Below are 227,490 nucleotides of genomic sequence, written 5' to 3' on the forward strand. Positions count from 1 at the left end.
TTTCGGCATCACCATCTTCGGCAAGGAAAAGGACGAAGGCGAACAGGTGCCCGATCCGGTGCGCTACCACGTCGATCTCAAAGCCGATACCGCCGATCCCGACCTGAAGGAAGCGCTGGAAAACAGCTCCCGCCTCGTGAGCGACCAGAAGCAGCCGGTTTCCGGCGATCTCGGCATCGTCGTCAAGGCCCGCGACGACCGCGAACGGCTGATCGCCACCCTCTATGAAAAGGCCCGTTACGGCGGCGTGGTGACGATCACCGTCGACGGCAAGAATATCGACGACCTGCCGCCCAATCCGACCTTCGACCGGGCGGGCCCGGTCCCCGTCACCGTCACCGTCGACATTGCGCCCGGCCCGGTTTTCAAGGTCAGAGAAGTCCAGTTCGGCGGCGATGCCGCAAACCACAATCCCGCCGATTATAATCTTGCCCCGGGTGCTGAGGCCGGCTCGCTTGCCATCATCAAGGCCGGCGACAAGATCGTCGAGCAGTTGAAGAGCGAGGGCCGGCCCTTTGCCAAGCTGACCGAACGCAAGGTCGTCGCCGATCACAGAAGCGACACCGTCGATATCGTCCTTGCCGCCGAGGGCGGTCCGGTCGCTCCGATCGGCGATATCGGTGTTTCCGGCGAAAAGACCGTCAAGCCGGCTTTCATTCAGCGTTATTCCCGGCTGAACAAGGGCGAGGCCTATTCCCCGGAAGCGCTGAAGAAAGCCGGCGAGCGGCTTCGTGCTCTCGGCGTCTTTTCGAGCGTCACCATTCACGAAGGCGATGCGCTGGCGGCTGACGGCACCTTGCCGATGACGATCGAGGTGTCCGAAGGCAAGCAGCGCTATTTCGGTGTCGGCGCGCAATATTCCACCACCGACGGTTTCGGCGTGCAGGGCTATTGGGGCCACCGCAACCTGTTCGGCGAAGCCGAAACGCTGCGGATCGAGGGCTCGGTTTCGCGGCTTGGCGAAACCACCGATATCGGCAGCCTCGACTATTCCGCCGGTATCCTCTTCACCAAGCCCGGCGCCTTCTTCCCGGCCGCCACCCTGAAGGCCGGCATCGTCGCCAAGACCGAAAATCCGGATGCCTATAATGCGACGCTCGTTACCGCCTCGCTCGGCCTTTCCTACGAGCTGACCGACCGGGACACGGTCTCGGCAAGCGGCGAGCTCAGCTGGGAACGCGACGACGACGCCTTCGGTACGAATGACTATCTGACCTTCACCCTGCCGCTTCAATATGACCGCGACGCCCGCGACGACAAGTTCAACCCGACGGAAGGCTACCGCGCGACATTCTCGGCCAAGCCCGGCTACGAAATCTTCAACGCCACGCCCTATGCGGCGTTCGAGGGCTCGATTTCAGGCTATCTGCCGTTTGGCCAGGAAGACGGCTTGGTGCTGGCCGGCAAGGTTGCCGCCGGTGTCCTGGTCGGCGGCGGCGGCATCGAGAACATTCCCGCCACGCAGCGCTTCTTTGCCGGCGGCGGCGGCTCGGTGCGCGGATACAGCTATCAGGAAATCTCGCCCTATAACGACAATGGCGATCCCACAGGCGGCCGCTCCTACGTGACCGGTTCGCTGGAGGCCCGCATCAAGATCACCGATACGATCGGCGTCGTGCCCTTCATCGATGTCGGCACCGTCTCCGACAGCACCTTTCCGGGTTTTTCCGATATCCGCGCCGGCGCCGGCGCGGGAATACGATATGCGACGCCTTTCGGCCCGCTGCGGCTTGATTTTGCCATGCCGCTGAACAAGTACGAAGGTGGCACAGATTACGGAATCTATGCGGGCATCGGTCAATCCTTCTAGATTTGCCGTTAACTGCGTTTTTCGATCTGTGGCCGTCATGAAAACGGGATAGTGTCCGCGCCGATGCAAATGCTGGCAAAAATCGTCACCTGGGTCATACGGCTCACCGGCTATATCGCCGGCGCCGCTTTGATTCTTACGGTCGTAGCCCTTGCGATCTTCGGCTTCACCGCCTTCGGTGCCCGCATCGTCACCGAAAAGATAGCCTCGACGCTTTCCAACCGCGACATGACGATCACGGTGCGTGAACCGGAAGGTCTTCTGACCGGCGGGCTGCGCGCCGCCGACATCACCGTCTCCGATACCAGGGGCGTCTTTGCGGAAGTTCACGGCATCGCGATCGACTGGAACCCGCTGGCGCTGCTGACCGGAACCTTCCACGCCAAACGCTTCGAGATCGAGGCGATCAACGTACTGCGCAAGCCGGTGCGCACCCTGCCCTCGCGGCCAGGAACAGAAAATTCCGGCGGCTTCAGCCTTCCGATCAAGCTCGATATCGATCGCATCGCGCTGCCCGATATCAAGCTTGCCGAACCCTTTGCCGGGCGCGCCTTCGCGCTCGCCGCCGAGGGCAGCCTTTCGGCGAACGGCGATGGCGGCGAGGCCGTCGTCAATGTCAGCCGTCACGCGGTTCCGGATGCGCGGCTGGCCGCCGACATCGCCTTTGCGCCGGCCGAAAACCGGCTGCGGCTGAAGGCGCAGCTTTCCGAGCCGAAGGGCGGGCTGGTCGCCGGCTTTCTCGGCCTGCCGGACAGTCCCGCCGTCAACATCGATCTCGACGGCCAGGGGCCGATATCCGATTGGAAGGGCAAATTGCAGGCCGCCCTCGACGGCCAGCAGCGCGCCGCAATCGAAGCCCGGCATCAGATCAGTGCAGACGGACTGCATCACCTCGACCTCAAGGGCGGCGGCGATCTCAGCTCACTGCTTCCATCGGCATTCCGGCCGCTTTTCGCCGGCCAGACCAATATCGATCTCGCCACCACCTTCGACAATCGCGGCAAGATCGATATCCAGACCGGCAATATCGCCACCGGCAGCGTCGTCATCGCCGCATCGGGCACCCTTGATCCAGCCGGCAACAACAGCCTGAACGCCAATCTGCTCGGCACGTCCGGCCCTGTCGATTTCCGCTGGCCGCTCGCCGCAGGCGAAGCGCGCTTCCTGATTTCAGGCCTCAACCTGGCTCTGACAGGCGATGCGCAGGCCGCCCGACTGAGCGTCAGCGGCTCGCTCGACAGCGCAACCCTTCCACAGGCCGATATCGGCAACGTCAAGCTGACGGCAAAGAGCGACGCCTTCAATCTCGCCGCCCGTTCCGGCAGCGTTCAGCTGCGGCTGGCAGCCGGCGACGCGAGTTTTGCCGACCCGAACCTCAACCGCGCGGTCCAGGGCCCCGTGACGATCGCTGCGCCGCTGCAGATCTCGCCCGCCGGCATCGGCTTCAACGGCACCACGGTCGAAAGCACCAATATCAATGGCAGCCTCAACGGCTCCTATAGGCCGGCCGATCAAACGCTGACCGGCAATGTCAAGCTCACCATCGCCCCGGCAGCGTTGCCGGCTACGCTGGCGGGCAGGTTCGACGGGCTGATCTCGCTCGAAAGCCAGGTGGCCGGTACCATCCCGTCGAAATTCGCGCTCTCCAACCTCGTCCTGAAATCCGGCGCGCTGGAAGCCGCCGGCAACGTCGCGCTGGAGGGCTCGATGTTGAATGCCGACCTCTCCGGTCGGCTGCCTGACATCAGCAAACTCGTCACCGGCGCAAAAGGTTCGGTAGGCTATGCGGTGAGAGGCGGCGGCGAACTCCCGGCGATCTCGGTGTCGGCCAATCTCAAGGCCGCCAGCCTTGAGATGGCCGACCGCGTGCTTGCCAACCTCAATATCGACTTGTCGGGTGTTGCCGACCCCAAGGCGCCACAGGGCAAGATCGCCGCCACCGGTACGATCGACGGCCAGCCGATCGGCATCAACGGCGACATCCGCTCCCAGGACGGCAAGACCAGCATTCCGGCGCTGACCGCCGATATTGGCGGCAACCGGTTGACCGGCAATCTGGAATTTTCACCCGCTCTGGAACCGACAGGCGCACTGACCTTCAACTTTCCCAATATCGGCCTGCTCGCCGCACTCGGCGGACAGAAAGCCGAAGGCGATCTCAAGGGGTCGCTCGGCATCGAGAGCAACAGTGGCAGAATTGCATTGAAGCTGCTGGCATCAGGCGACTCGATCCGCCGCGATACGCTTGCGATCGTCAAGCCGGCCATCGACGTCACGATCAGCGATCTCAACAGCTTTGCGGCAAACGGCACTGTTAAGGCCGAGGAACTGAATGCCGGCGCCAACAGGCTCGCCGGCCTTTCGCTCGGTTTCACCAAACAGCAGAACCAGACCGATTTCGATCTTAACGCCGCCTATGACGGCAATCCGGTGCTGGCGGCCGGCAATATCCGGGCGCCAGGCGGCACGATCGCGGTAAATCTTGACCGCTTCTCCGCCAGCCCCCGCAACATCCCGGTCGAGCTTGCCGCACCGACTGAGGTCACGATTAGCGGCGGCACCGCCAGCCTGAACGGGCTGACGCTGAAAACAGGCACCGGCTCGGTGAGCGTCACCGGTTCCGCCGGCGAGACGCTGAAGCTGAATGCCGACATCCACGAACTGCCGGCAGCCCTTGCCAATGGTTTCGTGCCGAACCTTTCAGCCGGCGGCACGATCTCCGGAACGATCGCCGTGACCGGCACGCCGGCGGCACCCGTCGCCGACTTCAAGCTAGACTGGAAGGATGCGACAACAGGCCAGACCAAGGGCGCCGGGCTGGCGCCGCTCGGCATCACCGCCGGCGGTAAATTCGCCGGCAACAAGCTCGATTTCGACACGACGATCGGCAATGATGACGGCCTGTCGCTGAAGGCCGCCGGCAATGTCGCACTCGCTGATCCGAAGAACCCGGTCCTGGATGTCGACGCCGATATCCTCAATCTGCCCGCCCGCATCGCCAATGGTTTCGTTGCCGATCTCGCTGCGGAAGGCACGGTCTCCGGAACGATCTCGGCGACCGGCCCCCTTTCCGCTCCGGTCGCCAATTTCGATCTCGATTGGAAAAACGCCGCGACCAGCCAGACGAAACGTGCCAGCCTCGACGCCCTCGAAGTAAAGGCATCCGGAAAATTCGAAGGCAGCAAACTCGATTTCGACACGGCGATCGCAGGGGCCGACAAGCTCTCGCTGAAGGCAAACGGCAATGTCGCCGTCACCGGCACGACGATCGGCAACGTCAAGGTCGATGCAACGCTGGCGAATATCCCGGCAAGCATCGCCAACAGCTTCGTGACCGATCTCGCCGCCGAAGGCGCGATCTCCGGAACGATCTCGGCCGCAGGCTCGCTCGCCGCTCCGACCGCCAATTTCGACCTCGATTGGAAAAACGCTGCGACCAGCCAGACGAAACGGGCCGGCCTTGCCGCTCTCGGTCTGAGAGCATCGGGAAAATTTGCCGACAACAAGCTTGATTTCAACGCAGCAGCCAGCGGCGATCAAGGCCTCTCGCTGAAGAGCACGGGCAATGTCGCCCTCGCCGGCGCGACGGTCGAAAACATCAAGGTCGATGCCGAGATCGCCAAGATTCCGGCCGCTCTCGCCAACGCCTTCGTTCCCGGTCTCGGCGCCGGCGGCACGATATCGGGCACCCTGTCCACCGCCGGGACACTCGCGGCCCCGAAAGCCGACTTCAAGCTCGATTGGACGGATGCCGCGACCAGCCAGACCAGAAGCGCGCATCTCTCAGGCCTCGCGCTGACTGCATCCGGCCGCTTTGCCGACAACCGGCTCGACTTCGACAGCAATCTCAGCGGCAAGAACGGCCTGTCGCTGAAGGCCGCCGGCAACGTTGCGATATCCGGCACCGCGGTTAAAACCCTCGACGTCAAGGCGAATCTCGCCAACTTGCCCGCCGGCCTCGCCAACGGCTTCGTCCCCGGTCTTGCCGCAGAGGGCACCGTCTCGGGAACGGCATCCGCGTCCGGCGCGTTTCCGAAGCCCGCCGTCGATTTCAAGCTCGACTGGAAGAATGCCGCAACCGCCCAGACCAGGAGCAGCGGCCTTTCTGGCCTGAATGCTGCAGCATCCGGCAAATTCGTCGATGACAGGGTCGATTTCGATGCCAACCTCGCCGGCAAGGACGGCGTGTTGGCCAGGGCGACCGGCGGCGTCACCATCGCCGGGACCGCCATCCGGGATCTTTCGGTCAATGCCGATATTCCGGCTCTGCCGGCCAATATCGCCAATGCTTTCGTTCCCGGTCTCGGCGCCGAGGGCATGCTTTCGGCAAGCGCCGTCACATCGGGAACGCCAGCCGATCCGATCGTCGATTTCAAGCTCAACTGGAAGGATGCCGCGACCAGGCACACCAAGGCTGCCGGTCTTTCCCGGCTTGCACTGGCGGCGACGGGAAAATATGCCGGCGACAGACTCGATTTCGATGCCGACCTCAGCGGCAGCGGCGGCATTGCGCTGAAGGCCGCCGGCAATCTTGCTATCGCCGGCACGTCGATCCGCTCGGTCGACGTCACTGCAAATGCCACCAACGTTCCGGCGAGCCTCGCCAACGGTTTCGTGCCCGGTCTTGGCGCCGAGGGCACGGTCTCGGCGACCGCAAAGGCAACCGGTGCGCTATCGGCGCCTTCCGTCGACTTCAAGGTCGACTGGAAGAGCGCGGCGACGAGCCAGACGAAAGACGCCGGCCTTTCGCCATTCACCATCGGCGCCTCAGGCAAGCTTGCCGGCGACAGACTGACCGTCGACACCAGCCTTGCCGGCGACGCCGGCATGTCGCTGAAGGGCGGCGGCAGCGTTGTAATCACGGGCAATCGCGCCATCGACATGCGCTTCAGCGGCAATCTTCCCTTCGCCGTGCTCGGCGCTCCGCTGGCGCAGCAGGGCCTCGTCGCCGACGGCGTCGCCACCGTCAATCTGCAGATCGGCGGGACGGCCGCCGCACCCGTCATCAACGGCACCGTTGCGACCAACGGCGCCAAGCTCGTCGACGTCCGGCGCAATCTTGCCGTCAACAATCTGACGGCGGCAGTGACCTTCAACGGCAACCAGGCCGTGATATCGCGCCTCAGCGGCAATCTCGGCGGCGGCGGCACGATCTCGGCGAGCGGCACCATCGGCATCCAGCCGGCCGGCGGCTTCCCCGCCGATATTTCGATCAAGCTCGACAAGGCGGTCTATGTCGACGGGACCCTTGTCGTCTCCACCGTCAGCGGAGCGCTGGGCCTGCGCGGGCCGATCATGGGCGCAACGCTCAACGGCAAGCTTCGGCTGGACAAGACCTCGATCACCGTTCCGGAAAAATTGCCGACCTCGCTCAGTGAAATCGACATCCGGCATAAGAATGCGCCGCAGGCGGTGCTTGCGCAGCTTAGAGAAGACGGCGAGCGGAAACCCGGCGAGAAATCCTCGACAATCGCACTCGATCTCGAAATCGACGCGCCCTCGCAGATCTTCGTGCGCGGCCGCGGCATCGATGCCGAACTCGGCGGCAGTGTGACGATCCGCGGAACGGCGGCTGCGCCTGTCGTGACCGGCGGTTTCACCATGCGCCGCGGGCGCCTGACCATTCTCAACCGTCGTATGGATTTCACCGACAAGAGCCGGATCACCTTTGCCGGAGACCTGACGCCGGCGCTCGATATGGAAGCAACCTCAACCTCCGGCTCGACGACGCTGACCGTCGATGTCGCGGGTCTCGCCACCGACCCGGCCATCACCTTCTCCTCCTCGCCGCAACTGCCGCAGGATGAGGTGCTGGCGCAGCTGATCTTCGGCCAGTCGATGTCGAAGCTCTCGCCGGTGCAGATCGCCCAGCTCGCCGATGCCGTCAGCCAGCTGGCGGGCAACCGCTCCACCTCGCTTTTCGAAGGCCTGCGCAACCAGCTCGGCGTCGACGATCTCGACATCAGCACCGATTCCAAGGGTCAGACGAGCGTCAGCGTCGGCCGCTATCTCAACGACCGCACCTATTTCGAACTGCAGCAGGGCGGCGCGGCCGGCGCCAAGGCGATCATCAACCTCGACGTCGGCCGCGGCGTCAAGCTGCGCGGCGCGGCGGGTGGTAACGGTGAGGGTGAAGCGGGCGTCGTCTACGAACGGGAATATTAAGCCGGCTAAATCAGGAGAAGCACGCAGCGTTTCAAGATGACGGCCGGTACGGACCGCGTGACAACGCGCTAGAACCCGGTCTTGCTCGTCTTCAAGAGAATATTCGTCTCGGTCGAATTGATGCCGTTGATCAGCCGGATGCGGCGCAGCGTTTCGTCGAAGGAGGCGAGATCGCGATCCTCGAGTTCGGCGACGAAATCCCATTTGCCGTTGGTGCTGTGCAGCGCGCGCACCTGCGGCAGGCCGCGCAGCTGATCGGCCACCCGGTCGGCGAGCTTGCCGAGCACTTCGATCATGACGATGGCGCGTACGCCGGCGGACCGCGTCTCATGGCCGGTGCGGATGGTAAAGCCGACGATGGTGCCGCTGGCGACCAGCCGGTCGATCCGGGCGGCGACCGTAGCCCGCGATGCGCCCGTCATCGCCGCAAGCGACGACACGGAAATCCGGGCATTGTGGCGAAGCGCACTCAGAAGTTCGGTATCGAGATCATCCACGCCGATCACTTTGTCAAAAGTGGTTTATCAATTTGCGCAATCATAGTCCATTTCTGACATTTTTCCATCTTTTTGCCGTCAGCGCTTTATCCCACTATCGGCCAAAACAGGCCTCAAAACGGAGCCCTCGAAATGAATGCTCAATCGCGATCTGTCACCCTTATCGGCGCGCCGCTGGAAGAAGGCTCCGGCCGAAGAGGCGCTGCCATGGGACCGGCGGCGCTGAGGATCGCCGGCGTCGATCAGACGTTGATCGAGCTTGGCCATGACGTCGCCGATCTCGGCGATCTCAGGATCGTGCCGGCAATGGACCTGCCGAACCATCCGAAGGCCCACAATCTGAGGATTGTCGGCGCCTTCACCCGTGCGCTCGAAAGCAGCGTCCATGACGTTGCCGCCTCCGGCCGTTTTCCGCTGATTCTCGGCGGTGACCACAGCCTGTCCATGGGCAGCGTCTCCGGCATGGCGCGATATGCCGCCAGCAAAGGCCGCCCGCTCTTCGTGCTCTGGCTCGATGCCCATGCGGATTTCAATTCTCCGGCGACCTCCCCTTCGGGCAATATTCACGGCATGCCCGTCGCCTTTTTCTGCGGCGAGGCGGAGTTCGCCGAGATCCTGCCGAAGGACCGCCCCTTCGTCGATCCGAAGAATGTCTTCCAGGTCGGCATTCGTTCGGTCGATGCGCGCGAGCGCGAGGAAATCCACGAACACGGCGTCAATGTCTTCGATATGCGCGCCATCGACGAGCAAGGCATCGGCGCCATCATGCGTGAGATCCTCGACGTCGTGACCAAGGCGAACGGGCTGCTGCATGTCAGCCTCGACCTCGATTTCCTCGATCCCGAGATTGCCCCCGGCGTCGGCACGACGGTGCCTGGCGGCGCGACCTTCCGCGAGGCGCATCTGGTCATGGAAATGCTTTCCGACAGCGCCCTCGTCTCGTCGCTCGATCTGGTCGAACTCAATCCGTTTCTCGACGATCGCGGCAAAAGCGCCCGCATCCTGGTGGAATTGACGGCAAGCCTCTTCGGCCGCCGCATCTTCGATCGACCAACCCGCGCCGCATAAGACGGGTTTCGGCATGATACTCTGGAGGGAAAACAGCCATGAACACATCGGAAAAACTGATTGCCACGGAACAGCGGCTCGGCGCCCACAATTACAAGCCGCTCGATGTGGTGCTGACGCGCGGTGAAGGTGTTTATGTCTGGGATACCGACGGCAATCGTTATCTCGATTGCCTCTCGGCCTATTCCGCCGTCAACCAGGGCCATTGCCACCCGAAAATCCTCGCCGCCATGGTCGAGCAGGCCGGCAGATTGACACTCACCTCCCGCGCCTTCCGCAACGACCAGCTCGCTCATCTCTACGAAGAGCTTGCGGCGCTGACCGGCTCGCACAAGATCCTGCCGATGAATTCCGGCGCCGAAGCCGTGGAGACCGCCATCAAGGCGGTGCGCAAATGGGGATACGAGGTCAAGGGCGTGCCGGAAGGACAGGCGGAGATCATCGTCTGCGCCGATAATTTCCACGGCCGCACGCTGAGCATCATCAGTTTCTCCACCGATCCCGACGCCCGCACCGGCTTCGGTCCCTATACGCCCGGCTTCCGCACCATCCCCTTCGGCGATGCCGAAGCATTCGAGGCCGCCATCAACGGCAATACGGTCGCCGCCCTGATCGAGCCGATCCAGGGCGAAGCCGGCGTCATCATCCCACCGGCCGGTTATTTCACCCGCATCCGCGAGCTCTGCACCGATAACAACGTCACCCTCATCCTCGACGAGATCCAGACCGGCCTCGGCCGCACCGGCAAGCTGCTCGCCGAGGAACACGAAGGTATCGAGGCCGACGTGACGCTGATCGGCAAGGCCCTGTCCGGCGGCTTCTATCCGGTGTCGGCCGTACTGTCGAATTCCGAGGTTCTCGGCGTGTTGAAGCCGGGCCAGCACGGCTCGACCTTCGGCGGCAATCCGCTCGCCTGCGCGGTGGCGCGCACCGCCCTCAAGGTGCTGACGGAAGAAGGCATGATCGAAAACGCCGCTGATATGGGCGACTATTTCCTCGAAGGCCTCGGGTCGATCCGCTCGAACATCGTCAGGGAGGTGCGCGGCCGCGGGCTGATGATGGCGATCGAGCTGGAGCCTGAAGCCGGCGGCGCCCGGCAATATTGTCATGCGCTGAAAGAGCGCGGCCTGCTCGCCAAGGATACCCACGACCATACGATTCGCCTCGCCCCGCCATTGGTCATCACCAGAGAACAGGTGCATTGGGCGGTCTCAGAGATCGAAAAGACCATAGGCTGACGTAAATCGGGGCTGAAAACCTTCGCAAAGCAGCTCCCGATTTAGATTTGGGCAACACTCTTTCGCTAATGTCGTCGTAACCGTAACGATGCTTCGCCGAGCGCAAAGCATCGCGTGGTGTGAAGGCAAGGCTTGTCAGCGCCAATGGTGGCGCAGCCGCTTCTGCTTTGGCTTACGACAGTTGGGAAGAATTCTAATGGCCACGATCAATTCCACTAGCTTCAGCGGCGATACGCTCGAAATCATTGCCTTCCGCCTGCATGATCAGGAATTTTGCGTCAAGACCACAACCATCCGCGAAATCCGCGGCTGGGCGCCCTCGACGCCGATCCCGCATTCGCCGGCCGACGTCATCGGCGTCATGAACCTGCGCGGCTCGGTGATCCCGATCATCGACCTCGCCTATAAGCTCGGCATGAAGAGCACCGTCGCCAACGAGCGCAGCGCCATTGTCGTCGCCGAAGTTCACAACATGGTCATCGGCATGCTCGTCGACCGCGTCTCGGATATTCTCACCATCTCCTCCAGCCAGGTCCAGCCGGTGCCTGAGGTGACGGCCTCCTTCGACCGCGCATTCTGCGAAGGCATCATTGCTTCGGAAAACGGCATGATCTGCTTCCTGAACCTTGCCAAGATGTTCAAGGAAAACGAGACGGATGAACTGGCGGCCTGATTTGGCCACTATCATTCGCCTATCAAAACCGCCCGGCCGGGCGGTTTTTTTATTGTTCGTCGAAAACAATCTTCGGATGCGGCAATTAAATTTGACAACCGATAATTAGCAACAGCTTTTATACCGGAAATTAACCACGTCCTGCCATCATCGGATACTGAAGGATGACACGTTTTCCGCCGATCTCTCGGGAATGACAGCCTGATACCGCTTGTCTTCTCACGACCGGCATTCCTCGTCCGACCCGCTTCGTCTTCCCGGCCGAAGCAGCAGAAACGATACATTCAGAGGGACAGGAATGTTTGGTCTATCTTCCGATTCGAAATATATCCTTGAAGCCATTTCGAAATCGCAGGCGATCATCGAATTCGATCTCAACGGAAATATCCTCTCCGCGAACGAGAATTTCTGCAACACGCTGGGTTACCGGCTGGACGAGATCGTCGGCAAGCATCACAGCATGTTCTGCGAACCGGCCTATACCGCAACCGCAGAATACCGCGAATTCTGGGCGCGGCTCGGACGCGGACAATATGATGCCGGCGCTTACAAGCGTCTTGGCAAGGGCAACCGGGAGATATGGATCCGGGCTTCCTATAATCCTGTTTCAAAAGGCGGAAAGCCATTCAAGGTCGTGAAGTTCGCGACCGACGTCACCGCCACGAAGAGGAAGGCAATCGAGGATTCCGGCAAGCTTGAGGCCATTTCGCGCTCGCAGGCGGTCATCGAATTCACCCCGAAGGGCGAAATCCTGACGGCGAATGAGAATTTCTGTCAGGCCATGGGATATTCGCTCGCCGAGATTGCCGGCAAGCATCACAGCATCTTTTGCGATCCTGCCCATGTCAACACCGAAGATTACCGCAACTTCTGGCGGCGTCTTGCCGACGGCGAATTCATCGCCAACGAATTCGTTCGTTTCGGCAAGGGCGGCCGCGAAATCTGGATCCAGGCGGCCTACAACCCGATCGTCGATGCCGACGGCAAAGTCTACAAGGTCGTGAAATTCGCAACCGACGTCACCCAGCGCATGAGCGCGATTTCCCAGCTCGGCGGTGCGCTGCGCCATCTCTCCGAAGGCGATCTGACAAGGACGGTGGACACGCCCTTCGTTCCCTCGATGGAGCAGTTGCGCCACGATTTCAACACGACGATCAGTGGTCTGGCCAAAACAATGAAGACGATCGGCGAGAATGCCGGCGCGATCGCCGCCGGCTCGCGCGAGATCGGCGCATCGGCCGATTCCTTCTCCACGCGGACGGAGCAGCAGGCTGCATCGATCGAAGAAACGGCGGCCGCGCTGGAGGAGATCACCACCACCGTCAATGATTCCAGCCGCCGGGCCGATGAGGCGGGCCGCCTCGTCGGCATGACAAGGCAGGGCGCCGAACAGTCCGGCGTCGTGGTGCGCAACGCCGTCGTCGCCATGGATCAGATCGAGCAATCCTCGCGCGAGATCACCAACATTATCGGCGTCATCGACGAAATCGCTTTCCAGACCAACCTTCTGGCGCTGAATGCCGGCGTCGAGGCGGCCCGTGCCGGCGAAGCCGGCAAGGGCTTCGCCGTGGTTGCCCAGGAAGTGAGAGAACTCGCCCAGCGCTCCGCCAAGGCAGCCAAAGAGATCAAGGCACTCATCAATACGTCGAGCGATCTCGTCAAGAACGGCGTCGGCCTCGTCGGCCAGACCGGTAAGGCGCTCGAGGAGATCGTCGCCCAGGTGGGCGATATCGACGGCAATATCTCCGCCATTGTCGAAGCCTCCAGGGAACAGGCAACCGGCCTCAAGGAAATCAATCAGGCGGTCAACACGCTGGATCAGGCAACCCAGCAGAATGCCGCCATGGTCGAGGAAAGCACCGCTGCCAGCCATAGCCTTGCCAGGGAAGCCGAGACGCTGCGTGAGCTGCTGGCAAGGTTCCGTCTACCGGGCCAGGCTCAGACCGCTGGCCGGCCCGAGACCAGACAGATAGCCTCACCGGCGTTGCATCTCGTCTCCCGTGTCGCAAAGGCGCACGGCGCGGCGGCGGCAGCCGCGCAGAGTTGGGAAGAGTTCTGATCCATCACCCCTCCCCATTTGCAGTGCCGCCGCGAGGCCGCACTTCTTGATTACCCGGGCTTTATTAAGACAAACGCGCCGCATGAGATCCATGCGGCGCGTTTTGATATCTCAGCCAAACAGCGCCAAGGTCGCCTTCAACGCTACCCAGACGCGCCAGAGCGGGGAATGCCGACGACTGCCCAGGCAAGCATCGCCTTGGCGTAGCCCTCCCGCGCACCGATCGTGATTACCGGACTTGGTTGGCCTCCGCCGCCGGTTTGCGGATCATGGGAGCGGCCTGGAGCACGAGCGCATCCAGGCCGTTTTCCTCCGTCTCCAGAATTTCGAACAATTGCCGCCGCATGCGCGGCTCCCAGAATTTGTTGATGTGATTGGCGACCCCCTCCACGGCCTCGCTTGCCGGCTGGCTCTTGAAGAAGGTGGCGATCTGGTTTGCCATATAGACGAGCTTGGACTTGGTATCATGCGACATCGGCGATGTTTCCGGGCGAGATGCGGTGCGGGTGGGTGAAAATCTCGAAATCCTCGCCGCGCACCAGCGCGACGAGCGTCATGCCGGCCTCTTCGGCCGTGCGGATGGCCAGAGCCGTCGGTGCGGATATTGCAATCAGCACGGGGCTGCCGAGGATCGCCGCCTTCTGCACCATCTCGACCGAAAGCCGGCTGGTAACGACGACGGCGCCGTCCCCGCCTCTTTCGCCAGCGCCGATGACGGCGCCGCAGAGCTTATCCAGCGCATTGTGACGACCGACATCTTCGCGCACGGCAGTGAGGCCCCGGCCGGGACGATAGAAGGCGGCGCCATGCACTGCCCGTGTTTCGCGATGCAGCGGCTGCGCCTCGTTCAGAAGGGAAACGGCGCTGACGATATCGGCATGCGACAACGAGAGCGACGATGCCGAGACGTCCGGCACCGGCCGCACCGCCTGTTCGATCGATTCGATGCCGCAGAGCCCGCAACCAACCGGCCCCGCCATGCTGCGGCGTCGTGCCCGCAGCCGATCGGCGACGTCATCGACGAGGCTCACCTGCACATCGATCCCCTGCTCGCCCGCGACGATTTCGATGCCGGATATTTCGGCTCGGCTGGTGACGATACCTTCGGTCAGACTGAAGCCGACGGCAAAATCCTCAAGATCGGCGGGTGTGGCCATCATCACCGCATGCGAGCTGCCGCCATAGGAAAAGGCGATCGGCACTTCCTCCGGCACGATGCGCGAACCGCTGTGCATGAGACCGTTGCGACGAGCGGTTTCGGGGGCGCGGGCGGTGGTCGGGAAAGTCATGCTGCACGCTCCCCCTTCTCCCCAGCGGGGGTCCGAAGGACGGGTCGAGACCCGCGGCTCGACCCCGGGCGATACTCGTCAGGGCAGATGAGGGGGTGAGCGACGATAGGAGCGAACGAACGAGCCGAAGTGAGTTCGCATTTGCCGAACCGCCCCCTCATCCGCCCTTCGGGCACCTTCTCCCCGAGGGGAGAGGGGGAGGCCTCGCCGACACCAGCCCACTCCCGCATTGTCACTCCGCCGCTTCGAGCTTGCCGGCAATGCGGCGCGATTGCCGTGCCTGCTCGTCATATTCCATCTGCCAGTCGCTCGGCCCGTTGGAGGGCGAGACCTGCACCGCCGTCACCTTATATTCCGGGCAGTTCGTCGCCCAGTCGGAGAAATCGGTGGTGATGACGTTCGCCTGCGTATTGGGATGATGGAAGGTGGTATAGACGACGCCGGGCGCAACACGATCGGTGATCAGTGCCCGCAGCGTCGTATCGCCGGAGCGGCTGACGAGTTTCACCCAGTCGCCGTCGCGAATGCCGCGCTGTTCGGCATCATGCGCGTGAATTTCCAGCCGGTCTTCCCCGTGCCAGACGACATTCTCGGTCCGCCGCGTCTGCGCTCCGACATTATACTGGCTGAGGATGCGGCCAGTCGTCAGCAGCAGCGGGAAGCGCGGCCCGGTGCGTTCGTCGGTCGCCACATATTCGGTGCGGATGAACTTGCCCTTGCCGCGCACGAAGCCATCGATATGCATGATCGGCGAGCCGAGCGGGTTCTTTTCGTTGCAGGGCCACTGCACCGAGCCCATCTTGTCCAGATAGTCGTAGGTTACAAGCGCGAAACTCGGCGTGGTCGCGGCGATCTCGTCCATGATCTCCGACGGATGGGCGTAGTTCCAGTCGAGCCCCATCGCCTGGGCAAGCTTCTGCGTCACTTCCCAATCGCCATAGCCGTTCCGCGGCGTCATGACCTTGCGCACGCGGTTGATGCGGCGCTCGGCATTGGTGAAGGTGCCGTCCTTCTCGAGGAAGGTCGAGCCCGGCAGGAAGACATGGGCATAATTGGCGGTCTCGTTGAGGAACAGATCCTGCACGACGACGCATTCCATCGCCGCAAGGCCGGCGGCGACATGTTTCGTATCGGGATCGGACTGGAGAATATCCTCGCCCTGGACGTAGAGGCCCTTGAAGGAGCCGTCGACCGCCGCATCCAGCATGTTCGGAATGCGCAGGCCGGGCTCGTTGTTGAGCTTCACGCCCCAGAGCTTTTCGAAGATATCGCGCGTCGCATCGTCGGAAATATGCCGGTAGCCCGGCAGTTCGTGCGGGAAGGAGCCCATGTCGCACGAGCCCTGCACGTTGTTCTGGCCGCGCAGCGGGTTCACGCCGACGCCCGGACGGCCGATATTGCCGGTCGCCATCGCCAGGTTGGCGATGGCGATGACGGTGGTCGAGCCCTGGCTATGTTCGGTGACGCCGAGACCGTAATAGATCGCGCCGTTGCCGCCCTTGGCATAGAGCCGTGCCGCACCACGCAGATCCGCCGCCGGCACGCCGGTGAAGATCTCGGTCTGCTCCGGGCTGTGCGCCGGTTCGGCGATGAAGGCGGCCCAGTCCTCGAACTCCGACCAGTCGCAGCGTTCGCGGATGAAGCGCTCGTCATAGAGCCCTTCGGTGACGATCACATGCGCCAGCGCCGTCATGACAGCGACATTGGTGCCGGGCTTCAGCGGCAGGTGATAGGAGGCCTCGACATGCGGCGACCGGACGATATCGGTGCGGCGCGGATCGATGACGATGAGCTTGGCGCCCTGGCGCAGCCGCTTCTTCAGCCGCGAGGCGAATACCGGATGCCCGTCGGTCGGGTTGGCGCCGATGATGACGACGACATCGGACTGCTCGACGCTGTCGAAATTCTGCGTGCCGGCCGACGTGCCGAATGTCTGGCCGAGGCCGTAGCCGGTCGGCGAATGGCAGACGCGGGCGCAGGTATCGACATTGTTGTTACCGAAGCCGGCCCGGACCAGCTTCTGCACGAGGTAGGTTTCCTCATTGGTGCAGCGCGACGAGGTGATGCCACCGACCGCGTCGCGGCCATATTGATACTGGATGCGGCGAAACTCCGACGCCACATGCGCGAAGGCCTCGTCCCAGCTGACCTCCCGCCAGGGATCGCTGATCTTTTCGCGGATCATCGGGTTGAGGATACGGTCCTTATGGGTGGAATAACCGTAAGCGAAGCGGCCCTTGACGCAGGAATGGCCGCGATTGGCCTGGCCGTCCTTCCACGGCACCATGCGCACCAATTCCTCGCCGCGCATTTCCGCCTTGAAGGAACAGCCGACGCCGCAATAGGCGCAGGTGGTGATGGCCGAATGTTCGGGCTGGCCGATCTCGATCACCGACTTTTCCGTCAGCGTCGCCGTCGGGCAGGCCTGGACGCAGGCGCCGCAGGAGACACATTCGGAATCGATGAAGGCTTCATGTGCACCCGAGGAAACCTTGGAGCCGAAACCGCGCCCCTCGATCGTCAGCGCGAAAGTGCCCTGCACCTCCTCGCAGGCGCGCACGCAGCGCGAACAGACGATGCATTTGGAAGGATCGAAGGTGAAATAGGGATTGGACTCGTCCTTCGGCGTCCATTTCAGATTGATCTCGCCATTGTTGCGCGCCCTGACATGGTTGTCGCCGTCATAGCCATAGCGCACGTCGCGCAGGCCGACGGCGCCCGCCATGTCCTGCAATTCGCAATCACCATTGGCAGCACAGGTCAGACAGTCGAGCGGGTGGTCGGAAATATAAAGCTCCATCACGCCACGGCGGATATCTTTCAGCCGTCCCGTCTGCGTGTGCACCACCATGTTGGCCGCCACCGGCGTCGTGCAGGAGGCCGGCGTACCGGCCCGGCCCTCGATCTCGACGAGACAGAGCCGGCAGGAACCGAAGGCATCGATCATGTCGGTGGCGCAGAGCTTCGGCACCTCGATGCCAGCCTCCATCGAAGCGCGCATGATCGAGGTGCCCTCCGGCACGCTGATCTGCTGCCCATCGATGGTGAGCGTCACCATCACCTCCGATGTCGAAGCGGGAGTGCCGTAGTCGATTTCATGGATGAGAGACATGGTCGGCCTCCTGTACGGAAATGGAATTGAGCAGGTCACGGCATGGGGCTTGGAAGATCATCACTCAGCCGCCTCCGCGATCGGCGCCGGCGAAAAATCTTCCGGGAAATGCGTCATGGCGCTCATGACAGGATAAGGCGTGAAACCGCCGAGCGCGCAGAGCGAGCCGAATTTCATCGTGTTGCAGAGATCGGCGAGCAGCGCCCGGTTCTTCTCCGGCTCGATGCCATGGGCGATCTTGTCGGCCGTCTCGACGCCGCGCGTCGAGCCGATGCGGCAGGGCGTGCACTTGCCGCAGCTTTCGACGGCGCAGAATTCCATGGCGAAACGCGCCTGCTTCAGCATATCGGCGGTGTCGTCGAAGACGACGAGGCCGGCATGGCCGATCAGCCCGTCTTTGGCGGCGAAAGCTTCGTAATCGAACGGCGTGTCGAACAGTGCCCGCGGGAAATAGGCGCCGAGCGGTCCGCCGACCTGCACCGCCTTGACCGGTCGTCCCGTCGCCGTGCCGCCGCCGATCCTGTCGATGATATCGCCGAGCGACAGGCCGAAGGCGGTTTCGTAAAGACCGCCATATCTGACATTGCCGGCGATCTGCAGCGGAATGGTGCCGCGCGAGCGGCCCATGCCGAAATCGCGATAGAAGGCAGCACCCTTCTCCATGATCACAGGCACGGAAGCGAGCGAGATCACGTTGTTGATGACGGTCGGACGGTCGAACAGCCCCTTATGCGCCGGCAGCGGCGGCTTGGCGCGCACGACGCCGCGCTTGCCTTCGAGGCTGTTCAGCAGGGCCGTCTCCTCGCCGCAGACATAGGCGCCGGCGCCGGTGCGCACCTCGATATCGAAGGCGCGGCCCGAGCCGAGCACCGACGGGCCGAGAATCCCTGCCTGCCGGGCGGTACCGACAGCCTCGCTCATCACAGCGATCGCATGCGGATATTCCGAACGCGTATAGACGAAACCCTTGGTGGCGCCGGTCGCAAGTCCCGCGATCGCCATACCCTCGATCAGCACGAAGGGATCGCCCTCCATGATCATCCGGTCGGCAAAGGTGCCGCTGTCGCCCTCATCGGCATTGCAGACGATATATTTGCGGTCGCCGACCGCATCGAGAACGGTCTTCCATTTGATGCCTGTGGGGAAACCCGCACCGCCACGGCCGCGAAGGCCGGAATCGGTGACTTCCTTGACGACTTCGGCTGATGTCATCGCAACGGCGCGGCGAAGGCCGGCAAGGCCGCCATGCGTCTCGTAATCGGCAAGCGAAAGCGGATCGATGACGCCGCAGCGGGCGAAAGTCAGGCGGGTCTGTTCCTTCAGGAACGGGAGGTCTTCAACCTCCCCGAGACAGAGCGGGTGGTCGCCGCCATTGACGATCCCCGCATCGAACAATGCAGGCACATCCCTCGGCTTCACCGGTCCGTAGCCGATACGCCTGCCGGCGACCTCGACCTCGACGAGCGGCTCCAGCCAGAACATTCCGCGCGAGCCGTTGCGCACGATCTCGGCATCGAGGCCGCGGGCGGCGATCTCCTGGGCAATCGCCTTTGCCACCTTTTCGGCCCCGAGCGCCAGCGCAGCGGCATCGCGCGGAACATAAACCTTGACGCTCATCGGCGTGCCTCCGCAACGAGTTCGGCCGCCGTCTGATCGTCGATCCGGCCATAGACCTCGCCGTCGAGCATCGCCGACGGGGCGCAGGCGCACAGACCGAGACAGTAAACCGGCTCCAGCGTCACACTGCCGTCGAGCGTCGTCTGGTGAAAATCGATGCCGAGCAGCGTCTTGACACGCTCGGCCACCGCATCGCCGCCCATCGACTGGCAGGCCTCGGCACGACAGAGCTTCAGCACATGCCGGCCGGCCGGATGGTCGCGATAATCATGATAGAAGGTCACTACGCCATGCACCTCGGCGCGGGACAGGTTCAGTTCCTCCGCGATCACAGGCACGGCTTCCTGCGGGATATAGCCGAATTCGTCCTGAACCTCGTGCAGAATGGGAAGCAGCGGCCCTTCAAGGAAGCGAAGATCGGCGATAATGGCACGAGTGCGCGCGGCAATATCGCCTTCGGCGATATGAATGGTCATAAGGCAGCCCTCCCGACGGCTTGCTCGTTGCGGAATGGCGGCCTCCCCAGCCCAAGTGCTATTCCTCGGGCAGCATCGCAAGGAAGCCGCTGGCGATCAATAACGCTGTCTTGTCAGTTGATAGATTTTTTCTATCAAAGTTCCTCGTCCTGCACGAGCACTCGGGCTTCGTGCAGCAAGGCCGACACGAGCGGCGTGAAGGGCTCGCGATAAGGCGCGACAAGGCCGACAAGATGATGAGCCTCCGGCTCGACGATCGGAATCATGCGGATTTCCACCGGAAAACCAAAAGATATGGCAACATTGCGCGGCATGATGCTGGCCCAACGCCCGGTCCTGACATGCGAGAACAGCACGATCATCGAATTGGATTCGAGCGTCGGATGCACGCTCGCGCCTGCCTCCGTCAGATGCCGATTGATGATTCGGCGATTCTGCATGTCGGCGGTCAATAGACAAAGCCGAAGATCGCCGACCTCCTTCCAGGTCACATTGTCGCGATCGGACAGCGGGCTGCCTGCGGCCGTGATCAGATGATAACGCTCGGCATAGAGCGGAACGCTCGTGACACGGCCGAGCGGCTCGTTTTCGAGATAGGTGATGCCGGCATCGATTTCGAGGTTTTCGAGCATGCTCAGCACCTGCAGCGAATTGCGCGAGACGATTGAGAAGGTCACGCCGGGATGCCGTTCCTGAAAGGGCGTGGTGATGCGCGAAAGCATGGCGAGCGCCGTCGGGATAGCGGCGAGGCGGATATGGCCGGAAAGGCCGCGGCGGGCGGCGCGCATCTCCTCGCGCATGGTGCGGGCGTCGCCGACGATGCGCCGGGCCCATTCGAGCACGCGCTGCCCCTCCGGCGTCAGCCCCTGGAACCGCGAACCGCGCTGCACCAGCATGACGCCCAATTGATCCTCGAGCTGGCGGATGGCGGCCGAAAGCGTCGGCTGCGAAATCCCGCACTCCTCGGCGGCACGGCCGAAATGCTTTTCATTGGCAAGGGCGATAAAGAATTCCAGCTTGTCGATCATCCCCTTATCTTCGACGCAGCAGCCGTGCTCCGCAAGGGCGGTTCTCAAGACCACCGCACAGTTTTGCCCGACGGGCTTTAAAGATTTTCTGCAATCGGAAAAAGATCGAACAGCGATTCGAGGAAGGCAAGCACGCTGACATTGCCGATGCTGTAATAGACCAGCCTGCCCTGGCGGCGCGTATTGACCAGGCCTTCGAGCCGCAAACGCGCAAGCTGCTGCGAGACCATCGCCTGCTGTATGCCGAGAATATTTTCGATCTCACCGACCGTCCGCTCCTCTTTCGCCAGGATGCAGAGGATCAGAAGTCGGGTGTGATGCGCCAAAGCTTTCAACAGATCGCTCGCCTCATGGGCTTTTCCAGCGAGTTTGTGCAATTCCTGGCCGGTCATTCCCGGCTCCGGTTTAGGCAACGGCATTCGATATCTCGGAAGGGCGGCGGTGAAATAGTTCAGCACAATAGCATATTCATAGAAGCGAATTCGCCGATAATGATGAAATACCAAAAAAGGTCTCAGTAAATCAGCAGATAAGCTGTCCGCCATTGATCTCGACCACCTGGCCGGTAATGTATCCCGACAGCGAGGGAGCCGCCAGGAACAGATAGGCGGGAGCGCAATCCTCCGCCGTGCCGAGCCGCTGTAGCGGGATGGATTTTCTGGTCTGCTCCAGCTTTTCGCGGGAGGAATAGCGCTCGTGGAAATCCGTCTCGATCGTTCCCGGAGAGACGCAGTTGACGCGGATTGCATCCGGGGCAAGCTCCCGGGCGAGCGCCTTGGAATAGGTCGCAACGAAGGCTTTCGAGGCCGAATAGATCGAGGAGCCGGGGCTGCCGCCGGTCAGCGCCGAAATCGAGACGGTGTTGACGATGGCAGCGCCCTCGGCGGCCTTCAATGCCGGCAGCAAGGCGCGCGTCAGCGCCACCACCGATGTCTGGTTGAGCCGTATGACCGCCTCATATTCGGCGTCGGTCAGCGTGGCGGCGGGAAACCGGCCAAGCATGGTGCCGGCATTGTTGACGAGCACATGCACCCTGTCGAAGAAAGCAAGAACATCTTCTGCAAATTGCGCCGCTCCGCCGACGGCGGAAAAATCGGCATGCAGCAGCAGCGCCCGTCTTTCGGTTTCAGCCGTCAGCAGGAAATCCGGCAGGTCGCGTCCGGGCTTCCGCCCGGTATGGACGATCACCTTGGCGCCGCAGTCGAGAAACTGCCGGGCGACTTCGAGGCCGATGCCGCGGCCGGCGCCGGTTACGACGACATTGCGATTTTCGAACAGTCTGGGATGAAACACGAAGCCGTCCTCCTGGAGCATGACGCCGAAAAATGTGAGCGGTTTTCGGACGACATCATGCTCCAACTCTAGAATTTAGAACAGGATTCAGATTTAGGCCGACCCGGCCCAAAAATCATCCAGGTCTTTGGTTTTGATCGCAAAACTGCTGCGCACTTTTGCGCGACATGCCGAGCGGACAATGCCGCCGGTTGCGCCATTCGCCCTTAACATATGAGCGCGCCGGCCGAAAGAAAGGCGCGTATCGATCTTTCCGCGGGCGTTTGGTTCCGGCAAGGCCAGGCTTAGCTTTCGGCCTCCAGAAGCCGAGCCCCCGGCCCTTCTTTGCCGAGCCGGTCGCCGGGATTGCGCAGCGGACAGCTATCGACCGACAGGCAACCGCAGCCGATGCAGCCGGTCAGGCGGTCGCGCAGCAGGCTGAGCTGGCTGATTCGCGCGTCGAGATCGTCCTTCCAGCGGGCCGACAGCGTCTGCCAGTCGGTGGCCGTCGGCGTGCGTCCCTGCGGCAGCGATTCGAACGCGGCCTGGATTTCCGCAAGCGGAATGCCGACACGCTGCGCCACCTTGATGATCCCGAGCCGGCGAAGCACGTCGCGCCCGTAGCGGCGCTGGTTGCCACGGCTGCGAATGCTGGAGATCAGTCCCTTGGTTTCGTAAAAATGCAGCGCCGAGACGGCAAGGCCGCTGCGCTCAGCCACCTCGCCGACCGTCAGGAGCTTGCCGAGCGGCACTGTAGGAATTGTCTCCATCGCCTCTTGACCTCAAGATTAGTTGAGGTTTTATAACGCTTGCTCCAGCGGTCGTAAAGCCCAATCGCGAGAGGAGCAACGCATGAAAACATCCATCAGGCTGGCGGTGATCTACGGAAGTACGAGAAAGGGCCGCATCTGCGAGAGGGTGGTCAAATGGCTGACAGGGGAAAGCGCCCGCTTCCCGCAATTCGATATCGACATCATCGACCCGCTCGAATTTGCGCTGCCGTCCAGCCGTGAAACGGCGCATCCTGAAATCGACAGGCTCGCCGGGCGGCTCGGCATGGCCGACGCCTTCATCATCGTCACGCCGGAATATAATCACAGCTTCACCGCGTCGTTGAAATCGACCATCGATCTGTTTTTCGAGCCATGGCAGGGCAAGCCGGTCGCCTTCGTTTGTTACGGCGGCATATCGGGCGGCCTGCGCGCGGTCGAGCAGCTGCGCCTCGTCTTTGCCGAACTGCACGCCGTCACCATCCGCGATTCGGTCAGCTTTTCCGCGCCATGGAACCGCTTCGACGCGGCCGGACGGCTTCATGACCCGAGCGACGCCCTGCACGCGCTCGACCGGATGATGGCGCAGCTGGAATGGTGGACCCGGGCGCTGATTGCCGCGCGGAGCGATCGTCCCTATGCCGACATCGCTGCCTGAGGCAGAGGGCTGCGGTTCCGTTCCCGGCAGGTACGGAACCTCTGGGGACACCCGGACAGGACCTCCGTCCGGGTGTTTTCCCATCATGCCAGCCTCATCCCGGCCACGCGGACGGGTCGGCAATTTTGCGGTTGCGGGAAGAAAACCCCGGTGATAATTTCCGCGCCGATTAACAGGGGAGCTCCGTATCGCCGGGGCTGAGATGTGAGGCGCAAGCGTCCGGACCCTTCAAAGCTGATCTGGGTAATGCCAGCGGAGCGAGGTTCGGATGTTCTCAGGCGCACAAATATCACTCTATCCGATGTCCGGCAGTTTCGTCGGCATCATTCTCGATGCCATCAAGGCGCCCGATCCCTATCGCAACCGGCTGCGCATCGAGAGCGACGCTGAAATCGAACGCTGATGACATCGTCGCAACCATCGGATTCGCGCCTTGCCGCACTCCTCGCCGCTCTCATCCGGGGCATGCCCGCCTTTCTCGCCGGCTGCGCCTTTCTGGCGGCATGGGAAATCTATGTCGATCTCTCCGGCATCAAACCGTCGATCCTGCCGGCGCCTTCGCGCATCGTCATCCAGGGCTGGTTGAACCGCGAGGCGCTGATAGCGAACACCTGGCCGACGCTTGGGGCGACACTTGGCGGTTTCGCGCTGTCGCTTGCCTTCGCCTTCGCCGCGTCGATCCTCATGGATTTCATGCCCTTCATGCGCCGGGCGTTGCTGCCGGTCTTCATCGCCAGTCAGACCCTGCCGCTGGTGGCAATCGCCCCTCTTGTCGTCCTCTGGTTCGGTTTCGGTCTCGTGCCGAAGATCCTGCTGGTGGCGCTCGTCACCTTCTTTCCGCTGCTCGTCGCCCTGCTGCAGGGTTATGAATCGACCGACCGCGACATCGCCGAATTGCTGAACTCGATGAAGGCAAGCCGCTGGCGGATTTTCCGCCTGGCTCGGCTTCCCTCTGCGCTGCCCTATTTCTTCGCCGGCCTGAGGATCTCGATCACCTATGCCGTCGTCGGCGCGATCTTTGCCGAATATGCCGGTGCCGCCCGCGGCCTCGGCATTTATATTCTCAACGCCAAGAACAATTTCCGTCCCGACCTCGTGCTCGCCGCCGTCCTCGTCAGCGCCGTTCTGACACTCTGCCTTTTCGGGCTGACGCTGTTGATCGAGCGCCTCGTCATGCCCTGGCAGCCATCCGGGGAGCGGCGCCGATGAGCGATGCAATGGTTGAACTGCGCAAGATTTCGAAGTCCTTCGACGGCATGCAGGTTCTGGGCGATATTTCGCTCACCGTCGCGAACGGTGAGTTCGTTTCGATCGTCGGCCCATCCGGCTCCGGAAAATCGACGATATTGCGATTGCTGACGCAGGCGCTGCGTGCCGATTCCGGCGCCTTGCTTTTCAACGGCGCGCCGCTGGAACAGGCGCCGCATTCCTTCGCCTTCATGCCGCAGCGCGATGCGCTGATGCCCTGGCGCCGGATCATCGACAATGCGGCACTCGGCCTCGAGGTGCGGGGCATGAGCCGCCGGGCCGCCCGCGCCGCCGTGGCGTCGCTGTTCGAAAGTTTCGGTCTTGCCGGCTTCGAACGCCATTATCCCTCCGAACTATCGGGCGGCATGCGCCAGCGCGCCGCCCTGCTGCGCACCGTCGTGCAGAGCCAGGACATGCTGTTGCTCGACGAGCCTTTCGGCGCGCTCGACGCGCTGACCCGCATGCAGATTCAGGAATGGCTGCAGGGCATGTGGACCGAACACCGCTGGACGGCGCTGCTGATCACCCACGACGTCCGGGAAGCCGTATTCCTCTCCGACCGCATCTACGTGCTTTCGGCCCGTCCGGCGCGTATCATACGCGAATTCCACGTTCCTCTGCCCCGCCCGAGAAGCATTGCCGATCTCGGCTCGGCGGCGGCCCAGGCGATCGAAACCGAAATCCTGCAAACCCTGCTGCATCCGCTGGAACAGGATGATTTCAGGCCGGTCGGCCTAAAATCCGAATCCTGTTCTCATTTAAAGAGTTAGAGCATGATGCCGAAAACCGCTCACATTTTTCGGCATCATGCTCTCAAGACCTGAGGAGGTCACCATGCTGCTTCTCACCCGTCGCCAGACGATCTTCGCCGCCATCGCGGCAAGCCTCGCCGGCCGCTCCGCCTTCGCCCAATCGGCGCCCGCAAAGGTCCGCATCGCGCTCGACTGGACGCCCAACACCAACCATATCGGCATCTATGTCGCCAAGGCGAAGGGCTTCTATGAAGCCGCCGGCCTCGATGTCGACATCCTTCCCTTTGCCGATGCCAGCGCCGGAACGCTGGTGTCCAACGGCGTCGCCGATTTCGGCATCAGCAGCGAGATCGAGGCCATCACGCAGCGCGCCGGCGGCGGCGACGTGAAGATGGTCTACGGCGTCGTCCAGACAGAAACCGCACGGCTGATCTTCAAGGGCGGGCGCGACGACATCAAGAGCCCTAAAGATCTCGACGGCAAGACCTATGGCGGCTTTGGCGGCACCTGGGAAAGCGCGCTGGTCTCGGCGATGATCCGCAATGATGGCGGCAAGGGCGAGGTCAACACCGTCACCCTCGGCACCTCCGCCTACGAGGCGCTGGACAATGGCTCGATCGATTTCACCCTCGAAATCTACACCTGGGAAGGCATCGCCGCCGAGCTGGAAAAGCGCAAGATCGGCCGCTTCCACTATTCCGATTACGGCATTCCCGACGAGCAGACGACGGTCATCGTCTCCAGCGACGCCTATCTCTCGGCAAGCCGCGAACATGCCCGCGCCTTCATCCAGGCGACGCGCCAGGGTTATGCCTATTCCGTCGACCATCCCGACGAAGCCTGCGAGCTGCTGATATCGGGAAGCAACGGCGCGCTGATGAACACGGAACTGGTCAAGGCTTCCCAGAAGGCGTTGATCGAGGGGCACTTCCTGAGGTCCGAGACCGGGGTGATCGGCACGCTCGACCCGGCAAAGGCCGAAGGCATCGGCGGCTTCCTGGTCGAGAACGGCATTCTGGTCGATGCGAATGGCGCAGCCCTCAAGGAAAAGCCGGATTTTTCCAGCTATTACACCAACGAACTCCTCGCCTGACCTCGAGCCCCGGCCTTGCCCGTCGCCGCTTTCCGCGGCAAAGTCCACCGAGCACTGCATGATTTCTTAAATCGGAAGCGATATAAGAAAAATGGTGCAGCACTTCAAAGTGTTACAGCGCCGCGCGGCTGAAAGACGCGGCGCCGTAAGGCGGGGAACAGGATGCGACAACAGGAAAGACTGGCCGGAGCGGACTTTCTGCGCGCGACGGCCTGTCTGCTGGTGTTTGTCCATCATCTGGCGATCCGGCTGGATATGCGCAGAATCCCCGACGAATTCGGGCCGACCGCAAATATCCTCCGCTTCGGCAATTTCGGCGTCGCCATCTTCTTCGTGCTCAGCGGCTTCCTTCTTGCCCATCCCTTCTGGCGGGCGCTCGACGATGGCAGCAACATGCCGAGCCTTCGCCATTACACGATCCGCAGGGCGGCGCGCATCGCCCCGGGCTTCTGGTTCGCCGCAACCGTCGGCTTCGTTCTCAGCCTGACGCTGCTTGCCCTGCCGCTGACGCCAGAGCTTGCGCTGCGCTACCTCTCCGGGCTGCTGTTCATGAGCCAGTGGCATTGGCGCACGCTCTTTCCTGTCGAGACAGACGGGCCGCTCTGGTCGATTCCCTTCGAGGTCACCAGCTATGTGCTGCTGCCGGCCTGCTTCTTCCTGCTGTTTCGTTTGTCGGCCTTGAGACGGCGTCCACTCCGCGCCCGCTTCGCCTGGCTTTTCCTCATCACCGGCGTGCTCCTCGCCCATGTGCTGATCCTCACCGTCTTTGCGCTCGACGACATCGGGCGCGGCTGGCAATACGGCCTCCAGGGCGGGGCGAAGGAGTGGATGCCGCGATATAATCCGATCGGCTTCTTCGCCGTCTTCGCACTCGGCGCGCTGGCTGCCGGCGTCGAGGTCATGCTCCCCAGAAGACCTTCCCCCTGGTTCGATACCGCAGCGCTGGTGGCCCTTGCTATTGCCGGCTACCGCCTTGGCATATCGCCGGGCAGCACCCCCGAAGCTTATGGCTGGCTCGAAATCCCCTATGGCTTCCCGGTCTTTCCGCTGGCAATCGCAACGGCGCTCGTCTCGCTCTGCCATTCGCAATATCTGGGCAGGCTGCTCGACAACGCTCCCGTCCGCTACATTGCAAAGATCTCCTTCGGCATCTATATCTGGCAGGAGATCATCCTGATATCGATCCAGAGGCTCGACCAGGGTTCGTTCGGCGTTTCCTCGGAAAATGTCGTCACCGGCTGGCTCCAGTCCTGTGGACTGGCGGCAGCACTCGTCCTTCTGGTTGCAAGCCTCAGCTATAGCCTGCTGGAAAAGCCGGCGATGGACATCGGCAACCGCCTGACATCGCGCCAGCCCAATCGGGCTACTCCTTTCAAAGTATAAATTCCCCTTCACCTCAACTAGAGGCATTAAGGTTAACAGGAATTACTCCCATTTTTGGCTTCTTTAGGGTTACGGATTTCTTATTTAAACCGATGACAAACGATACGTGAGGATGTATCTGTCTCCCTGCTGTTCAGTATCGCATCTAAACTTGTGGGCCTTGCGTAATGAATGCTTATACTTCGAAGACGAATTCACGCTTCGATCCGTCTCAGCGTCAGGACAAAATCAGGTCCCTGGTTATCGCGAATTCCAACATTCGCCAGCCGGACAGCTTTTCTCTCGTTGAAAGAAAGATGGCTGTGCGGCTCGGCGTGAAGCGTTTGATCGACATTGTCGCCTCGCTCAGCGCCCTCATCGTGCTGGCGCCGTTTTTTCTGGCGATCGCGCTCTTCATCAAGTTCGACGACGGCGGGCCGGTATTTTTCCGCCAGATCCGCTGGGGACTGAACGGCCACAAGATCACCGTCTTCAAGTTCCGAACGATGCGCACCGAAGCTTGCGATCCGAGCGGCGTGCAACAGACGGTCAGGGGCGACAGCCGGGTGACAGGCATCGGCGCGGTGCTCCGCAAGACCAATATCGATGAACTGCCGCAGCTTCTGAACGTCCTCAAGGGCGACATGTCGCTGGTTGGCCCGCGGTGCCACGCGATCAATATGCGGGCTGCCGGCCGGCTCTACGAAGAACTCGTGCCTGACTATCATCACCGCCACATCATGCGTCCCGGCATTACCGGCCTTGCGCAGACGCGCGGATGGCGCGGCCCGACGGCACGACCGCTGCAAGCCCGGGCCCGCATCGCCTGCGATATTTATTATGTCAGGAATTTCAGCCTGCTGCTCGACTTGAAGATTCTGTTGAAGACGCTGGTCATCGAACTACGCGGCGGCACCGGCTTCTGAGACGGATTCACTGCCTCGGCAAAGCCGCACGTGGTCGCCGCCTTTTCACTTATAAAGCCACCCGACGGGCCTGTCTTTCGTCAGCCGACAGGTCGACGGAGACAAAAAAGGCGGCTGTTGCAGCCGCCTTTCCTCATCGCAGTCGTTTTGCGATCAGTCCTGTTGAACGATGCCGCTCAGATGCGTCAGTTCCATGATGAAGTGCTCGAGCTTCGACTTATGCTCGTGCAGCTCGGCATGTTCGAGCTCCATGCGGGCGGCTTCGATGCGGCGGGTCAGTTCGTCCTTATGGAGCTCCTCGACCGGAACCGCGGATTCTGCAAGCAGGGTGCAGCCGGTCGGCAGGATATCGGCAAAACCGCCGAACACGACATAGTCCTGCTTCTTGCCGGAAGCCGAGCGCACGCTCACGACACCGGGCTTGATCGTCGTCATCGTCGGCGCGTGGTGCGCCATGACGGTCATTTCGCCTTCGGTCGCAGGAATGACGACCTCGGTCACCATCTCCGACAGCAGCAGACGCTCCGGCGAAACGAGCTCAAAGTTGAAATTGTCAGCCATCAGTGACTTACCTTCTCGGCTATGGCTTTCGCATCTTGCAATTTAGTCCCGCAGAACGGGCAGTGCATTATTGCCTGGTCGAGGTAACCGAGGCCTTCCTCGCTCTGGACCAGACCCACCACCATCATCATCACGCCGTTATCGGCGCGATAGATGATCGGCGCTGCCGGTTCCGGAAGATCCGCCACGACCCCTTTCAGGGAGTCGCAGCAGAATATCTCGTCCAAGGCATCGGTCATCAAGCAGCTGCAGAGAGCTTCTTGGCCTTTTCGATGGCTTCGTCGATCGAGCCGACCATGTAGAAGGCAGCTTCCGGCAGGTTGTCGTACTCGCCGTTGACGAGGCCCTTGAAGCCTTTGATCGTGTCTTCGAGAGCAACCAGCTTGCCCGGCGAGCCGGTGAAGACTTCGGCAACGAAGAACGGCTGCGACAGGAAGCGCTCGATCTTGCGGGCGCGGGCAACCGACAGCTTGTCCTCTTCGGACAATTCGTCCATGCCCAGGATGGCGATGATGTCCTGCAGGGCCTTGTAGCGCTGCAGCGTCGACTGAACCTTACGGGCGATTTCGTAGTGCTCTTCGCCGACAACGAGCGGGTCGAGCATGCGCGAGGTCGAGTCGAGCGGGTCGACAGCCGGATAGATGCCCTTTTCAGCGATCGAACGCGACAGAACCGTCGTTGCGTCCAAGTGGGCGAACGAGGTTGCCGGCGCCGGGTCGGTCAAGTCGTCGGCCGGAACGTAAATGGCCTGGACCGAGGTGATCGAGCCCGTCGTCGTCGTGGTGATGCGTTCCTGCATCTGGCCCATGTCGGTTGCGAGCGTCGGCTGATAACCCACGGCCGAAGGAATACGGCCGAGCAAAGCCGACACTTCCGAACCAGCCTGCGTGAAGCGGAAGATGTTGTCGACGAAGAACAGAACGTCCTGACCCTGGTCGCGGAAATGTTCTGCGACCGTCAGACCCGTCAGAGCGACGCGAGCGCGCGCACCCGGCGGTTCGTTCATCTGGCCGTAAACGAGCGCAGCCTTGGAGCCTTCGCCGCCGCCGTGCTTGTTGACGCCCGATTCGATCATTTCATGGTAAAGGTCGTTGCCTTCGCGGGTGCGTTCACCGACGCCCGCGAAAACCGAGTAACCACCGTGCGCCTTGGCGACGTTGTTGATCAGTTCCATGATGAGAACGGTCTTGCCGACGCCGGCGCCGCCGAACAGGCCGATCTTGCCGCCCTTTGCGTAAGGCGCGAGAAGGTCGACGACCTTGATGCCGGTGACGAGGATCTGGGCTTCCGTGGACTGCTCGACGTAAGCCGGAGCGTCCTGATGGATGGCGCGCCTGTGAGCGGTGTTCAGCGGGCCTGCTTCGTCGACCGGCTCGCCGATGACATTCATGATGCGGCCGAGCGTTTCATCGCCGACCGGAACCGAGATCGGAGCACCGGTATCGATGACCTGCTGGCCACGAACGAGACCTTCGCTCGAGTCCATCGCGATGGTGCGGACTTCGTTTTCGCCCAGATGCTGAGCGACTTCGAGAACCAGGCGGATGCCGTTGTTGTCGGTTTCGAGCGCGTTCAAAATCGCCGGCAGTTCGCCTTCGAAAGCAACGTCGACGACGGCGCCGATAACCTGGGTGACTTTGCCGACAGAGCGGGTAGCTGCCTCAGCCATTTTCTTACCCTCTTTCCCTAACTCAGAGCGCTTCCGCGCCCGAAATGATTTCAATCAGTTCCTTGGTGATCTGAGCCTGACGCTGACGGTTGTAGCTCAGCGTCAGCTTGTTGATCATCTCACCGGCATTGCGCGTCGCATTGTCCATCGCGCTCATCTTGGCGCCCATCTCGCCCGCGACGTTCTCAAGGAGAGCGCGGAAGATCTGGACGGAGATATTGCGCGGGATCAGGTCGTCGAGGATCGACGCCGGATCCGGCTCGTATTCGTAGACGGCGCCCGCATGTTCTGCATCCTCGGCGACGACTTCCGGAGCCTTGGCCGGGATGAGCTGCTGTGCAGTCGGAACCTGGCTGATCACCGACTTGAACTCGGAGTAGAACAGCGTGCAGATGTCGAACTCGCCGGCCTCGTACATCTCGATGATGCGCTTGCCGATCTGGTCGGCATTCTCGAAACCGATCTTCTTGACTTCGCGCAGTTCCTTGCGCTCGATGATCAGCGACGCATATTCACGGCGCAGGATGTCGTAACCCTTCTTGCCGACCGTGAAGATCTTCACCGTCTTGCCTTCGGCAAGCAGCTTGCGGACATGGTCACGCGCAAAGCGCGCAATCTGCGAGTTGAAGCCGCCGCACAGACCGCGTTCGGCCGTGCAGACCACCAGCAGGTGAACCTGGTCCTTGCCGGTGCCTGTCATCAGTGCCGGCGCGCCATCCGCCTCGGTGACGGCCTTGGCGATATTAGCCAGAACCGCACCCATGCGCTGCGAATAGGGCCGGGCGGCTTCGGCCGCCTCCTGCGCACGCCGAAGCTTCGCCGCGGCGACCATTTTCATCGCCTTGGTGATCTTCTGCGTCGCCTTGACGGAGGCGATCCGGTTTTTCAGATCCTTAAGTGAAGGCATCCGTTATCCGTCCTAACTTAGGGCCCGATTACGAGAAAGACTTTGCGAAGCTATCGAGAGCAGCATTGAGCTTGCCCTTGGTATCATCGCTGATTGCCTTTTCCGTGCGGATTGCGTCGAGGATGGCGGAGCCTTCCGAACGCAGGTACGAAAGCAAGCCCTGCTCGAACTTGCCGACCGATGCGACCGGCAGCTTGTCGAGATAGCCGTTGACGCCGGCGAAGATCACGGCGACCTGCTCTTCCGTCTTCAGCGGCGAGAACTGCGGCTGCTTCAGGAGTTCGGTCAGGCGCGCACCGCGGTTCAGCAGGCGCTGCGTTGCAGCGTCGAGGTCCGAACCGAACTGGGCGAAGGCGGCCATTTCGCGATACTGGGCGAGTTCGCCCTTGATCGAGCCGGCAACCTGCTTCATCGCCTTGATCTGCGCCGAAGAACCGACGCGGGAAACCGACAGACCGACGTTAACGGCCGGACGGATGCCCTGGTAGAACAGGTCGGTTTCGAGGAAGATCTGGCCGTCGGTGATCGAGATCACGTTGGTCGGAATGAAGGCCGAAACGTCGTTGCCCTGCGTTTCGATGACGGGCAGAGCGGTCAGCGAACCGGCGCCCTTGTCGTCATTCATCTTTGCGGCGCGCTCGAGGAGACGCGAATGCAGGTAGAAAACGTCGCCCGGATAGGCTTCGCGGCCCGGCGGGCGGCGCAGCAGCAGCGACATCTGGCGGTAAGCGACAGCCTGCTTGGACAGGTCGTCATAGCCGATCAGGGCGTGCTGGGCGTTGTCGCGGAAGTATTCGCCCATTGCGCAACCTGCGAACGGAGCGAGGAACTGCATCGGAGCCGGGTCGGAAGCCGTCGCAGCAACGATGATCGAGTACTTCAGGGCGCCGCGCTCTTCGAGGACCTTGACGAACTGGGCAACGGTGGAGCGCTTCTGGCCGACGGCGACGTAGACGCAGTAGAGCTTATCGTTGTCAGGGCCGTTGTCGTGGATCGGCTTCTGGTTCAGGAAGGTGTCGAGCAGGATCGCGGTCTTGCCGGTCTGGCGGTCGCCGATGACGAGCTCGCGCTGGCCGCGGCCGACCGGGATGAGCGCGTCGATGGCCTTGAGGCCGGTCGACATCGGCTCATGAACCGACTTGCGCGGAATGATGCCTGGGGCCTTGACGTCGACACGCGCACGGCGGGTCGCGTTGATCGGGCCCTTGCCGTCGATCGGGTTGCCGAGCGCGTCGACGACGCGGCCGAGCAGCTCCGGACCGATCGGAACGTCAACGATGGCGCCCGTGCGCTTGACGGTATCGCCTTCCTTGATGTCGCGGTCGGAGCCGAAAATAACAACACCGACGTTATCAGATTCAAGGTTCAGGGCCATGCCGCGGATGCCGCCGGGGAACTCGACCATTTCACCGGCTTGGACATTGTCCAGACCGTAAACGCGAGCGATACCGTCACCGACGGAGAGAACCTGGCCGACTTCCGAGACTTCCGCCTCTTTGCCGAAATTTTTGATCTGGTCTTTGAGAATTGCCGAAATTTCCGCGGCGCGGATATCCATCAGCCGACCTCTTTCAATGCAAGCTTAAGGGTAGAGAGTTTGGTACGAAGAGACGTATCAATCTGACGGGACCCGACCTTGACGATCAGACCACCAAGAATTGACGGATCAACCGTGACGGCAATCGCCACGTCTTTGCCGGTGACGCCCTTCAGCGCCGCCTTCAATTCATTTTCCTGCTCTGCGGAGAGAGCATGGGCCGAGGTGACCTCGGCGGAAATTTCGCCACGATGGTTGGCGGCGATCAGCCGGAAGGCCTTGATCATGCCCGGCAGGGCGAACAGGCGGCGGTTGCGCGCCACGACCTTCAGGAAGTTGGCGAAGAAGCCCGAGATGCCGGCCTTTTCGCTGATGGCGACGATCGCCTTCAGCTGGTCCTCGGCGGAGAAAACCGGGCTCAGGATAAAGCGCTTCAGATCATCGCTCTCATCCAGCATCGCCTGGAAACGGTCAAGATCTGCAGTTACGGTACCGACGGCGTTCTCTTCGAGCGCCAGCTCGAAAAGCGACGAGGCATAGCGCTCTGCAACACCAGAAGTAAGCTGGGACGTGTCTGCCACTGGCACAAATTTCCCTGATTTCAACCCAAAATCCGGCTCTCGGCGGGCGCCGAACCTATGATCTTGAATTCGTTTTGATTTCCCCCAGAAATCACAAGAGAAGCCTCTTGCTTCTTCCGAAATTCGGGGTCCGTCTAACATAGGATGTTCGGACTCGCAACACGCGTAATGCCCGAATACGCCTTTCACATGAATTTCTGTTCGCAAAATTGCGCAATGGCCTGAAAGCCGGCCAGGGAGACCGTCTGCCGGCAGCGGGATTCACGTTTGGATGAAGCCGAAAACATAGAGCAGCGGCAGGGCGGCCAAAGCAATTTGCACAACCAAAAGTAAATAGTTGACGAGATTACTCCCCTTATCGGACAGGATCGAGATGATCCGGGCAAAGGCGGCCATCACAAAAGAAGCGCCAAGCGCCATGTAGATCGTCGTCTGGGCAAGCATGATCGCCGCGAGGCCGAAGCCGAGATAGAAACCGCCCATCGAGCGCGCTTCGCCGAAACCTTCCGGCCGTCCCTCCCGCGCCTGCAGGCCGAGAAGACGCAGGGCGTGGCCCGGCGCAAACATCATGATGAAACCGGCGAGCGCCGTGAACGCGGCGGAACAAAAGGCAAGCTGCTCGCCAAGCTCGGTCGGAAAGTAAAATTCCATGCGTCAGCCCCAAATCGCCCGGATGATTCGGTGTTTATGGCATGCGCCGGAAAAGGAGGAAATGGCGGGGTTATGTTTTAGAGAAAACTCTGCGGATCGATGTCGAGCTGTACCTGTACCGATCCGCGCTCCCTGGGCGATTGCGACAGCATCGCCCGCAGGAAGCCCTGCATGTCGGAGTTCCGCCGGCCGTGCACCAGCAGGCGGAAGCGATGGCGACCGCGCACCAGTGCAAGCGGGGCTTCGGCCGGGCCGAGCACCGAAATGCCCGACACCTGCGGCGCCGCATTGCGCATGCCGCGCGCATGATTTTCCGCGTCATGGCGGGTTTCGGCCGAAACGATGATCGAGGCGAGCCTGCCGAACGGCGGCAGTATGGCGCGTTCGCGTTCGGTGATCTCGCGCTCGTAGAAGGCATCGGAATCGCCCGATACAATCGCCTGCATGACGGGATGCTGCGGCTGGTAGGTCTGCAGCAGCCCGTGGCTCTTGAGGCCGGTGCGCCCGGCCCGGCCGGTCACCTGCGACAGGAGCTGAAAGGTGCGCTCGGCGGCGCGCGGGTCGCCATTGGCAAGGCCGAGGTCGGCATCGACGATGCCGACCAGCGTCATAAGCGGAAAATTATGTCCTTTGGCGACCAGCTGGGTGCCGATGACGATATCCGCCTCGCCCTTGGCGATTGCATCGAGCTCCAGCCGCAGCCGCTTCACTCCGCCCATGATATCGGAGGAGAGAACGATCGTCCGTGCCTCCGGGAAATGCCGCTCCACCTCCTCGGCAATGCGCTCGACGCCCGGCCCGCAGGCGACGAGGTGATCGAGCGTGCCGCATTCCGGGCATGCTTCCGGCGTGCGCTCGGCATAACCGCATTGATGGCATTGCAGCTGCTTGCGGAAGCGATGTTCGACCAGCCAGCTCGAACATTGCGGGCATTGGAACCGGTGGCCGCAGACCCGGCAGAGCGTCAGCGGCGCATAACCGCGCCGGTTGAGAAAAAGCAGCGCCTGCTGGCGCTTTTCCACCGTCTTGCCGATCGCCCGGATCAGCACCGGTGACAGGAAGCCGCCGCGCTCAGGCGCGTGCCGGCGCATATCGATGAGATGCAGGTCCGGCAGCGCCGCGTCGCCGAAACGGGTCGGCAGGTGGACGGTGCTGTAGCGCCCGCTCTGTCCATTGACCTGGCTTTCGACCGAGGGTGTCGCCGATACCAGAATGACGGGAAAATCGCCGATGCGGCCGCGCACCACGGCCATATCGCGCGCATTATAGAAGACGCGATCCTCCTGCTTGTAGGCAGGATCGTGCTCCTCGTCGACGATGATCAGACCAAGATCCTCAAAGGGCAGGAAGAGCGCCGAGCGGGCGCCGGCCACGACGCGCACCTCGCCGGTCACCGCCTGGCGCCAGACCTTTTCGCGCATGCGCGGCGCCAGATCGGAATGCCATTCGGCCGGCTTTGCCCCGAAGCGATCCTGGAAGCGCTCCATGAAACTGGCCGTCAGCGCGATCTCCGGCAGCAGAATCAGCACCTGCCTGCCGCGTTTCAGCGTCTCGGCAATCGCCTCGAAATAAACCTCGGTCTTGCCGGAGCCGGTCACCCCGTCGATCAGCGACACCGAAAACTCGCCCTTGCGGATGTCGGACACGATCTCTTCGGCCGCCGCCCTCTGCGGCCCTTCGAGCCGTGCGGCGGCGAAATCCGGATCGGGCATCGCCACCACCGGCGGCGGCGGCAGGAATATCGTTTCGAAAATGCCGAGCGTAATCAGCCCGTCGACGACGCTGGTCGAAACCCCTGCCGCATGCGCCAGGCCGCTGCGCGTCCAGGAAAGCCCGTCGGAGGCCGTATCGAGCACCCGGGCGCGCGCCGGCGTCATCCGCTCCGGTTCGCCGCCGACGAATTTCAACCCCTCCACCATCGGCTCCGGCTCGAAGGCATTCGGCGCCCTCAGCGCCATGCGCGCGACGAGGCCGGGCGGCGAGAGCGTATAGGTCGCGACCCAATCGATGAAATCGCGCATCTCCCGGGAGAGCGGCGGGCAGTCGAAGACATGGCTGATCGGCCGCAGTTTCTTCGGATCGACACCGTCCTCGCCGCCGTCCCAGACGACGCCGATCACCTGCCGCGGCCCGAGCGGCACCTGCACGACCGAGCCGGGCTCGACCGCCATGCCATCCGGCACCGAATAGGAATAGGGTTTGGGCGCCGGCATCGGCACCAGCACGGGAACCGTTCGGTTCGCGGGCGGTGCTTCGAAAAGCGCGCCAAAGAGATCGGACGAATCTGTGCTCATCGGGCGAGACCATGCCCGCAAATCGATGCAATTGGAACCGCAAAGACGGGGCGGCGTCTCTTGCATCCCTGATCGCCTGCAGCCCGAACGAAAAGGTTGCCGGGCAAGCGATTGGCTGCATAGATTGCCGGACGATCTTGTTCGAAATGCCGAAGCGCTGTTCTTCGGCCGCTGAATTGGAGAGCACCAATGGCCAGACTGACCGAAGATGCCAAGGGCGTCTATGTGATCGCCGTAACCCCGTTCACCGATGACGGCGCACTCGATCTCGGCAGCATCGACAGCATGGTCGATTTCTACGAGGGCGCCGGCGTCACCGGGCTGACGGTGCTTGGCCAACTGGGCGAGGCCCCGAAGCTGACCGCCGAGGAATCGCGGACCGTGGTCGAGCGTGTGCTGAAGCGCCTCGACGGACGGCTGCCTGTCGTGGTCGGCGTCTCGGCGCCGGGACTTGCCCCGATGCGCGAACTTTCCGAAGCCGCCATGGCAGCGGGTGCTGCCGGCGTCATGGTTGCGCCACCCTGGACCGTCAAGACCGACGACCAGGCCTTCGCCTTCTACCAGTCGGTCGGCGAAACCCTGGGTGAAACGCCCTTCGTGCTGCAGGATTATCCGCTCACCACCAATGTGACAATCGCGCCCAAGGTAATCGAGCGCATCGTCAACGAGGTGCCGAACTGCGTCATGCTCAAGCACGAGGATTGGCCGGGCCTTGCGAAGATATCGGCGCTTCGCGCCGCCAGCGACAAGGGCGGCATGCGGCGCATCTCCATCCTTTGCGGCAATGGCGGGCTTTTCCTCCCCGAAGAGATGGGCCGCGGCGCAGATGGCGCCATGACCGGATTCTGTTATCCCGAGATGATGGTCGGCGTCGTCGAGGCCTATGCGGCCGGACATCCCGATCGCGCCCATGCGATCTTCGACGCCTATCTGCCGCTCGCCCGCTATGAACAGCAGCAGGGCGTCGGCCTTGCCTGCCGCAAATATGTGCTTGCCAAGCGCGGCGTGATCAAATCCGCCATCCTGCGCAAACCGGGCGCCAGGCTCTCGGCACTCGATATTGCCGATATCGAGCGGTTGCTGGCACGCCAGGCCATCCGCCTCCGGGAGATCGGAGCGTAAATCTCGACGCCGCCTGCAGATTGCCATCCATCACCGGCGCGAATCCCTGACCGCTGGATCGTCGCGCTCACCCGGGCCATGCAAATCGAGACGATGTGTGTGGCCATCCCGCCCGGTGGCCTGAAATCCGAGCGACTCCCAGAATTTCGCCGCACCGGTATTTCCCGCATGAACGGTGACGATGCTGGAGCACGATCGCGCATGGTCGAGCAGCGCCAGTGCCAACATCCGGCCGATGCCGCGCCCGCGCATTGCGGGACGAATGTAGAAACGTCGCATCCGCAACGCGCCCGGCATGGCGGCTTCAATGGTCATGCCTCCAACGCCGGCAAACGCCCGATCGACATAGGCGCCCAGCAACCTTTCGCCGTCACGCTCGAACCTGACGGCACCAGCCGACCAGTCATCGATCAGCCGGGCGATATGGAAATATCCTTCCCGCCGGGCCTCGCCTTCGAGGTCTGCGATCTCATCCGGCAATCGATCGCGGATCATGCGGATATCGGTCGTCATGGCAGTGCCGATCGATTTAAATGGCAGGAACCGGAAGCTCGCGAGGGATCGCCGCAGCCGGCGGGCCGACCGGCGCAAAGGTCGCGTCGCCATCGGCTGCCATATCATGCACCGTATGTTTCTCCAGCGCCTTCGTCACCTCGTTAAGGTCGCCATCCAGATGTTCGGCAGGAATGAGATTGCCGATCACGAAATCGAAGCGGTCGCCGCGTTTGTTCAACAGTTCGTGAAACACCGTCATGTCGCGAAGTTCCGTCGACCATTTCGCCAGCCAGTAGAACAGGCCGGAATTGCGCGCCGTCATGTGGACGGGAAGGATCGGCAGATTATATTTGCGCGCCAGCCCGACGGCCGAAGTCTTCCATGGGCGTTCGTTCAGCCGGCCATTCGCCCAGTAAGCGATGCGGCCGGAGGGAAAGAGCACCGTCGCCTTGCCTTCCCGCACCGCGTGGTTGGTCAATTGCAGCGTCTCGCGCGCCTTCAGCTTGCTCTTATGCTCCTCCCGCCATTCGACGGGGATGATCACCTCAGCAAAGCGTGGATTGACGCGGATCGCATCGCGATTGGCGAAGAACATCATATCCGGCCGGCGTGCCTTCAGGAGATCGAACACGGCAACGCCGTCGGCAATGCCCGTGGGATGATTGCTGACGAGGATAAAGCCGCCGCTACTCGGAATGCGTTCGCCATTGGTGATGCCGATATCGAGTTTCAGCACGCCGCTCAGATATTCGAACGACTGGAAACCCGGCATTTTGGCAACCGCATTGGCGAATTCGATCGCCTTGTTGTAGCGCAGCAGCGTGTAGAGGAACGGTCGCATGACCGGCCAGAGCGGATGTTTCACGATCCTCTGGCCGCGTTCGGCAATCAGCGTGTCGACGATATGACCGGGCTTTCCCTGTGAAACGAGAGCGATCGCTTCCGCGAGCTGTCCGAAAGCCGTCATGGAATCGCGCCGTGCCATGAAAGATCCTGTCTATGGGGTATAAAGCTATCGCAGGAGAATATGATCCGGGGATGACAAAGGTTTGGCCGGCATTAGCAATTCCATAACCGTTCCTGCTTCAAATTGGCGGACTTGAAGGCAAATTCAAGGCCAGCGACGTGAACGAACTCTTGATCATCGCCGATCCCAGCCTGATGGCGGAACGGGCCGCATGGCTCGAAAATCTCGCCCGCGAACGTCGTCTTTCCGAGCATACGCTCGATGCCTATGAGCGCGACACCCGCCAGTTCCTGACCTTCCTGACCGGTCACCTCGCCGGCCCGACGACGCTTGGCGATATCAGGGAATTGCGCCCCGCCGATTTCCGCGCCTTCCTGGCGGCCCGGCGCAAGCAGGGCTCCGGCGCCCGCTCGCTTGGTCGCAATCTCGCCGGGCTGCGCTCGCTGCTGCGCCATCTGGAAAAGAAAGGCCTGGTCAATGCCGCCGGCGCCGGCGCGATCCGCTCGCCGAAACAGCCGAAATCGCTGCCCAAGCCACTGTCGGACACCCAGGCGATCACCGTCGTCAGCAACGAAGCCCAACTGCACGACGAACCCTGGATCGCCGCGCGCGACGCGGCCGTCATGACGCTGCTCTATGGCTGCGGCCTGCGTATCTCCGAGGCGCTGGATCTCGTTCCCGCCGATCTGCAAAAGGGTGCCACGACACTGCGCATCACCGGCAAGGGCAACAAGACGCGGCTGGTACCGCTGCTCTCCGTGGTTTTCGACGCGGTCGAGAAATATCGGACACTCTGCCCACACGATCTGGAGGCAGCAGAGCCGCTGTTTCGCGGTGCGCGCGGCGGCAAGCTGCAGCCGGCAATCATCCAGCGCGCCATGCAGAAACTGCGCAGCGCCTTCGGCCTGCCGGAGACCGCAACGCCCCATGCGCTTCGCCACTCCTTCGCCACCCACCTGCTTGCCGGCGGCGGCGATCTGCGCACCATCCAGGAACTGCTTGGACATGCCAGCCTTTCGACAACGCAGGTCTATACCGGGGTGGATGCCTCGCGGCTCCTGGAAGTGTATGATCGCGCCCATCCGCGCGCCTAAGCTTTCGTTAACGCATTCTCTTAAGGGAATATGCGCAAGCCGGGCGTAGAGCATGACACGCATAAGGCATGTGATCGGAAACACCATCATGACGATATCAATCGGCCGCCGGACGTCTTACCTTGCAGTGTCGGCCAATCTGCTTCTCTGGTTGATCGCAGCCTTTCATATACTGCTGCTCGCGGCCTTGTTTGTCGCCTTCCTCGTCGCAAGACCGGCAGCGGCCGAAGACGCGGCCTGCACCGGTCGCAACCTGATGGTCGAGCTGCAGCAGAACGATCCGGCCCGCTATGCCGAGGCGGTGAAGGAAGCCGAGGCAACGCCGAACGGCAAAGGCATTTTCTGGAAAATCGAAAAGCCCGGACTTGCACCCTCGTGGCTGCTCGGCAGCATGCATGTCACCGACCCGCGTGTGCTGGCCCTGCCGCCGCGCGCCCAGGCCGCCCACGACGCGGCGAATACGATCATCATCGAATCCGACGAGATTCTCGATGAGCGCAAAGCGACCGCCGCCCTGCTCGCTCGGCCGGAACTGACGATGTTCACCGACGGCACGACGATCGACAAGCTGCTTTCTCCCGAGGACTATAAGCGCCTCGAAGCAGGCCTCAAGCAGCGTGGCATCCCGCTCAGCGCCGTCTCCCGCATGCGGCCGTGGATGATCTCCAGCGCCGTTGCCCTGCCGGCCTGCGAGATCGCCCGCAAGGCCAAAGGCGTGCAGTTCCTCGACCAGAAGATCGCCACCGACGCCGTTGCTCAGGGCAAACAGGTCAAGGGGCTGGAAACGCTGGCCGAACAGATCCAGGCCATGGCCGACCTGCCGATCGAATTCCATCTGAAATCGCTGATCGAGACGCTGGAACTCGGCGACAGGATGAGCGATGTGGTGGAGACGATGACCGACCTCTATCTCTCCGGCGACATCGGCATGACCATGCCGATGCTGAAGACCGTGACGCCCGAGGACAAGGACGAAAGCAACGACTACGCCGCCTTCGAACAGCGCGTCATCCTCGACCGCAACAAGGTGATGGCCGAGCGCGCCGCTCCCATTCTCGAGAGCGGCAATGTCTTCATGGCGGTCGGCGCCCTGCACCTGCCCGGCAAGGCCGGCGTCATCGAACTGCTGCGCCAGCAGGGCTTTACGGTGACGGCGGTGAACTGAACCCGCCGGCGCTCAGCCGAGTGTCATGCGGCGCAGCACATTGGTTTTCCAATAGAACTGATGGACGAGCGCGCCGGCGACATGCGCCGCGATCAGCGCCCAGAGGATGATTTTCAGAATATCCGCGTGGAACGACCCGGCGGGATTGATGCCGAAATAATAGGCCGCGATGCCCGAAAGCGGCATGGCGAAGATCAGGATGTAGAGGCCGGCATGAGCAAGCTTCGCCGCAAGGCGAAAGATCGCTGGTTCCTCCGCGACCTCGGCCGGCGCCCCCTTGGTAAAACGCAGCCCGAGCCTGACGGCTGCGAGCAGCAGGATGGCAATGCCGACATAGGCATGGATATTCGCCGACGCAATCTGCTCCGGCGTCGGCACCTCGCCTCTGCGCATCAGCCGATGCCAGATGTTCATGCCGTCGGGAAACAGCAGATTGAAGAAGATCAGCAGCGCCACCGCCCAGTGAAGAAGGCGCTGGCTTAGGCTGTAACCCTTGGCGGACGGCTGCTGCATTTCTTCACCTTCATCAAATACCGGACTCTGCGATACGCCACAAATAAAGCAGCCGCCTGCCTTGCAGCAAGCGGCTCCAGGCTTTGTTACGAAGATGTAAGCTTACATATGGATCGGCTTGAAGAAGGTCGCGAGCGCTGCCTCCTTCACCGCTTCCGACATCGTCGGATGCGCGTGGCAGCTGCGGCCGAGATCTTCCGACGAGCCGCCGAATTCCATCAGCACGGCGATCTCGTGAATCATCTCGCCGGCGCCGAAGCCGACGATATGGCCGCCGAGCACCCGGTCGGTTTCCTTGTCGGCAAGGATTTTGACGAAGCCGTCGGTTGCCAGCATCGCGCGGGCACGGCCGTTTGCGGTGAAGGGGAACTTGCCGACCTTATAGGCAATGCCTGCCGCCTTCAGCTCCTCCTCGGTCTTGCCGACCGAGGCGATTTCCGGCTGGGTGTAGACGACGCCCGGAATGACGTCGTAATTGACGTGGCCGTGCTGGCCGGCGAGGATTTCGGCGAGCGCCACACCCTCGTCCTCGGCCTTGTGCGCCAGCATCGGACCCTTGACCACATCGCCGATCGCATAGATGCCGGCGACATTGGTCTTGAAGTGACCGTCGATCTCGACGCGGCCGCGATTGTCGAGCACAACACCGGCCTCTTCCAGGCCGAGACCCGATGTATAAGGCTTGCGGCCGGTGGCAATCAGCACGACTTCGGCCTCGAGCGTCACCGCCTCACCGCCCTTGACCGGCTCGAACGTGACCTTGGCGCCCTTGTCGCCCTTTTCGACGCCGGTGACCTTGGCGCTAAGATTGAAATCGATGCCCTGCTTGGCGAGCATGCGCTGGAACTGCTTGGAGACTTCGCCATCCATGCCGCCGAGGATGGTGTCGAGATATTCGACAACGGTGACCTTGGCGCCGAGGCGCGACCAGACCGAGCCGAGTTCGAGGCCGATGACGCCGCCGCCGACGACGATCAGCGTTTCCGGCACCTTTTCCAGCGCGATGCCGCCGGTGGACGAGATGATGGTCTTTTCATCGATCTCGACCTGTACGCCGGGAATGCCGGCAACCTCGGAACCCGTGGCGATAACGATGTTCTTGCCCTCGATCTCCTGCACCGCGCCGTCGGCGGCGGTGACGGAAACCTTGCCGGCCGAAACGATCTTGCCGGCGCCCTGGAAGGTATCGATCTTGTTCTTCTTGAAGAGGAAGGCGACACCGTCGACATTCGCCTTCACCGTCGCGTCCTTGTGGGCCATCATATTACCGAGGTTGAGCGTCGGCGCCGGAATGTCGATCCCGAGCGCGCTCATGCCGTGACCGGCCTGATGGAACATTTCGGAGGCATGCAGCAGCGCCTTGGACGGGATGCAGCCGACATTCAGGCAGGTGCCGCCATAGGTCGCCCGCTTTTCGACGACGGCGACCTTGAGGCCGAGCTGGGCTGCCTTGACGGCGCAGACATAGCCGCCAGGGCCGGTTCCGATAATGATGACATCATAAGACATTTGTTTTTCCCTTTGGATTTTAGTCGGCAGCGCGAGGCGGCGCGAGGCGGAAGCCGAAGCCGAGGAGTGCGGCTCCGGTGATGCGGTTGAACCATTTGCCGTTGGCGATGAAGCGGTCACGGATCGCCTTGTCCGTGAAGGAATAGGGGATGACGATCGAGAAGACGGCCATCAGGCCGAGGAATTCGAGAATAGACTGCATGCTGTTTTTCGCCCTGTCGCTCTAGCGGCCGCCGCTCACATTGAGGATGGCGCCGGTTACATAGGAAGCCGAAGGAGAAAGAAGATAGAGGATCGCATCCGCCACCTCCTCGGGCGAACCCGCGCGCTGCATCGGGACAGACGGCGCCATTTCGCGCGCCCGGTCCGGCAGCCCGCCCGAAGCATGGAGGTCGGTTTCGATGATGCCAGGTCTTATCGCATTCACGCGGATGCCCTCGGCGGCAACCTCGCGTGCCAGCCCAATGGTGAACGTGTCGATCGCCGCCTTCGAGGCGGCATAATCCACATATTGCGTCGCCGAACCCAGGATCGCCGCCATCGACGAGACGTTGACGATCGCCCCGCCCTGCCCGCCGTGCCGGCTCGACATGCGGCGTATAGCCTGCGCGGCGCAGAGCATGGAACCGGTCACGTTGATGCGCAGCATGCGCTCGATCCGCTCGGCCGACATCTCGTCGACCCGCTGCGGATAGTCGACGATGCCGGCATTGTTGACGAGACCGTCGAGCCGGCCGAAATGCTGGTCGACGGCCGCAAACATCGAGGCGATATCCGCAGTCTTGCCGACATCGCCTTCAATCGCCACGGCCTCGCCGCCACTTTCGACGATCGCCGCAACGACGGCATCGGCGGCCTTGCGATTGGAAGCGTAATTCACCGCGACACGCCAGCCCTGGCGGGCGGCGAGGCGGCAGACCGCAGCGCCGATGCCCCGGCTTCCGCCGGTCACGAGAACAACAGGGGCATCGCTCATGTCGCACACTCCTTGAAAACAAGCACGTCCCAGGGCGCCACGGAAGCCTTGCCCTCGCCCCAGGCGCTGGATTGGCGAATGGCAGGACCAAGGCCCGGAAGCACGAGCTTTTCGGCCGCCGCAGCACCTTCCGGCTGCAGATTGTCGAGCTCGCCTTCGGCATTCATGCCATAGACGGCGCCCTGCCAGACCGTGCAGGCATCGAGATCGGCGCCGGTGGCGTCACCTTCGGGGCAGTTGAACATCAGGATGCCGATGGCACGCACCGGATCTTCCGACGGCATGACATAACCTTCCATCACGACTGACGTCCTGAGCGCGCTGACCTTGAATTGATTGCTGGCGGCGGCGGATGGAGAATTCAGCGGCGTAAATCGCAATTCATACGCCGCGTCGCGATCGACATAGACCGCCTGTTCCTGCTTGCAGTCGGCGCCGAAGGCGGTCACCGGAACGCCGAAGAATGCAGCGGCCGCGATTGCAGCCACGCCCTTCCGCCCCGCCGTGATGCCGGTCCCAGCGCTCATTGCAGCTTCGGCTCCCTTTTCCCGTCGGCATTCTCGATCACGCTGAAATCCGTCAGCAGCACCAGCGCGCGGCCGTCTTTGTCGAGGCCCCAGAAAACCGGATAGAAACCGTCGCCCCAGCCGCTCCAGAACACCGCGACATTGCCCTTCTTGCCGGCGACCGGCCGGTGCAGCGCATAGGTGCCCTTATTGGCATCGAGATCGGCGGCCAGCACGTCGTCGTAATAATTGATGTCGGCGTCAGGCTTCTGAGCCTGCACCTGCGCTTCACGCTCGTCGATCAGAGCGAGTGTCTCCGCATCCATGTAGCAGCCGACCCCCGCATCGACCGGATAGCCGAAAATCTCGTCATCCTTCAGCGTCGCCGGATCCTGTCCCGGCAGGACCGCAAGCTCCCAATGATCCGGCTTGCCGTCGGCAAACCGCATGCCGGCGGCGGCGATGCGGCCGAAGGCTTTGTAGAGCGTTACCGGATAGTCGCCCGGCGCAACCGTTCTTGCCAGCGCCGGACGATCGGGCTGAGCGAGCGGATCGGCCGCGACGATGCGCCCCGAGGTCAGCTCGACATTGCCCATATGGATCACGCCGATCGACCGGCCGGAGAGTTCGGCATCGCTGAGCGTCACCAGCTCGAAATTGCTGCTTGCCTTGCCGATATCGAAGCCGGCGGCCGCCGCGGAGACCGGGACATGCGCGGCGGCAGCGCAGAGAAGAAGGCGCGCCGCTCGCATGATCCGGTTCCGCATCGAAAGCGCTCCCCTTAAAGCAATTCCAGCAAAATTGTGCAGCGGTTTTTGCGTCCGGAATTGCGTGAAAACAAATACTCTAGAGATCGAGAACCAGACGTTCCGGATCTTCCAGGCTTTCCTTGACGCGCACGAGGAAGGTGACCGCTTCCTTGCCGTCGACGATGCGGTGATCGTAGGACAGCGCCAGATACATCATCGGACGGATGACCACCTGGCCGCCGATCGCCACCGGCCGCTCCTGGATCTTGTGCATGCCGAGAATGCCGGACTGCGGCGCGTTCAGGATCGGCGACGACATCAGCGAACCGTAGACGCCGCCATTGGTGATGGTGAAGGTGCCGCCCTGCATGTCGGCCATGGAAAGTGAGCCGTCACGGGCTGCCTTGGCAAGACGGCCGAGTTCCTTCTCGATTTCGGCGATCGACATCTGGTCGGCGTCACGGATGACAGGAACGACGAGGCCCTTGTCGGTGCCGACGGCCATGCCGACATGGCAGTAGTTCTTGTAGATGACGTCGGTGCCGTCGATCTCGGCGTTGACGGCGGGCAGTTCCTTCAGCGCATGCGTCACCGCCTTGGTGAAGAAGCCCATGAAGCCGAGCTTGACGCCGTGCTTCTTCTCGAAAATGTCCTTGTACTTGTTGCGCAGATCCATGACCGCCTTCATGTCCACCTCATTGTAGGTGGTCAGCATGGCGGCGGTGTTCTGCGCGTCCTTGAGGCGCTTGGCGATCGTCTGGCGCAGGCGCGTCATCTTCACGCGCTCTTCGCGCGAGGCATCCTCGACCGTCGACGGGCCGCGCGCCGCGACCGGAGCGGCGGGCGCTGCTGCCGGAGCGGAAATACCCTTGGCGACGGCGGCGATGACATCGCCCTTCAGCACCTGGCCGCGCTTGCCGCTGCCGTCGATCTGATCGGCGGAAAGATTGTTTTCGGCAAGCATCTTCGAAGCCGCCGGTGCCGGCGGCATGGTGGAGACGGAGGCGCTCGACGACGATGCAGCAGCGGCAACGGGCGCCGGCTGGGGAGCAGTGGCCGGGGCTGGCTGGGCAGGCGTTGCGGCCGGTGCAGCCGCAGCCGGTGCTGCGGCGGCGCCGGCACCTGCGGAGATCTGGCCGAGCAGCGCGCCGAGGCCGACGGTCTCGCCGGCGGCAGCGACGATTTCCGAGAGCGTACCGGAGGCGGGTGCGGGAACTTCGATGGTCACCTTGTCGGTTTCAAGCTCGAGAATCGGCTCATCGGCCTTGATGGCGTCGCCGACCTTCTTGAACCAGGTGCCGACGGTTGCCTCGCTGACGGATTCACCGAGAGTTGGAACGCGGATTTCTGTGGCCATTGTTCAAATCCTGATTTCGTGTGTTTTCGTTTATGCGTTTCAGACGGCGGGCGGCCGCAAAATGATCGAGGGCATCGGCAGAATATCGAAACGGAAACCGAAGCCGGAAGCGATGATCGGATCGCCGTCGGCAAGGGCTTGCGCCGCCGCCTGATCCTCGACTTCGACGACTGCCATGCCGAAGGCGCCTTCACCCTCAAAGACGGGACCGACGACGATCGCCGATCCCGCAAGAGCATGGCGGTGCCAGTATTCGACATGGCGTTTCATCGCCGCCATTTCCTCGCCCGTTCCGTCATGCGGGAAAGTCGGGCGCGGCGGCTGCAGTCTCAGAAAGAAATAAGCCATTGCGCCCTCCTTGTTTTAGCCGCCCAATGCATCCTCGAGGAATGCGGCGAGCTGCGACAGATGCTTGGACATCAGGCCCGTCGCCGGTGAGGCGGCGGCCGGACGGCCGGTATAACGGACGCGCTGGTACTTTGCATCGATATGGGCGAGCACCCATTCGAGGAAGGGGTCGATGAACGACCATGCGCCCATGTTCTTCGGCTCTTCCTGGCACCAGACCATCTCGGCATTGCGGAAGCGCGACAGCTCGTTGATCAGCGCCTTTGCCGGGAACGGATAGAGCTGTTCGACACGCAGAAGATAGATGTCGTCGATGCCGCGCTTTTCGCGTTCCTCGAGAAGATCGTAATAGACCTTGCCGGAGCACATGACGACACGACGGATCTTGTTGTCCTTCTGCAGCTTGATCGGGCCGTCCTTGATCACTTCGGCATCATCCCAGAGCAGGCGATGGAAGGCGGATTCGCCGGCCATTTCGGCAAGCGTCGAGACCGCCCGCTTGTGGCGCAGCAGTGATTTCGGCGTCATCAGGATCAGCGGCTTGCGGAAGTCGCGCTTCAGCTGCCGGCGCAGGATATGGAAGTAGTTCGCCGGCGTCGTGACATTGGCGACCTGCATGTTGTCTTCTGCGCAAAGCTGCAGGAAACGCTCGAGGCGGGCCGAGGAATGTTCCGGACCCTGACCTTCATAACCGTGCGGCAACAGGCAGACGAGGCCCGACATGCGCAGCCATTTGCGTTCGCCCGACGAGATGAACTGGTCGAAAACCACCTGCGCGCCGTTGGCGAAATCGCCGAACTGGGCTTCCCAGAGCGTCAGCGCATTCGGGCGGGCCAGCGAGTAGCCATATTCGAAACCGAGCACGGCCTCTTCCGAAAGCATCGAATTGATGACTTCGTAGCGACCCTGGGTCGGCGAGAGATTGGCGAGCGGGATGTAGCGTTCCTCGGTTTCCTGATCGTAGAGAACCGAATGGCGCTGCGAGAAGGTGCCGCGTTCGCAATCCTGGCCTGACAGACGGATCTTGCTGCCCTCGACACAAAGCGCGCCGAAGGAGAGCGCCTCAGCCATCGCCCAGTCGATGCCCTCGCCGGTGGCGATCATGTTGGCGCGGTTTTCCATGAAACGCTGGATCGTGCGATGCGCATTGAAGCCCGCCGGGATCTCCGACAGCTTGCGGCCGATTTCCTTCAGCGTCTTCATCGGCACGGCCGTTTTGCCGCGGCGCTGCTCGTCGGCATTGTCGGCCGCGCGCAGGCCCGACCACTCGCCATCAAGCCAGTCGGCCTTATTCGGCTTATAGTGCTGGCCGGCCTCGAACTCCTGTTCGAGATGGGCGCGCCAGTCGGCCTTCAGTTTCTCGACTTCACCTTCGGTGAGCAGGCCTTCGGCGACGAGGCGCGCCGCATAGATCTGCAGCACGGTCTTGTGGCCGCGGATGACCTTGTACATCTTCGGCTGCGTGAAGGACGGTTCATCGCCTTCATTGTGGCCGTAGCGGCGATAGCAGAACATGTCGAGCACCACAGGCTTGTGGAACTTCATGCGGAATTCGGTGGCGATCTTGGCGCCATAAACGACCGCTTCCGGATCGTCGCCGTTGACGTGGAAGATCGGCGCCTCGATCATCTTGGCGACGTCGGACGGATAGGGCGACGAACGCGAGAAGGCCGGGTTCGTGGTGAAGCCGATCTGGTTGTTGATGATGACGTGCATGGTGCCGGCGACGCGATGGCCGCGCAGGCCGGAAAGGCCGAGGATTTCGGCAATGACGCCCTGGCCGGCGAAGGCGGCGTCGCCATGAATCAGCAGCGGCAGAACCTTGGCGCGTTCGGACAGCGGAATGATGTCGCCGTCCCAGACGGCCGCATTCATGTCCTGCTTGGCGCGGGCCTTGCCCATGACGACCGGGTCGACGATTTCAAGATGCGAGGGGTTTGCCGTCAGCGAGACATGCACCTTGTTGCCGTCGAATTCGCGGTCGGAGGAGGCGCCGAGATGGTACTTGACGTCGCCCGAACCTTCGACTTCGTCGGGTGCGTAGGAGCCGCCCTTGAACTCGTGGAAGATCGCCCGGTGCGGCTTGCCCATGACCTGGGACAGCACGTTCAGGCGGCCGCGATGGGCCATGCCGAAGACGGCTTCCTTGAGGCCGAGATGACCGCCGCGCTTCAAGATCTGCTCCAAAGCCGGGATCAGCGATTCGCCGCCGTCGAGGCCGAAGCGCTTGGTGCCCTTGAACTTGACGTCGAGGAACTGTTCGTAGCCTTCGGCTTCGATGAGCTTGGCAAGGATCGCCTTCTTGCCTTCGGCCGTGAAAGCCACGCCCTTGTCCGGTCCCTCGATACGCTCCTGGATCCAGGCCTTCTCTTCCGGATTGGAGATATGCATGAATTCGACGCCGAGCGTCGAGCAATAGGTGCGCTCGAGAATATCGATCATCTCGCGGATGGTCGCGTATTCCAGGCCGAGCACGTTATCGATGAAGATCCTGCGGTCGTAATCGGCTGATGTGAAGCCGTAATTCTCGGGCGACAGCTCGCGATAGTCGTCGACCGATGCGGCGATGCCGAGCGGGTCGAGCTTGGCATGCAGGTGGCCACGCATGCGGTAGGCGCGGATCATCATGATGGCGCGCACGGAATCGCGTGTCGCCTGCAGAACGTCGGTGCTGTCGGCGGGCTTGCCCTCAGCGGCAGCCTTCGCTTTCACCTTGGTCTCGATGACCTTTTCGACGATGCCCCAGTCGCCGTCGAGCGCCGACACCAGATCGCCGCCGGCCTGAAGCGGCCAGTTCTTCTTGCGCCAGGAAGCCCCCTTGGCCGCTCTCTTCACATCGCTGGGATCGTCCTCCAGCGCCTTGAAGAAGGTGCGCCACTGATCGTCGACCGACGCCGGATCCTCTTCGTATCGCGCATAGAGCTGCTCGATATAGGCCGCGTTGGCGCCATCCAGAAACGAGGTGATCTGAAACTGCTCGTTGGCTTCTTGCCGTGCCATGGTGTTCTGCGGACGCTTCCGTCCGCCTCCCGACTTTGATGAATTTGCCGGCGATAGCCGGCTGCCGCATTCCGATTGCCGCCTGTCCGCGGCGCATCTGCATGTCTCGTGCCGTCAAGGCCGGGCGGAAGGCTGAGATGCCACTCCTCCGCCCGGGTATAAGTTGGATTAGCCCTTGAGGACTTCAACCAGCGTCTTGCCGAGGCGGGCCGGAGACGGCGACACCTTGATGCCTGCCGCTTCCATCGCCGCGATCTTCGATTCCGCATCGCCCTTGCCGCCGGATACCACGGCGCCGGCATGGCCCATGGTGCGGCCCTTCGGCGCCGTACGACCGGCGATGAAGCCAGCCATCGGCTTCTTGCGGCCCTTTTTGGCCTCGTCGATGAGGAACTGGGCCGCGTCTTCTTCAGCCGAGCCGCCGATTTCGCCGATCATGATGATCGAGGTCGTGGCTTCGTCGGCCAGGAACATTTCCAGCACATCGATGAACTCGGTGCCCTTGACCGGGTCGCCGCCGATGCCGACGGCCGTCGTCTGGCCGAGACCTTCGTTGGAGGTCTGGAACACGGCTTCATAGGTCAGCGTGCCCGAGCGGGACACGATGCCGACCGAACCCTTGCGGAAGATCGAGCCCGGCATGATGCCGATCTTGCATTCTTCCGGGGTCATGATGCCCGGGCAGTTGGGCCCAAGCAGTCGCGACTTGGAACGGTCGAGGCGAGCCTTGACGCGCACCATGTCCATGACCGGGATGCCTTCTGTGATGCAGGTGATGAACGGGATCTCGGCGTCGATCGCTTCGATGATCGCATCGGCAGCACCGGCCGGCGGAACATAGATGACCGATGCGTTGGCGCCGGTCTTTTCCTTGCCTTCGGCAACGGTTGCGAAGATCGGCAGGCTTTCGCCCTTGGCGCCGGTCCAGTTTTCGCCGCCCTTCTTCGGGTGGATGCCGCCGACCATCTGCGTGCCGTAATAGGCCAGCGCCTGTTCGGTGTGGAACGTGCCGGTCTTGCCGGTCAGACCCTGAACGAGGATCTTGGTGTCTTTATTGACGAGAATAGACATTCTTTCAGATCCTTCAAAATTAGCCGTTGATCGCCGCGACGATCTTCTTGGCCGCATCGTCCAAGTCGTCAGCCGCCGTGATGGCGAGACCCGACTCGTTCAGGATCTTCTTGCCGAGCTCGACATTGGTGCCCTCAAGGCGCACGACGAGCGGAACCTTGAGGCCGACTTCCTTGACCGCGGCAATCACGCCCTCGGCAATGACATCGCACTTCATGATGCCGCCGAAGATGTTGACGAGAATGCCTTCGACCTTGGGGTCCGCGGTGATGATCTTGAAAGCCGCAGCAACCTTCTCCTTGCCGGCGCCGCCGCCGACGTCGCAGAAGTTAGCCGGCTCTTTACCGTAAAGCTTGATGATATCCATCGTCGCCATGGCAAGGCCGGCGCCATTGACCATGCAGCCGATATTGCCGTCGAGCGCGACATAGGCGAGGTCCCACTTCGAGGCCTCGATTTCCTTGGCGTCTTCTTCGGTCTCGTCGCGCAGCAGCTTGACGTCGTCGTGACGGAAGAGCGCATTGCCGTCGAAGGACATCTTCGCGTCGAGAACGCGCAGGTGACCATCCTTCATGACGATCAGCGGATTGACCTCGAGCAGCGCCATGTCCTTCTCGTTGAAGGCCTTGTAGAGGGCCGGGAAGAGCGACTTGGCATCTTCGGCGGCAGCGCCGTCGAGCTGCAGAGCCTTGGAGATCGCCGCAACGTCGGCAGCCGTCACGCCGGCTTCCGGATCGATGGCGATCGTCTGGATCTTCTCGGGCGTGTCGTGGGCGACAGCTTCGATATCCATGCCGCCTTCGGTGGAAACCACGAAAGCCACACGACCGACCGAGCGGTCGACCAGCAGCGAGCAATAGAGCTCGCGGGCAATGTCGGCGCCGTCTTCGATGTAAAGGCGATTGACCTGCTTGCCGGCTTCGCCGGTCTGGGCCGTCACCAGCGTATGACCAAGCATTTCCTTGGCATGGGCGATCACTTCGTCGATCGACTTGGCGAGACGCACGCCGCCCTTGGCTTCGGGGCCTAGTTCCTTGAACTTGCCCTTGCCGCGGCCGCCGGCATGGATCTGGCTCTTGACCACGTAAAGCGGGCCGGGAAGCGACTTGGCGGCAGCCTCGGCTTCCTCCACCTTGAGAATAGCCACACCCTCGGCAACCGGCGCGCCATAGCCCTTCAGCAGAGCCTTGGCCTGATATTCATGAATGTTCATGGGTCTATCCCTGTTTTATGACTTCAGCGCGTCGACTACTTCAGCGAAGGCGCGATGTTGATGCAGGCTTCGCAGAGACCGGCGACGGCGCCGACGGACTTGTCGAAGGCTTCCTTCTCGGTCTTGTTGAGATCGATCTCGATGATGCGCTCGACGCCGCCGGCGCCGATGACGGTGGGAACGCCGACATACATGTCCTTGACGCCGTACTGGCCGCTGAGGTGAGCCGCGCAGGGCAGAACGCGCTTCTTGTCCTTGAGGTAGGATTCGGCCATCTCGATCGCCGAGGCGGCCGGGGCGTAATAGGCCGAGCCGGTCTTCAGCAGGCCGACGATTTCGGCGCCGCCGTCACGGGTGCGCTGAATGATCTCTTCGAGACGTTCCTTGGTAACCCAGCCCATGGTGACGAGGTCGGTGAGCGGAATGCCGCCGACGGTGGAGTAACGGGCGAGCGGCACCATCGTGTCGCCATGGCCGCCGAGCACGAAGGCCGTCACGTCCTGGACCGAAACGTTGAATTCCTTGGCGAGGAAAAGCCGGAAGCGCGAGGAGTCGAGAACGCCGGCCATGCCGACGACCTTGTTGGCCGGGAGGCCGGAGAACTTCTGCAACGCCCAGACCATGGCGTCGAGCGGGTTGGTGATGCAGATCACGAAGGCGTTCGGGGCATATTTCTTGATGCCGGCGCCGACCTGTTCCATGACCTTGAGGTTGATGCCGAGAAGATCGTCGCGGCTCATGCCCGGCTTGCGGGCAACGCCTGCCGTGACGATGCAGACGTCGGCGCCTTCGATCGCGGAATAGTCGCTGGCGCCCGTCAGGTTGACGTCGAAGCCTTCGACCGGCGAGGACTGAGAGATGTCGAGACCCTTGCCCTGGGGAATGCCGTCCGCAATATCGAAGAGGACGATGTCGCCCAGTTCCTTCAGGCCGGCGAGGTGCGCCAGCGTGCCACCAATCATGCCAGAACCAATGAGTGCGATCTTGTTACGCGCCATTTCGCTGTTTCCTTTGCGATCAAATTCGTCGGGCAGCACGCAGCAAGGCACCACCCAATGCCGCAATCGCATAGACCCAAAGCCAAAAAATGGCAATCCATTAATTTTGATGTAGCGTTTTCAATCGTTTAGATACAAAAATTCTTACGTAAACGTAAAACAGCCTGTCACCGGATTGTTACTCGGCGGCGCGCTTCTCATGGTGCAGCGCAAGATATTCGGCGCTGCGCATCTCGAACAGGCGTGAAGCCGTGCGGTCGAATTCGAAGCCTTCGGTGCCGCGGCGATGCACGAGCAGTTCCTCCGGCATCGCCGCCGCAGAAATGTAAAGACGCACCGCATGATCGTAGAAGGTGTCGACCAGAATGATGAACCGCTTGATCTGGTTGCGCTTTTCCGGCCCCAGCAAGGGAACGTGATCGAGGAAGACCATATCGAAGCGCTCGGCGATGGCGAGGAAATCGGCAGCCCCGAGCGGTCTGTCGCAAAGATCGGCGAAGGAAAACCGCGCCATGCGATCGACGGCGAGAGGCACGTGGATGTGGCGCCCCTTCATCGGAATATCGAGCGGCTGCGCCTTTCGCCCGTGCAGTGCCTGCGTCCAGGACGCATCCATCGCCATATCGTTATGGTCGTTGATCGGCACCAGATAGACCGGCTGGCTGCTCAACTTTTCCATCCGGTAATCGGTCGGCGAATCCAGGGTGACGACGTCGACATGCTGTTTTAGAAGAGCGACGAAGGGCAGGAACAGGCCGCGATTGAGACCATCCGTGTAGAGATTGTCGGGCTCGACATTGGAGGTCGCGACCAGCACACATCCGCGCGCGAAAAGCTCGGAAAACAGCCGCGACAGGATCATCGCATCGGCGATGTCGGTGACCGTGAATTCGTCGAAGCAGAGCAGTTCCGCTTCCTCGTAGAGGGCTGCGGCAACCGGCGGCATCGGATCGGCCTGCTTCGTCTCGCCGTTCTTGAGCTTCTGGCGGTGCGCCGCGATGCGATTGTGCACATCCGCCATGAATTCGTGGAAATGCGCCCGGCGCTTCTTCCTGCACGGCGCCATCGAGAAGAACATGTCCATCAGCATGGTCTTGCCGCGGCCGACGCTGCCATGGATGTAAAGCCCCCTGGTGCCGTCGCTGGATTTTTTCTTGGCCGCAAACAGCCAGCCCAGCGCGCTCGATTTTGCCGCCGGCCGCCGCTGTTTCAGCCCGGCAAGCACCCGGTCGAGGCTCTTTGCCACGTCCATCTGGGCGGAATCGACCTGAAGCGTGCCCGATGCGGTCAGCGCTTTAAGCTGTTCGCAGACGCTGAGCGCGTAATCCGGCATGGGTTGCATGAGGGCATATCCGCCTGTCAGTCATCGGCGGAGGCCCGCCGGATCGTTTACCGCGCCGGTTTCTTCTACCGTGCCGGCTGGTTTACCGGCTGAGGCTGATCTGCTGGCCGGTGCTGGTCTGGCCCTCGAAGCGGTTGTCGGCCGTCTTGTAGACGCTGCCGAGCTGATTGCCCGAGCGGTCCTTGAGCAGCACCTGCTTGCCGGCAACCTCCCAGGAGCCCATCGCCGTCAGCTCGCCGACGCAGCCGCGCGTTCCGCCGCGCGAACCGCTGCCGAGATTGGTCAGCGTCAGGAACATGTCGCAGCTGCCGTTGACACGCCAGCTTCCAACCATCGATTCCTTGGTGACGTCAAGCGCATTCGCGGCCATTGCGCCGGGCTGAACTCCCGGCATCGATGCCGTCGTCGCCGTCGGTGCCGCCGGAAACTGCGAATTGTTGACCGGCGGAAGCTGCCCGCCCTGCACCGAGGGAACCGGCTGTGCCGTCAGTGGCGCCGGTCCGGCATTCGGGCTGGAGCTGTAATCATATGCCGTACGCTGACAACCGGCTAGCGCGAGAGCCACCACCAGACCTGTCATCGCATATCGCAACTGCATCATCATACTCCTGAGTTCGGCTAGCGCCGCAGAGAAACCCGCGTGAGACAAGTCCGATTATCGTAACTCGCTTTGGTTAATCAAGTCGGACGGCATAAATTGCCCGTGACAACAACTAACCGAAAAACGATACAGTTCAACTGTCCCGCTGCAAAACTTCCTGCACATAGAATTTGTCAGCAAGGTGTTGCGCGCGCTGATCTCTGTCCGGATCCCGGTCGAACTCCCGCAATATCCCGGAATAACGCTCGAACGCACTCTCCAGAAAGGATCGCACCAGCAACGGCGGCTGACCTTCCCCCATTTCGCGTGTCTGTTTCTTCACATGCACGAGATCGAGTATCGCCGTTCGAAGGTCGGGAGCGATCGGGATCGCCTCCAGGCATTCCAGCATATTCATCGGTGGCAGCACGCGAAACGAACGCTGCCGCATCCATTCGAGCGCGATCGCCGGGCGCACGGTATAAAGGAGCTTCTTCAGCTTGATCGGCCCCTCGCCCTGGTTCTGAAAATGCTGCCGCATGAGCCCGACATAATGGCCAGCGACCTTCTCCGGCACCATGATGAGATCGAGCAGCGCGCCGAGACGTGAGCGAAAACCGGCTTCCTCTTCATAAGCGATCGGCGACTTCAGCCATTCGACCACCACCGCGTTTCCCTTGAGGGCAAGCAGCAGCGCCTTTCGCAGATCCCAGCCACCGGTATCGATATCGCCAATGATCGGAAATTCGATGACATCGCGCGCCGAAGCAAGTGCCAGATGATGCTCGACAGGGCGGATATAGACGAAACGGCAATCATAATCGCTGTCGGGAGATGGAAAACCCCAGGCGCGGCTGCCGCTTTCGATCGCGAAACCGATGCGGATACCCTGCTCGCGCACCGAGGCGAGCCGTGACCTGATCTCCTTGACGGCTTCGGGATCGAAGCCGTCTATTCCGCCATCGGCATGCATGCCATCAGACCCGGCGTTCGACCATCATCTTCTTGATTTCGGCGATCGCCTTGGCCGGATTGAGGCCCTTCGGGCAGGTCTGCGCGCAGTTCATGATCGTGTGGCAGCGATAGAGGCGGAACGGATCTTCGAGATTGTCGAGGCGTTCGCCGGTTGCCTCGTCCCTGGAATCGATCAGCCAGCGATAGGCCTGCAGCAGCACGGCCGGACCGAGATAGCGGTCGCCGTTCCACCAGTAGCTCGGACAGGAAGTCGAGCAGCAGGCGCAGAGGATGCATTCATAAAGGCCGTCGAGCTTCTGCCGGTCCTCATGGCTCTGCTTCCACTCCTTGGCAGGCGCCGGCGACACCGTCTTCAGCCAGGGTTCGATCGAACGATGCTGGGCATAGAAATTGGTGAGGTCGGGCACCAGATCCTTGACGACAGGCAGATGCGGCAACGGATAGATCTTCACCGCGCCCTTGATATCGTCGAGGCCCTTGGTGCAGGCCAGCGTATTGGTGCCGTCGATGTTCATCGCGCAGGAGCCGCAGATACCCTCGCGACAGGAGCGGCGCAGCGTCAGCGTCGGGTCGATCTTGTTCTTGATGTAGAGCAGGCCGTCGAGCACCATCGGGCCGCAATCGTCGACATCGATGTAGAAAGTGTCGATCGACGGGTTCTGCCCGTCGTCCGGGCTCCAGCGGTAGACGCGGAACTCACGGGTGTTCTTGGCACCCGCCGGCTTCGGCCAGACCTTGCCTTCGCGCATCTGAGAATTCTTGGGGAGAGCGAGTTCAACCATATCCGGTTCCTCTTGAAATCAGTACACGCGAGCTTTCGGCTCGATCTTATGCGGATCGATGCCTTCGGCGATGAGCTCGGTGTGAACCGGCCGATAATCGAGCTTCACATTGCCCGCCTCGTTCACCCAGGCGAGCGTGTGCTTGCGCCAGTTGAGGTCGTCGCGGCCGGCGAATGCACCTTCGGTATAATCCTCGCGGGCATGCGAACCGCGGCTCTCCTTGCGGGCCTCGGCGCCGTAGATCGTCGTGATGGCGTTGGCCATCAGGTTCTGCAGTTCGAGTGTTTCCACCAGGTCGGAGTTCCAGACCATCGAACGGTCGGTGACCTTGATATCCTGCATCTCGCCCCAGATCGCCGAAATGCGCCGGCAGCCGGATTCCAGCGAGTCCTGCGTGCGGAACACGGCAGCGTCTTCCTGCATGGCGCGCTGCATCTTCTCGCGCAGCACAGCCGTCGGCGTGCCGCCGCTGGCGTGACGCAGACCGTCAAAGCGGTCCATGATCTTGTCGCAGGCAGCGACGTTGAGATGCGGGATCGGCGCTGCGCGGTCGATGACTTCGCCGGCGCGGATCGCAGCGGCGCGGCCGAAGACCACGAGGTCGATCAGCGAGTTGGAGCCGAGGCGGTTGGCGCCGTGCACCGAGGCGCAGCCGGCCTCACCGACAGCCATCAGGCCCGGAATGATCCGCTCCGGATTGGCGCTGTCGGCGTTCAGCACTTCGCCCCAGTAGTTCGTGGGAATGCCGCCCATATTGTAGTGAACGGTCGGCAGAACCGGGATCGGCTCGCGCGTGACGTCGACGCCGGCAAAGATCTTGGCACTCTCGGAAATCCCCGGCAGGCGTTCATGCAGCACAGCCGGATCGAGATGGTCGAGATGCAGGAAGATATGATCCTTGTTCTTGCCGACGCCGCGGCCTTCGCGGATCTCCAGCGTCATGCAGCGCGAAACGACGTCGCGCGAGGCAAGGTCCTTGGCCGAGGGCGCATAACGCTCCATGAAGCGTTCGCCCTCGGAATTGACGAGGTAGCCGCCTTCGCCGCGTGCGCCCTCGGTGATCAGACAGCCCGAACCATAGATGCCGGTCGGGTGGAACTGGACGAATTCCATGTCCTGCAGCGGCAGGCCGGCGCGCGCCACCATGCCGCCACCGTCGCCGGTGCAGGTATGGGCAGACGTTGCCGAGAAATAGGCGCGGCCGTAGCCGCCGGTTGCCAACACCACCATCTTGGCAGCGAAGCGATGGATCGTGCCGTCATCGAGGCACCAGGCGACGACGCCGGTGCAGCGGCTGCCGTCTTCCGACATGATCAGGTCGAGCGCGAAATACTCGATGAAGAATTCGGCATTGTGGCGCAGCGACTGGCCGTAGAGCGTATGCAGGATGGCGTGGCCGGTGCGGTCGGCAACGGCGCAGGTGCGCTGCACCGGCGGGCCTTCGCCGTAATTCTGCATGTGGCCGCCGAACGGGCGCTGATAGATCTTGCCTTCCTCGTTGCGCGAGAACGGCACGCCGTAATGCTCGAGCTCATAGACCGCCTTCGGCGCTTCCATGGTGAGATACTGCATGGCGTCGACGTCGCCGAGCCAGTCGGAACCCTTGACGGTGTCGTAGAGGTGCCACTGCCAGCTGTCGGGCGTCATGTTGCGCAGCGAGGCGGCAATGCCGCCCTGGGCGGCGACCGTGTGCGAGCGGGTCGGGAATACCTTGGTGATGCAGGCCGTGCGGAACCCCTGCTCGGCCATCCCCAGCGTGGCGCGCAACCCCGCGCCGCCGGCGCCGACGACGATCACGTCGTAGGAGTGATCGATATATTTGTAGGCCTTGCCGTTCTGGGCGGGTGAAGTCGGTGCCATATCGAGCTTATCCTACAAATGCGATTTTCAGAATGGCGAAAAGACAGAGGCCGGCGATCAGGATCGCGAAGAAGGTGTTCAGCATTAAGAGAGCGATCTTGCCGAACTCCCCATGCACGTAATCCTCGATGATGACCTGCATGCCGAGCTTCATGTGGATGACGCCTGAGATCACCATCAGCCCCATGACGACCGCGACGAACGGGTTCGACAGCGCGCGGACCACATCCGCATAGGGCGCGCCGGCATAGGCGATCATGAAGAAGAGGAAGAACAGGATGAGCGGAACATTGGCGACGGCCGTCAGACGCTGGCGCCAGAAATGGTCCGTGCCGTCCTTGGCGGAGCCGAGCCCGCGAACCTTGCCGAGGGGAGTGCGCATATCCATGAGAGGACCTTCAGAAGCGAATGAGGAAGCCGATCACCCAGACCAGCACGGTCAGACAGAGCGACCCGATGATGTTGGCGATGGCGAGCTTGGTCGAGAATTCCTTCCCGAAGCCGTAGCCGAGATCCCACATGAAGTGGCGGAAGCCGCCGAGCATGTGATGCAGCAGCGCCCAGGTATAGCCGAGCAGCACGAACTTGCCGAGGAGGCTGCCGAGCACCCAGTTGGCCCAGTCATAGGAGCCCTGGCCGCTCGCTGCCGCGATCAGCCACCAGGCGACCAGCAGCGTGCCGACGTAAAGCGCCCCACCGGTAATGCGGTGGACGATGGACATGACCATGGTGGGAATAGGTTTGTAGATTTGCAAATGCGGCGACAGGGGCCGATTATTTGTCACGTTCGCCATCAGAACCTCGCGGCGGCTTCTCTGCGCTCCCGGATTTCGGAGCATGCTCAGTCAACCACACGAATGACAAAATTCTCTGTGTGCGTTGCATCAATTGCGACGTTTAATCACCGAAAACGCCGACGACAAGCACAATCGCTGTCTGCATTTAATTTAATCGATTCGGGTTACCGGGAAGTTTGCCGGCATGAGCAACTCCAGGAAAATGCGAAGCGGCTTTCCCGGGCAAGACGCGACGCGATTTTGCCGGCAATCGGGCAAAAACCAAGGATTGGAGGGATCTGCGCGTCGACGGGAAACTGAGCCCTTCTCACAAAACTGGCCTTTTGCGCTCAATATTTATCGCGTTCTTCCCCTGCACATGGACAAGCCACGGCTTTTGGCGCAATCTGGCGTTAACGATTTGTTAACGATTGGAATTTCGGAGGCCGGCGCCATGTTTCGCAGTCTGTCCGTCGTCACCCTGCTTGCCCTGTCCGCGATCGTCGCACTTCCGGCAACGGCCGGCGAGCGCCGCCACGGCGAGCGCTTTTTCGGCCATCGCCACACTTTCCACAACGGATTGTTTCTTGGCGAACGTGCGGGCTGGCGCAATCGCGGCCTCCGTTTCGATCATGCTTTCGGCCCCCGATACGTCAGGGACCGGATGCCGTTCCTGAAGCGGTTTTCATCCCCGGCGACAAATCGTATCGCCCGCGGCCCTCTGGTCATCATCGCACCCCAAGCGCCGGGTGGCGACAGCGGCGGCACCTATTCCGGCTCTTCCTATGCCTATCAGGTCGACGGCGGAACTTATGTCGGCGGCAACGGCTATGGATATGGTCCCGCGGCGCGGCCCGAGCCGCAGGCCCCGAAGGCGAAGGTCATCGACGTCGCCGTCCAGGACGACCCTTGCGCCTACGAGGCCAATGTCTGCGTCATCCGGCCTTGATATTCAGGAACCGGCGCCGAAGCGCCACACTGTCGTCTTCTTGATTTCGCTATCCTCCAGCGCCCGCGTTACCGGCACTTCATAGACCGCGCAGTATTCCAGCCGATCTCTAGGCAGGTAGCTGCGGCCAGGGTCGCCGACCAGCACCAATTTGCCGTCGGCCGCCAGCGTCGCGAGCCATGGAACGAGCGCAGCGGCGAAAGCGCTGTCGTAGAAGACGTCGCCGGCAAGCACGATATCCGCATCGACGGCCCGGCCGATCAGGTCGGCGCCGGTAAACCCGAGCGAAACGTGATTGACCTGCGCATTCAGCCGGACTGCGGCCTCCGCCCAGGGATCGATATCACAGGCCGTGACCTCAAGGGCGCCGGCCATGACGGCCGCAATGCCGACGAGGCCGGAGCCGCTGGCGAAATCCAGCACGCGCTTGCCGCGCACCATCTCCACATTATCGAGGATGTAGCGCGCCAGCCCCTGCCCTCCCGCCCAGGCAAAAGCCCAGAAGGGCGGCGGCAGGCCGATCGCTTCCAGCTCCTCCTCCGTCTTCAGCCAGAGTTCATGCGCTTCGCTTGCCAGATGCAGCGAAATCTCCGGCACATGCGGCGGCGCCATCACGCTGGTATTGGCGCGTATGAAGGCTTCGGGATCGGTTTTCAACGCGGCGGATTGTCCAGCCCGCCCATGCGGCAGACTTCGAGATATTCTTCCTCGGTCACCGGCTGTACCGAAAGCCGCATCGAGGTGACGAGCGCCATCTTGGCCAGCTTCTCGCTCGCTTTGACATCCTTCAGCGTGACCGGCTTGGGCATATCCATGACCGCGCGGATATCGACGCAATCCCATTTCGGATCGTCCTTGGCGGTGGAATCGGGATGCGACAGCGCGCAGACTTCGACAATGCCGACGATCTCCAACCCGTCATTGGAGTGATAGAAGAACCCCTTGTCGCCGATCTGCATCGCCCGCATGTTGTTGCGCGCCAGATAATTGCGCACGCCGGTCCATTCCGTGCCCTTGTCGCCGGCAGCCTTCTGCTGCTCCCAGGACCAGGCAGCGGGTTCGGATTTATAGAGCCAGTGCGCCATGCTTATGCTTCCGGTTTGTTGAAGACCCAGTTGTAGGCCTTGACGTCGACGCTTTCGAACAGCCCCGCCTTGGCGTAAGGATCGGCATCGGCGAGCGCACGCGCCGCCTCCTTCGTCTCCGCTTCGACGATGATCAGGCTGCCGCAGGCTTTGCCCTCGTCATCGAGAAACGGGCCGGCGATCTTCAGCGTGCCCTTGGCGTTCAGCCCGTTCAGATAGTCGAGATGCGTCGGACGCGTCTCCATGCGCACGTTCAGATGGCCTGGCTTGTCCTTGCAGAGAAGGGCGAAAAGCATGTCTGTCTCCTATTCGGTGGTGATCGGGCGCGTCATCAGTTGCTCGATCGCTTCTGCTATATCGAGCCTGCCGTCGATGATGGCGGAAACGGCATGGGTGATCGGCATGCTGATCGCAAGCTCTGCGGCAAGCCGCGCGGCGACGGAGGCGGCGAGCGCGCCTTCGACCAGCGCGCCCTGCAGCGGATCGACCTTTTCGCCGCGCCCGAGCGCGATGCCGAAGCGCAGGTTTCGCGATTGATGGCTGGTCGCCGTCAGCACCAGGTCGCCGAGGCCGGAAAGCCCGCGCACCGTATCGGCCTGGCCGCCCTTGGCGACGACGAAACGCGACATTTCCGCAAGCCCGCGGGCAATCAGCGCCGCCCGCGCGGAATCGCCGATGCCGCGGCCTTCGACAATGCCGCAGGCAATCGCCAGCACATTCTTCAGCGCACCGCCGAGCTGCACGCCGATCCGGTCATTGGAGGCGTAGAGCCGAAAAGTCCGGCCGGATATCGCCTGGGCGAGCCGCTCCGCTGTCTCCATGTCTTCAGCCGCGATCGCCATCGCCGTCGGCAGGCCCTTGGCGATATCGGCGGCGAAACCCGGGCCGGACAGCACGGCGACGGAATGGTTCGGCAGTTCCCGTTCCAGCATGTCGGTCAGAAGATTGCCGGTCGCCCGCTCGATGCCCTTGGCGCAGGTGACGACGACGGCATCCTTGGCAAGATAAGGACCATATTGCCGCGCCGCATCGGCCTGCGCCTGCGACGGCATCGCAAAGAGCACGATGGAGGCGTCGGCAATCGCATCCGCTTCGGCGGAAAATTTGAGCGTATCGGGCAGGAGAATGCCGGGCAGCACCGCATCATGCAGGCGTTCGGCATTCAGATCGGCAATCAGCGACGGATCGCGCCCGACAAGCGTCACCGCGCTGCGGCCGGCAAGGGCGATGACGGCGGCAAGCGCCGTGCCGAAAGCCCCAGATCCGACGACGGCGATGTTTTCGCTCATGCCTTGGCCCCTCGTTTTCCGAATCCGATCAGCGTTTCCGCATTGGAATCGAGCGGCCAGCGCGAACGCGGCTGGACGTCGAGTGGATCAGGCGCAGCACCTGTCGCCATCCGCTCCAGCCCCGCCCAGGCGATCATCACCGCATTGTCGGTGCAGAGGCTGAGTGGCGGCGCGATGAAGCGGAAGCCGTTCTTGTCGCAAAGCGCCTGCAATGTGGCGCGCAATTCGAGATTGGCGGCCACACCGCCGGCAACGACCAGCGCCGGCTTCTCGCCGGTCGATGGGCCGGTCGCCTCTGGAAATTCCGTCTTGAACCGCTGCAATCCACGGCCGATGCGGTCCTTCAGCGTGCGCGAAATCGCCTTCTGGAACGAGGCGCAGATATCCGCCACGTCCTGATCGCTGAGCGGCGCGATATCCTGTGCCGCCTGCCGCACCGCGGTCTTCAGGCCGGAGAAGGAGAAGTCGAGTCTTGCCTCGCCGACCAGCGGCCGTGGAAACGCGAAACGATCGGGATTGCCGTCCCGCGCCATCCGTTCCACCGCCGGGCCGCCCGGATAGGGCAGGCCGAGCAGCTTTGCCGTCTTGTCGAAGGCCTCGCCGAGCGCATCGTCGATCGTCGTGCCCCAGCGCTCGTATTCTCCAACGCCGCGCACCAGGATAAGCTGGGTATGGCCGCCGGAGACGAGCAGCATCAGATAGGGAAAGGAAAGCCCGTCCGTCAGCCGCGCCGTCAGCGCATGGCCTTCGAGATGATTGACTGCATAAAGCGGTTTGCCGGCGGCTCTGGCGATCGCCTTGCCGGTCATCAATCCCACCAGCAGCCCGCCGATCAGCCCCGGCCCCGACGTGGCGGCAATGGCATCGACCTCGGCGAGCGACACATTGGCGCGCGTCAGCGCCTCTTCGATCAGTTCGTCCAGCGCCTCGACATGGGCGCGGGCAGCAATCTCCGGCACCACGCCGCCATAGGCGCTATGCTCGTCGAGCTGGGAAAGCACCACATCCGACAGCACCCTGGAATGCCCGTCGGCATCGCGCTCGACGACCGCCGCGGCGGTCTCATCGCAGCTCGTTTCGATGCCAAGGATGCGCAGAAAGGGAACCATGAGGCCTGTTCGTTGATTGCGATGGGATGGAAACCCGTTTACGAGAACTCCGGTAACAACGGAATAGAGCGGATGCAAACAAAACCTTTCCGGATCGGCACGCGCGGCAGCCCGCTGGCGCTCGCCCAGGCGCACGAGGCCCGCGACAGGCTGATGGCAGCCCATCATCTGCCCGAGGAAATGTTCGAGATCGTCGTGCTGACGACCAAGGGCGACCGCATCACCGACCGGTCGCTCTCCGAGATCGGCGGCAAGGGCCTCTTCACCGAGGAACTCGAACAGAAGCTCGCAGCCGGCGAACTGGATTTCGCCGTGCACTCCGCCAAGGACATGCCGACCAATCTGCCGGACGGCCTTCATCTTTCCGCCTATCTGCCGCGCGAGGATATCCGCGACGCCGTCGTCGGCCGCACCGCGCCCAAGCTGATCGACCTGCCGCATGGCGCCACAGTCGGCTCCTCCTCGCTCCGCCGCCAGGCGCTGATCCGCCGCATGCGGCCGGATATCAACGTCATCACCTTCCGCGGCCTTGTGGAAACGCGCCTGCGCAAGCTCGAAGAGGGTCAGGTCGATGCGACTCTATTGGCGCTTGCCGGCCTGAAACGGCTTGGGAAGGTTGAGGTTATCACAGATATTCTCGATCCCGACAGTTTCCCGCCGGCGCCGGCGCAGGGGGCGATCTGTATCGAAAGCCGCATCGGCGACATCAGGATCGACGATCTGCTGGCGCCGGTCAACGATGCCGCGACCTTCGACACCGTCTCCTGCGAGCGCGCCTTTCTCGCCGCGCTCGACGGCTCCTGCCGCACGCCGATCGGCGGCTATGCCGTCTGCGAAGGCGATCTGATCCGCTTCTCCGGCCTCATCATCACCCCCGACGGCCGCAGCCAGCATGCGGTGACGACCGACGGCCATCGCCGCGATGCGGCAGCCCTCGGCACCCGCGCCGGCCAGGACGTGCGCGCCAGGGCCGGCAGCGCCTTCTTCGACGACTGGCACTGACGCGGCCATGCGCGTGCTCGTCACCCGCCCCGCGCATTCGGCTGAAAAAACCGCACAACGTTTGCGCGATATGGGCCACGAACCGCTGCTGCTGCCGCTGCGCCGACCGGTGCATGACAGCGCCGCCGCCGCACGTGCGCTTGCAGCCAGCCGCGGCCCGATCGCCGTAACCAGCGCCGAAGCCGTGGGGGTCATCTCCACTCTTGGTGAGCAACTTCGTCCGCATCTTGCCCGCCCGCTTTTCGCCGTCGGGGAGACGACTGCGGAAGCAGCACGCAGCCTCGGCTTCCGCTCGGTCGCTTCGTCCCGAGGCAATGGCCGCGATCTCGCCGAGCTCGTCGGCGCGCAGATAGAGGACTTGCTCTACCTTGCCGGCACGCCGCGTGCGGAAACCTTCGAAGCAGGATTGCGTGAGCTCGGCGTCCGCTTTTCGGTCGCTGAATGTTATCGCATGCAGCCGGTTGCCCCCGGCCCGGCCGAGATCGAAGCGATTTTTGCGGGCGGTCTGCCGGAGGCGGTTCTCTTCTATTCCCGACAGACGGCCGAGGATTTTTTCAACGTGACGGAACTCCGCTCGGCCCTGTCGGAGGAAAGCGGAATCCGCCTTCTCTGCCTCAGCGAGGCGGTGGCGCAAGCCGTCCCGGCGGCTTTGAAAAAAAATGCGGCGATTGCGCCGATGCCGGATGAGATAAGTCTTTTGTCGCTGCTTTGAATGCTCCAACCGCCCAAATTTGATCTAACCTCTTCCCTTAATTGGCATCACTGTCTAGTTTCGTTGCAATGCAGGATAAAGAGGACCTCATGGTATCGGGAAACCCGCCACGCCATTCCAAGAGCGCCGACAAGCCGGTCACGATCGACCTCGAAGCACAGGATTTCGCCTCTGCAGCCGATACCGAAAAGCCGGTGGAGAATGATGTCGGCGATGCCGACCGCACCAAAGCCGGCATGCCGCCCGAAACCGAAGCCGCACCGCTGAGCGAACATGAACGGGCCGAGTTCGAACCGGCCGAACACCAGGACCAGTCTGAAATGGATGCGCAGGCGGAGGAGCCGGCAGCCCCGGAACCGTCCTTCACGCCCCCTCCCGAACAGCCGGCGCCGCGCGGGCCCGGCACTTCCGGCCTCATCGCCGCCGGCATCTTCGGCGGCCTCGTGGCGCTGCTTGGTGCAGGCGCCATTCAATATGCCGGTTATCTCCCGGGTTCCTCCGCGCCGCAGACGACCTCGCCTGAGACCGCCGATCTTTCCGGCGAGATCGACGGCCTGAAACAGACCGTCGCCAATCTCGCCGCCAACCCGCCGGGCACAAAGGACGACGCGCTTGAAAAGCGTATCGCGGCGCTGGAAACCGCTGCCGGGGCACCGTCAGCCGGCACGCCCGCCGATTCGGCAAATGTCGAGGCGCTCAACCAGAAGATTGCCGAGCTCAGCGGTCAGCTCGACCAGTTGCGCGCCACGCTCGCCCAATCCTCCGAACAGCAGACGACCAGCGGCGCGGATATCACCAAGCGGCTGGAAGAGGCCGAAAAAAAGCTGAACGAGCCGCGCCAGGATGTCGCCGTCGCCAAGGCGATTGCGGCCGCCGCCCTCAAGGCGGCGATCGATCGCGGCGGCCCGTTCCTGGCCGAGCTTGATACTTTCGCCGGTGTTGCGCCCGACGATCCCGCAGTTGCCGACCTGCGCAGCTTTGCCGAGACCGGCATTCCCTCGCGCGCCGAACTCGTGCGGCAGGCTCCCGACGTTGCAACCGCGATCGTCGAAGCCGTCAACCAGCCGGATCCGAACCAGAGCTGGTCGGACCGGCTGATGTCGAGCGCCAAGTCGCTGGTCACGGTCCGTCCCATCGGCAATATCGAGGGCGAAAGTGTCGAAGCAATCGCCGCCCGCATGGAGGACAAGGTGAAGAACGGCGATCTGCCAGGCGCCTCTGCCGAATGGAACGCTCTGCCGGCCGTGGGCAAGCAGGCATCCGCCGCTTTCAAGCAGTCGCTCGAAGCACGCATCCGCGTCGAGGAACTCGTCGGCGGGGCGCTGTCAAAAGCGGTTTCCGGCACCGGCAAGGAAGGATAAGACCATGCTGATCCGTCTTGTCGCCTTCGCCCTCTTCGTGCTGGCTCTCGCCTATGGCTTCTCCTGGCTTGCCGATCGTCCCGGTGACCTGTCGCTGATCTGGGAGGGCCAGATCTATCAGACCAAACTGATCGTCGCCGCCAGCGCGATCATCGCTCTGATTGCCGCCGTCATGCTCGTCTGGTGGTTCATCCGCCTGGTCTGGACCTCGCCGCATTCGGTGACCCGTTATTTCCGCGCCCGCAAGCGCGATCGCGGTTATCAGGCGCTGTCGACCGGCCTGATCGCCGCCGGCGCCGGCAATGCGCTGCTCGCTCGCAAGATGGCCGCCCGCTCGCGCGGCCTCATCCGCGCCGATCAGGAGCCGCTGATCAACCTGCTCGAGGCCCAGGCCGCCCTGATCGAAGGCCGTCATGACGAGGCCCGCGCCAAATTCGAGGCCATGGCCAACGATCCCGAGACCCGCGAGCTCGGCTTGCGCGGCCTCTATCTGGAGGCCCGCCGGCTCGGCGCCAACGAGGCCGCCCGCCAATATGCCGAAAAGGCCGCCGACAATGCGCCCTATCTGCCCTGGGCCGCACAGGCGACACTCGAATATCGCAGCCAGGCCGGCCGCTGGGACGATGCGATCCGCCTGCTCGAGCAGCAGAAGGCCGCCCGGGTCGTCGAGAAAGCCGAAGCCAACCGCCTGCACGCCGTCCTTCTGACGGCGCGCGCCGGCGAGAGGCTGGAAGGCAACCCGGCCGGCGCCCGCGACGATGCCCTGCAGGCGCTGAAACTCGCCGCCGATTTCATTCCGGCAGCCCTCATTGCCGCAAAGGCGCTGTTCCGCGAAGGCGGCCTGCGCAAAGCCGCCTCGATCCTCGAGCAGGCCTGGAAGTCGGCACCGCATCCCGAGATCGGCCAGGCCTATGTCAGGGCGCGCAGCGGCGATTCCACCCTCGACCGGCTGAAGCGGGCCGAGCGGCTGGAGGGGCTGCGTCCGAATAATGTCGAATCCCTTCTCGTCGTCGCCCAGGCAGCGCTAGACGCGCAGGAATTTGCCAAGGCCCGCGCCAAGGCGGAAGCGGCGGCGCGCATGCAGCCGCGTGAAGCCGCCTTCCTGCTGCTGGCAGACATCGAGGAAGCCGAAACCGGAGACCAGGGTCGCGTGCGCCATTGGCTGGCCCAGGCGCTGAAAGCCCCGCGCGATCCGGCCTGGGTGGCGGATGGTTTCGCCTCCGACAAATGGCTGCCGGTGTCGCCGGTGACCGGCCGCCTCGACGCCTTCGAGTGGAAGGCCCCCTTCGGCCAGATCGAGGGTCCGCTCGAAGACGGTGCGACGCCCGCCGCAATCGAAACCGCCCTGAAGACCCTGCCGCCGCTGCGCGACGTCAGGCCGGAAAGCCCGGTCAACGATCATCGCATCATCGAGCTGGAGCGCGCTGCGACGATTGCCGAGGCGGTGCGCCCGGCACCGGCGCCGGCAAAACAGAAGCCTGCCGAACCGGCCGCCGGCGATAAGGCGCCCGCACAGAACGACGCAAAGCCTTTCTTTGGCGGGCTGCCGGATGATCCCGGCGTTCGCGATCCCAGGGCGGAATCGGAACCCAGGACACGGCTCCGCCTTTTCTGAAATGGAACGAAAACCGCATGTTCGAACGCTTTCAGGCATTCTTCCAGAAGCTCACCGCCGACCACCCGAAAAAGGGTTTTGCCCCTGACGATCCGCGCATTGCGGTGGCGGCACTCTGCATGCAGGTGATGGAGGCCGACGGTCAGATCAAAGCCAGCGAGAAGAAGCGACTGCGCAAGCTGTTGAAGGAACAGTATGCGCTCGACGGCAAGCAGCTTGACGCCCTGATCGCCGCCGGCCTCGAGGCCGAAAGCTCCGCCGTCGACTATTATCGCTTCACCGCCGACCTGAAACGCCATCTGAACACCGAGCAGCGGCTGGAGCTGATCGGCATTCTCTGGGACATCGTCTATGCCGATGGCGAACGCAGCGAAATGGAAGACCATGTGATCTGGCGTATCGCCGACCTGCTCGGCGTCTCCTCACGCGAGCGCATCCAGAAGCGGCAGGAGGCCGCCGCCAGGGTGACAGATGTCCAGGTTGCGCAAGATGACAGCGACTGAGCAAAACGCCAACCGCGACCGGCGCCCGATCCTCATCGTCCTGCATCAGGAACGGTCGAGTCCCGGCCGTGTCGGCCAGTTGCTCGTCGAAAAGGGCTACCGCCTCGATATCCGCCGCCCGGTTCTCGGCGAGCCGCTGCCGGCGACGCTGAAAGATCATGCCGGCGCCGTCGTCTTCGGCGGGCCGATGAGCGCCAATGATCCCGAGGACTTCGTCAAGAAGGAGATCGACTGGATCGACATTCCCTTGCGGGAAAAACGCCCCTATCTCGGCATCTGCCTCGGCGCGCAGATGCTGGTGCGTCAACTCGGCGGCAAGGTGCAGTCGAATGCCGACGGCTCGACGGAGATCGGCTGGTATCCGCTGCACCCGACCGAGAAGGGCCGGCTGCTGATGCACTGGCCGAGGATGGTCTATCATTTCCACCGCGAGGGCTTCGAGCTGCCGCACGGCGCCGATCTTCTGGCCGAAGGCGATGCCTATCCCAACCAGGCCTTCCGCTACGACGGCAACGCCTGGGGCCTGCAATTCCATGCCGAACTCACCCGGGTGATGATGCACCGCTGGGTCGTGCATGGCGCGCATCGCTTCATTCTGCCGAACGCCCAGCAGGGCCGCGAACATCTCGAAGGCCGCATGCTGTTCGACGCGCCGCTGAAAGCCTGGCTGAGCGAATTCCTCGATATCGTCTTCGAAGGCAAGACGGCGAAAGCCGCACCCCCGATCACGCTTCCCGCATAAGGCGTCGTTCGGCAGGAGCCTCTATGTGCTGGGCGCGTCGAGCGTATCGATCTGCCGCAATTTCGGGAAACTCGAAGCCCAGATCGCCGCCACGGCAAGCGTTCCGATCCCGCCGATAACAACCGCCGGCACCGCACCGAAGATCGATGCCATCGTGCCCGCCCTGAATTCCCCAAGTTCGTTCGAAGCGCCGACGAAGACCATGTTGACTGCATTGACGCGGCCGCGCAGGTGATCCGGCGTCCAGAGCGCGATCAGGCTCTCCCGCACATAGACCGACACCATGTCGGCTGCCCCCATAAGCGCCAGCGCCGCGATCGAGACCTCAGTGTTGGTCGAAATGCCGAAGACGATCGTTCCCAGACCGAACAAGGCGACGCCGATGAACATATAGAGACCGGCGCGGTGTTTCAGCGGATAGGCGGCAAGGAAAATTGCCATGACGATAGCGCCGAGCCCTGGCGCCGCGCGCAGCAGCCCGAGGCCCCAGGGACCGAGCGTCAGAATATCGCGGGCGAAGATCGGCATCAGTGCGGTGGCGCCGCCGAGCAGCACGGCGAAGAGATCGAGGGAGATCGCCCCGAGCACCACCCTTTCGGCGCGGATGAAGCTGAAGCCGCCGAGGATCATCGCCCAACTCTTGGCCTCGCCCGTCGTCTTCTGCTCCGGCTTCGGGATCATGTAGAGAAGAGCCGCGCCGAGGATGGAGAAAATCACCGCCACCGTATAGGCCGTCGCGGCGCTGACGCCGTAGAGCAGACCGCCGATCACCGGCCCGGTGATCGCCGCGAGCTGCCAGGACGACGAGTTCCAGGCGATCGCATTGGAAAGCGCATGCTCCGGCACGAGGTTGGGCGCGAGAGACTGCACCGCCGGCGACATGAAGGCGCGTTCGATGCCGAAGATCAGAAGCACGGCGAAAACCGGCAGGGGCGTGAAGCTGCCCATGACAGTCATGACAAGCAGCGCCAGCGTGCAAAGCGCGCTCACCAGCGAGCAGAGAGCGGCAATCGCCCGGCGATTGTGCCGGTCGGCCACCGAACCGGTGACGAGGATGAGCAGCAGCGACGGCAGGAACTGCACCAGCCCGATCAGGCCGAGATAGATCGCCTTGCCCGTCTGATCATACATCTGCCAGCCGACGGCGACGCTGACGATCTGCTGCGAGAAGGACAGCAGGAAGCGCGCGAAGAAGAACCGTGTGTAGGACGAATGCCGGAACGCGGCAAAACGGTCTCCGGTGGGCGAAAACGACATCGGGTGTTTTCCGAGGAGACGGGCGCCGGAATAGCTGCAAGGCCGCCCGTTAAACATGATTCACCGCGCGTTCCCACACGGCACTTGCTCGTTTAGTCGCCAATGTCTACATGTCTGTCAACAACGAATTGGAGAAGACGATGTTTGCGCTGTTTCAAACCATTGATTTGGCTTTGAATATTTACACCTGGATCCTGATTGCCAGTGCCATTTTTTCCTGGCTCTATGCCTTTAACGTCATCAACTCCAGCAATCAGTTCGTCAATTCGGTCGGCACATTCCTCTATAACGTCACTGAGCCGGTGCTGAAGCCGATCCGCAGCCGGTTGCCGAACCTTGGCGGCATCGACATTTCGCCGATCATCCTGCTGCTGATTATCTTCTTCCTGCGCACCTTGCTTTGGACCACGCTGTACCCGCTGGTCGCTTGAGCCGTCCCTGGAAGCAATTCGACGATCATCTGCGCCTCGCCGTCCGGCTGACGCCGAATGGCGGGCGTGACGCGATCGATGGCATCGAGGCCGACGGCGAGGGCGAGACTTTCCTGAGGGCGCGCGTCACATCCGTCCCGGAAAAGGGCAAGGCCAACAAGGCCCTCATCCTTCTCGTCGCCCAATCGCTGCGCATCCCCAAATCCAGCATCAGCCTCGTCTCGGGCGAGACCGCGCGCAAAAAAATCCTCCGGATCGACGGCGATCCGGAGGATTTGGCAAAAAAGCTCGAAACGCTTTTAGGCTGAATAAGCTGAATAATCAGCCCTTCGTCGTCTTGGCGCGCTCGACGGCTTCGAGGATGAGCTGGCCGGCTTCCTTGGAATCGCCCCAGCCGTAGATCTTCACCCACTTGCCGGGCTCCAGATCCTTGTAGTGCTCGAAAAAGTGCTCGATCTGCTTCAGCGTGATTTCCGGAAGATCGGTATAGTCCTTCACCTTCTCATAGCGCAGCGTCAGCTTCGGCGACGGCACGGCGATGATCTTCTCGTCCTTGCCGGAATTGTCTTCCATCTTCAGGACGCCGATCGGGCGCACATTGATGACACAGCCCGGAACCAGCGGACGGGTGCTGGCGATCAGCACGTCGATCGGGTCGCCGTCCTCAGACAGCGTGTGCGGCACGAAACCATAATTGCCCGGATAGGTCATCGGCGTGTAGAGGAAACGATCGACGACCAGCGTGCCGGCTTCCTTGTCCATTTCATACTTGATGGGATGGCCGCCGACAGGAACCTCGACGATAACGTTGACGTCCTCAGGTGGATTATTACCGATGGAAATGGCGTCGATGCGCATAGGAACTCCCGCGAGGTTGAATTGCTCGCAGCCAGATAATCAGTTTCATGCGGCAACGCAACATTTGACATCACCAATGCGTGATGGCACCGGCGCAAAGAGGTCAAAACTTTGGAATAGGCGGTCGGCCAAGGCCGACCAAACCGGTCAGTTCCAGATGAAGCCGATCTTCTTCAACTGCTTGTGGTCGAAATTTTCCATGCCTTCGCAGAAATCGACACCGCCGTGATTGCGGTAGAAGCGGCTGGCGGTCTCGTTATCCTCGAGGCACCAGACGACCAGCCCCTTGCAGCCGAGCGACTTCAACAGCCGGCGCGCCTCGCCGAACAGCATCCTGCCGAGGCCGATGCCCTGATATTCGGGGCGGAGATAAAGCTCGTAAATCTCGCCTTCCTGCGGCAGAGCGCGGGCGCGATTGAGGCCGAGCGTGGCGTAGCCGGCAACCGTTCCGGCAACATCGAGAACCAGGAGCGTTGCCGGTCCGCGCGTCGCCTTGCGCCACCAGGTTTCCCCGCGCCGCTCGATCATCTGTGTCAGCGCCCGATGCGGAATGATGCCCGCATAGGTGTGCTGCCAGGCGAGCCTGTGGGTTTCCGATATGGCCCGGGCATCGTGCGGTTCGGCCCGCCGGACATCGATCGACAACGTCTTCATAACGTTTACTCTGGTCCTGCCAAAGGCAATTAACCATATGCGGCCAGCGCATCGTGATCGATTGCCCACAGACTTGATATGTGGACGACAGATAAATTTTAACGCTTTTTTAACGATTGTCACAAGTCGGAATCAGCGCAGCGCACAACAAAAAACCCCGGCAGCAAGGCCGGGGTTTCAAATGCTGTTTCCAAGGGCTCAAAGAGCCGCTTTGGACTTTTCGAAACGCTTGCGATCGTTTGCGTCGAGATACATCTTGCGCAGACGAATGTTCTTCGGCGTCACTTCCATCAGTTCGTCATCCTGGATCCAGGAGAGCGCGCGATCGAGCGTCATGCGGATCGGCGGCGTCAGCTTCACCGCTTCGTCCTTACCGGCAGCGCGGATGTTGGTGAGCTGCTTGCCCTTCAGCACGTTGACTTCAAGGTCATTGTCGCGCGAATGGATGCCGATGATCATGCCGGCATAGACCTTTTCGCCCGGCTCGATGATCATCGGGCCGCGATCTTCCAGGTTGAACATCGCATAGGCGACGGCTTCGCCGGAAGCGTTGGCGAGCAGCACGCCGTTGACGCGGCCACCGATCACACCCTTGTAGGGCTGGTAGTCGTGGAACAGGCGGTTCATGATCGCCGTGCCGCGCGTATCGGTCAGCAGTTCCGACTGATAGCCGATCAGGCCACGGGTCGGTGCGTAGAAACGCAGGCGAAGACGGTTGCCGCCCGACGGACGCAGCTCGACCATTTCGGCCTTGCGCTCGGACATCTTCTGCACGACGACACCCGAATGTTCTTCATCGACGTCGACGACGACTTCTTCGATCGGCTCGAGAAGCTGGCCGCTTTCATCCTTGTGCATCACGACGCGCGGACGCGACACGGCAAGCTCGAAGCCTTCGCGACGCATGGTTTCGATGAGAACAGCAAGCTGAAGTTCGCCGCGACCGGACACGTAGAACGAGTCCTTGCCTTCGGCTTCTTCGATCTTCAGCGCGACGTTGCCCTCGGCTTCCTTGAAGAGACGGTCGCGGATGACGCGGCTCGTTACCTTGTCGCCTTCGGTGCCGGCCAGCGGGCTGTCGTTGACGATGAAGGACATGGTGACCGTCGGCGGGTCGATCGGCTGCGCCTTCATGGCTTCCGAGACCGCCGGATCGCAGAAGGTGTCGGCGACGGTGCCCTTGGAGAGGCCGGCGATCGCGACGATGTCGCCTGCATGCGCTTCTTCGATCGCCGTGCGCTCGATGCCGCGGAAGGCGAGGATCTTGGAGATGCGGCCGGTTTCGATCAGCTTGCCATCCTGGCCGAGAACCTTGACGGCCTGGTTCGGCTTGATCGAGCCCGATGCGATGCGACCGGTGATGATGCGGCCGAGGAAGGGGTTGGCTTCGAGGATCGTGCCGATCATGCGGAACGGGCCTTCTTCGACCGTCGGCTCCGGGACATGCTTGAGCACCAGGTCGAGAAGCGGTGCAAGGCCCTCGTCCTTCGGGCCTTCCGGATTGACGTTCATCCAGCCGTCGCGACCGGAACCATAGAGGATCGGGAAATCCAGCTGCTCGTCGGTCGCGTCGAGATTGGCGAAAAGATCGAAGACTTCGTTGATGACTTCTTCGTGGCGGCCATCCGGACGGTCGATCTTGTTGATCGCGACGATCGGGCGAAGGCCGACCTTCAGCGCCTTGGAGACGACGAACTTGGTCTGCGGCATCGGGCCTTCGGAGGAGTCGACGAGAACGATGGCGCCATCCACCATCGAGAGAATGCGCTCGACCTCACCGCCGAAGTCGGCGTGGCCGGGGGTGTCGACGATGTTGATGCGGACACCCTTCCACTCGACCGAGGTTGCCTTGGCGAGAATGGTGATGCCGCGTTCTTTTTCGAGATCGTTCGAGTCCATCACGCGTTCGGCGACACGCTGATTTTCGCGGAACGAGCCGGACTGTTTCAGAAGCTCGTCCACCAGGGTCGTCTTGCCATGGTCAACGTGCGCGATGATCGCGATATTGCGAAGTGCCATATGTCAAATCTCTGAGGCTGGGGCGCACGCTCGTGAGGACGCGCCTATTAGTTTGGGGCGTCCATACAGTTTTTTTTGCGTTTGCGAAAGGGGGGAACGCGCGAAAGCTGCGGCATGGCTGCTGCCATGCCGCATCGAAGCGTGTCATCAAATTGTCTTAGGCGTCGCTGCCTGTCAATTCCTCGAAGGTTGAAAGTCCCTTTTTCAGAAGCATCGCATTCGGGCTCGGCAGCTTGCCGCGGAAGGCCTTGTACGCATCCTCCGGATCGACCGAGCCGCCGACAGAATAGATGTTTTCCTTGAGCTTGCGCGCCATCGCGCCGTTGAAGGCGTCTCCCGTCTCCTCGAAGGCAGCGAAAGCGTCGGCGTCGAGCACCTCCGACCACATGTAAGAGTAATAGCCGGCCGAATAACCGCCGGAAAAGATGTGCTGGAAGTGCGGCGTCGCATGGCGCATGACGATCGATTTCGGCATGCCGATCTCGGCCAGCACCTCCGCCTGCACCGCCATCGGGTCGGCGACCGCCTCCCGCGTGTGAAAGGCCATATCGACAAGCGCCGACGAGGTGAACTCGACGGTGTTGAAGCCGGCATTGAAGGTGCGGGCGGCCAGTACCTTGTCGAGCAGCGCCTGCGGCATCGGCTCGCCGGTTTCGACATGCACGGCATAACGCTTCAGAATATCGGGCACCGTCAGCCAGTGCTCATAGAGCTGCGACGGCAGCTCTACGAAGTCGCGCGAAACGCCGGTGCCGGAGACGGATGGGTAGGTGACGTTGGAAAGCATGCTGTGCAACGCGTGGCCGAATTCGTGGAACAGCGTGCGCGCATCGTCGAGCGACAGCAGCGCCGGCCTGCCTTCCGCCGGCTTGGCGAAGTTGCAGACATTATAGATGATCGGCAGCTCGCCGTGGCGGCCGTTCTTCAGTTCCAGCCTGTGCTGCGATTGCAGCGAGCTCATCCAGGCGCCTGATCGCTTCGAGCCGCGAGCGAAATAATCGCCGAGGAAGAGAGCAACCAGCCTGTCTTCGCGATCCCTGATTTCAAACACCCGGACATCCGGGTGATAGGCGGCCACATCCTTCTTCTCGACGGCGCGGATACCGAACAGCCGGCCGGCCACATCGAAGCAGGCCTCGATGATCTTCTCGAGCTGCAGATAGGGCTTGAGCTCGGCCTCGGAGAAGTCGAACTTCCGCGCCCGGATCTTTTCGGCATAGTGGCGCCAGTCCCATGGCATCACCTCGTGATTGCGCCCCTCCTCGGTAATCAGCGCCGATATATCGGCCTCTTCCTCGCCGGCGCGCTTCACTGCTCGCGCCCAGACGGCTTTCAGCAGATCGTTCACCGCACCCGCCGTCTTCGCCATGGTGTTGTCGAGCTTCAGCTCGGCGAAATTGCCGTAACCGAGCAGTGTCGCCACCTGATGACGCAGGGCCAGGGTCTGCCTGATGACGGCTCGATTGTCCGTCGCGCCGTCATTTTCGCCGCGCGCCACCCATGCCTTGAAAGCCTGCTCGCGCAGATCGCGGCGCTCCGAGAAGGTCAGGAACGGCTCGATGATCGAGCGTGACAGCGTCACCGCATATTTACCCTCTTCGCCGCGTTCGCGCGCTGCCGCCGCCATTGCGTCGCAAAGGAATTCCGGCAGTCCGTCGAGCTCGGCTCCATCGGAAAGCACCAGCGCCCAGGCCGTCTCGTCGGCCAGCACGTTCTGCCCGAATTGCGTCCCGAGGCCGGCAAGCTTTTCATTGATCGCCGCGAGCTTCTCCTGCTCGGCCTTCTCGAGCTTGGCGCCCGACTTGACGAAGCCTTTCCAGTGGCGCTCCAGCACGCGCGCCTGTTCGAGCGTCAGGCCAAGGCTCTCACGTTTTTCCCAGAGCGTGTCGATGCGGGCGAAAAGTGCCGCATTCATCCCGATCTTCGAATAGTGGCGCGACATTTTCGGCGAGATCTCCCGCTCCAGCGCCTGGATCACGTCATTGGTATGGGCGCCCGCCTTGTTCCAGAAAAGTGCGGAAACGCGCGACAGCGCATCGCCGGCGATCTCCAGCGCCACGACCGTATTGTCGAATGTCGGGGCATCGCCGTTGGCGGCGATTTCGTCGATCTCCGCTTCATGGGCGGCAAGCGCCGCATCGAAGGCAGCGGCAAAATCGCCGTCGTCGACAGCATCGAAACGCGGCAGGCCGTGAAGACCGTCCCAGTTGACCAGCGCCGGATTGACATTGCGGGGAGAAGACATCGGAGAATTCCTTTTTGGCATGCAGGTGGATCGTCATATAGGAGAGCCGCCCTGGAATTGGTATGTTGCAGGCAAGCGCCTTTCGCCTCGCCTGCCAAATCTGGTGGACAAAAATTGACGCGCTAGAATTAACCATTTGTTAACGATTGACGCGAATCACGCGCAGGCGCTAGTTTCTGGATATTCTTCCTGTAAGGGGACATGCGTCATGGAAATTTTTTCTGTGCGGTCTTCTCAGAGTTTGCTATTTAAAAACAATCCTAATAACGCAAAAACTTCGAAGACCTCTGATATTGAAATCGAGACCAAGGCTCCAGCCCCGGCCTCATTCCAGATCGAAGACAATCTCGACGAAGGGCCGGATTTCACAGCGGTCAGCCCCGGAGAGCTGCGCAATTACGCACGCCAGAGCTTCGACAGCGGCCTGATCGATCAGAATACCTACGCAGCGATCTCAGAACCCCTGCCGATGCATGCGATCGATCCGCTCGGCAACGTCATCGATCTCTCCAGCGTCACCGACGGCACCAGCTTCAACTTCCTCGATTATTACAAGAGCCAGCTCCAGGTCGCCATGTCGATCGGCGATCCCGACGAGGTTCGGACGCTGAATTCGATCGTCAATTTTCTAGACGGCTGATCAGGCCTTGCGCCAGCCGAGCAGGCCGGGTGTGGCATGCCACAAGGCCTGGGCGGCAAAACCCATGAAGAGCACGCCGGAGCAACGCACGATCAGCCGCTCATGGGCGCGATAGAAGCGCCGCACCGCGCCCGCGCCGATGACGCCGATCAGGATGATGTCGGCCGTGACGAACCCGACGAAGGACACGCCGAGCAGCAGCGGGAGCGCCTCGAAATCGAGCGCCCCGGCCGAGCCTGCAACCAGTGCGGTGAAGGTGGCGAGCGCCACCGGATAACCCTTCGGATTGGTGACGCCGAAGATCAGCCCGCGGCGAAACGGCCTCTCGACCATCACGAGAGCCTGCCCTTCGGCTTTCGGCTTGGCGTTGACGGCGTTCCAGCCGATCCAGGCGAGATAGAAACCGCAGGCAAGGCCGAGCAGATCGAAGACGAAGGTTCCGATCGTCTTGGCCCCGACGATCGCGATCAGCGCCAGCGACGACCAGATGAGATCTCCGACCAGATGCCCCATCATGAAGAAGGCGCCGGCCTTGCGGCCCTGCCCGGCGCCGATGCCGAGCAGTTGCAGGAAGGCGGGTCCGGGAATGAGCACGTAGAAGAGTGCCGCCAGAAAGGCGCCGAAGACCAGGGACTGGGTCATGGAAATACTCCGGAGGATGATTTGGCAGACTAAGCGATCGCCGCCGTCCGTCAAGGGTGGCGAAACAGCCGTGACGCCCGGTGTAGTCCAACCATCTGGTGAGATCGGCCAGCCGATCCGTTCAAATTCTTCTGTCGAACACAGCAAGGGGCGCCTTCAGCCGATAGAGCGTCGTCGGCCGCCGGGCTCGCTCGGTCTGTCGTTTTTCGCCTTCGACCACCTCGAGCAGATCCAGATCGTTGATCTTGCGGCGAAAGGCGCTTTGATCAAGCCGTTCGCCCATCACCGTTTCATAGATTGCCTGCAGTTCCGACATGGTGAAAATCTCCGGAAGAAGTCTCGCCGGAATGGTCGAATAGGCGCCCTTGCCGCGCAACCGCTCCAGCGCCGCGGTGACGATCTCATTATGGTCGAAAGGCAGCTTGCCGGCCGCCTCGGCGGGCCGCAATTCCAGAGGGCTTGTGCCGCCCGTAAGCGCTGCCTGCGGCACCAATGCAAAATAGGCAATCGATACCGACCAGTCGCGGGGGTCGCGGCGCGCCGAAGCGAAGGTCGCCAGTTGTTCGAAGAAAATGTCCGCGAGCCCTGCCTTGGCCTTGAGGATACGCCGCACTGCCGCCTCTGCATCGACGTCCTCGTCGATGTGCAGATAACCGCCGATCAGTGCCGGCACGCCGGCAAACGGTTCGGCGGACCGCGGCAGCAGCGCCACGCACAACCGCCCTTCGTGTAGCGTCAGCAAGACGATGTCGACGGTCACGATTGGTCGCGCGAATTGAGCCTCTGCCATCAGCATCTCCCGGCCAATTGTTCGACTGGCGTTCTCCTCGCTCTCATAGCCGCCAACCGTGAAAATGACAATTTGCAAATAGCTACTTGCAAATTGCATTTTGCAAGTTTATATTATTGACATCAACGCGGTGGTGGGCAGACACCCGAGCCGATCGCCACGGCAACAGCAAAGGAGTGATGCCATGGGTATGGGACGTTTCAGCACGGCCGACTGGGCAGCCTACAACGCACGTCATGTGGATGGCCGCAGCCGGTCGGAAATATTCGGCGCCACCGGCATCGACCCGCGGTTCGATCCGTCGCGCTTTTCCACTCGCGAGAGCCGCGACAGCGCTTACAATCCACAATCGACCCCGATTATTCTGGCCTCGGATGTGACCGGTTCGATGGGCATGATCGCCCACGAACTGATGCGCGGCGGGCTCATCACCCTGACATCGGAGATCTACGACCGCCGTCCGGTATCCGATCCGCATATCATGGTGGCGGCGGTGGGAGATGCCTATACCGATTCCGCACCGTTGCAGGCCACCCAGTTCGAGGCCGACATCTCGCTTGCCAGCCAGATCCGCGCCTTGTGGCTGGAAGGCAATGGTGGCGGCAATGGCGGCGAGAGCTACAGCGCCGCCCATCTTTTGGCGGCCCTCAAAACCTCGACCGATGCCTTCGAAAGACGCGGCCGCAAGGGTTATCTCTTCACCATTGGCGATGAGCCGGTTCATAACGGCCTGACCGCCCCTCAGATTGCCCGCATCTTCGGCATCCAACCGCCGCACGGTCTGAGCGCCCGGGAATGCCTGGCGATGGCTGAGAGATCCTACGAGGTCTTCCACATCGTCATCCGCGAGGGCTATGCGGCCAACGGGCTCGAGCGGGTGCTCGCGAGTTGGCAGCCGCTGCTGCCCGGCCGCACCTTCGTGCTCGATGATCACAGGCGCATTGCCGAGCTGGTGGTTTCTATCATCGAGATCACCGAGGGTCGCGACGCCGGCGACGTGGCCGCCAGTTGGCCCGGTGCGGCAGCCGCGGTCGTCGCCAAAGCCATCGGCGAACGCCCGAAGCGGCACCTGCTGCCGTTCTTCTAATCGGGGAAGTGCCAGGCACTTTCCCCGGGGGTTTAAGCAAAGGGTTGGAGCGGTTCTGAACCGCTCTGGGCCCATACCTTCCAGAACCAAAGCCCCGGCGTGCTCCGGGCGACATTTTGAGGAGCAGAGCATGAGCACCCAGGCACAGGCCGTGATCGGCGCGCTTTATGGCGACGAAGGTAAGGGACTGATGGTCGATCGCCTCGCCGCAGCCACGCCGGGGGCCGTGGTGGTTCGCAGCAATGGCGGGGCTCAGGCCGGTCATACCGTGCTTGGCGACGCCGGCGCCCGCCATGTCTTTCACCATGTCGGCGCGGGCAGCTTTGCCGGAGCTGTCACCCATTTCAGCCGTTTCTTCGTCGCCCATCCGATGCTGCTGCTCGACGAATTGGCCGCCCTCGGCCAACTGGGTATAAAGCCCGAGATCAGCAGCGACCCGCGTGCCCCGGTCACCACACCCTTCGACGTCATCATCAACCAGGCCTTGGAACTGGCGCGCGGCACTGCCCGTCACGGCAGTTGCGGCCTCGGCTTCGGCGAAACCATCGAGCGCAATCTGCGCCCGGAATTCTCCCTCTCGACAAAGGACCTGTTTCGTCCCGATCTGCATGCCCGGCTTGTTTCCATCCGCGATGCCTGGGTGCCTGTCCGGCTGGCCGCGCTCGGGATCACCGCCTTGCCCACAGAATTGGCCGTCGCACTGACTGACGAAATCACCATTGCCCGCTTCGAGGCCGATTGCGCCGCCTATCTCGACCGCGTCGCGCTCTGGCCCGACCGACGGCTGTGCGAACGCGGCCCTGTCATCTTCGAAGCGGCACAGGGCCTGGAGCTTGATCAGGACCGCGGCGTGTTTCCCCACGTCACCCGTTCGAATACCGGGCTCGCGAACATGCTGGCGATCTCAGCCGAGGCCGGCATCACAGAGCTGGACGCGACATATGCGACACGCTGCTATACCACCCGGCATGGCGCAGGGCCGCTCAAGGGGGAGGTTCCCGCACTGCCCGGCATCAATGTCGTCGACCCCACCAACGCTCCGAACGAGTGGCAAGGTACTCTGCGGCTCGCCTCGCTCGATCTCGACACGTTGCGCCGGGCCATTGCCCGCGATCTGACCTTGGACCGCGGCGGCATCACCGTCAGGGCCGGGCTGGCCGTGACCTGTCTCGATCAGGCCGAAGATGCATTTGTCATCACGGATCGCGGCGAGGCAATCCGGCTTGATCCTGTCGAAGCGGCGTCTGAGATCGCCGATCTCGCCGGCCTGCCGCTCTGGGCCGAAAGCTGGGGACCGCGCCGCGGCGATATCAGGCTGTGTATGGATGCGGCCGCCGCATGAATCGCAGCAATCAAAGAGCCCGCGCGGCGATGCCGGCGGGCTCCCGTTCAATTCGAAAGCGAAGCGTGATTACTTCGCGAGGTTGCGCTTGCCGAGCGTGCGCAGGCGCAGCGCGTTGAGCTTGATGAAGCCGGCTGCGTCCTTCTGGTCGTAAGCGCCCTGATCGTCCTCGAAGGTGACGAGCTTGTCGGAATAGAGCGACTTTTCGCTTTCACGGCCGATGACCATGACATTGCCCTTATAGAGCTTCAGCGTCACTTCGCCTTCGACATGCTCCTGGCTCTTGTCGATCAGCGCCTGCAGCATCTCGCGCTCCGGCGAGAACCAGAAGCCGTAATAGATCAGCTCGGCGTAACGCGGCATGATCTCGTCCTTGAGATGGGCAGCGCCGCGATCGAGGGTGATCGATTCGATGGCGCGGTGCGCCGAGAGCAGGATCGTGCCGCCGGGCGTTTCGTAGACGCCGCGCGACTTCATGCCGACGAAGCGGTTCTCGACGAGGTCGAGACGGCCGATGCCGTTGTCGCGGCCATAATTGTTGAGCGTTGCGAGCAGCGTCGCCGGCGACATCTCGACACCGTTGATCGAGACGGCATCGCCCTTACGGAAGCCGACCTTGATCACTTCAGCCTTGTCGGGCGCGGCCTCCGGCGAGATCGTGCGCATATGCACATACTCAGGAGCTTCCTGAGCGGGATCCTCGAGAACCTTGCCCTCGGAAGAGGAATGCAGCAGGTTGGCGTCGACGGAGAACGGCGCCTCGCCCTTCTTGTCCTTGGCGACCGGGATCTGATGCTGTTCGGCGAAGGCGAGCAGGTCGGTGCGGCTCTTGAACGCCCAGTCGCGCCACGGCGCGATGATCTTGATGTCGGGGTTCAGCGCATAGGCGGACAGCTCGAAACGAACCTGGTCGTTGCCCTTGCCGGTGGCGCCATGGGCGATCGCATCCGCGCCCGTCTTGCGGGCGATATCGATCAGATGCTTGGAAATCAGCGGACGGGCGATCGAAGTGCCGAGCAGATAAACGCCCTCATAGACGGCGTTGGCGCGGAACATCGGGAAGACGAAATCGCGCACGAATTCCTCGCGCACGTCCTCGATATAGATTTCCTTGATGCCGAGCATCTCGGCCTTCTTGCGCGCCGGCTCCAGCTCTTCGCCCTGGCCGAGATCGGCGGTGAAAGTGACGACTTCGGCGCCGAGCTCCGTCTGCAGCCACTTCAGGATGATCGAGGTGTCGAGACCGCCGGAATAGGCGAGAACGACTTTCTTCACGTCTTTGTATGATGCCATGATGATGAGGTCCGTTGCATAAAAGGCCGGCGAAAACCCGGTGTCGCGGCACTTTTAGCGAGATTGGCGCGTGACGCAAGGGCAAGTGCGAGGCCACCGGCGCCGATAGGGTTTGACAGTGCGAAAGCGGAGCCCATATTCGCCAACGTCCTAGCAATGATCGAGGAGAGGCTCCCCGTGACCAATATTCAAGACATTTTCAAGAAATCCAATGTTGCCGTCATCACCGGCGGTGCTTCCGGCATCGGCTTTGCTGCCGCAAAACACTTTGCCAAGGCCGGCGTGAGCGTCGTCATCGCCGATCTCGGCGGTGATCGGCTGGCGAATGCCGCAGACGAACTCAAGGCCATTGCCGGCGAGGAAGAGGTGATGGCGGTCGAGACCGACGTCGCGAGTAGGGACTCTCTGGAGGCGCTCGAACGTGCGGTGCTCCAGCGTTTCGGCCGCGTGCATGTGCTGATGAACAATGCCGGCATCGGCCCGGAAACCTCGATCTTCAGCCCGCAGGCGAACTGGGACCATATCTTCGCCGTCAACCTGATGGGCGTCATCAACGGCACGCGCACCTTCGGGCCGAAGATGCTGTCGCACGGCGAGCCCGGCCTGATTATCAACACCGGCTCCAAGCAGGGCATCACCACGCCGCCCGGCAATCCGGCCTACAACATCTCCAAATCGGGCGTGAAGGTCTTTACCGAAGCGCTGGAGCACGAGCTTCGCAACATCGAAGGCGGGAAGATCTCCGCCCATCTTCTCATCCCCGGCTTCGTCTTCACCGGCCTCACCCAGGGCGACCGCACGGAAAAACCGGCCGCCGCCTGGACGCCGGAACAGACGGTCGACTTCATGATCGAAAGCCTCGAGCGCGGCGACTTCTATATCCTCTGCCCCGACAACGACGTGGCCCGTCCGGTCGACGAGCGCCGCATGGCCTGGGCGGCCGGCGATATCATCGAGAACCGCCCGCCGCTGTCGCGCTGGCACAAGGACTATGCCGACAAGTTCAAGGCCTTCCTCGACCAGAAGTGATCGGCACTATGAGAAGGTTTGATTGGTAATTTTCTGAAAGCCGGGTAAAAAATCGCCCGATCTTTCCGGCTTTCAGAGCGTGCCATGGATTTCCTGCCGAGCCTCTCAACCCTATTGGCATTTGCCGCCGCGACGCTGCTGCTCGCGGCGACGCCCGGTCCCGACATGACGCTGTCGATCAGCCGTTCGCTGACCCAGGGCAAGAAAGCGGCTCTTTTCGTCGTCATCGGCACCAGCCTCGGCATCATCGTCCACACCATGCTGGTCGCCTTCGGCATTTCGGCGCTGATCACCGCCTCGCCGACGGCCTTCCTGATCCTGAAGACCGGTGGCGCTGCCTATCTGTTCTGGCTCGCCGTGCAGGCGATCCGCTTCGGCTCGAAGCTCACCGTCGCCAAGGTCGAGGAGCAGAAGGGGACAGCGCTTTCGAACATCTCGTCCGGCTTCTGGGTCAATCTTCTGAACCCGAAGGTCATCATCTTCTTCATGACCTTCCTGCCGCAATTCGTCAGCGCCGGCGATCCCGCCGTCACGCAGAAGCTGCTTTTCCTTGGGCTTTGTTTCATTCTGTTCGCCATGCCGGTCAATGCCGCCGTGGTCCTTGCCGCCGACCGGCTGGCCTCCTGGCTGCAGAACAACAGGAAGGTGCTGCGCGGCATGGACTATACCTTCGCCGGCGTCTTCTCGATCTTCGCCGCCAAGATCCTGCTCACCCAGGCGAGATGATCAGGCGGGCAGACCGGTAAAACCGGCCGCGGGTTAGCCGATCAGCAAAGCATCGTCATCGAGCGTCTGGCCGCGCATCTTGCGGAACATGGCGATCAGGTCCTCGACCTGCAGGTTCTTCCTGTTGTCACCTGCCACGTCGAGAACGATCTCGCCGCCATGCAGCATGATCGTGCGGTGGCCGTAATCCAGCGCCTGGCGCATGGAATGCGTCACCATCATCGTCGTCAGCTTGCGCTCGGCCACGATCTTCTGCGTCAGGTTCATCACGAACTCCGCCATCCCGGGATCGAGCGCTGCCGTATGTTCGTCGAGCAGCAGCACTTCGGAGCCTGCCAGCGTTGCCATGACAAGCGACACGGCCTGGCGCTGCCCGCCCGAGAGCAGATCCATGCGGTCCTTCAGCCGGTTTTCCAGCCCGAGGTTCAGTTCGGCAATCCGCTCCTTGAAATAGTCCCGGCGTTTACCGCCAAGCGCTGGCGCAAGCCCGCGCTTCTCGCCGCGCCGGGCGGCCAAAGCAAGGTTTTCCTCGATCGACAGCGCGCCGCAGCTTCCCGTCAGCGGATCCTGGAAGACGCGCGCCACCAGGCCGGCACGCGCCGCCGTGGACTTGCGCGTCACTTCAGTCTTGCCGATCAGCACCTGTCCCTCGCTCGGAATGACATCGCCCGCGAGCACGCCGAGCAGCGTCGATTTGCCGGCGCCGTTGGAGCCGATGACGGTGACGAAGGAGCCTTGCTCGATGGTCAGGTTGACGCCGTTCAGCGCCTGTTTCTGCAGCGGCGTGCCGCGCCCGAAAACGACCTTGATGTCTTTGACGCTGATCACGATGCGGCACCTCCGCGAAGACGGGGAAGGACGAGCGCCACGGTCACCAGCACCGCCGTTACGAAGTTGAGGTCGGAGGCCTGCAGGCCGATGACGTCGCTCGACAGCGCCAACTGGATGGCGATGCGATAGAGGATCGAGCCGAGCACGCAGCCGATCAGCGCGACCAGCAAACCTCGGCGCCCGAGCAGCGTCTCGCCGATGATGACGGCGGCAAGCCCGACGACGATCGTGCCGACACCCGAGGTGACGTCGGCAAAGCCGTTCGTCTGGGCAAACAAGGCGCCGCCGAGCGCCACCAGCGCATTCGAGATCGCCATGCCGAGATAGATCTGCCGGCTGGTATCGACACCCTGGGCGCGGGCCATCCGTGCATTGGCGCCGGTCGCCCGCATCGCCAGTCCCGCATCGCTTTCCAGGAAACGCCAGACCAGGATGAGCGCGACGATCACAAGCACGCCGATGAAGAGCGGCCGCACGTAGAAATCGCGAAGGCCGTGGCCGAAGAACGGGCTGATCATCGTATCGGCATTGATAAGGGCGACATTGGGTTTACCCATCACCCTGAGATTGACGGAAAACAGCGCGATCATCGTCAGGATCGAGGCGAGCAGGTTGAGGATCTTGAAGCGCACGTTGAGCAGCGCCGTCACCATGCCGGCCGCCGCACCCGCCGCCATCGCGATCAAAGCCGCAAGCCAGGCATTGACGCCGGCAATGATCAGCACTGCGGTCACCGCCGCGCCGAGCGGAAAGGAGCCGTCGACCGTCAGGTCGGGAAAATCAAGCACGCGGAAGGCGAGATAGACGCCGAGAGCGACGAAGGAATAGACCAGGCCGAGCTCGACGGCGCCCCAGAATGCGATTTGGCTCAAGGCTTTCAGCCCCTTTTTGTTTCCGTTCCGCCCGTCGCGAAACCGCAGCTTTTTAATACGAAGAACCGCCCCCGTGCAAACGGGAGCGGCTGTATTCGACTAAACATTGAAATGGCGGCCGATTATTCGATGACCTTGTTGGCGCGCGACAGCACGCTTTCCGGCAGGGTGACGCCCATCTTGGCAGCCGCGGCCTTGTTGACCACCAGATCGCTGCCGGCGGCAGTCTTGACCGCGATGTCGCCGGGGTTCTCGCCCTTCAGCACGCGCACAACGATTTCGCCGGTCTGCTTGCCGACATCGTAATAGTTGAAGCCGAGGGCGGCGATCGAACCGCGCGAAACCGAATCCGTATCGGCGGTGAAGAGCGGCAGCTTGCTCTCCTCAGCAACCGCGACGGCGCCCTCGAGCGCCGAGATGATCGTGTTGTCAGTCGGGACGTAGATCACATCGGCGCGGCCGACGAGGGCGCGGGCGGCACCCTGAACCTCGGCCGATTTGGTGGCAGCCGATTCAACCACCGTCAGGCCGGCCTTCTCGGCTTCGACCTTCAAGACGGCCAGCAGCGAAACCGAGTTCGCCTCGCCTGAATTGTAGAGATACCCGATGGTTTTAACGTTTGGCACGATTTCCTTGATCAGCGCCAGGTGCTCGGCGACCGGCGACATGTCGGAAAGGCCGGTGACATTGCCGCCGGGCTTGTCCATGTTCTTGACGAGCTGGGCGCCGAGCGGATCGGACACGGCGGTGAAAACGACCGGAATGTCGCGCGTCGCGGAGACGACGGCCTGGGCGGACGGCGTGGAGATCGGCACGATCACATCAGGCTCTTCGCCGGCGAACTGGCGGGCGATCTGGGCTGCCGTCGCCGGATTGCCCTGCGCCGATTCGAACAGGAATTTCAGGTTCTCGCCTTCCTTGTAGCCGGCAGCCGTCAGCACGTCGAGAACGCCCTTACGCGCCGCATCCAGCGCCGGATGTTCGACGATCGCCGTTACGGCAACGGTCACGTTATCGGCCTTTGCAGGCAGCGAAAGCGCCAAAGTGGCGGCAAGAGCGAGCAGAATAGGGCGCATTTATTTCCTCCTGATTGATTTTGGCGGCACTATTAGGAAAAGCGCATGCTTAAATCAATGCAGGAGAATTGTAGCGAGGATCAAACTTGCTGATCAGTCGTCGGCGCCGTGATTGGCGATCATCATCGCTTCGAAGGCCAGGCGCTCGGTCTTGCGCATGCGTTCGGATTCCGATTTCAACTGACCGCAGGCGGCCAGAATATCACGACCGCGCGGCGTGCGGATCGGCGAGGCGTAGCCGGCCGAATTGATGAAATCGGCGAACTTCTCGATCTGCTCCCAGTCGGAACACTGGTAATTGGTGCCGGGCCAGGGATTGAACGGAATGAGGTTGATCTTCGCCGGCACGCCCTTCAGGAGCTTGATCAGCCCCTTGGCGTCCTCCAGGCTGTCATTGACATCCTTCAGCATCACATATTCGAAGGTGATGCGCCGCGCGTTTGAAAGGCCGGGATAGGCCTTGCACGCTTCGATCAGCTCCTTCAGCGGATACTTCTTGTTGATCGGCACCAGAATGTCGCGAAGGTCGTCGCGCACCGCATGCAGCGAGATCGCCAGCATGACGCCGATCTCCTCGCCGGTGCGGAAGATCTCCGGCACGACGCCCGAGGTGGACAGCGTCACGCGGCGCCTGGAAAGCGACAGGCCGTCACCATCCGTAGCGATCAGCAATGCCTGCTTGACGGCGTCGAAATTATAGAGCGGCTCGCCCATGCCCATCATCACGATATTGCTGACCTTGCGGCCCTCGGCCGGCATGATCGTGCCCTGCGGCGCTTCACGATCCGGGAAGTCGCCGAGCCGGTCGCGGGCAAGCAACAGCTGCGACAGAATTTCCTCCGCCGTCAGGTTGCGCACCAGCCGCTGCGTACCCGTATGACAGAAGGAACATGTCAGCGTGCAGCCGACCTGGCTTGAGATGCAGAGCGTGCCACGCCCCTCTTCCGGAATGTAGACGGCCTCGATCTCCACCGGGCGACCGGCGCCGCGCGGCGGAAAACGCAGCAGCCATTTGCGCGTGCCGTCATTTGAGACCTGCTCCTCGACGATCTCCGGACGTGCGATGGTGAAATGCTGCTTCAGCATTTCACGCATATCCTTGGCGACATTCGTCATATGGTCGAAATCGGAGACGCCGCGCACATAGATCCAGTTCCAGAGCTGCGCGACGCGCATCTTGATCTGCTTCTCGGCCACGCCCTTTTCACGCAGCGCCGCCGCCATCTCCTCGCGCGACAGCCCGATCAGGGAAGGCTTCTCTGCGCCGGAAGCGGCGCCTGGCGCCTGCGGCTTGGTGACATCTATCGCATCCATGACGGACATAGGCATTCATCCCGAATTCGAACACGTAACCGCCTCGCAAGCCTCGCGGACTTCAGGAGCAAACCGGAAGACGTGAGGCGCATGGCGGCACATGGGCAGAAATTGAATGCGGAACGGCGACGGATACCGCGCTCTGTCCGCTGTTGGCGCGGGCTTTAGCATCATTTTGCCCGCGCGTCACTAGAGATAGAAACGGCAAGGGCCGGCGCAAGGCCGGCCCCGTCGAAACTCTGCGGTTGGGGGACCGCTTACTTGCAGCTTTCGATCTGCTTCAGCGCAGCCGAGATGCCCGAGAGCGAATAGCTGTAGGAGGTGCCGGTACCCTTGCGGGAAACGGCATTGACCGTCATCGAATGACCGGTCTTCATGGCGGCGACCAGGGCGGGCTCCTGCGCCGCGTTCTCGACCCAGCCGGCCTTGTCCTTGGTGAACATCACGAAGGTCTTGTTGTCGATGACGACGTTGATCTTCGAATTTTCCTTCACCGTGTAGCCCATCATCGCCTGCGGCTCATAGGAGATGTTCTGGCCCGGACGCTGCGAGACGATGAAGAAGTTGTCGCCGTGGTCGACGCTTGCCGGCTGCTTTGCCGTCGGAACCGACAGCACGTAGCAGACGGTGCTGGCGCCCGACTTGTAGGAGTAGGCGCCCCATGCCTGGAACTGCTGGATGCGGTTCGGCGCGGCCTGCTGCGCTGCCGCAACTCCGGCCGTGACAAGGGTGAGTGCGAGAGCGGATACGATACTTTTTACAAACATGGATTCCTGCCGGTTCTTGCGATTCAAGGCCCGAAGCGATCATAGCGGGCGCCGCATAATCACGATCTGCTTTATTTTGACTTAATTCAGGTTACCAAATGGTCAACAATAGCTGCGATTTGTATCTGCCTGTGTCATTTCAGCTCGGGTATCAATTTTCGCCCCTTTGACGGTATCGGCCGCGACATGGTGCCCCGATGGCACTGGCCGTCCGTTCGGCTGAATTTAAGACACAAAGATTCAGGCAAGAGTTTGACCTTTCCCAAATCCGTTGTACCTCAGTAAGACTTGGAAATCCGATACGAAATTATTGCCGCAGGGGGCGCGTGAGGGGACATGGATGCCGAGCAAAGACAGCGTTTCGCTGCCCTCGCGAAGGCCGTCGCCAGGGATCGCGACCAGCAGGCCTTTTCCATCCTGTTCGACTATTTCGCACCGCGGCTGAAAGCCTGGCTGATGCGCCAGAAGATGACATCAGCCGAGGCCGAGGAACTGGTCCAGGAGATCATGATCGTGCTCTGGCACAAGGCGGATCTCTACGATGCCACGCGATCTTCCCTTTCGACCTGGCTTTTCCGCATCGCCCGCAACCGCCGCATCGACCAGCAGCGCCGTGCCAATACCCGCATCTTCGACGAGACCGATCCGGCCCTGCAGCCGCCGGCCGAGATCGGCGCTGAAGACATCATCGCCAATGACGATCGCGACGCCCGGATACGCGCCGCCGTCGGCCAATTGCCGGAAGAGCAGCGCGACATGCTGCGCGCCGCCTTCTTTCTCGGGCAATCGCATTCTCAAATCGCCGAAACGACCGGCCTGCCGCTCGGCACGGTCAAATCGCGCATCCGGCTTGCCTTCGGCAAACTCCGCAAGGTGCTGGAACGCGAAATCGCCTGACGTAAGTCGCCCAAACTGTGCAGCGGTTTTGGGAGGACGACGTGCTTCAGATTGTCTTCATCGCCTCTTCCGGCCGGTCGGCGAGAACGCGGTCAGCCGCTTCGTAGTGGCCGGGCCGGATATGGCCGCGCACCATGGCGAAGGCGGCCGAGAGCACGGCGACGTCGTCGGAAAAGCCGATAACGGCAAAAACATCGGGAATCATGTCGATCGGCATGACGAAATAGGCCAGCGCTGCCAGCAGCACGCCGCGCACCTTGGTCGGCGTCTGCGGATCGAGCGCGCAATAAAAACCGGCGACGACGTCGCGGGAAAAGGGAACCTGCCGAACCGCCCGCCGGAAGGTCGGCCAGAATTTCTGCCTTACGGTCTTTTCCCGCCGGCTTTGGGTGTCCTCGTCGCCCGGCAACAGGATTTCTCCGAATTTGACCTCATCCATCCCTGCATCCCTTTTGTCCAGGCGAACATATGGTGATGACGGCCCGCCTTTCAAATGGCCCCGCTTTCAAACCATCCTTCGCGCCGCAGCCTTCTCCATTGCCTTGGCGAGCTTGAAATCCAGCTCCGTCAGCCCGCCGGCATCATGCGTGTTCAGCGTCACCTCTACTTTGGAGTAAACGTTGAACCATTCCGGATGGTGGTTGAGCTTTTCGGCCGTAATCGCTGCTTCCGTCATGAAACCGAAAGCCTCGATGAAATTGGAAAATTTGAAGGTTTTCGATATTGAGGAGGCAGCGTCGTTGAGCGTCCAGCCTGCAAGCTTGGTCAGTTCAGCATCGACTGCCGCACGTTCCAGTTTTTCCATTTTCATGCGATCGTCCTTTCATCTGTCAACAGGTCTACCGATGAAACGCATCAGCATCCTCTTCGTTTGCATGGGCAATATATGCCGTTCTCCGCCAGAACAGGATGTCGTCCGAAAACCGCTCACACTTTTCGGCATCATGCTCTGGCGGAAGGAATTTTCGGCCATCTTGTCGCCGAGGCTGGCCTGATCGGCCATTTTAGGATCGATTCCGCCGGTACCGGCGGCTGGCACGAGGGCGATCAGCCCGACCGGCGCTCGGTCGCCACCGCGAAAAGCCACCGCATCGACATATTGGGGCAACGCGCCCGGCGCATCCAACCAAGGGATTTCACGGATTTCGACCTGATCCTCGCCATGGACCACGACAATGTGGCAGCACTTGAAAAGATCGCACCGCCGGAAGCCGACATCGGCGACGCCGCGCTTGGAACCGGAGAAGATATCCCCGATCCCGATTATGGCGGCCCGGACGGTTTCGAGCTGGTCTATACCAGGCTCTTGACCGGCTGCAGCAGCTTGCTCGAAACGCTGGGCGTCGAGCGTGCCTCGTGCAGCGGAAACACTTCCTCGGTGAGGTAAGGGCCGCCACCGACCGATTCGCGCGACGAAAGCAGCACAAAGCGCGGCGCGGTGAACGTCGCCGTATGGAAATTGCCGCGCCCGGCCAGATATTGCACGACATCGTCGAGCCGCGAGGATTTGAGCCGTGCCAGCGTTACATGCGGCATGAATTTGCGTGGATCCGGCGGCAGGCCGATGCGCTGGCAGATGCGCTCGATCTCGCCCTGCAGGGCGTACATTTCAGGCGATTGCGAGACGCCGGCCCAGACCGAATGCGGTTTCTTCGAGCCGAAGGAACCGATGCCTTCGAGCCGGAACTGGAATTCCGGCCGGTCGATCCGGTCGAGGCGTTCCACGATTTCATCGGCCGTGCGGCCGTCGACATCACCGATGAAGCGCAGGGTGATGTGGTAATTCTCCACATCGATCCATCGTGCTCCGGGGAGGCCGCCGCGCAGCAATGAAAGGCTCATCGCCGCATTGCGCGGAATTTCGAGGGCGGTAAACAGTCTCGGCATAACGAGCACTCCCCGAATCTTTTGCAGGTGCTTACACGGAATCATGCAATCAAAGACCGCGCAAGTCCCTATTTCTTCACAGTAGAAATCGTCCCGACGAAATTTGTGACATCGGCTTCCATCTTCCCGACCATGACGTCGATGCCTTTCGCATTCGGATGCATGCCGTCGTCGAGTTTCAGCCCGGCATCGAGCGCCACTCCGTCGAGGAAGAAGGCATACAGCGGAATCCCGTATTTTTGCGAAAGCTTCTGGTAGATCGGATTGAAGCGTGCGGCGTAATCCGCTCCCATATTGGGCGGCGCCATCATCCCGACGAGCAGCACGGCAATGCCACGCTCCTTTAGCCGAGCAATCATCTGGTCGAGGTTCTTCTCGCTCTCTTCGGGAGGAATGCCGCGCAACGCATCGTTGGCGCCGAGCTCCAGAATGACGCCGTCGGTGCCGTCGGGCACCGACCAGTCGATCCGGGCGAGGCCGCCTGTTGTCGTGTCGCCGGAAACCCCTGCATTGGCGACGGTGACGTCGAGCCCCGTCGCCTTCAGCGCCGCCTGCAGCTTTTCCGGAAAACCGTCGCCGGGCGGCAGCTGATAGCCCGCCATCAAACTGTCCCCAAAACCGACGAGATTGATCGTCCGGGCATTCGCTCCACCGGCAAAGATCAGCGAGATGGCGATGACGGTGAATTGAAGCGCGGCAACTTTAAATCTCATTCTGGCTTCCCTAGATTGGCGAAGTGCTGTTATGCGGCTGTTTCGTTACGGACTTATATAGGGCGATTTCTGTTGGCAAAAACCATCATCGAGTTGAAGGGCGCCGATCTGACCCTTGGCAGTGCGGCCGCCTCCGTCCACGTGCTGAAGGGCATCGATCTCGATATATCAGCGGGAGAATCCGTCGGCATCGTCGGTCCCTCCGGTTCGGGCAAATCCACCCTGCTGATGGTGCTTGCCGGCCTGGAAAAGCTCGACAGCGGCGAGATCAACATCAACGACACGCCGCTCCACGCGCTGAGCGAGGACCAGGTGGCCGATTTCCGCGGCCGCAACATCGGTATCGTCTTTCAGTCCTTCCACCTGATCGCCAACATGACGGCGCTGGAAAACGTCGCCGTGCCGCTGGAGCTCGCCAATGTTCCCAACGCCTTCGAGATTGCCCATCGCGAGCTGAAATCGGTCGGCCTCGGCGAACGGCTGAACCACTATCCCGGCCAGCTTTCCGGCGGCGAACAGCAGCGCGTGGCGATCGCAAGGGCGCTCGCCCCCTCGCCCGCCCTGCTGATCGCCGATGAGCCCACCGGCAATCTCGACACCGAGACCGGCCGACAGATCGCCGACCTCTTGTTTTCCAAGCAGCTCGAACGCGGCATGACCCTGCTTCTCGTCACCCATGACGCCTCGCTTGCCAATCGCTGCTCGCGCCAGATCCGCGTCCGTTCCGGCCGCATCGAAGGCGACAGCGCCGCCCGCCGCAGCGAGGCGGCGATCGCATGAGGATCATCACACCGCGCGTCTCGCTCGCTTTTCGCCTGGCGCTGCGTGAGCTGCGCGGCGGCATCCGCGGCTTCTACATCTTCCTCGCCTGCATCGCGCTTGGCACCGGCGCCATCGCCGCCGTCAATTCCGTCTCGCAATCGATTACCGATACGATCGCCTCGCAGGGACAGGAACTGCTGGCGGGCGACGTCCGCTTCGAACTCAACAATCGTGAAGCCACGCCAGAAGAAATGGCTTTCCTCGAAGGCCTCGGCACCGTCTCGGTCTCGACCGGCCTGCGCTCGATGGCCCGCAAGCCCGACGGTTCCGATCAGGCGCTGGTCGAAGTCAAGGCGGTCGACGATGCTTACCCGCTCTACGGCAGCTTCGTGGCCGAGCCGGACTATCCGCTCGCAGCCCTGCTTTCGGGCCAAGGCGGCACCTATGGTGCGGTCGCAGCGCCGCTGCTTCTCGATCGGCTGGGGCTTGCGGTCGGCGACGAATTGCTGCTCGGCAATGTCAAGCTCAGCATTACCGGCAGCGTTAAAACCGAGCCGGATGCACTGTCGGAAGGTTTCGGCTTTGCGCCGCGTCTGCTCGTCAGCCGTCGGGCGCTCGAAGCCTCCGGGCTGATCCAGACGGGAAGCCTGGTCGAACATGCCTATAAGATCCGGCTGGAAAACAAGGACGCGATGTCGGGCATCCAGGCCCGCGCATCAAAGGAATTCCCGTCCGCCGGCTGGGCGGTCCGCACCAGCGACCGCGCGGCACCCTCGCTCACCGAAAACATCACCCGTTTCTCGCAGTTCCTGACCCTGGTCGGCCTGACCGCGCTGATCGTCGGCGGCGTCGGCGTCGCCAATGCCGTGCGCGCCTTCCTCGATGCCAAACGCACCACCATCGCCACCTTCAAATGTCTCGGTGCCCCGGCGCAGGTCGTCGTTCTGATCTATCTCTTCCAGATCGCCATCATTGCCCTTGGCGGCATTCTGATCGGTCTCGTCATCGGCGCCCTGTCGCCGATCTTCGCCGCACAGTTCCTGGCGCAATTCCTGCCGGTCTCCACAACCCCGACCCTCTATCCCGGCGCCCTGCTGCTCGCGACGCTCTTCGGCATCCTGACGACGCTCGCCTTCGCCATCCTGCCGCTCGGCCATGCCCGCGAAGTGCCGGCAACCGCACTCTTCCGCGAGCAGGGCTTCGAAGCCCGCCGCCTGCCCTCCTGGCCCTATATCCTGCTGGCCACGCTGTTCATGGCCGCTCTCGCCGGCCTCGCCATCCTCACTGCCTATGACCGCTTCATCGCCGTCGTCTTCGTCGGTGCGATCGTCTTCGCCTTCGTCGCCCTTCGCCTCGTCGCCGCGGCGATCGCCTGGCTTGCGCGCCGCAGCCCGCGCGTCAACTCGCCGGCATTGCGGCTTGCGATCGGCAATATCCACCGCCCCGGCGCACTGACGCCGTCGGTCGTGCTCTCGCTCGGCCTCGGCCTGGCATTGCTGGTGACGCTGACCCTGATCGACGGCAACCTGCGCCAGCAGCTGACCGGCCGTATGAACGAGGGGGCGCCGAACTTCTTCTTCGTCGATATCCAGAGCGCCGAGGTCGACGCCTTCCGCGATCTCGTCCAGGCACAGGCGCCGAAGGGCAAACTCGTCGAAGTGCCGATGCTGCGCGGCCGCATCGTCGCCTTCAACGGCGAGGACGTCACCAAGATGAACGTGCCGGCCGCCGGCCGCTGGGTGCTGAACGGCGATCGCGGCATCACCTATGCCGACACCCTGCCTGAGAATGCCGCTCTCACCGAAGGCAGCTGGTGGGACAAGGGTTACAGCGGCGAGCCGCTCGTCTCCTTCTCCTCGGAGGAGGCGCATGAACTCGGTCTCAAGATCGGCGACAAGGTCACCGTCAACGTACTCGGCCGCAACATCACCGCGAAAATCGCCAATCTGCGCCGCGTCCAGTGGGAATCGCTGTCGATCAATTTCGTCATGGTCTTTTCGCCGAACACCTTCCGCGGCGCCCCGCATGCGTGGCTGGCGACGCTGACCGATCCCTCCTCGACAGCGGCCGAAGATGCCGCGATCCTGAAGTCCGTCACCAACGCCTATCCGACGATCACCAGTGTCCGCGTCAAGGATGCGATCGACATCGTCAACCAACTGGTGGCGCAGCTGGCGACCGCAATCCGCGCCGCAGCCTCGGTCGCCCTCATCGCCTCGGTCCTTGTCCTTGCCGGCGCACTCGCCGCCGGCAATCGGGCGCGCACCCATGACGCGGTGGTGCTGAAGACGCTCGGCGCCACGCGCGCCATGCTGATTCGCGCCTTCAGCTACGAATATCTGATCCTGGGGCTGGCGACCGCGATCTTCGCGCTGATCGCCGGCGGCATCGCCGCCTGGTTCATCGTCGCCCGCATCATGCGCCTGCCCTCGACCTTCCTGCCCGATGTGGCGGGGCTGACACTCGTCACCGCCCTGGTCCTGACGGTCGGCATCGGCCTGATCGGCACCTGGCGCATCCTCGGGCAGAAGGCGGCACCCGTCCTGCGCGAGCTTTGACCGGATAGGGCGCCTCAAACCCTTCACCTTACGGCGATTTAACCGGCCGGGCCGTTGCAACCCTCTTGTTTGCGAAGGGTGAAAGCCTCATATTGTCGGCAGGCATGCTGGAGCTCCGCAGCGGCGCCCGGGTCGAAAACCCCGACACCGTATCTCCATCGGAGCTTGTAAGAGGAAACTATGGCTGATCTTCGTAACTATCAAAGCCGCGCTCAGACCGGCGAGATGATTGATCAAGGCCTGCGCGCATATATGCTCAAGGTCTACAACCTGATGGCGCTGGGTCTGGCGATCACCGGTGTGGCCGCATATCTGTCATTCCAATTCGCTTTCGCCAACGGCGAGCTGACCGCTTTCGGTCAGGCGATCTATCTGAGCCCGCTGAAGTGGGTGGTCATTCTGGCGCCGCTGGCTCTGGTGTTCTACCTGAGCTTCCGGATCAATAGCATGACGGTAAGCGCCGCCCAGACGACGTTCGCGATCTATGCCGCGCTTGTCGGCCTGTCGCTTTCGTCGATCTTCCTGATCTACACGGGCCAGAGCGTCGTTCAGACCTTCTTCGTCACCGCCGCCTCCTTCGGCGCGCTGTCGCTGTACGGCTACACGACCAAGCGTGACCTGTCGGCCATCGGCTCGTTCCTGATCATGGGTCTCTTCGGCCTGATCATCGCTTCGCTGGTCAACATCTTCCTGGCTTCGTCGGCCATGCAGTTCGCGATCTCGGTGCTCGGCGTTCTGATCTTCGCAGGCCTCACCGCCTACGACACGCAGCGGATCAAGGAATTGTACCTGGAAGCTGATGACGTCGCTGTAGCCGGCCGCAAGGCGATCATGGGTGCGCTGACGCTCTATCTCGACTTCATCAACCTCTTCATGTTCCTGCTGCAGTTCATGGGCAACCGTAAATAAGCAGGACAGACTAAGGGAAAAGGCGGCTTCGGCCGCCTTTTTTGTTGCGCCGGTTTCGGAGGAGTGGTTTTAGAAAAGCCTCCTCATTCCGATGGACCAGCCGCCGACATGTCCTTCCTCCTGCGTGACGCCTCGCAAGCCGACATTCCCGCCATCACCGATATCTACCGGGAATCCGTCCTGAACGGCACGTCAAGCTATGAGATCATGCCGCCATCTGAGGCCGAGATGGCGCAGCGTTTTGCGGCGATCGTCGGCCAGCACTATCCCTATATATCAGCCGTCGATGCGGACGGGACCCTGCTCGGTTATGCCTACGCCTCGGCCTTTCGCACACGCCCTGCCTATCGCTGGATGGTCGAGGATTCGATCTACCTGGCGCCTGAAGCGCGCGGGCGCGGCATCGGCAAGGCGCTGATGAGCGAGCTGATCGACAGCTGCACCGGTCTCGGTTTCCGTCAGATGGTGGCCGTCATTGGCGGCGCCAGTCCCGCCTCGATCGCGCTTCATCTCAAGGCGGGCTTCGTAGAAGTCGGCCTGATGAGGGGCGCCGGCTACAAGCACGGCCGCTGGCTGGATACGATGCCCATGCAGCGCACTCTTGGCGAGGGCATGACGACCGATCCGGATCCCTCCGCCTATCCCGGCACGCTGTTTGCAGGCTGATGCATATCATCAGGAAGTGTGCAGCGGTTCCGGGATAACGACATGCAGAAAAAACGGCTTACTTGTCGACCAGTTTCAGCGCCTTGTCGAACACCTTCAGAACCTGATTCAGCTCATGACCACGCTTCAAGATCGTGCCGTTGATATTGATCACGCAATAGGCGCCCTGCTTGGCGGCGAGCTTCGGATTCTTCTCGATGCGGAAAAGCGGCATTTCGCCGGAGCGCTTGAAGACGGAGAAGACCGCCTTGTCCTTCAGGTGATCGATGGCGTAGTCGCGCCATTCGCCGTCGCCGACCATGCGGCCGTAGATCCAGAGGATAGCGTCCAGTTCACGCCGGTGAAACGTCACCGGAAGCGGGTCCTTGCTTTGCTTGTATTCCCTGAGATCGACGACGACTGAGGAACTATGGTCGACGGAACGGCTTTCGCCGTGTCGTAAATCCGGCTGATCTGTCATCAGTCTCCCGAGGCCTCCGCTTGTGACAGGAGAGTGACAGTGTGCCCGAGCCGCCGCAAATTGCAAGAGTCCCGCCCGTCACATTCGGCCGCAAAGGACGCTGCGGCACTTTGAATCTGCGCATCGTGCAATGCACAGAGGAGCGCTGACGCTTTCTCGGCAACGCCGCATTTCAGTCAAAACAGCGCCTCATTTGCAGGGGAATTATGAATCCCGGTTTGGCGCCAGCGCGCCAAAGGGCCCGGCGGAGCGTATCGACCTTAACCCCAGCCCCGAATACGCTCAGCCGGGCCGCCCGGTACTTCATCCGCAAGCGGATGAAATCTCAGATATTTTTTCCAGCCATCACCACGGTCGCACCAAGGATCGCAGCCGGATCGCCATCTGCCGTCGCCGATTGCAGCAGAATCGCGCAGCCCTCGAGCTGCGGCCGCTGCAACACACTCGCCGGCAGCGTCAGATTGGTCGCCTTGCCGTCCCACATGCCGACGGTTTCGACATTGGTGACGCTGTGCAGATAGGAGATCTTCTTGCCGCTGTTTTCGCCCTTTTCAACGTCGATCGTCTTTTCCTTGTCGAAATAGACCATCACGACATTGGCTTTGCCCTGCCCCGCGCCGATCTTGATCTCCAGCTCATCGCCGCGCATCGACGCGCTGATCGGAACGGTCAGTCCGTTGCCTTCGCCGTTGTAGGTGTCGATCTTGCTGTTGATGCCGGTGAGATCGGCGCCGGCCAGATGGCCGCGCCCGTTGACGATCGCCTGCGGCGTGTAGACGTTGCTGCGGCCCATCGTTCTGGCATAGCCGTATTGCCGTTCGGTGTTTTCCTTGGAGCTCAGCGTATCGGCCCAACCGAGATAGTTCCAGTAATCGACATGATAGGCGAGCGCGATCACATCGCCCTGGCTCACCAGCTTGCGGAACGCCGCATCAGCAGGAGGACAGGAGGAGCAGCCCTGCGCCGTGAAGAGTTCGACGACGCCTTTCGGCGTGCCGTCTTCGGCCTGCAACGAGCCTGCGAAAACAACACCGGCGATCAGCGGAATCAAAAAACGGGGGGACATTCACCTGCACCTCTTTTTCAGCGCCGCCAGCGTGTTCGAACCGGAAGCCCTGACATATAAACGTACGAATAATCCTTCCGGGTCCAAACGAAAAGTCACGAACGGGTGAGACGCCGCACCACCGGAACCCGCGGAAAACAAATCCTCGTGAGCCCGCCCGAATACTGTCGCCGCAAAAGAAAAGCCGCCGGAAATTGCTCTCCGGCGGCCACTATCATGGGAAGCTCTTAAAAATCAGGCAGCGAGATCGCGCAGAACCGTCTGCAGGATGCCGCCATTGTTGAGGTAGACCACCTCGTCGAGCGTATCGACGCGCGACAGCAGCGGAACTTCCTTCACGGTGCCGTCGCCATAGGTGATCTTGGCGATCTTCTTCTCGCGCGGCTTGATCTTGTCGAGGCCTTCGATGGTGACGAGTTCATCGCCCTTGAGGCCGAGGCTCTGCCAGGTCGTACCCTCTTCGAAGACGAAGGGAATGATGCCCATGCCGACCAGGTTCGAGCGATGAATACGCTCGAAGGACTGGGCGACCACGGCCTTGACGCCGAGCAGGTTGGTGCCCTTGGCAGCCCAGTCACGCGACGAGCCGTTGCCATATTCGACACCGGCGAAGATGACGAGCGGCACGCCTTCGGCCTTGTACTGCATGGCGGCGTCGTAGATCGAGGTTTCTTCCTTCGACGGGTAGTGGATGGTGTAGCCACCTTCCTTGCCGTTCGGGCCGAGCATGTGGTTGCGGATGCGGATATTGGCGAAAGTGCCGCGCATCATCACTTCATGGTTGCCGCGACGCGTGCCGTACTGGTTGAAGTCGGCAACGGCGACCTCGTGACCGAGCAGATAGGCGCCAGCAGGCGATGCAGCCTTGATCGAACCGGCCGGCGAGATGTGGTCGGTTGTGATCTTGTCGCCGAACAGGCCGAGGACGCGGGCGCCCTTGATGTCGGAGACGCCGGTACCCTTCTTGCCCATGCCGACGAAGTAGGGCGGGTTCTGGACATAGGTCGAATTGTCGTCCCAGGCATAGGTCTGGCCCGGCGGGACCTGAACGGCCTGCCAGTTGACGTCACCCTTGAAGACGTCGGCATATTTGCTTTCGTACAGTTCGCGGGTGACGTATTTCTGGATGAACTCCTGCACCTCGTGCGAGGTCGGCCAGATATCCTTGAGGTAGACCGGGTTGCCGTTCTGGTCTTCACCGATCGGCTCCTTGGTCAGGTCCTTCTGCACCGTGCCGGCGAGCGCATAGGCGACGACGAGCGGCGGCGAAGCGAGATAATTCGCCTGAACATCCGGAGAAATACGGCCTTCGAAGTTACGGTTGCCCGAGAGCACGCCGGATACGATCAGGCCCTTGTCGTTGATCGTCTTCGAGATCGGCGCCGGCAGCGGGCCGGAATTGCCGATGCAGGTGGTGCAGCCGAAGCCGACAAGGTTGAAACCGAGCTTATCGAGATCGGCCTGCAGGCCCGACTTGGCGAGATATTCGCCGACGACCTGCGATCCCGGCGCCAGCGAGGTCTTGACCCACGGCTTGGTCTTCAGGCCCTTGGCAACGGCGTTGCGGGCGAGAAGCCCGGCAGCGATCAGAACCGACGGGTTGGAGGTGTTGGTGCAGGAGGTGATGGCGGCAATCGCGACATCGCCATGGCCGAGATCGAAATCCGTGCCTTCGACGGCATAGCGGTTGTTGAGCTGGCCGGGCTTCTTGTAATCGGCATCCATCGAGCCGGCGAAACCGGAAGCGATGTTTTCGAGCGCGATGCGGCCCTCCGGACGCTTCGGGCCGGCCATCGACGGCACGACGTCGCCGAGGTCGAGTTCCAGCGTGTCGGTAAAGACGAGATCGGAACCGTCGCCTTCGCGCCACATGCCCTGGGCCTTCGAATAGGCTTCGACCAGCGCGATCCGGTCATGCGTGCGGCCGGACATGGTGAGATAGTTGATGGTCTCGCCGTCGACGGGGAAGAAGCCGCAGGTGGCGCCGTATTCCGGACCCATGTTGCCGATCGTTGCACGGTCGGCGAGCGGCATGTTGTCCATGCCGGGGCCGAAGAATTCGACGAACTTGGAAACGACGCCCTTCTTGCGCAGCATCTGCACGACGGTCAGAACGAGGTCGGTCGCGGTGACGCCTTCCTTGAGCTTGCCGGTCAGCTTGAAGCCGATGACCTCGGGCAGAAGCATCGAAACCGGCTGACCGAGCATGGCCGCTTCCGCTTCGATACCGCCCACGCCCCAGCCAAGAACGCCGAGACCGTTGATCATTGTCGTGTGGCTGTCGGTGCCGACGCAAGTATCCGGATAAGCGATCGTCTCTCCGTCCTCTTCCTTGGTCCAGACGGTCTGGCCGAGATATTCGAGGTTGACCTGGTGACAGATGCCGGTGCCGGGAGGCACGACGCGGAAGTTCTTGAAGGCCTGCTGGCCCCACTTCAGGAAGCGGTAGCGTTCGCCGTTGCGCTGGTATTCCAGCTCGACGTTCTTGGCGAAAGCCTGCGGCGTGCCGAATTCGTCGACGATGACGGAGTGGTCGATGACGAGATCGACCGGAACGAGCGGGTTGATCTTCTCGGGATCGCCGCCGAGCGACACCATCGCGTCGCGCATCGCGGCAAGATCGACGACGGCGGGAACGCCGGTGAAGTCCTGCATCAGCACGCGCGCCGGGCGATAGGCGATCTCGTTTTCGACCGCACCCTTATTGTTCAGCCATTCGGCAACGGCCAGGATGTGCTCCTTGGTGACCGACTGTCCGTCTTCGAAGCGCAGCAGGTTTTCCAGCAGCACCTTCATCGAATAGGGAAGCTTCGAGACGCCGGCCAGACCGTTTGCCTCAGCCTTGGGCAGGCTGTAATAGACATAGTCTTTCCCGTTCACGGAAAGCGTGGAACGACAATTGAAACTGTCAAGAGATTTAGACACGAGAGACCCCGTTTCTGATAGCCAACACAGTCGTGCGAACGCCTATGCACTTAATGCACATCAGGATGCGGGTACGGCCATTTCCGCTGTCCGCACGTGGAACGAATGCTCCAAGTTCGGCGCAAGGATGAAATTCACGCCGACCGCTGGCGTGGTTGCGGGTCTTATAGATAATTTCCTAAAAACTTGCCATACCCGAGCACGGTCAAAATCGGAGATTTTTTGACCCTCCCGCGAGCCGAAACGAAGAAAGAGCCGACGCATGCATCTCACCGCCGAAAATCTGGCTGCAAGGCGCGGTGAGGATTTAATTTTCGCTAATATTTCCTTTCACTTGGCAGCCGGCGAGGCGCTTGTGCTGACGGGGCGAAATGGATCGGGAAAGTCGACTTTGCTGCGCGTCGTCGCCGGCCTCCTGAGGCCGGAAAAAGGCACCGTCATCTTCCATGACGAAGAGAACCCGGAGGGGCGGCATCCCGGCGAGGTCAGCCACTACCTCGGCCATCGAAATGCGATGAAGAATGAACTTACGGTTGCAGAGAATCTTGATTTCTGGCGCAGCTTTCTCGGCGAAACGGAAGGACCTGCCGCCCTCTCCCTCGAGGAGGCAGCCGAAGCCGTCGGCCTTTCGGGAATAACCCACCTTCCCTTCGGTTATCTCTCCGCCGGCCAGCAGCGCCGATTCGCCTTCGCCAAGCTGCTCGTCGCCCACCGCCCGGTGTGGATTCTCGACGAGCCGACTGCGGCACTGGATGCAAGCGCCGACCGGTTGTTTTCAGGATTGATCGAAGCGCACCTGGCAAAGGGCGGCATTGTGCTGGCAGCGACGCATCAACCGCTCAGATTGAAGAATGTGCAGGAATTGAAAATGACGGGCTTTGCCGGCGTGGATCATGGGGTATGGGGATGACGTTTCTCGGTGTGGCGACCCCCCTCTGCCCTGCCGGGCATCTCCCCCACAAGGGGGGAGATCGGCTGGAAGCGCTATCTTGCCTTAATCAACGCTCGCAAATGAGCGAAGCCGCTTGGCGCACGATCAAGATTTCGCGAAGCCTGTGCATCTTGCCGATCTCCCCCCTTGTGGGGGAGATGCCCGGCAGGGCAGAGGGGGGTGCCCCGTCCACCGCACATGCCGAGAACCATCCCGCATGACCGCCCTCTTTCTTCGCGACCTGAAACTTTCCATCCGTGCCGGCGGCGGCGCGTTGATCGGGGTGCTGTTCTTCCTGACCGTTGTCGCCGTCATCCCCTTCGGCGTCGGTCCTGACCTCAAGCTGTTGTCGCGCATCGGCCCCGCCATCGTCTGGATCGGTGCGCTGCTGGCCGCCCTTCTCGGCCTCGACCGTCTGTTCCAGGCCGAACGCGACGACGGATCGCTCGACCTGATGCTGATGCAGGAAACGCCGCTCGTCCTCACCGTGCTGGTCAAATGCCTGGCCCACTGGACGGCCACCAGCCTGCCGCTGGTCATCGCCTCGCCGCTGCTCGGCCTGTTCATGAATATGGACGAGGCGGCGATCGGCGCAACCGCACTGACGCTGCTTGTCGGATCGCCTGCCATCACCTTCATCGGCGCCGTCGGCGCAGCCGTCGCCGTCGCCCTGCCCCGCGGCGGCCTGCTGGTCTCGATCCTGGTGCTGCCGCTGACCATTCCGGTGCTGATCTTCGGCGTCAGCGCCACCTATGCCGCGGCCGAGGATCCGGCCCCCTTCCTGCCGCCTTTTCTCATCCTGACCGCGCTGACACTCTTTTTTACCGTCATCGGCCCGGCCGCCGCTGCGCTGGCGCTGCGAAACACGGCGGATTGATGGGCCATTCGATTGCGGGAAAAGCCGGATCAAGGTAAGGAAGCGGTCATGAGCCAAACGAGCCTTGCCATCAGCAAATTCAGCGATCTCGCCAACCCGACGCGGTTTCTGGCGCTGGCAGCGCGCATCATTCCCTGGATGGCCGGCATCACCGCCCTCTGTTTCGCGGCCGGCCTCTATCTGAGCTTCGCCACCGAAGGCGATTATCAGCAGGGCGAGACCGTGCGCATCATGTATATCCACGTGCCTGCGGCCTGGCTTTCGATGATGTGCTACACGATCATGAGTCTTTCGGCGATCGGCACGCTGGTCTGGCGCCATCCGCTGGCCGATGTCTCCGCCAAGGCGGCAGCCCCGCTCGGCGCCGCCTTCACGCTGCTGGCACTCGTCACCGGCTCGCTCTGGGGCAAACCGATGTGGGGCACCTGGTGGGTCTGGGATGCCAGGCTGACCTCCGTCTTCATTCTCTTCCTGATGTATCTCGGGCTGATTGCGCTCAGCCGCGCCATCGACGATCCGTCGAAGGCCGCACGCGTTTCCGCGGTGCTCATCCTCGTCGGTTTCGTCAACATCCCGATCATCAAATTCTCTGTGGAATGGTGGAATACGCTGCATCAGTCGGCAAGCGTGCTGCGCCTCGACGGCCCAGCGATCGATCCGGAATTCCTGCGCCCGCTCTTCGTCATGGCGCTCGCCTTCACCCTGCTCTTCTTCACGCTGCATATCATGGCGGTGAGGAACGAGATCTGGCGCCGCCGCATCGCCGCCCAGCGCCGCCTCGCCGCCCGCATGGCCAGCCGTGAGGAACAGACTTGACGCACGCCTTCTACGTCTATGCCTCTTATGGTTTTGCAGCCCTCGTGACGGTCGCCGTCACGCTCTGGACCTGGGCCGACGGCCGGGCGCGCCGCCGGGAACTTGCGAGCCTTGAGGCCTCGGGCATCCGCCGCCGCTCGGCGCGCACGAAGGGGGACGAATGAGCGAGGCACCGGAAACCACGACCGCCAAGCCGCGCGGGCGCGGCAGCTACGTGCTGGCGCTTCTGCCGCTGATCGTCTTCGGGGGCATTGCGGCAACCGCCGCAAAGATGCTCTACGACCAGGATTTTCACGGCAAGGACATCACCGAAATCCCTTCCGCCCTGATCGGCACCAAGGCGCCTGCGCTGAACCTTCCGCCGCTCGACGGCGCCAACCTGCCGGCGCTGACCGATGCCGCGATCAAGGGCAAGCTGACCCTGGTCAACGTCTTCGCCTCCTGGTGCGTCCCCTGCCGGGACGAACATCCTGTTTTGAAAGAGCTGGCAAAAGACGGACGGCTGAACATCGTCGCCATCAATTACAAGGACAAGAACGACAACGCCCTGCGTTTCCTCGGCGAACTCGGCAACCCCTACAAGGCGATCGGCATCGATCCGAACGGCAAGGCGGCGATCGACTGGGGCGTCTACGGCATTCCGGAAAGCTACCTCGTCGGCCCCGACGGCACCATCCTCTACAAGCGCGTCGGCCCCTTCGACGATGTCAGCCTGAAGGAAGGCCTGCTTCCGGCGATGGAAAAGGCGCTGGGCAAGCCGGCTTCGTAAACCGGGAAAGACCCCTCCCCAACCCCTCCCCACAAGGGGGAGGGACTAACTTGGCGCACCGTATTGCGCCAAGCAGCAACCTTTCTGCGGATGAAACGGTGAAGTGGAGCGCGGCGGGAGCGGCATATAAGCCCCTCCCCCTTGTGGCAGGGGAATCGCATATAGGCGGTAAGCAGTTGTTTTATTGAGGCAGATCGATTCAAAGGCTCTCTGTTGATTTGGAGGGTCGGATGGATCGATTTGCCGCCTGTTTTAAAGCTTTGCCCGACCCTCGGGGGCGCAATACGCGCCATCCGCTGATGTCGATCCTGTTCATTGCCATTGCCGCGATCGTCTGCGGCGCCGAAAGCTGTGCCGACATGGCCGACTTCGGCATCTCCAAGAAGAGGTGGCTCAAGACGATCGTGCCGCTGCCCTACGGCATTCCCAGCCATGACACGTTCTCCACCGTATTCCGCTGCCTCAATCCGGATGCCTTCGAAGCCGCCTTCCGCCGCTTTACCGAAGCCTTTGCAAAAGGCATCGAAGGCGTGGTGGCGGTCGACGGCAAAGCGGTGCGCGGCGCCTATAAGCGCGGTGCCAAGGCGACGCCGCTGCACCTCGTCAACGTCTGGGCCGCCGGTTGCGGCCTGGTCATCGGCCAACAGACCGCACCGCGCCGCAACGAGGTGCAAGGCGTGCTCAAGGCGCTTGCGCTTCTGTCGCTCGAAGGCGCCATCGTCACGGCCGATGCTCTGCATTGCCGCGCCGACACGGCCCGCGCCATCCTGGCCACCGGCGGCGACTATGCCCTGGCGCTGAAAGGCAACCAACCCGGCCTGCTGGCCCAGGCGATTGCCCGCCTTGACGATATCGAGCCGCTCGACAGCATCCAGACCGCCGCCGAGAACGACCATGATCGCATCGACAGCCGCCGCGCCAGCATCGTCGCCGTCGATGATATTGACTTTCCCGGCCTGCAAGCCATCGGCTCCGTCGAGGCCACCAGCCGCCATGCCGATGGCCGCCTGACCAGCCATGTCCGCTACTTCCTGCTCTCCACGGTCATGTCGGCCGCCGCCCTCATCGAGGTGACCCGAACCCATTGGGAGATCGAAAACAAACTGCATTGGGTGCTCGACGTCCAGTTCCGCGAGGATGCCGCCAGAAACAGAAAGGATCACGGGCCGGCAAACATCGCACTGCTGCGCAAGATCGCCCTCAACCTCATCCGATCCCACCCAGATAAGGCATCCATCCGACGCAAAATCAAAAAGGCGGGATGGGACGATCAGTTCCTTATCTCCCTTATCGCTCATATGCGATAGCCCTGCCCCTTGTGGGGAGGGGTTGGGGAGGGGTCTTTTTGACCCTAAAGCCCGCCCTGCCAGACCTTGATCGCCTCCACCGGCCAGATCAGCATCACCACGTTGAGCGTCAGGTTGTCGCGGATCACATAGCCGGTGAAAAACTCGAAGAAGATGGCGATCGCCACCGTCAGCGCCACCGGCGCCCGCGATGCGAAGAAGAAGCCGACGCACATGAAGACGGTATCCATCGCCGAATTCAGGATGCTGTCGCCGTAATAGTCGAGCGCGATCGTCGCCGTGCGGTAGCGGTCGATGATGAGAGGCGAATTTTCCAGCAGCTCCCAGCCGGATTCGATGAACAGCGCCAGCAGCAACTTTGCCGCCAGCGGCTTGCGACGCAGGACGAGATGGCCGAGCCCGTAGAACAGGAAGCCGTGGATGATATGCGACGGCGTGTACCAGTCCGACAGATGCTGCGAATTGCCGCTGGTATTGACCCCGCCTTCCCACAGCTTGACATAACCGCAGGCGCAGATCGGCACGCGGCCCATCAGATATTCGGCGACGATCTGGGTGACCATCACCGCAAGACAGGCGACAAACCAGTAGGTCTGGTGTCTCACACGATATTCGGTCTCTGCAGTACTCACTTCTCGCCGTCCGTTTCCAGGTTGACGCTGTGTTTGAGCACCAGCGGCATCTGCGCCAGCGTGAAGATGATGGTGATCGGCATCGTGCCCCAGACCTTGAAGGCGACCCAGGTATCGTCCGAAAAATTGCGCCAGACGACTTCGTTCAGCACCGCGAGGAAGAGGAAGAAGATGCCCCAGCGGATGGTGAGCTTGCGCCAGCCCTCGGCATCGAGCTGGAAGGCGGCGTTGAAGACATAGCCGAGCAGCGATCGGCCGAAGGCGAGCCCGCCGAGCAGCGTCACCCCGAAGAGCGCATTGACGATGGTCGGCTTCATCTTGATGAAGGTCTCGTTCTGCAGCCAGATCGACAGCGAGCCGAAGATGAGAACGACGATGCCGGAGACGAAGGGCATGATCGGCAGATGGCCGAGCACGATCTTCGAAACAACAAGCGAAACAACGGTCGCTGCCATGAACAGCCCGGTCGCGACGAACAGCGGCCCGCCCAGCTCGGAAAGAGCCGGAAACTTTTCCACCAGCCACTGGCCGCGCAGATTGGCAAAGAAAAAGATCAGCAGCGGCCCGAGTTCCAGCGCCAGCTTCAGCAGCGGGTGATGCCGGTCGGCCGCGGATGGAGTGATGTCGCTTTCGGTGCTCATGCCTTCTTCAAACCTGTTCTTCCTGGAAACCTGCGTGCCGGCCGTGCCTTGCGGGCTTTCGGCGGCATATCTGTGGCATCATTGCCCAAGCCCGGCAATGGCATGCGCAAAATCCTCGGCCTCGAACGGCTCCAGATCGTCGACACCCTCGCCGACGCCGATGAAATAGACCGGCAGCTTGTGCTTGGCGGAAATGGCGACGAGGATGCCGCCGCGGGCCGTGCCGTCGAGCTTTGTCATGATCAGCCCGTTGACGCCGGCAACGTTGCGGAAAATCTCGACCTGGCTCAGCGCATTCTGTCCCGTCGTGGCGTCGAGCGTCTGCAACACGGTATGCGGCGCATCGGGATCGAGCTTGCCGAGCACGCGGACGATCTTTTCGAGTTCGGCCATCAGCTCGGCCTTGTTCTGCAGGCGGCCGGCGGTATCGACGATCAGCACGTCGCATTTCCGGGCCTTCGCCTGTTCGAAGGCGTCATAGGCAAGGCCGGCGGCGTCGGCGCCGAGCTTGGTGCCGATGAATTCGGAATTGGTCCGCTCGGCCCAGATTTTCAGCTGCTCGATCGCCGCCGCGCGGAAGGTATCGCCGGCGGCCAGCATCACCTTCAGGCCGGCACCGGAAAGCTTGGCAGCCAGCTTGCCGATCGTCGTCGTCTTGCCGGTGCCGTTGACGCCGACGACGAGGATGACATGCGGCTTGTGCGAGAGGTCGAGCTGCAGCGGCTTGGCGACCGGCTTCAGCACCTTGGCGATTTCGGAGGCCATGATCCGGCTGACATCCTCGCCGGTCACATCCTTGCCGTAGCGCTCGGAAGCCAGCGTATCGGTGACACGCAGCGCCGTCTCGACGCCGAGATCGGCCTGGATCAGCAGGTCTTCGAGATCCTGCAGCGTCTCGTCGTCGAGCTTGCGCTTGGTGAAGAGTGCGGCGATCTGGCCGGTCAGCTGCGAGGAGGTGCGCGCGAGGCCATTGCGCAGGCGCTGGAACCAGCTGAGCTTCGGCTGCGGGGCAACGGGTTCGGGTTCGGCGACCTTTGGGCCGGTGGCGAAGCCTTTGGGAAGAACCGGCTCAACAGCCGGCGCCGATTCTATCGACTCCGGTGACGGCAGGGGTGTTTCGACCGAAAGCTCGCGATCCGCGGCCTCCCCCCCTACCCTGCCGGGCATCCCCCCCACAGGTGGGGGAAAACTCGTGGCGATGTCTTCTGCCACGTTGACCGATTCATCCGCAGCAGCCGGCTCACTCTCCACATCTGCGGGCGCACTCTCTAAATCTATTGATTGGCGAGCGGCATCCAACTGCTCAGTCCCCCCACCTGTGGGGGGGACGCCCGGCAGGGTAGGGGGGGTATCTTGCTCGGCTTCCGCCTCGGCCTCCAACAGCGACAACGGCACGACACCCATGTCGCCCAGATGATCGGCCGGCGGCAGCACTTCCGTTTCCGCCTCGACAGGTTCCGGCTCTACCCACGCTTCATCGACATCCGCCGCCGGCCCACCGGCCGTCTCCATTTCCTCGGGTAGAACGGGATCGTCCGCGATCGGCAGATCTTCGTCGCGCGAGCGCGGCTCCAGCTCCTTTTCCACGGCCTCGGGCACAGGCTCTTCAGCCGGCTTGCCGAAGGTGAAGACCTTTTTGATGAAACTGAGCGCCATGGGGATTCCGTGAAAGTCAGGCCGCTGCCGCGGCCGTCAATTGCATGTCGAGATGCTTGCCATTGTGGCCGGTGATCGTGACCGGCACAAGTTCGCCGGGACGAAGGCCGGGGGCTGCAGCCAGCGTGAAGTTTTCCGTATGCGCCAGGCCGTTGTTTTCGACAAGCAGCCATTGCCGGGTTCCGATCATGCCATCGAGATGGGATTGATGCAGCCTGTATCCAGTGGCGCGCAGCCTTGCGGCGCGATCCTTGACCAGCGACCGGTCGAGCTGCGGCATGCGGGCGGCCGGCGTGCCGGGACGCGGGCTGTAGGGAAAGACATGCAGATGCGCGATATCGGCCTCTTCGGCGAGCCGCACGGCATTGTCGAACATCTCTTCGGTTTCCGTGGGAAAGCCGGCGATCATGTCGGCGCCGAAGCTCATCTCGGGGCGAAGGTGGCGCGCCTCCTCAATGAAACGCAGCGCATCGGCGCGGGAGTGCCGGCGTTTCATCCGCTTCAGGATCATGTCGTCGCCATGCTGCAGCGACAGATGCAGATGCGGCATGAAACGCGGCTCGTCGGCGATGAGATCCATCAGATGGGCATCGGCCTCGATGCTGTCGATCGAGGAAAGCCTGAGGCGGCGTATTTCGGGGATTTGCTTCAACAGCGTCTTCGCCAGCAGCCCGAGGGTCGGGGTACCCGGCAGGTCGGCGCCATAGCTGGTGGCGTCGACGCCGGTCAGCACGATCTCGCAATAGCCGCTGTCGGCGAGCTTGCGGGCCTGGTCGACGACCGCCCCCATCGGCACGGAGCGGGAATTGCCGCGGCCATAGGGGATGATACAGAAGGTGCAGCGGTGGTCGCAGCCGTTCTGCACCTGGATGAAGGCGCGCACGTGCCCGTCGATATGCCTGACCATCTGCGGCGCCGTCGCCTTGACGCTCATGATATCGTTGACGCGGAGCTTCTCTTCGGCCGAAACGCCGAAATCCGGCAGGCTGCGATAGGAGGTGCTCGAAAGCTTCTCCTCGTTGCCGAGCACTGCATCGACTTCAGCCATCTCGGCAAAGGTTTGTTTTTCCGTCTGTGCCGCACAGCCGGTGACGATGATGCGGGCATGCGGATTGTCGCGCCGCGCCCGGCGGATCGCCTGGCGGGCCTGGCGCACGGCCTCGCCGGTCACCGCACAGGTGTTGACCAGGATGGCATTGTTCAGCCCGGCCTTTTCAGCCTGCGCCTTCATCACTTCGGATTCATATGTGTTGAGGCGGCAGCCGAAGGTAATGACCTCGACGCCGCTCACTGCGCCCCCGCCTCTTGGGTACCATCGCGCGACCAGAGACCTGTCGACGGATCGAGCCTGCCCGACCATTCCCATTCGGCCGGGCCGGTCATGATGACGTGGTCGTCGCGCTCGCGCCATTCGATGGAAAGCGCGGCCGGCGGCGTGGCGCTCGCCACATTGATCGTCACCTTGCGGCCGGTGCGGCCGGTGCGCGCAGCGCTGACGGCGGCCGAACAGGCAGCCGAGCCGCAGGCAAGCGTCAGTCCCGCGCCACGCTCCCAGGTGCGCGTCGTCATCGATGTCGGCGAGGTCACCTGCGCCAGCGTGATATTGGCGCGCTCGGGAAACATCGGATGGTTTTCGAGCAGCGGCCCGAATCGGGCGAGATCATAGGACATGACGTCCCGATCCACCCAGAAGATCGCATGCGGATTGCCCATCGACATCGCCGACGGCGAATGCAGCACCGGGTTGTCGATCGGCCCGATCTGCAGTTCGATGCGGCTGGTGTCGTGGAATTCTTCCGCCAGCGGGATCCTGTCCCAATCGAAGACCGGCCGGCCCATATCGACGGAGATCGTCCCGTCTTCATGCTCGACCGCATTGAGGATGCCGGCGACCGTCTGGAAGGTAAAAGCCTTCCGGCCGGTCTCGGCGGCAAGCGCCTGCACCACGCAACGCGTGCCGTTGCCGCAGGCCTGCGCCTTCGAGCCGTCGGAATTCAGGATATCGATGAAGGCATCGGTGCCGTCGGCCTTCGGATCATGGATCGCCATGATCTGGTCGAACTCGGTCTGCGGATCGGCATTGAGCGCGACCGCTGCCGCGGGCGTCACCTTGTCGGGCCGGCCGCGCATGTCGACAACCAGGATCTTGTTGCCAAGCCCGTTCATCCTCGCGAATTCGACCGTTGCGCTCATGATATCGTTCCGTCCGTCTTTCCGCTGTATATGGCGGAAACGCGAAGGAATTACCAGTGGGTGAGTGCCGGGTAAACATTGCCGCCGGCCGCTCTTTCGAGCCAGTCCGGCTTTTACCGCTTGGCGCCGTCGGGATCGAAAGACGCCGCATGCGCTTCGACGATCGCGGCGGTGATGACCTTTCTCAGCTCGTAGACCAGCGAGCGGGACCGCTTGCGGTCCAGATCCTGCGCCGCCTTGGCAAGGCTAAGGCCTTCGTTCAGGACAATATGGTGAGCCCGTGCCAGCGCCCAGCTCTCAATATCAGGATTTATCATTCGATATCTCCGCCGGATCATCCGGCATCAAGGATATTTACGAATCATTTTACAGGATACACTTAAGTAGAAAGTAGAATCACAAGTGGAATATTTTGCAACTGGCCTCTATAGCGAATTCAGGCCTCCAGCCGGAATTTTGGCTGGCGATCTTTGCGCCGAACAGGCGCCCGGACCGCGCGCCCTCTAGTCATTCCACGCATCCGCCTTGACTTTCGCGCGGCTTTCCTGTTTATCGCGCCCAATCCGCGACGAGCCGCATGACTCCGAGCCGCCGACCGGGACTTCGATATCCCGGAGGTCAACACCCGACAGCGCGATGCGCCCTCGGGTGCTTTTTGGCTTTGCGTCTTGTTTTCGTCAAGGAAAAGCACGACGTTTCCGGGCATATCGAACCCGCCAGAAACGTATCAAGGAAGAGCCGATGTTTGAAAACCTCCAGGACCGTCTTGGATCCATTCTGAATGGACTGACAGGCCGTGGCGCGCTTTCGGAAGCCGACGTTTCCGCAGCGCTGCGCGAGGTTCGCCGTGCGCTGCTGGAGGCCGACGTCGCCCTCGACGTCGTGCGTTCCTTCACCGACCGCGTGCGGGAAAAGGCCGTCGGCGCCGAGATCCTGAAGTCGATCAAGCCCGGCCAGATGGTCGTCAAGATCGTCCATGACGAACTGATCGAGATGCTGGGCGGCGAAGGTGTGGGCATCGACCTGCATGCGGCCGCCCCTCTCGTCGTCATGATGGTCGGCCTGCAGGGTTCGGGTAAGACGACGACGACGGCCAAGATCGCCCATCGCCTGTCGACGCGCGACAAGAAGAAAGTGCTGATGGCGTCGCTCGATACGCGCCGCCCGGCAGCCCAGGAGCAGCTTCGCCAGCTCGGCGCCCAGGCCAGCATCGACACGCTGCCTGTTATATCAGGTCAGTCGCCGACCGATATCGCCGCCCGCGCCGTGCAGGCGGCGAGACTTGGCGGCCATGACGTCGTCATCCTCGATACCGCCGGCCGCACCCATATCGACGAGCCCTTGATGGTCGAAATGGCCGACATCAAGAAAAAGTCGAACCCGCATGAAATCCTGCTGGTCGCCGACAGCCTCACCGGCCAGGATGCCGTCAACCTCGCCCGCAACTTCGACGAACGCGTCGGCATCACCGGTCTCGTGCTGACCCGCATGGACGGCGACGGCCGTGGCGGCGCTGCCCTTTCGATGCGCGCCGTCACCGGCAAGCCGATCAAGCTGATCGGCGTCGGCGAGAAGATGAGCGAGCTCGAGGAATTCCATCCTCGCCGCATCGCCGACCGTATTCTCGGCATGGGCGATATCGTCTCGCTCGTCGAGCGTGCGGCTGAGAACATCGACGCCGAGAAGGCGGCCGCCATGGCCGCCAAGATGGCCAAGGGCAAGTTCGACCTGAACGACCTCGCCGATCAGCTGCGCCAGATGCAGAAGATGGGCGGCATGGGCGGCATCATGGGCATGATGCCGGGCATGGCTGGGATGAAGGACAAGATGGCCGCTGCCGGCCTCGACGACAAGCTTTTCGGCCGCCAGATCGCCATCATCCAGTCGATGACCAAGGCTGAACGCGCCAATCCCGACCTGCTCAAGCACTCACGCAAGAAACGCATCGCCGCCGGCTCCGGCACCGATGCCGCTGCCATCAATAAACTTCTGAAGATGCACCGCCAGATGGCTGACATGATGAAGATGATGGGCGGCAAGGGCAAAGGCGGCATGATGAAGCAGATGATGAGCGGCCTTGCCGGCAAGATGGGGCTTGGCGGTGGTATGGGCGGCATGCCCGATCTCTCGAATATCGATCCCCGCCAGCTCGAGGCCCTGCAGAAGCAGGCGGAAGCTGCGGGGCTTGGAAAGCCGGGTGGGGGGATGCCCGGTCTCGGCGGTCTGCCGGGTAGTTTGCCGGGTCTCGGCGGCGCCAAGCTGCCGGGCCTTGGCGGTGGTTTCCCGGGATTGCCCGGATTGCCGAAGAAGAAGTGAAAGGATCGCTTGCCCCATGATTGATCCAAACGTCAAAGCCCAGCTCGCGAGCTATCGTCAGTCGATCGACAATATCGATGCTGCTCTCGTGCACATGCTGGCCGAACGCTTCCGCTGCACCAAAGAGGTCGGCGTGCTGAAGGCCAAATACAATCTGCCGCCGGCCGACCCGGCGCGCGAGGAATACCAGATCGAACGCCTTCGCCAGCTGGCGAAAGCCGCCAATCTGGATCCGGATTTCGCCGAGAAGTTCCTGAACTTCGTCATCAAGGAAGTCATCCGGCATCATGAGCAGATCGCTGCGGATCACGCTGAACAGAGCGCCGCAGCCCGATAACCCTACCGCCTCACGAAGCGGTCAAGAAAAGCCTAAGGAGTAAAGAACATGGCACTGAAAATTCGTCTCGCCCGCGGTGGCTCTAAGAAGCGCCCGTACTACCACGTCGTTCTCGCCGATGCGCGCAGCCCGCGTGACGGCCGCTTCCTCGAAAACCTCGGCTCCTGGAACCCGATGCTCGCCAAGGACGACGAGAAGCGCGTTCAGCTGAACGCCGAGCGCATCAAGCACTGGATCGAAAACGGCGCCCAGCCGACCGACCGCGTTCTGCGTTTCCTCGATGAGGCCGGCGTTGCCAAGCGCGAAGCCAAGAACAACCCTGAGAAGGCAAAGCCCGGCAAGCGCGCCCAGGAACGCGCCGCAGAAAAGGCTCAGAAGATCGCTGACGCCGCCGCTGCTGCTGCCGACGCCGCGGAATAATCGGGATAGTCCCTATCGAACGGGCGGCATGGCGACATGCCGCCCGTTTTCGTTTCCAATCCTGCGCACTTCGTTTATGAGAAACCTGTCTTTCGGCTTCACATGAAGGAACCCATGACAAAGCTTGAAAACCCCGTTCTGATGGCGACGATCGGCGGCGCGCAAGGCCTCCGGGGCGAGGTGCGCGCCAAGGCCTATACGGCCGATCCGAGCGCGCTTGGCGACTACGGCCACCTGCACAGCATGGACGGCCGCAGCTTCGAAGTGCTCGAAATCCGCGAGACGAAGAATATGGTCGTCGTCCGTTTCCGGGGTATCAACGACCGCAATGCCGCCGAGGCGCTGAACGGCCTGGAACTCTATATCGAGCGCGACAACCTGCCCGACGAGGAGCTGGAGGACGACGAGTTCTACTATGCCGATCTCGAGGGGCTCGAGGCACGCGACGACCAGGGCGTGAGCTACGGCACGGTCACCGGCGTCTTCGATTTCGGCGCCGGCGATCTCCTGGAGCTCAAAGGTCCGGGCAAGCGCCCGGTACTGATCCCATTCTCCGAAGCCTCGGTGCTGGAGATCGACCTCGAAGCCGGCACGCTGCTGATCGATCCGCTGGCGGCAGGGCTGGTCGACGATCCCGAAGAGCTTTCGAAATTCACCGCGGACAAGCCGAAAAAGAAGAAGTGATGGCCTTCCGGGCGAGCGTGCTGACACTCTATCCGGAAATGTTTCCGGGACATCTGGGCTTCTCGCTCGCCGGCAAGGCGATGGAACGAGGGCAATGGTCGCTTGACGCCGTGCAGATCCGCGATTTCGCCACCGACAAGCACCGCACCGTGGACGACACCCCGGCCGGCGGCGGCGCCGGCATGGTGCTGAAACCCGACGTTCTCGCCCGGGCGATCGACAGCACCGCTGAGAACGACACCCGCCCGCGCCTGCTGATGAGCCCGCGCGGCCGGCCGCTGACACAGGAGCGCGTGCGCGCGCTTGCTTCAGGCGACGGCGTCATCATCGTCTGCGGCCGCTTCGAGGGCGTCGACCAGCGGGTGATCGAGGCGCGCGGACTGGAGGAGGTCTCGATCGGCGACTACGTTCTGTCAGGCGGCGAGCCGGCGGCGCTGATCCTGCTCGACGCCATCATCCGCATCCTGCCCGGTGTCATGGGCAATGATCTTTCCGGCCTGCACGAGAGCTTCGAAGGCGGGCTGCTGGAACATCCCCATTACACCAGGCCGCAGGCGTGGGAAGGCCGGGAAATCCCGTCGATCCTGACCTCGGGCAATCACGGTGCCATCGAAAAATGGCGACACGAGGAGGCGGTGCGGCTGACACGGGAGCGGCGGCCGGACCTCTTCGAAAGGGCGAGAACCGAGAAAAGCGGCTGATTTTGCCCTCCCCTTCACAAAAATGTCGTGCGAGGGATGACAAGCCCCGGCCTTTCGTGTATTGGCGCACGCGGAAATGGGGTTAGCCCCGTCTGCCAGCAAACAAAGAATGGCGAACCCGCTCCCGCCCGGAAGGGCAAAGTCCCGAGGCCAGTTCCGAAGGATCAGTGTCGAGCGCTCTGGCTGTTTCAGAAGAACCAAAGGTTAAGACGATGAACATCATTCAGCAGCTTGAGGCCGAACAGGCCGCCAAGATCGAAGCCAAGCGCACCCTTCCTGAATTTTCCCCGGGCGACACCGTCCGCGTCAACGTGAAGGTCACGGAAGGCAACCGTACCCGCGTTCAGGCCTATGAAGGCGTCTGCATCGCCCGCTCCGGCGGCGGCCTGCAGGAAAACTTCACGGTCCGCAAGATCTCCTACGGCGAAGGCGTCGAGCGCGTATTCCCGGTCTACTCGCCGATGATCGAAAGCGTCGACGTTGTTCGCCGCGGTAAAGTCCGTCGCGCCAAGCTCTATTACCTCCGCGACCGTCGCGGTAAGTCTGCCCGTATCGTTGAAGACACCGGCGTGCGCGCCCGCAAGCTCAACGACGCCGAGCGCGCCGCCGTTGCCGAGGAAAAGGCACGCATCGAAGCTGAAAAGGTTGCAGCCGCCCAGGCGCTCGCCGCTGAGAAGGCCGCAGCAGAAGCTGCCGAGGCCAAGGCCGCTGCTGAAGCAGCAGCCGCTGCCGCCGCAGCGGAACCGGCAGCAGAATAAGATCTGCGCAAAATTCTATTCCTGGAAAGGCGGCCTTCGGGTCGCCTTTTCTATTTTTTGCTTCGCCAAGCAGCCCGCGGCCTTGCCTCAGGCCTATCTTCCGTGACAGTTTTCGCCGTTCAATTGAGGGAACCGTTCAATGTTGTTTCGCCGCACCGTTCTTGCTGGCTTTGCCGCCCTTGCTCTTTTGCCGCTTGCCGCATCGGCCGCCGAACTGCCGGATCTCGGCGGCAAGAGCGTCGTCGTCGTCACCGAGAATGCCTATCCGCCGCTGCAGTTCATCGATCCGAAATCCGGCAAGGCGATCGGCTGGGAATACGATGCGATGAACGAGATCGCCAAGCGGTTGAATTTCAAGGTCGAATATCAGAACACCAGCTGGGACGCGATGATCCAGGCGGTTTCCGACGGCCAGTACAACATCGGCATGACCGGCATCACCATCAAGGAAGACCGCAAGCAGAAGGTGGATTTCTCCGACCCCTATATGCGCTCGCAGCAGTTCATGCTGGTGCGCGGCGACGAGAAGCGTTTCACCGATGGAAAGTCCTTCGCCGAATTCAAGGATGGCCTGGTCGGCGCCCAGCCCGGCACCACGCCCTTCTACACCGCCGTCTATGAAGTGCTCGACGGCAACGAGCAGAACCCGCGCATCAAGCTCTTCGAAACCTTCGGCGCCACCGTCCAGGCGCTGAAGGCCGGCGACGTCGACGTGGTGCTGACCGACGGCACCGCCGGCAAGGGTTACGTCGATGCCTCGAACGGCGCCTTGAAGCTGATCGGCGAACCGCTCGGCACCGAGGATTTCGGCTTCATCTTCCCGAAGGGTTCCGATCTCGTCGTCCCCGTCAACGCCGCCATTTCGGCACTCAAGGCCGACGGTACGCTGGATGCGCTGAACAAGAAGTGGTTCCTCGACTACAAGATGGGCGAATGACACCCGGCAACTGCTGATGACCGTACGACCGTCTCCCGACAGGCACGTCAAGGACGACTATCCCTGGTGGCTGGTCGCGCTCGTCGCGATCGGCATCGTTCTTGCCGCCGTCATCGTCACAAACGATATCTACGCCCAGGTTTTCCGCACCGTGATCAACGGCGTCGGCATCACCGTCTTCGTCACGCTGGTCGCCTTCATACTCGCCACGGTGCTCGGCCTCGGCATCTGCCTGCTCGGCATGGCCGACAGCCAGGTCGCGCGGCAGATCGCGCGATTCTACATCGAGACCATCCGCGGCATCCCGATCCTCGTGCTGTTGTTCTACGTCGCCTTCGTCGGCGCCCCGGCTCTGGTCGCCGCCTATAATTTCCTGATTTCACCGCTCGTGACGTCAGGCATGGCCGAATCCATCCTGGTGCGCGATCTCTCGCTGATGTGGCGGGCAATCATCGCGCTGACGATCGGTTATTCCTCCTTCATCGCCGAAATCTTCCGGGCCGGTTTCCAGTCGGTCGATCTGGGCCAGATCGAAGCGGCCAAGGCACTCGGCCTTTCCCGCTACCGGCGCTTCCGCTCCGTCGTCTTCCCGCAGGCGATCCGGGTGATCTTCCCGCCGCTCTCCAACGATTTCGTCTCCATGGTCAAGGACAGCTCGCTCGTCTCGGTGCTCGGCGTCGCCGACATCACCCAGATGGGCAAGGTCTATGCCGCCGGCTCCTTCCGCTTCTTCGAGACCTATTCGATCGTCACCTATATCTACCTGATCCTGACGATCGGCCTGTCGCTGGCGCTGCGGCGCACGGAGAAATGGCTGAAATCACGGTGAATGATCAACAGCCGCTCCATCGCGGCCGGCCCTCTGATGATTCAAATTGAAGCCGCCGCGAAAAATCGGTATATGCAGGCAATGGAATCCAAGTTCAGATGCACAGGCGCGCATATTTTCGTGCTGCAGGACCATTATCGCCTGCCGGCGCGGTTCTTTGCCTGCGTGTCCGGCGCGCTCAACAGCCGACTTCGTTGATCGAATGACGGCCGGCGGAGCTTGATCCGCTTTTTACTCGATTTCCCAAAAGCATCCAAAAAACGGACTTAACGCCATGAGCGCACCGCGTACCCTCTACGACAAGATCTGGGACGATCACCTGGTCGACGAACAGGCAGACGGCACCTGTCTTCTCTACATCGACCGCCATCTGGTCCACGAAGTCACCTCGCCGCAGGCGTTCGAAGGCCTGCGCATGACCGGCCGCAAGGTTCGCGCCCCGGAAAAGACGCTCGCCGTCGTCGACCATAACGTTCCGACCTCGCCCGATCGCCATCTCGGCATCAAGAACGAGGAAAGCCGGATCCAGGTGGAAGCGCTGGCGACCAACGCCGCCGAATTCGGCGTCGAATATTATTCGGCAAGCGACAAGCGCCAGGGCATCGTCCACATCGTCGGTCCGGAACAGGGCTTCACCCTGCCCGGCATGACCATCGTCTGCGGCGACAGCCACACCTCGACGCACGGCGCCTTCGGCGCGCTGGCGCATGGCATCGGCACCTCCGAGGTCGAGCATGTTCTGGCGACCCAGACGCTGATCCAGAAGAAGGCAAAGAACATGCTGGTGCGGGTCGACGGCCTGCTGCCGCCGCACGTCACCGCCAAGGACATCATCCTCGCCATCATCGGCGAAATCGGCACCGCCGGCGGCACCGGCCACGTCATCGAATTTGCCGGCGAAGCGATCCGCTCGCTGTCGATGGAAGGCCGCATGACCATCTGCAACATGACGATCGAAGGCGGCGCCCGCGCCGGCCTGATTGCGCCCGATGAAAAGACCTTCGAATACATCAAGGGCAAGCCGCGCGCGCCGAAGGGCGAGGCGCTGGAACAGGCGATCGCCTATTGGAAAACGCTGCAGACCGACGAAGGCGCTCATTACGACCGCGTCGTCGTGCTCGATGCCGCCAGCCTGCCGCCGATCGTCTCCTGGGGCTCCTCGCCCGAGGACGTCATCTCCGTCCAGGGCATCGTGCCGAACCCCGACGATATCCAGGACGAGACCAAGCGCACCTCCAAGTGGCGCGCGCTCGACTATATGGGCCTGAAGCCGGGCACCAAGATGACCGACATCACGCTCGATCGCGTCTTCATCGGTTCCTGCACCAACGGCCGCATCGAGGATCTGCGTGAAGTCGCCAAGGTCGTCGAAGGCAAGACGGTGGCCGCCACCGTCGACGCGATGATCGTTCCGGGCTCCGGCCTCGTCAAGGAACAGGCGGAAGCCGAAGGCCTCGACAAGATCTTCAAGGCCGCCGGCTTCGACTGGCGCGAGCCGGGCTGCTCCATGTGTCTTGCAATGAACGACGACCGCCTGAAGCCGGGCGAGCGTTGCGCCTCGACCTCGAACCGCAATTTCGAAGGCCGTCAGGGCTTCAAGGGCCGCACGCATCTCGTCTCGCCGGCCATGGCGGCCGCGGCCGCAATTGCCGGTCACTTCGTCGATATCCGCGAGTGGAACTGATCTGTCATCCGACAATAAGAGAATGAAAGCCGCCCGATGCGTCCAGCGCATCGGGCGGTTTCGTATTTCATGGCGCCACTGCTTCGGTTGACGACAGTTATGAGAGAGCGGGCAAGCCCGTTTGTGCGGGGCCGCGCCTTTCCAATTTCATCCTTTCGGGCAATCGACATCGGAAAGAGCGTGTGGCCTCCTTGGCATAGGCGCGATACGCGACTGATACCGTTCAGGCTCCGGCGAACACCGCGCCATCGGGGGAATGGCCATGAGGCGGAAAAGGGTACGGAGTTTACTGCAAGCCAGCTTGATCGTATTTGCATCGCAGGCATCGATCGACGCCGCCGAGGCCGCGCCGATCCGTCCGGCGATAGGACCGGTCACGGCCTCTTCCGATCTGCTGCACCAGATCGCCCAAAGCAAGATACCCTATCTCAACGGATACCGGGGCTATAGCAGCGCCCGGTCCGGCTATATCAAGAGCGCGAACGGCTATTGGTATCCGGCGCGCGCCTTTGACGATTATTATACCGGCTCGATCGGACGGTCGCAGCGCCTGAACGACGGCTGCGACCACGGCTTTGCGCCGACCAACGGATCCTCGAACTGCAATTATTGACGGGAAGGCGGTAGCCCGTCTTCAGACAACGCTGCCCCGGATGACCTCTTCTCCGGGACAGCCGCTGATGGGCCTGCTTGGGTATATCGTGCAAAGATGTGCGACGGCCCCGGTGAGCGCAACGGCGGTCAGAAGGTTGCCGTCATCGGGTCCGGTCCCATGCGGGCACCGGCGCTGTCGAGCCTGGCGATCGCCGCCATGTCGTCGGCATCGAGCTTGAAATCGAACACCTGGAAATTCTCCTCGATACGCGAGGGCGTCACCGACTTCGGAATGACGACGAGGCCGGTATCGATGTGCCAGCGAATAATAACCTGAGCCGGCGATTTGCCATGCTTCCTGGCGATCTCGCCGATCACGGCATTCGAGATGAACTTGCCCTGGCCGAGCGGGCTCCAGGTTTCGGTGGCAATGTTCAGTTTCTTGTGCGCCTCCTGCGCCGGCTTCTGCTGGAAGTCGGGGTGCAGCTCGATCTGGTTGATGACGGGAACGACGCCTGTCTCGTCGATGATGCGCTCCAGATGCTCCGGAGTGAAATTCGACACGCCGATCGAACGGGCCCGGCCCTCTTCGCGGATGCGCACGAAGGCCTTCCAGGTCTCGGTGTAGAGGCCGCGATGCGGCGACGGCCAGTGAACGAGATAGAGGTCGACATAGTCGAAGCCGAGCTTCTTCAGGCTACCGTCGAAGGCGCTGAGCGCATTGTCGTAGCCCTGGTCGGTGTTCCTCAGCTTGGTGGTGACGAAAATATCCTTGCGGTCGAGGCCGGACGAACGGATGCCTTCGCCGACGCCCTCTTCGTTGTCGTAACCGGACGCCGTATCGATATGGCGATAGCCGGCGGCAATTGCGGTGCGCACCGTCGGGGCGGCAATATCCTGCGGCGTCTGCCAGACGCCGAGCCCGACCTGGGGAATGGAATGTCCGTCATGGAAAGTGATGATGGGTTGAGCGGTCACACTATATCTCCGGGAGTTTGAAGAATTGGACGAGGTTTGGATTGCGTCAGCACAGATGCAAACGTCCCGGAACGCATTTCAGCCGCAGCGTTCGGTCACCGGAAACATATAGGCAGCCGCATCCGGAAGACAATCAGAGGACTCGGACAATCGTGCCCTTCCGAAGGTGCGGCAGAAGCCGGCGCATGTCGCGGAGGCTGACCGCCACGCAGCCGGCCGTCGGCTCGTAGCCCGGTCGAATGAGATGGAAGAAGATCGCCGAGCCGCGATTGCGCGCCCGCGAGGAGATGTTCCAATCCATGACTAGGCAGACATCGTAGAGCCCGTCGCCGCGCTGGAGTTCCTCATGGCTTGCCCCGAACGGCGCCCTGACGAGGCGGTTATAGCTGGCATTGTCCGGCTGATCGCACCAGAGCATGCCGGCGCGAATGCGGCGCAGCGCAAGCGGAGTGACGAGCCGGCCGTTCCGTTCGCCACGCCGGAAGCCGGATATCAGCCTCATCGAGGCGATCGGCGTGGCGCCGTCGCCCTCGCGTTTGATAACGGTGCGGCCGGAGCGGCCGATCGCCGCGGGCACGGTGATCGCGCCGAGGCGGACGATGGCCCGGCTCCTCTTCCCCGGCGCCGGCCGAACCACGATCGTCGACGGCTTCATCCCCGGCCCCCGCCTTGTTTTTTCCATTTTTCTCGCATGTCTTGGATTGTCTGGGACTCCAATTGAAATCATATGAAAACCTGCGCGGCAACAGTCCGCCGCCCGATCCTTGCCAAACCAGGAATTTGGCGTAGGACTAGGGAACTTAACATGAGGACGCAACGGCATGACCGCACGCACCATTCTTCTGGTGGATGACGACGACGACCTTCGTCAGACGCTGACGGAGCAATTGTCGCTGTATGAGGAATTTTCGGTTCTGCAGGAAGCCAACGCCGGCAAGGGTGTTGCGACCGCCCGCTCGACACCGGTCGATCTCTTGATCATGGATGTCGGCCTGCCTGATATGGACGGCCGCGAGGCGGTGAAGCTGCTGCGCAAGGGCGGCTTCAAGGCGCCGATCATCATGCTGACCGGCCACGATACCGATTCGGATACGATCCTCGGCCTCGAAGCCGGCGCCAACGACTATGTCACCAAGCCTTTCCGCTTCGCAGTGCTGCTCGCGCGCATTCGCGTGCAGCTGCGCCAGCATGAACAGAGCGAGGATGCGACCTTTACCGTCGGCCCCTACCTGTTCAAGCCGAGCCAGAAGCTGCTGACTACAGACAACGGCCAGAAGATCCGGCTGACGGAAAAGGAGGCTGCGATCATCCGCTATCTCTACCGTGCCGAACAGAAAGTGGTCACCCGTGACGTGCTGCTCGAAGAGGTCTGGGGCTATAACTCGGGCGTGACGACGCATACGCTGGAAACCCACGTCTACCGCCTGCGCCAGAAGATCGAGCGCGATCCCTCCAATGCCGAAATCCTGGTGACGGAAAACGGCGGCTACAAGATAATTCCCTAGAGCATTTCCATTTTCTCCGAATCACGGAAATGCTCTATCTCTTAGTTTTCACGCAATTCCCGGCAAAAGCGTTTCACGCATTGCCTGGCAATTGCTCTAAGGCGAAAAGCCCGCATGGCGCTGACTGACGACATCCGCATGCTCGCGCAACTTCCCTTGTTCAAGGACATGAACGAGGATCAGCTGCGCCTGATCGCCTTCGGCGCCGACCGGCGCCTGATCGCGGCCGGCCAGATGCTGTTTCGCCAGGGTTCGCCCGCCGAGAGCGCCTACGTCATCCTCAGCGGCAGCCTGGAGCTGAGCGCAACAGGCAGCGACGGCATTCAGAGGACAGAAGGGGTCGCCGGTCCCGGAACGCTGATCTCCGAGCTGGCGCTGGTCACGCTGGTGGAGCGCAAATTCACCGCGATCGCCCGCGAGGACACCAGCATCATCCGCATCACCCGCGCCCTTTTCCATCGGCTGATCGAAGAATATCCGGACGCAGCCCGGCTGATCGAGAACCGTATTCGCGACAATATCGCCGAACTTGCGGCAAAGGCCGCAAGCCAGTTCTATCGCTTCAGCTGAGCCCAGTGGCCCGCAGCCATACAGCCAAATCGTCAGCCGTGCGCCAAGCTGTCGATTGCTGCGGCAAGCTTGACCAGGTCTGCGGCGTAGAATCCTGCAGCGTTGAGGCAGTTCGTCTCAAGCAGCTTCAATCCCTCTTCGGTACGGCAGACATCGATGACATAGGCCGGCGAGTAGCCGGGATTGATGTCCACCATCCGCTGCCCGAACTGCAGCACATCGGCATCGATCTCGTGGCGATGAATGACACGTGATCCGTCTTTGTAGAGCGAGTAGGTGACGATACGATCGTTGACAGCCCAGAGACGCCATTCGCGCAGGATGCGGACAGGCTTGGTGAACATCAGCAGTGTGTCGTGGCGAAGCGATCCTGTCGGGATTTCATCTTCGTCGAGCGCGAGGACCCGCTCCGCCATGCGGATGATCTCATCCGTCGATTTGACATTGCCAGGCTCCTCCTTGCTGTCGTCAACAGGACGCAGGAACCATTCCCTTCCATCGTCGGCCAGACGGGCAGGGACATCTCGCAGAACGAGGAACAGCGCGTCGGCTCCATTGAGGAGATAGGGATGCCACGCCTGTTCCTGGACGAAAGGGCGCAGCTTGAACACACCCGGCCGGTAGCCGTTCGCCTCGGCGTTCCTCCACAGCGAATAGGAGCCGAACATGACCACGGAGCCTGGATCGGCGACGACCGGCTTGGGAATGAGTTCGCCGACGAACGGAACGACCTTGTGCCATGTGTACGAGATGCCGAGCCGGTCGAGCGCCTCGGCCAGCTTATGAGTGTTTTCGAACTCCTGGAGAAGCCACTGCATCACAAATCGAAATGCGCCGTCACCGGCACATGGTCAGAGGGTCGATCCCAGCCGCGCGCTTCCTTGAGGATTTCGATGCGTTTGAGATGCGGCCCGAGATCCGATGACGACCAGATGTGGTCGAGACGGCGGCCGCGATCGGCAGCCTCCCAGTCCTTGGCGCGGTAGCTCCACCAAGTATAGAGCTTTTCGCTTTCCGGCACATGCTGGCGCATCAGATCGTGCCAGCCGCCGCGCTTCATCACCTCGAGCAGCCCGTCGGTCTCGACGGGCGTATGGCTGACGATCTTCAGGAGCTGCTTGTGCGACCAGACATCATGCTCCAGCGGCGCGATGTTCAGGTCGCCGACAAGGATCGCCGAGGTATTCGCCTCACCATTGGCTTTCAGCTGCTTCATCTCCTCGATGAAATCGAGCTTGTGGCCGAATTTCGGATTGATCGTCCGATCGGGTTCATCGCCGCCGGCCGGAACGTAGAAATTATGCAGCCGGATGCGACGATTGCCACGCTCGACGATCGCCGAGATATGGCGGGCATCGCCGACGCCGCAATAATCCTGCCGGTGATCCTCCGTCAGCGGAATGCGCGAGGCGATCGCGACACCGTGATAACCCTTCTGGCCATGGATGATGATGTGATCATAGCCCATCGCCCGCAAGGGTGCGGCCGGAAAGAGCTCGTTCGGCACCTTGGTCTCCTGCAGGCAGAGAATATCCGGCCTGTGCTTGAGCACCAGCTGCTCGACGATCGGCATGCGCAGCCGCACCGAGTTGATGTTCCAGGTGGTGATCGAAAAGCTCATGCCCCATGCCCTCTCACGCTTTCATGAAAGGGCTTTAGAACAAAGGCGGACCGGAGGGAACTGCCCGCATACGGCGATCAACCGAAAACCGCCTCAATCACGAGACTGCGGTGTGCCCGGAATGGTCTCATAGGGCACGCGGAACACGCGATCGTCGAACTGCACGCCGGTCTTGACGTTGAAGATCATCACCGACGTGTCCTTGCCCTGATTGTCGGTGATCGTCCACTGACGCAGGTCGTAGGTCTTCGGATCGAACATCATGGTGATGGTCGAGTTGCCGAACACCGTATTGTTGCCAAGCGCGATCGTCGTCAGATCCGACTCTTCCTTGACGCCCTTCACCATGCCCGCCGACAGGTCGATATGCTGCGCAAGCAGCAGGCTGAGCGGCGTCTTGGAGAGCGGATAGAGATCCCAGGTTTTCAGCTTGGTATTGCCGATGGCGACGTTCTTGCCGTCTGCGATCACCCGCATCGGCGACGGGTCGTCGTAGTTGAAGCGCAGTTTGCCGGGGCGCTGGATGAAGAACTTGCCACCGGTCTGCTCGCCGCGCGGGCCGAACTGCACGAATTCGCCCTGCATCGTCGTGACGCCGGAGAAATGATCGGCAATCGCCTGCGCGGTGCCGGAGGCCGGAGCTGCCGCCTGTGCGTGGGCGCCGAGGGGAATGGCGCTCGCCGTCGCAGCGATAGCAAAGGCACCGAGGAGATCGCGCCGCGTTACCGTCAGGCCGGAGAGGAAGGTGTCGGAATTACTCATCTAAATCTCCTTTATGCGATCTGCATGCTGCCGAAAGGCGGCGTCTTCAAGGCGTTGCCACCGGCCCGCGAGAGGTAACGGCTTGGCTGCCGTCAGGTTTCCGCAAAAACGGCCCTCATCGGAAATATATGCCGATTATTTCAGCGGTCGAGGATGTCGCCTTCGGTGGGAACGAGAATTTCGCGTTTGCCCGCGTGGTTGGCCGGCCCGATAATGCCTTCCTTCTCCATCCGCTCGATGAGCGAGGCGGCCCGGTTGTAACCGATGCCGAGCCGGCGCTGGACGTAGGAGGTCGAGGCCTTGCCGTCACGCAGCACAATGGCGACCGCCTGATCGTAGGGATCTTCCGATTCCGAAAGGTTTGACGTGCCGGCCGGGCCACCGCCGCCGTAGTCACCATCCTCGTCGTCATCGGCGGTGATCGCATCGAGATATTGCGGCGAGCCCTGGCTTTTCAGGTAGGAGACGATCTCTTCCACCTCGACATCCGAAACGAACGGACCGTGCACGCGCTGGATGCGCCCGCCGCCCGCCATGTAGAGCATGTCGCCCATGCCGAGCAGCTGTTCGGCGCCCTGTTCGCCAAGGATCGTCCGGCTGTCGATCTTCGAGGTCACCTGGAAGGAGATGCGGGTCGGGAAGTTCGCCTTGATCGTGCCGGTGATGACGTCGACCGAGGGGCGCTGCGTCGCCATGATCACGTGGATGCCGGCGGCGCGCGCCATCTGGGCGAGGCGCTGGACGGCGCCTTCGATATCCTTGCCGGCGACCATCATCAGGTCGGCCATCTCGTCGATGATGACGACGATATAGGGCATCGGCCTGAGATCGAATTCCTCGGTCTCGTACATGGCCTCGCCGGTATGGCGGTCGAAGCCGGTCTGCACCGTGCGCGAGATCGCCTCGCCCTTCGACAAGGCCTGCTCGACGCGGCTGTTGAAGCCGTCGATGTTGCGCACACCGATCTTCGACATCTTCTTGTAGCGCTCTTCCATCTCGCGCACGGTCCATTTCAGCGCGACGACGGCCTTCTTCGGATCGGTGACGACGGGCGAGAGCAGATGCGGGATGCCGTCATAAACGGAGAGTTCGAGCATCTTCGGGTCGATCATGATCAGCCGGCACTGTTCCGGCGTCATGCGGTAGAGCAGCGACAGGATCATCGTATTGATGGCGACCGATTTGCCGGAGCCGGTGGTGCCGGCGACGAGCAGATGCGGCATCTTGGCAAGGTCGGCGATGACGGCTTCGCCGCCGATCGTCTTACCGAGCGCCATGGCGAGCTTGGCCTTGCTGCCTTCGAAATCCCGAGACGCGATGAGTTCACGCAGATAGACGGTCTCGCGCGTCTGATTCGGCAATTCGATGCCGATCGCATTGCGGCCGGGCACGACGGCGACGCGGGCGGCAATGGCGCTCATCGAGCGGGCGATATCGTCGGCAAGGCCGATGACGCGCGACGACTTGATGCCAGGCGCCGGCTCGAGCTCGTAAAGCGTGACGACGGGGCCCGGACGGACATGGATGATTTCGCCCTTGACGCCGAAATCCTCGAGCACGCCTTCGAGCATGCGGGCGTTCTGCTCCAGCGCATCGGCTGAAAGCGTGGAGTCGCGCACGACATTCTTCGGCTCGGCAAGCAGATGCATCGAAGGAAGCTGGAAACCCTCGGGACGGATGAACGAACCCTGCGCTTCCCGCTCGATGCGGGCGCTGGGCTTCGGACGCGCCACCACGGGGACGACGCGCGGTTCCGGCTTGCCGACGGGTTTTGCCGGTGCGCGGATCATCCAGTCGTCGTCATCATCGTCGGGCAGGATATCGGCCGGGCGCGGCGGCATGTCGCTATCGAAAGGCCGATCGTCGTCGTCATCATCGTCATCGATGGAAAGCGACGGCGCAGAAACGATACGGCGCGGCGAAGCCGGCCGCGCCTCCATCGACGGCTCCATGCGCTCGCCGCGGACGGTCGGCGTCTTGGCGCGGACCGGTTCGTTCAGCGTGCCGAACTCGTCATCGTTGAAATCATAGGGCGATTCGAAATCACCCTGGCGGCGCTTGCGCGGCCCCATGCCGAAGAGCCGGCGCAGCCGGCCCTGGCTCATATACCAGGCATGCGTCATGGCACCGCTGAAAGCGACCCAGCGCGACTCGTCCTCCTCGTCCTCGTCTCCGACGACGCGGGCCTTGCTTGTCGTCCCGACGTAATCCTCCTCGATCTCTTCCTCGGCTTCGCTGCGGCCGACGAGGCCCGATGCAAAGAGCATCATCCAGGCGGTGGGTGCTGCAAAGATGCAGCCGACGACCATGGCGAAGGTGCCGGTGGGATAGGCACCGACGAAGAGTGCGGGAAAACGCAGAATCATGTCGCCGACGACGCCGCCGATGCCGTTCGGGATCGGCCAGGTGAGCGGCGGCGGAAAGCAGCCGATGACGGCGGAGGACAGCACCGTGCCGGCAAGCCAGGCGCCGGCACGGGCAGGGATACGGCTGAAGCGGCGGCCCGAGATCAGCGTCAGCGCCCAGGCGACGATCGGCAGCATCGACACGACGCTGGCAAGGCCAAGGAACTGCATGACGATATCGGCAAAGGCAGCGCCGCTGTAACCGAGGATATTCGTCGGCAGGTTGGCGGTGGCATAGGAATAGCTCGGATCCGCGACGTTCCATGTCGCCAGCGCCGCCACGCAGAGTGCCAGCAGCAGAAAGATCGCAAAGCCGATGAGCGCCTGGATCTGCCGCAGCATGAATGCCGAGAAGGAGAACCGATCCGGACGGCCATCCATCGCCGGCGACGTGCTTCTTGCCATGTGTCTAACCCGTCCAATGCCTGAGGGCATGCGAATCACTGAAGCTTCGCCATGCCAAAATGCGTCCGCTCTACCTAATCAGAGCCGGGTTAAAGCGATGTTAACCATGCATGTCTGAACCCGCATTCCCGACACGGAAAGTAAAAAGGCCCGAACCTTTGGAAGGTCCGGGCCAAATGCGGTCTATGGTTAGAGCTTTTCCGGGTCTAACCCGGACAAGCTCGAGATAGGCCGCGACGGGCCGTGTGGGGCGCCCTCGGGGCGCCCGAAGCCAATGTTACGAGTGGTAGGCAGCTTCGCCGTGGGTCGAAAGGTCGAGACCTTCGCGCTCGGCTTCTACGCTGACGCGCAGGCCGATGACGACGTCGACGATCTTGTAGAGGATCGCCGAACCGATGCCCGACCACAGGAGCGTCGTCAGCACGCCCTTGGCCTGAGCCAGCACCTGGGTTGCCGTACCGGCGTAGGAAGCAGCGAAATCGGCCGTCGAGTAATCGACGATGCCTGCACCGCCGAGTGCCGGATTGACGAGGATACCGGTGCCGAGGGCACCGAGGATGCCGCCGATGCAATGCACGCCGAACACGTCGAGGCTGTCGTCGTAGTTGAACTTGTTCTTCACGACATCGACGAAGAAGTAGCAGACCGGCGAGACGATGAGGCCGAGAACGATCGAGCCCATCGGGCCGGCAAAGCCTGCTGCCGGGGTGATGGCGACGAGACCGGCAACCGCACCGGAAGCGCCACCGAGCATGGAAGCCTTGCCGCGGGCGAGGCTTTCAACGATGCACCAGGATACGGCGGCAGCGGCCGTCGCAACGAAGGTGTTGATAAAGGCAAGCGAGGCGTAGGCATTGGCTTCGAGGTTGGAGCCGGCATTGAAGCCGAACCAGCCGACCCACAGCAGCGATGCGCCGACCATGGTCAGCGTCATCGAATGCGGAGCCATGATTTCCTTCTTATAGCCCGTGCGCTTGCCGAGCATGATGGCGCCGACGAGGCCGGCAATACCGGCGTTGATGTGAACGACCGTGCCGCCGGCGAAGTCGATTGCGCCGTAGGAGAAGATCAGGCCGGCCGGTGCGGTGTAGGAGCTCGGACCACCCCAGAACCAGACCATGTGCGCCATCGGGAAGTAGATGAAGGTGACCCAGAGGACGACGAAGAGCATGACGGCCGAGAACTTCACGCGTTCGGCGAATGCGCCGACGATCAGGCCGGGCGTGATGCAGGCGAAGGTCATCTGGAAGACGATGAAGGTGTATTCCGGAATGGCAACGCCCTTCGAGAAGGTTTCGGCGAGCGACGAGGTGTTGACGCCGGCCAGGAACGCCTTGGAGAAGCCGCCGACGAAGCTGTTCAGCGAGCCGCCGTCGGTGAAGGCGAGCGAATAGCCGTAGGTCACCCAGAGCAGCGCCACGACCGCGGTGATCATGAAGACCTGCATCAGCACCGAGAGCATGTTCTTGGCGCGCACGAGACCGCCGTAGAAAAGAGCAAGACCGGGGATGGTCATCAGCAGCACGAGCGCCGAGGAGATGAGCATCCAGGTATTGTCACCCTTGTCCATGGTGAAGGCAGGAGCAGCGGCAGCGGCAGCAGCCGGCGCGGTCTCCTGCGCGAAGGCGACAGCCGGCGCCAGAAGCGCGGCCGTTGCTGCGCCAATCAGCGCAAAGCGGGAAGAAAACTTCGAAATTGACATTGGAAAAGCTCCTTGATCTGCCGCTTACAGCGCTTCTGAATCGGTTTCGCCCGTACGGATGCGCACGGCATGGTCGATCGAGTAGACGAAAATCTTGCCGTCGCCGATCTGACCGGTCTTGGCCGATGCCGCGATGGCTTCGACCGCCCTGTCGACGAGTTCCGATGCAACGGCGATTTCGATCTTGAGCTTCGGCAGGAAGCTGACCGCATATTCGGTGCCGCGATAGATTTCGGTATGACCCTTCTGGCGGCCGTAGCCCTTCACTTCGGTCACGGTCAGCCCCTGAATGCCGATCGCCGTAAGAGCTTCGCGGACCTCATCGAGCTTGAACGGCTTGATAATAGCCATCACAATTTTCATCTGGTTTCCCATCCTTCGTTATCCTCGGCACGGAGCCGACTCTCCTTGCCGCTGACGTTCCTGAACAGCGACCGGCGATATACATTCAAAGGGCGTGCCAGATTCGTGACGAGATATAACTTATTGAAAAGTAACACTTATATGAAAGCGCACCAATAAACAGGCAAATGACCGGCCAATAAGCGCATAAATAATGCGCAAATTTTCAAATATGCACATTATTTATTCATTTGCCTTTTTACGAATCAAACCCTCCTGCGCAACCGAGGCGATCAGTTCGCCCGATCGGGTAAAGAGGCACCCCCGGGTCAACCCTCTGGCACCCGAAGCAGACGGGCTGTCCTGCGTATAGAGCAGCCAGTCGTCGAGCTTGCAGGGCCGGTGGAACCACATGGAATGATCGAGGCTCGCCACCTGCAGGCTCTGGTCGAAAATCGACGTGCCGTGTGCATAGAGCGAAGTATCGAGCAGCGTCATGTCAGAAAGATAGGCAAGGACGGCCGCCTGATAGAGCCGGTCGTCGGGAACCGGGCCGGTGGCGCGCACCCAGACGTCCTGTTTGGGATCGAGCTTCCTGTCGGAAAAATAATGCGTCAGCGAGACGGGACGAATCTCGATCGGCCGCTCGCGCTGCCAGTATTTTCGGATCGCCTCCGGCGCATGCGTCAGATACTGCTCCGTGATCTGCTGTTCGCCGAGCAGCGCTTCCGGCATCTGGACTTCGGGCATTGCGATCTGGTGGTCGAAGCCCGGCTCCTCGACCTGGAAGGAGGCCGACAGCGTGAAGATCGCCCTGCCGTGCTGTATGGCGACGACACGGCGCGTCGTGAAGCTCGACCCGTCCCGGATCCGCTCCGCCTGATAGATGATCGGCACCGAGGGATCGCCGGGCCGCATGAAATAGGCATGCAGCGAATGGACGAAACGCTCGCCCTCGATGGTGCGCTGCGCCGCCATCAGCGCCTGGCCGATCACCTGGCCGCCGAAGACCCGCTGCCAGCCGGCCTGCGGGCTGCGCCCACGGAAGATATCCACCTCGATCGGCTCCAGGTCGAGCGTCGAAAGCAGCGTCTCCATTGCCGAAGGCCCTGATGTCTCGCGCGTCATTTTGTATGCCTCCCGGCGGTAGGAAGTGAAGTTGCGATGATCTATATAGATCACATCTGAGACTGAAAGTACGGGAGCGGCGCGATGCTTGATATGCTGGTTGTGGGCGGGGGTTATGTCGGCCTTTCCGCCGCTGTCGCGGTCAAACAGGCAGCACCGCATCTGAACGTCGCCGTCGTCGAGGCGGCTCCCGAGCATGTCTGGAAAAACGATACGCGCGCTTCGGCCGTTATCGCAGCCGCGGCGAAGATGCTCGAGGTCTTCGGCATCTGGGACGAGATCGAGCCGGAAGCCCAGCCGATCACCAAGATGATTGTCACCGACTCCAGGACCTCCGATCCGGTACGGCCGGTGTTTCTGACCTTCGACGGCGAAGTGGCCGAAGGCCGGCCCTTCGCCCACATGATCCCGAACGTGGCGATGGTGGCGGCGCTGCGCGCCCTCTGCGCGCGGCTCGGCATCGACATCCGCCACGGGCTCGGCGCCACCGAACTGAAGACCCACGACAGCCATGTCACAGTCACGCTGTCGGACGGCAGCCCGTTGGAGAGCCGGCTGCTGGTTGCCTGCGACGGCGTGCGCTCGAAGCTGCGCGATCTTGCCGGCATCAAGACCGTCACCTGGGATTACGGCCAGTCCGGCATCGTTGCCACGGTCGAACATGAGCGCCCGCATGAGGGCTGCGCCGAGGAGCATTTCCTGCCGGCCGGCCCCTTCGCCATCCTGCCGCTCAAGAACAATCGTTCATCGCTGGTCTGGACGGAACGGACGCATGACGCCGACCGGCTGGTTGCCGCCGACGATCTGGTTTTCGAGGAGGAATTGGAACGCCGCTTCGGCCATAAGCTCGGGGCGTTGAAGGTCGTCGGCGACAAGCGCGCCTTCCCGCTCGGCCTGACGCTCGCCCGCGCCTTCGTCGCGCCGCGTTTTGCATTGGCCGGCGACGCCGCCCACGGCATTCACCCGATTTCCGGCCAGGGCCTCAATCTCGGCTTCAAGGATGTGGCAGCGCTCGCCGAAACCATTGTCGAGGCCGATCGCCTCGGCCTCGATATCGGCTCGATCAACATTCTCGAGCGTTACCAGACCTGGCGGCGCTTCGACACCTTTCGCATGGGCATGACGACCGATGTGCTGAACCGGCTGTTCTCCAATGACGCAACGCCGATTCGCATCGCCCGCGACGTTGGCCTCGGCATCGTCGACCGGCTGCCGCGCCTCAAATCATTCTTCATCGGCCAGGCGGCCGGAACGACGGCGAAGGACAATCCGCGGCTGCTCGCCGGCCAGACGATTTAAAGGCAATTAAAAAAAGCGTTATTCATCGAGGCGGCGGGCTTCGGACACCAGCATGATCGGAATGCCGTCGCGGATCGGATAGGCGAGCTGCGCTTTTTCCGAAACGAGTTCATTGTGCTCGCGATCATAGGAAAGCCGCCCCTTGGAGAGCGGACAGACCAGGAGTTCGAGCAGTTTCGGATCGACGCGGCTGAGTTTTTCGTCCATGGCCGAAAACCTACTGCAGAACCGTGTCGGAGTCACCGAAGACCCGCGCCAGCACGATCTCGGTAATGGCGATCAGTGTTTCGGCCCGAGTCTTCAGGTCGGGCGCCTCCAGCAGCGCCTGCTTTTCGGCCGGTCCGAACGGCGACATCATCGCCAGCGAATTGACCAGCGTCAGATTGCTCGCCCGCTCGACGCTCTCCCAGTCGGCTTCCAGCTTATTGGCGTCGAGATAGGCCTTGAAGGCGGTCAGAAGGGCGGCGCGATCGACCGCCTCCTCCTCGTTCGCGGCCGAGAGATCGGCGATAAAAGGGGCGATACGGAAGGTGCGGAAGGGATCGCTGGTGGCTTTCTCCTCCAGCAGCCGAAAGCGGCAGACGCCGGTCAGCGAGACGATATAGCGCCCGTCACCGGTCTCGGCGAAGGAGGTGATGCGGCCAAGGCAGCCGACAGCGGCAAGGTGGGGATCGCCGCCCTTGTCCTCGTGTTCGCCGAGCGCCGGCTGCACCATGCCGATCAGCCGGTTTCCGGTCAGCGCCGCATCCAGCATCGCCAGATACCGCGGCTCGAAAATATTGAGCGGAAGCTGCCCGGCCGGCAGAAGCAGGGCACCGGTCAGCGGAAAGACGGCGATCGTATCAGGCAAATCGCCCGGCTTCAGGTATCTGGCATTACCGACTTGCATGAAACCGTCCCGCATTCTTGTAAACGGGCATGCCCGTTCTGACGAGAATGTGGTGCCCCCGCCCAAAAACGCAAGGGCATATCTGCTAAACTTAGGAGAACAGCATCGCCGAAAGCTTGCGCCGGGCCGAAACCGTCGCCGGATCCTTGAAGCCCCAGACCTCGAAGAACTGCAGCAGCTGGCGGCGGGCGCCGTCATCGTCGAAGGTCCGGTCCTTGCGCATGATCAGCAGCAGGTGCTCGGCCGCTTCGTCACGCCGGCCTTCGACATTGAGGATCTTGGCAAGCTTCAGCCGTGCCTCGTGGTCGTCGGGGTTTGCGGCAAGGTCGCGTTCGAGCGCAACGGGATCGCCGAGCTTGCGGGCTTCCTCGATCTGTTCGAGCTTCTTCAGCACCGCCTGGATGCCGGCGTCTTTCGCCAGCGCCTCCGGCAGATCGGCCAGCGTTTCGCGCGCCCGCGCATGCTGGTTGGCGGCGATCATGCATTCCGCCATCCCGGCAATCGCCTTGGCATTTTCGGGATCGGCCTGCATCACGGCGGCGTAGAGCTGCGCGGCCTCATTGATATTGCCGGCGGCCAGAAATTCTGCCGCTTCGCCAAGCACGGCCTCGATTTCGGCCGCCTCGTCGGCGCCGGCCGGGCCGGCGATACGATCGATGAACTGATTGATCTGGCTTTCCGGCACCGCGCCCATGAAGCCGTCGGCGGGGCGGCCGTTGACGAAGGCGATGACGGCGGGAATGGACTGGATGCCGTCGAGGGATGGTCGTCGATGTTCATCTTGACCAGCTTGACGCGACCCTTGGCTTCGTTGACCACTTTTTCCAATACCGGCGTCAGCTGCTTGCACGGGCCGCACCAGGGCGCCCAGAAATCGACCAGCACCGGCTGCCTGCGCGATTCCTCGATCACGTCCTTGCCGAAATTCGCGGTCGTCGTGTCGGTGATGTAGCTGCCGGCCGCAGGCGCCGATTCCGGCTGGGCGCCGAAGCTTGCCGTCGCCGACATCTGATTTCCGAAGGAACCGTTATAGGGATTGTTGCTGCCGCTCATAGGTATCTCCCGCGCGCCGATCCTGCCGGCATCATTGTAGCGCTAAAATCGTATGTCAGGACGTCACTTTCAAGACAAGCGGCTTGTGTCCGGTCGCTTCCATGAAACGGATGAGATCGCCGCCTGCAATCGAGGTCGTCGCATCGTTGGAGAGCGGATGGCAGTTGACGATCTCTTCGCGCATCAGATCGGCATCGAGCACGAAGGTGACGTTCCCTGCCGTATCGTTGATCGCGCCGAAGGCGGTGACCGCGCCGGGAACGACCCCGAGATAGTCCATCAGCTTCTCCGCCCTGCCGAAAGAGACCCGGCCGGACCCGCCGATCAAATTGTGCACCTGCTTGAGGTCGACCTCTGCATTTTCCTCCACGGTCAGCAGAAAATACCTGTCCTTCTTATCCTTGATAAAGAGATTCTTGGTATGGCCGCCGGGAATCTCGTCGCGCAGCGCAACCGATTCGGCCACGGTGAAGACAGGCGCATGATCGACCGTCTTATGGGCGATGCCGAGCCCGTCGAGGAAGGCGAACAGTTCTTCTCTTGTCTTGGGGGTGTTTTCGGGCATCGGGCAATCCATTGGTGGTGAGGAAAAGTCGAGATGCCCTGATTAAGACCGCCCACATCATTTGGCAATCTTCGCCACCGACGCTCAACCCCCGCATTTGCGGCCTTTCCGCCTGCCTCATGCGACCTTGCGAATTTTTCTTCGCCTCTTCGTCATTTCCCTGTTGCATTTGAAAATCCGTTAGGCCATATAGCGCCCGTCGCCACAAGGCGGCGCCCACGGTCCAACGACTACCCCGGACCGATGCGGATTGAGCGGGTGTAGCTCAGGGGTAGAGCACAACCTTGCCAAGGTTGGGGTCGAGGGTTCGAATCCCTTCGCCCGCTCCAGTTTCTCCATCAATATCAAGTGACGAAACGTTACCGGATATGGGTAACAACCCGGTGCCGAACGGGTTATTGATCGATGCAGCGCCAGCCTTCGTCCAGACGACGTTTCCTCGGCCGTCGCGGACCCATGTGACGCCCTCAACCGCTCCTTGTCGCGCCATCAGTCGCCGCTTTCCTAACAATTTTGCCGCGTCCGATTGATTCTGCTCAATGCAAAGCGTGGTGGTATCCGACTAGGCTCTCTGCGTTTGTGGAAAAGCGCGGACGTCGAGAGTGACGGCATCTGAGGAGATGCAGCCGGAGTTGGATCAACATGCTCGTCAAAGATGTAATGACGACGACGGTCGTCACACTGTCGCCTGACAACAGCGTTCGGCATGCAGCCAAGCTCATGGCCGACCAGCAGGTAAGCGGCGTCCCGGTCGTCGACGATGACGGGCGCTTGCTGGGCGTCATCAGCGAGGGTGATCTGATCCGTCGAACGGAACTGTCGAGCGGCGCGTTCGTTCTGAAGGCGGATATGGAGCTTGGACCCGATGAGAGAGCGAACGCTTTTGTAAAACGATGTGCGTGGAGAGTGGGCGACGTCATGACCCCCGATCCTCTGACGATCGACGAAGATGCTGCCCTTTCCCATGTCGCCGAACTCATGCAGGAGCGTGGCATCAAGCGCATTCCAGTGCTGCGGGACGGCAAACTCGTCGGCATCGTCAGCCGCGCCGACCTTCTGCAGGTAATTTACTCGGCCAAACCGGACGACACCGCCGCCGGTGACGAAGCCATTCGACGCAGTATTCTTGTTCGGCTCGGTGAAAATACCGGTCTCGAACGATTGGATGTGTCCGTCACGGTCACCGAGGGGATCGTGCATTTCTGGGGCAACGTCGAGACGGCCGCCTGCCGCAGGGCCGCGCGGATTTTAGCGGAAGGCGTCCACGGTGTCCGCGGCGTGGTGGAGCATTTCCCGGAATCCCCTCCTCCGTAGCGCCGACATGAGACTGCGCCGGCCTTCATGAACCGAGCCGGCAACATTCGGCAATGTCATTTTGATTGGAGACTCCGATGGCTTCACCAGAAACGGCAGTGATGAAGAAAACCGCCCCGGCGGTGTCGCGTGGAAAAGCTCCGCTTTCTTCCGAGGAGCTCCGCCTCATGGATGCCTACTGGCGGGCGTCGAACTATCTCTCGGTCGGGCAGATCTATCTGCTCGACAATCCCCTGCTCAAGAAACCTCTGGCGCGCGCGCATATCAAGCCGCGGCTGCTCGGCCATTGGGGCACTTCGCCTGGCCTGAACATGCTCTATGTGCACCTCAATCGGGTGATCAAGCGCGACGACCTCAACATGATCTATGTGATCGGCCCCGGCCACGGCGGGCCGTCGCTCGTTGCCCATGCCTATCTGGAGGGAACATACAGCGAATTCTACCCAAATATCGGTCAGGACGAGGAGGGCATGAAGCGGCTGTTCAAGCAGTTCAGCTTTCCTGGCGGCATTCCGAGCCACGTTGCTCCCGAAACACCGGGGAGCATCCATGAAGGTGGCGAACTCGGTTATGCCCTCAGCCACGCCTATGGCGCCGCCTTCGACAATCCCGATCTGATCGTGGCCTGTGTCGTCGGTGACGGGGAAGCCGAAACCGGGCCTCTCGCCACGGGATGGCATGGAAACAAGTTTCTCAATCCTGCCCGTGACGGATGCGTTCTGCCGATCCTGCATCTCAATGGCTACAAGATCGCCAATCCCTGTTTCCTCGCCCGCATTCCCAAGGAAGAATTGGCGAAGTTCTTCGAAGGCATGGGATATGCGCCCCTCTTCGTCGAAGGCCATGAGCCCGATCAGGTGCAGCAGCAGCTTGCCGCCGCTATGGACACCGCCGTCGCAACGATCAAGACGATCTGGGCGGAAGCGCGGGGCAAGGGGAAGATCCGTCGTCCGGCCTGGCCGATGATTGTCTTCCGCACGCCGAAAGGCTGGACCTGCCCGTCCGAAATCGACGGCAAGAAATGCGAAGACTATTGGCGCTCGCACCAGGTTCCGATGGGCGACATGGACAAGCCGGAACATATCAAGGTGCTTCAACACTGGATGAAGAGCTATAGACCCGAAGAGCTTTTCGACGGCGACGGCAGGTTGCGGGCTGAACTGGCCTCGCTGGCGCCGACCGGGCGTCGCCGGATGAGCGACAATCCGCACGCAAACGGTGGTCTGTTGCTGCGCGATCTGAAGATGCCGGCTTTCCGCGATTATGCCGTCTCGGTGCCCAAGCCTGGATCGGTGACCGCAGAATCCGCTCGTCTCATGGGCAAGTTCCTGCGCGATGTGATGAAACTGAACCTTCAGAGCGAGAACTTTCGGCTGTTCAGCCCGGACGAAAACAATTCCAATCGCTGGCAGGACGTGCTGGAGGTAACGGATCGCTGCTATATGGCCGAGATCTATCCCGAGGACGATCACCTGTCGCCCGGCGGCCGCATCATGGAAGTCTTAAGCGAGCATCAATGCCAGGGCTGGCTGGAAGGCTATCTGCTGACGGGGCGCCACGGCTTCTTCTCCTGCTACGAGGCGTTCATTCACATCATCGATTCGATGTTCAATCAGCATGCCAAATGGCTGAAGGTGTGCAACCACATTCCCTGGCGACGGCCGATCGCCTCGCTCAATTACTTCCTGAGTTCGCATGTCTGGAGGCAGGATCACAATGGCTTTTCTCATCAGGATCCAGGCTTCATCGACCATGTGATCAACAAGAAGGCCGAGGTTATCCGGGTCTATCTTCCGCCGGATGCCAATACGCTCCTGTCCGTTACCGACCATTGCCTGCGCAGCCGCAACTATGTGAACGTGGTGGTGGCAGGCAAGCAGCCGGCACCGCAATGGCTCACGATGGACGAGGCCATCAAGCACTGCACCGAAGGCCTCGGCATTTGGGAATGGGCCAGCAATGACCGGGGCTCGGAACCGGATGTGGTCATGGCCTGCTGCGGCGATGTGCCGACGCTCGAGACGCTTGCCGCCGTCCAGATGATCCGCAAGCACCTTCCCCAATTGAAGGTTCGGGTCATCAATGTCGTCAATCTGATGAAGCTGCAGCCCTCGAGCGAACATCCCCATGGGCTTTCGGATGCCGATTTCGATGCACTTTTCACGAAGGACAAGCCGATCATCTTCGCATTCCATGGATATCCCTGGCTGATCCACCGGCTGACCTATCGGCGGACCAACCACAAGAACCTGCATGTCCGGGGCTACAAGGAAGAGGGAACGACCACGACTCCGTTCGACATGGTCGTTCTGAACCAGCTCGATCGCTTCCATCTTGTTGAAGACGTCATCGATCGACTGCCGCAACTTGGCGCGCGCGCGGCCTACTTCAAGCAGGCAATCCGCGGGAAGCTGATTGAGCACCGGCAATATATCGAGGCGCACGGTGATGACATGCCTGAGATCAGCGGCTGGACATGGGGCGTTCGGAGCACGGAGAAAGTGAAGGCGGCGACCTCCACGGAGGGGGATAATGCCTAGACGACGGCCCCCTGCGCATTCCGATAGAGGGGGCGCCCGATGACCCCGTCGACCGGCAATCTCGGGGACGTCGCCTACCACCATGCGTCGGGCGCACCGGAAAAAAGTGCACCGCGAGCAAACGATCATGCCGGCAGGCGCCCGGCCAGGGCCGCTTCCGGATGCTCGACGAAACCATCTGATTTCCTCGGTTAGCGCGTCATGTCGGAGTTACTGTCAACTGATCCCGAATTGAACCGGATGCCGACGAACGAGGATCTCGGTCGCCTTCAGTTCACGACATTGCTCTATTATCTGCAGTGCACCAACCCGGACAACGGATTGGTCCGCGACAAGACGCAGGCAGGCGCACCGGCAAGCATTGCTGCCATCGGCATGGCGCTTGCCACCATTCCGGTCATCGTCGAGCGCGGGATCGTCATTCGTGAGTTTGCCGCGAAGATCGCCCGGCGCCGGCTGGAATTCCTGATATCCTGCCATCAGGGACCTGAACCGGACGCTTCCGGATACAAGGGTTTCTTCTACCATTTCCTCGACATTGAAACAGGAAAGCGGGTCTGGCAGTGCGAGTTGTCAACGATCGACTCAGCCTTCCTCTTCGCCGGCGCTTTGACGGTTGCGGCCTATTTCGATGCAGATACCGAGGACGAGGCGAAGGTTCGTGCGCTCGCCAAATCGCTCTACGAGCGCGTGGACTGGAACTGGGCGCGCGACAACGGCGCGACGCTCACTCATGGCTGGCGACCGGAGAACGGCTTCATTCCCTATCGCTGGCGCGGTTATGACGAAGGTCTGCTTCTTTATATTCTCGGGCTTGGTTCACCGAGCCACCCGCTGCCCCCGGAAAGCTTTACGGCCTATACGGAAAGCTACGAATGGCGGAATGTCTTCGGCCGCGAACTGCTCTATTCCGGTCCGCTCTTTACCCATCAGCTTTCGCATATGTGGATCGATTTTCGCGAAATTCGCGATGCCTTCATGCGTGAGCATGACAGCGATTATTTCAAGAACAGCCGACACGCGACTTTCGTCCAGCAGGAATATGCCATCCGCAATCCGTTGAACTTCAAAGGTTACGGCGAATATTGCTGGGGCTTCACGGCAAGTGATGGACCCGGTTGGACGAAGCGGAACATAGATGGCATCGACAGGGAATTCTTCGATTACATTGCGCGTGGCGCCCCCTACGGACCGGATGACGGGACCGTATCTCCCTGGGCAGTGGTCGCTTCGCTGCCGTTCGCTCCGGAAATCGTCATCCCGACCGTCAGAAACTTTGCCCGAATGCGGCTTGGCATGACGCGCCTCTACGGCTTCAGGCCATCGTTCAACCAGACATATGCGATGGAAGACAAGGACGAGGGATGGTGGGTCAGCCCCTACCATTTCGGCATCGACCAAGGGCCGGTCGTCCTGATGATCGAAAACTACCGAACCGGCCTGCTGTGGAACATCATGCGTCGGTGCGAGCCGGTCGTGGTGGGCTTGAGACGAGCGGGGTTTTCAGGCGGCTGGTTGTGATGACGCCGGTTGGGCGGCTATCGCGCCATGGTTTGGCTTCGGCGCGGGTGGCATTTGAGGAAATCGTCGAAGAGCCTGGGCTTCACCTTCATTCACGACGATCGATCCAACTCCAGGAACCGTCAGCGCCATACTCGAGAACTGCATCATAGGCTGAGCGTGGCGCGCCCGGTTCGGCGAAGTTGAGGCAAGCAATCCTTCGTTCCGCGAGCAGGTTGAGGATTTCGGCAAGAAGCTCATGACCGAAGATGGCATCGGCTTTTTCCAGAACAATGTATGACGGAGCGGCTGCCAGCGCGCTCGCAAGCGCAAGGAGCTGTTGTTCGCGTGGCGACAGCAAGGCCGACCAGTCCTGCTCGCTGTCCAGGTCGCTGGGCGTTAGATCGCGTGCGAGCCCGACGCTCTTCAGCAAAGCGAGGAGTTGGGCATCCGTTGTCTCGGCCGATGGTTTGGGTGGCGCCAGGATCTGGCGCAGGGTTCCTGGACCCGAATACGTTCGCTGACCGAGAAAGCGCACCAATTGACGAGGCGGGGTGACGACGCGTCCACTCCCCGGCGTACCCAGTCCAACAGTCGCCCGGAATAACGCGATGCCGGCGGCATCATCCTTTCCGGTTACGATGACGCGTGTGCCTGGCGGGACACGCACCGACAGATCTTTCAGCAATAGCTCGCCGGTCGGCGACGTCAGCGTCAAGCCTTCGTAGGCGAAAACTCCCTCGACCTCGCTGCGTTCAATGTGGGTGTCTGCCGCGCTGCGCGCGTCCTCGATCGCCTCCAACAGGGAACTGATGCGCGCCACGACGGTCGCGAAGTTCGAGATCGAATTGAACTGTGCGACAATGAAGGAAAACGCACCGACAAGCATCGCAAATGCTGCCGCAGACTGGGTGATCACTCCAAATTCCATGTCGCCGCGCATGAAAGCAGGGGCGATGAGGACCACCGGTATGATCTGTATCATCCAGTTGTAGCCGGTGGCAAAGAAGCCGACATTGCGATTGACGGAAATTATGCGCCTGAAGTTCGCGGCGAGATCGGGATGCGGCGGCTTTTCAGAGGTGCGAGATCGGCTGGAAGATAGAACCCGATGCGGGCAGCCGATACCGGCCGCCTCAAGGTGCTGGCGTTGGCGATGAAGGTGCGCATGCGCCGCTTGCAGCCGGCGCGTGCTTGGTGTCAGATGACCATCGAAACTTCTGTCGACGGCTTACGCTCGGAAAGGCAGAACCGCCAGCACCACCCCGAACATCCTGATTGCCCCAACATAATCTGAGGTTCCCATGCGCATCGCCGTCGGTGGCATTCATATCGAATGCAGCACATACAACCCCGTTCTGAACGAGGAGAAGGATTTTCGCGTGTTGCGCGGGCAGGCGCTGCTGGAAGCCCCCTACTTCGCCTTCCTCAAGGATTACGATGCCGAGTTTCTGCCGACGATTCATGCCCGGGCCATTGCCGGCGGGCCGGTTTCGCGCGCCACCTACGAGGCGTTCAAGGCAGAGTTCCTGGAACGGCTGAAGCCGCTGCTGCCGCTCGACGGTCTCTATCTCGCCATGCACGGCGCCATGTATGTCGAGGGCATGGAAGATGCCGAAGGCGACTGGATCGGTGCGGCCCGGACGCTGGTCGGCGAGGATTGCACGGTTTCGGCGAGCTATGACCTGCATGGCAACGTCACCCAGCGCATCATCGATGCGCTCGACATTTACTCCACTTATCGCACCGCGCCGCATATCGATGTCGAAGAGACGATGCGCCGCTCGGTCTCCATGCTGGTCAAGAGCTTGAAAACAGGCGTGAGGCCGGTCGTCCTCTGGGCGCCGATCCCCGTCGTCCTGCCCGGCGAGCGCACCAGCACCGTCGATGAGCCGGCTAAGAGCCTCTATGCCATGCTGCCGGGGATCGATGTGATCGACGGCGTCTGGGATGCCTCGCTGATGGTCGGCTACGTCTGGGCCGACGAACCGCGCGCTACCGCCGCCGCCATCATGACCGGCACCGACCGGGCCGTGCTGGAGCGTGAGGCCAAACGCCTCGCGAGCGCCTATTGGGATGCCCGCGAAGATTTTGTCTTCGGCTGCGAAACCGGCTCGCTCGAGGAATGTGTGGCGAAAGCCATTGCAAGCCCGACCGCCCCCGTCGTGCTTGCCGAATCCGGCGACAACCCCACAGGCGGCGGCGTCGGGGACCGGGCTGAGGTGCTGGCCGAGCTGATCGCCAGGGATGCTGCCGGGGTCGTCTTCGCCGGTATCACCGACAGGGCGGCGACCGAGACCTGTTATGCCGCCGGTATCGGTGCGGAGCTGGAGCTCAGCGTCGGCGCTTCCCTCGACACCAAAGGCAGCAAGCCGGTCAATGCCCGCTTCCTCGTCAAGTTCCTGCACGAAACCGCAGATCCGGCCGATCGGCAGGCGGTGGTTTCGACCGGTGGCATCGATCTCGTGCTCTCCGCCAAACGCCGGCCCTATCACAACATCGTCGATTTCACCCGGCTCGGGCTTGATCCGCACGGCGCCAGGATCATCGTCGTCAAATCGGGCTACCTCTCGCCGGAACTGGCGCCGATCGCCAATCCGAACCTGATGGCGCTGTCGACAGGTGTCGTCGACCAGTTCGTCGAGCGCCTGCCGCGGCTGCGCAAACAGCATCCGACTTATCCGTTCGACAAGGATTTTGCCTTCGAGCCGCAGGTCTTCCTCTCCGCCCGCTCGGCGCGGACTTGAGGTTCGGCCGGTCTCAACGACGCATGACTTCGCGAAAAGGACATTTGCAATGACCGCATTCACGACCCGCCCTGAGATTCTCGGCACGTTCGGTGTCGTCACTTCGACGCACTGGATCGCCTCGGCGGTCGGCATGAGCATTCTCGAAAAGGGCGGCAACGCCTTCGATGCCGCGGTGGCGACGGGCTTCGTGCTGCAGATCGTCGAGCCGCATCTCTGCGGCCCGGGCGGCGACCTGCCGGCGGTGATCTATTCGAAGCAGAAGGACAAGGTCGAGGTTATCTGTGCGCAAGGCCCGGCCCCCGCGGGAGCGACGATCGAGCACTACACTGGGGAAGGCCTGACGCTGATCCCTGGCGACGGCCTGCTGGCCACGGTCATTCCCGGCGCCTTCGACGGCTGGATGCTGATGCTGCGCGATTACGGCACGATGCGCGTGCGCGAGGTGCTGGAGCCGGCGATCTATTACGCCGAGCACGGCCATCCCTTGCTGCCCGGCGTCTCCGCCACGATCAAGGGGCTCGCCGCCTTCTTCGAGAAGGAATGGCCGACATCTTACGAAACCTGGCTGCCGCATGGCAGCGTGCCTGAGGCGCAGGCGAATTTCCGCAACCCGGTGCTTGCCGAAACCTGGAGGCGCGTGATTGCCGAAGCCGAAGCAAAAAGCGGCCGCGAAGCGCAGGTGGAGGCAGCGCGCGACGCCTTCTATTGCGGCTTCATTGCCGAGAGGATCGACGCCTATCTGAAATCAGCCGAAGTGATGGATGCGAGCGGCAGCCGCCACAAGGGCGTGCTGACCGCAAACGACATGGCGAACTGGTCGTCGACGATCGAGGAACCGCTGACCTGTGATCATCACGGCTGGACGATCGCCAAGACAGGCCCCTGGGGCCAGGGTCCGGTCTTTCTGCAGACGCTTTCGATCCTCAAAGGGTTCGATCTCGCCGCGATGGACCCTGCCGGCGCAGACTTCGTCCATACCGTTGCCGAGGCGATGAAACTCGCCTTCGCCGACCGCGAGGTCTATTACGGCGATCCCGACTTTTCCGAGATCCCCGTCGCGCATCTGCTGTCGGAGAGCTACGCCGCCGAGCGCCGCACGCTCATCGGCGCCGACGCCTCCTTCGATCTTCGCCCCGGTATCGTTCCGGGCTTCGAAGCCCAGTATGATCTGACGATGAAGATGCTCGGCGCCGATTCCAGAACCGGCGCCGTCTACGAGCCGACTATGGCGCATCTGGAAAAACGCGGCGACACCGTGCATATCGACGTGATCGACCGCGACGGCAATATGGTCTCAGTCACGCCCTCCGGCGGCTGGCTGCAATCGTCGCCGACCGTGCCCGGCCTCGGCTTCTGCCTCAATTCCCGCGCCCAGATGTTCTGGCTGAAACCAGGCCTGCCGACCTCTCTTGAGCCGGGAAAGCGGCCGCGCACGACGCTGACGCCTTCGCTCGGCCTTTACGAGGGCCGCCCGACCCTTGCCTTCGGCACGCCGGGTGGCGATCAGCAGGAACAATGGCAGCTCTCCTTCTTCCTGCGGCATGCACACCACAAGCTGAACCTGCAGGCGGCGATCGATCAGCCGCTGTTCCACACCTCGCATTTCCCGAGTTCCTTCTATCCCCGCACCCGCGAACCCGGCAGCCTGATGGCGGAGGCAAATTTCGGCGCCGAAGTGCTCGAAGCGCTCGCCCGCAAGGGCCACAAGCTGACGATCGCGGATCCCTGGACGATCGGCCGGCTGACGGCGGCGCGGCGTGATACCGGCGGCCTGATGCGCGCCGCAGCGACCCCACGCCTGATGCAGGCCTATGCGGTCGGGCGGTAAAAGCCAAGGCTTCGTCGGTCGCTCTCAGATAAAACGAGAAAGCAAGTATTGCGGAAAAAACCCCGCTGAGGTGGCGCGTATCGGGGGATTTTTGCTGCACCGCTTATATGACTTCTGCTAGATATTATTTCACCAATAATTATTAACGACCAGTTCCGCCCATTTGTGTTCTCTTATCCCTACGAATCAAAAAGGTTTGATTTGCCCGGGGACGGCCACCATGTTGAAGCATGGGGCGATGCAACAGTTGGGTAGGTGCCTATGCTGCAACGGATTGAAGACATTGATGCAGCACTCGTCGACAGGCTGCAGCATTCGGCATTCAAATACTTCCTGAAATATTCCAACCCCGAAAATGGCCTGGTGGCCGATACCTCGATCGGCGGCGTGCCGGCGAGCATCGCAGCCGTCGGCTTTGGCCTTTCCTCCTATCCCGTCGGTGTCGAGCGTTGCTGGATCAGCCGTGAGGAAGCAGCCGAACGCACGGTCAACACGCTGCGTTTCTTTGCCGAGGCGCGCCAGGGCGAGGAACGCCACGCGACCGGCCACCGCGGCTTCTTCTACCATTTCCTGCACATGGATACCGGCCATCGCGCCTGGAACAGCGAGCTTTCGACCATCGACACGGCGCTGCTGGTCGCCGGCATCCTGACGGCGGCGCAGTATTTCAACCGGGAAGACGACGAGACGGAAACGGAAATCCGTGAACTTGCGACCTTCATCTACGAGCGCGTCGACTGGCGTTGGGCGCTGAACAAGGGCGACACCATTGCCATGGGCTGGAAGCCCTCGTCCGGCTTCCTGCGCTGGCGCTATCACGGCTTCGACGAGGCGATCATCCTCTATGCGCTGGCGCTTGGTTCGCCGACGCACCCCATCCCGCAGTCATGTTATGACGCCTTTACGTCAAGCTATTCCTGGATGCTGCACGGCGAACAGTCCTATCTCTATGCCGGGCCGCTGTTCATCCATCTCTTCTCGCATGCCTGGATCGATTTCCGCGGCATTCGGGACAAGCCGATGGCGGAGCGCAACTGGGATTATTTCCGCAACACGCAGGTGATGATCAACGTCCAGCGGGATTATGCCGAGCGCAATCCCGGCCAGTTCGTCGGCTATAACAGGAATATCTGGGGCTTCTCCGCCTGCGACGGCCCGCCGCCGACACGGCGCATGCGCGGCGGCCGCCAGCCGAAGGTTCTGGGTTATGCCGCGCGCGGCGCCCCGCTTGGGCCCGATGACGGCACGATCGCCCCCTGGGCGGCCCTTGCCTGCCTGCCTTATGACCGGCAGGCAGCCCTCGACGGCACCAAGGCGCTGTTGACCACCTATCCGAATCTGCTGCTGGAAGGCGGCTTCCCCGGCGGCTTCAACCCGACGGTCAAGACCAAGCGGCCGGAAGGCTGGGTCGACGACCGCACTGTCGGCATCGACCAGGGTCTCGTCGTCATGACGATCGAGAACGAGCGCTCCGACTTTATCTGGAAGCTGATGCGGCAATCGCCGGTCATCCGCCTCGGGCTCGAGCGCGCCGGCTTTACCGGCGGCTGGCTCGAAGGCATCGAGCCGGAAGACGTGGTGCGCAAGTTCGCCTGAACTCGCTGCATGTCATCGGGCCTCAACTCTCGAAGACATGCGCCTTGCCGGCAATATCCAGGCGAACGAGATCGCCCCGCGCCGGCAGAGCGACGCTCGAAGTCTTGATCAGGATCGGCGGCAGGGCGACACCGTCGAGCGAAACGGCAACGGTGCAGACCGCGCCACCGAATTCCACCTCGACGACCCGTCCGCCATAGCTGCGGTCGCTATCATCGGCAACGACGCGAATCTGCTCGGGCCGCAGCATGATCTCCGCCTTGCCCTGACGACGGCCCTCGACCGCGACATGGCCAAGCGCGCAGTCTGCCAGGCCATTGCGGATGATGGCGGGAAGCAGCACGGCATCGCCGAGAAACAGCGCCGTCTCGCGATCCCTGGGATTCAGATACAAGGATTGCGGTGAGCCGGCCTGGATCAGCCGCCCTTCCCGGAGCACCGCGACCTGATCGGCAAAGGTCAGCGCCTCTTCCTGATCGTGGGTGACGAGGATGGTGGTGATGCCGGCCGCCTGCAGCACGCGCGCAACCGCCTTGCGCATATTCTCGCGCAGACCGGTATCGAGGGCCGAAAAAGGTTCGTCGAGCAGCATCAGCCGCGGCTTGCGGCCGAGCGCACGCGCCAGCGCCACACGCTGCTGCTGGCCGCCGGAAAGCTGATGCGGGCGCCGCACCAGCATGCCGCGATCGAGCTCGACCATATCGAGCAGGTCGAGGATCCGCTTGTCGCGATCGGCAGCCCCTCGCTCGAAACCGAAGCCGATATTCTCGGCAACGCTCAAGTGCGGAAACAGCGCGCCGTCCTGCGAGACGATGCCGATGCCGCGTTTATGCGCCGGAACGGTCGCCGGACCGTCGGCAAGCACCTCGCCATCCAGCGTCACCCGGCCGACATCGGGTTGCTCGAAGCCGGCAATGATGCGCAGCAGCGTCGTCTTACCCGAACCGGAGGGGCCGACGACGGCGGTGCGGCTGCCCGCCTGGACGTCGAGCGAAATATCCTTCAGCGCCTGCACCGGGCCGTAACGCTTGCTGATGTTTTCGATCGTAAGCAGCGTCATTGGCCGACGGTCCGTTTCGATTGCGTATAGAGTGTCAGGGTGAGCGGCAGCGACAGAACAACCATCATCAAGGCATAGGGTGCAGCCGAGACGTAGTCGATTTCGCTGGTCAGCGACCAGAATTTCGTCGCCAGCGTATCGACGCCGTTGGGCGACAGCATCAGCGTCGCCGTCAGTTCATTGGTGATGCCAAGCGCGACCAGCGCGACGCTGGCGGCCGCTCCTGGGGCTGCGAGCCGCATGGTGATCTGGCGGACGGCCTGGCCCGGGGTGCGGCCAAGGCCCATCGCGGCGCGCTCCAGCTCCACCGGGGCCTGGGCGATGCTGGCGCGCAGCCCGACCATGGCGCGCGGCAGGAAAAGCATCACATAGGCGACGATGAGCGTTGCGAAGGTCTGATAGAGCGGTAGCACCAGACGCACGGTGATCGTCACCAGCGCCAGCGCCACGACGACACCCGGCAGCGAGCCGACATAATAATGGCAGGCTTCGAGCACGCGCTGGACGCGGCCGGGCGCCCGCACGGAAAGCCAGGCCATCGGCGCCGCGGCAATGGTTGCCAGCACACCGCCGGCGATGGCAAGCACGATCGTCTGCAGGAAGGCGCTGCCGACCTCGATGCGCCAGATATCGCTGCCGCCGAGATAGAGCCAGCGGCCAAGCGTCACCAGCGGCACGCCGAGCGTCAGCACCGCCAGGAGGACGGGCAACAGGACGGCCGGCACCACGAACCAGCCGAGCCGCCGGCGGTCCGCCGGACGCGGCGAGCCGGAGCCGACGCGGGCATAACGTTCGTTGCCGCGCACCAGCACCTCGAAGCCGAGCAGAAAAAGACAACAGGCGACGAGCACCCCGCCGAGCATGTTGGAAGCCGGGCTGTTGTAAGAGGACTGGAACTGGTCGACGATGGCTGTCGCAAACGTGTCGAACCGGATCATCACGAACAGGCCGTATTCCGAAAGCAGATGCAGCGCGATCAGCAGCGAGCCGCCGCAGATGGCCAGTCTGAGCTGCGGCAGCACGGCGCGAAAAAACACCCGCCAGGGATTGAGGCCGAGCGAGGCCGCCGCATCCTCGATTGCCGGATCGAGGCGGCGCAGTGCGGCGGCGACCGGCAGGTAGAGGAAGGGATAATAGGCGATCACCGAGACGAAGACGCCGCTCTCCAGGCCGCGCATGCCGGGAAGGAGGCTGACCCAGGCATAGCTGTGCACGAAGGCCGGCACGGCGAGCGGCGCGATGGCGAGCCAGGCCCAAAGCCGCGCACAAGGAATATCGGTCCGCTCGGTCAGCCAGGCGAGCGTTACGGCAAGCGCGATCGACAGCGGGATGGTGATCGTCTCAAGCAGAACCGTATTGACGAGGAGTTCGCCGACCCGCGGCCGGAAGACCAGGGCCTTCACCGTTTCCCAGCCGACATCGTAGGTGACCCAGCCGATGAAGCCGAGCGGCATCAGGCTGAAGATCGCAACGACGGTTGCAAGCAGGATCACGGAAGCGTGCGGCATGCGTCCGCGCGGCAAAATCATTCGCACGGTCCTCGGCGCCACCGGCGCTTCATGACCGGATGCGAGCAATCTGTTGTCCTGCAGCAAGGCCGATGCCTTCACACGCTGAAAAAGGAAGGCAACCGCCTTTGAAAGACGGTTGCCGGATATCGTCATGCCCTAAGGTTTTCTTGAGCCAAAAGCAACAGTTTTGGCCGAAGCAGGCCTGCGGCAGAAAGGTTAGATCAGGCCGGCCGCCGTCATCAGCTCCACGACCTTCTTGCTATCCAGCGTCGAAGCTTCAACTTTCGGCGCGTTGAGATCGGCAAGCGGCGTCAGCTTGTCATTGGAAGGCGCATCCTTGCCGACGGCATATTCATAGGAATCGCCATCCTTGAGAACCTTCTGGCCTGATTTGCTGGTGAGGAACTTCAGGAAAGCCTGGGCGTCCTTCATGTGCTGCGTCGACTTCAGGATGCCGCCGCCCGAAACGCTGACGAAAGCGCCCGGATCCTGGTTCTTGAAGTAATGCATGCCGACATTCTTGCTGTTCTCGCCGGTCTTGGCCTGATCGCCGAACCAGTAATAGTGATAGATCACAGCTCCTTCGACTTCGCCCGCATTGACGGCCTTCATGGCGACGCTGTTGCCCTTATAGGGCGTGGCATTGTCCTTGAGGCCCTTCAGCCACGCCTTGGTGGCGTCCTCGCCCTTCAACTGCAGCAGCGCCGCGACGATGGCCTGGAAGTCGGCGCCGGCGGGAGACGCACCCCAGCGGCCCTTCCAGGCCGGGTCTGCGAGGTCGAGCAGCGACTTCGGCAGCTTGTCTTCGCTGAGCTTCGTCTTGTCATAGGCAAAAACCGTGGTGCGGGCGGCAATGCCGGTCCACATGCCGTCGGCCGGGCGATACTGCTCGGGAACCTGGTCCAGCGTGTCCTTTTCGACCGGGGCGAAAAGACCCGCGCCATCGACCAGCGTCATGGCAGGGGAATTCTCGGTCAGGAATACGTCAGCCGGCGAGGCGTCGCCTTCCTGGATGATCTGGTTGGCGAACTGCATGTCGCTGCCCTGGCGCATGGTGACCTTGATGCCGGTCTCCTTGGTGAAGGCATCGATCCATTCCCGGCCCAGGCTTTCGTGCTGGGCATTATAAACGACGAGACCTTCATCCTGCGCATGGGCGCTGCCTGCAAGCGCAGTGGCGGAAAGAAGCGAAGCGGCAAGCGCGAGGGAAAAGCGGTTAAAAGCAGTTTTCATGATGGCCTCCGTAACGATGTCACCCGAGTTCTCCAGGGGCGATCAGAGGCGTATATTTTTCCTGACTGGGAATTTCAAGTTTGGCTTGACCGAAAAAGCCATCACAATATTTTGACTAAATATTTCATGTTACAGGGGAATAGATCCTGATTCAGTGAAAAAGGCGGCACTCCTAGGGAGTACCGCCTTCCTTTGGCAAGCTTGCAAGCCAGATTATTCGACGTCGAACTTGACGCCCTGGGCAAGCGGCAGCGTCCTGCCGTAATTGATCGTGTTGGTGGAGCGGCGCATATAGGCCTTCCAGGCATCCGAGCCGGATTCGCGGCCGCCACCGGTTTCCTTCTCGCCGCCAAAGGCGCCGCCGATTTCGGCACCCGACGGCCCGAGGTTGACGTTGGCGATACCGCAATCCGATCCGCGCGCAGAGACGAAGGTTTCGGCCTCGCGCATGTCGTTGGTGAAGATCGACGACGACAGTCCCTGCGGCACCGCATTGTGCAGAGCGAGCACCTCATCGAAATCGCTGTATTTCATCACATAGAGGATCGGCGCGAAGGTCTCGTGCTCGACCGGGCCGGTCTGTGCGGGCATTTCGACGAGCGCCGGGCGCACATAGAAGGCGTCGGTCAAACCATTGCCGACACGCTCGCCGCCGGTCACCTTGCCGCCGGCCGATTTCGCTTCGCCGAGCGCGACCTGCATCTTCTCGAACGCCTGGCCGTCGATCAGCGGTCCCACAAGCGTGCCGGTTTCGAGCGGATTGCCGATGGTGACGGAGCCGTAAGCCTTCTGCAGGCGCGGCACCAGCTGGTCGTAGACGCTGTCATGCACGAAGAGACGGCGCAGCGTCGTGCAGCGCTGGCCGGCCGTGCCCATCGCCGAGAAGGCGACGCCGCGCAGCGTCAGATCGAGATCGGCACTCGGGCAGACGATCGCCGCATTGTTGCCGCCGAGTTCGAGAATGCCGCGGGCAAAACGCTGCGACAGGCGCGGACCGACGGCGCGGCCCATGGCCGTCGAACCGGTGGCGGAAACAAGCGGGATCTTCGGATGATCGACCAGTACCTCGCCGACCTCACGGCCGCCGATGATCAGCGTCGACAGATTGGCCGGCGCCGTGCCGCCCTCGGCGACGAAGCGCTTCAGCGCCTTCTCGAACAGCGCCTGGACGGCCAGCGCCGTCAGCGGCGTCTTTTCAGAGGGCTTCCAGACGGTGGAATTGCCGCAGACCATCGCAAGAGCCGCATTCCACGACCAGACGGCAACCGGGAAATTGAAAGCGGAGATGATGCCGACCACGCCGAGCGGATGCCAGCTTTCCATCATCCGGTGCTCGGAGCGCTCGGTGGCGATCGTCAGGCCGTAGAGCTGGCGGGAAAGACCGACGGCAAAATCGCAGATATCGATCATCTCCTGCACTTCGCCGAGGCCTTCCGAGGTGATCTTGCCGACCTCGATCGAGACGAGACGGCCGAGTGCCGTCTTCGCGGCGCGCAGTTCTTCGCCGAGCAGGCGGACCAGCTCGCCGCGCTTCGGCGCCGGAACGGCCCGCCATTCGAGGAAGGCCTTGTGCGCCGCTTCGATCGCGGCTTTCGTCTCGGCAACGCTGTGTTCCCGGAGTTTGCCGATTTCCTTGCCCGTCACCGGCGAGGTGACGGAAAGCGTGCCGCCGTGATAGCGGCCGGCATCGACGCCGAGGTCGGCAAGCAGCTTGGCGGTTTCGGTGGCGAGATCGAGGACGGCGATGGTCATTGTCGTGGTTCCAATCTTATTATTCTCAGAAGCGAGTATCGCTTCTCGGAAACGTCTATCGCTTCTCAGAAGCGGGCATCGGCGAAATGGGCGACCTGAGCGCCGGCTTCGTACCATATTTCTTTCAGCGCACGGAAGCTCGGCTCGGTCGGCGAAGTCAGCGGCAGCGGCAGATCGGCTTCAGCTAGCCGGCCGAGGATATGCTCCGCCAGCGTCCGGCCGAAGACCGTGCCGGGCGCAATGCCGCGGCCATTGTAACCCGAAAAGCCGATGACACCGGGGGCGAATTTGTGAAAGCGCGGCAGCGCATTGTCGGTCATGCCGATCTGGCCATACCATTCGCACTCGAATTCGACATCGCCGATAACAGGGAAGAGCCGCTTCAAGGCGCGCTTGGCCCAGCCCTTGTGCACGGCAAGCCCGGTATTGCGCAGCGCCCCGACACTGCCGAAAACGAGACGGCCGGCCTGGTCCATGCGGAAAGAGGATAGAATGTCCTTGGTATCCCACGCTCCTTCCCGCCCTGGCAGGATCGACTGGCGCAGATTGTGGCCGAGCGGCACGGTGGCGAAATTGAAATAGGGCAGATAGACCTGCTCGTTGCGCACCTGCTCGAAGGGGCCGGTGCTATAGGCATCGGTCGCGACGATGATCCAGTCCGCGCTGACTTCGCCGCTTGCCGTCTTCACGGTCCAGCGGCTGCCGTTGCGCTCCGTCGCGATGACCGGGCTCGACGTATGAACGGCCACTCCCGCCTTGACGGCGGCATGGGCAAGCCCGCGCGCATAGGCCAACGGCTGCAGCGTTCCGGCGCGCATATCGAGCAGCGAACCTGTATAGGCATCGCTGCCGATGCGTTTGGCCGTCTCCGCCGCATCGAGCAGCTTGACGGGCGCGCCCCGCGCTGACCATTGCGCCGCGCGATCCTCGATCTCCTTCAGCCCGTCGGCGCCGACAGCGCAATGCAGCGTGCCGTTGCGTTCGAGTTCGCAGGCGATGCCATGCTTGTCGATCAGTTCCATGACCAGCTTCGGCGCATTGCCGAGCAGTTCGAGCAGACGTTCGCCATGCACCGGGCCGAGCACGCCAGGCAGATCGTCGGGCATCACCCACATGCCGGCATTGATCAGGCCGACATTACGTCCCGCGCCGCCGAAGCCGATCTCCTTCGCCTCCAGCAGCACCACCTTCGAGCCGGCTTCGGCAAGATGCAGGGCGGAGGAGAGACCGGTATAGCCGCCGCCGACGATGACGACATCGGCCGACACCGCGCCTTTGAGCGGCGAGGTGGCCGGCGGTTCGCCGGCAGTCTTTTCCCAGAGGCCGTGGGAGCGCGGATCATTCAGCATGGTTTGGTCCGATCGGATCGAAATTGCGCTACTTTAACCCATAAAACCAAGTGTTGAAGCCGGCTTTTCACGCAACTGTCTTCAGTTGCAGCTCCGCGAGACCGAGCGCTTCCATTGCTGCAGTGAGCGAGGCCGCCTGACGTTCGGCATAAAGCGCCAGCTCGTCCTGAACGGTGGCGCCGAGCGCCACCTCGAAGGCGTCGCGGTTCGAGCGCGTCGCATAATTCTGCTGCTGATCGGTGCCGAGGTTCGACTGGAAGATGCCGGCCGCGCTGACGGGCAGGAAGTCTTCATAGACGATCGGTGCGAAGGTAAGGTAGCCCTTGGTGATCAGCGCCTCCGGATCCGCAGCCGGCGCCCCGCCGACGGCAGCGGCAATGCCCGCAGGCGTCGCTGAATAGTGGAAGAAAGCCAGGCCTTGCCTGCGCAACTCGTCCCAGCTATCCGGCAGCGCCTTGAAGCGGTCGGCGAGCTCCTGGTCATAGGCGCCGGCCTTGGCACCGCCGGCGCCGACCTGCACTTCGCCGCGAACCGAGGCGAGCAGCCGGTCATAGAGCGCCCGCCCCTTGGCCGTCAGCGCCACGCCGCGCTGTTCGATCTCGCCGAACCGGGCGGTATGCGTCCCTTGAACCGCATCCTCGTCACCGGAAAAGATAATCGTTTCCTCCAGCGCCTTGAAGCTCGTCTGCCGCAGCAGGATATCGCAATGACGGCGCGGCGGCCCCTCGATGACGGCTTTCGGCGTGATGCCGCGCTCCGGCATACGGGCCTGGACCGCGTCGATATCGAGCGTGCGCGGTGTCAGATGGTTGATATGCGGCCCCTTGAAACTGACGACGTCGGCGATCAACCGGTGTGCGTCGTGCAGGCGCTTATAGGTTTCGGCGCTGACCGTCGCCTCGCTGTGCCAGCGGAAGGTTTCAAGTGCCTCGGCGACGAATTCCGTTGCCTCCGCCTCCGTCAGACCGCCGTTCTGTTCGTGGTGCTCGATCAGCGCAATGGCACGCGGTGTATAGATGCGCCGCTTTGCCAGAATGGTTTCGGCTTCAGCGCGCAGCCCCTCGTCCTCGATCAGTTCCAATCGCAGCAGCGAGGTGAAGACGCGGAACGGGTTGATGTTGAGCGCGGCTTCGTCGATCGGCCGGAAGCTGGTGGAATGAACCGGTACGCCGGCGACCGAGAGATCGTAATAGCCGACCGCCTGCATGCCCATGACCGCAAACAGACGGCGGATGGTGAAAAGCTCGTCTGCCGTACCGAGCCGGATGGCGCCGTGGCGCTCGACATCGATACGATCGAGCTCGCCGGCGCGGGCGAGCCGCTCGCGCAGGTCGGTATTGCTTGCGAGGCAGCCGGCATTCACATCCGCCACCAATTCGATCAGCGTGCCGTATTGCGGCACCTCCGCCCGGTACATCTGCGACATCGCCTCGGTGAACAGCGAGCGGATACGGTCTGGGGAAACGAAGGCTTGCGGCATCTGAGAAACTCCGGCTCATTCCGTTTTTGCAGGATGAGCCTCTTTACTTCAGCTACAAAGGCGGAAATATCGACATTTTGGAAATAGCTCATTCTGAAATGGAATGAACATGTTCGCTTCAAGACGTTTTCTGCCGTCGATTTCGCATCTCGCCGCCTTCGAAGCGGTTGCCCGCACCGGCAGCGTGACGGCGGCCGCGCGAGAGCTCGATCTGACCCAGAGCGCCGTCAGCCGCCAGGTGAGCGCGCTGGAGGAGCAGCTCGGCGTCGAACTCTTCCTGCGCGAACGCCAGACCATGCGGCTGACGCTCGCCGGCGACAGTTATGCCCGCGAAATCCGTGAGGCCCTGCGGCGCATATCGAGCGCTTCCTTGAACCTGCGCGCCAATCCGCATGGCGGCACGCTCAATCTCGCCATCCTGCCGACTTTCGGCACGCGCTGGCTGGCGCCGCGCCTCGGACGCTTCCTTGCCGTCAATCCCGGTGTGACGATCAATCTGGTGACCCGGCTCTCACCGTTCGATTTTCGCCTCGATTCGATCGACGCCGCCATTCATTTCGGCCATCCGCACTGGCCAGGCGCCGAACTCGCCTTTCTGATGTCGGAGCGCACGGTGCCGGCCTGCAGCCCGGATTTTCTGAAGCGATACGCGATTTCCGCGCCGCAGGATCTGCTTACCGCTCCGCTTCTGCACCTGACGACGCGTCCGGATGCCTGGGAGCAATGGTTTGCCGGCAACGGCGTTTCCTTCGAAACCGTGCACGGCATGCTGTTCGACCAGTTCGCCACCGCCGCACAGGCGGCGATCGCCGGCCTCGGCATCGCCCTGCTGCCGACATTCCTGATGCAGGAGGAACTCAGACGCGGCGATCTCGTCGCCGCCGTCGACCGTGAAATGGAGAGCCGCGAGCGCTACTATCTCGCTTTTCCGCCCGAGCGCGCCGACTATGCGCCGCTTGCCGCCTTCCGCGACTGGATCGTCGCCGAAGCGGCGGCCGATCCGGCCGCTTGACGAACGGCTTGCATCGGCATGGCGCTTTCGACCATTATATCAGCCAAACAACATCTGCAGGAAATCCCCATGAAGCCGATCTTCGTCCAGCTCCAATGCGCTCCCGGCAAGACCTATGAGGTCGCCGACGCCATTTACCAGACCGAACTGGTCTCGGAGCTCTATTCCACCAGCGGCGACTACGACCTGCTGCTGAAGGTCTATATCGAGGAAGGCCAGGATATCGGCAAATTCATCAACGACAACATCGCCAATATTCCCGGCATCGTCCGCTCGCTGACGACGCTGACCTTCAAGGCCTTCTGAATTCCTCTCAGACACGGTTAACCCTCTTCGCGAAGAATCGCCCTGCATGATGTCGCCTAGACCGCGGCTTAACGCCCGGGATATCTGGTCGTTGCTATAAGAGTTCCGCGTCAGCCTGGAGCGACGCGCAGCGATAGGTGGAACATGGCGATCGTCGAGGCAGACAGGGTGCGCTGGAAGTCGCAGCCGGAAACGGCGCCGCTGATCGTTCATGTCGTGCGCCAGTTCCTGCCCAACCGCGGCGGCCTGGAAGACGTCGTCGCCAATCTCGGCCGCCAGACGGTGCGGCATGGTTATCGCGTTCGCGTCGTCACGCTCGATTCGCTGTTCACCGCGCCCGATAATAAACTGCCGCCTCGCGAGGATATCGATGGTATCGAGGTGGTGCGCATTCCCTGGTCCGGCAGCAGCCGTTATCCGCTGGCGCCCGAGGTTTTTCGCCATCTCGGCGATGCCGATCTCGTGCATGTCCATGCCATCGACTTCTTCTTCGACGCGCTCGCCTGGGGCCGGCTGCTGCATCGCAAGCCGATGATCGTCACCACCCATGGCGGCTTTTTCCACACCAGGAAATACGCCGCGATCAAGAAGATCTGGTTCCGCACCCTGACCCGCGCTTCGGCGCTGGCCTATCGGCGCGTCGTCTGCTGCAGCGCCTCCGACCTCAAGCAGTTTTCCGAGATCGTGCCCGACAGCCTGTTGATCGAAAACGGCGCCGATATCGGCAAATTCGCCGACACCGCTTCGCGCCCGGCAAGGCGCCGCATCGTCACCATCGGCCGGTTCTCGGTGAACAAGCGGCTGGACCACCTGCTCGATGCGATGGCCAGGCTGGCGACCCGTGATGCGGAATGGCATCTCGACATCGTCGGGGCCGAATCCGATCTGAACCGGGCCGATGTCGAAGCCGCAATCGAAGGCCGCAACCTTTCCGGCCGCGTCACCCTGCACGTTTCACCCGACAACGGCGCCATCCGGCGCGTCATCGCCGACGCCTCGCTCTTCGCCTCCGCCTCGGAATATGAAGGTTTCGGCCTGGTGGCGCTGGAGGCGATGAGCGCCGGCCTGCTGCCGGTGCTGAATGCCAACGACGCCTTTACAACGCTTGCCGGCCGGCATCCGGTCATCACGCTGGCCGATTTTACCAATCCCGAGACCGCAGCGACAGTGATCGAAGGGGCTTATGAAGCTCTCGCGCGGCAACCGGAGGCCGTTCGCGCCGGCCTTCTCGACGCTGCGCGCGGGTATTCCTGGGACATCGTCGCCGGGCGCTACATCGATCTCTATCGGTCGCTTGATATCGTCACCGGCGACCGCACCTGATCCTGCCCGCCTGAAATCCCTCACGCTCTCGCCAGGCGGACAATCTCGTCGAGCACGAATTTGCGCGATTGCGGCGGCGTCAGATTGTGGTCGGCATCCGGCAACATCAGCAGCCGCACGTTCGGATAACGGGAAAGCTTGGCACCACGCGGCCCGAAATGGAAATAAACGTGGTCGAGCCCGACATCGCCCTCGCTGTAGATCAGCGTCAGCGGCACCTTGCGCTTGCCGAACGACGCGAAGGAATGCCGGACTTCGCGGGCGATATGGCGCCGGTCGGGAAGCAGCTCGAGCAGCGGCGCGATCCATGGCGACAGACGCCGGCCGCCGGCGATGACGATATTCTGCAGTGCCGACACCACATCCACCTGACCGCTGATGAGCCGCTTCAGCGTATCCACCCGCGCCAGCCGCTGACCGTAATCATCGAGGCTGCGGGGAACCGAGACGACATGCTCCTTGCGCACCGGTATCTCCGGGTCCCAGTAATAGACGAAGGGATTGATCGAGACGACGGCCTTCAACCGCTCGTCGGCGACGCCGGCGCGGAAAGCGACATAGCCGCCGCTGCATCGGCCGGCCACCATGATCGGACCCGCGACGATGCTTTCGAGCAGATCGAGCGAGGCAACCGCATCCACGGTCTGCGTGCTGGAATAAAGCACCTGCTCCGGCGCATCCGGCCGCGGCGGGCTGTCTCCGACATTGGCGGAATCGAAGCGCAGCGAAACGACGCCCTGGCGGGCGAGCTCGCGCGCCATATCGACCGTCGTGCGTCCCCAGCCGGCATGCCGGTCATAGGCGGTCGACAGGAAGAGCACGGCATTGCCCTTGATCTCGCCGAGCGGCCGGCTGACGACGCCGACCAGATGGTCGTGGCTGCCGAAACGCACCGGCGTTTCCGCAAAACCCTCGCCGGCAAGCGGCGGGTTGTCGATCAGATCGGGCGAGTGGGCGGCGGATGTCTCCGTCGTCACTGCCTGCAGCCACCCCCTCAGCCGTTCGACGACAGCAGTCGGCGTCTTGGCAAACAGCGGATTGGTGGCAAGCTCGTCATACCCTTCGAAAACCGTTTGCTCGACATCGGCGCCGAGCGCCTTCAGCGCATCGGCAAAGCCGGTATCATCGGCCTTGGCCGGGCGTTCGAGGATCAGATAGCGCGATGCGGCCAGCCCTTGCGGCGAGGCGATGTTGAGCTTGCCGAGCTCGGCGGCGATCTCTTCAGGCATAACGAGCCCGGCGATCTGCACCTTCGCGGTCTGGACATGCTCCTTGCCGAGGCCGAGATCGGCATCGATGATCTTGGACCACATGTTGAGTTCGCGCAGATAGGCCCGGCCGCCCAGCACCGGCGCCAGCATGACGAGACTGTCGACGCCTTCGATCGAAGCGCCGATGCGATGGGCAAGCGTTGCGCCGAGGCCCTGCCCGATGAGGATGATCCGGTCGCAGCCGGAGAGCGACTTCAGCTTGGCGGCGGCGGCGCGGATCGAATTTTCCCAGGTTTCCAATCTTGCCGGCAGCACGCCGAAATCGAGCGCATCGCCAGTGCCGCGATAGTCGAAGCGCAGGCTCGCCACGCCGATATCCGAGAAATGCTCGGCGGCGACGCGGAAGAATTTGCGGCTGCACATTTCCTCGAAACCCCAGGGGCTGACGAAGAGCACGGCGGCTGAACGCTTCTTGACCTCAGGATTTTCAGGCATGAACAGCCCGATCGTGCCATCGAAGACAACGGGCAGGGCAGCGCTGCGTCCGGCGCCTTCGGCCGGTTCGAGCGAAAATTCGCCCGGCGCCACCTTGGCGCGGTCGGGATCGCCCGGAAGCCGCGGCGCGATGAAATTGATCGCCTGTCCCACCGGCCGCCGCAGCACCGGCGGCATCTTGGCGAGAATGGAGCGCATGACCTCGACATCCTCGGCCGGCACGGCCCGCAACACACGCAGGGCCGCGAAATAGCAGAATGTACCGGCAAGGATCGCAGCGACGAGGCCGATCGGACCCTGGACGAATTCCAGCACGGCGATCGCGCCACAAGCACACAGCACGGAGGCGAGCGTCACCTTCGTCAGGCTTGTGTAGAGGCCTGAGAGCTGGGATCCGAATCCTGTCTGCCTGATCATCATTACCGACATCGCAACGAAGACGAGGATGCGCACGAGTGCGGCACCCTCGGCGGCAAGCCTGGGTACGATCAGTAAACAACCCGCTACCATCAGCAGGCCACCGATCACACTGATCTTGAGGCGGGAGCGGGCCCTGTCCATCGACAGGAGATAGAGGCTGAGGATCTGCATGAAGGTATAGGCGGGCGCAACCAGCGCAAGCAGCGCCACCACCGTGCCGCTGCGGCGGAACGCCTCGCCGAACACCACAAGCACCAACTCGCTGGAGATCGCGGCAAGCCCGAGGCTCATCGGCAGGACGATATAGGCCATGCTGCGGGTGACGGCGGCAAAAACCTCGACCGGCAAGGTCGAATCGTCGCTGCTGTGGCGCCGCTCGGAATAATAGGGCAACAGGCTACCGGTCATCTGGATCGGCAGTTGCAGCGCGATATTGGCGATCGACAGGCCGACGGCATAATAGCCGACCATTTCCACCGACCAGAACTGCTGCAGGAAAAGCAGCTCGAGCCGGTTGAGGAAGATGGAATCGATGATGAACTGGATCGACAGGATGAGGGAGGAGGAGGCGAGATATTTCAGCGAGACCCCGCACCAGTCGCGCCGCGCAAGCAGGATCGGCAGCGTGGCGAAGAACAGCACGAGCTGGCCGAACGCATAACCGACGAGAACGCCCTCGACGCCATAGAAAACGGCGCCGGCGGCAACGCCGGCTAGCTGCACGATCGAGACGGCGACCGTCAGCTTGAAGAAGGCGCCGAGCTTCTTTTCGCCGATCAGGTAGAATTTGACGAAGGAGCCGATCGCCTGGATGAAGAACAGCACGCCGGTGACGAGGGCGACGGATGGCGCAGTGTCCGCCCAGTGCATCTCCTCGGAGGTCAGGAAGAACAGCGCATAGAGCGCCAGCAGCACGACGGTCGAAAACATCATGAAGCTGACGAGGATGGCGGCAAAACCCCGCCGGCGACGCGCGTCGTAACCTTCCGCCGAAAGCTGCGGCAGGGTCTTCAGAAGCGTGATACTGGAGCCGAGTTCTGCAATCGAGGCGCCTGTCACCACCAGCCACAGCGAGAAGGCGACGATGCCGTTGGCCTCAGGCCCGAGCAACCGCGCGGTTATGATCGACGAGACGAAGCCCGTCAGCAGCAGCAGCATGCCCGCCGCCGCGTTCATCACCGAGTTTGCGATAATACCCTTCGACATCTGTCCATCCGTCAGCATCGGTCTAAAGCGCGTCGCGATCTTTCAGATTCCCGCCTCGCGCTTTAAGTTTTGTTTTTACGCATGCCGTTATCGCAAACCGCTGCACAGTTTTGCGCGATATGCTCTAAAGCCGCATAGCCGTCATCTCTAATGCCAAAATGTTAAAATAAAGCGGAGTGACGACCTCATCTTAGCTTGATTGCATCGCCGCCAGCGTCTGAAGCGCCTTCTCATAGCTGTGTTCCGCGAGGTAGTGCAGCAGAAACGCCCGCGCCCTGTCGGCCTTCTCCCGCGCCAGTTCAGGCGCGCGAAATATGTCGCTGAGATGCGCGGCTGCCGCTTCAGGAGAGGGATCCGCCCAGCCCGCGCCGTCGAGCCCGGCAAATTCCGGATGGGTATCGACGACGGGAATGAGGGGAGAGGCGACCATCCATGAATTATCGGGGTCGCAGAAATCCGCCGTGCCCGACCAGGCGGTGGAAATGACCGGCGTGCGCTGCATGATCGCCTCGGCAACCGTCAGCCCGAAACCCTCGGAACGATGCAGCGAAAGATAGGCTTGGGAAGAGCGGATGAGGCCGTTGATATCGGCGTTCGACAACCTGTCGGTAACGATCCTGATCCGGCTGTCGCCGGCGACCGAAGCAACCAGTTCACGCAGGCCTTCATCCTTGTTCACATCGCCGCTGGCCTTCATCAACAGGAAGGCGTTTGGCGCTTCGGCGGCAAATATCCTGAAGGCCTCGATGACGGCCCGCGGATTTTTGCGGTTGATCGAGGAGCCGGCGCTGAAGATAAAGCTGACGAGAAAAGCGTCCTTCTCGATACCGAACCTCTCCCGCATGCCTTCCGTCGCCGGTGCCTCGGTCACCGGATGCGGGACGACGATGACCGGCGCCTTGGTGAGCGGCGCGATTGCCCGCCGGGTGAATTCCGACGGCACGAAGACGGCATTCATGTAGTGCATCGCATTGCGCCACTCGGCCGGTACGACTTCGAGCTCCCAGGCGAAATAGCCGATATTGAAGGCGCGGGTGAAATTGGCGACCCCCTTCTTGAGGATGGCGCGCGGCAGCATCGGTGGATTGAGGTGCCAGATCCGGCTTCCCGGCGGCTGGCCGGAGGGGCGCGGCGGCGCCCATCCGGGAAAGGAATTCGCGTCGGGATGCGTGCTGACATCGGAGAGCGAAATCGCCCGTCCCGCCTCCGAAAGCGCTCCGGCGCAGAGCCGCGCCGATTCGCCGACACCGACCGCCATCGAGAGATAGCCGACGATTTCCACCGGCTTGCGCGGATTGAAAGCGACACGCGACCGCGGGATCAGTCGCTGCAGGACGTGGGCGCGTAGAAAGCGATATGTCTTTCTCAAGTCACGATCTTTCCGGTGGATTTGCGTCGTTCCTCGCGAGCCTCAGCCCGCGAGGCCGACGCGATGTGAACTGCCGAGACTTCTGATTTCGCCCGCAGGCGGGATATCGGCCTCCGCGCCGGGGAGCGCGTGAAGCTTCACGCGCCGCAATGCGCCGGGAGCGAGATGGAACCAGTCGTCATCGGCCCGATAGCCTTCAACGTCGATATGCAGCGATTGCGCCAGCCGGTCGGTCCTGAGATCGACGAACCAGTCGTCGCCGTCTCTGCCGAGCGATGCTTCGATGCCCGCATCATGCAGCGCCTTTGCCCGTCCGCAGGGAAAGTGAAAGCTTTCCGCGAGAACCGCACCATCCGCCAGCGAGCGCAGACGCGCAACACTTGCATCATGCGACGGCGGCCCGAAACGGAAGGCATAGGTCGTGTCGAAAAAGGCGCCGAACAGTGCGGTGCAGGCAAGACGCTCCGTGTCCCTTGCCGCCAGCTTGAAGGCTCTGCTGCCGCTAACGACCTGCTGTCTTCCGTCGCGCAGGCAGACGACTTCGAGTTCCACGTCGAGTGCGGCATCCGTCTCGTTGATGACGTGCACATCGAGACCATTGGTTCCCTCGTCGGTGAAAACCATCTGAACGGGGCGGAATGCGCGGCGCATCGCGTACCAGACCGGCTTCGGCTCTCCGGTGGAATCGATCACACCCCAACCGGGGCCGGGCAGCAGATCCTGCAGTGTCCAGACAAGCGCGCCGTTGCAAATGGAGCCCTTGCGTCGCCATTCGGCAAAGGTTTCCTCGATCACCTCGCAGGTGACGGCGCGGGAGAAATCGAGATAGTGTTCCGGATCCTCGCGGCGCAGCTGGGCCGGATCGAGACCGTAAAGAAGCTGCAGATAGAAATCGCGAACGTCCTCGAAATCCCACGATGCGTTGCGGTCACGCGGCACGCGGGCCTTCCAGAGTGGGCTATGGACGGCGGGCACGTCGAGATGGCGCTGCAGCGTCCGTTGCTGCGGCACATGCGCAAAGGCGAGGCTTTCGGAGGCAAAACGCACATCGGCGCGGCGCGCATCGGCAATCGGCCGCATATAGGCGCCGACGCCGTAATAATGGGCGATACCGGCATTCGGCGAAAACGGCATCGCCCCGCCATAGGGCGAGTTCGGGACATAGGGCACGTCGGGACGCATGCGCGCGGCAATGGCCGGGATGATCTCATCGGTGATCGGGCCGCTCCAGAATTCCATCGGCAAGCCGAGCATCGCCGCCTGCTGATGGATTTCGCTGCCGCCGCAGAGCACCGCAAGCGACGGCGAGCCCTGGACGCCGTGCAGGAATTCTTCGACCTCCGCATGCACGTGGCCGAGAAACGCCTTGTCGTTGCGGGGATAATCGAAATTGGCGAACATGAAATCCTGCCAGACCAGCAGGCCGAGCTCGTCGCAGAGCGCGAAGAAATCGGGGGTCTCATAGGCCATGGTGCCGCCGATGCGGATCATGTTCATGCCGGCATGCGCCGCAAGCCGCAGGAAAGGCTCATAATCCGCCCGCCCGCCCGGCAAACGCGCAATATCGGCCGTCGTCCACACCGCGCCGCGGCAGAAGATGCGTTCACCATTGACGGTGAGTGCGAAGTCGTCGCCATCGGCGCCGCGCTCGACATCGATCCGCCGGAAGCCGGTACTACCGAGCGGATATTCCACGCCATCGGCAACCAGCGCCAGCTCGTAGAGCCGTGGAACGCCGTGCGTATGCGGCCACCAGGGCTCGATGTCGGAAAGCTTGAGAATAGCCGAATAATGGTTGTCGGCGACCTTTTCGAAGGGCTGTTCCATTCCGCCGCAGCGCAGCAGCATTGTCGGGTCCCCGGCATTGCTGTGCAGCGATACGCTGAGACGGCCGACGCCATTCTCATCCAGCACGGCGCGGATGCAGACATTGTCGATAGAGACGGGATTGCGGCGCACCAGCGAGATCGGCCGCCACGGGCCGACGGCGTGGATATCGGGGCACCAGCCCGGCATATGACCGAGCAGCGTCGTACGGAAATTCTTCAGGCCCGCCGGCGTGATCATCTGCGGCCGCCAGCGCGCACGCGGACCCGGCTCGGACAGGCGGGGACCGAGCGCCCGGAAACACAGCGCCAGCTCATCACCACCCGTAAGCGTCACCGGGATTTCATGCGCCGTGAACATGCTTTCGGAAAACAGGATTTCCTGGCCGTTGAGGAAGACATGGCAAAGCGTCGCAAGCCCTGCAAAACGCAGGATCGCCTCGCCGGGTTCGGCATCGAAGAGCCGGCAGAGATACCAGGCATCCCTGGTGTTCAGCGGCTCGGGATTTTCCCGGTCGAAGAGCCCTGCCTTTTCGAGGGCTGACGCAACGGTGCCGGGAACGGGCGCTGGAATGAACTGCGCGGAGAGATGAATATCGTGCGGCACGGCACAGGCACCCGGCTCCGTCAGGATCAGGTTCCAGCCTTCGCAAAGCTGGCTTTCCTCCGCTCCGATGCTTGCCAAACGCCCCCGCATGGTCAGATCTCCGGCCTCAGATTCGCCCCGCAAGCGACGCCATCATGGCATCCCATGCATCGGCGGCCGGATCAAGAGCTGCCTGCAGCGGCTCGAACTTCCTGCGGGCGACGGCGCGGGCAAGCTGGAACTGCACCGATTTCGCCGCATCCGAAATGCGCCGGGCATGATCGGCGGCAGCCGCGAATTCATCGGCGGAAAGCCAGGCCAGATGATCGGCCGCCAGCTCGAAATTGGCGCCGACCTGGCGAAGCGTGTTGAAGGCATATTTGTGGAAGAAGCCGAACGGCCGATCCGCCACGGCTTCGACCTGTTGCGGGAAGACCGCCGCGAAGGCGCGGATCGGATTTTCCCCGGGACGCCTGTTGAAATGGACCCCGGCAAGCCGCCGCGCCGTCGCCCGCAGATGCGTTTCATCAGCCGGCTTTTCGGGGAACCGCGCAAATTCCGCATAGGGAAGGAACGGCGGGTCGTTTTCTGTCAGATGCAGCTGGAACAGCCCGTCGAAATCCTCGCCGTCGAGACGGAAATAGCCGGCATTGTGAAAATATTCGACGCGCTTGGCCGCAACATCGAGCCGGTTGATCGCAACCGTCGTCTTGCCGTGCTCCTGCCGGTAGGCGGTGCCGCGCGCATCCGGCATGTAGAAGGAATCCATCTCGATCAGGCAGAGACGGCCCCGCGCGAGCTGCACTTCGACATGCCGTTCGACACGATCATAAATCGCAAGTTCGGTGGCGCGAATGCCGTAAAGGGCTTCGAGATCTTCGAGCGGCACCTTGAAGAAGGTGAACTGATCGCCTTCGAAATCCTGCGCGAGGGTGAAACCCAGCATCGCCTCGGGCGCAGCGCCTGAGGTCGCCAGCACTTCGATCCAGAGATCGACGTAGCAATTGGTTTCCGGCCAGGCGCGCTCGCAGGAATGCAGCGCGTGCTGACGATACGTTTCCGGGTCGATTCCCGAAAATACCGATGTCATCGACCGGCTCAGCCCCACAGCGTTTTCCGCACGCTGGCTGGCCACCGCTTCACGTCGAGCCCGTGATGGTGGAAGAGGGCAAGCGCAATGCGCTCCAGCCCGAAACCGACGCAGGCGGTGTGCGCCACGCTGCCGTCTTCGAGGTTCAGACCCCACTTCAGGCCGAACGAATCCTGATGGTAGTTGAAGCTCATGCAGGCGGTCGGATTGGCAGCCGAGGTGATCGGGATCAGCAGCTCGAACTTCAGGTTCTGGTCGCGCTGATTGTTGACCATCATCTTGCCGGCACGGCCGAAGAACGGGTCGTTGGCAACGTCGATGGTCACATCGAGGCCGAGCTGCTTCATCATTTCGACACCGCGATCCATCCATGTCTGACGGAAATCGGTGACGTGCTGCTCCGTGCCCATGCAGACATATTCACGCATGCGGAACAGCTGCTGGCGGGCGGGATCCTTCGAAGGCTCGTGGCGGAAGCAATAGGACTGCAGATCGAAGAGGCCGCCCGTCTTCGGCAGGTTGCCGCGCTTGGCGACCGTCGGATAGAGCGGGTAGCAGGCGGCCGGCGTCAGCACGATATCGGTCGCCTTCTGGTCCTTGGTCCAGTCGTCGCCGACTTCCATACACTGCAGCAGGCTCATATGGTCGAGCTCGCTGCCGCAGAAGCTGTGCACCGTGCCGGCGAGCTGCGGGAAGCTCTTCATGTAACCGCTCTTTTCGAAGAGCGCGACGTTCATGCCGGGCGGGAAACGCATCGCCTCGGCGCCGTCGGCGCCGCCGAACGTGTCGATCAGCCGTTCGAAAGCGGTAATGACATCTTCGAACTGGCCGCTGCGACCATAGAGACCGTCAACGCCGGTATCGATCAGCAGGCCGGACTCGAAGAGCCGGTCGAGAAACGAGGTCTGCATATCCATGGCTTTACCCCAGTAGGCTAGTGTCCTGCTTGTGGACGAGAAGCATGCTCGACGTATTGCCGAGGATACGGTCGTTCGAGATCATGAGCTGTGCGGAATGTGCGTCGCGCAGATGGCGTCCGAGGCTGAAGGGCGTGCCGTTCTTGTAGCCCATGATGCCGCAGATCAGCATGGCATGGTTGACGATCTCCAGGATCGTCTCGGAAGAGGCGATCTTGACGTTGTTCATCGCCACGGCAAAGCCCATCGAGGACAGCCTGTCATGATCTGATTTGGCATCCTCATAGGCCTTGAGGCCGGCAACCACGTTGGATTTCACCATCTGCAGCAGGTTCGAAACCTCGGCAAGGCGCAGCGCACCCGGCGGCTGGGTATCGGGTGCCTTGCGGGCGGCGGCGCGCACGAAAGCCTGGGCGCGCGCGACAGCGTCGACCGCTATGCCGTACCAGACGCCGCTCCAGAGCAGGTGCGAAGAGGCAAGCATGGATTGCGCCGCAATCTCGGCGAAGGGCTTCGGCAGGATCTGACGCGCTGGCGCCTGTCCCTTGAAGAGGAAACCGTCGGAGCAGGTGCCGCGCATGCCGAGCGTGTTCCAGGCATGCGTTTTTTCGAGCGTGTACTGGTCCTTGAGGAAAGCCGTCAGCACCTGATCGGACGAAGCCGCCTGCGGATGGCTGCGCGAGGTGATGAGAATGGCGTCGGCATGCGAACCGTAGGAAATGACGGTCGCATCCTTTTCGAGGCGGCAGATGTCGCCATCGACCTCGACCGCGCAAATGCTGTTGCGCAGGTTTCCGCCGATGCCGCCCTCGGTGGTGGCCGAAGCGATCAGCAGCTGGTCGGCGGCAATGCGGCGCATGAAGTCGCAATGCCATTCGCTGTCGGCGCCGTGTTCGACGAGGCTCGACAGCTTGATATGGTGCATGGCAAAGACCATGGCGCTGGCCGCGCAGGCCTGGCCGAGCATCGAGCACAATTCGGCGATCTCGGTGGTCGAGGCGGATTCGCCGCCGAGCTGGCGCGGCACCTGGATGCCGAGCAGCCTTTCGGCCTTCATCACATCCACGGCTTCGCGGGGAAAGCGGCCTTCGACGTCGACGGCATCGGCATGTTTGGCCGCCACTTCGGCGACTCGGGCGACCCTTGCGACAAGACCGTCCTGCATGATCTTGACGGGGAAGTTCATCAGGCGACCTTCCGGCTGTCCTGGATGATATCGACCGTCTTGGCGATGGCCGAGATGCTCGCGAAGGATTTGCGGTTCAGGAGATTGTCCGGGAATTCGATGTCGAACGCCTCTTCGATGCCCAGCATCAGCTGCACCGAGGCAAAGGAGGTCAGCCCCGCCGCATAAAGATCGGCGTCGTCGGCGACCTGGTCGATTGCGACAGGAAGCTTGCCGAATTTGGCTACGAGGTCGCGGATTGTCTTATTCATCCCATCACTCCAAGATTCTCATGATCCCGAACCGGCGTTCATCGCCTTGTCATGAGCGTTCTTTTAGTGCGGAAAACAGAACATTCCGCTAATTTGTTGGGTTAAAGATGATTGTTCCTCATAGTTAGGATTTTAGCGATCTTTCTGCCCAGGATGAAAATCCACATTATATATCAATTCTTTAATGCAGATTTTCCGTCGGCGCTCGACACGACTTCCAACGTCACGAGTACAGAAATGACACGGGCATAACGCGCTTGCCTCAATTGGCGGGCGGATAGCAGTGCTCGTCGCCGCGATAGTCCGAGACGGAATAACATCCCTCACCCCTCGCCCGAACGGCGCTGGCGCTGACGACCGCCTTGCCGTAACCGCCGGGAATATCGAGAATATAAGTGGGCTGGCAGAGCCCGGAGATCCGCCCGCGCAGCGCGGCGACGATGCTCTGTCCCTCTTCGAGCGTCAATCTGAAATGCGCTGTGCCGGGCGCCAGATCGGGATGATGCAGGTAATAGGGTTTGACACGGATTTCGACGAAGGCCTTCATCAGCTCCGCAAGCACGTCGGGATCGTCGTTGACGCCCTTCAGCAGCACCGACTGGCTGACCATGACGATGCCGGCATCGACGAGGCGGGCGCAGGCCGCGCGCGCTTCCGCCGTCAGTTCCCCGACATGGTTGGCGTGCAGCGCCACGTAGACCGTCTTGCCGCTCGCCTTCAGCGCCGCGATCGATGCGTCGTCGATCTTGCCGGGATCGACGACGGGAACACGCGTATGGAACCGCACGATCTTCACATGCGCGATTTCCGCAAGCGCCTCCATGATCTCGCGAAGCCGACGCGGGGAAAGGACCAGCGGATCGCCGCCGGTGAGGATGACCTCCCAGATTTCCTGGTGGCCTCTGATATAATCGAAGGCGGCCTGCATCGCAGCCGCGTCGAGCGTGCCCAGACCCTGCGGCCCGACCATTTCGCGGCGAAAGCAGAAACGGCAATAGACCGGGCAGATATGCACGGCCTTGAGCAGCACCCTGTCGGGATAGCGATGGACGATGCCTTCGACCGGGCTATGGGCATGATCGCCGATCGGATCGGCGCGTTCTTCGGGCGCAACCGTCAGCTCGGCGGCATCAGGCACGAATTGCCGTGCGATCGGATCATCGGGATCGGCCCGATCGATCAGCCTGGTGACGGCAGGCGTCAGAGCGATCGCGTAACGCGCGGCGACCTCTTCGAGCGCCGCGCGATCGGCCGGCGCGGCAAGCCCTGCCGTCACCAGATCGTCGACGCTCTTGATCGGCTTGACGGCATTCATCTGCCATACTCCGCAACCGGCGCCCAGAGCACCTGGTCGATACGCGATGCGCCCGTCGCCAGCATCACCAGCCGGTCGAAGCCGAGCGCGATACCGCTGGCCTCCGGCATCAGCGACAGTGCAGCGAGGAAGTCCTCGTCGAGCGGATAGGTCTCGCCGTAGACACGCGCCTTCTCGGCCATCTCGATCTCGAAACGCCGCCGCTGTTCGCCGGCGTTGGTGAGCTCGCCGAAGCCGTTCGCAAGCTCGACGCCGCAGGCATAGAGCTCGAAACGCTCGGCAACCCTGGGATCGCGCGCCGAAGGACGCGCAAGCGCTGCCTCCGAGACCGGGTATTCGTCGAGGATGGTGATACGACCAAAGCCGAGATGCGGTTCGATCTTTTCCACCAGCACCCGGCTGAAGAGATCGGCCCAGCCATCATCCGCGGCGACACGCATGCCGACGCGCCTGAGTTCGGCCGCCAGATGATCGCGGTCTGTCGAACCGTCGGCGGCGACGGAGGCGAGAAGGTCGATGCCGGCATGACGCTCGAAGGCTTCGGCGACACTGATCCGCTCCGGTCCGGCGAAGGGATCGCTCTCGCCGCCGCGATAGACGAGCCTCGGCGTCTTCACCATTTCTGCCGCCAGCGCCAGGATCCGCACGCAATCCATCATCAGGCTCTCGTAGCTTTCGCCGGCGCGATACCATTCGAGCATAGTGAATTCGGGATGGTGCAACGGCCCGCGCTCGCGGTTGCGATAGACATGGGCAAAACACGAGATGCGTTCTTCGCCGGCCGCAAGCAGCTTCTTGCAGGCAAATTCCGGCGACGTGTGCAGATAGAACGGCGCTCTCTGGCCGTCCGTCGTCAGCGCCTCGGTGGCAAACGCATGCAGATGCGCCTCGTTGCCCGGGGAGATCTGCAGCGCCGCCGTGTCGACCTCGATGAAATCCTCGCGCGCGAAAAACCCGCGCAACGCGGCCTGGATCGCGTTACGCCCGACCAGGAACGGACGACGATCGGCATGCACGGACGGGGTCCACCAGGGGGACGCTTTGGCCGAAGAGTTCATTCCAAGCTTTCTTCGCCGGAGAAGCCGGTATGGGGGTGGCTATTTCCCGGATTTTAGGTTAGTTGCGCCCCCAAAGAAAAACATTTGCGTCTTCGGGGCGTCTCGACAGTCATCTACGACGCCGAAAGCCGAGTTACAAGGAAGTCTTATGGTCAAGGTCATCGCCTCTTCGGTCCGCAAGGGCAACGTTCTCGATGTCGACGGCAAGCTCTATGTCGTTCTCACCGCCCAGAACTTTCATCCGGGCAAGGGCACGCCGGTCACCCAGGTCGACATGCGCCGCATCGTCGACGGCGTAAAGGTCTCCGAGCGCTGGCGCACCACCGAACAGGTCGAGCGCGCCTTCGTCGAAGACGTCAACTTCCAGTACCTCTATGAAGACGGCGAAGGCTTCCACTTCATGAACCCGGCGAACTACGATCAGGTGGTCGTCAGCCAGGAAACCATGGGCGACCAGAAGGCCTACCTCCAGGAAGGCATGACCTGCATCCTGTCGATCCATGAAGGCATTCCGCTGGCGCTCGAACTGCCGCGTCACGTCACGCTCGAAATCGTCGAGACGGAACCGGTCGTCAAGGGCCAGACGGCATCCTCTTCCTACAAGCCGGCCATGCTCTCCAACGGCATCCGCACATCGGTCCCGCCGCATATCGACGCCGGCACCCGCGTCGTCATTGCGACCGAAGACAATTCCTACGTCGAACGCGCCAAGGACTGATCGGCGGCGTCGCCCCGCGAAGGGGCGGCTTCGACTCCCTGCCACGGGCACGATGCGGAACCGAGTTATGGCGGTTCCGAGGCATATTTTTTCATTCGCTTTCGACTGCCGTCGACACATCGTCGTTCGCGGTCGTCTCGAACCGTCTGTCCCAGACATCCGTCATCTGATATTGTCGACCCGTCCAACGGCGCTTGGGGGAGACCGATGGCGAATGCTGCCGCACTGCTGGGAACCTGGCGAATGTTGTCATGGACGCGAAAGGTCGTGGCATCAGGCGAAGTGACCGACGCCATGGGAGCCGATCCCATCGGATATCTCTCCTACCACGCCGATGGGCGCATGATGGCGCTGGTGGTGAACCGTCATCGACCGCCGCTGCAGGGGCCGCGCCCCACCGATGACGAGAAGATCGCCCTTTTCGATTCCATGCTGGCCTATTCCGCCTCCTATACGCTGGAAGATGACAAGGTCATCCACCATGTCGATGCGAGCTGGAATCCGGCTTGGGGAGCAACCGACCTGATCCGTCCTTATTTCCTCGACGGCGACACGTTGGTGATCAGCGACGCGCCGGGAATAGACCCGGCGACAGGCGAGGAAGTGATCTACCGGATAGAATTCCGGAAGGTCTAACGACCCTGACACCAGTCGTCGTCAGAGGTGCGGATTGCGCGGCCGGTATTTCTTGACGAGCTTCTGGTTGATCTCGGCGGCACCCGGCATGTTGGCGCTGAGATAGACCGGCGCATCGCCGGATTTCGACAGCTCCGAGGCGACTTCGGCGAAGATCGCATTGATGACCGTCACCCCGACCGCCGTCGAGACCGGCCCGACCCGAAGCCCGGTGCCTTCAAGCTCGACAACGGCGTCGCCCGGCGGCAGTCCATTGTCGAGCACGATATCGGCGACCTCGGAAAGCCGCCGGCGGCCATTGGCGATCGCCGAGGAATAGGCGATCGAGGTGATGGCGATCACTTTCGCGCCGATTTCATGCGCAAAGTCGGCGGCCTCGATCGGCGCGGCGTTCACGCCGGAATTCGACGCAATGATAATGACATCGCCCGGCTGCATGCCGTAACGCTCCAGCATCGGGCGCACCAGGCCCTGGGTGCGCTCATAGACCGAGCTGATGACCGCTCCTTCGTGCAGCATCGCCGATCCGACGAGCACCGGCACGGTGAAGGCCAGCCCGCCGGCGCGATAATGCACCTCTTCCGCCAGCATGTGCGAATGGCCGGTGCCGAAGACATAGACGCGCTTGTCGCCGCGGGCAGCATCGAGAATGACATCAGCTGCCTGCGCCATCGGCTCGGCAAGCGCCTGCTTCAGCGTCTCCAGCCGACCGATCAGATTGGAAAAATAGGCATCGGTGATATCAGTCATGCCACGTCTCCTAAAGCAATTCCAGGAAAAGTGCGAAGCGGTTTTCCGTCCGGAATTGCGTAAAACCAAAAGGTAAGAGCGATTCTGCGCTTCGTTGAAAGCTGAACCGCTCTTGGTGTCAGGCCGCTTCGCCGGCAAGCCAGGTGGCGGTAACCGTGAGTGCATCGGTGAGATGGACGAGATCGGCGCGCGCCCCCGGCGAGAGATGGCCGCGATCGGCAAGCCGGAGGAAACGTGCGGGATAGAGGGTCGCCATGCGCAAGGCCTCGGCGAGCGTCAGGTCGAGATAGGTGACGCCGTAACGGATCGTCGAGATCATGTCGACGTCGGAGCCGGCGAGCGTGCCGTCGGACAGTACCAGCTTCGAGCAGAAGCCGCCCCTTTCGCGCCGGACGGTGCGCCCGTTCAGCGTGAACGAATCTTTTTCAGATCCGACGAGCGACATCGCATCGGTGACGAAGAACAGTTTGCCTTCGCCCCGCTTGGCGCGCAGCGCCGTGCGCAAGGCCTTCGGATCGACGTGATGACCGTCGGCAATGATACCGCACCAGGTGGAGGGATGGTCGATCGCGGCGCCGACCAGACCGGGGGCGCGGTGCCCCAACTGGCTCATCGCGTTGAAGAGGTGCGTGACGCCGCGCGCCCCGGCATCGAAACGTTCCTCCGCCGCCTCGCTCGAACAATCGGAATGGCCGATGCTGACCGTGACACCGTTTTCCGCCAGCTCGCGCACCTGGGCAACCGTCACCTGCTCGGCGGCGATGGTGACGAGCAGCGTACCGATCGCCTCGCGCGCCCGGATGAAGGCCTTGACGTCGCGGTCCTCGACCGGCCGCATCAATTCGGCCAGGTGCGCGCCTTTGCGCGCGGGCGCCAGATGCGGCCCTTCGAGATGCAGGCCAGCGACACCGCGGTTCGCCTTGACTGCTTCCGTGGCGGCCTCGATCGCGGCGATGGAAGCTTCCGATGTGTCGGTGATCAGCGTCGGCAGTAGCGCGGTCGTTCCATAGGGCCGGTGGCCCTGTGCGATGATCTCCATCGAGGCGGCGGATGGCTCGTCGTTCAGCATCCGTCCGCCGCCGCCGTTGACCTGTGCATCGATGAAGCCCGCGGACAGGACGCCGCCGGCAAGCGTCTCCGTCTCGCCGTCCGGCAGATCGTTTGTCGCGACAATCGCTTCGACGCGGCCGTCGGCAACGATGAGCGCCTTGTCGTCATGAAAGCGCTCACCGTCGAAGATGCGGGCGCCGATGAAGATCTTGCGGGCCATCAGACCGTCTCCGTCACCTTGAGCAGGTTTGCCGGCCTGTCCGGATCGAAGCCCTTGCGGCGCGTCACCGACTCGATCAGCCGGTAATAGACGAGCAGCGACACCAGCGGATCGACGAGGCCGTTGCCGGTCGTCGGCACGCGCAGATTGATGCCGGAGAGAGGTTGCGTGGAGAAACCGACGGTGGTGGCACCGAGTTTCTGCAGACGCTCCAGCGCCTGGCCGTTGTTGGCGAAGGCCGCGTCGTCAGGCGCAAAGGCGACGATCGGAAAGCCCGGCTGTACCAGGCGCATCGGACCGTGCATCAGTTCCGCCAGCGAGAAAGCTTCGGCATGCAGGCCGGAGGTTTCCTTGGCCTTCAGCGCCGCTTCGAGCGCGATCGCAAAGGCCGGGCCGCGGCCGCCCGTATAGAGCGAGGTCGCATGGAACAGCACCTCTTCGGCTGCCGCCGTATCGATTCCGGCAGTTGCCGAAAGCGCCTCCGGCAGTTTTTCCAGCGCTGCCTGCAGGCCGGACGCGCCGCCGATCGCGGCCGTCACCCCGGAAAGGGCTGCGACCGAGGCGATGAAGGACTTTGTCGCCGCCACGCTCTTTTCCGCGCCGGCGTTGAGGCCGAGAACGACATCGGCCTGTTTGGCGAGCGGGCTGTCGATGACGTTGACGACGGCGATCGTCGTTGCTCCGCCCTTCTTGGCCGCCTCCTGCAGCGCCACGATATCGGGGCTCGCGCCCGATTGCGAGACGGTGAAATGCACGCCGCCCTTCAGATGGAGGGCGGCACCGTAGACGGACGCGATCGAGGGACCGACCGAGGCGACCGGAACGCCGCAGGTGATCTCGAACAAATATTTGAAGAAGGTGGCGGCATGGTCCGAAGAACCGCGCGCCGCCGTCGTCACCACGCTCGGGCGGGTGGACGAAAACAGCCGGGCGATCTCGGCAAAAACCGGCTTTTCCTTTTCGAGAAGCGTGGCCACCACCTCGGGCGATTGGCCGGCTTCCTGCAGCATCAGCGACTGGTTCTCACTCATAGGTCATCTCCAATTCTCAATTCGGCAACGAAATCATAGGCATCGCCGCGATAATGCGAGCGGGTGTATTCGACGACGCGCTGGTCTTCCAGGCGCGAGACGCGTTCGATAAGCAGTGCCGGCGCGCCCGATTTGACGTTCAGGATCGCCGCCGAAGACGGATCGAGCGTGACCGCGGTCAGCCGCTGCAGCGCGCGCACGGGCCGGTGGCCATTGGCGGCCAGCGCATCGTAGAGCGATCCCTCGCCGCCGCCGGCATCGCCACCCAGGAACTTGATCGGCACCACGGCGCGTTCGATTGCCAGCGGCAGGCCGTCCGCAAGGCGCAGACGATCGAGCCGCAGCACCGGCTCGTCGCCGCCGAGACCGAGCAGGAAAGATTCCTCCGGTGACGGCGTATTGATCGCCCGCGACAGGATCCGTGCAGCCGGCAGGCGCCCGCGCGAGCGCATGTCGGCGGAGAAGGAGGAAAGCCGCCAGAGCGACTGCTCCATGCGCTCCACCCTGCTCGATACGAAAGTACCGCTTCCATGGCGCGATTCCAGTGCGCCGGAGGCCATCAGATCGCGATAAGCGGTGCGCACCGTGACGCGGCCGAGCTTCAAGGCCTCGGCAAGATCGCGCTCCCCCGGCAGCGCCGTGCCGGGCTTCAGCAATCCTTCCTGAATGAGGCCGGTCAGCGCCTGCGCCAGCCGCTTGTAGAGCGGGCCGGTCAACGCCTCGTCACGCAGGCCGCGGCTGCTCAGCTCCGCTATCAGACTGGTTCTATCCATCGGCACACAATAGAACCTATCTAGAACCAATCAGCAAGGCAGAATCGCACGCCGGCAAGAAAAAACCTCCCCGGGGACCGGAGAGGTTGATAGCGATCTAAGGTGACAGCCGTGCGTCTGAAAAAGCTCAGCTCTTGGTGAAGATATAATCCGTCTCCTGGCGCAGCACTTCGCCGGGGCGCAGCACCGCATTCGGGAAACCTTGGTGATTGATGGCATCCGGCCAGACCTGCGTCTCCAGGCAAAAGCCGGCGAAGGCGCCGTATTTGCGCCCACCGAGGCCGGGCGCCCCGGTATTGAGTTTGAAGCCGGCATAGAACTGCACGCCCGGCTCGGTGCTGCGCACCTCCAGCGACACACCGGAATAGAGGCTGCGGGCGAGCGCGACGCTGCGCTTGGCGGTGCGCTTGGGCGACAGGCAGAAATTATGGTCGTACAAAGCCTGCTCGCTGCCGGCGAAACGCTTCATCGGCGCCATCTCGCGGAAATCGAACTCCGTGCCGGCGACGGAACGGATCTCGCCGGTCGGCACCTGCCTCTCGTCGGTCGGCAGATAGTGGTCGGCAGCGATCATGATGTCGTGGCCCAGCGCATCGTCGCGGCCATCGAGATTAAAATAGGCGTGCTGGCAGACATTGGCGAGCGTCGGCTGGTCGCTGGTCGATTCGTAAGTGATCGACAATTCGCCATTGCCATGCACCCGGAACGTCGCCTGGATGGTGCAATTGCCGGGATAACCGGCGCGGCCGTCGGGATCGACGATCTTCAGCACGACCCGGTCGACGTCATGCTCGACGATCGTCCAGCTGCGTTTGGCGATATTGTCGCTGCCGCCATGCAGATGCGTGACGCCGTTTTCGTTCGGCTCGAGCTGATAATCCTTGCCGTCGAGCGTGAATTTGCCACCGCCGACACGGTTGGCGCAGCGGCCGGGTGTCGCGCCGAAATAGGCCGAATAGAGAGGGTAGCTGTCGAAATCCTCAAAGCCGAGCTGTAGCGGCGCCTCATGTCCCTCAAGGCGCAGATCCTGGATGACCGCACCCCAGGTGATGATCTTGGCCGTCAGCCCGCCGCCCTTGATGACGACGCGATAGACGGTTTCGCCTTCCTTCGTCTGCCCGAAAACTTCCCGCTCCAACTTATCCGACATGATCGACCGTCCATTCTTTGCGCATCTGATTAGAGACGCGCGACGCTATAGGGTTCCGGACCGGAACCTGCCCGCATTTGCTCCAAACCGCAACCGGTCGGAGCAGAAAGAACACGGGGCTCAGAGATCCGTGCCGATCTCCTCCACGTCAAAGGGCGTCGTCTGGTAGATTTCGTTGATCCAGTTGCCGAACAAAAGATGCGCATGGCTGCGCCAGCGGTTCTGCGGCGCAAGCGCCGGATCGTTATGCGGGAAGTAGTTGTGCGGCATCTTGATCGGCACGCCGGCATTGACGTCACGAAAATATTCATCGGACAGCGAGGTGGAATCATATTCGACATGGTTGAACATGTAGAGCCGCCGGCCTCGCTTCTCGTGCACCAGGCAGACGCCCATTTCGCTGGATTCCATCAGGATCTCCAGGCTGCCGGATTTTTCGATATCGGTGCGGCGCACCTCGGTCCAGCGCGACACCGGCACCTCGAAATTATCCGAAAAGCCGTTGAGATAGATGGAGGACGGCTTCAGGTTCCGGTGGCGGTAGACGCCGAAGGCCTTCTCTTTCAGCTCGTATTTCGGAACGCCGTGGAAATGATAGATCGCCGCCATCGCGCCCCAGCAGACGTTCATCGTCGAATGGACATTCGTTTCCGTCCAGTCGAGAATCTGCTGCATCTCCGCCCAATAGGTGACGTCCTCATAGGGCAGGAGTTCGATCGGCGCCCCGGTGATGATGAAGCCGTCGAACTTGCGGTGCCGCACCTCCTCCCAGGTCTGATAGAAGGAAAGCAGGTGATCTTCTGACGTGTTCTTCGCCTTGTGGCCGCCGATACGGATCAGCGACAGCTCGACCTGCAGCGGCGAGGCGCCGACGAGACGGGCCATCTGCAATTCGGTCTTGATCTTGTTCGGCATGAGATTGAGCAGCCCGATCTGCAGCGGTCTGATATCCTGCCGGATCGCCAACGTCTCGGTCATCACCCGCACGCCCTCTTGAACGAGGGTTTCGAAGGCGGGCAGCGTATCGGGGATCTTGATGGGCATTGCGGTCACTCGATCAAAAACAAAAAACCGGCGGCGACAAAAATCGCTACCGGTCCGCACGCGGCCCTTTAGCGACTTTTTTAACGTGGCTGCAAGCCGGCCGGCCAAATCACCACGGAGCCCTTTAATTAGCCCCAGTCAGACCGCGAATCAATGGCGAATGCATGCGGGCGCGATCCAGGCAAGCATCATCACAGTTTAATGACTGATAGAATCTGTTGATAGACCGGTAACGCCACCATGTTAATAATGGGGTATGGGCGATTTGGAAAAGCGTAATGGCAGATAAAATCGAGGGGAGGCCAGGAATCCGGAGGCAGGATAGGGTAGGGTATGATCTCAGCCTGACATCTCGCCTCGGGGTGATGTTCTCAGCGTTCTGGAATTCGCAAGTGCGCGGCAAGGTGCTGTTTCTGGCGACCGTGCTGATCCTTGTTATCCTGGCGACGTCGTACGGCCAGGTCATCCTCAATGAGTGGAATGCGCCCTTCTACGATTCGCTGGAGCGCCGCGACCTCGGCGAATTCTTCCACCAGCTCGAAATCTTTGCGATGATCGCCGGTTCGCTCCTGCTGCTCAACGTGCTGCAGGCCTGGCTGAACCAGATGACCGCGCTTTATATGCGCGAGGGCCTGTCGCGCGACCTCGTCGACCAGTGGCTGAAGCGCAAGCGGGCGCTGCGGCTTGCCTCCAGCGGCCTGATCGGCGTCAATCCCGACCAGCGCCTGCACGAGGATTCCCGCAATCTCGCCGAAAGCACGACCGGCCTCGTTCTCGGCCTGCTGCAGTCGACCATTCTTCTGGTGAGCTTCATCGGCGTGCTCTGGGAGCTTTCGAGCGGCTTCATCTTCCGCATCAGCGGCCACAGCTTCTCCATTCCCGGTTACATGGTCTGGGCGGCGATTTTCTACGCCGCCTCCGCCTCGGTGCTGAGCCAGGTCGTCGGCCGCAAGCTGGTCAAGCTCAATGCCGACCGTTTCTCGAAAGAGGCCGAGCTTCGCTTCACGCTGATGCATGCCAATGAAAACATGCCGGCAATCACCGTTGCCCGCGGCGAGGAGAATGAGCGCCGGCGGATCAACACCGACATCAGCTCGGTGTTGAGGGTCGTCAAGCGACTCGCCATGGCCAATACCAACCTCACCTGGGTTTCGGCCGGCTATGGCTGGCTGGTGATCGTCATCCCGATCATCGTCGCCGCGCCCGCCTATTTCTCCGGCGGCCTCACCCTCGGCCAGCTGATGATGTCGGTCGGCGCCTTCAACCAGGTCAACACCGCCTTGCGCTGGTACGTCGCCAATTTCGGCCCGATCGCCGAATGGCGCGCCACGCTGATGCGCGTCACCGATTTCCGCCAGGCGCTGCTCGACATGGACGAGGACTACGACCTGAAGGGCAGCATCGCCTATGAAAACACCGCGCCCGACACGCTGACGCTGAAGGATGTCGTGATCAATGCCAAGATCGGCGAAGAGATCGACGAATGCGGCGGCTTCCGCCTGCGCGAAACCGATGTGGTGATCAAATCAGGCGAAAAAATCATGATCAACGGCGATCACAGCGTCAACCGCAAGCTGCTGTTCCAGGCGATGGCCGGGCTCTGGCCGTGCGGCAGCGGCACGATGGGCCTGCCGCCGATCGACGACATGCTGTTCGTCCCGCAGATCGCCTATGTTCCCGGCGGCACCCTGCGCGAGGCGCTGGCCTTCCCGGAGAGCCCCGATAGCTACGACAAAGCCGCCATCGAGACGGCCCTCGACAAGGCCGGCCTGCATTCACTGATCGCACGCCTCGATACCCGCGCCCGCTGGGACAAGCTGCTCGACAGCGACGAACAGAAGGCGATCGGCTTCGCCCGCCTGCTTCTGGTGCGCCCGCGCTGGATCGTTTTCGACGAAGTGCTGGAAGGCATGGAGCCGGAATGGCAGGAAACGATGGCCAAGCTGCTGACCTCCCTGCCCGGAACCGGCATGATCTATATCGGCCGCTCCGAGGCCTATCTCGAGGCGCTGCAGCCGCGTGTCCTGCATCTACAGGCACTACCGTCAAAATCCGAAGAACCGCCTGTCGCCCAGACCGGCGCCAGCGCCAGTGTCGGCGCTGCTGCCGTTCCCGCACCGGCGCTTTAAAGCATGTCGCGCAAAAGTGTGCAGCGGTTTTGCCAGGCAAAGCGCGAAGCGGTTTTGCCGCAACGACATGCGTAAAACAAAGACCTAAAGCGCGAGGAGCGAATCTGAAAGATTGCGACGCGCTTTAGACCTCGCCTTTATTCAGCTTTGGCAAGCATGATGCCGTCTTTGCCAAAGCGTAAGCGGGCGAGATGACGAACATGGCGACGATGAATATTTCCCTGCCCGATCCAATGACGGACTGGGTTGATTCTCAGACAGAAACCGGGCGCAAGGACGATATTCTCCAGGTCGCGCGCGAACGGCCGGCTGGGCGACCAGTCACATCGGCGGCGTGATACCGTTGAGGCCGACGGCGACCTGGCTGGCCGAAATGCTGCCGTCTGCCGCCTTCTCGCCCGTGACGATGACGCCGGCCCCGGCCTTCAGATCGTCCTTGGTCGCGGGTGCCAGGGTCACGATCGGCGTACCGTCGGCGATTGTGATGGTCTTTTCCTTGCCCTGATAGGTCAGCGTGATCGTGTGGCCGTCGACGGATTTGACGGCATTGCTGACGGTCGCATTGGTCATCTGGCTGTTCGGCTGGGCATCCCAGGGACGGTTGCCCTCACCGGTCCCCTTCATCGACGCCGGGAAGATCAGCACCTCGATCGCACCATCCGGACCGCTGCCTTTCGGGAGCGAGGCGACACCGACGAAATCGCCGGGCTTGATATCTTCGACCGAGGCTTTTTTGATCCCGCCGACCTTCCAGCCGGCTTTCAGCGTGATCGTCGCATCGCTGCCTTCGCGGGTCTTTACGACGAGCTGATCGCCGCTGAGGCTTTCGATGGCGCCGCGAACACGGACGCGTTCGCCATCCTGCGCCTGCGCGACCTGTGAGAAGACAAGCGCAACAAAGCCGCCGGCGGCAAGTGCTGTGAAAAGAAGAGGGTGAGGCCTGCGAGACATATGACTTTCCTTGTCGCCACTGTGATCGGCAATATCTCCGGCTGCCGGACGGCACCTTATGCCGACTGGGGATACACTAGCGAATCAACGAAAGGTGAGCGTCGAGCCCGGGAAACTCAGCCTTCCAGCTCCTCCCGCAGCATTTCGAGCTCCAGCCACTCCTCCTCCATCTTTATCAGACCGGCGCGCAGCTTCTCCATCTCGCTCGCTAGCCGATTGAAGGCGGCGGCATCGCGCGTGAAAAGATTGGGGTCGGCCATCGCCTGTTCGCGCTTGGCGATCTCGGCTTCGGCTTTCGCCATTTCCTTCGGCAAATTGTCCAATGCGAATTTCTGCTTGAACGACAGCTTGCTCTTCGAGCTTCCCCCGGCAGGTGCTGTCTCCTGGCTCTTCGGCTTCTCAGCCGCTTTCTCGGCCCGCTTGCGCTCCTCGAGCGCACCCTTGCGCTGCGCCAGCATATCGGAGTAGCCGCCGGCATATTCGATCCAGCGTCCGTCCGGTGCATCAGGCACGGCGGGTGCGATCGTCGAGGTCACGGTGCGGTCGAGGAAATCGCGGTCGTGGCTGACGAGAATGACGGTGCCGGGAAAACCGGCGACAATCTCCTGCAGCAGGTCGAGCGTTTCGATGTCAAGATCGTTTGTGGGTTCGTCGAGGATCAGCAGGTTCGCCGGGCGCGAGAGAATACGCGCCAGCATCAGCCGGGCGCGCTCGCCGCCGGAGAGGCTTCTGATCGGCGTGCGCGCCTGTTCCGGCTGGAACAGGAATTCCTTCATGTAGCCGGTCACATGGCGCTGCTCGCCGTTGACGAGCAGGTTTTCGCCGCGCCCGTCCGTCAAATAGTTGGCGAGCGTATCCTCGGGATCGAGATCCTCGCGCTTCTGGTCGAGGGTTGCAATCTCCAGATTGGTGCCGAGCTTTATCGTGCCGCTGTCGGGCGAAAGCTGCCCGGTCAACATCTTCAAGAGCGTCGTCTTGCCGGCGCCGTTCGGCCCGACCAGACCGATGCAATCGCCGCGATGCACGCGGATCGAAAACGGCGTGACGATGGCCCTCTCGCTGAAGCTCTTGGTGATCTTGTCGGCCTCGATCACCAGCTTGCCGGATTCCTGCGCGTCTGAAGCCGTCGCCTGCACCGTGCCCTGCGGCCCCTTGTGGCCGCGATATTGCGAGCGCATCGTCTGCAGCTCGCCGAGGCGGCGCATGTTGCGCTTGCGCCGCGCCGTGACGCCGTAACGCAGCCAGTGCTCCTCACGCTCGATCGCCTTGCCGAGCTTATGCTGCTCCAGCTCCTCGGCCTCCAGCACCTGGTCGCGCCAGGCCTCGAAATGCGAAAATCCTCTGTCGAGCCGGCGCGAGGTGCCGCGGTCGAGCCAAACGGTTGCCGTCGAGACCTTTTCGAGGAAACGCCGGTCGTGCGAGATCAGCACCAAAGCGCTGCGGGTCTTCTGCAGCTCGCCTTCCAGCCATTCGATGGTGGGAAGGTCGAGGTGGTTGGTCGGCTCGTCGAGCAGGAGAATATCGGGCTCGGGCGCCAGCACGCGGGCAAGGGCGGCGCGGCGCGATTCGCCGCCGGAAAGGGTTCTCGGATCTTCCTCGCCGGTCAGCCCGAGATGGGAGAGCAGATAGGTGACGCGATAGGGGTCGTCGCCCGGCCCGAGGCCGGCCTCGGCATAGGCCTGAACGGTGTTGAAGCCGGCAAAATCCGGCGCCTGTTCGAGATAACGCACCGTCGAGGACGGATGGCGGAAGACCTCGCCGGACTGCGCCTCGACCAGGCCGGCGGCGATCTTCAGCAACGTCGATTTTCCCGAGCCGTTGCGGCCGACGAGACAGATTTTGTCACCGGGCTCGATCTGCAGGCTGGCGCCCGCCAAAAGCGGTGCGCCGCCGAAGCTCAGGAAGATATCGTCGAGTTTCAGAATGGGAGGGGCCAAAAATCAGACTCCGGAAAGATCATAGGGCCTGGCGAGCACGATCGCCCGACCGCTTTTGAGCGAAAAGCGAACCTTGCCTTCCGCGACATTGGAAATGGTGCGCGACGAACCGAAAGGCAGATGGAAATCGGCCAGCGGATAACGCGCATTGTCGATAGAAAGCCCGGTCAGCTCGCTGAAGCCGAGCACGGAAACCAGGCTGCCCTTGGGAAGATCCAATTCGATCGTCCCGGCAAGCAGCGGCACGGCCTCTTCCTTGCCCGAGCTCAGCCGCACGTCAAAACCCTCTTCCGCCAGGCTGACGGCCGACAGCAGATGCTGAAGCGCGTGATCGGAGCGTTCGCCGCCAAGTGCTCCCACCAGGATCAGCCGCCGCGCACCCCGCGCGATCGCTTCCGAGACGGCGATTTCGCCGTCCGTCGCCGCCTTTGCCGCCGGATAAGGCTGTTTCGGCACGTGGGGAAAAGCGCCATCGAGATCATCAGGCGTCGAATCGAAGTCGCCGACCCAGAGTTCCGGCACGACACCGAGTGCTGCCGCATGCCGCATGCCACCATCGGCCGCGATGAAACGGCTGCCGCCGATGGCATGGCGCAGGCGCTCCGTCAGGCTGAGTTCGCCGCCGAGCAGAATGGTGAAGGTCGATTGGCTCATGGGCATTGCCCTTAGCGCAAACGGGGGGTCGAGGGGAAGGGCCGGCAAACGATGACCTCAGCCCGGCGTATCCTTATCGCGCGACAGGAAGACCGCCTCATAACCGCCGATGAAGCGCTCGAACAGCAAAGCGAAGCGGTTGACATCGTCCTCCGGCCAGTCGGACACGATCTCGGAGATGATCGCGAGTTTCTGCGCGACGATCTCGGCAAGCAGACCCTGGCCGACCTCGGTCATGACGACGACAATCCGCCGCGCATCGGCCTGCGAAGCCTCGCGTCGCAGCACGTTGCGCCCGACCATGTCGGCCACCACCCGGCTTGCCCGTGACGGATCGATGCGCAGCATCTCGGCGATCATGCCGACCGTGACCTCGCCGGCCGGCTGCGCCCGGCGGACGGCATCGAGCACATCGAGATGCGAAAGTTCGAGACCCGGCGCGGCGCTCTGGATCGCCAGCCGGCCGATCAGCCGTCGCCCGGTCATCAACCGCATGCGGCCCATGCTGCGGCCGATGCGAGGTATGTTTTCCTCATCCGGCTCTGGCGGTTCTGCGGGAATTGTCTTGGTCAGCACTTCGCTCATCACGGAACCATAACAGAGCCGTTTCGAAATTTGAATATGCCAATGTCATTAATGTGCCATTGACAGATATATGCTGTTAGCACATAAAAGAGCAGCAAACCCGGAATGATGCTCCCATGGACATGCAACTCGCGCCTGCGCCGCTCGTGACGGATCCCCGTCGCCGGCTTATCCTCTTCCTCTTTCTGATGACGGCCATGTTCATGGCGACCCTGGACAATCAGATCGTTTCCACGGCGCTGCCGACGATCGTCGGCGAATTCGGCCATCTCGAGCGCTTCGGCTGGATCGGCTCGGCCTATCTCCTGTCACTGAGCGCCGTCATGCCGCTCTATGGCAAACTCGGCGATCTGTTCGGCCGCAAATACGTGATGATGACGGCGATCATGATCTTCACCGTCGGCTCGGCGGTCTGCGGCCTCGCGGTGTCGATGAACACGCTGATCGCCGCCCGCGTGCTGCAGGGTCTTGGCGGCGGCGGCATCATGGTGTCGATCTTCGCCGTCAACGCCGATCTGTTCGAGCCGCGGGAGCGGGCGCGCTACCAGAGCTATTCCAGCCTGGTATTGATGGCATCAGGTGCCATCGGCCCGGTGCTCGGCGGCACGATGAGTGATCTTTTCGGCTGGCGCTCGATCTTCCTCGTCAACGTTCCGATCGGCTTCATCGTGCTCACCGGTCTCGCCTTCATGCTGCCTTATCGCAAGCCGCATCGTCGCCCCAGGATCGATTATGCCGGTGCGCTCCTGCTCGCGCTGACGACGACCAGTATCGTGCTTGCCACGGATAGCAGCGAATTGTTCGGCGCGCTGATTTCGCCGCAGAGTATCGGCATCGTCGCTTTCGGCGTCGTCTGCGCCGTCGCCTGGGTATTTGTCGAGCGCCGCGCGCCGGAGCCGATCGTTCCCCTGGAGCTCTTTCGCAATTCCACCTTCAGCCTGCTGCTGGTGATGTCGATCATGGGCGGCGCCATCGCCATCGGCATGGTCAACTATCTCGCTCTCTTCCTGCAGACCACCACCGGCCTTTCGCCCTCTGCCGCTGGCCTTCTCTTCATCCTTCTCACAGGCGGCCTCGTCTGCGGGTCGCTTTCCGCCGGCCGCATCATCTCGAAGACGGGCCGTTACAAACCCTTCGCCATCGCCAGCCTGACATGCAGCGCCATCGCCTTCGCACTGATGTCGCAGATCCATGCGGGAACGCCGATCGCTTTCATCGGGGCGATCATGATGCTGCATGGCATCGGCATCGGTCTTGCCCAGCAGGTTCCCGTGATCGGCGTGCAGAATTCAGCGCCCGCCCGCGATGTCGGCGCCGCCACCGGCTCGGTGACGCTGTCGCGCATGGGAGGCGCATCGATCGCCATATCAATCTACGGCGCCATCATCGCTTCTGGGCTCGGCAAGGTCGGCGTCTCCATTCCCGGTGTCGCCGATATCGAGCAGCTGACGCCGAAGATGATGGCTTCGCTTCCCGAAGCAAGCCGCCGGGCCGTCGCCGATATCTACGCCGCCGCCTTTTCGCCGCTGTTCATGACCGCCTGCGCCATTGCGCTGATCGGCCTTGTGGCTGCCATCATGCTGAAGCCGGTGCAACTGCCCCGCGCCGGCGAGGCGAAGCTGCCCCAGGCGACGACGGCGAAAGCCGCGGAATAGCCGGATCGTACACGCGGAACACTCATCATAAGGCGTTCTGTCCGCGTTACGCTTATCAAGGATTGCAATTTTCTCGCATGGCTGTCGCTGTCCGGCCGGTTCGTTCAATCGATCCGTTCTTTTTCTGCGCCGCCGACGAATCTCCGTGTCGTGACGGAACTTTCGCCATAATTTCGTCCGAGCGAAGGGAGGTCTCGCTGCCCGAGACTTGCCAAAATGCAACGGCGCCACATTTAAACAGAGTTTCGCTATGCAACCGATGCGGAAATCAGCTACAGCAAGGACTTGTATCGGCCGATTGTGCAGTGCGAGATCAGGGGTGCGCACCTGTTGAATCCCCCTTGCCACGGCCGGTCCGAACCTGCGGTAAACCGGCAAAATAGCGACATGATGCGGAGAAACAGACTGGATAGCTTGACGACGTGGAAATCGCCCGCGCTTTCCAGTGATGCCATCTCTGCGCCGCAGCGCTTCTTGCGCCGCCTGATGCTGCTGTCGGCCGTCGCAATGGCGCTGAATGGCTGCCAGACGCTGATCGAGCAATCCTACCAGCCGAGCGTGTCGCCGTCTTCCAATCCGCAGATCGTCGACGAGGTGCAGAAAAACGACCCGCGCGCCGCGATGGGTGCCCGTGAGCATCCGCGCATCGTGGCAAGCTACGGCGGCGAATACAAGGACGCCAAGACCGAACGCCTCGTCGCCCGCATCGCCGGCGCGCTGACGGCAGTGTCGGAAAATCCGAGCCAGTCCTACCGCATCACCATCCTGAATTCGCCTGCCATCAACGCCTTTGCGCTGCCGGGCGGTTATCTCTACGTTACCCGTGGCCTGCTGGCGCTCGCCAACGACGCCTCCGAGGTCGCAGCCGTGCTGTCGCACGAGATGGGCCATGTGACGGCCAATCACGGCATCGAGCGGCAGAAACGCGAAGAGGCGGAGGTCATCGCCAGCCGCGTCGTCGCCGAGGTGCTTTCCAGCGATATCGCCGGCAAGCAGGCGCTGGCCCGCGGCAAGCTGCGGCTCGCTGCCTTCTCCCGGCAGCAGGAATTGCAGGCCGACGTCATCGGCGTACGCATGCTCGGCGAAGCCGGCTACGATCCGTATGCCGCCGCCCGTTTCCTCGATTCCATGGCGGCTTACAGCCGTTTCATGTCCGTCGATCCCGAAGCCGACCAGAGCCTCGACTTCCTGTCGAGCCACCCGAATTCGGCGCAGCGCATCGAGCTTGCCCGCACCCACGCCCGCGCCTTCGGCCAGGAAGGTTCGGTCGGCGACAAGGGCCGCGATTATTATCTCGACGGCATAGACGGCCTGCTCTACGGCGACAGCCCTGAGGAAGGCTATGTGCGCGGTCAGACCTTCCTGCACGGCGGCCTCGGCATCCGCTTCGACGTGCCGCCGGATTTCCATATCGACAACAAGGTCGAAGCGGTGATGGCGACCGGCCCGAACGACATCGCCGTGCGCTTCGACGGCGTCGCCGACAATCAGAACCAGAGCCTTACCAACTATATTTCCAGCGGCTGGGTGACCGGTCTCGACCCGTCGACCATTCAGCCGATCACCATCAACGGCATGGAAGCCGCTACCGCGCGCGCCAGCGCCGACCGCTGGGATTTCGACGTCACCGTGATCCGCAACAATTCGCAGATCTTCCGTTTCCTGACCGCCGTGCCGAAGGGCAGCGACGCGCTCGAGCCGACGGCCGAAGTCCTGCGCGCAAGTTTCCGGCGCATGACGCCGGCCGAAGCTGCCTCGCTGAAGCCCTTGCGCATCCGCGTCGTCACCGTCCGGCCGGGTGAAAATATCTCGACGCTCGCCGCCCGCATGATGGGCACCGACCGCAAGCTCGATCTCTTCAAACTCATCAACGCCCTGCCCACCGGCGCAGCCGTTTCACCTGGCGATCGCGTCAAGATCATCGCCGAGTAAAAAAAACCCGGCTTGCGCCGGGCCAGTCTGTGCTGCTGCTGAAGGGGATACGGCATCGTCGGGATGATGTGCGCCGCGATTTTCTGCGACATGCGATAGATTCAGGCGGGCTATAAGTCAGGCGTAGGCCGCCATATGCGGATCGGCGCTGACGAGCGCGCTGCGGAGCTTCTCCATCGCCCGGCTTTCGATCTGCCGCACACGCTCCTTGGAGATGCCGAGATCGGCCCCGAGTTCTTCGAGCGTGGCGCCGTCTTCCGCCAGACGCCGGGCGCTGATGATCTTCATCTCGCGTTCGTTGAGATGTTTCAGCGCCGAAGCGAGCCAGATGCGGCGGCGTTCGCCGTCGATCATGTTGGAGACTTGCTCGTCCGGCAGCGGATCGTCGCTGACGAGGAAGTCCATCTTCTCCGCGCTCTCGGCATCGCCGGAGACCGAAGGCGCCTGCAGCGAGGCGTCGTTGCCGGAAAGCCTGGCATCCATGGTCTGTACATCGGCGAGGCTGACGCCGAGCGCCGCGGCGATTTCCTGGTGAATGGATTGCAGCGTCAGCTGCGTGTCGCCCTTGGCGAGCTTGGCGCGCAGACGGCGCAGATTGAAGAACAGCGCCTTCTGCGCCGAGCTCGTGCCGCCGCGGACGATCGACCAGTTGCGCAGGATGTAATCCTGGATCGAAGCCCTGATCCACCAGCTGGCATAAGTGGAAAAGCGTACATCGCGGTCCGGCTCGAAGCGGGCGGCGGCCTCCAGCAGGCCGACATATCCCTCCTGCACGAGGTCGCTCATCGGCAGGCCGAAATTGCGGAACTTGCCGGCCATGGAGATGACGAGGCGCATATGCGCCATGGCGATCTGGTTGCGCGCGCCGCGATCATCGTGATCCTTCCAGCGGATGGCGAGATCGTGTTCTTCCTGGCGGGCGAGATAAGGGGCGGCCATCGCGATTTTGATCATGCGCCGGTCTGCAGACATGTTCTTCATTTCGATCTCCTGAAACAGGCCTCTCGCCCTAAATGAACAATAAAACTCACATGCCGGAACATTGCTGTCCGGCTTGAAAGGCTTCTGAATGCATGAAGACCTCGCCCCTGGACTTTTCAGGGGGAGGCCCTATTTCTCATCATGAGCCGGAAAGACGGCTGGGCTGGACCTGTTTCTTCACCTTGCCGGATGGGCAATATTGGAAAGGCATGATCCGCTCCTCATCGAACATTGACGGAATAGCAGTTCGCCCGTCGAGGCTATTGCCCGGCGAGCAGTCCGCAATTACGTGTGTTAAACGCGGCAGTCGGGAAAAAGTTCCAATAAAAAAACCCGACGCGAAGGCCGGGTTTTTTCGATAGGAAAAACAGGATCGCCTTATGCGGCTTCGTCCTGCGAATCGTCTTCTTCGATCGCCTTGCCGCGCTTCGGACCCTTGTTGAGATTGGTCTCGACGAGACGGACGGCTTCGGTTTCCGACATCTTGTTGACGGCGGCGATTTCGCGCGCCATGCGGTCGAGCGCAGCCTCATACAGCTGACGCTCGGAATAGGACTGCTCGGGCTGGTTTTCGGCACGATAGAGATCGCGCACGACTTCAGCGATGGAAATCAGATCGCCGGAATTGATCTTGGCATCATATTCCTGGGCGCGACGGGACCACATGGTGCGCTTGACGCGCGCCTTGCCCTGCACGACCTTCAATGCACGCTCGACGAAATCCGTTTCCGAAAGCTTGCGCATACCGATGCTCATTGCCTTCGCAACCGGAACCTTCAGCCGCATCTTGTCCTTTTCGAAATCGATAACGAAAAGTTCGAGCTTCATGCCGGCAACTTCTTGCTCTTCGATAGCGGTGATGGTACCGACGCCGTGAGCGGGGTAGACGATCGATTCACCGGTCTTGAAGCCATGGCGAGCTGTGGAAGGCTTTTTCTGCTGAGTCGTCATTCTATTCAAAAACTCCCTGTTACGCTTCCGGCGGCGGCCGGAGCCGGGTCAGTCAGGCCCGGGTGAGACGGTAGTATCCGTCGGGTGACTTCACTCTGGTCCCATCGGGCAAAAGCAAAGAACTTCTTGCGCACGATCTTGGGACCCGGCGCTCAAAGCGTTGATATGTCACGGAAACCGCGTACGGATTTGTTTTGCTTTCGTGATGGTTTTGGGCATGCGTCATGCCACAAATGGAACAGTAGGCAAAACCTATCATAAAAATATGAGGAAATCAATAATTTGCTTCGCTTGAGTCATGCGGGCAACACATGTCACCCATATTCCTCACGCAGCTTTTGGAGCCTTTCCTGGTCAAATTGAAGCATTCTGTTGGCTCAAACGGAGTCGGATGGTCGACCGGCCGGCGCGCGTCGTAGCCCAGTTCTACGGCCAAGCCGGCCGGTCGATCAACCGGCCCGTTTCAGCCAACCCTCCCGCAGATTTGCTTGCAAATCTGCAAGACTCTTGAATCGCCGGACGCACTTGTCGCTTCGCCGTGGCGAAGCGGTGCGGCCGGTGGGCCGGGCATTTTTCCACCAGGATCAAAGGCGATCGGCTCGGACGTACCAAGAAGTATGCCCTTCGCCAATCGCCTTTGCCCTGACGAAAACCTGCTCCGGCAGAATGCTGCAATCTGACCAGGAAAGGCTCCAAACGTTTTACCCCACGGCCGCCCGAATCCGGCGGCCGATTATGGCCGGCGACTCAATCGCCGGAACCGGGTTTTTCGGAGAAATATTTCTCGAACTTTCCGGTTTCGCCGTCCATTTCCTTGGCCTCGGGCAATGGGTCCTTCTTGACCGTGATATTCGGCCAGATGGTGGCATATTCGGTATTGATCTTCAGCCATTTGTCGAGGCCCGGCTCGGTATCCGGCTTGATCGCCTCGGCGGGACATTCCGGCTCGCAGACGCCGCAATCGATGCATTCGTCAGGATGGATGACGAGAAAATTCTCGCCCTCATAGAAGCAGTCGACAGGGCAGACTTCCACGCAATCGGTGTATTTGCACTTGATGCAATTGTCGGTCACGACATAGGTCATGAAGAACTCCAGGATTTCCATGCGGATGGGGCCGGGCAACCTGGAACGTCGCGCCTATCCCCGTGCCGGAGGAAAAGCGTGGGCAGGCTTGGGCGGCAAGCACGCTTCCGGCAGGTTGTCAGTGACGTATCGGCTTTGGCGCCGGATTTCAAGGATAAACGATCTGCAAAAGCCGCCAGCACAGACAGAGTTTTCTAATCCTCGTCCGACATCAGCCTGTCGATTGCGCGTCGTTCCTTTTTGGTTGGACGACCGCTACCGCTCGCCCGGATCGCCTGCTCATAGGGCGTGAGACGTTTTGTCTCATCCGGTGGCGGCGACAGGTCCTCGTAGAGCAGGCGGGCCTCCTCGTAAGGCCCCCGCCGCTCGCCGGCAAAACGCACGACCAGAACGACATCGCGCCGTTCCAGCGTCAGCTCGATGCGGTCGCCCGGCTTGACCATCTGGCTCGGATGATTGCAGCGCTCGCCGTTGATGCGCACATGGCCCGACTGGACATGGCTCTGCGCCAACGAGCGCGACTTCACCATGCGCGTGAAGAACAGCCATTTGTCGATGCGCTGGCGCGAACCGCTTGTCGGCTGTGTCTCCCCGCTCATGATTACTTCTTCATCTGCTCCTTGAGAGCCGCGAGCTTGGCGAAAGGTGAATCCGGATCGATCGGCTTTTCCTTGCGCGGCGGCTTGGCCTCGAAGCGCAGCGGCTGCGAAGCGCCGCGATTGTTGTTGCGGTCGTTACGATCGTTGCGGTCACCGCGATCCTTGCGATCGCCGCGATCCTGCCGGTCGCCGCGCGGCTGATCGCCCCGTGGCTGGTTGTTGCGGTCGCCTCTTGCCTGCTGCGGCCGGCCGCCATCACGACCGCCACCGTCCTTGCGATTGTGACGATTATTGTCGCGGCCTTCGCCGCCGCGATTGCCCTCGCCGCCTTCACCGCCCCCAGGCCGGCGATTGCGGTCGCCGCGTTCCTGGTTCTGTCCGCGCTCCTGGCCCTGGCCGCCACGGCGTTCGCCATGCCCGCCGCGCGCCTGGCGCTGATTGTCGTTGCGGCCGCCGAGACGCCACAGAAGAACCGGCTTCGGTTCCACCGGCTCGCCGGCCTCCCCGGAAGCAGCCACTGCTTCCCCAGGCGCCGACACCGTTTCCTCAGAGGCGGATGCAGCCTCCGTGGCAGCCGATGCTTCGGCCGAAGCGGGGGTTTCCACCGCTTCCGTCACAGTCGTGTCGACAACATCCAAAGCCGCCTCGGTCGCGGCCGGCTCGGCAGCAGTCTCCTCCGTCGCCCCGTCGGCGTCGTCGTGATCGGCCTTTTCAGCTGTCTCGTCCGCAGGCGTTTCGGTGGCTGCAGCCGGCGTCGAAACCGCGTCCTGCGTCGCAAGATGGGCCGATGCCTCTTCCGCCTTCACGGCATCGGCGCGATAGCCGAGACCCTTGAGGATTTCTTCCATGTCCTCAAGCGTCGCGCCGAGGATCGACAGCATCGCCGTCGTCGTCGTAAAGCGGCGACCGTCATAGGCGCCCTCCGGACGGTTGTTCTGACCCGGCTTCCACTGCAGCAGCGGACGGATGATATCGGCAAGCCTTTCGAGAATGTCGATGCGCACCGCGCGCTTGCCGAGGAAGCGGAAGCCGGCGAGCTTGTAGAACATCCGCTCATAGCTCGGATCGGTGACGACGGAGGTACGGCCGGCAGCCAGCACCGGAATGAGATCGCCATAGCCCGGTTTGTCCAGACCGTCGTTCTTCAGCGCCCACAGCAGCGTGATGAGCTCGGCCGGCGCCGGCTTCAGCAGTGCCGGAACGAAGATATGGTAGGCGCCGAAACGCACGCCGTAGCGGCGCATCGAGGCTCGGGCCTCCTGGTCGAGCGACTTCACTTCTTCGGTGACGTCGCGGCGGAACAGCACGCCGAGATTCTCGACGAGCTGGAATGCCAGCCCCTTGGCGAGACCCTGCAGGTCTTCGGCGCGCGACAGATCGTCGAGCGGCTTCAGCACCGTGCTGATATGATGATTGACGAAGCGCTCGATACGGGCGGCGACATGATCGCGCGCATTGCCCGTCAACTGCTCGTCGGCGAGCAGGATCACGCGCGGGCGCATGATGTGATCGCTGCCCGAAAGCCGCGCCACCGGGTCGCCAATCCAGCGGATCAACCCGTCGGCGCCGATCGCCAGGTCGCTGTTGCCGGCGGCATGAATTCGAGCCGCACGGGCCTCGAATTCGAGCGCGAGCGCTTTCTGCGACGCAGCCTGAACCGCCTTGGCATCCGGTCCGTCCGTTCTCGCCACCGGCGTGAAACGGAATCCACTCAATTGCCCTACATGATGTCCTTCAACGAAGACATCGCCATTCACACTGATTTCAGCTTCCAGCATCGCATTCTCTCTCAGGCGCTTCATGAGCACAGATGTCCTGCGATCAACAAAGCGTTTCGTCAACCTTTCATGTAACGCGTCGGACAATCGATCTTCGATTTCCCGCGTCTTTTCCTGCCAGTGTGTCGGATCGGCAAGCCAACCAGGCCGATTCGAAACATAGGTCCAGGTCCTTATCTGCGCGATTCGCGCCGAAAGCGTGTCAATTTCCCCATCTATCCGATCGGAGCGATGAACCTGCTCCGCGAGAAACTGCTCGTTCACCGTGCCATAGCGGACGAGATCGGAAAAGAGGGTGGAGATAAGATCGGCATGTTGTGCCGGGGTGATACGCCGATAGTCGGGAAGCGCGCAAGCCTCCCAGAGTTTTTCGACGCGAGCCGGCCTGTCGGCGAGATCGACGATCTCGGGATAACGCGAAAGCTGTTCCAGCGCCTGCTGGTCGACCGCAGGCAGTGCCCGCGTCAGCCCCGGCACGCGCGGCCCCGCTTCGAGGCTGGCGCGCAGCGCGTGGATCGAGGAGAAGTCCATCTCGGTCGTGCGCCACTGCAAAACCTTGACGTTGTCGAATTCGTGCCCCTCGATCCGTTGCACCAGCTCCTCGTCGAAAGGCGAGACCTGCCCGGTGACGCCGAAGGTTCCGTCGCGCACGTGCCGTCCGGCGCGGCCGGCGATCTGGCCGAGTTCGCCCGGATTGAGATTGCGGAACTGGTAGCCGTCGAATTTCCGGTCCTGGGCGAAGGCGACGTGATCGACATCGAGGTTGAGGCCCATGCCGATCGCATCGGTCGCCACCAGATATTCGACATCGCCGGCCTGGTAGAGTGCGACCTGCGCATTGCGGGTGCGCGGGCTGAGCGCGCCGAGCACGACCGCAGCACCGCCGCGCTGCCGGCGGATGAGCTCGGCGATGGCATAGACCTCGTCGGCCGAGAAGGCGACGATCGCCGAGCGCTGCGGTAGCCGGGTGATCTTCTTCTGCCCGGCGTAGAAGAGATGCGAAAGCCGCGGCCGCTCGACGATCGTGATGCCGGGCAGGAGCTGCTGCAGGATCGGCTGCATCGTCGCAGCACCAAGCAGCAGCGTTTCCTCGCGGCCGCGAAGATGCAGGATGCGGTCGGTGAAGATATGGCCGCGCTCGAGATCGCCGGCGAGCTGCACCTCGTCGATCGCGACGAAGGCGGCCTTGGTCTCGCGCGGCATCGCCTCGACGGTGCAGACCGAAAAACGTGCATTGGGCGGCGAAATCTTTTCCTCACCGGTGACCAGCGCCACATTCTGCGCGCCGACCTTCTCCACAACCCGCGTATAGACCTCGCGCGCCAGCAGCCGGAGCGGCAGGCCGATCACGCCGGTCCCGTGCGCGACCATGCGCTCGATGGCATAATGGGTCTTGCCGGTATTGGTCGGCCCGAGCACCGCGGTTACACCGCGTCCACTCAGAATCATCGGCTGCGAAGTCAGAATCATCGGTCCATGCAAATGGGGCGGGCGCCCCAGGAAAATCTCGGCTTCTCGACGGAAGCTAAAGAACACATGGACAGGTGGCGCCGCAAACGCAAGGGCAGATTTCAAAATGCCTCGGCGATTACGACCTTTGCGAGTCTTGCGGAACACCCGAATATGCGATTCGGAACAGCCTGAGAACGAATCAGCGACGAATCGCTGACTCCGGATGATTCAGCTTTTGTTCACGGCTAAGTATTGATTTTGAATCACTTTTTCCCACTAGATGCTGAATCGTAAGACTCTCTCCCGTTCCCAATATTCGTCGGCGTGACTGCGATTTCCGCCGGGTCTTGAACAGGCGAAAATCCGTCCGGAAATTAACCTCTCGACCAAAGGCGGAACGAATCGGAGACGAATCGCCGACGCCCCTGCTTTCACTTTTTGTTCACGCCCACATCTGGTGGTGTCATCAATTCCGGGCGCTAGATGCGGATCGGCGGCAGGTCCTTTCGCCCGGCCTCCTCGCAGCGGCGTTAATCTTTCGGAAGCCGGATTCAGGCAGCGTTAAGCCAAAGGCGGCGAGATTACGGTGCTGATCAAATACGGAACGAATCGCTGACGAATCGGCGACATCGCGACTTTCCCTCTTTGTTCACCGCAACATATTGTATTTAAACAGCTTTTTAACCATATCGGCATTTTTCGGAGATCACCGAAATTAAACCGTGAATCGAGCCTCGTCACATTTCAGCCATGTAACCGGGAACAAAAATCGCCAATGCGTGTTTCTCGTCCATCCAAATTGCCGATGAAATGAAGGAAACACATCATGCTAGGCACCATACTACTTGTTATCCTCATTCTGCTCTTGATCGGAGCTTTGCCGAATTGGGGTTATAGCCGTGGCTGGGGCTATGGACCTTCCGGCGGTTTGGGGCTAGTTCTCGTGATTATCATTATCCTTGTACTAATGGGCCGCATCTAAAGGCCAACTAACCTGGGGAGTTACGACATGATGAAGAAGATTGTTCTTATTGGTGCGCTCGTCGGCGCCCTGGCGTCGTGCACGGCGACCGAGCAAGGTACCGCGATCGGTGCCGGCACTGGCGCTATCATCGGCGGCGCCGTCACCAACAGCTGGGGTGGTGCCGCAGTCGGCGCCGTTGCCGGCGGCCTGACCGGCGCTCTCATCGGCCAGTCGGTCGAACGCCGCGGCTATTGCATCTATCGCGACCGCTACGGCCGCCGCTACGAGGCTCGCTGCCGCTACTGACCGGCGAAAGCATATCGGACTCCCAACGGGCGCTTCTGCGCCCGTTTTTTCTTGCCAGCCGCAGCGGTCAATGAACCGTTGACACTGGGTCGCGAAAGTCAAACCTACCCGCGCCCCTCAGCCAGGCGCATATTTCCTTCGTGAGCACCGGGCAGGCACCATCGCCCGACGCAGTGAAGGAATATTTTCATGGACCAGATTGTCCTAAGTTCAACCGTCGCCGTTCTCGTCGCCGCGGCGTTCCTGACAACCGCGATCTCAGCTCTTCTCAGCAGAGATCGCTCGCAGCAGCCAGTGCCGGTCAAGATTCAGGTTCAGCGAGGCCAGAACACCGGCAAGCGCTTCTGACTCCCAAAAAGAGTCACGATCCCCTCAAAGCATCGTGCGGGCAGCGTTCTCACTGCCTCAAAAAGCAAAGGCGCGTCCTGCAACGCGCCTTTGCTTAGAAAGCGACAAGCGTCCGTTCTGTCTTAAACGAAGAACTGTCCGCCATTGGCCGTCAGCGTCGAACCGGTGATGAAGCCGGCATCGTCGGAGGCGAGGAAGGTGACGCAGCGCGCGATTTCCTCAGGCTCACCGAGGCGGCCGACGGGGATCTGCGGAATGATGCGTTCGTTCAGCACCTTCTCCGGCACGGCCAGCACCATCTCGGTTCCGATATAACCGGGGCAGATGGCGTTGACGGTGATGTTCTTGGCAGCCCCTTCCTGAGCCAGCGCCTTGGTAAAGCCGAGATCGCCGGCCTTGGCGGCCGAATAATTCGCCTGGCCCATCTGGCCCTTCTGGCCGTTGATCGAGGAGATATTGACGATGCGGCCGAAGCTGCGGTCGCGCATGCCGGTCCAGACCTGATGCGTCATGTTGAACAGGCCGGTGAGGTTGGTATTGATCACCTCGTGCCACTGCTGCGGCGTCATCTTGTGGAACATTGCGTCACGGGTGATGCCGGCGTTGTTGACGAGGATTTCGACCGGACCGATCTCGCTTTCGATCCTGGCGATCCCTTCGCCGCAGGCAGCGTAATCCGAAACATCCCATTTGAACACCGGAACGCCGGTGGCGTCGTGGAAGGCCTTGGCCTTCTCGTCATTGCCGGCATAGTTGGCGGCAACCCTGTATCCGGCATTTTTCAATGCTACGGAAATCGCCGCGCCGATGCCGCGTGTACCACCAGTGACCAGAGCCACTCTGCCCATGTTCCACTCCCCTTCTTTGTTTTTCGCCCGCCTCGTGGCGGGCTTTTCAATCAATGACGGATCGTATGCTGTTTAAAGCGCCTCAAAGCACATGGCCACACCCATGCCGCCGCCGATGCAAAGCGTGGCGAGGCCCTTCTTGGCACCGCGGCGTTTCATTTCGAACAGCAGCGTGTTGAGAACGCGCGCGCCGGAGGCGCCGATCGGATGGCCGATCGCAATCGCCCCGCCATTGACGTTGACGATCGATGGATCCCAGCCGAGATCCTTGTTGACGGCGCAGGCCTGGGCCGCAAACGCCTCGTTGGCTTCGACGAGATCGAGATCGCCGACCGTCCAGCCAGCCTTCTCCAGCGCCTTGCGCGACGCCGGGATCGGGCCGGTGCCCATGATCGAAGGATCGACGCCGGCCGTCGCCCAGGAAACGATGCGGGCGAGCGGCTGAATGCCGCGCCTGATAGCTTCGGCTTCGCTCATCAGCACGGCTGCGGCCGCACCGTCGTTGAGGCCGGAGGCATTGGCGGCCGTGACCGTGCCGTCCTTGTCGAAGGCCGGACGCAGCTTGCCCATTGCTTCCAGCGTGGCGCCATGGCGGATATATTCGTCGGCATCGACGGTCACGTCGCCCTTCCGCGTCTGGATGAGGTAGGGGATGATCTCGTCGGCAAAACGGCCGGCCTTCTGCGCCGCTTCAGCCTTGTTCTGCGAGGCGACGGCGAACTGATCCTGATCGTCGCGCGAAAGCTGCCACTGGCGCGCGATATTCTCGGCGGTGACGCCCATGTGATAACCATGGAAGGCGTCGGTCAGGCCGTCCTTGATCATCGTGTCGACCATCTTCATGTCGCCCATCTTCGTGCCGCTGCGCAAATGCGCGGCATGCGGCGCCATCGACATGGATTCCTGGCCGCCGGCCACGATAATCTTGGCATCGCCGGTGGCGATCTGCTGCATGCCGAGTGCGACGGCGCGCAAACCGGAGCCGCAGAGCTGGTTGACGCCCCAGGCCGTTGCCTCCTTCGGAATGCCGGCCTTGATCGCCGCCTGGCGGGCCGGATTCTGGCCCTCACCGGCGGCAAGCACCTGGCCGAGGATCACCTCATCCACTTCGCCGGCATCGACGCCGGCGCGCGCGAGTGCACCCTTGATGACGGCCGCGCCGAGTTCATGCGCGGGAACGGTCCCGAAAGCGCCGTTGAACGAGCCGACGGCTGTTCGGCCTGCGCTGGCGATGACGACGGATGAATTGCTCATGGGGACGCTCCTCCTCGTTTTTCGTCTCACTTACATAAGTGGAAACTGGCAAAGCTTGCAGCACAAGTCAAACGCGAAGACCGGCTGCCGTCATTTTTCGGCGGCCGGCGCCAAAGCCGATTCATCTGCTCTGTGAAAGGTTTGCCGCATCGCACAAAGAGATTGTCACCGGCCTTCTTTTGCGTCTACAGTCTGAAGTGGAGGAATATCCATAATTCAGACGGGGGTCCAGGAGACTGATATGGCGAAGCATGAGGGTCAGATAGTCATCAAGAAATACGCCAATCGCCGGCTATACAATACGGGTACCAGCACCTATGTCACGCTGGAAGACCTGGCGGAGATGGTGAAGAAGGGCGAAGATTTTATCGTCCAGGATGCAAAAAGCGGAGATGATATCACCCATTCGGTGCTGACCCAGATCATCTTCGAACAGGAATCGAAGACCGGCAACACCCTGCTTCCGATATCCTTCCTGCGCCAGCTCATCACCTATTACGGCGATCAGATGCAGATGGTCGTGCCGAGTTTTCTCGAACATTCGATGCGCGCCTTCACCGAACAGCAGTCCCAGATGCGCGAGCAGGTGAACCGCGCCTTCGGCGAGACACCGCTCGGCAAGAACCTGCAACTGCCGATGCAGATGGTGGAAGACCAGGTTCGCCGCAACACCGAGCTGTTCCAGCAGGCGATGCAGATGTTCTCGCCCTTCATGACTCCACCCGCCAAGGAAAGCCGCAAGGCCGAGGCCAAGGATATCGACGAGCTGAAGGAACAGCTGCGCGCCCTTCAGAACAAGCTCGACAACCTATAGTCCAATAGACACATCCCGCCCGGCGCTCCGGATCGAGACGGCAAAACCGCCGATCACATCGATCAGGGCGATCGTCATCAAAATGAAGAATACCTGCGTCGCGGCATCCTGGACGAGCAGAAACTCGACCAGGAAGACGATGAAGACCAGCATCGACAAGATATGGTTCATCAGGTTGCCGGAACCAGGCCTGGTCGCCTTCAGGATTTCGAAGAACAGCACGACAAGGGCGACGACGATGAGGAGATCGCCGAGCGCCATGCTCCAGATGGCGCCCGAGAGCATCGACAGCACAATCACGTCATGATGCAGCGCGGCAATGCCGCCATCCCCCATCAGGCCGACCACGGCCAGATTGTAAAGAATAAACGGGATAATCATCAGCGGCATGGCGGCTATCATCGGCAGATCTCCTGGCAGGAAGAGAATACTGCCGTAAACCGTTGTCCCACTTCAAGCCATTGCAAAGATTATATTTGCCGACGGAGCGATATCGCGCAAACTGTTCCAATATGGCCGCGAAGTCGAAATGCAAAAAGGCCGGCGTGACGCCGGCCTTTGAAACTTTCGATCGGACAAGCCGGATCGGAAAATTATGCGCTTTCCTTCGGCGTCAGAACCTGACGGCCGCGATACATGCCGGTCTTCAGGTCGATATGATGCGGGCGACGCAGTTCGCCGGAGTTCTTGTCTTCGACATAGGTCGGAGCCTTCAGCGCGTCTGCCGAACGGCGCATACCGCGCTTGGACGGGCTTGTTTTTCTCTTCGGTACAGCCATTTCTCTTACTCCACTTGCGGGCAAAACATTCCCACGGCCAGACTGGCGGCCGAAACGGACATGTCGCGATTTCGGAAATTTTGCGCGCTTATACATGCAAGGGGCGGCCTTGACCAGTCCCCATCCATATTTTTTGCGGAAGCGATGATTCCCGTTTCAGACTTCGTCTTCCGCCACGATCCAACGCTCGACGCGAGCCGCCTCTTCCCATTTCCGCCAGGCCGGATGCGCCTTCATGGTCTTCATATAGGCGAGCGTATCGTCCCGGCTGACGAGGTCGTAAATGTCGAACCGGTTGACGACAGGCGCAAACATCGCATCCGCACCGCTGAATGCACCAAAGAGAAACGGCCCGCCGGATTGCTGCAGCAGGCGTCGCCAGATCGTCTCGATGCGATTGACATCGGCATCGACACCATTCGGCAAGACGATCCTGGCCTTCGGCCGGCGGATATTCATCGGGCAGGCGCCGCGCAGAGCCCGGAAGCCCGAGAGCATTTCCATCGACACCGAACGGGCGACCGCCCGCTGGGCACGATCGCCCGGCAGAAGGCCGGCTTCCGGATAAAGCTCGGCGGCATATTCGATGATCGCCAGCGATTCCCAGATCTTCAAAGCGCCGTGCTGCAGGACCGGCACGTTGCCGCTTGGCGAAATGGCCTTGATGTCGGGATTGCCGGCGGGATAGTCGAAGGGAATCAGGACTTCCTCGAAATCGATGCCAACGCCCGTCAGCGCCATCCAGGGCCGGAACGACCAGGAGGAATAATTCTTGTTGGCGATGTAAAGCACCGGTCTGTCCATGGGCTTCTCCCGTTCAGGTGTTGAAATCGAAGATCAGCAATTCGTGGAAATGGTTCATGTCCTCGAACACGCAGAAGGCCGGCGGCGTCAGCTCGAAAACGGGGGCCTTGCGGCGGATATCCTCGGCCACGTCGATAAGCATCGCCTGCCAGCGCGGCAAGGCTTCGTCCTCCAGTCGTTCGATCGGATAGGCGAAGGTCATGTGAAACTTGTAGTCCTCGTGGCTCGGCTGGCGATAGCCGAGAAGATCGGCAAAGGCGTTGCGCCAGGCACGCATGATCCTGCGGTCTTTTTCCGTCGCCCCGTCGACGAGCAGACCCGACGGGCGAGCTTCGACGACAGCGACAGCGAAGGGATCGGCCATCGAGAAGCCTTCGAGCCGCGCCGCCATCAGCGCGGTCATGTCCTCGATCGGCGTCTCGAGCGGGAGATCGCCCGGCCAGGCGTTCTCCCGGCGCCGGGTCTCGATGATGCCTTCGAAAAGCGTCATATGCAGGCTCGATATCGGCGTGAACAGGAACTGCTGCGCCTCCGGCATTGCCAGATATGTCTCGCGCGCCTCGATCAGCACCGTCTGTGTCTGCGAACCCTTTTCGACATGGCAGACGATAGTGTTGCCGGCCTCTGGCAGGAAACCGCCGGCCTTGCGGTAGCGGCTGCCGAGATGGGCCGGCGGGTTCGGATTGTGTGCCTTCGAATAAACAAGAAGCTCGCGAGAAAACGTCGTGACGGTCATGGGCGACTCAAGGGTTCTGATGGGACTGCATCAGCCCATATGGCAGAACCAAGAATGTCAGATGACGCTCACCACCTCCAACGACAAGTTCTGATCTCAATCATAGATGCACTTGATGTAGTCGCCAGAACCCTGCGCCCGCCGCTCGATCACGCCCGCAAGCCGGCGAAGGCCTCGTCCGGGCTTGCCGGCGTTGCGATCGATCGGGTTCGGCAGCGAGACGGCAAGCAGCGAAGCCTGGCGCCGCGTCAGCTTCGAGGCCGGCACCTTGAAATGATGCTGGGCCGCCGCCTCGATGCCGTAGATGCCTGGACCCCATTCGGCGATGTTGAGATAGATTTCCATCAGCCGTCGTTTCGACAGGACGAAATCCGTGGAGACGGCCAGTGGAAGCTCCATCGCCTTGCGCACGAAGGAGCGGCTGTTCCAGAGAAACAGGTTCTTGGCCGTCTGCATCGGGATGGTGCTGCCGCCGCGCGTCGCCTGGCCTTTCAGCGTATCCTCGACCAGCATGCGCATCTCGGCCCAGTCGACGCCGCCGTGGAAGCAATATTGCCCATCCTCGGACATCATCACCGATTGCACCAGAACCGGGGAGATCTCATCAAGCGACACCCATCGGCGGTCATAGCCGCGCAACAGCACGAGATCGCGCAGCATCAGCGTCGAGACCGGGTGAATGAAGGGCAGCAGGTAGAAGAAGATCAACGCATAGGGAAGGATCAGCAGGGCCAGCACCGCACAGACAATGCGTTTCAACACACGCCGGTCTGCGAACCATCGCCGCTGGGCCGGCGCGTCGACGCTGTCCTCTATCTCTGGCGCTATATCCAATGTCCCCAGCCCGATTTCGCTCCTATCGTTCTCATAACCCCTGTGCGCCGCTTATGCCAGAGCACAGAGGGAATCTTGCCTGCGCCATCGACAATTCCGTTGCAAGCGGCTGTGCGCTCATGTCAAACAGCGCCCATGGACGCGAACCGGGACACTTTCGAGACGAGGTTGAAGCACAACGCCCACGAAATTGAGGCGCTGCTCGACATATTGCTGTCACCAGCGACCCTTTCCGATGAAATCGCCAGACCCGAGACCCTGCGCAGCGCCATGCACTATGCCGTGCTGAACGGCGGCAAGCGGATGCGCCCGTTCCTGGTCGTCGAAAGTGCGGCCCTCTTCGGCGGTGACGCCGGGGCGGCCCTTCGGGTCGGCGCAGCGCTGGAATGCGTCCACTGCTATTCGCTCGTGCATGACGATCTGCCGGCCATGGACGATGATGATCTGCGCCGCGGCAAACCGACTGTTCATATCAAGTTCGACGAAGCCACCGCGATCCTCGCGGGCGACAGCCTGCTGACCTACGCCTTCGACATCATCGCCGCACCGGAAACGGCCCTTCCCGATACGAGCAAGGCAGCGCTGGTGCTGGCTCTCGCCCGCGCTGCCGGTCTCGGCGGCATGGCCGGCGGCCAGGCGCTCGATCTCGCAGCGGAAAGGCAGGCCCCCGACGAGGCCGGCATCATCCGCCTGCAGGCGATGAAAACCGGTGCGCTGATCCGCTTTGCCTGCGAGGCCGGCGCCATCATCTCGGCAGGTTCACCGGACGATCGCCTGCGCCTGCGCGCCTTCGGCGAGAAGATCGGTCTTGCCTTCCAGCTCGCCGACGACATCCTCGACCTGACGTCGGACACCGCAACCATGGGCAAGGCGACCGGCAAGGATGCGGCCCGCGGCAAGGGAACGCTTGTCGCCCTGCACGGCATGGAATGGGCCGAGACCGAACTCCGCCGGCATGTCCGCGACGCCGAGGCATTGCTTGCCCCCTACGGCGCCCGCGCCTCGATCCTCATCGCCGCAGCGCATTTCATCGCCGACCGGAAGAGCTGAACGCCAGTCAGACTGCCAAGATCGCCTTGAGAGCGGAAACGAGACGGGCGCATTCCTCGTCCGTGCCGATGCTGATGCGCAGGAAATCCGAAATACGTGGCTTGGCGAAATGCCGGACGAGAACGCCACGTTCCCGCAGGGCCGCCTGCAGCGCAGCACCCGGCCGGCTTTCGTGCCGTGCGAAAACGAAATTCGCCTGAGACGGCAGCACCTGAAAAGCCAGCGCCTCGAGTTCCCGAACGAGATTGTCCCGGCTGGCGATAAGCTTGCTCCGGCAGGTCTCGAACCATGCTTCGTCCTTGATCGCCGCCGTCGCTGCGACCTGCGCCAGGCGGTCGAGCGGATAGGAATTGAAGCTGTCCTTGACGCGCTCCAGCGCCTCGATCAGCTCCCGCTGTCCCAGCGCAAAACCGACGCGCAGTCCCGCAAAGGAGCGGGATTTCGACAAGGTCTGAATAACCAGCAGATTGGGATATTGGGAAATAAGCGGGATGGCGCTTTCACCGCCGAAATCGACATAGGCTTCGTCGATCACCACGACCGTATCGGGATGGGTGGCGACAAGCGCCTCGATGTCGGCAAGCGGCAGGCCGATGCCGGTCGGCGCATTCGGATTGGGAATGATGATCGCGCCGCACGGCCTGTCGTAATCCGCCAGCCGGATCTGGAACCTGTCGTCGACAGGCACTTCGACCGCCTCGATAGCGTATAGCAGGCTATAAGTCGGATAGAAGCTGTAGCTCACGTCGGGATAGAGAAGCGGCAGCTCGTGTTTCAGCAGCGCCTGAAACGCATGGGCAAGAACCTCGTCGGAACCATTGCCGACGAACACTTCGTCCGCCGTCAGACCGTGACGGGCAGCGATCGTTTCGCGCAATTCAGTGGCGGCCGGGTCGGGATAGAGCCGCAGACGATCGTCCGCCGCCTCAGCGATCGCCTCGAGCGCCTTTGGAGACGGCCCATAGGGATTCTCGTTGGTGTTGAGCTTGACCAGGCCGGGGATACGAGGCTGCTCCCCCGCGACATAGGGCCGAAGCTTGCTGACGATATCAGACCAGTATCGGCTCATGCGAATTTCCAGGCCCTCATTCCGCCGCCGTCCGCTGGCCGAAGCGCTTCTCGATATAGTCGACGACGAGCGCCTCGAAATCGGCGGCGATATTGGGGCCGCGCAGCGTCAGCGCCTTCTTGCCGTCGATAAAGACGGGGGCGGCCGGCGTCTCGCCGGTGCCCGGGAGCGAAATGCCGATATCGGCATGTTTGCTTTCCCCCGGCCCGTTGACGATGCAGCCCATGACGGCGACGTTCAGCGCCTCGACGCCCGGATATTTCTCGCGCCAGATCGGCATGTTCTTGCGGATGTCGTTCTGGATGTTTTGAGCCAGTTCCTGGAAGACTGTCGACGTCGTGCGCCCACAGCCGGGACAGGCGGCAACGACGGGTATGAACTGGCGGAAGCCCATGACCTGCAGGATTTCCTGCGCCACTTGGACTTCGCGCGTGCGGTCGCCGTTCGGCTCGGGCGTCAACGACACGCGGATCGTATCGCCGATGCCCTGCTGCAGCACGAAGCCCATCGCCGCCGACGAGGCGACGATGCCCTTGGTGCCCATGCCGGCCTCGGTCAGGCCAAGATGCAAAGCATGATTGGAGCGTTCGGCGAGCATGGAATTGACGGCAATCAGGTCCTGGACCTGGCTGACCTTGGCCGAAAGGATGATGCGGTTGCGCGGCAGGCCGATCTCTTCGGCAAGGGCTGCCGAAAGCAGCGCCGACTGTACGATCGCTTCACGCGTCACCTGCCGGGCCGAAAGCGGCGATCCGGCTGCGGCGTTCTGATCCATAAGCGCCGTCAGCAGATCCTGATCGAGCGAGCCCCAGTTGACGCCGATGCGCACCGGCTTGTCGTAGCGGATCGCCATCTCGATGATCTCGGCGAACTGCTTGTCCTTCTTGTCCTTGAAGCCGACATTGCCGGGGTTGATGCGATATTTCGCCAGCGCTGCCGCACAATCGGGATGATCGGCAAGCAGCTTGTGGCCGATATAATGAAAGTCGCCGATCAGCGGCACGTCCATGCCGAGCCGCAGCAACCGCTCACGAATCTTCGGCACGGCAGCGGCACTCTCGTCGCGGTCGACGGTGATGCGCACCAGTTCCGAGCCCGCCCGGTGAAGGGCCGCAACCTGGGCGACGGTCGAATCGATATCGGCCGTATCGGTATTCGTCATGGATTGCACGACGACCGGTGCTCCGCCGCCGACGATAACGCCGCCGACATCGACGGCAATGGAAGCGCGGCGCGGTTTCGGATCAAAATCGGCGGCTGAAGACATGAAGAGTTCTTGCACCCCTAAAGCATGTCGCGCAAAAGTGTGCAGCGGTTTTGCGAGAACGACATGCGTAAAACAAAGACCTAAAGCGCGAGGAGCGAATCTGAAAGATTGCGACGCGCTTTAGAAACAGTGCCTTTCAGGTGGATCATGACCGCTTTCTTGTCAACCGCCCCCGATATCACTTTTGTTTGGAGGCGGCTCAATGGCCGCCCCCGGAGACCCCATCGGCATAATGGGCCAGCTTGGAGAACGCCAGGACGACCAGCAGCAGCACCGGCAGCGCCATGAAAACGACGGCAAAACCGATATGCTCGGCGACGAAGCCGATCAGCGACGGCGCAACCAGCATGCCGGAATACCCCATGGTCGTGACCACGGAGATGCCGATGCCGGGCTTGAGACCGGGGATATTGCCCGCCGCCGAGAAGGCGATCGGCACCATGTTGGAAATGCCGATACCGCAAAAGGCAAAGCCCAGAATGGCAAGCTCGGCATTGGGCGCCATGCCTGCAAGCAGCATGCCGACAATGGCAAACAGCGTGCAGATCCGCAGCGTCTTGACGCCGCCGAGACGATCGCGCACCAGGTCGCCGGCAAAGCGCATGATCGCCATGGTCGCCGAAAAGGCTGCGAAACCAAGACCGGAGAGCGCCACGGAGGCGTCCATTTCCTGTCGCAGATAGAGCGCGCCCCAATCCAGAACCGCGCCTTCCGGCACCATCGAAAAAAGAGCCATCAATCCGAGCAGCCAGGGCAGCGGCACCATCGGCAGCTTCGTCTTTTCCTTTTTGGCATCGGGATGCGGCGGATCGGCGAGGACCATCGGCCAGGCGACGGCCACGAAGATCGCCGCCAGCACCGTCGCCAGCTGCGCATGGCCAAGAATGCCGAGCTTGGAAATCACGATACCGCCGAGGCCTGAGCCGATCAGGCCGCCAAGGCTCCAGAAGGCGTGGCAGGACGACATGATGGCGCGGCGCATGGATTTTTCGACGGACACCGCATTGGCGTTCATCGCCACGTCCATTGCGCCGATGAAGCCGCCGAACAGGAAGAGCGAGATTGCGCCGGTGATCACATTCGGCGCCAGTGTCAAGGCCAGCAGCAGCGGCAGCACGCAGACGGCCGCTACCCGAGCGACGACGCGCGAGCCGTGTCTGGCGATCTGCGCACCGGCGATCGGCATCATGACCAGCGAGCCGAGGCCGAAGACGAGGATCATCAACCCGAGCTCGAACTTGGAGAGCGCCAGTCGCTCGGCAAAATCCGGGATTTTCGGCGCCCAGCAGCCGACAACGAAACCGTTCATGAGAAAGAGCAGGGAAACCGCCGTCCTGCTTCTGGTGATGAAGCCGCTTCGGGCTCCCCGTGGCGTACTCACATGACTGTCCATTTTCGGTCTTTCCTCACTACCGGGCTTGGGAGCGCCCGTTTTTCTTAACTCTGTAACGGCGGGTCAGTTCGTTTTTTCGGCGATGACGGTCCTGCATCCGCGTTCGCGGTAACCCGCAAGAACGGCCGGATCGGCATCGTGCTCGACGACCAGGCATTCGCAATGCGCAACCGGCAGGATACTGTGCGGCGCAGCCGTGCCGAACTTCTCCGAGGTGACCGCCGCCAGCACTTTTCTGCTCCTTGATGCGGCAAACCGCTTGAATTCGGCATCCTCGAAGCCGAATGCGGTGATGCCGGCTTCGAGATCGACGCCGCAAGCGCCGAGAATGCAGAGATCGGGTGAAATCTGTTCCATATCCCGCAGGGCCTTGGCGCCAAGCGCCCCGCCCGTCTGCCGGTCCACCATGCCGCCGATCAGGATGACGTTGACGGCGGGCTTGTCGATGAGCGCGGCGGCAATCACCGGCGCATTCGTCGCGGCCGTCAGTTCGAGTTCGGCGGGCAAGGCATTGGCAATCGCCAGATTGGTGCTGCCGGCATCGAAAAACACGCACGAACCGGCAGCAATCTGCTCGGCCGCAGCGCGCGCCAGCGCCTGCTTCCGATCGGCGGCAAATCCCATGCGCTGCGTCAGGCTTCCGTGCGCCGGCGAAACCGGCAATGCGCCGCCGTAAACTCGCTCGCAAAGGCCCGCCGCCGCCATTTCGCGCAGATCGCGCCGCACCGTATCCTCGGAGACGCCAAATTCAAGCGCAAGTTCCGCCGCCAGCACGCGGCCATTGAGCCGCAGCCTTTCCGAAATTACACCTTGACGCTCTCGCAACAAAAAATCCTGCATGTTCCTACCGGATGAATATCTCAAATACGTAAAACGTGCATAAACGCTGATAAACGTGCAGGCAATATGCACGATCACACGTTTTCTGACATTATGAAACAAAGCGCCACCGGAGCGGCATATCGCCTCTTGACCGGTTCGGGGCCTGAGAATATCGATCGGATATTCTCAGGTCCCCGCCGCCATACCGCCATCTGGTGCATTCCCCGTGAAAAACTCCGTCAGCCTGGGCATTCTGCTCACGAGCGTCGCCTATATGGCGTTCACCTTCCACGATGCGATCATCAAGATCCTGACTTCAACCATTCCGGTCTGGCAGATCCTGTTTTTCCGCAGCCTCACCATTCTGCTCGGTTGTCTCGCCTATGGCCGCGGCAAGCTCGTCCACCAAACGATGACATCGCCGATCATCAAGCCGATGATCCTGCGCAGCACCCTTCTTCTCTCTGCCTGGCTTTCCTATTATTCCGCCGCAAGCCGCCTGCAGCTGGCCGAAGTGACCACGCTTTATTACGCCGCACCCGTCGTCGGCACCCTGCTTGCATGGCTCATCCTGAAGGAAGAGGTCACACCGGCGCGCTGGCTTGCCGTTGGCGTCGGCTTCGTCGGCGTGCTCATTGCCTGCAACCCCATCGGCCTCACCATCTCCTGGCCGGTCTACCTGGCGCTGCAGGCAGCCGTTCTCTGGGCCGCCGCCATGGTCCTGCTGCGCAAGACCTCGCTGCACGAGAAGACCATCGTCCAGCTAACCGTCTCCAACGTCTTCTTCCTTGCTATGACGGGCGTTGCGGTTCTCTACACCTGGCGGACGCCCGACATGACGCAGCTGGCGCTTCTCGTCGCCACCGGCGTCGTCGCCGGCTTGGCGCAGGTTGCCCTTTTCGAAGGCATGCGCCGGGCGCCTGTCTCCGTGCTCGCGCCATTCAAATATACCTCTCTGATCTGGGCCTTCCTCCTCGGCTACCTGATCTGGGCCGATCTCCCCACGCAGAATGTCATTGCCGGCGCATGCATGATCCTCGGGGCCGGGTTGATCATCATCGTCAGCGAAAGGCTGCGCCGCCACGTCGCGGTTTGATGCATATTTTCCAAGGGATTCCCGGTTCAACCGGCCGCTTGAGAAAAATATTTGCAGTTGCTGCTTTTATTCGCAGTTTTTTACGCTTCCGGCGCCCTAGTTTTCTGCGAACTATCCCTCATCCGATAACAACCTCCCAAGGATGGATAAACAATGAACTGGCTGAAAACCGTCGCCGCCGCTGCCCTCATTCAGGCTGCTGCCCTCCTGCCCGCCCATGCCGGCGAAAACCTCGCCGCCATCAAATCGACCGGCGTCTTCAAGATCGGCACCGAAGGCACCTATGCGCCCTTCACCTATCATGACGAAAGCGGCAAGCTCGTCGGCTTCGACGTCGAAATCGGCGAGGCCATCGCCGCCAAGCTCGGCGTCAAGGCCGAATTCGTCGAAGGCAAGTGGGACGGCCTGATCGCCGGCCTCGACGCCAAACGCTACGACACCGTCATCAACCAGGTCGGCATCACCGAAGCCCGCAAGCAGAAATACGATTTCTCCGAGCCCTATATCGCTTCCAAGGCCGTGCTGATCGTCCGCGACGGTGACGACAGCATCAAGACCTTCGCCGACCTGAAGGGCAAAAAATCCGCCCAGTCGCTGACCAGCAACTTCGGCAAGCTCGCAACCGAAGCCGGCGCCGAGCTCGTCGGCACCGACGGTTTCGACCAGTCGATCCAGCTGGTGCTGACCAAGCGTGCCGACGCCACGATCAACGACAGCCTGTCCTTCCTCGACTTCAAGAAGCACAAGCCCGACGCGCCGGTAAAGATCGCCGCCCAGCAGGAAAATGCCGATTACTCCGGCGTCATCATCCGCAAGAACGAGCCGGAGCTTCTCGCCGAAATCAACAAGGCCCTTGCCGACATCAAGGCCGACGGCACCTACAAGAAGATTGCCGATAAATATTTCGGCCAGGACGTCTCGAAGTAAGTCCCCGGGAAAAGACCCCTCCCCAACCCCTCCCCACAAGGGGGAGGGGCTTAAATGGCGGACCGCCTCATCTCAAAATAACCGTTTCGGCCTGCAGTTCGGCTGCTATTTCGCGCGGCGCGAGAGGCTGGGTAAGTCCCTCCCCCTTGTGGGAAGGGGTTGGGGAGGGGTACATCTCGGACCCACCAATCCACGAGAGGGAGCACCCCCTTGCCGCACTGGCTCCAATTGATGGCGGAATCGCTTCCCTCGCTTCTCTGGGCGGGGCTGATCTTCACCATCCCCCTCACGCTGCTGTCCTTCGCCTTCGGCCTGGTCCTCGGCCTGATCACCGCGATCGCCCGCCTTTTCGGCCCCGCGCCTGTTGCAGCCATCGCCCGCTTCTATGTCTGGGTGATCCGCGGCACGCCGCTGCTCGTCCAGCTCTTCGTGATCTTCTACGGCCTGCCGAGCATCGGCATCCTGCTCGATGCCTTTCCCGCTGCCCTCATCGGCTTTACGCTGAATATCGGCGCCTATAGTTCCGAAATCATCCGCGCCGTCATCTCCTCCGTGCCCAAGGGCCAATGGGAGGCAGCCTATTCGATCGGCATGAGCTGGCGTCAGGCGATGAGCCGCACCATCCTGCCGCAGGCCGCCCGCGTCGCCGTGCCACCGCTGTCGAACACCTTCATTTCGCTGGTCAAGGATACCTCGCTTGCCGCCGCCATCACCGTGCCGGAGCTCTTCCAGGCAGCGCAGCGCATCGTCGCCACCACCTATGAGCCGCTGATCCTTTATATCGAGGCGGCGTTGCTCTATCTCGTGCTCAGCTCCGTTCTCTCGCAGTTGCAGGTGCGGCTGGAGCGCCGCTTCGCGCGTTACGGCGGCATGCTGGAGGCCAATGCATGATCGAGCTTTCCAACATCGAAAAACGCTTCGGCGACGCCGTCATCCTGAAGGATATCAGCATCCGCATTCCCGAAGGCAGCGTCACCGCGCTGGTCGGGCCGTCCGGCGGCGGCAAGAGCACGCTGCTGCGCTGCATCAACCTGCTCGAAATCCCGACATCAGGTTCCATCCGCCTCGGGCAGGAAACGCTGAGCTTTGCACCGGACAAACGAACGAGCTGGCAGGCAATCCAGAAGATCCGCCGCCAGACCGGCATGGTCTTCCAGAACTTCCAGCTTTTCCCGCATCAGACCGCGATCGAAAATGTCATGGAAGGCCTGGTGACGGTCTTGAGGTGGCCGAAGGAAAAGGCGCGCGAACGCGCGATGGAGCTGCTGACCAAGGTCGGCATGACCCATAAGGCCGATGCCTGGCCGTCGACGCTCTCGGGCGGCCAGCAGCAGCGTGTGGCGATTGCCCGGGCGCTGGCGCCGTCGCCGCGCGTGCTTCTCTGCGACGAGCCGACCTCGGCGCTCGATCCGGAGCTTTCGGCCGAGGTGGTCGACGTGCTCGGCCGTTTGGCCAGCGAAGGCACGACGATGGTGATGGCGACCCACGATCTCAGGCTTGCCTCGAAGATCGCCAATGACGTCGTCTTCCTGGAAGCCGGAAGCGTGGTGGAAACGGGCAGCGCCAGGGCAATCTTCACCGCGCCGGAGCGCGAACGCACCAAGCGCTTCATCTCGACGATCAACGCCGCCCATACCTACGATATCTGAACATGTCTCACGTGAATCATGATTCACGTGAGACGCTTTGTCTAAAGCACGTCGCGTCAAATTTGATTCATGTGACGTGCTTTAGGTCTTTGTTTTTACGCATGTCGTTGTCGCAAAACCGCGGCACACTTTTGCGCGACATGCTCTAAGCGACCTGCCTCAGGCCGAGGTGACGACGGAGCGCGCTGCCTTCAGCGCATTGCCCCACCAGGTGATCTGGTCGAGCAGGTTCTTGGCAGCCTCGTTGAGATGCGCGTAATCGCCAAGGCTCTTGCCTTCCTTGAGAACGGCAAGATATTCGCTGAAGGCAATATGGACGCCGGTCTTGACGGAAGCAGCGCTCATTTCCACGAAGATCAGACGAAGCTGCTCGACCGCACGTGCGCCGCCGACGCCGCCATAACCGACAAAACCGACCGGCTTCTGGATGAATTCGCCAAGATCGATCGCGTTCTTCAAAACCGCCGTCGGCGCATGGTTGTATTCGGCGACCGTGAATATGAAACCGTCGAATTCGCGCAGCTTCTTCTTCCAGCGCTCGGCGGATTCGCTTTCCGCCGTCGTGGCACGCTCTTCGCCGAAGAAATGCATGGGATAATCGAGAAGATCGAGAATCTCGACTTCGAGATCGGGGCGTTGGCCGACCAATTCGGCGATCCACTTGGCCGGATGTTCGGCGAAACGGCCAATACGCGTGCTGCCGACAATAACGGCAATCTTCAGCTTGCTCATGGGGTTCTTTCCTGTTGAACGGCGGGGTCGCTGGAGCGCCGCGCCTGACAGGGCACACCATGGACGCTCCTTGACCAGCGTATAATCCTTTGGAGTTAGACGCCGGATTTTCTTTTAGGAAAGAAGCGTCATGCCCGGCAAGCCGGAAACACTGCGAAACGCGTGAAAGTCGATCGACCGGTCGCACACAATCGAGTGATCGCGGCAAAGTGGGTGAGCTGCCGGAACGAGGCTTCGATCGCACCGGCAGCCGAGCTGTTTACCCGCCATAGACGACGAGCAGGTCCTTGGCGTCGATCTGGTCGCCGGCACGCACCAGCACCTCGGCAATCGTACCGTCCTTTTCCGCATGCAGCGCCGTTTCCATCTTCATCGCCTCGATGGAGACCAGCACGTCGCCGGCGTTGACCGCCTGGCCGGGCGAGACGAAGACACGGCTGATAACGCCCGGCATCGGCGCACCGACATGGACGGCATTGCCGGGTTCGGCTTTGCGGCGCACCGCTGCCCCCGTCGCCCCATGCGCTCGGTCCGGCACCTTGATGCGGCGCGGCTGGCCGTTGAGTTCGAAGAAGATGGTCACCATGCCCTGGCTGTCGGTCGCACTCATCGCCTGGTTGACGATAACAAGCGTCTTGCCGCGTTCGATATCGGCAAACAGCTCCTCGCCATCGGCAAGCCCGTAGAAATAGGCAGGCGTCGGCAGCACCGAGACCGGACCATAGGTATCGGAGGCAAGCGCGAAATCGGTGAAGACCTTCGGATACATCAGATAGGAGGCGAATTCGAAGTCGCTGACCTCACGCTCCAGCTTGGTCTCGATCACCTTACGCTCGGCATCGAGATCGGCCTCCTTCAGCAGCGAGCCGGGGCGCACCGTATAAGGCTTGTCGCCCTTCAGCGCCTTCTTCTGCAGCGCTTCCGGCCATCCCGACGGCGGCTGGCCGAGATCGCCCTTCAGCATCGACACCACCGATTCCGGGAAGGAGACTTCGCGCTCGGGGCTGACGACATCGGCAACCGTCAGATCCTGACTCACCATCATCAGCGCCATGTCGCCGACCACCTTGGAAGACGGCGTCACCTTGACGATATCGCCGAACATCTGGTTGGCGTCGGCATAGGCCTGCGCCACCCGATGCCAGCGCGTTTCAAGACCCAGCGAGCGGGCCTGCTCCTTCAGGTTGGTGAACTGGCCGCCCGGCATTTCATGGAGATAGACTTCGGATGCCGGACCCTTGAGGTCGCTTTCGAAGGCGGCATACTGGTTGCGCACCGCTTCCCAATAGAAGGAGACGCGGCGGATCCATTCCGGATCGAGGCCCGGATCGCGCTCGGAACCGCGCAGCGCCTCGACGATCGAACCGAGACAGGGCTGCGAGGTATTGCCTGATAGAGCATCCATCGCCGCATCGACGGCATCGACGCCGGCATCGACGGCGGCAAGCACGGTCGCTGCCGCGATCCCCGACGTATCATGGGTGTGGAAATGGATCGGCAGGCTGGTCGCTTCGCGCAGCGCCTTGAACAGAACCTTCGCTGCCGCAGGCTTCAGCAGGCCCGCCATATCCTTGAGCGCGATGATATGCGCGCCGGCCTTTTCGAGCTCGACGGCAAGGTCGGTATAATATTTGAGATCGTATTTCGGGCGGGCCGAATTGAGGATATCGCCGGTATAGCAGATCGCCGCCTCGCAGAGCTTGTTCTCCTCGGCAATCGCATCCATCGACACCCGCATGTTCTCGACCCAGTTCAGGCAGTCGAAGACGCGGAAAAGATCGATACCGCCCTTGGCCGCCTGGCGGACGAAATATTTGACGACATTGTCGGGATAGTTGGTGTAGCCGACGCCATTGGCGCCGCGCAGCAGCATCTGCAGGAGAAGGTTCGGCGCCCCCTCGCGGATCAGCGCCAGCCGCTCCCACGGATCTTCCGTCAGGAAGCGCATCGAGACGTCGAAGGTGGCGCCGCCCCAGCATTCGAGCGAGAGCAGGTTCGGCAGCGCATGCGCATAGGTGCCGGCGATGCGGGCGATGTCATAGGTGCGCATGCGGGTGGCGAGCAGCGACTGGTGACCGTCGCGCATCGTCGTGTCGGTCAGAAGCACGCGCTTCTCGTTGCGCATCCATTCGCCGAATTTCTTCGGGCCGAGCGTGTCGAGCAACTGCTTGGTGCCGTCCTTGACGCCATTGCCGTTGCTGTAGGGAACGACCGGCTGGGCAGCGTTATCAAGCGGCCGCGGCCGGTCCTTGGCCTCGGGATGGCCGTTGACGGTGACGTCGGCGAGATAGGTGAGCAGCTTCGTCGCCCGGTCCTGACGCTTGACCTGCTGGAAGAGCTCCGGCGTCGTGTCGATGAAGCGCGTGGTGTAGCTGTTGTCGCGGAATTTCGGATGGCCGATGATCGCTTCGAGGAAGGTCAGGTTGGTGGCCACGCCGCGGATGCGGAACTCGCGCAGCGCCCGGTCCATGCGGCTGATGGCTTCGGACGGGTTCGGCGCCCAGGCCGTGACCTTGACGAGCAGCGGATCGTAATAGCGGGTGATGATGGCGCCGGAATAGGAGGTGCCGCCGTCGAGACGGATGCCGAAACCGGAGGCCGAGCGATAGGCGGTGATGCGGCCGTAATCCGGAATGAAGTTGTGCTCCGGATCTTCCGTGGTGATACGGCACTGCAGCGCATGGCCGTTGAGACGGATGTCGGCCTGAGCCGGAACGCCGGATTCCGGCGTACCGATCGCATAGCCGTCGAGGATGTGGATCTGCGCCTTGACGATATCGATGCCGGTGACGACTTCGGTCACCGTGTGCTCGACCTGGATGCGCGGATTGACCTCGATGAAGTAGAATTTGCCGGTATCGGCATCCATCAGATATTCGACGGTGCCGGCGCCGATATAATTGGTCGCTGCCGCGATCTTCAGCGAATAGGCGGCAAGCTCCTGGCGCTGCGCTTCCGAGAGGTAAGGTGCGGGCGCGCGCTCGACGACTTTCTGGTTGCGGCGCTGGATCGAGCAGTCACGCTCGAAGAGATGCACGACATTGCCGTGGGTGTCGCCGAGAATCTGGCTTTCGACGTGGCGGGCACGCTCGACGAGCTTTTCCAGATAGACCTCGTCCTTGCCGAAGGCGGCCATCGCCTCGCGCTTGGCCTCCGTCACCTCGCGGGCGAGATCCTTCGGATCGCGGATGGCGCGCATGCCGCGGCCGCCGCCGCCCCAGGAGGCCTTCAGCATGACGGGATAACCGATGTCTTCGGCCATCTTCGCAACCACGGCCATATCGTCCGGCAGCGGCTCGGTTGCCGGCACCACGGGCACGCCGACCGAGATCGCCAGGTTGCGCGCCGCAACCTTGTTGCCGAGCTGGCGCATCGTATCGCCCTTCGGGCCGATGAAGATGATGCCGGCCTTGTTGCAGGCATCGACGAATTCGGGGCTTTCCGACAGCAGGCCGTAGCCCGGGTGGATCGCATCGGCGCCCGAAAGCTTGGCGACACGGATCACCTCGTCGATCGACAGATAGCTTTCGATCGGCCCGAGATCGCGCGCAAGATGCGGGCCGCGGCCGACCTGATAACTCTCGTCCGCCTTGAAGCGGTGCAGCGCCAGCTTGTCCTCTTCCGCCCAGATCGCCACCGTTTTTATTCCAAGCTCGTTGGCCGCGCGGAACACGCGAATGGCAATTTCGGAGCGATTGGCAACGAGTATCTTGGAAATGGGCAAAACGGTCTCCTCAGACGTTCAGACGCGGGCATGCTGCACCCGCGAAGGAAATTCTTAACTTCTTGTCACAGGAAGTTCAATTTCTCTTGCGACTGCGAAATGCAATTTCTCGCCATTCCGGATGAGAATAATGCCGGCCCGGATCGGGTTAAATCTGAATCCCTATCTAAATCAAGGAAGTAGCGTGAGAACCGTTCATAGTTTTGCGATCGCGCTCTAGCGTATCAGGCCGTGACGGAAGGCAAGCGCCACCGCCTGCTGCCGGTTTTTCGCCTTCAGCTTGTTCTGCAAGCCGTTCATATACCAGTCGACGGTATGGTTTGAGATCTTCAGCATCTTGCTGATTTCTATCGAGGTCATGCCTTCGGCGAGGTAATGCAGGATTTCCATTTCACGTCGCGTCAGCGGCGTTTCGGCCGGCAGCACGGTTTCCAGCGCCTGCGCCTCGCCTTTCAATTCAAGCAATCGCCAGAAGGACTTGCGTGCCACCGCCTCGAAGAGGGCGATCTCCATCGGCGACAGCTCGACGGGCTTGCCGGCGAGACTGAGGCTGCCGAGAATGCCATTCCGCCCGTGGATCGGAAAGATATAACCGTCTTCCAGCCCGTGACCGAAAGCATCGACCATCATCTGCTCCATACGGCGCTGCTGGCCATCCTTGCGGAAGGCGGCCAGGCTTTCCCGCCAGCCGAAAGGCCGCTGGGCATGGGCGAGATAGCGCACCATCGGATCGATCAGGACATATTTTTTTGCGGCATAGATTTGCGGCCATTGTTCCGGCCAGCGGCCGGCAAGCGCCGCAGCCCAGGGTTCCGGATTCTTCTGAGCCGGATTCTGCGGCAAATGGCGCAGCAAACCGTAATATTCGAAGCCGGAATCGTGAATGACATGCTCCAGTTCAGTCACGACAGCCTGAGGATTTGACGATTCTCCCAGAATTATAAGCAATTGAATTAACGAATTAATATTCACAAAGTGCCCCTTGCCCGGACTGGTGCCCGCATCGAGGCCGTCGGCGGCTTTCAAATGGGTCGCGAAACGGTCTTCTTCAAAAAATGCAGTCTCTAATTTAATGCTGCGCTAAACATTTATTAAAATGCAAGCGCAAATTGTCGCGGGGTATAGCCGAGCAGCAACTTGAACGCCAGGATTATCTCGCCGCATCCTAGGATAGCACAATCGGATTAAAGCGGCGCAGGATTGAAGCCTGAATAGGCCGTTAATCGCCGGTTCAGGTAATCTTTTGTAGCATCGCATCATCCCGTTTTCGCAGATGCACAAGAGGTTCGACGTGACGCTATTCAAGGTCTATGCAAGAGCTCTGCGCTATCTTGGCGCCTACAAGCTGCGCGTATCCCTGGTCGTGGTCGCAAACATCGTTCTGGCGACGATTACCATCGCGGAGCCGATCCTGTTCGGTCGCATTATCGATGCGATTTCCGGCAAGGGCGAGGTCAAGCCGATCCTGTTCATGTGGGCGGCTTTCGCCGTTTTCAACACCATTGCCTTCGTCCTGGTCGCCCGCGAGGCCGACCGGCTGGCCCATGGCCGGCGGGCAACGCTGCTGACGGAAGCCTTTGGCCGCATCATTTCCATGCCGCTCGGCTGGCACCATCAGCGCGGCACGTCCAACGCGCTGCATACATTGCTGCGCGCCTGCGAAACGCTGTTCGGCCTCTGGCTGGAATTCATGCGCAACCACCTGTCGACGGTCATTGCGCTCGCCCTTCTGATCCCGACCGCGATGTCGATGGATCTGCGCCTTTCCGCCGTGCTGATGGTGCTCGCCATCGCCTACTGGCTGATCGGCCGCGTCGTCATGAGCCGCACCAAAGACGGCCAGGCTTCGGTCGAGAACCACTACCATACCGTCTTTTCGCATGTCAGCGACTCGATCAGCAACGTTTCGGTGCTGCACAGCTACAACCGCATCGAAGCTGAAACCAAGGCTCTGAAATCCTTCGCCGACCGTCTGCTCGAAGCCCAGTATCCGGTGCTCGACTGGTGGGCGATTGCCAGTGCGCTGAACCGCATGGCGTCGACCATTGCGATGATGGTGGTTCTGATCATCGGCACCATGCTCGTCCAGGCCGGCCAGCTGCGCGTCGGCGACGTCATCGCCTTCATCGGCTTCGCCAACCTGCTGATCGGCCGCCTCGACCTGATGCGCCAGTTCGCCACCCAGATTTTCGAGGCCCGCTCCAAGCTGGAGGAATTCTACGCACTCGAAGACTCGGTGCGTGACCGTGAAGAGCCGGCCGGCAACGGCGAGATCAAGGACGTCAAGGGTGCGATCGAGTTCCGCGACGTCTCCTTCGGCTTCGGCAACTCCTCGCAGGGCCTGCACAATGTCTCCTTCTCGGTGAAGGCAGGCCAGACGGTCGCGATCGTCGGCCCGACCGGTGCCGGCAAGACCACGCTCGTCAACCTGCTGCAGCGCGTCTACGATCCGCAGGACGGCAAGATCCTCGTCGACGGCACCGATATCACCAAGGTGACCCGCAAGTCGCTGCGTCGCCACATCGCCACCGTCTTCCAGGATGCGGGCCTGCTGAACCGCTCGATCAGCGACAACATCCGTCTCGGCCGCGAAGGGGCCAGCGAAGAGGAAATGCGCCGTGCGGCCGAAGCCGCCGCCGCCGCCGACTTCATCGAGACCCGTGAGGATCGCTACGATACCCATGTCGGCGAACGCGGCAACAAGCTCTCCGGCGGCGAGCGCCAGCGCATCGCCATCGCCCGCGCCATCCTCAAGGATGCGCCGATCCTGGTGCTCGACGAGGCAACCTCGGCGCTCGACGTCGAGACCGAGAACCGCGTCAAGGTCGCGATCGACAATCTGCGTGAGAATCGCACCACCTTCATCATCGCCCACCGCCTGTCGACGGTCCGCGAAGCCGATATGGTGCTCTTCCTGGATGACGGCCGCGTGGTCGAACAGGGCAGCTTCGATGAACTCAGCCACAGCAACGGCCGCTTCGCCGCCCTGCTGCGCGCCAGCGGCATCCTGACCGATGAAGAGGTCCGCAAGGCCCACGCCACCGAAGCCGCCTGATCGGTTCGGGTTTCAAGATAAAGGCCGGAAGGTAGCTCCCTTCCGGCCTTTTTGTTTAGCGGGGTTAAGCGGCTGCGTCGAACTGCATTCATATGTGCTTTGAGACGTTGCTTTCCCCAATACAGCTGTGGACGATATGCATTGGCACTGCGCCGTGTGGATACCCCCCTCTGCCCTGCCGGGCATCTCCCCCACAAGGAGGGAGATCGGCTGGGCGCGATGGTTTCCCCAAACAATGACTAGCTGATGTTCCGCACGGCAGCAGAGAGGGATTGAGGGCCAACCACTGGCCGATCTCCCCACCTGTGGGGGAGATGCCCGGCAGGGCAGAGGGGGGCTCACACGCCGCAACGTCTCGATTCCAATCCATACCGATTGACCACCCTGCCGATCTTCCTACCTTCCGCCTTGTCCAGGCATCGGAAAGAAAGCCCGTGACGGTCCTGCGCATCGTTGCCAATATCCAGGCGCCCGACATCACGCCGGCCAAGCGCTTCTACCAGGATATCCGCGGTCTCGACCTCATCATGGATCACGGCTGGATCACGACCTTCGGCACCGAGAGGCCGATGAACGTTCAGCTGAGCATCGCCACGGAAGGCGGTTCCGGAACGCCGGTGCCCGATCTATCGATCGAGGTTGATGATCTCGATATGACTTTCGAGGCGATGTCGGCAGCCGGTTTTCCGATCGAGTACGGGCCGGCCGACGAGCCCTGGGGTGTCAGGCGATTTTATGTGCGCGATCCCCTCGGCAAGCTGGTGAACATTCTCGTCCATAAAAATTGAGCCGGCGGCCATTGGCCACCGGCTCTTTCTTATCGCAGGCGCATCCGAGGCTTATTTCCGATCGCTTCGGCGATAAGCATTTGTCGACCCGCCGATGCGGATGGGAACCGCTATCGCGGCGGGCTCCGTGACCGGTTTCGCCTTGACCTTGCCCTGGTGGCGCTTGCGCTCGAGATAATAGGCATAGGCGAATTGTATTGCGACGCCTGATATCACGAAGAGCGGGCCGACCAGCGGGTCCTTGTTGGTGACAAAGAGCACCACCTGGCCGATCATGGCGAGGATCGTGCCGGCGACGAAGATGTTCAGCGAATGGCGGCCGAGAATGGTCAGCGGATGATCTGCAGGACGGCGCAGAATGCGCGAGAATACCGGAATGCTGATGACCAGATAGGTCAGCGCCAGCACATGCAGCAGCCGCGGCAGCGACAGGAAGGTCTTGTCGAAACCGGTGATGACAGGCGGCAGGCCGAGTGCGGCCAGCGAATTGCCGAACGCCCAGAGATTACCGGTCACCCAGACGAAAGACAGCGCGACATAAGCGGTCGCGACCGCCAGCAGCAGCGGATGCCGCGGGATCGTGCCGCCGCGCTTGATATGCAGCATCGAAACGATGCCGATCGAAAACAGGAACTGCCAGGAAAGCGGATTGAGGAACCAGTAGCTCTCGATCAGCATGTTGTGCGGCGCCACCTGGTAGATGCCGGCAAGCAGCCAGACCGTGCCGGAGACGCCGAGCGCCAGCAGCGGGCTGCGCGCATTCAAGAGCAGGATGATCGGCACCATCAGCATCAGCGCGCCATACATCGGCAGGATATTGTTGTAGCCGATCTGGTGGCCGAGCAGCAGCAGCGCCGGAATGCCTTCCTTCAGGTTCATCAGCACTGCCAGGATATTGATCTCGACCAGCAAACCCGGCCGGTGAAACAGCCAGGCGCCTGAGATGAACAGTGCCAGCGTCATGAAGGTGGTGATCATATGGGCGAGGTAGAGCGTGAAGGCGCGCTTGACCGCCTTGATCGCCATCTTGAGCCGGTTGCCCGGCCGGAACCCGGAGCCATAGGCAAGGCCGACCGCAATGCCCGAGATCAGCACGAAGGCCTCGGCGGCATCCGAGAAACCGAAATTCTTCGTCGTCACATATTCGAAAATCTGTCCGGGAACATGATTGATGAAAATCATGATCAGCGCCACGCCGCGCAAGACGTCGAGCCTCGTATCACGCATTGGCGCAGCTGCGGATAGGGAACTGCGCCCAGCGACGATGGCTTCGGTCGGCGTGCTTGCCATGAGTCTCTCCTTGTCATCCGATTTGCAAACGCGACGACGGCCAAAAGGGTTCCCTTTTGGCCGTCGCGAATCGCCGTGTTTTTCAGCGTGGAGAACGCTGTTATCCGAGCGGATATCCCTCTTCGGGATCGGTGACTTCGCAGCCGTTGATCGACAGAGTGTAGCCGCTGGCATTGGACGCTTTTGAGACCGAAATGCGGTATTTGCCGCCGCCCTGCTCGACCTCTGCCGCAAATCCGTCCCATTCCGACGGGAGCGACGGCCGCACGTAAAGCCGGTCCCCCTTCAGGCGGATACCGAGAATGCCTTCGACGGCGGCACGGTAGAGCCAACCGGCAGAGCCGGTGTACCAGGTCCAGCCGCCGCGCGACGTATAGGGCTCATGGCCGTAGACGTCGGCCGCCACGACATAGGGTTCGACGCGGTATTCTTCCGCCGAAGCCTTGTCGAGCGCATGGGTGATCGGGTTGAGGATCTGGAAGCAGCGGAAGGCATCGTCGCCCCGCTTCAGTTGCGCCAGCGCCATCACCACCCAGGTCGCGGCATGGGTATATTGCCCGCCATTTTCGCGCACACCCGGCGGATAGGCCTTGATATAGCCGGGATCTCGCGCCGAATTGACGAAAGGCGGCGTGAACAGCCGGATGATGCGGGCATCCCAGTCGACCAGCTGGTCGAGCACGGCCTCCATCGCCGTGACGGCGCGGGCCGGGTCACCCTCGCCCGACAGCACGCTCCAGGACTGCGCAATCGAATCGATCCGGCATTCGGGGCTTTCCCTGGAACCGAGCAGCGCACCGTCGTCGAACGTGCCGCGGCGATAGTAACCGCCATCCCAGGCTGCAGTTTCGAGCGCCTTCTTCAGCTCGGTGAGATGCGCCGACCAGCGCTCCGCGCGCACCGTGTCGCCACGCTCTTCGGCATAGGGAATAAAGGAGCGCAATGCGCCGGCCAGGAACCAGCCGAGCCAGACGCTGGTGCCGCGCCCGCCGATGCCGACGCGGTTCATGCCATCGTTCCAGTCGCCGCCAAGAAACAGCGGCAGGCCGTTTGCTCCCTTGCGGGCGATAGCGAGATCGAGCGCCAGCGCCGCGTGCTCGTAGACGCTCGCCTTGTCCTCGGAAATCTCCGGCTTGTAGAAGGAGTCGTGCTGGCCTTCGAGCAGAGCCGGCCCTTCCAGGAAGGCGATCTCCTCGTCGAGCACGCTCTTGTCGCCGGTGACGCTGCAATATTGATGGATTGCGTAAGCGAGCCAGACGACGTCGTCCGAGATCATCGTGCGCACACCGGCACCCGTTCCGGGTAGCCACCAATGCTGCACATCGCCTTCGCGGAATTGGCGCGAAGCGGCATTCAGTATCTGCCGGCGGGCGAGCGACGGTTCGTGCAGCACGAAGGCCAGCGTGTCCTGCAGCTGATCGCGGAAGCCGAAGGCGCCACTTGCCTGATAGAAGGCGGTGCGGGCCATGATGCGGCAGCCAAGGCTCTGATAGGGCAGCCAGGTGTTGACGAGATTGTTCATCCCGCGATCCGGCGTCGATATCTGCACTCGGCCGGTGAAATCCCGCCAGAAAGCACGGTTCGCCTCGACGGCATCGTCGAACGAAGCCTTGCGGATATCGGCGATGACACCACGCGCTTCCTCCTCCGTCGGCGTATCGCCGAGGAAGAAGGTGAAGTCGCGTTCCTCGCCGGCGCCAAGCTCGATATCAATCGCGAGCACCGCCGCCGGATCGCCGTCGAGGTCGGTCGTGCCGGAAAGCGAGGCGGCGGAGGTGACGGCCTGCGGCGCCCGGATCGTTCCTGCCTTGCCGATGAATTCACGCCGGCTTGCCGAATAGCTCGAAAGCGTCTCGTTCGCCGCGAAGAAGGCGGTGCGGTTGGAAAAATCGATGCTGTAGGGATTGGTGGCAAACAGCGCCCCCGTCTCCTGGTCATGCTTCGACAAAATGAAGGGCGCCGTGCGTCCCGCATTGCTGCCGAGGATCCACTCGACATAACCATAGAGACGCAGCTTGCGGCTGGTCGAACCGGTGTTGCGCAGGCGCAGGCGCTGCAGTTTCACCGGCTTTTCGCGGTCGACCGTCTGCGTCAGCTCCAGCGCGATATCGTTTTGAACGCTGGAGAAAACCGAATAACCGAGCCCGTGGCGGGCTTCGAAACGGATGTCCGGCCGGCGGGAAAGCGCTGCGAACGGCGTCATGACGGCGCCGCTGTCGAGATCGGTGAGATAGAAGGCTTCGCCGGAACGGTTGATGACAGCATCGTTCGACCAGGAGGTCAGCTGATAGTCGCGCGAATTGGCGCTCCAGGTGAAGCCGGAACCCTCGGCCGACACGTGGAAGCCGAACCTGTCATTGGAGATGACATTGATCCAGGGCTGCGGCGTCGCGTGACCTCCGGGCAGGCGAACGACATATTCCCGTCCGTCGCGGGCAAAGCCGCCGATACCGTTCCAGAAGTCGAGATCGCCTTCTTCCTCGATGAGGACGGCGGGCACGACAGGCGGCAGCACCGGCGCGACACGCTTGACCGGGACCTTGTTGCGCTCGGCCCGTTCCATCTCCTGCAGCTCCTCCTTGGAGGGGGCAAACAGGGCCACGGCGCGGTTAATCTGGTCGACCACCTTGCCGTTCTTCGTATGCAGCGTGACGCGGGAAGCCGCGATCAGCGCATGATAGGTGCTCTCTTCCATCAGGTCCTTGCGAACCGCGAATATATGCTGGCGCAATCCGTCGGCCTGGCCCATGCGGCGCACGTTTTCGCACATGGCGTCGAGCGCATGCTGCATGTCCTGCGCATAGGATGAGGCGCGTTCGTTCATGATGACGAGATCGGCGGTGACACCGCGCGAACGCAGATATTCCTGCGCCAGCAGCGCCTCACGGGCGATGTCGAGATCCATGTCGTCGTTGATGCGCAGCGTGAAGATCGGGAAGTCGCCCGAGATCGCCAGCGGCCAGAGCGCCGATTGCGACTGCAGGCCGGCCTCGACGGTCGCCTCGTCTTTGCGCAGTTGCATGTCGGGATAGACGAGGTAGCGTCCGAGATGCTGGAAGGCCGCGGCCTGCTGCGAGGTAACTCCGACGTGACGCATCTGCACCTGGGTGCGCGTCCAGGCCTGGACCAGCTCATGGTTGAAGGCGTCGGGATGACGATAACGATTGACCGCCTTGTCGATTTCGTCGCGGCTTGGCGCTGCGATCGTCCAGAAGATCACGCTGACTTTCTTGCCGGCCGGCACGCGAACGGTGCGGCGCAGCGACATTACCGGATCGAGCATGAAACCGTCGCT

Annotated in this window: 208 protein-coding genes, 1 tRNA gene, 4 pseudogenes and 2 riboswitches (2 of these 215 only partly in view); of the genes and pseudogenes, 83 read left to right on the forward strand and 130 right to left on the reverse strand. The window is 62.0% G+C overall.

The features are described from left to right. Positions 1–1,810 carry the 3' portion of an autotransporter assembly complex family protein gene (locus RHEC894_RS20135; RefSeq protein ID WP_206427881.1) on the forward strand. Its footprint begins 125 nt before the window's first position, so 1,810 of the gene's 1,935 nt are visible here — the last part of the coding sequence; its start codon lies beyond the left edge, outside the window; its stop codon occupies positions 1,808–1,810. A 63-nt stretch (positions 1,811–1,873) separates the two neighbouring features. After that, positions 1,874–7,975 (forward strand): translocation/assembly module TamB domain-containing protein, encoded by a 6,102-nt coding sequence (locus tag RHEC894_RS20140; RefSeq protein ID WP_085738589.1) that lies wholly within the window; start codon positions 1,874–1,876, stop codon positions 7,973–7,975. 68 nt (positions 7,976–8,043) lie between these two features. Here RHEC894_RS20140 and RHEC894_RS20145 read toward each other — a convergent pair whose 3' ends face one another. Next, positions 8,044–8,481, reverse strand: a complete 438-nt coding sequence (locus RHEC894_RS20145; protein ID WP_184473097.1) for an Lrp/AsnC family transcriptional regulator — start codon at positions 8,479–8,481, stop codon at positions 8,044–8,046. 123 nt (positions 8,482–8,604) lie between these two features. Here RHEC894_RS20145 and rocF point away from each other — a divergent pair, with 123 nt between their 5' ends. The 4 genes from rocF (at position 8,605) to RHEC894_RS20165 (ending at position 13,510) form a co-directional block, all read left to right on the forward strand. Further along, positions 8,605–9,540 (forward strand): arginase, encoded by a 936-nt coding sequence (gene rocF, locus RHEC894_RS20150; protein ID WP_085738590.1) that lies wholly within the window; start codon positions 8,605–8,607, stop codon positions 9,538–9,540. 38 nt (positions 9,541–9,578) lie between these two features. Continuing rightward, positions 9,579–10,778 (forward strand): ornithine--oxo-acid transaminase, encoded by a 1,200-nt coding sequence (gene rocD, locus RHEC894_RS20155; RefSeq protein ID WP_085738591.1) that lies wholly within the window; start codon positions 9,579–9,581, stop codon positions 10,776–10,778. A gap of 196 nt (positions 10,779–10,974) precedes the next feature. Beyond that, positions 10,975–11,451 (forward strand): chemotaxis protein CheW, encoded by a 477-nt coding sequence (locus RHEC894_RS20160; RefSeq protein WP_029868938.1) that lies wholly within the window; start codon positions 10,975–10,977, stop codon positions 11,449–11,451. A gap of 298 nt (positions 11,452–11,749) precedes the next feature. Beyond that, positions 11,750–13,510: a PAS domain-containing methyl-accepting chemotaxis protein gene (locus tag RHEC894_RS20165; protein WP_085738592.1), complete on the forward strand. Its 1,761-nt coding sequence runs from the start codon at positions 11,750–11,752 to the stop codon at positions 13,508–13,510. 229 nt (positions 13,511–13,739) lie between these two features. Here the strand turns inward: RHEC894_RS20165 and RHEC894_RS20170 are convergent, their stop codons facing one another. From RHEC894_RS20170 to soxR, 9 genes are all read right to left on the reverse strand, one after another. Further along, on the reverse strand, positions 13,740–13,985 hold the full coding sequence (locus tag RHEC894_RS20170; protein ID WP_003567166.1) for a formate dehydrogenase subunit delta: 246 nt from the start codon (positions 13,983–13,985) through the stop codon (positions 13,740–13,742). Next, positions 13,975–14,799 (reverse strand): formate dehydrogenase accessory sulfurtransferase FdhD, encoded by an 825-nt coding sequence (gene fdhD, locus RHEC894_RS20175; RefSeq protein ID WP_085738593.1) that lies wholly within the window; start codon positions 14,797–14,799, stop codon positions 13,975–13,977. The genes RHEC894_RS20170 and fdhD overlap by 11 nt, the downstream gene beginning before the upstream one ends. Positions 14,800–15,031: 232 nt before the next feature. Next, positions 15,032–17,911: a formate dehydrogenase subunit alpha gene (fdhF, locus tag RHEC894_RS20185; protein ID WP_085738595.1), complete on the reverse strand. Its 2,880-nt coding sequence runs from the start codon at positions 17,909–17,911 to the stop codon at positions 15,032–15,034. Between the two features lie 60 nt (positions 17,912–17,971). Next, entirely contained in the window at positions 17,972–19,528 is a 1,557-nt protein-coding gene (locus RHEC894_RS20190; RefSeq protein WP_085738596.1) for an NADH-quinone oxidoreductase subunit NuoF, read from the reverse strand. Beyond that, a complete protein-coding gene (locus RHEC894_RS20195; protein WP_085738597.1) occupies positions 19,525–20,004 on the reverse strand; it encodes a formate dehydrogenase subunit gamma in 480 nt (159 codons plus the stop codon). The genes RHEC894_RS20190 and RHEC894_RS20195 overlap by 4 nt, the downstream gene beginning before the upstream one ends. A 134-nt stretch (positions 20,005–20,138) precedes the next feature. Further along, on the reverse strand, positions 20,139–21,032 hold the full coding sequence (locus tag RHEC894_RS20200) for a LysR family transcriptional regulator (RefSeq protein WP_085738598.1): 894 nt from the start codon (positions 21,030–21,032) through the stop codon (positions 20,139–20,141). 77 nt (positions 21,033–21,109) lie between these two features. Beyond that, the gene (locus RHEC894_RS20205; protein WP_085739070.1) at positions 21,110–21,451 is read right to left on the reverse strand and encodes a metalloregulator ArsR/SmtB family transcription factor; all 342 of its coding nucleotides are present in this window, start codon (positions 21,449–21,451) and stop codon (positions 21,110–21,112) included. Between the two features lie 103 nt (positions 21,452–21,554). After that, positions 21,555–22,325 carry an SDR family oxidoreductase gene (locus RHEC894_RS20210; RefSeq protein WP_085738599.1) on the reverse strand — a complete coding sequence of 257 codons (771 nt, stop codon included), beginning with the start codon at positions 22,323–22,325 and terminating at the stop codon, positions 21,555–21,557. A gap of 284 nt (positions 22,326–22,609) precedes the next feature. Beyond that, positions 22,610–23,074: a redox-sensitive transcriptional activator SoxR gene (soxR, locus tag RHEC894_RS20220; RefSeq protein WP_085738601.1), complete on the reverse strand. Its 465-nt coding sequence runs from the start codon at positions 23,072–23,074 to the stop codon at positions 22,610–22,612. Positions 23,075–23,156: 82 nt separating this feature from the next. Between soxR and RHEC894_RS20225 the strand changes: the two genes are divergently transcribed. The 7 genes and pseudogenes from RHEC894_RS20225 to RHEC894_RS20255 all read left to right on the forward strand — a co-directional run bounded on the left by RHEC894_RS20225 (position 23,157) and on the right by RHEC894_RS20255 (position 29,113). Beyond that, complete coding sequence (locus tag RHEC894_RS20225) at positions 23,157–23,732, forward strand: NAD(P)H-dependent oxidoreductase (protein WP_010066412.1); 576 nt, start codon at positions 23,157–23,159, stop codon at positions 23,730–23,732. Between the two features lie 164 nt (positions 23,733–23,896). Continuing rightward, a riboswitch (TPP riboswitch) is annotated at positions 23,897–24,010 on the forward strand. After that, positions 24,001–24,117 (forward strand): annotated as a pseudogene (locus RHEC894_RS20230) (HMP/thiamine-binding protein); the annotation flags it as partial. (Overlaps the previous riboswitch by 10 nt.) 17 nt (positions 24,118–24,134) lie before the next feature. After that, positions 24,135–24,941 (forward strand): ABC transporter permease, encoded by an 807-nt coding sequence (locus tag RHEC894_RS20235; RefSeq protein ID WP_085738603.1) that lies wholly within the window; start codon positions 24,135–24,137, stop codon positions 24,939–24,941. Further along, positions 24,938–25,750, forward strand: a complete 813-nt coding sequence (locus RHEC894_RS20240) for an ABC transporter ATP-binding protein (protein ID WP_085738604.1) — start codon at positions 24,938–24,940, stop codon at positions 25,748–25,750. The genes RHEC894_RS20235 and RHEC894_RS20240 overlap by 4 nt, the downstream gene beginning before the upstream one ends. A 64-nt stretch (positions 25,751–25,814) precedes the next feature. After that, positions 25,815–26,825 (forward strand): ABC transporter substrate-binding protein, encoded by a 1,011-nt coding sequence (locus tag RHEC894_RS20245; RefSeq protein ID WP_085738605.1) that lies wholly within the window; start codon positions 25,815–25,817, stop codon positions 26,823–26,825. Between the two features lie 162 nt (positions 26,826–26,987). Further along, positions 26,988–28,208: an acyltransferase gene (locus RHEC894_RS20250; protein ID WP_085738606.1), complete on the forward strand. Its 1,221-nt coding sequence runs from the start codon at positions 26,988–26,990 to the stop codon at positions 28,206–28,208. A gap of 167 nt (positions 28,209–28,375) precedes the next feature. Further along, entirely contained in the window at positions 28,376–29,113 is a 738-nt protein-coding gene (locus tag RHEC894_RS20255; protein ID WP_085738607.1) for a sugar transferase, read from the forward strand. Between the two features lie 153 nt (positions 29,114–29,266). Here RHEC894_RS20255 and RHEC894_RS20260 read toward each other — a convergent pair whose 3' ends face one another. The 8 genes from RHEC894_RS20260 to RHEC894_RS20295 form a co-directional block, all read right to left on the reverse strand. Next, a complete protein-coding gene (locus RHEC894_RS20260) occupies positions 29,267–29,674 on the reverse strand; it encodes a F0F1 ATP synthase subunit epsilon (protein WP_085738608.1) in 408 nt (135 codons plus the stop codon). Continuing rightward, positions 29,674–29,913 carry a hypothetical protein gene (locus tag RHEC894_RS20265; protein WP_010065734.1) on the reverse strand — a complete coding sequence of 80 codons (240 nt, stop codon included), beginning with the start codon at positions 29,911–29,913 and terminating at the stop codon, positions 29,674–29,676. Before RHEC894_RS20265 ends, RHEC894_RS20260 begins: the two co-directional genes overlap by 1 nt. Beyond that, positions 29,913–31,343, reverse strand: a complete 1,431-nt coding sequence (gene atpD / locus RHEC894_RS20270; RefSeq protein ID WP_085738609.1) for a F0F1 ATP synthase subunit beta — start codon at positions 31,341–31,343, stop codon at positions 29,913–29,915. Before atpD ends, RHEC894_RS20265 begins: the two co-directional genes overlap by 1 nt. 22 nt (positions 31,344–31,365) lie before the next feature. Beyond that, positions 31,366–32,250: a F0F1 ATP synthase subunit gamma gene (locus RHEC894_RS20275; protein WP_085738610.1), complete on the reverse strand. Its 885-nt coding sequence runs from the start codon at positions 32,248–32,250 to the stop codon at positions 31,366–31,368. 28 nt (positions 32,251–32,278) lie between these two features. Next, a complete protein-coding gene (gene atpA / locus RHEC894_RS20280) occupies positions 32,279–33,808 on the reverse strand; it encodes a F0F1 ATP synthase subunit alpha (RefSeq protein WP_085738611.1) in 1,530 nt (509 codons plus the stop codon). Beyond that, positions 33,808–34,374 carry a F0F1 ATP synthase subunit delta gene (locus RHEC894_RS20285; protein ID WP_085738612.1) on the reverse strand — a complete coding sequence of 189 codons (567 nt, stop codon included), beginning with the start codon at positions 34,372–34,374 and terminating at the stop codon, positions 33,808–33,810. The genes atpA and RHEC894_RS20285 overlap by 1 nt, the downstream gene beginning before the upstream one ends. 255 nt (positions 34,375–34,629) lie before the next feature. Then, positions 34,630–35,019 (reverse strand): hypothetical protein, encoded by a 390-nt coding sequence (locus RHEC894_RS20290; RefSeq protein ID WP_010067997.1) that lies wholly within the window; start codon positions 35,017–35,019, stop codon positions 34,630–34,632. Positions 35,020–35,096: 77 nt separating this feature from the next. Further along, on the reverse strand, positions 35,097–37,313 hold the full coding sequence (locus tag RHEC894_RS20295; RefSeq protein WP_085738613.1) for a primosomal protein N': 2,217 nt from the start codon (positions 37,311–37,313) through the stop codon (positions 35,097–35,099). A 189-nt stretch (positions 37,314–37,502) separates the two neighbouring features. Between RHEC894_RS20295 and RHEC894_RS20300 the strand changes: the two genes are divergently transcribed. Then, a complete protein-coding gene (locus RHEC894_RS20300) occupies positions 37,503–38,435 on the forward strand; it encodes a dihydrodipicolinate synthase family protein (RefSeq protein ID WP_085738614.1) in 933 nt (310 codons plus the stop codon). Between the two features lie 30 nt (positions 38,436–38,465). Here RHEC894_RS20300 and RHEC894_RS20305 read toward each other — a convergent pair whose 3' ends face one another. Both RHEC894_RS20305 and RHEC894_RS20310 read right to left on the reverse strand, forming a co-directional pair. After that, positions 38,466–38,948 (reverse strand): GNAT family N-acetyltransferase, encoded by a 483-nt coding sequence (locus RHEC894_RS20305; RefSeq protein WP_010068944.1) that lies wholly within the window; start codon positions 38,946–38,948, stop codon positions 38,466–38,468. Positions 38,949–38,964: 16 nt separating this feature from the next. Further along, positions 38,965–39,915, reverse strand: a complete 951-nt coding sequence (locus RHEC894_RS20310) for a 1-acyl-sn-glycerol-3-phosphate acyltransferase (protein WP_010068945.1) — start codon at positions 39,913–39,915, stop codon at positions 38,965–38,967. Between the two features lie 140 nt (positions 39,916–40,055). Between RHEC894_RS20310 and RHEC894_RS20315 the strand changes: the two genes are divergently transcribed. Both RHEC894_RS20315 and RHEC894_RS20320 read left to right on the forward strand, forming a co-directional pair. Further along, positions 40,056–40,991, forward strand: a complete 936-nt coding sequence (locus RHEC894_RS20315) for a tyrosine recombinase XerC (RefSeq protein ID WP_085738615.1) — start codon at positions 40,056–40,058, stop codon at positions 40,989–40,991. An 88-nt stretch (positions 40,992–41,079) separates the two neighbouring features. Next, a complete protein-coding gene (locus tag RHEC894_RS20320) occupies positions 41,080–42,156 on the forward strand; it encodes a TraB/GumN family protein (protein WP_085739071.1) in 1,077 nt (358 codons plus the stop codon). Between the two features lie 12 nt (positions 42,157–42,168). Here the strand turns inward: RHEC894_RS20320 and RHEC894_RS20325 are convergent, their stop codons facing one another. From RHEC894_RS20325 to sdhC, 19 genes and pseudogenes are all read right to left on the reverse strand, one after another. Continuing rightward, positions 42,169–42,669 carry a cytochrome b/b6 domain-containing protein gene (locus RHEC894_RS20325; protein WP_010068077.1) on the reverse strand — a complete coding sequence of 167 codons (501 nt, stop codon included), beginning with the start codon at positions 42,667–42,669 and terminating at the stop codon, positions 42,169–42,171. Between the two features lie 102 nt (positions 42,670–42,771). Next, positions 42,772–44,178 (reverse strand): dihydrolipoyl dehydrogenase, encoded by a 1,407-nt coding sequence (lpdA, locus tag RHEC894_RS20330; RefSeq protein ID WP_085738616.1) that lies wholly within the window; start codon positions 44,176–44,178, stop codon positions 42,772–42,774. Positions 44,179–44,197: 19 nt separating this feature from the next. Then, a pseudogene (locus RHEC894_RS20335) lies at positions 44,198–44,353 on the reverse strand (LysE family translocator); the annotation flags it as partial. Positions 44,354–44,401: 48 nt separating this feature from the next. Continuing rightward, on the reverse strand, positions 44,402–45,154 hold the full coding sequence (locus tag RHEC894_RS20340; RefSeq protein WP_085738617.1) for an SDR family oxidoreductase: 753 nt from the start codon (positions 45,152–45,154) through the stop codon (positions 44,402–44,404). Then, positions 45,151–45,681 (reverse strand): hypothetical protein, encoded by a 531-nt coding sequence (locus RHEC894_RS20345; protein ID WP_010068079.1) that lies wholly within the window; start codon positions 45,679–45,681, stop codon positions 45,151–45,153. The genes RHEC894_RS20340 and RHEC894_RS20345 overlap by 4 nt, the downstream gene beginning before the upstream one ends. Next, the gene (locus RHEC894_RS20350) at positions 45,678–46,427 is read right to left on the reverse strand and encodes a DUF4241 domain-containing protein (RefSeq protein WP_085738618.1); all 750 of its coding nucleotides are present in this window, start codon (positions 46,425–46,427) and stop codon (positions 45,678–45,680) included. Before RHEC894_RS20350 ends, RHEC894_RS20345 begins: the two co-directional genes overlap by 4 nt. Positions 46,428–46,506: 79 nt before the next feature. After that, on the reverse strand, positions 46,507–47,766 hold the full coding sequence (odhB, locus tag RHEC894_RS20355; RefSeq protein WP_085738619.1) for a 2-oxoglutarate dehydrogenase complex dihydrolipoyllysine-residue succinyltransferase: 1,260 nt from the start codon (positions 47,764–47,766) through the stop codon (positions 46,507–46,509). A gap of 39 nt (positions 47,767–47,805) precedes the next feature. After that, positions 47,806–48,114 carry a YciI family protein gene (locus RHEC894_RS20360; RefSeq protein ID WP_085738620.1) on the reverse strand — a complete coding sequence of 103 codons (309 nt, stop codon included), beginning with the start codon at positions 48,112–48,114 and terminating at the stop codon, positions 47,806–47,808. A gap of 15 nt (positions 48,115–48,129) precedes the next feature. Then, positions 48,130–51,114: a 2-oxoglutarate dehydrogenase E1 component gene (locus RHEC894_RS20365; RefSeq protein WP_085738621.1), complete on the reverse strand. Its 2,985-nt coding sequence runs from the start codon at positions 51,112–51,114 to the stop codon at positions 48,130–48,132. Positions 51,115–51,282: 168 nt separating this feature from the next. Continuing rightward, a complete protein-coding gene (sucD, locus tag RHEC894_RS20370; RefSeq protein WP_085738622.1) occupies positions 51,283–52,185 on the reverse strand; it encodes a succinate--CoA ligase subunit alpha in 903 nt (300 codons plus the stop codon). 19 nt (positions 52,186–52,204) lie between these two features. Then, on the reverse strand, positions 52,205–53,398 hold the full coding sequence (gene sucC / locus RHEC894_RS20375; protein ID WP_085738623.1) for an ADP-forming succinate--CoA ligase subunit beta: 1,194 nt from the start codon (positions 53,396–53,398) through the stop codon (positions 52,205–52,207). A gap of 35 nt (positions 53,399–53,433) precedes the next feature. After that, positions 53,434–54,396 carry a malate dehydrogenase gene (gene mdh / locus RHEC894_RS20380; RefSeq protein ID WP_049733453.1) on the reverse strand — a complete coding sequence of 321 codons (963 nt, stop codon included), beginning with the start codon at positions 54,394–54,396 and terminating at the stop codon, positions 53,434–53,436. A gap of 178 nt (positions 54,397–54,574) precedes the next feature. After that, positions 54,575–55,738, reverse strand: a complete 1,164-nt coding sequence (zapE, locus tag RHEC894_RS20385) for a cell division protein ZapE (protein WP_085738624.1) — start codon at positions 55,736–55,738, stop codon at positions 54,575–54,577. Positions 55,739–55,820: 82 nt separating this feature from the next. Beyond that, positions 55,821–56,336, reverse strand: coding sequence for a protease inhibitor Inh/omp19 family protein (locus RHEC894_RS20390; protein ID WP_085738625.1), 516 nt, complete (start codon positions 56,334–56,336; stop codon positions 55,821–55,823). Positions 56,337–56,472: 136 nt separating this feature from the next. After that, positions 56,473–57,291, reverse strand: a complete 819-nt coding sequence (locus RHEC894_RS20395; protein WP_085738626.1) for a nucleotidyltransferase domain-containing protein — start codon at positions 57,289–57,291, stop codon at positions 56,473–56,475. 4 nt (positions 57,292–57,295) lie between these two features. Next, the gene (locus RHEC894_RS20400) at positions 57,296–58,075 is read right to left on the reverse strand and encodes a succinate dehydrogenase iron-sulfur subunit (RefSeq protein WP_003567268.1); all 780 of its coding nucleotides are present in this window, start codon (positions 58,073–58,075) and stop codon (positions 57,296–57,298) included. An 18-nt stretch (positions 58,076–58,093) separates the two neighbouring features. Then, positions 58,094–59,935, reverse strand: coding sequence for a succinate dehydrogenase flavoprotein subunit (gene sdhA, locus RHEC894_RS20405; RefSeq protein WP_085738627.1), 1,842 nt, complete (start codon positions 59,933–59,935; stop codon positions 58,094–58,096). 7 nt (positions 59,936–59,942) lie between these two features. Further along, positions 59,943–60,323: a succinate dehydrogenase, hydrophobic membrane anchor protein gene (sdhD, locus tag RHEC894_RS20410; protein WP_003567272.1), complete on the reverse strand. Its 381-nt coding sequence runs from the start codon at positions 60,321–60,323 to the stop codon at positions 59,943–59,945. 10 nt (positions 60,324–60,333) lie between these two features. Further along, positions 60,334–60,729: a succinate dehydrogenase, cytochrome b556 subunit gene (sdhC, locus tag RHEC894_RS20415; RefSeq protein WP_010068745.1), complete on the reverse strand. Its 396-nt coding sequence runs from the start codon at positions 60,727–60,729 to the stop codon at positions 60,334–60,336. A gap of 436 nt (positions 60,730–61,165) precedes the next feature. On the opposite strand from sdhC, the gene RHEC894_RS20420 reads away from it, so the two are divergent. Beyond that, the gene (locus RHEC894_RS20420) at positions 61,166–61,660 is read left to right on the forward strand and encodes a hypothetical protein (RefSeq protein ID WP_010068744.1); all 495 of its coding nucleotides are present in this window, start codon (positions 61,166–61,168) and stop codon (positions 61,658–61,660) included. Positions 61,661–61,663: 3 nt separating this feature from the next. Here RHEC894_RS20420 and RHEC894_RS20425 read toward each other — a convergent pair whose 3' ends face one another. From RHEC894_RS20425 to tsaD, 5 genes are read right to left on the reverse strand one after another with little or no spacing between them, the layout of a single operon-like run. Further along, positions 61,664–62,317, reverse strand: coding sequence for a methyltransferase (locus RHEC894_RS20425; protein WP_085738628.1), 654 nt, complete (start codon positions 62,315–62,317; stop codon positions 61,664–61,666). Further along, on the reverse strand, positions 62,314–62,745 hold the full coding sequence (locus tag RHEC894_RS20430) for an EVE domain-containing protein (protein WP_085738629.1): 432 nt from the start codon (positions 62,743–62,745) through the stop codon (positions 62,314–62,316). Before RHEC894_RS20430 ends, RHEC894_RS20425 begins: the two co-directional genes overlap by 4 nt. Positions 62,746–62,747: 2 nt before the next feature. After that, positions 62,748–63,041, reverse strand: coding sequence for a YciI-like protein (locus tag RHEC894_RS20435; RefSeq protein WP_085738630.1), 294 nt, complete (start codon positions 63,039–63,041; stop codon positions 62,748–62,750). A gap of 9 nt (positions 63,042–63,050) precedes the next feature. Then, positions 63,051–64,034, reverse strand: coding sequence for an NAD(P)H-dependent glycerol-3-phosphate dehydrogenase (locus tag RHEC894_RS20440; RefSeq protein WP_085738631.1), 984 nt, complete (start codon positions 64,032–64,034; stop codon positions 63,051–63,053). Continuing rightward, positions 64,031–65,143, reverse strand: coding sequence for a tRNA (adenosine(37)-N6)-threonylcarbamoyltransferase complex transferase subunit TsaD (gene tsaD, locus RHEC894_RS20445; RefSeq protein WP_085738632.1), 1,113 nt, complete (start codon positions 65,141–65,143; stop codon positions 64,031–64,033). The genes RHEC894_RS20440 and tsaD overlap by 4 nt, the downstream gene beginning before the upstream one ends. A gap of 72 nt (positions 65,144–65,215) precedes the next feature. Between tsaD and hemC the strand changes: the two genes are divergently transcribed. From hemC to RHEC894_RS20475, 6 genes are all read left to right on the forward strand, one after another. After that, positions 65,216–66,145, forward strand: a complete 930-nt coding sequence (hemC, locus tag RHEC894_RS20450) for a hydroxymethylbilane synthase (protein ID WP_085738633.1) — start codon at positions 65,216–65,218, stop codon at positions 66,143–66,145. A gap of 7 nt (positions 66,146–66,152) precedes the next feature. Then, complete coding sequence (locus tag RHEC894_RS20455) at positions 66,153–66,857, forward strand: uroporphyrinogen-III synthase (RefSeq protein ID WP_085738634.1); 705 nt, start codon at positions 66,153–66,155, stop codon at positions 66,855–66,857. Between the two features lie 68 nt (positions 66,858–66,925). Next, positions 66,926–68,218 carry a COG4223 family protein gene (locus RHEC894_RS20460; RefSeq protein ID WP_206427882.1) on the forward strand — a complete coding sequence of 431 codons (1,293 nt, stop codon included), beginning with the start codon at positions 66,926–66,928 and terminating at the stop codon, positions 68,216–68,218. Between the two features lie 4 nt (positions 68,219–68,222). Then, positions 68,223–69,833 carry a heme biosynthesis protein HemY gene (locus tag RHEC894_RS20465; RefSeq protein ID WP_085738636.1) on the forward strand — a complete coding sequence of 537 codons (1,611 nt, stop codon included), beginning with the start codon at positions 68,223–68,225 and terminating at the stop codon, positions 69,831–69,833. A gap of 17 nt (positions 69,834–69,850) precedes the next feature. After that, positions 69,851–70,336, forward strand: a complete 486-nt coding sequence (locus RHEC894_RS20470; RefSeq protein ID WP_010066424.1) for a TerB family tellurite resistance protein — start codon at positions 69,851–69,853, stop codon at positions 70,334–70,336. Further along, a complete protein-coding gene (locus RHEC894_RS20475) occupies positions 70,305–71,078 on the forward strand; it encodes a glutamine amidotransferase (RefSeq protein WP_085738637.1) in 774 nt (257 codons plus the stop codon). The genes RHEC894_RS20470 and RHEC894_RS20475 overlap by 32 nt, the downstream gene beginning before the upstream one ends. Before the next feature lie 21 nt (positions 71,079–71,099). On the opposite strand, the gene RHEC894_RS20480 is transcribed toward RHEC894_RS20475, so the two are convergent. Next, entirely contained in the window at positions 71,100–72,335 is a 1,236-nt protein-coding gene (locus RHEC894_RS20480) for an MFS transporter (protein WP_085738638.1), read from the reverse strand. A 140-nt stretch (positions 72,336–72,475) separates the two neighbouring features. On the opposite strand from RHEC894_RS20480, the gene RHEC894_RS20485 reads away from it, so the two are divergent. Both RHEC894_RS20485 and RHEC894_RS20490 read left to right on the forward strand, forming a co-directional pair. Beyond that, on the forward strand, positions 72,476–72,766 hold the full coding sequence (locus tag RHEC894_RS20485; RefSeq protein ID WP_003543619.1) for a YggT family protein: 291 nt from the start codon (positions 72,476–72,478) through the stop codon (positions 72,764–72,766). Then, complete coding sequence (locus RHEC894_RS20490; RefSeq protein WP_010067328.1) at positions 72,763–73,074, forward strand: DUF167 domain-containing protein; 312 nt, start codon at positions 72,763–72,765, stop codon at positions 73,072–73,074. The genes RHEC894_RS20485 and RHEC894_RS20490 overlap by 4 nt, the downstream gene beginning before the upstream one ends. A 13-nt stretch (positions 73,075–73,087) precedes the next feature. Here the strand turns inward: RHEC894_RS20490 and ppa are convergent, their stop codons facing one another. The 4 genes from ppa to RHEC894_RS20510 form a co-directional block, all read right to left on the reverse strand. After that, positions 73,088–73,624 carry an inorganic diphosphatase gene (gene ppa, locus RHEC894_RS20495; RefSeq protein WP_003589783.1) on the reverse strand — a complete coding sequence of 179 codons (537 nt, stop codon included), beginning with the start codon at positions 73,622–73,624 and terminating at the stop codon, positions 73,088–73,090. Positions 73,625–73,771: 147 nt separating this feature from the next. Beyond that, entirely contained in the window at positions 73,772–74,278 is a 507-nt protein-coding gene (locus RHEC894_RS20500) for a GNAT family N-acetyltransferase (protein WP_085738639.1), read from the reverse strand. A gap of 198 nt (positions 74,279–74,476) precedes the next feature. Continuing rightward, entirely contained in the window at positions 74,477–76,297 is a 1,821-nt protein-coding gene (gene typA, locus RHEC894_RS20505) for a translational GTPase TypA (protein ID WP_003567330.1), read from the reverse strand. 157 nt (positions 76,298–76,454) lie between these two features. Then, positions 76,455–78,542 (reverse strand): M3 family metallopeptidase, encoded by a 2,088-nt coding sequence (locus RHEC894_RS20510; protein WP_085738640.1) that lies wholly within the window; start codon positions 78,540–78,542, stop codon positions 76,455–76,457. Between the two features lie 208 nt (positions 78,543–78,750). Here RHEC894_RS20510 and RHEC894_RS20515 point away from each other — a divergent pair, with 208 nt between their 5' ends. After that, a complete protein-coding gene (locus RHEC894_RS20515; RefSeq protein WP_085738641.1) occupies positions 78,751–79,182 on the forward strand; it encodes a hypothetical protein in 432 nt (143 codons plus the stop codon). Here RHEC894_RS20515 and RHEC894_RS20520 read toward each other — a convergent pair whose 3' ends face one another. Both RHEC894_RS20520 and RHEC894_RS20525 read right to left on the reverse strand, forming a co-directional pair. Next, positions 79,183–79,824, reverse strand: a complete 642-nt coding sequence (locus RHEC894_RS20520; RefSeq protein WP_085738642.1) for a LysE family translocator — start codon at positions 79,822–79,824, stop codon at positions 79,183–79,185. Positions 79,825–79,945: 121 nt separating this feature from the next. Continuing rightward, complete coding sequence (locus RHEC894_RS20525) at positions 79,946–80,614, reverse strand: NUDIX hydrolase (RefSeq protein ID WP_085739072.1); 669 nt, start codon at positions 80,612–80,614, stop codon at positions 79,946–79,948. A gap of 184 nt (positions 80,615–80,798) precedes the next feature. On the opposite strand from RHEC894_RS20525, the gene RHEC894_RS20530 reads away from it, so the two are divergent. Next, positions 80,799–81,701 carry a hypothetical protein gene (locus RHEC894_RS20530; protein ID WP_085738643.1) on the forward strand — a complete coding sequence of 301 codons (903 nt, stop codon included), beginning with the start codon at positions 80,799–80,801 and terminating at the stop codon, positions 81,699–81,701. Between the two features lie 130 nt (positions 81,702–81,831). Continuing rightward, positions 81,832–83,043: an adenylosuccinate synthetase gene (locus RHEC894_RS20535; RefSeq protein ID WP_085738644.1), complete on the forward strand. Its 1,212-nt coding sequence runs from the start codon at positions 81,832–81,834 to the stop codon at positions 83,041–83,043. A gap of 69 nt (positions 83,044–83,112) precedes the next feature. Here RHEC894_RS20535 and RHEC894_RS20540 read toward each other — a convergent pair whose 3' ends face one another. Further along, positions 83,113–84,336 (reverse strand): argininosuccinate synthase, encoded by a 1,224-nt coding sequence (locus RHEC894_RS20540; protein WP_010068012.1) that lies wholly within the window; start codon positions 84,334–84,336, stop codon positions 83,113–83,115. 177 nt (positions 84,337–84,513) lie between these two features. On the opposite strand from RHEC894_RS20540, the gene RHEC894_RS20545 reads away from it, so the two are divergent. After that, the gene (locus RHEC894_RS20545) at positions 84,514–85,365 is read left to right on the forward strand and encodes an SDR family NAD(P)-dependent oxidoreductase (RefSeq protein ID WP_085739073.1); all 852 of its coding nucleotides are present in this window, start codon (positions 84,514–84,516) and stop codon (positions 85,363–85,365) included. A gap of 84 nt (positions 85,366–85,449) precedes the next feature. Beyond that, positions 85,450–86,091: a LysE family translocator gene (locus RHEC894_RS20550; RefSeq protein ID WP_085738645.1), complete on the forward strand. Its 642-nt coding sequence runs from the start codon at positions 85,450–85,452 to the stop codon at positions 86,089–86,091. 33 nt (positions 86,092–86,124) lie between these two features. On the opposite strand, the gene RHEC894_RS20555 is transcribed toward RHEC894_RS20550, so the two are convergent. The 5 genes from RHEC894_RS20555 to RHEC894_RS20575 form a co-directional block, all read right to left on the reverse strand. Next, a complete protein-coding gene (locus RHEC894_RS20555; RefSeq protein WP_010069476.1) occupies positions 86,125–86,919 on the reverse strand; it encodes an ABC transporter ATP-binding protein in 795 nt (264 codons plus the stop codon). Continuing rightward, a complete protein-coding gene (locus tag RHEC894_RS20560) occupies positions 86,916–87,794 on the reverse strand; it encodes an ABC transporter permease (RefSeq protein WP_010069477.1) in 879 nt (292 codons plus the stop codon). The genes RHEC894_RS20555 and RHEC894_RS20560 overlap by 4 nt, the downstream gene beginning before the upstream one ends. Positions 87,795–87,916: 122 nt before the next feature. Beyond that, on the reverse strand, positions 87,917–88,870 hold the full coding sequence (locus RHEC894_RS20565) for an ABC transporter substrate-binding protein (RefSeq protein WP_010069478.1): 954 nt from the start codon (positions 88,868–88,870) through the stop codon (positions 87,917–87,919). A 93-nt stretch (positions 88,871–88,963) separates the two neighbouring features. Further along, the gene (rlmN, locus tag RHEC894_RS20570; protein WP_085738646.1) at positions 88,964–90,193 is read right to left on the reverse strand and encodes a 23S rRNA (adenine(2503)-C(2))-methyltransferase RlmN; all 1,230 of its coding nucleotides are present in this window, start codon (positions 90,191–90,193) and stop codon (positions 88,964–88,966) included. A 248-nt stretch (positions 90,194–90,441) separates the two neighbouring features. Continuing rightward, positions 90,442–90,951 (reverse strand): invasion associated locus B family protein, encoded by a 510-nt coding sequence (locus tag RHEC894_RS20575; RefSeq protein ID WP_085738647.1) that lies wholly within the window; start codon positions 90,949–90,951, stop codon positions 90,442–90,444. A gap of 336 nt (positions 90,952–91,287) precedes the next feature. On the opposite strand from RHEC894_RS20575, the gene RHEC894_RS20580 reads away from it, so the two are divergent. Next, positions 91,288–91,848, forward strand: coding sequence for a sigma-70 family RNA polymerase sigma factor (locus tag RHEC894_RS20580; protein WP_085738648.1), 561 nt, complete (start codon positions 91,288–91,290; stop codon positions 91,846–91,848). Positions 91,849–91,894: 46 nt separating this feature from the next. Here the strand turns inward: RHEC894_RS20580 and RHEC894_RS20585 are convergent, their stop codons facing one another. Both RHEC894_RS20585 and RHEC894_RS20590 read right to left on the reverse strand, forming a co-directional pair. Next, entirely contained in the window at positions 91,895–92,287 is a 393-nt protein-coding gene (locus RHEC894_RS20585) for a YkvA family protein (RefSeq protein ID WP_010068439.1), read from the reverse strand. Between the two features lie 66 nt (positions 92,288–92,353). Then, positions 92,354–92,659, reverse strand: coding sequence for a 4a-hydroxytetrahydrobiopterin dehydratase (locus tag RHEC894_RS20590; RefSeq protein ID WP_085738649.1), 306 nt, complete (start codon positions 92,657–92,659; stop codon positions 92,354–92,356). A 34-nt stretch (positions 92,660–92,693) separates the two neighbouring features. On the opposite strand from RHEC894_RS20590, the pseudogene RHEC894_RS20595 reads away from it, so the two are divergent. Further along, positions 92,694–93,235 (forward strand): annotated as a pseudogene (locus RHEC894_RS20595) (low molecular weight protein-tyrosine-phosphatase). Here RHEC894_RS20595 and thpR read toward each other — a convergent pair. Both thpR and RHEC894_RS20605 read right to left on the reverse strand, forming a co-directional pair. After that, positions 93,142–93,735 (reverse strand): RNA 2',3'-cyclic phosphodiesterase, encoded by a 594-nt coding sequence (gene thpR, locus RHEC894_RS20600; protein ID WP_085738650.1) that lies wholly within the window; start codon positions 93,733–93,735, stop codon positions 93,142–93,144. The pseudogene RHEC894_RS20595 and the gene thpR overlap by 94 nt on opposite strands. Before the next feature lie 68 nt (positions 93,736–93,803). Continuing rightward, the gene (locus tag RHEC894_RS20605) at positions 93,804–94,448 is read right to left on the reverse strand and encodes an arylesterase (protein WP_085738651.1); all 645 of its coding nucleotides are present in this window, start codon (positions 94,446–94,448) and stop codon (positions 93,804–93,806) included. Between the two features lie 72 nt (positions 94,449–94,520). Here RHEC894_RS20605 and RHEC894_RS20610 point away from each other — a divergent pair, with 72 nt between their 5' ends. The 4 genes from RHEC894_RS20610 to RHEC894_RS20625 all read left to right on the forward strand — a co-directional run bounded on the left by RHEC894_RS20610 (position 94,521) and on the right by RHEC894_RS20625 (position 99,343). Beyond that, complete coding sequence (locus RHEC894_RS20610) at positions 94,521–95,228, forward strand: ABC transporter ATP-binding protein (protein WP_085738652.1); 708 nt, start codon at positions 94,521–94,523, stop codon at positions 95,226–95,228. Then, positions 95,225–97,768 (forward strand): ABC transporter permease, encoded by a 2,544-nt coding sequence (locus RHEC894_RS20615; RefSeq protein ID WP_085738653.1) that lies wholly within the window; start codon positions 95,225–95,227, stop codon positions 97,766–97,768. Before RHEC894_RS20610 ends, RHEC894_RS20615 begins: the two co-directional genes overlap by 4 nt. Before the next feature lie 180 nt (positions 97,769–97,948). Beyond that, the gene (locus RHEC894_RS20620) at positions 97,949–98,677 is read left to right on the forward strand and encodes a Bax inhibitor-1/YccA family protein (protein ID WP_085738654.1); all 729 of its coding nucleotides are present in this window, start codon (positions 97,949–97,951) and stop codon (positions 98,675–98,677) included. A gap of 108 nt (positions 98,678–98,785) precedes the next feature. Then, positions 98,786–99,343 (forward strand): GNAT family N-acetyltransferase, encoded by a 558-nt coding sequence (locus RHEC894_RS20625; RefSeq protein WP_085738655.1) that lies wholly within the window; start codon positions 98,786–98,788, stop codon positions 99,341–99,343. 58 nt (positions 99,344–99,401) lie between these two features. On the opposite strand, the gene RHEC894_RS20630 is transcribed toward RHEC894_RS20625, so the two are convergent. The 3 genes from RHEC894_RS20630 to acnA all read right to left on the reverse strand — a co-directional run bounded on the left by RHEC894_RS20630 (position 99,402) and on the right by acnA (position 103,794). Then, positions 99,402–99,803, reverse strand: a complete 402-nt coding sequence (locus RHEC894_RS20630) for a DUF2794 domain-containing protein (protein WP_085738656.1) — start codon at positions 99,801–99,803, stop codon at positions 99,402–99,404. 325 nt (positions 99,804–100,128) lie between these two features. Further along, complete coding sequence (locus tag RHEC894_RS20635; RefSeq protein ID WP_085738657.1) at positions 100,129–100,869, reverse strand: thioredoxin family protein; 741 nt, start codon at positions 100,867–100,869, stop codon at positions 100,129–100,131. 234 nt (positions 100,870–101,103) lie between these two features. Beyond that, a complete protein-coding gene (acnA, locus tag RHEC894_RS20640) occupies positions 101,104–103,794 on the reverse strand; it encodes an aconitate hydratase AcnA (RefSeq protein ID WP_085738658.1) in 2,691 nt (896 codons plus the stop codon). 262 nt (positions 103,795–104,056) lie between these two features. Between acnA and ccmA the strand changes: the two genes are divergently transcribed. The 6 genes from ccmA to RHEC894_RS20675 all read left to right on the forward strand — a co-directional run bounded on the left by ccmA (position 104,057) and on the right by RHEC894_RS20675 (position 108,494). Continuing rightward, positions 104,057–104,704, forward strand: a complete 648-nt coding sequence (ccmA, locus tag RHEC894_RS20645; RefSeq protein WP_085738659.1) for a heme ABC exporter ATP-binding protein CcmA — start codon at positions 104,057–104,059, stop codon at positions 104,702–104,704. A 238-nt stretch (positions 104,705–104,942) separates the two neighbouring features. After that, positions 104,943–105,602 carry a heme exporter protein CcmB gene (gene ccmB / locus RHEC894_RS20655; protein WP_085738660.1) on the forward strand — a complete coding sequence of 220 codons (660 nt, stop codon included), beginning with the start codon at positions 104,943–104,945 and terminating at the stop codon, positions 105,600–105,602. 48 nt (positions 105,603–105,650) lie between these two features. After that, complete coding sequence (locus tag RHEC894_RS20660) at positions 105,651–106,418, forward strand: heme ABC transporter permease (RefSeq protein WP_085738661.1); 768 nt, start codon at positions 105,651–105,653, stop codon at positions 106,416–106,418. After that, positions 106,415–106,582 (forward strand): heme exporter protein CcmD, encoded by a 168-nt coding sequence (ccmD, locus tag RHEC894_RS20665; protein WP_010065271.1) that lies wholly within the window; start codon positions 106,415–106,417, stop codon positions 106,580–106,582. Before RHEC894_RS20660 ends, ccmD begins: the two co-directional genes overlap by 4 nt. Further along, the gene (locus RHEC894_RS20670) at positions 106,579–107,187 is read left to right on the forward strand and encodes a DsbE family thiol:disulfide interchange protein (RefSeq protein ID WP_085738662.1); all 609 of its coding nucleotides are present in this window, start codon (positions 106,579–106,581) and stop codon (positions 107,185–107,187) included. The genes ccmD and RHEC894_RS20670 overlap by 4 nt, the downstream gene beginning before the upstream one ends. A 230-nt stretch (positions 107,188–107,417) precedes the next feature. Then, the gene (locus tag RHEC894_RS20675) at positions 107,418–108,494 is read left to right on the forward strand and encodes an ISAs1 family transposase (protein ID WP_010069694.1); all 1,077 of its coding nucleotides are present in this window, start codon (positions 107,418–107,420) and stop codon (positions 108,492–108,494) included. A 44-nt stretch (positions 108,495–108,538) separates the two neighbouring features. On the opposite strand, the gene RHEC894_RS20680 is transcribed toward RHEC894_RS20675, so the two are convergent. The 6 genes from RHEC894_RS20680 to RHEC894_RS20705 form a co-directional block, all read right to left on the reverse strand. Continuing rightward, the gene (locus RHEC894_RS20680; protein ID WP_085738663.1) at positions 108,539–109,126 is read right to left on the reverse strand and encodes a DUF2585 domain-containing protein; all 588 of its coding nucleotides are present in this window, start codon (positions 109,124–109,126) and stop codon (positions 108,539–108,541) included. Continuing rightward, a complete protein-coding gene (locus RHEC894_RS20685) occupies positions 109,123–109,767 on the reverse strand; it encodes a septation protein A (RefSeq protein ID WP_085738664.1) in 645 nt (214 codons plus the stop codon). Before RHEC894_RS20685 ends, RHEC894_RS20680 begins: the two co-directional genes overlap by 4 nt. Before the next feature lie 78 nt (positions 109,768–109,845). Next, entirely contained in the window at positions 109,846–111,423 is a 1,578-nt protein-coding gene (ftsY, locus tag RHEC894_RS20690) for a signal recognition particle-docking protein FtsY (protein WP_085738665.1), read from the reverse strand. A gap of 16 nt (positions 111,424–111,439) precedes the next feature. Continuing rightward, complete coding sequence (gene mtaB, locus RHEC894_RS20695; protein WP_085738666.1) at positions 111,440–112,714, reverse strand: tRNA (N(6)-L-threonylcarbamoyladenosine(37)-C(2))-methylthiotransferase MtaB; 1,275 nt, start codon at positions 112,712–112,714, stop codon at positions 111,440–111,442. Further along, entirely contained in the window at positions 112,711–113,616 is a 906-nt protein-coding gene (gene dapF, locus RHEC894_RS20700) for a diaminopimelate epimerase (protein WP_010068967.1), read from the reverse strand. The genes mtaB and dapF overlap by 4 nt, the downstream gene beginning before the upstream one ends. Positions 113,617–113,729: 113 nt before the next feature. Next, entirely contained in the window at positions 113,730–113,954 is a 225-nt protein-coding gene (locus tag RHEC894_RS20705; RefSeq protein ID WP_085738667.1) for a hypothetical protein, read from the reverse strand. A gap of 403 nt (positions 113,955–114,357) precedes the next feature. Here RHEC894_RS20705 and ffh point away from each other — a divergent pair, with 403 nt between their 5' ends. From ffh to RHEC894_RS20765, 11 genes are all read left to right on the forward strand, one after another. After that, positions 114,358–115,932: a signal recognition particle protein gene (gene ffh, locus RHEC894_RS20715; protein ID WP_085738668.1), complete on the forward strand. Its 1,575-nt coding sequence runs from the start codon at positions 114,358–114,360 to the stop codon at positions 115,930–115,932. A 16-nt stretch (positions 115,933–115,948) separates the two neighbouring features. Continuing rightward, positions 115,949–116,269 (forward strand): chorismate mutase, encoded by a 321-nt coding sequence (locus tag RHEC894_RS20720; RefSeq protein WP_003543666.1) that lies wholly within the window; start codon positions 115,949–115,951, stop codon positions 116,267–116,269. 48 nt (positions 116,270–116,317) lie between these two features. Beyond that, positions 116,318–116,689, forward strand: coding sequence for a 30S ribosomal protein S16 (gene rpsP / locus RHEC894_RS20725; RefSeq protein ID WP_085738669.1), 372 nt, complete (start codon positions 116,318–116,320; stop codon positions 116,687–116,689). A gap of 114 nt (positions 116,690–116,803) precedes the next feature. Then, positions 116,804–117,373 (forward strand): ribosome maturation factor RimM, encoded by a 570-nt coding sequence (rimM, locus tag RHEC894_RS20730; RefSeq protein WP_085739074.1) that lies wholly within the window; start codon positions 116,804–116,806, stop codon positions 117,371–117,373. Further along, positions 117,373–118,074 (forward strand): tRNA (guanosine(37)-N1)-methyltransferase TrmD, encoded by a 702-nt coding sequence (trmD, locus tag RHEC894_RS20735; protein WP_010067100.1) that lies wholly within the window; start codon positions 117,373–117,375, stop codon positions 118,072–118,074. The genes rimM and trmD overlap by 1 nt, the downstream gene beginning before the upstream one ends. Positions 118,075–118,286: 212 nt before the next feature. After that, positions 118,287–118,832, forward strand: a complete 546-nt coding sequence (rplS, locus tag RHEC894_RS20740; RefSeq protein ID WP_085738670.1) for a 50S ribosomal protein L19 — start codon at positions 118,287–118,289, stop codon at positions 118,830–118,832. 139 nt (positions 118,833–118,971) lie between these two features. Next, entirely contained in the window at positions 118,972–119,769 is a 798-nt protein-coding gene (locus RHEC894_RS20745; protein ID WP_085738671.1) for a transporter substrate-binding domain-containing protein, read from the forward strand. 16 nt (positions 119,770–119,785) lie between these two features. Further along, entirely contained in the window at positions 119,786–120,598 is an 813-nt protein-coding gene (locus RHEC894_RS20750) for an amino acid ABC transporter permease (protein ID WP_085738672.1), read from the forward strand. Then, positions 120,599–120,796 (forward strand): hypothetical protein, encoded by a 198-nt coding sequence (locus RHEC894_RS33080; RefSeq protein ID WP_010063877.1) that lies wholly within the window; start codon positions 120,599–120,601, stop codon positions 120,794–120,796. A gap of 76 nt (positions 120,797–120,872) precedes the next feature. After that, on the forward strand, positions 120,873–122,282 hold the full coding sequence (leuC, locus tag RHEC894_RS20760; protein ID WP_085738673.1) for a 3-isopropylmalate dehydratase large subunit: 1,410 nt from the start codon (positions 120,873–120,875) through the stop codon (positions 122,280–122,282). 262 nt (positions 122,283–122,544) lie between these two features. Then, positions 122,545–122,895, forward strand: a complete 351-nt coding sequence (locus tag RHEC894_RS20765) for a cell surface protein (protein WP_085739075.1) — start codon at positions 122,545–122,547, stop codon at positions 122,893–122,895. A 128-nt stretch (positions 122,896–123,023) separates the two neighbouring features. Here RHEC894_RS20765 and RHEC894_RS20770 read toward each other — a convergent pair whose 3' ends face one another. Next, positions 123,024–123,854 carry an aldo/keto reductase gene (locus RHEC894_RS20770; RefSeq protein ID WP_085738674.1) on the reverse strand — a complete coding sequence of 277 codons (831 nt, stop codon included), beginning with the start codon at positions 123,852–123,854 and terminating at the stop codon, positions 123,024–123,026. A gap of 133 nt (positions 123,855–123,987) precedes the next feature. Further along, positions 123,988–124,509, reverse strand: a complete 522-nt coding sequence (locus RHEC894_RS20775) for a L,D-transpeptidase family protein (RefSeq protein ID WP_010068628.1) — start codon at positions 124,507–124,509, stop codon at positions 123,988–123,990. A 166-nt stretch (positions 124,510–124,675) separates the two neighbouring features. Between RHEC894_RS20775 and RHEC894_RS20780 the strand changes: the two genes are divergently transcribed. Both RHEC894_RS20780 and RHEC894_RS20785 read left to right on the forward strand, forming a co-directional pair. Next, positions 124,676–125,359: a response regulator transcription factor gene (locus tag RHEC894_RS20780; RefSeq protein ID WP_003582964.1), complete on the forward strand. Its 684-nt coding sequence runs from the start codon at positions 124,676–124,678 to the stop codon at positions 125,357–125,359. 114 nt (positions 125,360–125,473) lie between these two features. Then, the gene (locus tag RHEC894_RS20785; RefSeq protein ID WP_085738675.1) at positions 125,474–125,929 is read left to right on the forward strand and encodes a cyclic nucleotide-binding domain-containing protein; all 456 of its coding nucleotides are present in this window, start codon (positions 125,474–125,476) and stop codon (positions 125,927–125,929) included. Between the two features lie 32 nt (positions 125,930–125,961). Here the strand turns inward: RHEC894_RS20785 and RHEC894_RS20790 are convergent, their stop codons facing one another. From RHEC894_RS20790 to tesB, 7 genes are all read right to left on the reverse strand, one after another. Next, a complete protein-coding gene (locus RHEC894_RS20790; RefSeq protein WP_085738676.1) occupies positions 125,962–126,747 on the reverse strand; it encodes an ATP-grasp domain-containing protein in 786 nt (261 codons plus the stop codon). Continuing rightward, positions 126,747–127,550, reverse strand: a complete 804-nt coding sequence (locus tag RHEC894_RS20795) for an exodeoxyribonuclease III (protein ID WP_049733374.1) — start codon at positions 127,548–127,550, stop codon at positions 126,747–126,749. The genes RHEC894_RS20790 and RHEC894_RS20795 overlap by 1 nt, the downstream gene beginning before the upstream one ends. Positions 127,551–127,643: 93 nt before the next feature. Beyond that, on the reverse strand, positions 127,644–128,312 hold the full coding sequence (locus RHEC894_RS20800) for an outer membrane lipoprotein carrier protein LolA (protein ID WP_085738677.1): 669 nt from the start codon (positions 128,310–128,312) through the stop codon (positions 127,644–127,646). A 140-nt stretch (positions 128,313–128,452) separates the two neighbouring features. Next, positions 128,453–131,122, reverse strand: coding sequence for a DNA translocase FtsK (locus tag RHEC894_RS20805; RefSeq protein WP_085738678.1), 2,670 nt, complete (start codon positions 131,120–131,122; stop codon positions 128,453–128,455). A 277-nt stretch (positions 131,123–131,399) separates the two neighbouring features. Then, positions 131,400–132,824 carry an ammonium transporter gene (locus tag RHEC894_RS20810; protein WP_085738679.1) on the reverse strand — a complete coding sequence of 475 codons (1,425 nt, stop codon included), beginning with the start codon at positions 132,822–132,824 and terminating at the stop codon, positions 131,400–131,402. A gap of 24 nt (positions 132,825–132,848) precedes the next feature. After that, positions 132,849–133,199: a P-II family nitrogen regulator gene (locus tag RHEC894_RS20815; RefSeq protein ID WP_003543684.1), complete on the reverse strand. Its 351-nt coding sequence runs from the start codon at positions 133,197–133,199 to the stop codon at positions 132,849–132,851. A 210-nt stretch (positions 133,200–133,409) separates the two neighbouring features. Next, complete coding sequence (tesB, locus tag RHEC894_RS20820; protein WP_085738680.1) at positions 133,410–134,294, reverse strand: acyl-CoA thioesterase II; 885 nt, start codon at positions 134,292–134,294, stop codon at positions 133,410–133,412. 84 nt (positions 134,295–134,378) lie between these two features. On the opposite strand from tesB, the gene RHEC894_RS20825 reads away from it, so the two are divergent. Beyond that, positions 134,379–135,593 carry a ubiquinone biosynthesis hydroxylase gene (locus tag RHEC894_RS20825; RefSeq protein WP_085738681.1) on the forward strand — a complete coding sequence of 405 codons (1,215 nt, stop codon included), beginning with the start codon at positions 134,379–134,381 and terminating at the stop codon, positions 135,591–135,593. 18 nt (positions 135,594–135,611) lie between these two features. Here the strand turns inward: RHEC894_RS20825 and RHEC894_RS20830 are convergent, their stop codons facing one another. From RHEC894_RS20830 to RHEC894_RS20845, 4 genes and pseudogenes are all read right to left on the reverse strand, one after another. Next, a complete protein-coding gene (locus RHEC894_RS20830) occupies positions 135,612–135,800 on the reverse strand; it encodes a Trm112 family protein (RefSeq protein WP_003567459.1) in 189 nt (62 codons plus the stop codon). A gap of 10 nt (positions 135,801–135,810) precedes the next feature. Continuing rightward, complete coding sequence (locus RHEC894_RS20835; RefSeq protein WP_171898278.1) at positions 135,811–136,497, reverse strand: LON peptidase substrate-binding domain-containing protein; 687 nt, start codon at positions 136,495–136,497, stop codon at positions 135,811–135,813. A 76-nt stretch (positions 136,498–136,573) separates the two neighbouring features. After that, positions 136,574–137,535: pseudogene (locus tag RHEC894_RS20840) on the reverse strand (co-chaperone YbbN). Positions 137,536–137,590: 55 nt separating this feature from the next. Beyond that, a complete protein-coding gene (locus RHEC894_RS20845; RefSeq protein ID WP_085738682.1) occupies positions 137,591–138,100 on the reverse strand; it encodes a prolyl-tRNA synthetase associated domain-containing protein in 510 nt (169 codons plus the stop codon). Positions 138,101–138,354: 254 nt separating this feature from the next. Between RHEC894_RS20845 and RHEC894_RS20850 the strand changes: the two genes are divergently transcribed. The 4 genes from RHEC894_RS20850 to RHEC894_RS20865 all read left to right on the forward strand — a co-directional run bounded on the left by RHEC894_RS20850 (position 138,355) and on the right by RHEC894_RS20865 (position 143,475). Further along, a tRNA-Gly gene (locus RHEC894_RS20850) sits at positions 138,355–138,429 on the forward strand. 313 nt (positions 138,430–138,742) lie between these two features. Next, on the forward strand, positions 138,743–139,414 hold the full coding sequence (locus RHEC894_RS20855; RefSeq protein WP_085738683.1) for a CBS domain-containing protein: 672 nt from the start codon (positions 138,743–138,745) through the stop codon (positions 139,412–139,414). A 77-nt stretch (positions 139,415–139,491) separates the two neighbouring features. Beyond that, positions 139,492–141,954: a phosphoketolase family protein gene (locus RHEC894_RS20860; RefSeq protein WP_085738684.1), complete on the forward strand. Its 2,463-nt coding sequence runs from the start codon at positions 139,492–139,494 to the stop codon at positions 141,952–141,954. Between the two features lie 201 nt (positions 141,955–142,155). Further along, the gene (locus RHEC894_RS20865; RefSeq protein ID WP_085738685.1) at positions 142,156–143,475 is read left to right on the forward strand and encodes a glucoamylase family protein; all 1,320 of its coding nucleotides are present in this window, start codon (positions 142,156–142,158) and stop codon (positions 143,473–143,475) included. Positions 143,476–143,563: 88 nt separating this feature from the next. Here the strand turns inward: RHEC894_RS20865 and RHEC894_RS20870 are convergent, their stop codons facing one another. After that, entirely contained in the window at positions 143,564–144,439 is an 876-nt protein-coding gene (locus RHEC894_RS20870) for an SbmA/BacA-like family transporter (RefSeq protein WP_245339487.1), read from the reverse strand. A 126-nt stretch (positions 144,440–144,565) separates the two neighbouring features. Between RHEC894_RS20870 and RHEC894_RS20875 the strand changes: the two genes are divergently transcribed. The 4 genes from RHEC894_RS20875 to RHEC894_RS20890 all read left to right on the forward strand — a co-directional run bounded on the left by RHEC894_RS20875 (position 144,566) and on the right by RHEC894_RS20890 (position 149,628). Beyond that, positions 144,566–144,751, forward strand: coding sequence for a hypothetical protein (locus RHEC894_RS20875; RefSeq protein ID WP_010068412.1), 186 nt, complete (start codon positions 144,566–144,568; stop codon positions 144,749–144,751). Positions 144,752–144,758: 7 nt separating this feature from the next. Next, entirely contained in the window at positions 144,759–146,201 is a 1,443-nt protein-coding gene (locus RHEC894_RS20880) for a M81 family metallopeptidase (protein ID WP_085738686.1), read from the forward strand. A gap of 49 nt (positions 146,202–146,250) precedes the next feature. Further along, a complete protein-coding gene (locus RHEC894_RS20885; RefSeq protein ID WP_085738687.1) occupies positions 146,251–148,032 on the forward strand; it encodes a gamma-glutamyltransferase family protein in 1,782 nt (593 codons plus the stop codon). 261 nt (positions 148,033–148,293) lie between these two features. Beyond that, positions 148,294–149,628 carry a glucoamylase family protein gene (locus tag RHEC894_RS20890; protein ID WP_085738688.1) on the forward strand — a complete coding sequence of 445 codons (1,335 nt, stop codon included), beginning with the start codon at positions 148,294–148,296 and terminating at the stop codon, positions 149,626–149,628. Positions 149,629–149,650: 22 nt separating this feature from the next. On the opposite strand, the gene RHEC894_RS20895 is transcribed toward RHEC894_RS20890, so the two are convergent. The 6 genes from RHEC894_RS20895 to RHEC894_RS20920 form a co-directional block, all read right to left on the reverse strand. Further along, entirely contained in the window at positions 149,651–150,688 is a 1,038-nt protein-coding gene (locus RHEC894_RS20895; protein WP_085738689.1) for an ABC transporter ATP-binding protein, read from the reverse strand. Further along, on the reverse strand, positions 150,685–152,352 hold the full coding sequence (locus RHEC894_RS20900) for an iron ABC transporter permease (RefSeq protein ID WP_085738690.1): 1,668 nt from the start codon (positions 152,350–152,352) through the stop codon (positions 150,685–150,687). The genes RHEC894_RS20895 and RHEC894_RS20900 overlap by 4 nt, the downstream gene beginning before the upstream one ends. Positions 152,353–152,415: 63 nt before the next feature. Further along, on the reverse strand, positions 152,416–153,432 hold the full coding sequence (locus tag RHEC894_RS20905; RefSeq protein ID WP_010068398.1) for an iron ABC transporter substrate-binding protein: 1,017 nt from the start codon (positions 153,430–153,432) through the stop codon (positions 152,416–152,418). A 213-nt stretch (positions 153,433–153,645) separates the two neighbouring features. Continuing rightward, on the reverse strand, positions 153,646–155,184 hold the full coding sequence (locus RHEC894_RS20910; RefSeq protein ID WP_085738691.1) for an aldehyde dehydrogenase family protein: 1,539 nt from the start codon (positions 155,182–155,184) through the stop codon (positions 153,646–153,648). Between the two features lie 65 nt (positions 155,185–155,249). Then, positions 155,250–156,533 carry an FAD-binding oxidoreductase gene (locus RHEC894_RS20915; protein WP_085738692.1) on the reverse strand — a complete coding sequence of 428 codons (1,284 nt, stop codon included), beginning with the start codon at positions 156,531–156,533 and terminating at the stop codon, positions 155,250–155,252. Positions 156,534–156,600: 67 nt separating this feature from the next. Next, positions 156,601–158,013, reverse strand: a complete 1,413-nt coding sequence (locus RHEC894_RS20920; RefSeq protein WP_085738693.1) for a VOC family protein — start codon at positions 158,011–158,013, stop codon at positions 156,601–156,603. 103 nt (positions 158,014–158,116) lie between these two features. On the opposite strand from RHEC894_RS20920, the gene RHEC894_RS20925 reads away from it, so the two are divergent. The 3 genes from RHEC894_RS20925 (at position 158,117) to RHEC894_RS20935 (ending at position 160,654) form a co-directional block, all read left to right on the forward strand. Further along, positions 158,117–159,025: a LysR family transcriptional regulator gene (locus RHEC894_RS20925; RefSeq protein WP_085738694.1), complete on the forward strand. Its 909-nt coding sequence runs from the start codon at positions 158,117–158,119 to the stop codon at positions 159,023–159,025. 69 nt (positions 159,026–159,094) lie between these two features. Next, on the forward strand, positions 159,095–159,331 hold the full coding sequence (locus RHEC894_RS20930) for an Lrp/AsnC ligand binding domain-containing protein (protein WP_003567502.1): 237 nt from the start codon (positions 159,095–159,097) through the stop codon (positions 159,329–159,331). 144 nt (positions 159,332–159,475) lie between these two features. Continuing rightward, the gene (locus RHEC894_RS20935; protein ID WP_085738695.1) at positions 159,476–160,654 is read left to right on the forward strand and encodes a glycosyltransferase family 4 protein; all 1,179 of its coding nucleotides are present in this window, start codon (positions 159,476–159,478) and stop codon (positions 160,652–160,654) included. 20 nt (positions 160,655–160,674) lie between these two features. On the opposite strand, the gene RHEC894_RS20940 is transcribed toward RHEC894_RS20935, so the two are convergent. From RHEC894_RS20940 to epmA, 9 genes are all read right to left on the reverse strand, one after another. Beyond that, a complete protein-coding gene (locus RHEC894_RS20940; RefSeq protein ID WP_085739076.1) occupies positions 160,675–163,986 on the reverse strand; it encodes an alpha/beta fold hydrolase in 3,312 nt (1,103 codons plus the stop codon). Positions 163,987–164,176: 190 nt separating this feature from the next. Beyond that, complete coding sequence (locus RHEC894_RS20945) at positions 164,177–165,355, reverse strand: glycosyltransferase family 4 protein (protein ID WP_085738696.1); 1,179 nt, start codon at positions 165,353–165,355, stop codon at positions 164,177–164,179. 42 nt (positions 165,356–165,397) lie between these two features. Then, entirely contained in the window at positions 165,398–167,878 is a 2,481-nt protein-coding gene (locus tag RHEC894_RS20950) for a glycoside hydrolase family 2 protein (RefSeq protein WP_085738697.1), read from the reverse strand. Positions 167,879–167,894: 16 nt separating this feature from the next. After that, positions 167,895–168,875: a DUF1839 family protein gene (locus RHEC894_RS20955; RefSeq protein ID WP_206427883.1), complete on the reverse strand. Its 981-nt coding sequence runs from the start codon at positions 168,873–168,875 to the stop codon at positions 167,895–167,897. Then, entirely contained in the window at positions 168,866–169,774 is a 909-nt protein-coding gene (locus tag RHEC894_RS20960; protein ID WP_085738698.1) for an amino acid--[acyl-carrier-protein] ligase, read from the reverse strand. The genes RHEC894_RS20955 and RHEC894_RS20960 overlap by 10 nt, the downstream gene beginning before the upstream one ends. Positions 169,775–169,778: 4 nt before the next feature. Continuing rightward, entirely contained in the window at positions 169,779–170,960 is a 1,182-nt protein-coding gene (locus tag RHEC894_RS20965; RefSeq protein WP_085738699.1) for an acyl-CoA dehydrogenase family protein, read from the reverse strand. Continuing rightward, entirely contained in the window at positions 170,960–171,211 is a 252-nt protein-coding gene (locus RHEC894_RS20970; RefSeq protein ID WP_003567517.1) for an acyl carrier protein, read from the reverse strand. The genes RHEC894_RS20965 and RHEC894_RS20970 overlap by 1 nt, the downstream gene beginning before the upstream one ends. A gap of 262 nt (positions 171,212–171,473) precedes the next feature. Continuing rightward, entirely contained in the window at positions 171,474–172,526 is a 1,053-nt protein-coding gene (locus RHEC894_RS20975) for a lysine-2,3-aminomutase-like protein (RefSeq protein WP_085738700.1), read from the reverse strand. Continuing rightward, positions 172,523–173,584 carry an EF-P lysine aminoacylase EpmA gene (epmA, locus tag RHEC894_RS20980; RefSeq protein ID WP_010069275.1) on the reverse strand — a complete coding sequence of 354 codons (1,062 nt, stop codon included), beginning with the start codon at positions 173,582–173,584 and terminating at the stop codon, positions 172,523–172,525. The genes RHEC894_RS20975 and epmA overlap by 4 nt, the downstream gene beginning before the upstream one ends. A gap of 148 nt (positions 173,585–173,732) precedes the next feature. Between epmA and efp the strand changes: the two genes are divergently transcribed. Together efp and RHEC894_RS20990 are read left to right on the forward strand one after the other, a co-directional pair. Beyond that, entirely contained in the window at positions 173,733–174,302 is a 570-nt protein-coding gene (gene efp / locus RHEC894_RS20985) for an elongation factor P (protein WP_008528334.1), read from the forward strand. A gap of 207 nt (positions 174,303–174,509) precedes the next feature. After that, positions 174,510–174,938, forward strand: coding sequence for a lipocalin-like domain-containing protein (locus RHEC894_RS20990; RefSeq protein WP_085738701.1), 429 nt, complete (start codon positions 174,510–174,512; stop codon positions 174,936–174,938). Between the two features lie 21 nt (positions 174,939–174,959). On the opposite strand, the gene RHEC894_RS20995 is transcribed toward RHEC894_RS20990, so the two are convergent. The 6 genes from RHEC894_RS20995 to metA form a co-directional block, all read right to left on the reverse strand. Beyond that, a complete protein-coding gene (locus tag RHEC894_RS20995; protein ID WP_085738702.1) occupies positions 174,960–175,688 on the reverse strand; it encodes an SIS domain-containing protein in 729 nt (242 codons plus the stop codon). A gap of 118 nt (positions 175,689–175,806) precedes the next feature. Then, on the reverse strand, positions 175,807–176,958 hold the full coding sequence (gene nagA / locus RHEC894_RS21000; protein ID WP_085738703.1) for an N-acetylglucosamine-6-phosphate deacetylase: 1,152 nt from the start codon (positions 176,956–176,958) through the stop codon (positions 175,807–175,809). Continuing rightward, complete coding sequence (locus tag RHEC894_RS21005; RefSeq protein ID WP_085738704.1) at positions 176,958–177,989, reverse strand: SIS domain-containing protein; 1,032 nt, start codon at positions 177,987–177,989, stop codon at positions 176,958–176,960. Before RHEC894_RS21005 ends, nagA begins: the two co-directional genes overlap by 1 nt. After that, entirely contained in the window at positions 177,986–178,762 is a 777-nt protein-coding gene (locus RHEC894_RS21010) for a GntR family transcriptional regulator (RefSeq protein WP_085738705.1), read from the reverse strand. Before RHEC894_RS21010 ends, RHEC894_RS21005 begins: the two co-directional genes overlap by 4 nt. Positions 178,763–178,889: 127 nt before the next feature. Beyond that, positions 178,890–179,912 (reverse strand): aldose epimerase family protein, encoded by a 1,023-nt coding sequence (locus tag RHEC894_RS21015; RefSeq protein ID WP_085738706.1) that lies wholly within the window; start codon positions 179,910–179,912, stop codon positions 178,890–178,892. Positions 179,913–180,032: 120 nt separating this feature from the next. Continuing rightward, the gene (gene metA / locus RHEC894_RS21020; protein ID WP_085738707.1) at positions 180,033–180,956 is read right to left on the reverse strand and encodes a homoserine O-succinyltransferase; all 924 of its coding nucleotides are present in this window, start codon (positions 180,954–180,956) and stop codon (positions 180,033–180,035) included. A gap of 48 nt (positions 180,957–181,004) precedes the next feature. Further along, positions 181,005–181,082: riboswitch (SAM riboswitch) on the reverse strand. 152 nt (positions 181,083–181,234) lie between these two features. On the opposite strand from metA, the gene RHEC894_RS21025 reads away from it, so the two are divergent. After that, positions 181,235–183,085, forward strand: a complete 1,851-nt coding sequence (locus RHEC894_RS21025) for an ABC transporter ATP-binding protein/permease (protein ID WP_085738708.1) — start codon at positions 181,235–181,237, stop codon at positions 183,083–183,085. Between the two features lie 321 nt (positions 183,086–183,406). Here the strand turns inward: RHEC894_RS21025 and RHEC894_RS21030 are convergent, their stop codons facing one another. From RHEC894_RS21030 to RHEC894_RS21045, 4 genes are all read right to left on the reverse strand, one after another. Then, positions 183,407–184,036 (reverse strand): hypothetical protein, encoded by a 630-nt coding sequence (locus RHEC894_RS21030; RefSeq protein ID WP_085738709.1) that lies wholly within the window; start codon positions 184,034–184,036, stop codon positions 183,407–183,409. A gap of 116 nt (positions 184,037–184,152) precedes the next feature. Then, positions 184,153–185,973 (reverse strand): ABC-F family ATP-binding cassette domain-containing protein, encoded by a 1,821-nt coding sequence (locus RHEC894_RS21035; RefSeq protein WP_085738710.1) that lies wholly within the window; start codon positions 185,971–185,973, stop codon positions 184,153–184,155. Positions 185,974–185,976: 3 nt separating this feature from the next. After that, complete coding sequence (locus RHEC894_RS21040) at positions 185,977–186,633, reverse strand: thiamine diphosphokinase (protein ID WP_206427884.1); 657 nt, start codon at positions 186,631–186,633, stop codon at positions 185,977–185,979. Positions 186,634–186,684: 51 nt separating this feature from the next. Next, complete coding sequence (locus tag RHEC894_RS21045; RefSeq protein ID WP_085738712.1) at positions 186,685–187,212, reverse strand: MarR family winged helix-turn-helix transcriptional regulator; 528 nt, start codon at positions 187,210–187,212, stop codon at positions 186,685–186,687. A 116-nt stretch (positions 187,213–187,328) separates the two neighbouring features. On the opposite strand from RHEC894_RS21045, the gene RHEC894_RS21050 reads away from it, so the two are divergent. Beyond that, positions 187,329–188,867 (forward strand): MDR family MFS transporter, encoded by a 1,539-nt coding sequence (locus RHEC894_RS21050; protein WP_085738713.1) that lies wholly within the window; start codon positions 187,329–187,331, stop codon positions 188,865–188,867. A 387-nt stretch (positions 188,868–189,254) separates the two neighbouring features. Further along, positions 189,255–190,799, forward strand: a complete 1,545-nt coding sequence (locus RHEC894_RS21055; protein WP_085738714.1) for a M48 family metalloprotease — start codon at positions 189,255–189,257, stop codon at positions 190,797–190,799. A 117-nt stretch (positions 190,800–190,916) separates the two neighbouring features. On the opposite strand, the gene RHEC894_RS21060 is transcribed toward RHEC894_RS21055, so the two are convergent. The 5 genes from RHEC894_RS21060 to RHEC894_RS21080 all read right to left on the reverse strand — a co-directional run bounded on the left by RHEC894_RS21060 (position 190,917) and on the right by RHEC894_RS21080 (position 197,664). Beyond that, positions 190,917–191,780, reverse strand: coding sequence for an RNA polymerase factor sigma-32 (locus RHEC894_RS21060; protein WP_085738715.1), 864 nt, complete (start codon positions 191,778–191,780; stop codon positions 190,917–190,919). 378 nt (positions 191,781–192,158) lie between these two features. Then, positions 192,159–192,731 (reverse strand): CarD family transcriptional regulator, encoded by a 573-nt coding sequence (locus RHEC894_RS21065; protein ID WP_003543775.1) that lies wholly within the window; start codon positions 192,729–192,731, stop codon positions 192,159–192,161. Between the two features lie 747 nt (positions 192,732–193,478). Further along, a complete protein-coding gene (gene fdxA / locus RHEC894_RS21070; protein ID WP_003567552.1) occupies positions 193,479–193,817 on the reverse strand; it encodes a ferredoxin FdxA in 339 nt (112 codons plus the stop codon). 194 nt (positions 193,818–194,011) lie between these two features. Continuing rightward, entirely contained in the window at positions 194,012–194,416 is a 405-nt protein-coding gene (locus RHEC894_RS21075; RefSeq protein ID WP_085738716.1) for an RNA-binding S4 domain-containing protein, read from the reverse strand. A 2-nt stretch (positions 194,417–194,418) separates the two neighbouring features. Further along, positions 194,419–197,664: a DEAD/DEAH box helicase gene (locus RHEC894_RS21080; protein ID WP_085738717.1), complete on the reverse strand. Its 3,246-nt coding sequence runs from the start codon at positions 197,662–197,664 to the stop codon at positions 194,419–194,421. Positions 197,665–198,472: 808 nt separating this feature from the next. On the opposite strand from RHEC894_RS21080, the gene RHEC894_RS21085 reads away from it, so the two are divergent. From RHEC894_RS21085 to RHEC894_RS33085, 3 genes are all read left to right on the forward strand, one after another. Next, positions 198,473–198,628 carry a DUF3309 family protein gene (locus tag RHEC894_RS21085; RefSeq protein ID WP_003543790.1) on the forward strand — a complete coding sequence of 52 codons (156 nt, stop codon included), beginning with the start codon at positions 198,473–198,475 and terminating at the stop codon, positions 198,626–198,628. Positions 198,629–198,655: 27 nt separating this feature from the next. Continuing rightward, on the forward strand, positions 198,656–198,916 hold the full coding sequence (locus RHEC894_RS21090; protein ID WP_004674249.1) for a glycine zipper domain-containing protein: 261 nt from the start codon (positions 198,656–198,658) through the stop codon (positions 198,914–198,916). Positions 198,917–199,105: 189 nt separating this feature from the next. Continuing rightward, positions 199,106–199,264: a hypothetical protein gene (locus RHEC894_RS33085; RefSeq protein WP_010067795.1), complete on the forward strand. Its 159-nt coding sequence runs from the start codon at positions 199,106–199,108 to the stop codon at positions 199,262–199,264. A gap of 122 nt (positions 199,265–199,386) precedes the next feature. Here the strand turns inward: RHEC894_RS33085 and RHEC894_RS21095 are convergent, their stop codons facing one another. Then, on the reverse strand, positions 199,387–200,112 hold the full coding sequence (locus RHEC894_RS21095; protein WP_010067794.1) for a beta-ketoacyl-ACP reductase: 726 nt from the start codon (positions 200,110–200,112) through the stop codon (positions 199,387–199,389). 72 nt (positions 200,113–200,184) lie between these two features. Further along, entirely contained in the window at positions 200,185–201,366 is a 1,182-nt protein-coding gene (locus tag RHEC894_RS21100; protein WP_085738718.1) for an acetyl-CoA C-acetyltransferase, read from the reverse strand. Positions 201,367–201,607: 241 nt separating this feature from the next. Between RHEC894_RS21100 and phaR the strand changes: the two genes are divergently transcribed. Continuing rightward, a complete protein-coding gene (gene phaR / locus RHEC894_RS21105; RefSeq protein ID WP_085738719.1) occupies positions 201,608–202,180 on the forward strand; it encodes a polyhydroxyalkanoate synthesis repressor PhaR in 573 nt (190 codons plus the stop codon). On the opposite strand, the gene RHEC894_RS21110 is transcribed toward phaR, so the two are convergent. From RHEC894_RS21110 to mtgA, 5 genes are all read right to left on the reverse strand, one after another. Continuing rightward, positions 202,175–202,582 (reverse strand): hypothetical protein, encoded by a 408-nt coding sequence (locus tag RHEC894_RS21110; RefSeq protein WP_085738720.1) that lies wholly within the window; start codon positions 202,580–202,582, stop codon positions 202,175–202,177. The two genes, phaR and RHEC894_RS21110, sit on opposite strands and share 6 nt — an antisense overlap. A gap of 191 nt (positions 202,583–202,773) precedes the next feature. Then, positions 202,774–202,959, reverse strand: coding sequence for a 50S ribosomal protein L32 (gene rpmF, locus RHEC894_RS21115; RefSeq protein WP_003543812.1), 186 nt, complete (start codon positions 202,957–202,959; stop codon positions 202,774–202,776). Between the two features lie 156 nt (positions 202,960–203,115). After that, positions 203,116–203,763, reverse strand: a complete 648-nt coding sequence (locus RHEC894_RS21120) for a glutathione S-transferase family protein (RefSeq protein WP_085738721.1) — start codon at positions 203,761–203,763, stop codon at positions 203,116–203,118. Between the two features lie 13 nt (positions 203,764–203,776). Then, positions 203,777–204,499 carry a DUF1868 domain-containing protein gene (locus RHEC894_RS21125; RefSeq protein WP_085738722.1) on the reverse strand — a complete coding sequence of 241 codons (723 nt, stop codon included), beginning with the start codon at positions 204,497–204,499 and terminating at the stop codon, positions 203,777–203,779. A 96-nt stretch (positions 204,500–204,595) separates the two neighbouring features. Further along, the gene (gene mtgA, locus RHEC894_RS21130) at positions 204,596–205,333 is read right to left on the reverse strand and encodes a monofunctional biosynthetic peptidoglycan transglycosylase (protein WP_085738723.1); all 738 of its coding nucleotides are present in this window, start codon (positions 205,331–205,333) and stop codon (positions 204,596–204,598) included. 135 nt (positions 205,334–205,468) lie between these two features. Between mtgA and RHEC894_RS21135 the strand changes: the two genes are divergently transcribed. After that, on the forward strand, positions 205,469–206,383 hold the full coding sequence (locus tag RHEC894_RS21135) for a polyprenyl synthetase family protein (protein WP_010068874.1): 915 nt from the start codon (positions 205,469–205,471) through the stop codon (positions 206,381–206,383). Between the two features lie 7 nt (positions 206,384–206,390). Here the strand turns inward: RHEC894_RS21135 and hisC are convergent, their stop codons facing one another. The 4 genes from hisC to RHEC894_RS21155 form a co-directional block, all read right to left on the reverse strand. Beyond that, positions 206,391–207,452 (reverse strand): histidinol-phosphate transaminase, encoded by a 1,062-nt coding sequence (gene hisC / locus RHEC894_RS21140; protein WP_010068875.1) that lies wholly within the window; start codon positions 207,450–207,452, stop codon positions 206,391–206,393. A 16-nt stretch (positions 207,453–207,468) separates the two neighbouring features. Beyond that, the gene (ispG, locus tag RHEC894_RS21145; protein WP_085738724.1) at positions 207,469–208,719 is read right to left on the reverse strand and encodes a flavodoxin-dependent (E)-4-hydroxy-3-methylbut-2-enyl-diphosphate synthase; all 1,251 of its coding nucleotides are present in this window, start codon (positions 208,717–208,719) and stop codon (positions 207,469–207,471) included. 199 nt (positions 208,720–208,918) lie between these two features. Continuing rightward, positions 208,919–210,112: an MFS transporter gene (locus RHEC894_RS21150; RefSeq protein ID WP_085738725.1), complete on the reverse strand. Its 1,194-nt coding sequence runs from the start codon at positions 210,110–210,112 to the stop codon at positions 208,919–208,921. Between the two features lie 63 nt (positions 210,113–210,175). Beyond that, the gene (locus RHEC894_RS21155; protein WP_085738726.1) at positions 210,176–210,952 is read right to left on the reverse strand and encodes a DeoR/GlpR family DNA-binding transcription regulator; all 777 of its coding nucleotides are present in this window, start codon (positions 210,950–210,952) and stop codon (positions 210,176–210,178) included. A gap of 208 nt (positions 210,953–211,160) precedes the next feature. On the opposite strand from RHEC894_RS21155, the gene RHEC894_RS21160 reads away from it, so the two are divergent. From RHEC894_RS21160 to RHEC894_RS21175, 4 genes are all read left to right on the forward strand, one after another. Continuing rightward, positions 211,161–212,030, forward strand: a complete 870-nt coding sequence (locus tag RHEC894_RS21160; protein ID WP_010069170.1) for a DMT family transporter — start codon at positions 211,161–211,163, stop codon at positions 212,028–212,030. Between the two features lie 153 nt (positions 212,031–212,183). Then, positions 212,184–212,957: an amino acid ABC transporter substrate-binding protein gene (locus RHEC894_RS21165; RefSeq protein WP_010069169.1), complete on the forward strand. Its 774-nt coding sequence runs from the start codon at positions 212,184–212,186 to the stop codon at positions 212,955–212,957. A gap of 210 nt (positions 212,958–213,167) precedes the next feature. After that, positions 213,168–213,848 carry an amino acid ABC transporter permease gene (locus tag RHEC894_RS21170; protein ID WP_010069168.1) on the forward strand — a complete coding sequence of 227 codons (681 nt, stop codon included), beginning with the start codon at positions 213,168–213,170 and terminating at the stop codon, positions 213,846–213,848. Next, on the forward strand, positions 213,845–214,606 hold the full coding sequence (locus RHEC894_RS21175) for an amino acid ABC transporter ATP-binding protein (RefSeq protein ID WP_085738727.1): 762 nt from the start codon (positions 213,845–213,847) through the stop codon (positions 214,604–214,606). Before RHEC894_RS21170 ends, RHEC894_RS21175 begins: the two co-directional genes overlap by 4 nt. Before the next feature lie 159 nt (positions 214,607–214,765). On the opposite strand, the gene RHEC894_RS21180 is transcribed toward RHEC894_RS21175, so the two are convergent. From RHEC894_RS21180 to RHEC894_RS21190, 3 genes are all read right to left on the reverse strand, one after another. Beyond that, positions 214,766–215,338, reverse strand: a complete 573-nt coding sequence (locus RHEC894_RS21180) for an NAD(P)H-dependent oxidoreductase (RefSeq protein WP_085738728.1) — start codon at positions 215,336–215,338, stop codon at positions 214,766–214,768. Between the two features lie 259 nt (positions 215,339–215,597). Further along, complete coding sequence (gene pyc, locus RHEC894_RS21185; protein ID WP_085738729.1) at positions 215,598–219,062, reverse strand: pyruvate carboxylase; 3,465 nt, start codon at positions 219,060–219,062, stop codon at positions 215,598–215,600. A gap of 216 nt (positions 219,063–219,278) precedes the next feature. Continuing rightward, the gene (locus RHEC894_RS21190) at positions 219,279–220,034 is read right to left on the reverse strand and encodes a LuxR family transcriptional regulator (RefSeq protein ID WP_085739078.1); all 756 of its coding nucleotides are present in this window, start codon (positions 220,032–220,034) and stop codon (positions 219,279–219,281) included. 319 nt (positions 220,035–220,353) lie between these two features. Here RHEC894_RS21190 and RHEC894_RS21195 point away from each other — a divergent pair, with 319 nt between their 5' ends. Together RHEC894_RS21195 and RHEC894_RS21200 are read left to right on the forward strand one after the other, a co-directional pair. Beyond that, the gene (locus tag RHEC894_RS21195) at positions 220,354–222,117 is read left to right on the forward strand and encodes a glucan ABC transporter ATP-binding protein/ permease (protein ID WP_085739079.1); all 1,764 of its coding nucleotides are present in this window, start codon (positions 220,354–220,356) and stop codon (positions 222,115–222,117) included. A 434-nt stretch (positions 222,118–222,551) separates the two neighbouring features. Further along, positions 222,552–222,905: a VOC family protein gene (locus RHEC894_RS21200; protein WP_085738730.1), complete on the forward strand. Its 354-nt coding sequence runs from the start codon at positions 222,552–222,554 to the stop codon at positions 222,903–222,905. Positions 222,906–222,956: 51 nt separating this feature from the next. On the opposite strand, the gene opgC is transcribed toward RHEC894_RS21200, so the two are convergent. Together opgC and RHEC894_RS21210 are read right to left on the reverse strand one after the other, a co-directional pair. Then, positions 222,957–224,195: an OpgC domain-containing protein gene (gene opgC / locus RHEC894_RS21205; RefSeq protein ID WP_085738731.1), complete on the reverse strand. Its 1,239-nt coding sequence runs from the start codon at positions 224,193–224,195 to the stop codon at positions 222,957–222,959. Positions 224,196–224,295: 100 nt separating this feature from the next. Beyond that, positions 224,296–227,490 carry the 3' portion of a glucoamylase family protein gene (locus RHEC894_RS21210; protein WP_085738732.1) on the reverse strand. It continues 5,325 nt past the right edge of the window, so 3,195 of the gene's 8,520 nt are visible here — the last part of the coding sequence; the start codon falls outside the window, past its right edge; the stop codon is at positions 224,296–224,298.

Source organism: Rhizobium sp. CIAT894, assembly GCF_000172795.2.
GTDB lineage: Bacteria > Pseudomonadota > Alphaproteobacteria > Rhizobiales > Rhizobiaceae > Rhizobium.

What these genes read in the sequence shown, in the direction of transcription:
- RHEC894_RS20140 (WP_085738589.1), top strand. Translation starts at nt 1,874, where the DNA reads ATGCAAATGCTGGCAAAAATCGTCACCTGGGTCATACGGCTCACCGGC.
- rocF (WP_085738590.1), top strand. Translation starts at nt 8,605, where the DNA reads ATGAATGCTCAATCGCGATCTGTCACCCTTATCGGCGCGCCGCTGGAA.
- rocD (WP_085738591.1), top strand. Translation starts at nt 9,579, where the DNA reads ATGAACACATCGGAAAAACTGATTGCCACGGAACAGCGGCTCGGCGCC.
- RHEC894_RS20160 (WP_029868938.1), top strand. Translation starts at nt 10,975, where the DNA reads ATGGCCACGATCAATTCCACTAGCTTCAGCGGCGATACGCTCGAAATC.
- RHEC894_RS20165 (WP_085738592.1), top strand. Translation starts at nt 11,750, where the DNA reads ATGTTTGGTCTATCTTCCGATTCGAAATATATCCTTGAAGCCATTTCG.
- RHEC894_RS20170 (WP_003567166.1), bottom strand. Translation starts at nt 13,985, where the DNA reads ATGTCGCATGATACCAAGTCCAAGCTCGTCTATATGGCAAACCAGATC.
- fdhD (WP_085738593.1), bottom strand. Translation starts at nt 14,799, where the DNA reads ATGACTTTCCCGACCACCGCCCGCGCCCCCGAAACCGCTCGTCGCAAC.
- fdhF (WP_085738595.1), bottom strand. Translation starts at nt 17,911, where the DNA reads ATGTCTCTCATCCATGAAATCGACTACGGCACTCCCGCTTCGACATCG.
- RHEC894_RS20190 (WP_085738596.1), bottom strand. Translation starts at nt 19,528, where the DNA reads ATGAGCGTCAAGGTTTATGTTCCGCGCGATGCCGCTGCGCTGGCGCTC.
- RHEC894_RS20195 (WP_085738597.1), bottom strand. Translation starts at nt 20,004, where the DNA reads ATGACCATTCATATCGCCGAAGGCGATATTGCCGCGCGCACTCGTGCC.
- RHEC894_RS20200 (WP_085738598.1), bottom strand. Translation starts at nt 21,032, where the DNA reads ATGATCGACAAGCTGGAATTCTTTATCGCCCTTGCCAATGAAAAGCAT.
- RHEC894_RS20205 (WP_085739070.1), bottom strand. Translation starts at nt 21,451, where the DNA reads ATGCCGTTGCCTAAACCGGAGCCGGGAATGACCGGCCAGGAATTGCAC.
- soxR (WP_085738601.1), bottom strand. Translation starts at nt 23,074, where the DNA reads ATGGAGACAATTCCTACAGTGCCGCTCGGCAAGCTCCTGACGGTCGGC.
- RHEC894_RS20225 (WP_010066412.1), top strand. Translation starts at nt 23,157, where the DNA reads ATGAAAACATCCATCAGGCTGGCGGTGATCTACGGAAGTACGAGAAAG.
- RHEC894_RS20235 (WP_085738603.1), top strand. Translation starts at nt 24,135, where the DNA reads ATGACATCGTCGCAACCATCGGATTCGCGCCTTGCCGCACTCCTCGCC.
- RHEC894_RS20240 (WP_085738604.1), top strand. Translation starts at nt 24,938, where the DNA reads ATGAGCGATGCAATGGTTGAACTGCGCAAGATTTCGAAGTCCTTCGAC.
- RHEC894_RS20245 (WP_085738605.1), top strand. Translation starts at nt 25,815, where the DNA reads ATGCTGCTTCTCACCCGTCGCCAGACGATCTTCGCCGCCATCGCGGCA.
- RHEC894_RS20250 (WP_085738606.1), top strand. Translation starts at nt 26,988, where the DNA reads ATGCGACAACAGGAAAGACTGGCCGGAGCGGACTTTCTGCGCGCGACG.
- RHEC894_RS20255 (WP_085738607.1), top strand. Translation starts at nt 28,376, where the DNA reads ATGAATGCTTATACTTCGAAGACGAATTCACGCTTCGATCCGTCTCAG.
- RHEC894_RS20260 (WP_085738608.1), bottom strand. Translation starts at nt 29,674, where the DNA reads ATGGCTGACAATTTCAACTTTGAGCTCGTTTCGCCGGAGCGTCTGCTG.
- RHEC894_RS20265 (WP_010065734.1), bottom strand. Translation starts at nt 29,913, where the DNA reads ATGACCGATGCCTTGGACGAGATATTCTGCTGCGACTCCCTGAAAGGG.
- atpD (WP_085738609.1), bottom strand. Translation starts at nt 31,343, where the DNA reads ATGGCTGAGGCAGCTACCCGCTCTGTCGGCAAAGTCACCCAGGTTATC.
- RHEC894_RS20275 (WP_085738610.1), bottom strand. Translation starts at nt 32,250, where the DNA reads ATGCCTTCACTTAAGGATCTGAAAAACCGGATCGCCTCCGTCAAGGCG.
- atpA (WP_085738611.1), bottom strand. Translation starts at nt 33,808, where the DNA reads ATGGATATCCGCGCCGCGGAAATTTCGGCAATTCTCAAAGACCAGATC.
- RHEC894_RS20290 (WP_010067997.1), bottom strand. Translation starts at nt 35,019, where the DNA reads ATGGAATTTTACTTTCCGACCGAGCTTGGCGAGCAGCTTGCCTTTTGT.
- RHEC894_RS20295 (WP_085738613.1), bottom strand. Translation starts at nt 37,313, where the DNA reads ATGAGCACAGATTCGTCCGATCTCTTTGGCGCGCTTTTCGAAGCACCG.
- RHEC894_RS20300 (WP_085738614.1), top strand. Translation starts at nt 37,503, where the DNA reads ATGGCCAGACTGACCGAAGATGCCAAGGGCGTCTATGTGATCGCCGTA.
- RHEC894_RS20305 (WP_010068944.1), bottom strand. Translation starts at nt 38,948, where the DNA reads ATGACGACCGATATCCGCATGATCCGCGATCGATTGCCGGATGAGATC.
- RHEC894_RS20310 (WP_010068945.1), bottom strand. Translation starts at nt 39,915, where the DNA reads ATGGCACGGCGCGATTCCATGACGGCTTTCGGACAGCTCGCGGAAGCG.
- RHEC894_RS20320 (WP_085739071.1), top strand. Translation starts at nt 41,080, where the DNA reads ATGACGATATCAATCGGCCGCCGGACGTCTTACCTTGCAGTGTCGGCC.
- RHEC894_RS20325 (WP_010068077.1), bottom strand. Translation starts at nt 42,669, where the DNA reads ATGCAGCAGCCGTCCGCCAAGGGTTACAGCCTAAGCCAGCGCCTTCTT.
- lpdA (WP_085738616.1), bottom strand. Translation starts at nt 44,178, where the DNA reads ATGTCTTATGATGTCATCATTATCGGAACCGGCCCTGGCGGCTATGTC.
- RHEC894_RS20340 (WP_085738617.1), bottom strand. Translation starts at nt 45,154, where the DNA reads ATGAGCGATGCCCCTGTTGTTCTCGTGACCGGCGGAAGCCGGGGCATC.
- RHEC894_RS20345 (WP_010068079.1), bottom strand. Translation starts at nt 45,681, where the DNA reads ATGAGCGCTGGGACCGGCATCACGGCGGGGCGGAAGGGCGTGGCTGCA.
- RHEC894_RS20350 (WP_085738618.1), bottom strand. Translation starts at nt 46,427, where the DNA reads ATGCGGAACCGGATCATGCGAGCGGCGCGCCTTCTTCTCTGCGCTGCC.
- odhB (WP_085738619.1), bottom strand. Translation starts at nt 47,766, where the DNA reads ATGGCCACAGAAATCCGCGTTCCAACTCTCGGTGAATCCGTCAGCGAG.
- RHEC894_RS20360 (WP_085738620.1), bottom strand. Translation starts at nt 48,114, where the DNA reads ATGGCTTATTTCTTTCTGAGACTGCAGCCGCCGCGCCCGACTTTCCCG.
- RHEC894_RS20365 (WP_085738621.1), bottom strand. Translation starts at nt 51,114, where the DNA reads ATGGCACGGCAAGAAGCCAACGAGCAGTTTCAGATCACCTCGTTTCTG.
- sucD (WP_085738622.1), bottom strand. Translation starts at nt 52,185, where the DNA reads ATGTCTATTCTCGTCAATAAAGACACCAAGATCCTCGTTCAGGGTCTG.
- sucC (WP_085738623.1), bottom strand. Translation starts at nt 53,398, where the DNA reads ATGAACATTCATGAATATCAGGCCAAGGCTCTGCTGAAGGGCTATGGC.
- mdh (WP_049733453.1), bottom strand. Translation starts at nt 54,396, where the DNA reads ATGGCGCGTAACAAGATCGCACTCATTGGTTCTGGCATGATTGGTGGC.
- zapE (WP_085738624.1), bottom strand. Translation starts at nt 55,738, where the DNA reads ATGCAACCCATGCCGGATTACGCGCTCAGCGTCTGCGAACAGCTTAAA.
- RHEC894_RS20390 (WP_085738625.1), bottom strand. Translation starts at nt 56,336, where the DNA reads ATGCAGTTGCGATATGCGATGACAGGTCTGGTGGTGGCTCTCGCGCTA.
- RHEC894_RS20395 (WP_085738626.1), bottom strand. Translation starts at nt 57,291, where the DNA reads ATGCATGCCGATGGCGGAATAGACGGCTTCGATCCCGAAGCCGTCAAG.
- RHEC894_RS20400 (WP_003567268.1), bottom strand. Translation starts at nt 58,075, where the DNA reads ATGGTTGAACTCGCTCTCCCCAAGAATTCTCAGATGCGCGAAGGCAAG.
- sdhA (WP_085738627.1), bottom strand. Translation starts at nt 59,935, where the DNA reads ATGGCACCGACTTCACCCGCCCAGAACGGCAAGGCCTACAAATATATC.
- sdhD (WP_003567272.1), bottom strand. Translation starts at nt 60,323, where the DNA reads ATGGATATGCGCACTCCCCTCGGCAAGGTTCGCGGGCTCGGCTCCGCC.
- sdhC (WP_010068745.1), bottom strand. Translation starts at nt 60,729, where the DNA reads ATGGCGAACGTGACAAATAATCGGCCCCTGTCGCCGCATTTGCAAATC.
- RHEC894_RS20420 (WP_010068744.1), top strand. Translation starts at nt 61,166, where the DNA reads ATGTTTCGCAGTCTGTCCGTCGTCACCCTGCTTGCCCTGTCCGCGATC.
- RHEC894_RS20430 (WP_085738629.1), bottom strand. Translation starts at nt 62,745, where the DNA reads ATGGCGCACTGGCTCTATAAATCCGAACCCGCTGCCTGGTCCTGGGAG.
- RHEC894_RS20435 (WP_085738630.1), bottom strand. Translation starts at nt 63,041, where the DNA reads ATGCTTTTCGCCCTTCTCTGCAAGGACAAGCCAGGCCATCTGAACGTG.
- RHEC894_RS20440 (WP_085738631.1), bottom strand. Translation starts at nt 64,034, where the DNA reads ATGAGCGAAAACATCGCCGTCGTCGGATCTGGGGCTTTCGGCACGGCG.
- tsaD (WP_085738632.1), bottom strand. Translation starts at nt 65,143, where the DNA reads ATGGTTCCCTTTCTGCGCATCCTTGGCATCGAAACGAGCTGCGATGAG.
- hemC (WP_085738633.1), top strand. Translation starts at nt 65,216, where the DNA reads ATGCAAACAAAACCTTTCCGGATCGGCACGCGCGGCAGCCCGCTGGCG.
- RHEC894_RS20455 (WP_085738634.1), top strand. Translation starts at nt 66,153, where the DNA reads ATGCGCGTGCTCGTCACCCGCCCCGCGCATTCGGCTGAAAAAACCGCA.
- RHEC894_RS20460 (WP_206427882.1), top strand. Translation starts at nt 66,926, where the DNA reads ATGCAGGATAAAGAGGACCTCATGGTATCGGGAAACCCGCCACGCCAT.
- RHEC894_RS20465 (WP_085738636.1), top strand. Translation starts at nt 68,223, where the DNA reads ATGCTGATCCGTCTTGTCGCCTTCGCCCTCTTCGTGCTGGCTCTCGCC.
- RHEC894_RS20470 (WP_010066424.1), top strand. Translation starts at nt 69,851, where the DNA reads ATGTTCGAACGCTTTCAGGCATTCTTCCAGAAGCTCACCGCCGACCAC.
- RHEC894_RS20475 (WP_085738637.1), top strand. Translation starts at nt 70,305, where the DNA reads ATGTCCAGGTTGCGCAAGATGACAGCGACTGAGCAAAACGCCAACCGC.
- RHEC894_RS20480 (WP_085738638.1), bottom strand. Translation starts at nt 72,335, where the DNA reads ATGTCGTTTTCGCCCACCGGAGACCGTTTTGCCGCGTTCCGGCATTCG.
- RHEC894_RS20485 (WP_003543619.1), top strand. Translation starts at nt 72,476, where the DNA reads ATGTTTGCGCTGTTTCAAACCATTGATTTGGCTTTGAATATTTACACC.
- ppa (WP_003589783.1), bottom strand. Translation starts at nt 73,624, where the DNA reads ATGCGCATCGACGCCATTTCCATCGGTAATAATCCACCTGAGGACGTC.
- RHEC894_RS20500 (WP_085738639.1), bottom strand. Translation starts at nt 74,278, where the DNA reads ATGAAGACGTTGTCGATCGATGTCCGGCGGGCCGAACCGCACGATGCC.
- typA (WP_003567330.1), bottom strand. Translation starts at nt 76,297, where the DNA reads ATGGCACTTCGCAATATCGCGATCATCGCGCACGTTGACCATGGCAAG.
- RHEC894_RS20510 (WP_085738640.1), bottom strand. Translation starts at nt 78,542, where the DNA reads ATGTCTTCTCCCCGCAATGTCAATCCGGCGCTGGTCAACTGGGACGGT.
- RHEC894_RS20515 (WP_085738641.1), top strand. Translation starts at nt 78,751, where the DNA reads ATGGAAATTTTTTCTGTGCGGTCTTCTCAGAGTTTGCTATTTAAAAAC.
- RHEC894_RS20520 (WP_085738642.1), bottom strand. Translation starts at nt 79,824, where the DNA reads ATGACCCAGTCCCTGGTCTTCGGCGCCTTTCTGGCGGCACTCTTCTAC.
- RHEC894_RS20525 (WP_085739072.1), bottom strand. Translation starts at nt 80,614, where the DNA reads ATGGCAGAGGCTCAATTCGCGCGACCAATCGTGACCGTCGACATCGTC.
- RHEC894_RS20530 (WP_085738643.1), top strand. Translation starts at nt 80,799, where the DNA reads ATGGGTATGGGACGTTTCAGCACGGCCGACTGGGCAGCCTACAACGCA.
- RHEC894_RS20535 (WP_085738644.1), top strand. Translation starts at nt 81,832, where the DNA reads ATGAGCACCCAGGCACAGGCCGTGATCGGCGCGCTTTATGGCGACGAA.
- RHEC894_RS20540 (WP_010068012.1), bottom strand. Translation starts at nt 84,336, where the DNA reads ATGGCATCATACAAAGACGTGAAGAAAGTCGTTCTCGCCTATTCCGGC.
- RHEC894_RS20550 (WP_085738645.1), top strand. Translation starts at nt 85,450, where the DNA reads ATGGATTTCCTGCCGAGCCTCTCAACCCTATTGGCATTTGCCGCCGCG.
- RHEC894_RS20565 (WP_010069478.1), bottom strand. Translation starts at nt 88,870, where the DNA reads ATGCGCCCTATTCTGCTCGCTCTTGCCGCCACTTTGGCGCTTTCGCTG.
- rlmN (WP_085738646.1), bottom strand. Translation starts at nt 90,193, where the DNA reads ATGTCCGTCATGGATGCGATAGATGTCACCAAGCCGCAGGCGCCAGGC.
- RHEC894_RS20575 (WP_085738647.1), bottom strand. Translation starts at nt 90,951, where the DNA reads ATGTTTGTAAAAAGTATCGTATCCGCTCTCGCACTCACCCTTGTCACG.
- RHEC894_RS20580 (WP_085738648.1), top strand. Translation starts at nt 91,288, where the DNA reads ATGGATGCCGAGCAAAGACAGCGTTTCGCTGCCCTCGCGAAGGCCGTC.
- RHEC894_RS20585 (WP_010068439.1), bottom strand. Translation starts at nt 92,287, where the DNA reads ATGGATGAGGTCAAATTCGGAGAAATCCTGTTGCCGGGCGACGAGGAC.
- RHEC894_RS20590 (WP_085738649.1), bottom strand. Translation starts at nt 92,659, where the DNA reads ATGAAAATGGAAAAACTGGAACGTGCGGCAGTCGATGCTGAACTGACC.
- thpR (WP_085738650.1), bottom strand. Translation starts at nt 93,735, where the DNA reads ATGCCGAGACTGTTTACCGCCCTCGAAATTCCGCGCAATGCGGCGATG.
- RHEC894_RS20605 (WP_085738651.1), bottom strand. Translation starts at nt 94,448, where the DNA reads ATGAGATTTAAAGTTGCCGCGCTTCAATTCACCGTCATCGCCATCTCG.
- RHEC894_RS20615 (WP_085738653.1), top strand. Translation starts at nt 95,225, where the DNA reads ATGAGGATCATCACACCGCGCGTCTCGCTCGCTTTTCGCCTGGCGCTG.
- RHEC894_RS20620 (WP_085738654.1), top strand. Translation starts at nt 97,949, where the DNA reads ATGGCTGATCTTCGTAACTATCAAAGCCGCGCTCAGACCGGCGAGATG.
- RHEC894_RS20625 (WP_085738655.1), top strand. Translation starts at nt 98,786, where the DNA reads ATGTCCTTCCTCCTGCGTGACGCCTCGCAAGCCGACATTCCCGCCATC.
- RHEC894_RS20630 (WP_085738656.1), bottom strand. Translation starts at nt 99,803, where the DNA reads ATGACAGATCAGCCGGATTTACGACACGGCGAAAGCCGTTCCGTCGAC.
- RHEC894_RS20635 (WP_085738657.1), bottom strand. Translation starts at nt 100,869, where the DNA reads ATGTCCCCCCGTTTTTTGATTCCGCTGATCGCCGGTGTTGTTTTCGCA.
- ccmA (WP_085738659.1), top strand. Translation starts at nt 104,057, where the DNA reads ATGCATCTCACCGCCGAAAATCTGGCTGCAAGGCGCGGTGAGGATTTA.
- ccmB (WP_085738660.1), top strand. Translation starts at nt 104,943, where the DNA reads ATGACCGCCCTCTTTCTTCGCGACCTGAAACTTTCCATCCGTGCCGGC.
- RHEC894_RS20660 (WP_085738661.1), top strand. Translation starts at nt 105,651, where the DNA reads ATGAGCCAAACGAGCCTTGCCATCAGCAAATTCAGCGATCTCGCCAAC.
- RHEC894_RS20670 (WP_085738662.1), top strand. Translation starts at nt 106,579, where the DNA reads ATGAGCGAGGCACCGGAAACCACGACCGCCAAGCCGCGCGGGCGCGGC.
- RHEC894_RS20675 (WP_010069694.1), top strand. Translation starts at nt 107,418, where the DNA reads ATGGATCGATTTGCCGCCTGTTTTAAAGCTTTGCCCGACCCTCGGGGG.
- RHEC894_RS20685 (WP_085738664.1), bottom strand. Translation starts at nt 109,767, where the DNA reads ATGAGCACCGAAAGCGACATCACTCCATCCGCGGCCGACCGGCATCAC.
- ftsY (WP_085738665.1), bottom strand. Translation starts at nt 111,423, where the DNA reads ATGGCGCTCAGTTTCATCAAAAAGGTCTTCACCTTCGGCAAGCCGGCT.
- dapF (WP_010068967.1), bottom strand. Translation starts at nt 113,616, where the DNA reads ATGAGCGCAACGGTCGAATTCGCGAGGATGAACGGGCTTGGCAACAAG.
- RHEC894_RS20705 (WP_085738667.1), bottom strand. Translation starts at nt 113,954, where the DNA reads ATGATCCGGCGGAGATATCGAATGATAAATCCTGATATTGAGAGCTGG.
- ffh (WP_085738668.1), top strand. Translation starts at nt 114,358, where the DNA reads ATGTTTGAAAACCTCCAGGACCGTCTTGGATCCATTCTGAATGGACTG.
- RHEC894_RS20720 (WP_003543666.1), top strand. Translation starts at nt 115,949, where the DNA reads ATGATTGATCCAAACGTCAAAGCCCAGCTCGCGAGCTATCGTCAGTCG.
- rpsP (WP_085738669.1), top strand. Translation starts at nt 116,318, where the DNA reads ATGGCACTGAAAATTCGTCTCGCCCGCGGTGGCTCTAAGAAGCGCCCG.
- rimM (WP_085739074.1), top strand. Translation starts at nt 116,804, where the DNA reads ATGACAAAGCTTGAAAACCCCGTTCTGATGGCGACGATCGGCGGCGCG.
- trmD (WP_010067100.1), top strand. Translation starts at nt 117,373, where the DNA reads ATGGCCTTCCGGGCGAGCGTGCTGACACTCTATCCGGAAATGTTTCCG.
- rplS (WP_085738670.1), top strand. Translation starts at nt 118,287, where the DNA reads ATGAACATCATTCAGCAGCTTGAGGCCGAACAGGCCGCCAAGATCGAA.
- RHEC894_RS20745 (WP_085738671.1), top strand. Translation starts at nt 118,972, where the DNA reads ATGTTGTTTCGCCGCACCGTTCTTGCTGGCTTTGCCGCCCTTGCTCTT.
- RHEC894_RS20750 (WP_085738672.1), top strand. Translation starts at nt 119,786, where the DNA reads ATGACCGTACGACCGTCTCCCGACAGGCACGTCAAGGACGACTATCCC.
- RHEC894_RS33080 (WP_010063877.1), top strand. Translation starts at nt 120,599, where the DNA reads ATGATCAACAGCCGCTCCATCGCGGCCGGCCCTCTGATGATTCAAATT.
- leuC (WP_085738673.1), top strand. Translation starts at nt 120,873, where the DNA reads ATGAGCGCACCGCGTACCCTCTACGACAAGATCTGGGACGATCACCTG.
- RHEC894_RS20765 (WP_085739075.1), top strand. Translation starts at nt 122,545, where the DNA reads ATGAGGCGGAAAAGGGTACGGAGTTTACTGCAAGCCAGCTTGATCGTA.
- RHEC894_RS20775 (WP_010068628.1), bottom strand. Translation starts at nt 124,509, where the DNA reads ATGAAGCCGTCGACGATCGTGGTTCGGCCGGCGCCGGGGAAGAGGAGC.
- RHEC894_RS20780 (WP_003582964.1), top strand. Translation starts at nt 124,676, where the DNA reads ATGACCGCACGCACCATTCTTCTGGTGGATGACGACGACGACCTTCGT.
- RHEC894_RS20785 (WP_085738675.1), top strand. Translation starts at nt 125,474, where the DNA reads ATGGCGCTGACTGACGACATCCGCATGCTCGCGCAACTTCCCTTGTTC.
- RHEC894_RS20790 (WP_085738676.1), bottom strand. Translation starts at nt 126,747, where the DNA reads ATGCAGTGGCTTCTCCAGGAGTTCGAAAACACTCATAAGCTGGCCGAG.
- RHEC894_RS20795 (WP_049733374.1), bottom strand. Translation starts at nt 127,550, where the DNA reads ATGAGCTTTTCGATCACCACCTGGAACATCAACTCGGTGCGGCTGCGC.
- RHEC894_RS20800 (WP_085738677.1), bottom strand. Translation starts at nt 128,312, where the DNA reads ATGAGTAATTCCGACACCTTCCTCTCCGGCCTGACGGTAACGCGGCGC.
- RHEC894_RS20805 (WP_085738678.1), bottom strand. Translation starts at nt 131,122, where the DNA reads ATGGCAAGAAGCACGTCGCCGGCGATGGATGGCCGTCCGGATCGGTTC.
- RHEC894_RS20810 (WP_085738679.1), bottom strand. Translation starts at nt 132,824, where the DNA reads ATGTCAATTTCGAAGTTTTCTTCCCGCTTTGCGCTGATTGGCGCAGCA.
- RHEC894_RS20815 (WP_003543684.1), bottom strand. Translation starts at nt 133,199, where the DNA reads ATGGGAAACCAGATGAAAATTGTGATGGCTATTATCAAGCCGTTCAAG.
- tesB (WP_085738680.1), bottom strand. Translation starts at nt 134,294, where the DNA reads ATGACGCGCGAGACATCAGGGCCTTCGGCAATGGAGACGCTGCTTTCG.
- RHEC894_RS20825 (WP_085738681.1), top strand. Translation starts at nt 134,379, where the DNA reads ATGCTTGATATGCTGGTTGTGGGCGGGGGTTATGTCGGCCTTTCCGCC.
- RHEC894_RS20830 (WP_003567459.1), bottom strand. Translation starts at nt 135,800, where the DNA reads ATGGACGAAAAACTCAGCCGCGTCGATCCGAAACTGCTCGAACTCCTG.
- RHEC894_RS20835 (WP_171898278.1), bottom strand. Translation starts at nt 136,497, where the DNA reads ATGCGGGACGGTTTCATGCAAGTCGGTAATGCCAGATACCTGAAGCCG.
- RHEC894_RS20845 (WP_085738682.1), bottom strand. Translation starts at nt 138,100, where the DNA reads ATGCCCGAAAACACCCCCAAGACAAGAGAAGAACTGTTCGCCTTCCTC.
- RHEC894_RS20855 (WP_085738683.1), top strand. Translation starts at nt 138,743, where the DNA reads ATGCTCGTCAAAGATGTAATGACGACGACGGTCGTCACACTGTCGCCT.
- RHEC894_RS20860 (WP_085738684.1), top strand. Translation starts at nt 139,492, where the DNA reads ATGGCTTCACCAGAAACGGCAGTGATGAAGAAAACCGCCCCGGCGGTG.
- RHEC894_RS20865 (WP_085738685.1), top strand. Translation starts at nt 142,156, where the DNA reads ATGTCGGAGTTACTGTCAACTGATCCCGAATTGAACCGGATGCCGACG.
- RHEC894_RS20870 (WP_245339487.1), bottom strand. Translation starts at nt 144,439, where the DNA reads ATGATACAGATCATACCGGTGGTCCTCATCGCCCCTGCTTTCATGCGC.
- RHEC894_RS20875 (WP_010068412.1), top strand. Translation starts at nt 144,566, where the DNA reads ATGCGGGCAGCCGATACCGGCCGCCTCAAGGTGCTGGCGTTGGCGATG.
- RHEC894_RS20880 (WP_085738686.1), top strand. Translation starts at nt 144,759, where the DNA reads ATGCGCATCGCCGTCGGTGGCATTCATATCGAATGCAGCACATACAAC.
- RHEC894_RS20885 (WP_085738687.1), top strand. Translation starts at nt 146,251, where the DNA reads ATGACCGCATTCACGACCCGCCCTGAGATTCTCGGCACGTTCGGTGTC.
- RHEC894_RS20890 (WP_085738688.1), top strand. Translation starts at nt 148,294, where the DNA reads ATGCTGCAACGGATTGAAGACATTGATGCAGCACTCGTCGACAGGCTG.
- RHEC894_RS20895 (WP_085738689.1), bottom strand. Translation starts at nt 150,688, where the DNA reads ATGACGCTGCTTACGATCGAAAACATCAGCAAGCGTTACGGCCCGGTG.
- RHEC894_RS20900 (WP_085738690.1), bottom strand. Translation starts at nt 152,352, where the DNA reads ATGACGATATCCGGCAACCGTCTTTCAAAGGCGGTTGCCTTCCTTTTT.
- RHEC894_RS20905 (WP_010068398.1), bottom strand. Translation starts at nt 153,432, where the DNA reads ATGAAAACTGCTTTTAACCGCTTTTCCCTCGCGCTTGCCGCTTCGCTT.
- RHEC894_RS20910 (WP_085738691.1), bottom strand. Translation starts at nt 155,184, where the DNA reads ATGACCATCGCCGTCCTCGATCTCGCCACCGAAACCGCCAAGCTGCTT.
- RHEC894_RS20915 (WP_085738692.1), bottom strand. Translation starts at nt 156,533, where the DNA reads ATGCTGAATGATCCGCGCTCCCACGGCCTCTGGGAAAAGACTGCCGGC.
- RHEC894_RS20920 (WP_085738693.1), bottom strand. Translation starts at nt 158,013, where the DNA reads ATGCCGCAAGCCTTCGTTTCCCCAGACCGTATCCGCTCGCTGTTCACC.
- RHEC894_RS20925 (WP_085738694.1), top strand. Translation starts at nt 158,117, where the DNA reads ATGAACATGTTCGCTTCAAGACGTTTTCTGCCGTCGATTTCGCATCTC.
- RHEC894_RS20930 (WP_003567502.1), top strand. Translation starts at nt 159,095, where the DNA reads ATGAAGCCGATCTTCGTCCAGCTCCAATGCGCTCCCGGCAAGACCTAT.
- RHEC894_RS20935 (WP_085738695.1), top strand. Translation starts at nt 159,476, where the DNA reads ATGGCGATCGTCGAGGCAGACAGGGTGCGCTGGAAGTCGCAGCCGGAA.
- RHEC894_RS20940 (WP_085739076.1), bottom strand. Translation starts at nt 163,986, where the DNA reads ATGTCGAAGGGTATTATCGCAAACTCGGTGATGAACGCGGCGGCGGGC.
- RHEC894_RS20950 (WP_085738697.1), bottom strand. Translation starts at nt 167,878, where the DNA reads ATGCGGGGGCGTTTGGCAAGCATCGGAGCGGAGGAAAGCCAGCTTTGC.
- RHEC894_RS20960 (WP_085738698.1), bottom strand. Translation starts at nt 169,774, where the DNA reads ATGGATATGCAGACCTCGTTTCTCGACCGGCTCTTCGAGTCCGGCCTG.
- RHEC894_RS20965 (WP_085738699.1), bottom strand. Translation starts at nt 170,960, where the DNA reads ATGAACTTCCCCGTCAAGATCATGCAGGACGGTCTTGTCGCAAGGGTC.
- RHEC894_RS20970 (WP_003567517.1), bottom strand. Translation starts at nt 171,211, where the DNA reads ATGAATAAGACAATCCGCGACCTCGTAGCCAAATTCGGCAAGCTTCCT.
- RHEC894_RS20975 (WP_085738700.1), bottom strand. Translation starts at nt 172,526, where the DNA reads ATGAATGCCGTCAAGCCGATCAAGAGCGTCGACGATCTGGTGACGGCA.
- epmA (WP_010069275.1), bottom strand. Translation starts at nt 173,584, where the DNA reads ATGAACTCTTCGGCCAAAGCGTCCCCCTGGTGGACCCCGTCCGTGCAT.
- efp (WP_008528334.1), top strand. Translation starts at nt 173,733, where the DNA reads ATGGTCAAGGTCATCGCCTCTTCGGTCCGCAAGGGCAACGTTCTCGAT.
- RHEC894_RS20990 (WP_085738701.1), top strand. Translation starts at nt 174,510, where the DNA reads ATGGCGAATGCTGCCGCACTGCTGGGAACCTGGCGAATGTTGTCATGG.
- RHEC894_RS20995 (WP_085738702.1), bottom strand. Translation starts at nt 175,688, where the DNA reads ATGACTGATATCACCGATGCCTATTTTTCCAATCTGATCGGTCGGCTG.
- nagA (WP_085738703.1), bottom strand. Translation starts at nt 176,958, where the DNA reads ATGGCCCGCAAGATCTTCATCGGCGCCCGCATCTTCGACGGTGAGCGC.
- RHEC894_RS21005 (WP_085738704.1), bottom strand. Translation starts at nt 177,989, where the DNA reads ATGAGTGAGAACCAGTCGCTGATGCTGCAGGAAGCCGGCCAATCGCCC.
- RHEC894_RS21010 (WP_085738705.1), bottom strand. Translation starts at nt 178,762, where the DNA reads ATGGATAGAACCAGTCTGATAGCGGAGCTGAGCAGCCGCGGCCTGCGT.
- RHEC894_RS21015 (WP_085738706.1), bottom strand. Translation starts at nt 179,912, where the DNA reads ATGTCGGATAAGTTGGAGCGGGAAGTTTTCGGGCAGACGAAGGAAGGC.
- metA (WP_085738707.1), bottom strand. Translation starts at nt 180,956, where the DNA reads ATGCCCATCAAGATCCCCGATACGCTGCCCGCCTTCGAAACCCTCGTT.
- RHEC894_RS21025 (WP_085738708.1), top strand. Translation starts at nt 181,235, where the DNA reads ATGGCAGATAAAATCGAGGGGAGGCCAGGAATCCGGAGGCAGGATAGG.
- RHEC894_RS21030 (WP_085738709.1), bottom strand. Translation starts at nt 184,036, where the DNA reads ATGTCTCGCAGGCCTCACCCTCTTCTTTTCACAGCACTTGCCGCCGGC.
- RHEC894_RS21040 (WP_206427884.1), bottom strand. Translation starts at nt 186,633, where the DNA reads ATGCCCATGAGCCAATCGACCTTCACCATTCTGCTCGGCGGCGAACTC.
- RHEC894_RS21045 (WP_085738712.1), bottom strand. Translation starts at nt 187,212, where the DNA reads ATGAGCGAAGTGCTGACCAAGACAATTCCCGCAGAACCGCCAGAGCCG.
- RHEC894_RS21050 (WP_085738713.1), top strand. Translation starts at nt 187,329, where the DNA reads ATGGACATGCAACTCGCGCCTGCGCCGCTCGTGACGGATCCCCGTCGC.
- RHEC894_RS21055 (WP_085738714.1), top strand. Translation starts at nt 189,255, where the DNA reads ATGATGCGGAGAAACAGACTGGATAGCTTGACGACGTGGAAATCGCCC.
- RHEC894_RS21060 (WP_085738715.1), bottom strand. Translation starts at nt 191,780, where the DNA reads ATGAAGAACATGTCTGCAGACCGGCGCATGATCAAAATCGCGATGGCC.
- RHEC894_RS21065 (WP_003543775.1), bottom strand. Translation starts at nt 192,731, where the DNA reads ATGACGACTCAGCAGAAAAAGCCTTCCACAGCTCGCCATGGCTTCAAG.
- fdxA (WP_003567552.1), bottom strand. Translation starts at nt 193,817, where the DNA reads ATGACCTATGTCGTGACCGACAATTGCATCAAGTGCAAATACACCGAT.
- RHEC894_RS21075 (WP_085738716.1), bottom strand. Translation starts at nt 194,416, where the DNA reads ATGAGCGGGGAGACACAGCCGACAAGCGGTTCGCGCCAGCGCATCGAC.
- RHEC894_RS21080 (WP_085738717.1), bottom strand. Translation starts at nt 197,664, where the DNA reads ATGATTCTGACTTCGCAGCCGATGATTCTGAGTGGACGCGGTGTAACC.
- RHEC894_RS21085 (WP_003543790.1), top strand. Translation starts at nt 198,473, where the DNA reads ATGCTAGGCACCATACTACTTGTTATCCTCATTCTGCTCTTGATCGGA.
- RHEC894_RS21090 (WP_004674249.1), top strand. Translation starts at nt 198,656, where the DNA reads ATGATGAAGAAGATTGTTCTTATTGGTGCGCTCGTCGGCGCCCTGGCG.
- RHEC894_RS33085 (WP_010067795.1), top strand. Translation starts at nt 199,106, where the DNA reads ATGGACCAGATTGTCCTAAGTTCAACCGTCGCCGTTCTCGTCGCCGCG.
- RHEC894_RS21095 (WP_010067794.1), bottom strand. Translation starts at nt 200,112, where the DNA reads ATGGGCAGAGTGGCTCTGGTCACTGGTGGTACACGCGGCATCGGCGCG.
- RHEC894_RS21100 (WP_085738718.1), bottom strand. Translation starts at nt 201,366, where the DNA reads ATGAGCAATTCATCCGTCGTCATCGCCAGCGCAGGCCGAACAGCCGTC.
- phaR (WP_085738719.1), top strand. Translation starts at nt 201,608, where the DNA reads ATGGCGAAGCATGAGGGTCAGATAGTCATCAAGAAATACGCCAATCGC.
- RHEC894_RS21110 (WP_085738720.1), bottom strand. Translation starts at nt 202,582, where the DNA reads ATGATAGCCGCCATGCCGCTGATGATTATCCCGTTTATTCTTTACAAT.
- rpmF (WP_003543812.1), bottom strand. Translation starts at nt 202,959, where the DNA reads ATGGCTGTACCGAAGAGAAAAACAAGCCCGTCCAAGCGCGGTATGCGC.
- RHEC894_RS21120 (WP_085738721.1), bottom strand. Translation starts at nt 203,763, where the DNA reads ATGGACAGACCGGTGCTTTACATCGCCAACAAGAATTATTCCTCCTGG.
- RHEC894_RS21125 (WP_085738722.1), bottom strand. Translation starts at nt 204,499, where the DNA reads ATGACCGTCACGACGTTTTCTCGCGAGCTTCTTGTTTATTCGAAGGCA.
- RHEC894_RS21135 (WP_010068874.1), top strand. Translation starts at nt 205,469, where the DNA reads ATGGACGCGAACCGGGACACTTTCGAGACGAGGTTGAAGCACAACGCC.
- hisC (WP_010068875.1), bottom strand. Translation starts at nt 207,452, where the DNA reads ATGAGCCGATACTGGTCTGATATCGTCAGCAAGCTTCGGCCCTATGTC.
- ispG (WP_085738724.1), bottom strand. Translation starts at nt 208,719, where the DNA reads ATGTCTTCAGCCGCCGATTTTGATCCGAAACCGCGCCGCGCTTCCATT.
- RHEC894_RS21150 (WP_085738725.1), bottom strand. Translation starts at nt 210,112, where the DNA reads ATGGACAGTCATGTGAGTACGCCACGGGGAGCCCGAAGCGGCTTCATC.
- RHEC894_RS21155 (WP_085738726.1), bottom strand. Translation starts at nt 210,952, where the DNA reads ATGCAGGATTTTTTGTTGCGAGAGCGTCAAGGTGTAATTTCGGAAAGG.
- RHEC894_RS21165 (WP_010069169.1), top strand. Translation starts at nt 212,184, where the DNA reads ATGAACTGGCTGAAAACCGTCGCCGCCGCTGCCCTCATTCAGGCTGCT.
- RHEC894_RS21175 (WP_085738727.1), top strand. Translation starts at nt 213,845, where the DNA reads ATGATCGAGCTTTCCAACATCGAAAAACGCTTCGGCGACGCCGTCATC.
- RHEC894_RS21180 (WP_085738728.1), bottom strand. Translation starts at nt 215,338, where the DNA reads ATGAGCAAGCTGAAGATTGCCGTTATTGTCGGCAGCACGCGTATTGGC.
- opgC (WP_085738731.1), bottom strand. Translation starts at nt 224,195, where the DNA reads ATGGCAAGCACGCCGACCGAAGCCATCGTCGCTGGGCGCAGTTCCCTA.